The following is a 230,686-nucleotide window of genomic DNA, read 5'->3' as shown; positions in this document are numbered from 1 at the left end:
CCTCGGTCATAAAGAAGGTAAAGTGAGTAAGTAACGACCCGTCTCCTGCCTTTCATCAGGTTTTACGTTTTGCAGCCTTTTATTTGTGACACTCCCCGCCTTGTCGAGGATGTCGTAAAAGCCAAAATTCAAATCCAGTAAAGCCCTTCCCTTAGCAAAGTATGATGCTTTGCTGGGTTTCTTTCCCGACTGATCCATTTTCTAGCTGATAGGCCCGAAATTGCCGAACAGGGTATCGATTAAATTGAATCCAGAAAGGAAGTGTGTTTCGTGAGTGATGGGCGTGGTAGCGAATTAACATTCTACTCGTAGTGGACAGAGCATTATCAAATAGCAGTTGGTCGGTCTGGTAGGGGCTTCTGGCATCTACCTTGTCTGGCACCGGCTGGATTTTCACTATTTCAGCAGTGATTTCTCGCTCCCGGAGGCTTGTACCTTCAGGGTATGAGCCGTAGTGACTGTCAGACCTTAAGCCTCTTTCCCGGGAAGGGCTCTTGATCGATTTTGTCACAGAGTCGGTTTGATGGTCTGCCTGAGCCTTATTTTTATTATCTGATGGATCGTTTTCCCTCAGGGGTGAAGGGTCTGTTCGCAGAGGCCGGAGTTTACCTTTTCCATCCATATCTTCGCTCCCTATTTCCTCAGACAGTGTGGGTCTACAGAACTCATTCAGCCCCATTGGATAACCGGTAGTATTTCCCAGCTTATCGGCTCTAAAACTTTACCTTAAAGAGGCGATGCAATAAGAGATAAACTACTGAAGTCTGGCAACTCAGGCTGTAAGCATTACACCGTACATAGTTGGGATTTAAGTGGCAGGGATGGCCAGATAAATGCAGGATGCACAACAATCAACTGAAAGAAAATTCAGGCATGGTCTATCAGTAACACTCTTTGTCTGGTTCATGATTCTCTCGCTGGGACCTATTACGGTGATTGGTTTCAACGAATACCGCCAGGGTAAGCAAACAATAGTTCAGACTCGTTATGAGCAGTTGAGTACCGTCAACCAGTTATTGAGTCAGCAAATTAATGATTATTTTGACTCAGTAGTGACCAACCTGTTTATCAAGGCCGGGGTGGCCCGGGATTTTCTGTCGCACCTGATCAAAAGTCACAGCGATCTCAGGAAATCAACGGAAACGTTCATTAATTCTGACGGTTACAACCAGATTCTGGATCAGTACTTCAGTGAGTTTGTGGACTTTTTACGTTACTACGATTACTCCGACCTGATTTTGGGGGATACGGAAGGTAATATTCTCTTCACCGTGAATGCCTACGACGATCTGGGCAAGAACATTTTCAATGGAACTCTTGCCAACACCTCATTTGCAAAAGCTGCACGCGAGAGTCTTGAAGATTTGGTACCTAAGTACGCTGATGTGACTGCGTATCCACCCATTGGAGACCAGAAAGTCAGTTTTTTTATTTTGCCGCTGGTGGACGAGAGAGAAAAAGCCATTGGCTTTTTGGCGGTTCAGATTCTGGCTCACAACGTTCAGAACATTTTTGAGAGTGAAAACCAGTTTAGTGATGCTCTGAAATCTTATCTCATTGGCGAGGATGGCTACATTCGCTATGGTACAGATCTGGATTCAAGCCAGTCCATGATTTTGAAAGCAGATAATATCCTGACGCAGGACTGGGTTGCTCATATTGATGCCGAAGGCGTATTCCATGAAATCCATGACCATGACAGGGACGATGAAAGTCACGGTCTTGATAGCGATGCAGAGTTGAATGAACTTTTTGGCGGAGAGCTTGATCTTTACTCAGAAGCTTCCGACAGTCATAAGGTCGATCAAAATTTTCATATCAAGAGTTACACCAATGCTTACGGCGAGAGGGTTCTGGGTACCTTTTATGCCATTGAGGTAGCTGGCACACCTATGGCTCTGATCTCTGAAGTGAGCCAGGAGGATGCTTTCGCCTCAGTTGTTCAGTTCAGAAATCGCCTGATCTATATCACAGCCATTACAGCCCTGATTGTAATTTTGATTGCTCTGGTTATTACCCGAAGGTTGGTCAGACCCATCAGAAGCATCACTGCCTGGGTCAACCGGGTTGCGTCGGGAGATTACGCTCAGGGTGCTGTGCTCAGTGGTCACAATGAAATCAGTGACCTGAGTCGCAGCTTTTCCGAGATGACGGAGAAGTTGAGGAATGTCATCAGTGATAACGATCGCAAGAGCTGGCAACAGGAAGGTCAGGCAGGCTTGAATAACTGTATGAGGGGAGAGCAGGAGTTATCAGAGGTCTGTAAAAACATCGTTTCCTACCTTGCCCGTTATCTTGATATGCAGACGGGTGCCATGTATGTCATGGATGATGAGAAGCGGTTGCAGCTGATGGCATCCTACGCCTGGAAAAAACGCCAGCAAAGCAAAAACAGTTTTGAGATTGGGGAAGGTCTGGTGGGTCAGGCAGCTATGGAGAAACAGGCCATTGAACTGACCAGCATTCCCGAAAATTACATCAAAATTGAATCGGGGTTGGGCAGTACATCTCCAAAAGTGATTATTACCGTACCACTTGTCTATGAAGGAGAAGTTAAGGGTGTTCTGGAGTTTGCCCTTATAAGGGAGCTGACGGATGAGCAGAGAGGCTTTCTGGAAGATGCCCTTGAGAGTGTCGCTATTGGCATCAATTCTGCCCAGTATCGAACTCGTGTCAATCAGCTGCTCGAAAAGACCACACGGCAATCGGAAGCCATGAAAGAGCAACAAGAAGAGTTGCGTTCTGTGAATGATGAGCTGGAAAGCCGTGCCAGAGTGCTGGAAGAATCTCAGGAAGAACTGAAAGCCCAAAGTGAGGAAATGCAGAAGTCTAACGCTGAGCTGGAGGAGAAAACCGAGCTGCTTCAACAACAGAAAGCCGAGATTGAACGCAAAAACCTGGATATTGAGCTTTCAAGAAAAACCCTGGAAGACAAGGCAAAAGAGCTGGAACAGGCCAGTAAATACAAGTCTGAGTTCCTGGCCAATATGTCCCATGAATTACGCACGCCTCTCAACTCACTGCTCCTTCTGGCGCAGATGCTCGCAGATAATGACGAAGGTAACCTGAATGAAGACCAGATAGAATCCGCGCAGGTGATTTACAGCGGTGGTAAGGAACTTCTGGATCTGATCAACGACATTCTCGATTTATCCAAGGTTGAAGCCGGTAAGATGAGTATCAACCTTGAGGATATGGATATCGAAGAGTTGTGCTCCAGTATGCGGACTCTGTTCAAACCTCTGGCTGATAACAAGGGGCTGGATTTTGCTGTGGATATTGATCCGGGCACGACCAGGGTGATTCTCTCCGATAGCCAGAGAGTTATGCAGGTTCTCAAAAACTTCCTGTCAAATGCCTTCAAGTTTACGGAGCAGGGTGGTGTCTATATTCGGGTCTTTAATTCAATCCGCAAGACAGACCATGGCAATGAAACCTATGTCGGTTTTGCGGTCAGGGATACCGGGATAGGGATCCCGAAAGAAAAGCAGGACGCCGTGTTTGAAGCATTCCAGCAAGCGGATGGCTCCACCAGCAGAAAGTACGGCGGAACCGGGTTGGGCTTGGCTATCTCACGTGAGCTGTCTTCTATGTTGGGTGGTTATATCGGCATAGAGAGCGCTGAAGGAGAAGGGACAACGTTTACTGTGTATCTGCCTGATAATGCCGTCTGCTCACTTGATGGCGGAGAAGTGATGGCTGACAGTCATTCATCCGCTACCAGTGACGGTTATCAAAAAATAGCCTCTGCTGCTGAAAAAAAAGCCAAAGCTCAACCCGCTCCTGAAGCTGAAAAAATTGCGACCAAAAAGAAGACGTCAGAGGCTGGCAAGAATATTTTGATCATTGAAGATGACCAGCACTTTTCGGATATCGTCAAACAGCTTTCCGGCAGCCATGGTTATCAATGTCTGGTGGAGGCCAGTGGTAAAGAAGGGATTCAGACAGCGATCGAAGAACAGCCTATGGCTATTATCCTTGATCTGGGCCTGCCAGATATGGATGGTGAAGAGGTGCTCAGGCAGTTGCAGAAGAATGAAGCGACAAAAAATATACCGGTGCATATCGTGTCGGGTCGTGATCCTGATGAGTCAGAGCGACAGGGCGCGGTTGGGTACCTCGTCAAGCCGGTGTCTATAGATGATCTGGAAACGGTTTTCAGCACACTTGAAACGGCTCTGTCAGAAGATATCCAACATGCCCTGCTGTTGGACAGTGATGCAGAGAGTCGATCGCACCTGGCGAAAATGCTGACAGAAAAGGGGATGAACATCGCCGGGGTCTCATCCGCTGAAGAAGCCGAAAAGTCGATGGCAGAGAATCAGTGGCAGTGTCTGGTGATGGATGTTGATTTACCCGATAGCAGTGGTCTGGAGTTTTTACAGAAACTGCAGGAAAAGATGGGCGACAATATGCCATCAATCGTCATTCATACCGATAAGAAGTTGTCGACTGAAGACCAGAAAGAGCTGCAGAAATATACCCGTGCTCTGGTTATGAAAGGAGATTACGCTTCTGAGAGGGTGATGGATGAGGTCAGTCTGTTCATCCATTCGGTTGAAAAGTCGGCTCCCGCTGAATTCAAGCCAGCAGCAGAGCCCCTGAGTAACAAATCGCTGGAAGGTCATAAAATCCTGCTGGTGGATGATGATCTTCGTAATACCTTTGCATTGTCGAAGGGCTTGCAGGGGCAGGGGCTGGAAGTGGTCATTGCTGACAATGGACAAAATGCCCTCGATAAGCTTGATGAAGAAGACGGTATTGAGCTGGTGCTGATGGACATCATGATGCCGGTGATGGATGGCTATGAAGCCATGACCAAAATGCGTGAAATTGAACGGTTTAAGAGCATGCCAGTCATTGCATTGACAGCCAAAGCCATGTCCGATGACAAGGCGAAGTGCATAGAAGCAGGAGCCAATGATTATATGACCAAGCCAGTGAATATCGACAAACTGACTGAAATGATGAAAGTCTGGTTATTTAAATGACAGAACCCGTGGATTCGGATCAGGATTTTGAACTGAAACTACTGCTAAGGGCTGTTCAGGAAAAGTATGGTTATCAGTTTGGCAGCTATGCCAGGGCATCCTTAATGCGCCGTGTCAGAAGGCACATGGAAATGTCGGGTGTTCAACACATCAGTGACTTGATTCCATTGTTTCTTCATGATGAATCTGCTTTCGCCGCTTTTGTTAAAGGTATGTCAGTGGTCGTGACAGAGATGTTCCGGAACCCTGATTTCTTCAAGTCTCTGAGGGAAAACATAGTCCCGATTCTGAAAACCTACCCGTTTATCAAAGTCTGGCATGCAGGTTGTGCCAGTGGGCAGGAAGCATACTCCATGGCTATTCTCCTCGATGAAGAGGGTCTGCTGGATCGCAGTCAGATCTATGCCACAGACTTTAACGATCAGGCATTGCGTCATGCCAAAACCGGGATCTATCCCGAAAAAGAGATGGCCCTCTACGAAGAGAACTACCAAAAAGCAGGAGGTAAGAAAGAGTTATCAGATTACTGTCACAGAGGTTATGACTCTGTGAAGTTCAATGGACGACTGACCGAGCATATTACCTTTGCTAATCATAATCTGGTCACAGATGGTGTATTCGGAGAAATGAACCTGATTCTCTGTCGAAATGTACTCATTTATTTCAATCAGGAGCTTCAGGATCGGGTACTGCAACTGCTGTTTGACAGCCTCTGTTCCAGAGGCGTGCTCTGTGTTGGCAAGCGGGAAAATATTCTCTTCAGTGCCATCGGTAATCAGCTGGAAGTAACGGACCGGGACCAGCGTATCTACAGGAAGAGTATCTGATGAACGACGGGGTTGTGGTGATCGGAGTCTCTGCCGGAGGGCTTGCGGCACTGGAATTCCTGCTCCAGAAGCTGGGAAGTCATTTTGCTTGCCCCGTTGTTATTGCCAAACACCTGGCATCAGGTGATGAAGAGGGTTTATTAAACGTTCTGGACAAAACATCACCACTGGCGGTCAGTATTGCTTATGACAAGCAGAAGATGACCGACAATCATGTTTATCTGGCTCCCGGTGGTTACCACTTGCAGATTGAGGACAGGGAAACCCTGAGTTTGAGCATGGATGAACCCGTCTGTCATTCCAGACCATCGGTGGATGTCCTCTTTCAATCCGCTGCCGATGTTTTTGCTACACAAGTGGTGGGTGTCGTATTAACTGGCGCCAATAGAGATGGTGCAGAGGGTATCAGGGCAGTTAAACAGGTCGGCGGAATAACCATTGCCCAGAGTCCGAAAACAGCCGATATGCCAGTCATGCCCAATTCAGCTATTGCAACCGGTTGTGTAGACCATGTGCTGGACTTGAGTGATATTGCTATCTGTTTAAAAGCCGAGAATTTCAAACCCGGGACTTGACTGAGTCAGGAGGGCTGTCATGGATGACAAGCCAAGAGTTAAAATTCTGGTGGTGGATGATCGTCCTGAGAATCTGCTGGCCATGAACAAGCTTCTCAAGCCGCTGGGGGCCGAGATCCATAAAGTGGACTCTGGTGAGGCGGCTTTGTCAGAAGTTCTTCACCATCATTTTGCGGTGATCCTTCTGGATGTGCAGATGCCGGGCATGGATGGTTTTGAGACGGCAACTTTGCTGCACAGCAATAAGCAAACAGCCAGTATTCCTATCATTTTTGTGACCGCCATTAACAAGGATCAGGCTTATATCAATAAAGGTTATCAGGCCGGTGCAGTTGATTATCTGCCAAAACCGATCAATCCGGATATCCTGTTGGGCAAGGTTAAGGTGTTTCTGCAATTGGAAGAACAGCGGATTGAACTTGAGCAGGTCTCCAGGGAACTTCGCTGGATCAGTCGCAAGAACAAGCTGCTGTTGGATAATGCCGGTGAAGGAATTGCCGGTCTTGATCCCGACGGCAGGATCTCCTTCATTAATCCAACCGCCTGCGCCATGCTTGAGGGAACAGAAGAAAATCTGCTGGGAAAACACATCAGTCAGTTTATCTACGACACTCAAGGAGAAGAGGCTCTGGAAAAGTGGCAAGAGTCAGAGATACGTGAGAATACCATGGTCGGTGGAGGCGTCTTTCAAACATCCGAGAGACAACTCTGGACGCTTTCCGGAAACAGCTTCGCCGCAGAATACAATATGGCGGCTATTGTTAATGACAGACAGAAAGTGCAGGGTTGCGTTCTATTATTTCAGGACATTACCGAGCGTAAAAAGCTGGAAAATCAGTTGTTGCTGATGGCGAAATACGACAGTTTGACAGGGCTGGCCAACAGGACACTGTTCAGAGAATTTTTGGGTACTTCACTGGCCAGGAGTCAGAGGCGCAATAAGAGCACCGCTGTCATGTATCTTGATCTGGATCACTTCAAGGAAATTAACGATACCCTCGGACACGATGCTGGAGATCTTTTGCTGAAAAGTGTTTCACAAAGGTTGCAGGAGTGCGTCCGTGAAGGTGATCTGGTGGCCAGATTAGGTGGGGATGAATTTGCCATTATTCTGGATGATGTGGCGGAGGCTTCGGATGCCAAACTGATTGCAGAGAAAATTCTCACCTCAATCCGGGAGCCCCATGATCTTGATGGCGAAGCCAGACACGTAGGCACCAGCATCGGAATTGCAACGTCTGAAGATACCGGCTCCGACGCCGAAGCTTTGCTTAAGGCTGCCGATCAGGCCATGTACGTGGCCAAGAAAAGCGGGCGGGATGATTATCGGCTGGCGTCTGAGCTGGACAGTGAAGAGAGGGAACAGGCAGAACAGGGCAACTAAACGACACCTGAACAGACCCGGGTGGTTCTATAGATCTAAGGCTTGGGGTCATCGACCTTTTCCAAATCAACAGGCTTGTGTCGTCTTTAATCAAGCGGCACAGCTGATTCTTTATAGTCATCTGTATCGCTAATATCTGACGGGCTGCCTGACAGCAACAGCAGTATCGCAAAGAGAGAGTGTTCAATAATTCCACCCTTGCATTCTAGTGTTAAAACCAAAGGTTGCACCGGACAAAACCTCATCAAGAACGGGTGTCAGTTCAGGGAGAGTCATTGTTATTATCCGCATCGTCATGCGTGCGTTTTCGGTGCTCTCTTTGGTGATCAAACAGCGCTTTGTCACTCTTGCAGATCTTCCCGCATGGTTGAGACTGGCCATCACTAACCACGATCACGTTACAGGTTTTATGTCCGGTGTGGGATCTGCTTTTGTGAGACAACAATGATTCGGCACTCTTGAAGACTTTTCCGCATGGCCGTGGCCGACCACCCTCTTCGACCACGTTTACGTCACAGGTTTGTTCCCCGGTGTGGTATCTGTTTTTGTGAAGCGACAGGGCCTTGGCACTATGACAGACCACACCGCATGACCGCGTCTGACGATCCTCCCCGACCACTATCAGGTTACAAATTGATAGACCTTTGACGCTTATATGTTGTGTTGCGCCTGTCCGGGTAACATTGGGTTGATTGTGATTCGAGTGGAGTGATTCAGTGGTTGTTTGTTGTGTCTCTGAATGGGCAGGGGTTAAGAAAAACTCATCTTGTTCGTGAGGATTCTGATGGCCAATTATCCTGTCAAAGACCGTAAAATCATCGGTGGAAGGCAAATTCCAGGGCGCCGGTACATCAGGATTGGGTATCCCGTTATAGGCTGCCTCTGCAATCACTGAGCCTGAGGCGACCCCGTCTGAGGCGACCCCGTCTAAGGCGACCCCGTCTAAGGCGACCCCGCCAAAAGAGAGGGAATCAATGTAAGGCTCCTGAAACGGCTGCTCAGAAGTATCTTGAAGTTGAACGTCAGACAGGTCACTCAATACAGTGTTGCCTGTCGATCGTTCTGGTGAACCCATTGTCCATTCAGCTGGCATCCTGATATCGGATGATGGTCGCAAGCGGCAAATGCCGTTACAGACCAAACAATTTAATCCCAATGTATGTTGGTTTTGCTGATAACCTCCGTTGCCATCGTCATCACCAGAGCCAGAAGGCGGTGGGCCAAGGGAAGAGCCTATATTGTATTGGCTTGTCCCTGAAGCTCTGTGACCGGATGATCCCGATGAATGGCGTTGTTGTTGGCCTTGTTCAGGAACAGGAACAACCATCATAATAATGCTCGAAAACGGCCCATCCTGACTCGTCTCCTGTTGTTTAGTTGGATTGAACAGCAGCGAATCAGGGTTCCAATAGCTTTTCAAAAGCCAACCAACAACGACCACCATTTCTGCAGGAAGCCATGAATGAGAGGTAGCGCTTATAGGGGCTACTTTGGTGGTCAGGGTCAGTTCGTAAGCAACCAGCAGGTTAGTGACGTAAGGCAACTGCCATGAGATCGACTCAACAAGGGTCGTTGCTAGCCTGTAGCTGAGCGATAAATGTCGTTTATTGCCAGTCAGAAGGAATGGCCCTCTATGGTCATTTGTGTCGACAGTCTCTGGCAGATTGCCGGGCAATGCACTCGGGTCATGCTTTATAGAGAAGCTCTGGTTTGGAGAACCTTTTTCCTGCTCAAGCGCGACAACAAAAGAATTTGTCCATGTCTCGGCCTGACAGATGAAAGACAAAAACGGTAGCAGCAACAGAGCTGCTGAAAGGAGTGAGTATTTAATAAATCTGTCCCTGCGTTGTTGTCTTCAGGTAGAAAGAATAGATCAAAAAATTAAGTGTGTTTGTCTGATAAAAGCCTTTAGTAGTCAAAGCTCGCACTGGGGAGACCTTTGTGCGCCGAAGTGGCTGTCCATCCACTCCGATCAAGGTCTTGCCAGAGTCAGAATAAAAAGGGGCAGTGAAAAAGCCTGTTTTTTTATTCAATTTGCATTTTTTGAGAGCTAAGTTTATCGTTCTTGTTCATATCAACAGGCTTGCGTTTTCGATGTGTTTTTTTGTGATCTGACAGAGATGCAGCACTCTTGCAGATCATCCAGCATGGTTGCAGCTGGCCATCTTCTCCGGTCACGGATATGTTGCAAGTTTGTTGCCCTGAGTGCTCTCTTCTTTTGTGCTCAGTCAGGTGCTGAGTACTCTTGCAAAACGTTCCGCATGGTCGCTTTTGGCCATCCTTGCCGACTGCGATTATGTTACAAATTTGTCGCCCTGAGTGCTCTCTTCTTTTGTGATCTCCCAGAGCTCTGGAGCTCGTGCAGACATTCCCGCATAGCTGCGGCAGGCCATCCTCTCCGACCAGAGTTACGTCACATATTTGTTGCCCGCTGTGGTTTCTTCTTTTGTGATCAGACAATGCTTTGGCACTCTTGCAGACCATTCCACATGGCCTTGGTTGGCCATCATCCTCGACCATGGTGAAGTCGCAAATTTTTTGTCCGCTGTGGGCGCATCTTTTATGATCCGTGAGGGCTTTCTGGTTGTTGCAGATCGTCCTGCATGGTCTTGGCAGGCCATCCTCCCCGACCAGGGGCATCTCACAGATTATTTGCCCGGTATGTTCTCTTCTTTTGTGTTCTTTCAGGGCATGAGAACTTTTCCAGACCGAGCCGCATGGCCGCTTACAGCCACCGTCTCCGACCACAGTTATGTCACAGATTTGCTGCCCGGAGTGGTATATGATTTTGTGTGATGATATGGATTGAGCATTCTTGCAGACTGTTTCGCATGCTCGAAGTTGGCCATTCTCACCGACCATTATTACGTTACAGGTTTTTTGCCCGCTGTGGACTCTGCTTTTATGAGACGACAGAGATTGAGTGTTCTTGCAGACTTTTCCGCAAGGTCGCGTCTGGCCATCCTTGCCAGCCACTGTCAAGTCACAGGTTTTTTGTCCGCTATGGATGCTTCTTTTGTGTTTCGACAAGGCCTGAGCACTCTTGCAGACCATCCCGCATGGTTTCGGCTGGCCATCTTTCCCGAACACGGTTTCGACACAGCTTAATTGCCCGGCAGGTCCAGTTGTACAGGCTGCTACTACATTCAATGGGTTTGTGGCGATCCAGTCTGAGGCGACCCCGTCTAAGGCGACCCCGTCAACAGAACTACGGGTATTGACTGAGTTGCTATCAATTTTATGTTCAGTTTGTCGTTCAAGTAATGGGCCAGCATGGCACTGGACTTGAATGTCAGGCGGATCTGTTTCGAAAGGCAGTTTATGGTCGGAATCTGCAGCGTTTACAGGATCAGAATAGTCTAAACAACTAAAACAGTATCCATCAGTCAAATGGGGGCATGAGCCTGGTTTTAATTTTGCTTCTGTGTGCACTGTCGAATTTTCTACGAAATTGTATTGACATTCTTTGGGTCCTCTGTTGTCGGATGACTGTCGTAATTTACATGCGCCATAACAGGGATAGACGAAACAATTTAAATCCAATGTATGTAAGTGTTGTTGAGGTCTTCTGCTGCCGCTGCCATAGTCGGTATTCAGTGGGCTGGTGTAAGAGCCTGTGAAGTGGTTAGTTGTCTTTGGGGATTTCTGTCCGGATGATTTTGATGGCTGGCATTCCGGTTGGTTATGTCCAGAGCCAAACATCATATTGGTGGCCGTAAAGGACTGATCCTGAAGCAGCTCTTGCTTTTCATTCGGGTTAAACGGCGTTAAACCAGGTGTCCAGCAGCTTTTTAAAAGCCAACCGACAGCGCTAACCACTTCTACAGGTATCCATGAAAAATAGGTAGAGCTTAGAGGAGCGTCTTTGATGGTCAGGATCAGTTCATAACCAACCAGCAGGTTAGTAACATAAAGCCATTGCCACGTAATCGACCCAATAAGGGGTGTTCTTACGGCGAAGCCGCTAAGTCTGTGTGGTTTTTCATAAGTTAGTGAATCGGATTCTGTGTTGGCCATATCAGATGGGTTGCAGGGCAGAGTGCGCCGGTCAGGTTTTACTGAAAAGCTCTGCTTTGGAGAACCTGTATTCTTATCAAGCTCGACAACAAAACGTCTTGTCGACGGTTCGGCCTTGCAGATGAAAGACAAAGACAGAAGTAGCGACAGCGTTACAGCAAAGATAAAGAGTTTAATCACTCTGCCCTTGCATTCAAATTCAATCATCGTCCCGATTCCACATCAACAGGCTTGCGTTTTCGATGTACCCTTTTGTGATCCGTCAGGGCTCTGGCACGGATACAGCCGCTTCCGCACGGCTGTGGCTGGCCATTCTTCCCGGCCATGGTCAAGTCACAGGTTGGTTTCGCGCTGTCGTCTGTGGTCTGTATTGCATCTGCCAGGGAAAGATGAGGCAGGTACTGATCCCATTGGGGTGGCCCTCCTGTTGTTTGTTGTGTTTCTGAAGTCCCCGTTGTTTGTGTGACAAGTGCACAGTTCATAGCGGTTTTTTCGATAACACCAAGACCACGTAGATTGAGTAAAGCATTGACTATAACCAAATCATCAGCACTGATTGGCAAATCCCCGGCTGTTGGCACATTATGATGGAGTTGTCGGCCTGTCTGCTGAATTAAGAGGCCATTCAGCGGACTCGCTGCTCTTGAATGATGATCGGAACCTGCAAATCCCATTACAGGGATAAACGAAACAGTTTAAACCCAAAGTATGCAGTTGTTGCTGAGGGCCACCGTCACTGCCGCCAGAGTCAATATAAAAGGGGTTGCTGAAAGAGCCAGTGGATTGGGGGATGGCCTGTGGGTCTTGCTGGCCGGATGATTCTGGTGGCTGATGTTGTTGTGGGGTACTTCCAGAGTTGAGCATCATAGTGATGATTGCAAGATCCCCTTTTGACAGCACAGATGCTGCCTCATGTTGTTCGAACGGCCTGAACAGAGGTGAACCGAAGATCCAATAGTTTTTTAAAAGCCAGCCAACAGTGTTAATCACTTCTACAGATAGCCATGAATAAGGAGTGGTGCCCGGAGGTGTATATTTAGCAAAATCGTCATAAACCCTCGCCCAATCGAGGGTGTCGCAAAACCCCGCAAAAGCCGGTAATCTTAGATAAAGCAGTTTTACCAGCTACCTCATGACAACAAGACGCCAAATTAAGATTAATAACGACCCTCAGCTGGATATTTTCTCAACAGCAGCTCGCAACTCTGATCAAAGCTCTTTCAAGGAGTCTGGCAATTCAGATGACCAAGCTCAAACAAGACGTTTTGTTGCTCCAGACGCAAACTCCATTACCCTTGGCAATACAAGCTTAAAAGAGCATCTTGAGTTAACCGACCAGAAAGCACCATTCACTGTCGCTAGTCTTCTTGATGAACAGGAAAATGGGTCAGTCGGGAAAGAAACCCAGCAAAGCATCATACTTTGCTAAGGGAAGGCTTTACTGGATTTGAATTTTGGCTTTTACGACATCCTCTAAAAGTACGGGGCTTTCCGCTCATTCAGGTAAATCATAGAGAGGATTTAGTCAGCAAGCGATCACCTCGACACGGTGTCATCGCCTCTGACCTGTTTAATACTCTGGCAGCCATTCAGGTTTTTCTGGGCAAAACAGCTGAAGCAGAAAAAACCATTCAACAAGGCTTTGATTTTGAACCTGACAGTACCATTTACAGCCTTCAGGATGCCCGGCACGATCTCGAAATAACTGATGAACGTGTGCTTCAGGACTTCCCTCCCAAGTCACCCTGAAGCTTCTTGTCCAATCAATAAATTGTCTTGACCAGCCAGACCATGATGCTGGCCATGCTGTAAAAAGAGCAGGTTAACAGAGCAACTTCCTGAAGGGACAGCCGATCATTCGAAACTTCCATAATGCTTACCTCGTACTTCATAATCGCTATTCAACATTACACTTCTCAGTGTAGCGATCAGAATCGGCGCCCAAATGGCCAGCAAAACTTCAGAAGCCTGATGCTAACAGGTGTCCAGTCTGTTTCGATCCTGTTAGTCTCCATAAGCAGGAATAGATGAACGGTCTTTTGATAGTCCAGACAAACTGACTGGCTGTTTTTCGCCAGAAAAGTGTCAGGCTCCCAGATAAGCCTTCTGGACAGCGTCGTCCGCCAACAGTTCATCACTGTTACCCTGCAGCACGATACGACCGTTTTCCAGAACATAACCCCGGTCTGCCAGTCTCAGAGCCTGATTAGCATTCTGCTCCACCAGAAAAACCGTAACGCCCTCTTCCCGGAGGCGTTCAATAATTTCAAAAATTTGCTGGATAACAATCGGAGCCAGCCCCAGACTGGGCTCATCCAGTAACAGCAAATCAGGGCTGCTCATCAAGGCCCTGGCGATCGCCAGCATCTGCTGCTCTCCTCCGGACATGGTGCCACCTCTCTGGTACAGCCTCTCTTTCAGACGGGGGAAAAGCTCCAGTACAAATTCATAGTTTTTTCGGAAAGGCTCGCCATCCACAAAAAAACCGCCCATAGTCAGATTTTCTTCGACGGTCAGTCTGGAAAAAATTCTCCGCCCTTCTGGCACAACAGCAATGCCTGAGCGCATGATTTCGGAGGTAGGACGACCCGCTAACTCTTTCCCCTTGTAGAGTATGGAGCCAGATTCGGCCCTGGGTTCACCACAAATGGTCATCAGCAATGAAGACTTGCCAGCACCATTGGCACCTATCAGAGTGACAATCTCACCTGCCGAGATATCTACGCTGACGGCATCCAGAGCCTGGATCTTTCCATAGAAGGTAGACACATTTCGAATGCTGAGAAGTGGTTCAGGTGCTGACATACTGCTACTGCCCTTTATTTATTCTGATTGTTCTTTATTCTGACTGTCTTGAGGTGTCATCGAAGATACCAGAAACACATTCGCAAGACAGCCCGAAGACTCATACTCTGACCGGGACTATTACTACTGGAAGCTAATAGTAATTTGTGACTATCCTTCCCCCAGATAAGCCTTGATCACTTCAGGGTTGTTGCGAATATCTTCTGGTACGCCTGAAGCCAGAGGACGCCCCTGGTTAATGACATAAATCCGGTCAGAAATATCCATAACCAGCTTCATATCATGTTCAATCAGAAGCACAGTAACACCATGATCCCGTCGCAAATCAGAAATCAGCTCATCCAGCTCTGCTGTCTCATTGGGGTTGAGACCAGCGGCTGGTTCATCCAGCATCAATAACTCGGGCTGAGTCACCATACAACGGGCAATTTCCAGTCTGCGTTGCTGTCCATAAGCCAGGTTACCCGCTTCACGATTGGCAAACCCGGTCAGACCAACTTTATCCAGCCAGAGCTCAGCCCTTGCCATCGCTTGTTCTTCACTACGCCGATAATCCGAGGTCTTAAACAACCCTGCCAACAACCTTGTATTCAGATGTCGGTGCTGGGCAACCAAAAGATTTTCCAGCACGCTCATGCCCTTAAACAGACGCACATTCTGAAAGGTTCTCACAACACCGAGCCGGGCTATTTTATAACCCGGCATCTTTTCGATAGCCTGACCTTTATATTGAACAGAGCCACCAGTCGCCTTATAAAAGCCCGTAAGACAGTTAAAAACGGTCGTTTTTCCGGCACCATTGGGCCCAATCATGGAAACAATTTCACCCGGACAGATTTTCAGCGCCATCTGATCCACAGCCAGCAGTCCGCCAAAGCGCATACTCAGATCAGAAACGTCCAGTAAACATTCACTCATTCTGATTCCTCCGTTTACACGCTTTCAGCCAATGATGCTGTCTTGATCGGGCTAACCGACTCAGACTTATCCGATTTAATCTTGATATGAGGCCGCTTCATGGGCATCAGACCTTCAGGACGCCATACCATCATGCAAACCATCATCAACCCGAACATCAGCATTCGGTATTCCTGGAATTCACGGGCAAACTCAGGCAGAACGGTCATGATCACAGCAGCAAGAATGACACCGACCTGAGATCCCATTCCGCCAAGCACAACAATGGCAAGAATGATGGCAGACTCGATAAAAGTAAACGACTCCGGACTAATAAAACCCTGACGGGCAGCAAAGAAGGTCCCGGCGAAGCCAGCAAATGCGGCCCCTATAGTAAATGCAGACAATTTGATGGCCGTAGGATTCAAACCCAGTGAACGACAGGCAATATCATCTTCACGCAACGCTTCCCAGGCTCTGCCAATAGGCATTCGAAGCAGTCGATTGATCACAAACAGTGTGGCAATCACCAGCAACACTGCCAGTATGTACAGAAAAATCACCTTGTACTCACTGCTGTAATCAATACCAAAATATTCGTGGAAAGGAACATTCCCTTCTTCCTGCGCCCTGCGTCCAAATTCAAGGCCAAACAGAGTCGGTTTAGGAATCTGGCTAATACCATTGGGACCACCGGTAAATGTCGTCCAGTTGTTGAGCAAGATTCGAATGATTTCACCAAAACCCAGAGTTACGATGGCCAGATAATCACCCCGAAGCCTGAGCACCGGAAAACCAAGAATAAAACCAAAGAAAGCCGCCAGGATACCGCCCAGCACCAGACTGCTCCAGAAGTCGAGACCCAGATATTGATTCAATAAGGCATAACTGTAGGCACCCACGGCATAAAAGCCGACATAGCCCAAATCAAGAAGACCGGCCAGGCCCACCACAATGTTCAGACCCAGCCCCAACATCACGTAAATCAGGGCCAGAGTGGCCAGATCCACAGCCCCCCTGGAAACAAAGAATGGCCAGATCATCAATCCTGCTACTGCAAAGCAGATTACAAGGGTTTTAGCTTCTTTGTTCCTGGTTACTTTGGTCAGCTTTTCTGCATTAATAGATGGCAACTGTTGTTTTATTCCGGAAAGCCCCTGATCGATGGGTGCTCTGAACAGCTGGAAGAAGAAGACAGCAGCCACACCGGCAGCTATCCAGGAGAGGGAAGAAGGATCGGCTAATGTCACCTCAAGTCCAACGCCCGAGGGCTCAAGACGAACCCCCATCATCAGGCTGGTTAGTATCAGCAAAACAACTGCCGAGAGTATTGCCGGAGTGAAGCGTAATGATTTCATACTTTTTCAACCTCCGGCTTGCCCAAAAGACCCGTCGGCCTGAACAGAAGAATCAGAACGAGGAGACTGAAGGCGACAACGTCCTTATATTCCGCACTGAAGTAACCTGCAGTGAAGGCTTCCGTGACCCCCAGAATCAAACCACCCAGCACAGCTCCGGGTATACTTCCGATTCCTCCCAGCACTGCGGCAGTGAACGCTTTGAGACCTGCCATAAAGCCAATGTGGGGATTGATTACTCCGTAATACATGCCAAGCAATACACCGGCTACCGCAGCAAGAGCGGCCCCGATCACAAAAGTGATCGAAATAATTTGATGCGTGTTGATGCCAAGCAGCCCGGTCATGCCAAGATCTTCAGCGCAAGCTCTGCAGGCTCGCCCCATTTTTGACTTGGAGATAAACAGAGTCAGGGCCGTCATGGCAATAAACGTCACCACAAAGATAATTAACTGCATGTACGACACAGTGGCATTAAAACCGTCTTCAGGACCAAAGGTCCAGCCACCACTGATCATGCTGGGCATGGCTATATCCCTTGACCCCTGGGCCAGGCGGACATAGTTCTGAAGGAAAATGGACATACCAATGGCAGAAATCAGGGCAATCAGCCGGTTGCTGTTCCTCAAAGGCCGATAAGCAACCCTCTCCACCGCAAAGCCATAGGTGCTGGTGATAATGATGCTGATGACAAAGGCGGAAACCAGCATCAGTGAAACACTGTCTATTCCCATCATCGCTAACGCGGCCAGTACCGCAAAAGCGATGTAACTGCCAATCATGTAGATCTCACCATGAGCAAAATTGATCATGCCAATGATGCCGTAAACCATGGTATAACCGATAGCAATCAGAGCATACGTACTACCTATCGTCAGCCCGTTAAGTAGTTGTTGAATAAGGTAAAAACCTGAATCCCCCATTCCACGACCTCGTTTTTTATTTTTGTAAACGTTGTTTTTTCTACTATTTTTTACTTTTCTTCAGAGGGTTTGCTCTGACTCAGCCACAAGAAAGTCTGCGAAATATCATCCTGGATCTGTCTGGGTCAAAACCCATATGTCAGGGCTGAAGATCTATAAAAACCCCCTCAATGTCGGGCCGATTCTCTCACACGACAAAGGCTCTTGGTAGGGATGGAACAAAAAAATAGCTGGCGGAAAATCCCCCATTAATCAGGGCAGTATTGCAACTGACTAGCAGCCAGGCAGCTCATTAGCAGTTCTTATTATTTTACTCATTATTGCCATTACCCATTAGACGACAATAACAATATGCCCTTACGATTCAGAGACTTCAATTCTTATAGTTTTCGAATGTGCAACCCCGAACTCCAGAGGGTGTCGCAAAACTCTAACAACTCGTTCCCACGCTCTGCGTGGGAATGCATACCTCCCCTGAAAAGCGGACTCTGCAGCGCGAGATGGGTATGGGTTCCCACGCTGGAGCATGGGAACCAGAGTTTTGCGACAGCCTCTCCAGAGCTTGGGTAAACATATTTCGCTATTCGTTAATACTGAACTTTTGATGTACTCTAGCAGCATCAAAGTCAATCAATTGGTCACTTTTGCTGACTCACCTGCCAGCCAAAAGCTCAATCTGGTCAAGATATGCCCAACACCCAAACCTCTAACAACCTTGCCGCCTTCATCTGGTCCGTAGCCGACCTCCTGCGAGGCGATTTCAAGCAGTCCCAGTACGGGCGCATCATCTTACCGTTTACCCTGCTGCGCCGCCTGGAATGCGTTCTGGAGCCCACCAAGGAAGCAGTGGTTGCCCAGCACGAAAAAGTAAAGGCTATGAACCTGCCTGAAGAAGGTATGGAGAAGATGCTGCTGCGTGCTTCTGGATTGTCGTTTTTCAATACCTCACCCATGAACCTGTCGAAGATGGGTCAGGGCGATATCAAGGACAACCTTGAAAACTATGTCCTCTCCTTCTCCAAAGATGCCCGTGAAATCTTTGAGCATTTCAAGTTTGATGAGTTTGCAGGCAGCCTGAACGAAGCCAACCTGCTGTTCAAGGTACTGCGGAAGTTTGCCACCATCGACCTCAGCCCCAAGGCGATCAGCAACCACGATATGGGCTTGGTGTTTGAAGAACTGATCCGTCGCTTTGCCGAATCTTCCAACGAAACCGCCGGTGAACACTTTACCCCAAGGGATATTGTCGAGCTCACCACCTCACTGGTGTTTATGGAAGATGATGATGCCTTAACCAAAGAAGGGATCGTTCGCAGTATTTATGATCCAACGGCAGGCACAGGCGGCTTTCTCTCTGCGGGAATGGAGTACGTATACAAGCACAATACAAAAGCTCGTATGACGGCCTTTGGCCAGGAGTTGAACCCGGAGTCCTACGCCATCTGTAAAGCCGATATGCTGATCAAGGGTCAGGATGTCAGTCGCATCAAACTGGGCAACACTCTGTCGAACGATCACCTCAGTGGCGACCAGTTTGACTACATGCTGTCTAATCCGCCATTCGGGGTGGACTGGAAGAAGATCGAAGGCACCATTAAAGATGAGCATGAACACAAAGGCTACGACGGTCGCTTTGGCCCTGGCCTGCCAAGAGTGTCCGATGGTTCGCTGCTGTTCCTGATGCACCTGATCAGCAAGTTCAGGGACATCACGCCAGAGAACCAGAACCCCAGCCGCATCGGCATTATCCTCAACGGTTCGCCGCTCTTTACCGGCAGTGCAGGCAGTGGTGAAAGCGAGATTCGCCGTTATATTCTCGAAGCCGACCTGCTCGAAGCCATTGTCGCCCTGCCCACAGACATGTTCTACAACACCGGTATCGCTACCTATGTGTGGGTGCTGACCAATAAAAAGTCCAATGAACGCAAAGGTAAAGTGCAGCTGATTAACGGCGTAAACCTTTGCGGCAAGATGCGTAAGTCCCTGGGCTCCAAGCGGAACATAATGAGCGAAGCGGATCGCCGCATCATTACCCAAAACTTTGGAGCCTTTGCAGAAGCATCCGAAGAAAATTTTGCCGCCAAAATTTTCGACAGTCATAAATTCGGCTACCGTCGTATTACCGTGGAACGCCCACTTCGCCTGTCCGCCCAGATTACTGATGACGCAGTAACGGGTCTACGCTATGCACCCAGGCCGTATAATGCCGTTATGCGCTGGATGGTTGAGGAATTCGGCACAGAATGTCATACAACCTTGGCAGACAATGAAGAAGCCATCCGCACCAAAATCAAAAAAGACTTCAAAGAACTGAAAGAGAAGCAGATCAAAGAGGTACTGAACGACAAGCTCTGGCTATTCCAGCGGGGGCTGATGGAGAAAGCCCAAACTCTGCAAAATACAGTCGGAACGGTACTGTCCAACGACTTTAACCAGTTCGATAAAGACCTGAAAGCCGCGCTCAAAGCCGCTAATTTAAAGCTGGATACCAAAGAGAAAAAGCAGTTCCTCGATGCCATCACCCACAAGAACCCCGAAGCTGAACCTGTTATCAAAAAGGTACTGGAAGAAGAAACCCAACCACTGTACGGCGCATTCGAATACAAAGGCAAAATCGTCGAATTCCAGACCGATGGCGACCTGCGGGATAACGAGAATATTCCTCTTGACCCATCAATGCCCACCCATATCCTGATCGAAACCTACTTCAACCGGGAAGTGGCACCCCATGTACCCGATGCCTGGATCAATGCCGATAAATGCGATGCCCAGGATGGTGAGATTGGTATTGTGGGTTACGAGATTCCCTTTAACCGACATTTTTATGTGTATCGGCCGCCCCGTGCGCTGGAAGCCATTGATGCTGATCTGGATGCGGTGAGTGCTAGAATCATGAGTCTGTTACAAGAGGTTCACTCATGAGCAAGCCAAAAAACAACATTAACCTGAGCCTGAATAAGGAATACAAAAGCTGGCTGAAAAACCTTAAACAGAAGGTACTGTCCACCCAGCTCAAAGCCGCCATTCAGGTGAACTCAACCTTGCTGGCTTTTTATTGGGAGCTTGGGGAAGACATTATTCGCCGACAGGCTCAGGCTAATTGGGGCGATGGCTTTCTGAAGCAACTAAGCCATGACTTAATGACGGAATTTCCTGAAATCAAAGGATTTTCCCGTCGAAACCTTGAATTTATCCGACAATGGTATCTGTTCTGGAACCAATCTCCGGAAATTGCGAAACAGGCTGTTTCGCAATTAGTTCAGGTGCCCTGGGGACATAACCTGAAGATAATCAGCAAGTGCCAAACAACGGCTGAAGCTCTGTATTACGTGGGCAAAACCATAGAACATGGCTGGAGCCGAAACGTCCTCACTCACCAGATTGAAAGTGGACTTTGGCAGCGGAAGGGACAAGCGCCCAACAACTTCAATGCAACACTGCCTGCCGTCCAGTCCGACCTTGCACAGCAAACCCTGAAAGACCCCCATATGTTTGACTTTCTTGCCTTCACTGATCATTACACAGAGCGAGAGCTGGAGCAGGGATTGATTAAGCATATCACTCAGTTTCTACTGGAATTGGGATCAGGTTTTGCCTACATGGGCAAACAGTTTCATATACAGGTAGGACAGCAGGATTTTTATATTGACCTCTTATTTTATCATGCACACCTGCATTGCTACGTAGTCATTGAACTGAAAGCGGGTGACTTCAGGCCGGAACACGCAGGCAAACTGAATTTTTATATCAAAGCAGTAGATGAACTGGTACGCAGGGAGGGCGATGCGCCGACTATCGGCATTCTGCTGTGTAAGAACAAGGACAAACTCGTGGCGGAATACGCCCTCAGCGATATTCAAAAGCCTATTGGTGTTTCGGAATACCAACTGTCCCAATCACTGCCAGAAAATCTGCAATCGCAACTGCCCAGTATTGAAGAAATTGAGCAGGGACTGGGGGGTGAGTTGTGATGGATGGAAACAGCCTTGAGCGCAAAAAATATGCGGCTTATCCGGAATATAAGGATTCTGGGGTTGAGTGGTTGAGTTCCATCCCCAAACATTGGAACTTAAAAAAAGTCCGCTATGTGCTTAAAGATGGCTCTGAAGGCATAAAGATCGGCCCTTTCGGCAGTGCCTTAAAGCTCGACGATATGGCTGAGCATGGTCACAATGTCTACGGGCAAGAAAATGTAATTAAGAAGGATTTTTCTTTAGGAAAGAGAAAAATTACTACTGAAAAATTCCAAGAAATGAGTCTTTATCAGGTATTCCCGAATGACATTCTAATAACCATGATGGGTACAAGTGGGAAGTGCGAAATCGTTCCTGAGGGCATTCCGTTAGGGATAATTGATTCGCATCTTTTGAGAACCAGAGTTAAAGAGCATGAAATTGATCCAAGATTCTTCAAGATACTGATTGATGAAACACACGAGATTGGTTTTCAGATAAAAACTCTCGGTAAAGGTTCAATCATGCACGGTTTGAACTCCGGAATTGTGAAAGACTTGGTTCTTCCGTTGCCAGATAGAGTCGAACAGGACAATATTCTTAGCTTCCTCAGCCACGAAACCGCCAAAATCGACACCCTGATCGAAGAGCAGCAATCCCTGATCCGGCTGATGAAAGAAAAACGACAGGCGGTGATTAGTCATGCTGTCACCAAGGGGCTAAACCCTGATGCACCGATGAAGGATTCCGGTATGGAGTGGCTTGGGGAAGTGCCGGAGCATTGGGAAGTAAAGCGAGTTCGTCACGCATGTGAAGTCGACAACAACCTCAGAACGCCTATTGATAGACAGACCCGTATGAAAATGGAGGGTGAATACCCATATTACGGACCGACAGGAATTCTCAATTACATTAACCAATACAATGTTGAAGGCGAGTACTTCCTGCTCGGTGAGGATGGCGACCATTTTCTTAAGTTCAAAGAAAAATCCATGACAATTCATGTCAAAGGCAAGTTCAACGTGAACAACCATGCTCACTTGATCAAAGGCAAGGGAACTTGTTCTACAGCGTGGGCGTGTTTGTATTTTGAACACATGGATATTTTACCTTGGCTGATTAAACAAGGCGTTGGCAGATATAAATTGCAGAAAACTGTTTTAGCAGATATTCCGATTTTTGTTCCGCCTGAAGACGAGCAAGACAGTATTATGCGTGAAGTTGCTGGCAAGAAAGCATCTTTTGACATGATAGCGAAAGATGCAGAGTCAATGATTGCCAAGCTCCAAGAACGCCGCACCGCCCTAATCTCCGCCGCCGTCACCGGCAAAATCGACGTACGTGACTGGGTCGCTCCGTCATAATATCTGAGCCTGCGATTGTCTCGACACTGTCGAGACAATTCAGTTCAGTCCTAAATTGAGACTAAAAGGTCTTTTTTTGGGACCTTGAAAAGTCCCAATATGAGACCTATAGTTCCCATATTGATACCTCTATAGGAACTTCGTCACTGTGTCATCCATTGCCTCCGTACTGTTCACCAAAACTCAGCAACGTCTGCTGGCTGTGCTCTACGGCAAGCCGGACTGTTCTTTTTATCTGAACGAGGTGGCAAGGCTGGCCGGGGTCGGCAAGGGCGCTGTGGTTCGGGAACTCAAGAAAATGACCGAAGCCGGATTGCTCACCACTCACCAGCAGGGTAATCAGCAGCATTATCAAGCCAATCCCGATAACCCCGTTTTTGAAGAGCTGAAAGCCATTACCCGCAAAACCTTTGGCGTACAGAGCGTGATTAAAGGGGCACTGTCGCCCGTTTTAAGTCAATGTGACATGGCATTTATTTATGGCTCGGTAGCAAAAGGACAGGAACACGCGGGCAGTGATATAGACGTTTTGCTGGTGGGGCATGATTTAAGTTATGGCGAGATTATTGAGCATCTGGAACCAGCAGAAAATCAGCTGGGGCGAATCATTAATCCTACACTGCTGACGCCTGAAGAATTCCAGCAAAGAGTAGACAGTCAGCAAAGTTTTGTCACACGACTTATGGAACAGCCCAAACTCTGGCTGACCGATCAACCCTTAACCGGAGACAAGCCATCGTGAAAGAGCTGGATAATCTGGTCAAAATCAACAAGCTCAAACAAGAACCCCCCGATGCACAGGAATTTGCAGGGATGGTTCGGGCGGCTGAAACCAAACTCAAAGATGCTGCCATCAGTGGTTTATCCGTCGACAGCCAGTTTTCTCTGGCCTAGGAGCCTGACCGAGAATAGCGCCCGTAGCGAGGACGGCAGAAAATTGAGGATGAAAATTCGGTTTTGTGAGGAGAATAGCTAGCTATTTGACGAACAAAAGCGGATTTTCAGACCAATTTGCTGCCGCCGCAGTAGGGCAGCTATTCTCGGTCTAATGGGATGGTCCGCCCCTCCTAAACGGCTTCAAATGAGCCAAAATGGAGTTAACCATTTAAACAGGATTAACCGGAGCGAACCACCCATGACTATTTCAGTACTTGGTATCGATATTGGCAAGAACAACTTTCACCTGTTTGGTGTTGATGAGCAGGGTAGCAAAGTCATCAGAAAGAAGTCGTCCAGGAAGAACCTTCTAGAGTACGTGGCAAATCTGGAGCCATGCATTATCGCTATGGAAGCTTGTGGTGGTGCTCACTATTTGGCTCGGTTATTCAAGAACTATGAGCATACTGTCAAGCTGATTTCACCTCAATTTGTCAAGCCTTATGTCAAGACCAACAAAAATGACTACAACGATGCTGAAGCGATTGCAGAAGCAGCTTCACGGCCCAGCATGCGTTTTGTACCTGTTAAAACATCAGAGCAGCAGGCCTGGCAACTTCTGCACCGCTATCGTCAACAAGCGGTTGATCAGAGAACTGCCCTGGTTAACCAGATCCGGGGGTCACTATTGGAAGAAGGTATTGTAGTTGCCCAGGGTATTGGTAAAGTTCGTGCACAGCTTCCACGAATTCTGGAAGATGCTGAAAATGGACTCCATTCGCTGACTCGTGAGCTGCTACATGGTTTATCAGAAGAGTTGGCCAGTCTTGACAAGCGTATTCAACAGTATGACCAGAAAATTCAGGAGCTAGCAAAAAACGACGACGAATGTCGTCGAATGATGACTATGCCGGGTATCGGAGCCATCACTGCCACAGCATTGAAGGCAGCCATTGGTGATGCGACGTATTTTAAATCTGGTCGACACCTTGCCGCATGGATGGGATTAGTTCCAAGACAGCATTCCACAGGCGGTAAGTCAGTCCTGCTGGGCATCAGTAAACGGGGTGATAAATACCTGCGCACATTATTGATACACGGCGCACGTTCGGTACTCCACTGCCTCAAAAATAAGGATGACCGCTGTAAAAAATGGGTTAGCCAACTTAATGAGCGCAGCAATCACAACGTTGCCGCCGTTGGTCTGGCTAATAAAATGGCTCGGATTGTCTGGGTCATCATGACCCGAAATGAAGTTTACAAGGCTGCATAATGAAGTAAAGGCGGCAGCGGCAAAGTAAAGCATAAGCTTAATCAAAGGGGACCCCCCCGCAGATTGCGATGAGCATGTACAGTTGATGGCAAACAGGTAAAAACCGGCAACCTGAAACCTGATAGGAGCCTTGACCCTTGAGGCCGTCGGACTGATAAGGCCAGGTTGCGCGGATACCCATCAGGGCCAGAGGGTTAGACCTCATGAATAGGCCGTATATATGATTGCAGTTATCTTTGTTTGCTAATTAACAAAACAGGCTCTTGCAAAACGGGGCGGACCATATAAGGCTCCTAGGAGCCTGACCGAGAATAGGCTTATCTGTTATGATAAGCCTTAAACCAACTCCGATGATGCCAGATGTCACCACTACCAAAATTCAAGGACAGCCCTGTTGAGTTTGACCAGCATCTGCTGTTCCCAACCAACATTTTCGACCTGCTTCCCAAAGACCATGATTGTTTCGTTTATGAAAGCATTTTTCAGAACATCGATACGTCTGAGGTTGAAAAAAAATATCACCACCTTGGTCAGCACGCTTACCCTCCAAAGCTCATTGTCGCTATTCTGATCTACGCCTATAGCCATGGTGTTTTCAGCTCCCGTCAGATTGAGCGACGGTGTCGACAAGATCTGGCGTTCATGTATATCTCACAAATGAACTGCCCAAATTTCAGGGTTCTGGGAGATTTTCGTAAGGAAAATCTGTCGTTTTTTCATGACTGCTTCAAACAGTCCGTCAAACTGGCCATGGAGCTCAAAATGGCATCACTGGGCCATATCAGCCTGGATGGCTCCAAGTTCAAAGCCAACAGCTCAAAGCACAAGGCCATGACCTACGGAAGGCTCAAGGCTAAAGAGGCAGAACTCAGTGCAGAAGTGGATGAGCTGATCAAAAAAGCCAGTCAGTGCGACCAGGAAGAAGACGACGCCTACAAAGCAAGCAACGGCTACAGCATTCCTGAAGACCTCCAGTTTAAAGAGGAGCGTCTGAAAAAAATCAAAGCGGCCAAAGAAGCCCTTGAAGAACGCGAAAAAGCCCTGAACCCTGATGAGCCTATTGACGACAAAAGGCAGATAAGCTTTGCAGACCATGATGCCCGGATCATGAGCAAGAAAAGTTACTGTGAGTACAGCTACAATGCTCAAATCACCGTAGATGCTGATAATCAGATCATCGTCGGCCAGCACATCAGCCAGCAAGCCAATGATGTTCAGGAGGCAGAGCCTGCTTTGGAAGCACTGTCTGAGACAACCGATGGTGCTGTTGTGGATAAGGTGAGCATGGATAATGGTTATTTCTCAGGGCCAAACCTGCATGTGCTGGATAAGCATGAAATAGATGGCTACATAGCCACCGACAGAAAAGAGAAGCCAGCAGATACCCAGCTTAAGGACTCTGAGCGTAAGTTTGTCAAAGCAGATTTTGACTACGATGCAGAAATGGATGTGTTTATCTGTCCGGCTGGGGAGAAGCTGATAACTAACCCAGACAGCAAGGCCAAGAGGCAGAGTTACCGGGCGAACAAGGACGCATGCAGGAAGTGTGTTTACCGTTCACAATGCAGTGGCTCAAAAAAGGATGCTGGCAGGGTCATCCGCACAGACAAGTTTGAGCCCGCGCGGCAACGTATGAACAAGAAAATGGAGACAGCCAGTGCGAAAGCAATCTATGAGCGTCGTAAGGTCATTGCAGAGCCACCGTTTGGTCATATAAAAAACTCAGGGTTCAGGAGTTTTAGCCTTCGTGGTAAAGAGAAGGTAGAAGCAGAGTTCTCACTGGTATGCACGGCACACAATTTCAAAAAATTTGTGAAGGCCGCTTCAACGGGATCAATCCGTCTTGAGAATTTAAAAGGGGTTAAAAAAGCGGCATAAAGGCTGTGAAAAGGCCTAAATTTGCAAAAATGAGCAAAATTACACCAAAAATTGGATGTTTTTTGCTCATCCTGAAATTTTAGAGAGCCTCTGGGGATCTAGTTACGCCATTCTCGGTCAGGCTCCTAGAGTGCTGCCCATGCGTTGTCACTTGCTGCATTACGCTGGCACGGCTACCGCTCTGAAAGCCGTTATCTGGTGTTCCAGTGTTTGCAGTATACATTAGACGTGAGTCGTGCAAAATGGCGGGTTCTTGATCAATGCCACAACCATCGTAACCTGGCGGAATACGAAGGGCATCTGGATATTAACCCGCAACTGTTAAAAGAACTGATTCTGCTAACCCATGAGCTGTTAAATCTGGTTAAATCACTCCCTGAAATCTCTTAGGACGTCCGTGACTGGCAACCAGCAACAGAACAAAAAGAACACCCCACAGAGGCCACCGTATGAGCAAAACACCCGCTTCATCAAAAGAGCCAGACAACCTGTTCGGCGAAATCAAAGACCTGATACAAAGAGCCAAACAACGGGCAGCGGTGGCACTCAATGCCGAGATAACCGCACTCTATTGGAAGGTCGGTCAGCGTATTCAGCAGGAAATCCTGAAGGGTAAGCGGGCAGACTACGGCAAACAGGTTATTTCCGACTTGTCCCGCCAGCTCTCCGGGCATTTTGGTAAGGGCTGGAGCCCTCAGCAATTGAGACATTGTATTAAGTTTGCCGAAATCTGTGAGGCTGATGAAATTGTCTCTACAGTGTGGAGACAATTGAGCTGGTCACACCTGAAACTGTTGATTTACATTGATGACCCACTAAAACGTGAGTTCTATATGACCATGGCGATTCAGGAGCGATGGTCTGTCCGCACCTTCAGCGAGCGTATGGATTCCATGCTGTTTGAGCGTACTGCCTTATCCCGAAAGCCGGAAGAAACCATCGTTCACGATCTGAAAATGCTGAGGGATCAAGGGAAAGCCGATCAGGATATCGTTCTGAAAGACCCTTACATTCTGGATTTTCTTGAGCTTAATGATACCTACGTGGAAAAAGATCTTGAGGATGCTATTTTGCGGGAAATGGAGCATTTTCTGTTAGAAATGGGTATGGGCTTCACTTTTGTCGCACGCCAGCACCGAGTTCAAATTGATGAAGATGATTTTTATATTGATCTCTTGTTCTATAACCGAAAACTGAAGCGACTGGTTGCTATTGAACTGAAAACAGGCAAGTTTAAAGCTGAGTACAAAGGACAGATGGAGTTATATCTACGCTGGCTGAATAGATATGACCGTCAGCATGGAGAAGACCCCCCTATCGGCATCATTCTTTGTGCAGGTAAGAAGCAAAAGCAAATTGAATTACTTGAACTGGATAAAAGCGGTATCCATATAGCAGACTATCTCACCAACATACCCTCCAAAGAAATATTGGAAGAGCGCTTTCAGGAAGCCGTCAGCAACGCCCGAAAACGTATTGAGAATAAAACTGAATAGTGGAATCCTCGAATTGTCTCCGCAGTGTGGAGACAATTCAGCCAGATTGATACATTGTGCAGACACTGTCTGCACAATGCCTGAAGAGTCCCATATCGAGACCTTTAGGTACCATGTTGAGACCGTGAAATATGGATAGCACCACCGAATCGATATTCCAAAACGATATGATCGCCCGCCTGCAAGCCAAAGGCTGGCTGCTGGGCAGTGGTGATCAGTACGACCGGGAAACGGCGTTGTATACCAGCGATGTGCTGGATTTTGTTCAGAACACCCAGCCGAAGGAATGGCAAAAGTTCTGCAAAAGCTTTCCGGTGGATTCGGAGCAGCATTTTATCAGCCATCTGGTCAACCAGTTAAAGAAAGCCGACTCTAATGCCATTGATAAGGAGCTTCGCAGCTTTGGCACACTGGGCGTATTGCGTCATGGTTTGAAGATTCGCAATGCCCGGTTCTCCCTGTGTCAGTTTATGCCGGAACATACCCTGAACCCGGATACGCTGGCCCGCTTTAAAGAAAACCGTTGTCGTGTGGTGCCGGAGCTGGTTTACAGTCCTTATGTCAATCTTGTCCCCCCATCCCAACCTTCCCCCGAGGGGGAAGGCGTCGACGCTCATCTGGCAGAAACCGGTAAAAAAGCCAAGGCATGGCGCATTGACCTGGTGTTGTTTGTAAACGGTCTGCCCGTGGCAACGCTGGAGCTGAAATCGGAATTCAAACAGGCCATTGAAAACGCCAAACGACAATATCAAAAGACCCGTCTGCCCAAAGACCCGGAAACCGGCAAGCCGGAACCGTTGCTGACCTTTAAACGGGGGGCGCTGGTGCATTTTGCCGTGAGTCAGTACGAAGTGTATATGGCGACTAAACTGGCGGGCAGCGATACCTTCTTTCTGCCGTTTAACAAAGGCACGGCTGAAGGCGGTGCAGGCAATGATATTCCTGAAGACCGGAATGAGTACGCCACCGAATACCTGTGGAACGAGGTATTGCTGCCCGACAACCTGCTGAATATTATCGGTCGGTTTGTGCATTTGCAGATCGAAGAGAAGGAAGACTGGGAAGGCCGCAAGTCGAAAAAGGAAACCCTGATCTTTCCCCGTTATCACCAGTGGGATGTGGTGACCAAGCTGATTGCAACGGCCAAGGCAGAAGGCACGGGCAACAAGTATCTGGTGCAGCACAGTGCCGGTTCCGGTAAATCCAACTCCATTGCCTGGACCGCCCACCAGCTTTCTACCCTGTACGACGGTGAAGGCAACAAGCAGTTCCATTCGGTGATTGTAATTACCGACAGAACCGTGCTGGACGATCAGCTACAAGACACTATTTATCAGTTTGAACACGCCGACGGTGTGGTGGGGCGTATCAACAAAAAAGAAGGTGACGGCTCCAAGTCGGAGAAACTGGCAGCGGCTCTGGAGAGTGCTCAACCGATTATTATTGTCACCATTCAAACCTTCCCTTATGTACTGGCGGCCATTGAGAACAGTACCAGACTGAAGGAACGCCGCTATGCCGTGATTGCCGACGAAGCCCACTCGTCACAAACCGGCTCCACCGCCCGCAAGCTGAAGGAAGTGTTGATGGTGGATGGTGCTGATGACGGAGATGAGGACAAAGAGCTGTCTTCTGAAGATATGCTAGATGCCACCATTGCCTCACGCCGGGGCAGCAGCAACCTGAATTACTATGCGTTCACTGCGACACCCAAGGCGAAAACCCTGGAGCTGTTTGGTCGCCTGCCCAAACCTGATGAGCCTGCTTCCGAGAAGAACCTGCCTGAAGCCTTCCATGTGTATTCCATGCGCCAGGCCATTGAGGAAGGCTTTATTCTCGATGTGCTGAAAAACTACACCAACTACAAGGTGGCCTATCAGCTGGCCCAAAAAATAGAGGCCGAGGACGAAGAGGTAGACAGCAAAAAAGCCAAGGTAAAACTGAACCGCTGGGTGCGGCTTCATGAATACAATATTTCCCAGAAGGTGAAAGTCATCACCGAGCACTACAAAGAGCATGTTATGGGCTTGCTGGGTGGTCAGGCCAAGGCGATGGTGGTCACCAGTTCCCGTAAGGAAGCGGTGCGTTACAAGCTGGCGTTTGATAAATACCTCTCAGAACACAAAAGTTCGATAGCCGTGATGATTGCCTTCTCCGGCGAGGTGGAATTCCATAAGGACGATCCGGACAGCTCTGCCCTGCTGGACCAAAAGTTCACCGAAACCAATATGAACCCAGCTCTAAAGGGCCGGGACATGCGCAAAGCATTCGATAGCGACGACTACCAGATCATGCTGGTTGCCAACAAATTCCAGACTGGCTTTGATCAGCCGAAACTCTGCGCCATGTATGTAGACAAGCCCTTAGGTGGTTTGGAATGTGTGCAAACCTTTTCCCGTCTGAACCGTACCTATCCCGGCAAAGCCGAGTGCGGCACTTTTGTATTGGATTTTGTCAATGAGCCGGAAGAGATTCTGGCCGCATTCCAGCCGTATTACCAAATCGCTGAACTGGCGGATGTGACAGACCCGGATAAAGTATTCGACCTTTACGAAAAACTCCGTGCCAGCGGTATCTTTACCTGGAACGAAGTAGAACAGTTCTGCGAGGCTTTTCTTTCCAAGAGCAAAAGCAATGCAGCGGTGAGCAACATTTGCAAGCCCGCTGTGGATCGCTGGCAGAAGCGATACAGTTCTGCCATTGATGCTTATGTGCGTGCCAAGGAGATGTTCGAACGAACCAGGAAGACCAAAGATGCCGTGTTAATCGCTAATGCTGAAAACAGCTTCAAAGAATGCAAGCTGGAAAAAGACCGGCTGGAAATCTTCAAAAAGGACTTAGGCACCTTTACCCGTTTCTACGAGTTTATGTCCCAGATTGTGGACTACGACAACAAAGACCTGGAAAAGCTCAGCCTTTACGCTCGCTACCTGCGCCCACTGCTCCGTGAAAAGGTTATTGAAGAAGATGATATTGACCTGGATAACGTGGTCATGAGCCATTACCGGTTGTCCAAGATTCGCCAGCAAGACATTGAACTCAAGGAAGACGCCGAGGGCTATGAACTGGAACCCTCCAGCGATGTCGGTTCCGCCAAACCCAAGGACAAGAAAGAAGAGTTCTTATCCCAGATTGTGGCACGGCTGAATGAGATGTTTATTACCGACAACCTGACCGATGCTGACTTGATCAATTACGCCTTTACCGTGCGGGACAAACTGGCCGAAAACGAAACGGTGATGAAGCAGATTGAGAACAATACCGCTGAACAAGCACTGCTTGGTGACTTCCCACAAGCCATTGATGATGCCGTGATGGACAGCAACGAGGCTCAACAGGAAATGATGTTGCAGTATCTTTCCAACCCGGAATTGGCTCGGGGCTTTGCTCGGGTTGTGTTTGATATGTTGAAGGGGTGAGTGAGTGCCCACCAGGAGCCTGACCGAGAATAGCTGCCCTACGCGGCAACTGCTCCTGCGTTGCTCTGGTAGCAGAATGCTGACATTGAATTCGGGCAATATCTCAACTAAGTTTCAGCGGTGCTAAAAGAGGTTCGTGCATGAGCAAACAAAAAAACACCGTCAACCTAAGCCTGAACGGCGAGTACAAAAACTGGCTGAAAACGTTGAAACAGAAAGTACTGTCAACTCAGCTTAAAGCCGCTGTTCAGGTGAATTCGACCTTGCTGGCTTTTTACTGGGAACTGGGGGAAGACATTGTTCGTCGACAGGCTCAGGCTAACTGGGGTGAAGGCTTCCTGAAACAACTCAGTAAGGACTTAATGTCGGATTTCCCTGAAATTAAGGGGTTTTCGGAGCGAAATCTTAAATATATTCGCCAATGGTTTCTTTATTACTCCGGGGAGCAGGCAATTGGGCAACAGCTTGTTGCCCAATTAACACAGGTACCCTGGGGACATAATTTGCAAATTATCAGCAAGTGTAAAAGTGTTCCAGAAGCCCTGTATTACGTGAGAAGTACCATTGAGCACGGTTGGAGCCGAAGCGTACTCACTCACCAGATAGAAAGCGGCCTCTGGCAGCGAGATGGACAAGCCGTCAGTAACTTTAGTGCCACCCTGCCAGCCGTACAATCTGACATGGCGCAAGAAACTCTGAAAGACCCTTATGTATTTGATTTTCTCGCCCTGACCCAAAACTACAACGAACGTGAGCTTGAGAAAGGTTTGACCGAGCATATCACCCAGTTTTTGCTGGAATTAGGGGCTGGATTTGCTTATTTGGGCAAACAATTTCATATACAGGTAGGACAACGGGATTTTTATATTGACCTGCTGTTTTACCATGTCCGGTTAGATTGTTATGTGGTGGTTGAGCTGAAGACGGTAGATTTTGAACCGGAACATGCAGGCAAACTGAATTTTTATATCAGAGCCGTGGACGAACAACTGCGTAAAGAGGGCGATACGCCCACTATTGGCATTCTGCTGTGCAAGAACAAAGACAAACTCGTGGCAGAGTACTCTCTCAGTGATATGCAAAAGCCTATTGGCGTTTCGGAATACCAACTCACTCAATCACTGCCGGAAAACTTGCAATCGCAACTACCCAGCGTGGAAGACATTGAACAGGGATTGGGAACTAAAAGATGAGACAGAAGCAGACCGACAACTGAACATTTCAGCGTCGGCCTATGCAAGCTATTCCCTGTAATGAAAATACCATCACAGTTACAGTCGACGGTATTTCCCGATCGGGCTTTTATTTTGAAGCCTCAGACTTGGTACCGTCAGCGTGCCATTCATAAACGACAAAACTGAAGTCTTTCAGGTCTCCCTTGCCATCGAAGGCCAGGTTACCTGTTGGCGTACTAAAGGTGTTTGAACGCAGAACGTCGGCTACTTCTTCAGGGCTTTCACTCTTGGTCAGTTCCATGCCTTCTGCCATAACCTGAACAGCAGAATAGGAAGGGAATACGAAAGGACCGGATGAATCTTCACCTTTTGCCTCGAAGGCGGCTACCAGTTTGGCGTTGGCAGGGTCCTGATCAAAACTCTTCGGCAGTGTCACGAGCAAACCTTCTGAAGCCTGACCGGCAATGGCTGAAATATCCTTGTTGCCCACACCTTCAGGTCCCATGAATTTAGCCTTCAAACCCTTTTCTGCGCTCTGACGCAGAATCAGGCCCAGCTCAGGGTGATAGCCACCGTAGTAAACAAAATCGACATCTTCCTTCTTCAACTTGGCAATGAGCGCTGAAAAGTCCTTGTCACCTGAAGTAACACCTTCAAAGACAGCCACATCAATACCGGCTTTTTCAACCGTGTTCTTAACAGCTGTGGCAATGCCTTCACCGTACTGTTGCTTGTCATGGATAACTGCCATACGCTCAGGCTTTATGCTCTCTACGATGTAGTTACCCGCAGTAGGTCCTTGCAGGCTATCGAGTCCAATTGTGCGGAATATCAGCTCATATCCACGACTGGTGATCTCCGGACTGGTGGAGGCGGGGGTGATCATCAGGATACCTTCATCTTCATAGATGTCGGTGGTAGGCTGGGTAGAAGCGGAACACAGATGCCCTACGACAAAACGGATATCATCATTAACGATTTTGTTGGCAACCGCTACGGCCTGTTTGGGATCACAGGCATCGTCATAGACTACCGCTTCCAGCTGCTTACCATTGACGCCCCCCTGTTGGTTGATTTGCTCTACGGCCATCCTGGCGCCGGTGAACTGCATATCACCATACTGGGCTACAGGACCTGTTACCGGGCCAGCTAAAGCAATTTTTATCGTGTCGGCAGCCTGAGCCAGACCGGAAGCCCCTGCTACGGCTGCAGATACCGCCAGAGCGGCCAGAGTTTTGTTCATTTTTCTTATCATGCTGTAGTTCTCTTGGAATGGACTTAATTCCATTTTCTCATTATCTAAATCCATCTTTCTCTCGAAAAGTTATATTAAGGATTTTTTTCAGTCATAACAGCTTTTTTTCCAAACTTTTTTCTTCGACTTATGTCTAAATCTATACGAACGTCTTAAGGCGGCAGAGCTATCACAGACCTAGAGTGAAAGCATTCAGTAAGGGAATACTCTAAACAAGGATGTAAGGAGAAGCAGTATGGATACGAAACAACATAATACACAGGATAATGAACTGAAAACCGGCGAACTGATTATATTGTCACTTTCTTTAGGTAGCGTTCTGGCTTCGCTTCACTTCTTTTTGAACACCATTTTCTGAACCATGAGTTCAGGAAATCATTATTGTCCCATATTGGTGACAAATAATATTTCATGGTAGAGGTCAGGGGAAATGGCCGGGTTTACACCCGGCTCTGGTTATTCAGGGCTTGATGGTTTTAACCCCCTCCGCAGTGCCCAGAAGCAACACGTCAGCAGGTCGAGCCGCAAACAATCCATTAGTTACGACCCCCACAATCTGGTTGATTTTTTCTTCCAGACCCATGGCGTCAGTAATCTCCAGATTCCATACATCCAGAATGATATTACCATTATCTGTCATAACCCCTTCACGGTAAGCGGGGTCACCACCCAACTTAACCAGTTCACGGGCAACATGACTGCGAGCCATGGGAATAACCTCAACAGGAAGCGGGAATTCACCCAGCACGTCTACCAGCTTGCTCTCATCAGCAATACAGATAAACTCTTTCGCCACTGCAGCCACAATTTTTTCCCTTGTCAGGGCTGCTCCACCGCCTTTGATCAGGTGCAGACGATTGTTGGACTCATCAGCCCCGTCAATATAAAAGCGCAGTTCACTGATACTGTTCAGGTCATAAACCGGAATCCCGTGCTGTTTCAGACGATCAGCAGAAGCCTCTGAACTGGCTACGCAACCATCAAAACTGTTTCTGTGTTCTGCCAGAGCATCAATAAAGAAATTGGCCGTGGAACCAGTGCCAATACCGATAATCATATCTTCTTCCAGATGAGGGAGGATCCGCTGCAATGCAGCCTCGGCAGTCGCCTTCTTCAGCTCGTCCTGGGTCATGTCTCTACCTTGCGGTCATGTACAATGAAGCCAGGGATTATACCCCCGGAAACGATCCCCCGCTGAACTAAATACTTCAAATTTCGTATAACCTTTTGTTACTTGAAAACGATAAAAGATTGTTTCTTGTACACATGCCTGTTTAGAATCAGTCCAATCAAGATAAGTTATTACAAAAGTGAAGTCCCATGCCTCATCAGTACATAAGAATGATTCTCGAAGCCAAAGTTTATGATGTGGCGATTGAGACTCCTATTCATGAGGCTCCATTTCTCAGCAAACGTTTGAATAATCAGGTTTTTCTGAAGCGAGAAGACCTGCAACCCGTATTCTCATTTAAAATCCGGGGCGCTTATAACAAGATGGCCCAGTTAACCGCTGAAGAAAAAGCCTGCGGAGTGACCTGTGCTTCTGCCGGCAATCATGCCCAGGGCGTGGCCATGGCAGCCAAGACCATGGGAATTGAAGCCGTTATCGTGATGCCCGGTACTACTCCTGAAATAAAGTACAAAGCCTGCGAGGCCAGAGGAGCCAAGGTCATCCTTCATGGTGATACCTTTGATCAGGCTTTGGCTTACTCCATGAAACTCGTTGAAGAACAGGGCTATACCTTTATTCATCCTTATGATGATCCTCACACCATCGCCGGTCAGGGCACGATCGGCATGGAGATTCTCCGTCAGACTTCCGGTCAGCTCGACGCTGTTTTTGTACCCGTCGGCGGAGGTGGTCTGGCAGCAGGCATAGCGACCTATATCAAGTATCTGCGCCCTGATATCAAAGTCATCGGTGTTGAGTATGAAGAATCTGCTTGTCTGAAAGCCGCTCTGGAAGCTGATGAGCGAGTAACCTTGCCCCATGTGGGTCTTTTTGCTGATGGCATTGCTGTGGCTCAGATCGGCGAAGAAACCTTCAAGCTCTGCCGGAAATACATTGATGAAGTGATCACGGTCAGCTCTGATGAAATCTGCGCATCCATCAAGGATATCTTTGATGATACCCGTTCGGTCTGTGAGCCTGCTGGTGCGGCAAGCGTAGCTGGCCTGAAAAAATATGTCAGCGAGACAGGTGCCAGCAATCAGAAACTGATGGCTATAGCCAGTGGCGCCAATATCAACTTTGATCGTCTGCGTTATGTTTCCGAACGTGCGGAATTAGGTGAGAAGCGCGAAGCGATCATCGCTGTCACCATCCCTGAACAACCCGGCAGTTTCAAAAAATTCTGTGAAACCCTTGGTAAGAGGAATATCACCGAATTCAACTACCGATTCCACGACCCCAAAAATGCCCGAATCTTTGTAGGTGTCCAGGTTCATCCCGATCAAATGCCCATTGATAATCTGACCCAAGAGTTGCAAGAGAAAGGTTATCCGGTAGAGAACCTGACCGACAACGAGATGGCTAAGTTGCACGTCCGGCACATGGTAGGCGGTCACAGTAAAGCCGTAAAGGATGAGGTGGTTTATTGTTTTGAATTCCCGGAACGTCCGGGTGCCCTGCTCAACTTCCTGAACAAACTGGGTGACCAATGGAATATCAGCATGTTCCATTACCGGAACCACGGAGCTGCCTATGGTCGTGTGGCTGTCGGTCTGGAAGTACCAGAAATGGAGAGACCACACATCGCAAAATTTCTGGCTGAGCTGGACTATTACTACTGTGAAGAAACGGATAACAAGGCTTATCAGGCGTTTTTGGGGTGATGACCCGCTGAGATGCCGGGTTTATTATCCAGGACTCAATTCCTCTCAGGAACAAAGCATTGGATAACCGGGATAGGGCGAAGCCTCACAGCTACGCTCACCGGGTAGAAGGAGCTACCAATTGTAGCTCCAACCCCCTCAGATCCCGGCGTGCGGATTTCCCGCACCGGGCTCTTCGATATTTGACTCACAGCACAGCCATGGATTTCATTGCCATAAAAGGCAGCATTATCCTCGGTTTCTGTAGCGGCAGAAGCTGCTTGAGGTTATGGTACTTTTCCCATGGAATCTTGCCTTTCCGGCATCGGCTACACAGCATCTTGTACCAGTAGCGGTCAACAAATCGGTAAAGCTTCTCCATACTTCGGAAGTTTCCTCCCAGACCGTAATACGCATAATGCCCTCTCAACCGTCGATTGATCGCTGTCACTTGTTCGTGCAGCGGATCATGGCGTATTCGTCTCAGTAGTTCCTTCAGTTTGGCTATGCTGCGTCTTAGGCGGGATTTTTCCGTTCTCCTTCCCACCATGAAGTTTCCTTTCAGATTCCTTGTGCAGTAGTGCGTAAAGCCAAGGAAATAAACCGTTTCCGGTCGTCTTCCCCCACGACTGGCAAAACGTCCGAACCTGACTAACCGGGTTTTATCCGGCTCCAGTTTCAGCGCAAATTTCTCCAGTCGCTGTGGCAGCACATTCATGAACCGCTCCGCATCACTGCGATACTGAAAACACACCACAAAGTCATCAATGTACCTGATCAGCCATGCCTCGCCTTTTAGCCGAGGCTTGACCATGCACTCGAACCAGAGGTCAAGCACATAATGCAGGTACAGGTTGCTCAGAACTACGCTGACCGGCCCACCCTGAGGCGTACCTTCTTCACACTCTTGCAACTCCCCGGCCTCCATCACCCCGGCTTTCAACCAGCGCCGTATAAGGTTCAGGATTCTGGGATCACCGACCCGGTGTTCCACAAAACGAAGCAGCCATCCATGGTCAAGACTCCCAAAGAAGTTCTTCAAGTCCGCTTCCAGCACCCAGCTGACCTTTCGGCCTGAAACCACCTCGTTAAAAGTGGACAGGGCATGGTGCGCTCCCAGTCGTGGCCTGCCACCCATGGAACAGGGCAAAAAGTCCTGCTCATAAATAGCATTCAGCACATCAGCAACACTTCGCTGCAAAGCCCGGTCATTGATGCAGGGAACACCCAGAGGGCGCTTTTCCTTTTTCCCCGGCTTGGGTATCCATGCCCTTTTGACCGGCGGTGCCTTGTAGCCTTGCCGATGGATAGACGTCAGTGTCTGTTCCAACCACCGCTTAAAGTCTTTCTTTGTCTCTTCGACAGTCAGCCCATCGACTCCGGGCGATGTGTTGTGTGGAATCTTGTTCAGATTCATACACAGGCTCGCCGGGGTAATGTGATGTGCCAGACTTGTGAAGCGAAGTTTCGGATAACTCCGGGCTTTCGCTGCTACCCTCTCCAGTCCCGTTGCCATGGCTGGTTTACCTTCTCACTGCGTAGAAGACCGTAACTCCCTCAGATGTGGAGCCCATGTTTCCCTGGAAAGGCTCAAATACCGCCAGCCGCTTCCCCATGTGACGGGCTCTCCCCGCCTCGGAGTACTATCAGCTGGTCTGACTTCCTGAACGTCATCAAGTCGTTCTTGCTTTAAAGGCTCGTCGGACCCTACAGGCTCCGCCTGAACGTTCAGGATCTCCCTTGTTCACGTAAAATCATTCGATAACATGCCGTGGGTACGAACCCCGGAAGCAGTCGGGATGCCTTGTCATTAGCGGAGCTCCCGACTTCCGCTTTCCCCATTGAGAGAGAAGGTCAGCCACTTCAACCACGTGCAATTTCGGGGCTAATTATCCCTTAGCAGACGTTACGGCCTGTTATCACCCTGTCTACGCTTCGCAGTAGTCGTTACCTTCTACCACGCAAGACTCGGTACACGGCTGCCGACCACAGCTTTACCGCGATGACCATTTCAGGTCACAAGATTTTACGCGCTTGCAAGGCGCAACTCCCACAACACCCAGTTTACGGGTCCGTACTGGGCGTTTCGGTCAGTTAAGCAGCCAATAATCTAATCAAACCTAATTCATCGAACCAACTATTCGGCAATGCTAAGTGCAGCGCAGGACTCCGGCATACTCGCAACTGCCCTTTGCTAGATCCTACCGTCTGTCTCGTCAGTTCATCACTGACTCCCCGCCTTCTCAGCTCCGCATAACGCTTCGGACTTTTCTCCCATTGACACCAGAGCATAGTCTCGTTGGAATACAATTACTCAAGTATTATTACCATGGTCGTGATACCACTTGGCACACCTGGTAGCATCTGGTGCATCGGCAGACTGCCAGACTAAAGGGTAATACTGCCACTCATTGTTATATTGGCTGACCATTTTGTTATGAACTTTATATAGGGTTGTGACTCCGAACAACATCAATCAATAAAAGAAAAGGAGTTGCATCATGACGACACCGGTCAGCAATATTTCAAATAAAAGATTGCTCTCAACAACAGATATGGCTTCAACACAAAACCCGTACAATTCACAAACATCTGGAGCAACGTGTTATAACAGGTCTGTGGAGTGTTTAGAGCCATCAGTATCTATAAAAATTGATAGATCCAAAAAAAGAGAGAGTGCTTTCGCTGGGTTTCATGAGAGAGGCTTGAAGAATAGAGTGGTATTAAAGCATATCCCTTTTGAAATAAACGGCACTGTGTTTAATTATATCGATGGCAATAAAAGAGATGATGAGCTGGCAAAAAAAATGATTGACATTAGTGACGACAGGCCAAAAAGCTCTTTCACTTTTAATATCAAAACACAAAATGGCAATCACGACTATACACCTTCACATCTATGGCAAAAGCAATTCTTAAAATGTGTAAACTCAGGATTGCAGATTTATTTCGATGATTGCCCTCCAGATAGATTAGTCCCTTTCTTAGGAAATAAGACAGTTGCTGAGATTTATAAAGGTAAAAAAATCCCAGCAACTTGCTATCAGTTTGTGAACTTTATGGAGTTTAATTCAACTTCATTTCTAGATAAATTCCGCAACGAGTATACAAACTTAAAAACTTTAGATACAAACAATCAATTCACTCCTATTGCAATTTTAAAAAACAACGATCCCGTTCATACATTTATTCACATTGGAGATAATGTTTGCATAGGTAAACTGGGGGACGGGAATATTTTTTTCCATACTGCTGAAGATATATTGAGTCATTATCAGGAATCTTTTGAAACTCCTTTGCGTTTGGCGATTGCAAATATTCAACCTTTACAGTTGTGTGGCAACCAACGTCACACTCACTTGCAAAGTCAAGCGCAGCACACAGCTTCGGTTGATTAAGATCCGGCCTTATTGCGTTTAACTCGCTGTAAGGCTCTTGCTAAATTATTGGGATTGGTGATACGTTCCATCAGGCTCGTACCACCCGCCGGGCTTTCGTAATCCTGTGATACCGACACGACCTCAGCTCTCATAGCCTCGCAGCCTCCGTTTCCGCCGTGACCACTTGGTATGAGTTCCAGTGTTTGCTGGACTTGTCTGCGTCCGGTGTATCGAATGACAAAAACTACTCACCACTCTTTACCGTTCGGGCCTTTACTGACATACGCCAGCTACTATGCCGTCTGCTGACTTCTGTGTAGCGATCAGGACACCTTACGATGACCTCAGTCTGAAATGTCAGACACTACACAGACCTCCCGAGGTAAGTCACACCGCCTTCACTGAACAACTGCCGGATCTACTGCCTGAATGTCCGGATGAGTATGGGACTTCGTTATCAATTGCTAACTCGTCCCGACGCAGACAGCCTCATATCCGATTTCTGTTCGTCAGCTCGCAGTTTTGCTCCACACTGCCTTCAGCCTGCACCTCGCGATACAAACCTTGTGTTTCGCTAACCCTTCGCCCTCATCTGGCTGAGCAGGGGACTTTCACCCCCAAGCTGTGCAACATGCTCGACACACAGCAAAAACCCCGGTCAATCTCTCAACCGGGGTTCTGCTTTATTCAATGCCTGGCGATGACCTACTCTCACATGGGGAAGCCCCACACTACCATCGGCGATGTGTCGTTTCACTTCCGAGTTCGGGATGGGATCGGGTGGTTCCAACACTCTATGGTCACCAGGCAAAACTGGTCGAGCCGTTGGCTCTCGAGCTGGAAGCTTTAAGCTGGAGGCTTGAAGCTGTTTCTCGAAAACTAAGGCTCTGGAATCCAAATCTCTTTTAAGCTGTGTCGCCTATTCTTGCTCAACACTCTCGTTCACTGTGTACGGCTTCAAGCTTCCAGCTTTTGCTGGCAGCTTCGCTGCGCAAATCGCTTTGGCGTTATATGGTCAAGCCTCTCGAGTCATTAGTACGGGTTAGCTCAACGCCTCACAACGCTTACACATCCCGCCTATCAACGTCGTAGTCTTCAACGTCTCTTATGGGCCTTGCGGCCAGGGAAGTCTCATCTTGAAGGGGGCTTCCCGCTTAGATGCTTTCAGCGGTTATCCCGTCCGAACTTAGCTACCGGGCAATGCGTCTGGCGACACAACCCGAACACCAGTGGTTCGTCCACTCCGGTCCTCTCGTACTAGGAGCAGCTCTCCTCAAACTTCCAACGTCCACGGCAGATAGGGACCGAACTGTCTCACGACGTTCTAAACCCAGCTCGCGTACCACTTTAAATGGCGAACAGCCATACCCTTGGGACCGGCTTCAGCCCCAGGATGTGATGAGCCGACATCGAGGTGCCAAACACCGCCGTCGATGTGAACTCTTGGGCGGTATCAGCCTGTTATCCCCGGAGTACCTTTTATCCGTTGAGCGATGGCCCTTCCATTCAGAACCACCGGATCACTATGACCTACTTTCGTACCTGCTCGAGATGTTCCTCTCGCAGTCAAGCTGGCTTGTACCATTACACTAACCGCACGATGTCCGACCGTGCTTAGCCAACCTTCGTGCTCCTCCGTTACTCTTTGGGAGGAGACCGCCCCAGTCAAACTACCCACCACACAATGTCCCCGATCCTGCTAAAGGACCTGGGTTAGAACCTCAATATTGCCAGGGTGGTATTTCAAGGTTGGCTCCATGCAGACTGGCGTCCACACTTCAAAGCCTCCCACCTATCCTACACAAGCAACATCAAGATCCACTGTGAAGCTGTAGTAAAGGTTCACGGGGTCTTTCCGTCTAGCCGCGGATACACTGCATCTTAACAGCGATTTCAATTTCACTGAGTCCTGGGTGGAGACAGCGTGGCCATCGTTACGCCATTCGTGCAGGTCGGAACTTACCCGACAAGGAATTTCGCTACCTTAGGACCGTTATAGTTACGGCCGCCGTTTACCGGGGCTTCGATCAACCGCTTCTCTTGCGATAACAGCATCAATTAACCTTCCGGCACCGGGCAGGCGTCACACCGTATACGTCCACTTACGTGTTAGCACAGTGCTGTGTTTTTAATAAACAGTCGCAGCCACCTGGTATCTTCGACCCCCTTCAGCTTACGGAGCAAGTCCGGTCACCAAAAGGGGCGCACCTTCTCCCGAAGTTACGGTGCCATTTTGCCTAGTTCCTTCACCCAGGTTCTCTCAAGCGCCTTGGTATTCTCTACCTGACCACCTGTGTCGGTTTCGGGTACGGTCCCTTTTGACCTGATGCTTAGAAGGTTTTCCTGGAAGCCTGGCATCAACCACTTCCCCACCTTGGTGGGTTCGTCATCAGTTCTCGGCTTTGTGGACCCGGATTTTCCTGAGTCCACAGCCTACGACCTTAAACAGGGACAACCATCGCCCTGCTGGCCTAGCCTTCTCCGTCACTCCATCGCAGTCAAAAGGGGTACAGGAATATTAACCTGTTTCCCATCGATTACGTCTTTCGACCTCACCTTAGGGGCCGACTCACCCTGCGCCGATTAGCGTTGCGCAGGAACCCTTGGTCTTCCGGCGAGGGAGCCTCTCACTCCCTTTATCGTTACTCATGTCAGCATTCGCACTTCTGATACCTCCAGCCCACCTCCCGGTTGACCTTCTACGGCTTACAGAACGCTCCTCTACCGGTTGCAGTGGTCAGTTTTCAGTGGTCGGTTGTCAGTCTACTCATACTGACAACTGACCACTGAAAACTGACCACTGAACCCCGTAGCTTCGGTGAATAGTTTGAGCCCCGTTACATCTTCCGCGCGAGCCGACTCGACCAGTGAGCTATTACGCTTTCTTTAAAGGGTGGCTGCTTCTAAGCCAACCTCCTGGCTGTCTGGGCCTTCTCACATCGTTTCCCACTTAACTATTACTTTGGGACCTTAGCTGACGGTCTGGGTTGTTTCCCTTTCCACGACGGACGTTAGCACCCGCCGTGTGTCTCCCGTGATTGCACTCATCGGTATTCGGAGTTTGCATGGGGTTGGTAAGCCGGGATGGCCCCCTAGCCCAAACAGTGCTCTACCCCCGATGGTGAGACACGAGGCGCTACCTAAATAGCTTTCGAGGAGAACCAGCTATCTCCGGGCTTGATTAGCCTTTCACTCCTATCCACAAGTCATCCCCTGGCTTTTCAACGACAGTGGGTTCGGTCCTCCAATCAGTGTTACCTGATCTTCAACCTGCTCATGGATAGATCGCCCGGTTTCGGGTCTATTCACTGCGACTGGACGCCCTGTTAAGACTCGCTTTCGCTACGGCTTCCCTATACGGTTAACCTTGCCACAGAAAATAAGTCGCTGACCCATTATACAAAAGGTACGCAGTCATCAGTGGCCAGTTGTCAGTTGTCGGTGGTCAGTTTTGTTCAGCGTCAATTTCAACACCTCTGCAAATCTGCCCGTATTTTCCAACTTGACGACCTGGTAATCAGTCATCTGCTGTCGCTTGCCTACTGGCAACTGACAACTGACAACTGACCACTGACTCCCACTGCTTGTACGTACACGGTTTCAGGTTCTGTTTCACTCCCCTCAACGGGGTTCTTTTCGCCTTTCCCTCACGGTACTGGTTCACTATCGGTCAGTCAGGAGTATTTAGCCTTGGAGGATGGTCCCCCCATGTTCAGACAACATTTCACGTGTGCCGTCCTACTCGATTTCACAATCACTGGCTTTTCGCGTACGGGGCTATCACCCACTATGGCCACACTTTCCAGAGTGTTCCGCTAAACCAAAAATTGCTTAAGGGCTACTCCCCGTTCGCTCGCCGCTACTGGGGGAATCTCGGTTGATTTCTTTTCCTCCGGGTACTTAGATGTTTCAGTTCCCCGGGTTCGCCTCCTAAACCCTATGTATTCAGGTTAAGGATACTCACTTGTGTGAGTGGGTTTCCCCATTCGGACATTCCTGGATCAACGCCTGTTTATCGGCTCCCCAAGACTTTTCGCAGATTACCACGTCCTTCATCGCCTCTGACTGCCAAGGCATCCACCGTGTACGCTTAGTCACTTGACCATATAACCCAAAACGATCTCTTCGAGATCTCAGTTGTCAGTTGTCGGTGACCAGTGGTCAGTCGATTCTTGGCAACTGATGGTTATAGGCAATAACTACCTTTAACGATCTTCAGTAACCGGCAACTGTCAACTGACAACCGGCCACTGATACGCCCTACACTTGAGAGTGTCTCAGCAAGAATTTCATTAAAAGACCAGCGTCTTTTAAATCAACTCAGCTTAATTTAAGTTTGGATTCCACATTGTTAAAGAACAAAACTAACAACTGACAACTGGTCACTGACCACTGTCAACTGATAATCAAACAATTCGTGTGAACGCTTATGGAAGGTCGGTCGTCGTTTAAGGAGGTGATCCAGCCCCAGGTTCCCCTAGGGCTACCTTGTTACGACTTCACCCCAGTCATGAATCACTCCGTGGTAACCGCTCTCCCGAAGGTTAAGCTAGCTACTTCTGGAGCAACCCACTCCCATGGTGTGACGGGCGGTGTGTACAAGGCCCGGGAACGTATTCACCGTGACATTCTGATTCACGATTACTAGCGATTCCGACTTCATGGAGTCGAGTTGCAGACTCCAATCCGGACTACGATGCACTTTCTCAGATTAGCTCCACCTCGCGGCTTGGCAACCGTCTGTATGCACCATTGTAGCACGTGTGTAGCCCTGGCCGTAAGGGCCATGATGACTTGACGTCGTCCCCACCTTCCTCCGGTTTGTCACCGGCAGTCTCCCCAGAGTGCCCACCCGAAGTGCTGGTAACTGAGGATAAGGGTTGCGCTCGTTGCGGGACTTAACCCAACATCTCACGACACGAGCTGACGACAGCCATGCAGCACCTGTCACTGCGTTCCCGAAGGCACCCCTCTATCTCTAAAAGGTTCGCAGGATGTCAAGGCCAGGTAAGGTTCTTCGCGTTGCTTCGAATTAAACCACATGCTCCACCGCTTGTGCGGGCCCCCGTCAATTCATTTGAGTTTTAACCTTGCGGCCGTACTCCCCAGGCGGTCTACTTATCGCGTTAGCTGCGTCACCAGAAATGCAAGATCCCCGACGACTAGTAGACATCGTTTACGGCGTGGACTACCAGGGTATCTAATCCTGTTTGCTCCCCACGCTTTCGTACCTCAGCGTCAGTGTCAGACCAGAGTGTCGCCTTCGCCACTGGTGTTCCTTCCTATATCTACGCATTTCACCGCTACACAGGAAATTCCACACTCCTCTTCCGCACTCTAGCTTGCCAGTTTTGGGTGCCGTTCCCAGGTTGAGCCCGGGGCTTTCACATCCAACTTAACAAGCCGCCTACGCACGCTTTACGCCCAGTAATTCCGATTAACGCTCGCACCCTCCGTATTACCGCGGCTGCTGGCACGGAGTTAGCCGGTGCTTCTTCTGCGAGTAACGTCACAGATGCAGGGTATTAACCTACACCCTTTCCTCCTCGCTGAAAGTGCTTTACAACCCTAGGGCCTTCTTCACACACGCGGCATGGCTGCATCAGGCTTGCGCCCATTGTGCAATATTCCCCACTGCTGCCTCCCGTAGGAGTCTGGGCCGTGTCTCAGTCCCAGTGTGGCTGATCATCCTCTCAGACCAGCTACGGATCGTCGCCTTGGTAGGCCTTTACCCCACCAACCAGCTAATCCGACGCAGGCTCATCCGATAGCGCAAGGTCCGCTCTTTAAAAAAGAACGGGGCCCCTGCTTTCCCCCTTAGGGCGTATGCGGTATTAATCCGGATTTCTCCGGGCTATCCCCCACTACCGGGCAGATTCCTACGTGTTACGCACCCGTCCGCCGCTCGTCAGCAACTAGCAAGCTAGTTCTGTTACCGCTCGACTTGCATGTGTTAGGCCTGCCGCCAGCGTTCAATCTGAGCCATGATCAAACTCTTCAGTTTAAATCGTTTTGCTTCCTGTCCGAAAACAGTCCGCTGCTCAATCATTTGCAATTAAACGTACATGAATTACAGGTATGTTCGCTTGCTTGATCAGCATTTAAATCATTTCAGAGCAAAGCTCTGTTGACCGATGCCATTCGCACAAGCGCCCACACGAATTGTCTGATAATTTGTTAAAGAACTGGATTAAAACAAGAAGGTTTTAACCGGCTGAACCAGCGGTCAGCGCTGTTCAGCGAGGCCGCTATCTTACCGCGACCGTTTTTGTTGTCAAGTGCTTGTTTTCTAAGTCACTTTTCAACTTACCAAGACCGCATTCGTTCACTCAGTGAGGGTTGCGTTTCCGTCTCAGCGGCGGTGCATTCTACGCTGTTCGATCCGATTGTCAATCACCGTTTTAAACGTTGTTGCAATGGATCGTTGCGTGCCCGTTAAGAGCCATGCCCCGATCAGTGGAGGGGCATTATACGCAGCTTGAGAGGCAGGTCAACGAGTTATTTCAAAGCGACTGAAAGCCCACTTCATTCTTCATTAAACAGATCAAACTTCAAAGGTTGTTTAAAACGCACTTTTAGTGCTTTAACGATTTTGGAGCTGGCTTTAACATCCATTCTTTCGATATGAACCAATGAGCGTCCTCTGGACTCCTTCTCATGGATCAACTCTTTAATACGTCTTTCCAGAAATACCTTTCTTAATGCTTTTTTTCTCAGAGATTTCAATCTCTTCCTGAAGCGGCCACAACTCTCTTTGTGCCACAGTGTATTTATCACTCTCAGACAGGTCAAAGTCCGGAAAAAGCGTTTCCTGAAATATTAATAAAGGGTTAGGCCTTACAAGACAGCCCGATGCACTTTTGGATATGACCGAACTAATCAGTTCCCCTTGATGCGTGCCTGTACCCATAATTTAACAGGGCCATCAGCTCGGCGAGAAAGGACTTTTTCTCACGCCTTGGCCAGTGAACGCATTGAATCAGAGGCCAGAGCTTCGTTTCTTAATTACAGCTCTTTCCTTTTGGCCTGCAGACTTCCGGCTTTTGCCTTTAAGTCGTCAGGTTTCGTTATGATAACAAAAAAGCCGGACAGTCTTTGGCTGAGCTACTTTTTTAGGACTTTTAGAGGGCCCCCGACTGGGAGAAGGCGTTCCTGAATGTTCAATCATCGCTTCATCCTGAATTGTTACGCCCTCTTATTATTCAAGGGGCTTTATCAAGGAACTATGGATAACAAGCCCCTGCTCTATGTTTATTCACCCCAAAACGAAAACACCCGCAATCAAGTGCGGGTGTCTGCGAAATAACAAGTGCCTGTCTAGCCAGACCGAGCCTCCATCGAACCTTTAACCTTCTTCATCGCATTTTTTTCCAGCTGTCTGATTCGCTCAGCTGATACGCCATAGTGTTCTGCCAGCTCATGAAGAGTTGCTTTATCCTCATTAAGCCATCGCCTCTGAAGAATATCCCGACTGCGCTCATCGAGTGTTGCCAGAGCATTTCTCAGCAGGTTCACTGAAGAGTCGGACCAATCCGAGTCTTCCAAAATTCTCGCCGGATCCGCTCTCTGGTCTTCCAGATAGTGGGCAGGCGCTACGGAGGTGCTGTTCTCGTCGCTGTCGTCCGAATAACCATCGAAGGCTGTGTCGTGACCAGCCATTCGACCTTCCATTTCACGAACCACTTTGGCCTCAACACCCAGGTCATTGGCAACAGCCTTAACTTCATCATTACTGAGCCAGGAAAGGTGTTTTTTGGAGCTGCGAAGATTAAAAAACAACTTGCGCTGTGCCTTGGTGGTCGCCACCTTTACAATACGCCAGTTCTTCAGGATAAACTCATGGATTTCGGCCTTCACCCAATGCACTGCAAAAGAGACCAGACGAACACCCACTTCCGGGTTGAACCGTTTTACGGCTTTCATCAAGCCTACATTCCCTTCCTGGATCAGGTCAGCCAGAGGAAGTCCGTACCCACTATAGCTCCTGGCTATATGAACCACAAAACGCAGGTGAGACATAACCAGCTGACGGGCAGCTTCCAGATCGTTCTTGTAGTAGAGCCGCTCTGCCAGACTCTTTTCCTGCTCAGCAGACAACACAGCAATAGCACTGACTCCCGTAACGTAGGCATCAATATTTTGCCCCGGGACTAAGATATCAACTGGCTGTATACTGGTTCCCATAATCCACTCCGGTTGAGTGCCAAATTAGCACTCGACTTAGTTCAAACTCCAAATACACATACCGTAACAAAGACAACAGACTGGCTTTCAATTGAATAATAACAAAAATCGAGCCTACTGACCTGAGCAACTTTACGCTCTTTTACGATAAAAAAACTACAAGGAAAAGGCTAAACTCGCCAATTCTTGCCAAACCCTCTACCAAGGCTGCACTTCTATTGTCCGTACATGACGATAGCAGCTCATTGCTGCACCTGCCACTCCCAGGAAAACACCCGAGACCAATAATGAAAAAAACATCGCAAAGCCGGGCCCTAACGGCGTAAAGCTGCTGCCATACAATGCAGCGAGCTCCAAAACTCCTGACATCAAACCAGCAAGCACAGCAAGTATAATCAGCAGAGCCAACAAAGCACCTCCCAGCCCATACCACACTCCCATGTAAAGGAATGGCAATGTGACAAAGCCATCGGTTCCACCCACCAGCTTGATCACTTTGATTTCAGCCCTGCGACTCTCAACGCTGAGACGTACAGTATTACCTATCGTCAGCAGTACAATAATCCCGAGAAGCACTGATAGTATGACGGTAAAACGCTCCAACAATTGCGTCATAGACTGAAGTCGCTCAATCCATTCCTGATCCAGCCGAGCTTCCATTACTCCTTCTTTGACCTGATATTTTTTCATTAGTTCACTGAGATGCTCAGAATTTAACCCTTCCCGGGGTGTAAGCTCCAGAACCCCCGGCAGAGGATTGAAGCCCAGGGCATCAATAACCCCTTTCATCTGGGCCCTCTCCTGAAATTTATTCAGCCCTTCATCCGGACTGATATAAAGGAACTGCTCAATGTCCGGATCATCTCTGGCTTCAACCCTGAGGCGATTGATCTGGTCACGCCCCAGCTTGTTTTCAAGATAGAGAGAAATTCTGGGCTGACCTTCCCAGTCATGACCCAATAACTGCAGATTGTTGGACAAAAGTACAAGAATCGCAGGTAGCGCAAAAGCCACCGCAATCATCAGACAGTTCAGAAAGGAAGCAAAAGGTGTCTTGAAGATACGAACTAATGAATCACCTGCCACCTGTCGGTGCAGGCTTTTCAGGTAAGCCATTGAGAAGCCTGTTGCCTTTTTTCTGGCCGCCCCTCTTTCAGCATCATTGTCTTTAGGCGTCCCAGTCTCGGGCTGTTTTTTCCGACTACCGTCTTCGTTTCTGACACTTTTTCTTGGAAACACGCCTAATGCACCTCCTGATCGTTAACCAGATGCCCTTGATCCAGAGTCAAAATGCGGTGGCGCATACGGGCTACCAGTGCCAGATCATGACTGGCAACCAGAACCGTAACGCCTACCTGGTTAAAGTTTTCAAACAGCTGCATGATTTCAGCGGACAGATTAGGGTCGAGATTACCGGTTGGCTCGTCGGCCAGTATCAGAGGAGGCCGGTTAACAACCGCACGAGCCAAACCCACACGCTGCTGCTGACCGCCGGAAAGCTGAGCCGGATTCATTTTCTCTTTTTTCAGAAGCCCCACCATATCCAGGGCAGCCCTGACCCGCCCCGCACATTCATGGTAAGTGTACCCGGCAATGATCAGAGGTAAGGCAACGTTATCAAACACAGATCGATCAAAGAGCAGCTGATGATCCTGAAAAACCAGGCCTATATTTCTGCGAAAATAAGGAATCTGGCCACGCCCCAGCTTGCTGGTCTCGTGTCCTCCTACCCATATGCTACCGGTGGTTGGTTGCTCCATCAGCATGATGAGTTTCAGCAGAGTACTCTTACCGGCTCCAGAATGGCCGGTAAGAAAAGCAATTTCACCCCGATGCAGATGAAAGCTGGTCTGTTCCAGCCCCACATGCCCTCCGGGATAACGCTTGGTGACATTGTCAAAGCGTATCATTCAGGACTTCCCTGCTACTCTTTTTTCATGGTTTAAGGCTCAACCGGATCGAACAGAGCTTCTACAAACTCATCGGCAGAGAAAGGCCTCAGGTCGTCTATCTGCTCACCCACCCCCAGGAAACGGAGCGGTAGCTGCATCTGTTTGGACAGGGCAAAAACAACTCCACCCTTGGCAGTTCCATCGAGCTTGGTGAGCGCCATACCCGTCAGGTTCACCGCTTCGTGGAATATTTTGGCCTGATTGAGCGCATTCTGCCCTGTGCCTGCATCCAGAACCAGCAGCACTTCGTGGGGAGCTGAAGCATCCAGCTTACCCAAAACCCGCTTAACTTTGCGCAGCTCGTCCATCAGGTTATCTTTGTTGTGCAGGCGACCGGCTGTGTCGGCAATCAAGACATCTACCCCACGAGCTTTGGCTGCTTCAAAAGCATCATAGAGCACAGAGGCACTATCAGCACCTGTATGTTGGGCAATCACGGGGATATCGTTTCGTTCACCCCAGACCTGCAGCTGTTCCACAGCAGCGGCCCGGAAAGTATCACCAGCAGCCAGCATCACTTTACGACCTTCAGCCTGAAGCTTGCGTGCTACTTTACCGATCGTTGTCGTCTTGCCGACGCCATTAACGCCCACAACGAGAATAACAAAGGGCGTTTTCTGCTCATCAATAACCAAAGGCTGGTCAGCAGGCTTGAGAATTTCCTTAAGTTCAACCTTCATCGCAGAGATCAGCGCGTCGGCGTCACCCAGCTCACGGTATTTCACTTTTTTGGTCAGTTTCTCGATAATTTCCGTCGTGGCTTCAACGCCTACATCCGATATCAGAAGTTGTGTTTCCAGCTCTTCCAGCAGATCTTCGTCGATTTCTTTTTTACCAACAAAGATTTCCGCAACACCATCAACAAAGGCGCTGCGAGTCTTGCCAAGACCGCGCTTCATGCGAGCAAAGAAGCCCTTCTTCTCGTCCTGAGGCTCGTCCCTTTCTGCAACCACAGGTGGAGTAAAAGTACTTTCAGCTTGCGGAGCTTTTATGGCTTCTGCCGTTGGGAATGTCTGCTCCCGGGGGGCTTCCTCAGCCACTTCAAGCGGGTGCTCATGCACAGGCTCAGCCTGAACAGGTTCGATAGAAACGATCTCTTCTGCTGACTCTACAATTGCCTTTTCGACTTCTGCCCGAACAATTGTCTCGTGGAGGGCTGCTGTCGGCTCAGTTTTCGGACTCTCATCTATAACCGGGGCAGGCTCGCTCTGTTTCTCTTCTTTGCGTCCCCAGGGCCAAAAACGTCGCTTCGCCGTTTTCTCATCACTTTTGCGAGAACCGAACATAAACTACTTCATCAGAATGGATTAAAAGGGTCACCGTATTAAAGCAGGTGGGTCTCAGGAAGCTAATCAAGAGCAATTAAAATGCCTGACAGCCTTCCGGAACTGTGTATCCTATCTTACAGCCATGAACGAATGAAGCTTTTTAAAATTAAAATAGTTCCAGCAAGGTAAGGGTATCTCCTCAGAAACCATGGTTATCTCATTCGGCAACTGATGTACAATCGCTGCCTCAATGCCATCAACCGGAGTGATCAATGGCGCGAAGAGCAGCCTTCAGGCATGGCCTTAATAATAAAGGTGGCGGACAATTAAGAATCATTGGCGGGCAGTGGCGCAGCCGCAAGCTGCCTGTCGCTGATCTTCCGGGCTTGCGCCCCACCTCAGATCGTGTGAGAGAAACCCTGTTTAACTGGCTGGCGCCCTGTGTTCCGGGTGCCAGTGTTCTTGATTGTTTCAGTGGAACTGGCGCTCTATCCCTTGAGTCTCTCTCTCGTGGCGCCAGGGAAGCCACCCTGCTTGAGGCAGCTGCCGAGGCGGCCTCACTCCTTAGCAAAAATCTGAAAGCCCTTCAGGCAGAAAATGCCAGAGTCATTCGCACCGACAGTCTGATATGGCTACAGCAAGTGGCAGACAAGACATTCGACCTGATCTTTCTGGACCCTCCATTCAGACAGGGATTACTGAAAGAGACATGTCGTCTGCTTGATAAAAATGGATACATTCACAGCAACACCCTTATTTACATTGAGGTAGAAAGAGAACTATCTCCTCTGCCCGTACCTTCAAACTGGACCATTACGAAAACCAAAAACGCAGGTCAGCTAAGTTACTACCTGTTAAGTGTCGAGTGAGTTTAAGCTACAAAAATGATGAGTAAAGTAGAGTCTCCCTGCATTCGCCAATGCGCACTTAACGAAGATCAGGTTTGTACCGGCTGTTTTCGAAGCCGGGCAGAAATTGCCCAATGGAGCCGGGCCAACCAGGATGAACAGAAAGAGATTGTTTTCAATGCTCAAAAACGCTCCGAAGCTCAAAATCACCACCCCTGATAAAAGCGACTTATGTCGCTTTTAATCAAGATTTTATCCCAATGCTTCTGCCAGAGACTCTGTCGCTGAATTGAGCCACTCACCCTGACCATCACAGCCACCATTCGCTATAAACCAAAAGCAGCTGAACAATCGATACAAACCCTACCATTCGAAAACAACATCACTCACATGGTAGTGGACTTAACCTATCGTTCTAGGTAACCTTCACACCGCCGAGATTCTTCTAACACTCTCTTTTCAGACGAGAACTCTAAGGAGTGGTCAAATGAAACAACCCGTCCGTATCGCAGTCACAGGTGCAGCCGGTAACATCAGTTACTCCCTACTGTTTAAAATTGCTGCTGGTGAAATGCTGGGCGCGGATCAGCCGGTGATTCTGCAGCTGGTTGAGATTCCTCAGGCTATGGACAAGCTGCGTGGCGTGGCCATGGAACTTGAAGACTGCGCTTTCCCACTGGTACACGGCATCAGCCTGCACGATAATCCGTTCGATGGATTCCGTGGTGTTCATTACGCCATGCTGGTGGGTGCACGTCCACGTAGCAAAGGCATGGAGCGTGCCGATCTTCTGGAAGCTAACGCCGTTATCTTCGCCGAGCAGGGTAAAGCACTGAACGAAGTGGCGAATCGCGACGTTAAAGCCCTGGTGGTAGGTAACCCGGCTAACACCAACTGCCTGATTCTGTCCCGCAATGCCCCGAATCTGGACCCTTCCCAGTTCTGCGCTATGACCCGCCTGGACCACAACCGTGCCAAAGGCATCCTGGGTAACAAACTGGGCGTTAACCCGTCTGACATTGACGGTGTTTGCGTTTGGGGTAACCACTCTCCAACCATGTACCCTGACGTTCATCACGCTACTGTTCTGGGCGAAGAGTCTGCCATCAGCAAGATTGACGAGAAATGGTACAAAGAAGATTTTACACCTCGCATCCAGAAGCGTGGTGCCGAGATCATTGAATGGCGTGGTCTCTCTTCCGCTGCCTCTGCCGCGCAGGCCGCCCTTGACCACATGCGTGACTGGGCTCTGGGCAGCAATGGCGAAATTGTCAGCATGGGAATTATCTCCGACGGCAGCTACGGCGTAGCCAAAGGCATTTATTACTCTTTCCCATGTATCTGCGAATTCGGTAGCTACCAGATCGTTCAGGGCCTGGAGATCAACGAATACGGTCAAAGCATGATGAAGAAGACCGAAGAAGAACTGCTGAGCGAGAAAGCGGCTGTCGATCACCTGCTGCCAGCTGAAACCGTTGAGTCCCGTGAAAATCTGAGAAAGTCTGAGCGTACTGGCCAGACCGCTTACGACAATGGTCTCGACAAGGCTGACGTTTACTACAAAGCGGATCGCATCTGCTGATCCGCCTCCTGCAGGAGCTGAGTCTATCAGCTCCTTTTTTCTTTTTTTCTGCTGCCTCTCAACTCATTCATTCAGACCCCTCATAGGCACAAAATACTCTGCTTCCAGTTCGGCAAAGGAGTCTCTGGCCACTTCACTGACATAAGGCCGGTCCATAAGCAAAATCTGATAAAAAGCTCTTCGGTATAGTTTTTTTGGCAACAATTCGTCTTCTTCAAGAAACGCCGCACTGACCAGCTCCTGCCAACTGCTGAGCACCATGAAGTGGTTCAACGCCAATGCTTCCACTTCATGCTTTGGCACTGCCATAAAGCCTGACAACACAAGCCCTGCAATAATTTTTTCCAGTACCTCCAGAGAGAGCCTTGCAAACTGTTGATAGGCAGAACGGAGCTCGCTGCTCCTGCTCATAACCCCATGAACATCACGGTAGATAAAACGGAACTCCCACATACCGGCCAGGGCCAATTCCAAATAGCTTCGCTTATCCTGAAAGTTCAGCGGACGGTCTTCCGGAATAACCATACTGGCGGCAATGTTGTCTATCAGACGTTGAAAAAGTGCGAGGATAATCTCATCTTTATTCCTGAAATGGTAATAGAGATTTCCGGGAGAAATCCTCAGGTCTGCGGCAATATGGTTGGTCGTTACCGCCCTTTCGCCCCGGTCGTTAAAAAGCTCGAGAGCTTTGTCCAAAATACGATCACGAGTTTTAACTGCCATAAATACCCTTGAAATCCTGTCAGCAAATCGCTAAATTTCAGTTTAGAGTAATTACTCTAAACAATCAAAAACCCACTAACCAGCCAGATTCTTAGTGAAAAACATGTAAACCAGATCGGCTGAAGGAGACCTGTATCATGAGCCTTAGTGAAATTGACCAGCCTACAGAGACTGGCTCATCGGAGCAAATCACCGCCAGTGATCCATCTTCCAGCCAGATCGCAAGGATGAAATCATCTCTGGAGGCCCAGCAACAAGCTTTTCGAACTCAGCCAAACCCCTCTCTCCAGCAACGCAGGGAATGGCTTAAAACACTGAAAAAAGGTTTGAAAAAACACCAAAAGGCTCTGGTAGATGCCATTAACAGAGATTTTGAGGGCCGTGCCGAAACCGAGACTCTGTTGGCCGAGTTTATGCCATCCCTCTCTACCATCGATTACTGCAGCAAGAATCTGGCTAAATGGATGAAGCCCAGTAAACGACATGTATCAATCACTATGCAGCCGGCTTCGGCAAAAGTGGTGTATCAGCCTCTGGGCGTTGTCGGTATTGTTGTTCCCTGGAACTACCCTCTCTTTCTGGCCATAGGGCCTCTGGCAACAGCTCTGGCTGCCGGAAACCGGACTATGATCAAGATGTCCGAGTTCGCACCGGCTACCTCCAGACTCTTTGCCGAGATGATTGCAGATATCTTTCCTGCTGACCTGGTCACTGTCGTCAATGGTGAAGCTGAAGTGGCAGCCGCTTTCACCGCTCTGCCGTTCGACCATATTGTCTTTACCGGATCCACTCAGGTCGGCAGGCATGTAATGACGGCTGCTGCCAAAAACCTCACCCCTGTAACCCTTGAACTCGGCGGAAAATCTCCGGTGATCATTGACGACGACTTCCCTATACAGGAAGTAGCCGAGCGTGTCTGCTACGGGAAATCAATGAATGCCGGACAAACCTGCGTTGCCCCTGATTACATACTGGTCAAGAAACAACGCAAGGAAGACTTTGTGGAAGCCTACCTGAAGGCATTTAGCAGTATGCATCCGTCAGTGAATGACAGTCAGCATTACACTGCCATTATCAACGAGAGACAACACCAGAGGTTACTCAGCCATATTGAGGATGCCAAAAATAAAGGAGCTGAAATCCGGGTGGGAAATAATGAGGAAATTACCGATGGTTCCCGTCGTTTACCTCCGCACCTGATTCTGAATGCTACGGAAGATATGAGCGTCATGCAGGAAGAAATTTTTGGTCCACTGCTGCCCATCATTGAGGTCGACAACATTGATGACGCCATTCAGTTCGTCAATAACCGTCCCCGTCCACTGGCGCTTTATTATTTTGGTGAAAACAAACAGACTCAGGACAAAGTTCTCACTCACACCCACTCAGGAGGTGTCTGCCTGAATGAAACCCTTTTCCATGTTGCTATCGATGATATACCTTTTGGTGGAGTGGGTGCTTCCGGTATGGGCCATTATCACGGAAAAGAGGGCTTTCAGGCGTTGTCCAAGGCAAAATCGGTCTTTAGCAAAGGACGTTTCAACAGTGTCCGATTTGTATTCCCCCCCTATAATACCTGGCTGAAGAAGAAGATGATCAAATTCCTGTCAGGCTCCTGATCATTCGGATCCGGACTGTCATTCGATAGTCCGGAATCTTTATTCAAAGAAGTTCTGAAAGCAACTATCTATCATCCAGTTACCCTGTTTTTAGTCAGGTTGTTTGTCACCTTCGATTGATTTCGATACCATTCGGCCTTCGTTATCTTTAGATTGAAGAACTCTGCTTTAACCATTTTCAGTAGAAACGGGCAGATCAGGACGCACAGTCTTTCACTACAGGCATCTGTGAAGTCATGGAGTTTTCGGAATATTGATCCTGGCAGGTCGGGGTCAACCTGACTCAAAGGCTTCCCGGGACATCAGCAGGAAATGCATTTTCAATGAGCAAAGTAATCTACCCTGGCACTTTTGACCCTATCACCAAAGGCCATCTGGACCTGGTAGAACGGGCGGCAAGAATTTTTGATAACGTGGTCATAGCGGTAGCAGAAAGCCCTAAAAAGAAGCCTCTGTTTGATCTGGCCAAACGTGTTGAGCTGGCAGAAGAAGTGACAGCTCACCTTAATAATGTTTCGGTAACAGGTTTCAGCTCTCTGCTGGCTCACTTTCTGGAAGAACAGAAGGCCACTGTGATTCTGCGTGGTCTGAGAGCCGTATCCGACTTCGAATATGAATTTCAGATGGCCAACATGAACCGGATTCTGGCACCCAGTGTTGAAAGCCTGTTTCTGACACCTGCTGAGCAGTATTCTTATATTTCTTCTACGCTGGTACGGGAGATAGCCTCACTGGGTGGAGATATCGACAAGTTTGTCTCCCCCTGCGTTCAGGAAGCCCTGAAAGACAAATTTGGTCCAGACGTCAAAAGCTGATAGAGCGCCACGAACCTGGCGGCTTGAGCTGAAACACTCGTGCGGAACTGGAGATTACATCATGTCCCTGATCATTACTGATGACTGCATTAACTGCGATGTCTGCGAGCCTGAGTGCCCGAACAGTGCGATCTCTCCCGGGGAAGAGATTTACGAGATAGACCCTGACCTCTGCACCGAATGTGTTGGTCACTACGATGAGCCGCAATGCCAGCAGGTTTGCCCGGTCGACTGCATCCCCAAAGACCCGAATAATGTCGAGTCACAGGATGAGCTTATGGAAAAGTATTTGATTATTACGGCGGCCGCCTGATCGCGGTCTTTTTCATTGCTCATGTTCCACTGGAGTCTGCCTGCAAACAGACTCCTAACTCAAAAACTCCCCTCTCTGATACTCCCGAACAGCCTGCATCACTTCTTCACGGCTGTTCATGACAAAAGGTCCATATTGCACAACAGGCTCATTCAAGGGTTTACCGGCCAGTATCAGAAAGTCAGCCTGCCGTTCTGCACTCACTACCAGCTCGTCACCTTCTGCGAAAACCGCCAATTCTGATTGGCTGATGAGTTGATCGGTGTCCGTCTGCAGTTTTACCTCGCCTTCATAGACATAGACCATCAGTTTTTTGTGACTTAGAGGCAGCTTGATAGTGCTGTCTTGTTTCAGCGATACGTCCAACAACAGCGCATCGGTCACCTCTCTCTTCAGTGGAGCTGATAATTGCCGACCATCCAGCTCTACTTCACCCACCAGCAACCTTGCTGACCAGCCTTCACAGGACAGAACAGGGAAATTATTCTCACTGATATCAAGATACTCCGGATCACTCATTTTCCGGGCAGCGGGCATATTCAGCCAGATCTGGAAACCATGCAGCTCATCATTTTCAAGAATGGGCATCTCTGAATGAACAATCCCCTTGCCAGACTTCATCCACTGCACACCGCCTGACTCAATAGACCTCTGATTACCCAGATGATCTTCATGTCTTAAGCCCCCCAATTTCATATACGACACCGTCTCGATGCCTCGATGAGGATGAGCCGGAAATCCGGCACCCAGATCGCCAGAACCGTCAGTTCTGATTTCGTCCAGCATCAAAAAAGGATCCATAAGCTTATGCTGTCCAGAGCCCATCACTCGCTTGAGTTTCACCCCGGCTCCGTCTGAAGCCGGACGGGCCGACACTAGTTCCAGCAGACTTCTTGCTTGCGTCACTTTATGCCACCAGTTGATCAATTCTTTCTGCAGCTTTACCCAGCGCTACTTCTCTTGCGTCACCACCTTTGGCAAGTCCTTCTGCATAGATGAACTCAACATCAGTAATCCCGATAAAGCCAAGGAAGTGCTTAATCAGTGCCGTTTGTGTATCCATAGGTGTTCCCTGATACTCACCCCCTCTGGCCGCCAGGATATAGGCTTTTTTGCCCTTCAAAAGCCCCTGTGGTCCCTGCTCGGTGTAGCGAAAAGTGATGCCTGCGCGAGCAATATGATCAAAGTATGTCTTCAGGGTTGATGGCATTGTGAAATTGTACAGGGGCAGTCCCATTACCAGCACATCGGCTTCATTCAACTCATTGATCAAACGATCTGAAAGGCTGGCTATGCTCTTCTGATGTTCATTACGCTCTTCCTCTGGCAGGCTGAAGCCCTTAAAGCTTTCTGCTGTCAGGTGAGGAATTGGTTCTGAACCCAGATCGCGATAGATCACTTTATCCACAGTCCGGGTCTGGGTGTATTTTTCCACAAACTGTCTGGCCAACTGCCCTGACTGTCCTTCTGAGCCAAACAGACTGGAATCGATTTGCAGGATAGTACTCATATTAATCTCCGGTTCATTAAATTGCCTTGGTTAAGCTTAATTTAATATCGATTTTTACGAATAAAAAGCGCAAAATATCCCTTATAAATATCGAATTATTAGATTATAAGTTCGTAAACCATGGCTAAAGTCACCCTTGAACAATGGCGAATGCTCCATGCGGTCGTTGAACATGGCGGTTTTGCACAAGCCGCAGAAGCCCTCCATAAAAGCCAGTCCACCGTCAGCTATGCCGTAAATAAATTGCAACAGCAGCTGGATGTTGAAGTCCTGGTCATCAAAGGCAGGAAAGCAGAATTAACGGAAGCCGGAAAAGTGCTGATCAGGCGCTCCCAATCCCTGCTGAAAGAGTCTGATGCAATAGAGAAGGTTGCTGACAGCCTGTCACAGGGTTGGGAAGGTCGCATCATTCTGGGTGTTGATGTCATCTTTCCGCCCCAGCTGCTCTCAACCTGTCTGAAAAGACTGGCCTCCGAGTGCCAGCAGACCCATATTGAGCTCGTGGAAACGGTACTTTCAGGTACTACAGACATGATGGCTACTGGTCAGGGAGACCTGGTGATCAGTGGTCTGGTACCACAGGGGTTTATGGGAGAACCTTTGATGAAAGTGACTTTCAAGGCTGTCGCTCACAAGGACCACCCGTTGCATCAGCTAGACAGCCCCCTGAGCCTGAATGACCTCAAGCAGCACCGCCAGATTGTCATCAGAGACTCGGGCGTCAAGAGAGTGGATGCCGGATGGCTGGAAGCGACAGAACGCTGGACCGTTAGCCATATTAGCACATCCGTAAGAATGATTTCCGAAGGGCTTGGGTTTGCCTGGCTACCAATCGCTCACATAGAACAGGAACTGGCCTCTGGGATGCTGAAACCATTAAATCTTCAGCCTCACGGCTCTCGGCGTCACCAGATATACCTGATTTATACCGATCAGGATTATGCGGGCCCTGCCGTAAAGTCTTTGGCCAATATTTTGAAAGAAGTCTGCGCTGACACAGACAAGCCAGCACATTGATGGGACCGATCAAAACAAAAATCAGAAAAGAGGCTCAGCCAATCTTTCGAAGCTCTCCCAGTTTGCCATCGGACCCGTAGGAGATTTCAAAAGTACCATGAACCCCTTCACGAGTGACAAACTTGAGAAGGACATCGTAAGGAATGCTCATGCTAAAACCTTCCCGGGTACTGACCTGGACACGGTTTTTCTTGCCTTGGTAATACTGCAGGACCTGTTCTGAATTCAAACTGACAGAGAAGGTAGCCTTATTCATTCTGGACTCCATTCCGCGTGTTCAAGCAAATTATGATATCGGCCGCAGGGGGCCTGTGGCCAGTAACGAGATTTGTATCATTTTAGCAAAATCAGCACACACACGAATAAGCCCAGTCATTAAAAATAACCAGGCTTATTACCTCAACTCTAACAGTCAGAGTTTACTGATTGGGCGGAGGCGCCATCAAACCTTCAGGCATTTCCATGTTGTTGGGCACCTGCATCTGCTGCATGACTTGGTTGATAGAATCCCTGATGCTGGCAATCATCGCTTTGTAGCCTTCATCAAAGCCACGATAAAAAGCCTGCTCGGTAGGCTTAACATCATCACCTTCCTGCTTGTAGATAGCAGACTGTTTGCCTTCAGGGTTTTCGCCACTGAAGAAGGCTTCCATGGAAGTGGGAACGGTCAGAGCGACACGACCACCAGCCATATAACCGTCAATGAAGCGCTCTCTCAGAAACGGGTTTTCACTGCTGCCGATACTGGCAGAACGATAGGCATCGTCGGCCTCACACCAGCGATCTTTGTATTCACTGGCTTTATCTTCATCACGGCAGTTGTATTCCAGAACACCCAGCTCTGCAACCACTCGCTGATAGCCTTCGCGGTAGCCCGCTTCATCAGGCTTTTCAGTCTTTCCTTCCAGAGCCTCTCGAGAGACCTGACTGGTTTCCGCTCGACGGGCATCGTTGATACCCTGACGGTAACCTTTCAGATAATTACCAAAGTTGGCAACATTACCAGCCATTGGGCTCTGATCAAAAGCTCCACGTGCCTCACACCATGTCTGCTTGAGCGCATCAGTGGTATCAACAGTGGTGCAATCATAGGCTTCTTCTTCGGCAACCGGACGGGCAGGCTCACCGGTTGAAGGAGCCACCTTCGGACAATCCCGCTTCTCCGAACAGCCCTGAAGCAGTGACAGTAATAAAACAATAGGTACGATACCTGCAAACATTAACCTACGCATTCGACTCTCCTTCCCGAGGGGTAATTGTAATTTCCAACATAAAAACCATTGGCCATCAAGATTGCCATGACTTGAATCCGACAGGGACCTGGCAAAATTTTTTTGCTTTCTTACATCATTAGACGGAGCTGGTTAAATATAGTTCAGAAAAATTGTTATTTTTCTTTTTTAGTCCCTATGGATATATCCGTTTTTAAATCAGCCTCAGGCTCTTTTAGCTGGCACAATGCCGACCAGTCAGAGCTTTGCACAGAAGCTACCAACTCACCCCATTGCTGAAGAGAACAGGTTTTCCCACAGGACAGAGCCAGAGGCTCGTCATTTAATGAAGCCTGAACAGTTCTGTTTGAGGCCGAGAAGCGCAGGGTTAACATACTGGTATAGGGAACATTAGACTCTGCTGGGCTCCCCAGAGCCGTCATCAGGGTCAGTATGTTGCTGTCACTGACAGACAACAGATAGAAGTATTCACAGGTGGTTTTGCCACTTTCAAGACAGCTCTGATACTGCTGATAACGCTGGTCAATCGCCTTCACAAGATACTGGCTGGCCAGCTGGACTATACGCCTGTCTTTGCCCATTTGAGGCATAAACCAGTCAATCAGGTCCTCCAGCTGCTGTTCATCCCGGGGTGTCAGAAAGTCTGGCAGAGGAAGATTATGCAGTTTTCTGATATGCAATGCGTCGGCAAGGCTCATCATGGCGTGGAGTGTTGGCTTGTGCCCTGACTCTTTGGCCCAGAGCCTGATCCTGTCGAGCCCCATTTCTTCTGCCTTCTTTTGCCACAGAGGACTCTTTTGCAGATCGCCAATCAGGGCTTTGTAGCCAGTGCAGGCTTGAGTAAATCCGAGAAAATAATCGTCTTGCAGAGGGTAAGCATAAACCGGTGGAACAGCCGCAAACTCATTGCCTGAGCCTGTTTTGAGGCTGTCGGGGTAAATAGCCTGAAGCATGGTGGTGGCGCACTGGATGGTTCTGTCCAGGCCACGGGCCTGATGATAACTGAGATCCGGATTCCAGCGGGAAGGAAAATCAGCCGGAAGTTGTGTCTGCCTGAAATGCTTACCCGCTTCATAACACTGCTTGAAGCCAGTGTCTGTCATCTCACCGGGCCCCATGGGCCAGAGTTCGGGATTTAAAGGGTACCTTGGACTTCGATCTCCATGGCGCACCAGTGTGACAATGAAGTCATGAGAGTCGCGGTGATTGTCATTGTCGTCAGGCTCTGACTGAGCATGAGCCGTCATTAAAAAACACAATATACCCCAGACCAGAAGACACTCTTTCATTCTTTTATTCCTGATTAATTAAAGAATCAGACAACAGAGCATAGAAAGAAAAGTAACAATTGTTCAGAAAATGCGTCTGGATAGACAAACAATTTCGAGCTTTCAGACTCCCAGTGCATGTTTGATCAACATATCTTTGGCAAAAGGCAGACTATTCGCCCACTTCAGTCCGGTATTCCTCAGCCAGCGAAGACCGATATCGTCAGCGGCAAAGAGGTTCTGTAAACCCTCCATGGACTTCATCATCAACAAATTACTGCCCATTCTTCTGCGCTCATACCGATTCAGGATATGACTGCCAGAAAAGTCATCGCCACGTTCAATAGCACGATTGATTTCTTCAGAGAGAACCTCCACATCCTGCAGCCCAAGGTTCACACCCTGACCCGCCAAAGGATGAATGGTATGGGCTGCGTCACCTGCCAGCACAATTCTATTCCGGTGATATTGGCGGGCGTGTCGCTGCCTGAGAGGAAAGCGAAAACGGGGATCGGCTGAAAGCACCTTCCCGAGCCTGGATTCAAAAGCGCATTCTACAGCCTGACAAAAAGCCTCATCATCCAGGGACTGGACTTCGTCGGCGCCATCGGGAACCAGCGACCAAACGATGGAGCAGAAGTGTTTTTCTCCCCGGCTGGGCATGGGCAGAAACGCCAGAGGCCCGGAAGCCAGAAAGATCTGCCAGGCGGTATCCTGATGATATTGCTCTGTTTCTACGGTGGTGACCACAGCATGATGGAGACAGTCTTTCTGACTGGAAGGAATACCCGAAAGTTTCCTCAGGCGCGACTCGGCCCCATCGGTGGCCACCAACAGACGAGCTTCTATCTTTTCATTGTCCAGCTGCACCTGATGGGGCTCTCCCAGCTGATAGGCAATGGTTGACTGGTTGGGGAAGCATTCAACCCCCGTCTTGGCCAACTGCTCCAGCAGCGCATTGCGAACCACATCGTTTTCAACAATATTTCCAAGCGTCTTAAAACCTGCTGACCTGGCATCAAAGGTGATCTCACCCGTTCCTTCACTGTCCCAGACATACATATGCTGATAGGGCATTGCACGCTGTGAGGTCATAGCTTCCCAGGCTCCCAGTCGCTGGAATAACCGGGAAGAAGCTTCGGTCAGGGCACTGACTCTCGGTGCATAGGGACTGTCAGGAGAGAATGCCTGAGCCGAAAGCGACTGTTGATCGACCAGGGCTATTTTCAGGTCTGTTTTTGACAGCGACAGGGCCAGAGATACCCCAACCATGCCACCACCGGCAATCACCAGATCAAATGATTTCAACCGAGATCTCCTGCTGATACTGTTTTTTCAGCTCAAGGCTTTATTTCTGCTCAAGGCTGTATTTCCGCTAAAGGCTGTATTTCCGCTAAAGGCTGTATTTCCGCTAATGGCTCTGGCAATTAAAAGCCCATCGCCTTTCTGGCAAACCGACCTTTTAATCCCCGGCTCATATCCAGACAGCTTAACCCCAGGTTCCTGGCCAGAATCACCGGCAGCTCCTGTCGGGAAAACAATTTCACCAGACCGTCACAGAAGTCCAGAGTCATCCTCTGATCGATTCTCTGCTCATCGACGTACTGAAGCAAGCGGGACAGATTGCCCGGGGCCATACCCTGTCTGAGTGATTCAGCGATATTCCCGGCCAGAGCCATTGTATCCCTGATGGCCAGGTTATAACCCTGGCCTGCGACAGGATGCATAGCGTGAGCCGCATTGCCCAGAACAACCAGACCCGGTCTGACTTGCTCACGGGCAACACTGAGAGCCAGGGGATAGCTTTCACGCACACCAACTTTGATAAACTCACCAGCACGATAACCAAACTTTTCTTGTAAAGTGATCAGGAAAGTCTCGTCATCCATAGACATTTTGTCGTCAATTTCATCAGACGGCACTGTCCAGACCAGTGCTGAACGATCTCCAGAGAGAGGAAGCAGAGCCATGGGTCCCCTTCCGGCAAAGCGTTCATAGGCTATGCCATTGTGAGGCTTATTCAGGGAAACGTTAGCAATCAGTGCATGCTGCCGGTAGTCATACTGCTTGCGTGAAATACCCAGTTTTGCCATCAAACGGGAACGACCACCATCGGCAAGGACCACAAGCGACGCCATTTTCTCAAAAGATTCATCCCCTTGATTGATAACCACTTTCGTTTCTGAGTCAGGCAGTGGCTGTAAAGATTGAACCTGTGCCGGACTCAGGACGTCTACCTGCCCCTGATCGCGATAAGCTTTCAGCTTTTTGAGCAGCACTTCACCCAGCCGATGGTTTTCAACCACATACCCCAGTGCAGGTACATTTTCTTTCTGATGATTAAGGTGGGTGGCACCAAAATGCCCTCTGTCAGAGACCTGAATATCCAGAATAGGCATGGCAAACGGATCAAGATCGGGCCAGATGCCAAGTTCACCATAGATCAGCCGAGTGCCATAAGAGAGTGCCGAGGCCCTGGCATCATAGCCCGGTGGAGACTTGGGTAGAGCGTCAGGGGAAGTATCCCGCGCTTCGTCAATAGAATGCGTTTCAACCAGCGCTACCTTCAGCCCATGTTCATCGATCGCAGACGCCAGAGCACACAGCAGACTGGCACCCACCAGCCCACCACCAATGATCAGGACATCGTACTTCCCGGTCATCTCTCTCTCCTTTCAACCATGAAAACACTCATCACTTAAGAGGACAACGGTAGCCTTTTTGGTTATCAGTGAATGGTTTTTGTATTACGCTTTGTCGATTTTTCCTGAGACGCCACTTCAGAAAAAATGGTTAAAAGACTCATCCGAACATACTCACTGACGTCTATGAACAAACGTTCAGACTCATCACTGCCATCCGCTTCAGGCCGGATCTGGGCAATTTCCGAGAAATCTCCCAGAACCCCTTCCACTTCCTGACTCAGAGACTGACCGCCAATCACTTCGCCGAAACCGAACAGAAACCCCTGACACCAAAAGCCCAGTGCTTCGGTTCTTTGCTCCAGGGCTTCATCGTCATCTGGCAGAAGCAGAGCAATGGAAAAGTCTGATTGATCAAGCTTTTGCAAGGTTCCCTGATACATGCGCATCAGGAGTTCCTGAAAGCGGCTGTCCAGCTCCTGATCATCCAGTAAACCGGACACCTGGCGGAACCAGGCTTCCACGCCGGGCTGACTGCCTGCAGCAAAGGTACCACAGAGAATGCCATGCAGTTCAGAAGGATGACTTTCACCGCCCAACTCAACCAGACGATCAGCCAGCTCATCAAAGGCGACAAGGTCACGAGCCGCATCATTATTTGTCATTACAATTACCCTGAAAGCCTTACTGGAATGAGCCCGTTGATCACATAACAACCGATCAATAACCGGGTGGATTGAAAAACCGGCAGGAAACCGGATCCCAGTGGCTTTATAAAAAACCCGATGGTCTGTGAGTGTACCAGATTTATCGGTTGGGCAAATCGCAAAGGCATTGTTCTGTCTACTGACAGCCGCTATAGTAGACCCAATAGCTCGGTCCCGGAACCTATGAACGACCACGAACTCACAACTCTGAACCAGAAAATCGATGACCTGGTAGCCATCAGCCTGAAACTGAAAAAAGAGAACCGGCTACTGCGCGCCAAGGAACAAACCTGGCAGGCAGAACGCGCGCAGCTGATGGAGAAGAATGATGTCGCGCGCAGCAAGGTCGAGGCCATGATCAACCGCTTGCGCACTCTGGAGCATGAATCCTGATGGACAGTTCATCCACTACCACCGTCAATATCCTGGACAAAGAATACCTGGTCAGTTGCCCCAAACAGGAAGAAACCAATCTTCATCAGGCAGCCCGACACTTAAATGAACAAATGAAGCAGATCCGTGCGGGTGGCGTGATAGGTGCAGAGCGTATTGCAGTCATGGCGGCACTTAACATCAGTTACGAACTGCTACAGAGCAGGCAGCAAAGCCTGACCGACAATTCCGATGCTCAGGAACAGATCAAACAGATGCTTGGTAAGCTGGATCAGGCGCTCATGTTGATCGAAAGCTAAAACCCCTGACCGCTCTGGCCTGATGGTTCAATGTTGGCAAAAAACCAATTGAGCTATCAGTCAAAAGATCAATAGCAAAAAAAACCTACAGACTTACACGGCATAACCGATATAATTCCGGTCAAGTCTCCCTGGCCTGTTTGCCAGTCATTAAAGACCCGGGCTGATAATACCATAACGGGGATTCCTCGATGATGCTGGAGCGCAGGTCCACCATGCAGTGGAAAGCCCGATTCATCACAGCAATCCCCACCGTTGCTTTAACGGCGACGGGCTTATGTGACAGCGGCAGCTTGGGGAGACTTACTATCATTTGGTACTTGCCGTCTAATATGTTGCAATCCCTCGCCCTGTTTTTACACGACCATGATCGCGTTTTTCTCCGGTAATGGCTGCTTCTGAACAGCCCCTTCACGATTCTAACCCCTCTTACTTTGCTGTAATCTACTTTTAATTAACTCAAGCAGTCCGACCGGACCCCTGTTATAGGCAGTCAGCAGCCCCTCCGGACATCAGCATTACCGGTTAACTATATGCCCAACACCAAACCTCCAACAATCCTGACACAGTGGTCAGGCATCTCCGCGCAGATCCCACAACCCCCGAACCCCCGCCAACAACTTGCCCTCCCCTCACCAACTGCTATCCTCAAACCTCAAACAGTACGGTGTCCCCAAATCGAGGCAGAACGATGGAAAGTTTATACCACACTGACTATCACCAGTGGTTAAAACAACAGCGGGAACTCCTCATTCAAGGTCAATTGGATCAATTGGATATTGAAAACCTGATTGATGAGTTAGAGTTGGGTATTAATCAAAACCTGGATACATTAGAGTCACACCTGATGATCCTGATTACTCACTTATTAAAATGGGATTATCAGGAAAAAGTATTACAAGATCCATGGGTGGACGAATGTGTGAAACATACCTGGATGCCCAGCATTAGAAACCCAAGGGCGAAAATTCGACAATTGATTGAAAAGCCTTCTAATCTAAAACCCCAGATAGATCGTGTTTTGGCTAAGGCTTATTCCATCGGTAAGCAAGATGCCATTGATGAAATGAATGAATACGCTCGCCATGATCACCAAAGGCTCAATCAAAGCAGTTTTCCTGAAGTCTGCCCTTGGAGTTTTGAGCAGGTTATGGATAAATCTTGGCCGGTTTCTAAACACAGCCCCTGAAAGCCAGCCAACAATAAATTGCAGTATGAAGAGTCGCAACCCCTGGTGATTGATGCCTCAATTCAGCGATTCGAGTTTTCCATTGAACTGAGTTGGAAAACTCTGAAAGCATGCCTTGCACAAGAAGGCATCACTGCCAATACGCCCAGAGAATGTATGCAGCAGGCGTACGCCGCCCACTGGTTCGATGACGAAAAAGCGTGGCTGAGTATGTTGAAGGACTACAACCTGACTTCCCATACCTACAAAGAAGATCTGGCATTAGAAATATATCGTCGTTTACCCGGTCATTATCAGGCGATGAAGGCCTTGCATGTTTTTCTGACTAACCACTTTCGCCGCTGACCCAATGAATTGTCTCCACACTGCGGAGACAATTGTGCAGACACTGTCTGCCCAATGCTTCAGTCCCATTTTTGACATCCTCCCCGCCGTGAAGAGGGTGTCGCAAAACTCTAACAACTCGTTCCCACGCTCTGCGTGGGAATGCATACCTCCCCTGAAAAGCGGACTCTGCAGCGCGAGATGGGTATGGGTTCCCACGCTGGAGCATGGGAACCAGAGTTTTGCGACACCCTCTGAACGACGGGGATTCCTTCGGCTAGACGGTCATCCCCGTCCTCAAAGTACGGGGTTTTACGCTCATTCGATAATTTAAAATATTCTATGAGAAATAGCATTGTTAACTTCTGATAACAGTGCACCAACTGACCTGATAGTTTCGTTCGTTTTAACCAGCTTACGGTTGTAGTGATTTTGCATCCACAAGTTAGAATGGATCCTGCCTCTGGCATCATCTACGCGCTGTCTTGCACTATTGTCTCCAGTCAAAGCTAAATGAGTCATATTTAAAGCACCATCAACACTATTAAGTACCATTTGACCCTGACAAAAACTGGCCGATGCTGAGAAGCTCGCAGCTTCTCGTTCTAACTTATTCATTCTGATAACAAGTTCATCTTGAAGTTGAAGAAGCATAGAGGCGTCGTGGTGATTTTGATAAAGGGTTTTCGCCAGATTGAGACGAGTTCTATCTTCAAGATCATCAACACCCAATTTATTATTAAGCTGAGTTGCGGCTCTGAATCCATCTTCGATAGTCTTTTTATTGTAATAAGGTTTAGTAGCAGCATTTATAGCCTGTTTCAGAATATCATTTTCAAGTTTACTCTTAATTTGGTGCGCACGAGTTTCATTAAATTTCATACCCGGTGTAACTAACCGTTTAAATGCGTCAGCAACTGCACCAACCATACGGCTAAAAATATTTTTCCTACCTGTTTCGGCTGTGACATTGACATTAACAAATCTGCCTTTATCGTTACTTTCGTGGACATAAACAGTGTAAGCTCTTTCTGCTTCCTCAGAGTAAAAGGTTACTTTTTCACCTCTAAACTTACCAGCTTCGTTAATTAGTGTTTCATCAGCCATGCTATTTTTCCATGACTTGATGTGAAAGGTATTTGCTAGTGGACATCCCTGTATATTCATACGAATTACCTCCGTGGCAGTTAATATTTTTTAAAAGATATAGAAAATTCACCCTGACTATAATGACAACTCAGTTAGCAACACTGACAATTGTTGGAAACAGCCGGGGTCATAAGGAAATTGGTGTCATTCATTTTTCCGCTCATTCGACTCTGGTCTTTTTCAACTCGTTCCCTCGCTCTGCGTGGGAATGCATACCTCCCCTGAAAAGTGGACTCTGCAGCGCGAGATAGGTATGGGTTGCCAAGCTGGGACCCACAGGGCCTGAAAGCATGGAAACCAGAGTTTTGCGACACCCTCTTAAGGCAGGAGTTTTGTGATATTGCAGGTGCGTACCGAAAGCCGGTTTTATGGTCAAGATCGTACTTTGCTGGGAGCTGCGGCGGAGCCCCTCTGGAGGTAATTAAACAATACATAGAGAACCAGAATCAACCCCAAGGAGCTGAATGAAATTCACCTCCCGCCTAGCTCGGCGGGAGCACTCTTTCAAGCGTAGGTAAGGTATTCAGCTGAATGAAAGAAACGCAACTCACAAAAAAAGCCGATCCACTGTGACCGGCTTTCCAAGAAAACGTGTTCCAGAATAAATCAGGACTTTTGTTTTGGCTTTACGTACAGCACCAGGTTGTGGTCAACAATCTCGTAGCCGTGCTTATCAGCAATCTCTTTTTGACGACGCTCAATATCTTCATCGATAAACTCGATGATCTCACCGCTTTCCATACAGACCATATGATCGTGATGCTCACCTCTCGCCAGCTCGAACACCGAGTGCCCGCTGTCAAAGTTGTGCCTGATCACCAGACCGGCCCCTTCAAACTGGGTCAGCACCCGGTAGACGGTAGCCAGACCGACATCTTCTTCTGCTCCGAGGAGTGCCTTGTAGACATCCTCCGCACTCATATGAAGGCCCTGAGAGCTTTCAAGAATCTGAAGGATTTTGACACGAGGCAGCGTGACCTTCAGACCCGCTTTGCGCAACTCTTGATTTTCCAACACGTTTCCCTAACCTTTAGCATTTAGCAGGTAATCCCTGCTATTATCACACTTTTAAACCGAACATTCATTTTCGAAGAAGATAGTGGAAGTCTGAAACCGATGCAAAAACGTCCAGCCCTGACCACCGTTGTTCTCAGTGCCGCTGCTCTTCTGGCTGGGTGTGCCAGTTCAACAGACAGTGGCTCCAAACTCATCAGCTTCCCCGGTGTTTACAAGGTCGACATCCAGCAGGGTAATGTCATTACCCAGGAAATGGTCGATCAACTTCGTCCGGGAATGACCCGTAACCAGGTCCAGTATGTTATGGGCACCCCTCTTATGGAAGACGCCTTCAACCGGGACCGCTGGGATTATATTTCCAGTCTTCAGCCTGGCGGCGAACAGCGCACCCAGCAAACCCTGACTATCTTCTTCAAGGACGACACACTTACCTCTATTGAAGGAGACTTTCGTCCCGGTGCAGGTAAAACACCTTAAGACCGCTTTGTTGACTGGAAGAGCAGCTCACCCTCAGGATGCAGCTGCTTCTTTCTTGAGTTTTGCTGACTCCGCACGCTTCTTGCGCACTTCTTTCGGATCAGCTATCAATGGTCGATAAATTTCTATCCGGTCACCTTCTTTCACTGCCTGATCGGCAGGTCTGATAACCGCTTTGCCAAAGATGCCCAGTTTAACAGAGTCCCAATCAATCTCAGAAAAAATCGACTTCATCCCGGATTGTCTGGCAGCATCAAGTACTGAAGTACCTTCTTTAACATCTACAGTCAGGATTCGGTAATCATCCGGCTTGGCGTAAGCCACTTCAACGCTTACTCTGGAATCTTCCCCCGGCTCCGACCGGTTATTGTTTTCAGCCATAAAGCTGCTCCGCTCTTTGACAGAAGGCGTCAACCATTTTATTCATTGCCTTATTGAACACTGCACCGACTGTAGCTCTGAGCACCGGGTTGGATATTTCGAAATCCAGCTCCAGAGATACCTTGCAGCCTTCATTGCCCAACGGTTTGAATGTCCAGAGCCCATTCAGCTTTGAAAAAGGCCCCTTCAGCAATGACATTTCAATAGACCGATTTTCCACCATTCGGTTCCTTGTGGAAAACTCATAACCCAGACTCCCTTTTGACAGTTCAAGAGCGGCTTCCAGCACTTCCCCTTCCTGCTTCAGTATTCTGGCCCCTGAACACCAGGGTAGAAACTCAGGATAACCTTCAACATCAGCCACCAGCGGATACATTTTTTCTACTGGCTGCATGATCAGGGCTGAACGGGAAACTCTTGGCATGACACACTGCAAATTTACAAAACAAGGGCCCGCGAGCATACCATATTGTCAAAGTTTTTGCTTTCAGGACTCTGCAGGAAGGACAGTGTAACTGAGCATCAGAAGGTGTGGGAGGAGCGTAGCCCCATAGCTACGCTCTGCGTCGATTATGATTTAAACAGGCTTCAAATCATTTCAGCGCTGTGTACAGAATCAGAGCTACCGCTACGGGCACAATAATACGAACGGCAACGCGCCATACATTGAACAGACCAACGCTCATAGCCAGTTCGTTAGACATAACAGAACGCTTAATAATCCAGCCAGCAAAGATCGCTGTCAAAGCACCACCGAGAGGCAACAGGAAAACGTCGGTCATGTAACCCGCCAGGTCAAAGATAGTCTTGTCGAAGAACTTGACGTCGGCCCAGATGTTAAAGGAGAACACAGAGCCCAGACCAACCAGCCAGATAGCACCGCCAATCAACCAGGTCGCCAGTACACGATTGATAGCGAAGCGCTCAGTCACCCAGGACAGAGAAGGCTCAATCAGGGAGATGGCTGAACTCAGGGCAGCGATACCTACCAGCGTGAAGAATATGAAGCCCAGAATCGATCCGCCAGTGATATTAGCGAAGGCAGAGGTCAGGGAAACAAACAGCAGGCCGGGGCCGGCAGAAGGCTCAAGACCATGAGCGTAAACAATCGGGAATACGATCAGACCAGATATGATGGCCATGAGGGTATCCAGGAATGCAACATTCAGAGCTGTACGCGGAATAGAGTTATTAGCAGGCATGTAGGCACCGTACGCCATCAGGGCACACATACCCAGACTCAGGGTAAAGAAGGCCTGACCCATTGCCGCCGCAACCGCTTCGCCGGTAATCTTGCTGAAATCCACATCGAACATGAAGTGGAAACCACGCATAAATTCACCGGTGGCCAGAATACTGTAGCCCAACATGGCAAACAACAGGACGAACAGCGTTGGCATCATAACCTGAAGACCTTTTTCCAGACCTTTATGAACACCACGAGCGGTTATCAGAACAGTGATAACCATAAACAGGGTGTGCCACAGAATCTGTCTTGGCGCCGAGGCCGTCAGAGCTTCAAACTCACCGCCAATCTGATCAGCTGACATACCATTGAAGACACCTGTCAACAGATCCCAGGCGTATGACAGCGCCCAGCCGGCTACTACGCTGTAGAAGGTCAGAATGATGAAGCCGGTGACCATCCCCATCCAGCCAATCACTTCCCAGCCACGAAAGACACCTGCGTCGCTGGTCAGTTTACGCATGGCATTCAGGGGGCTCAGGCGGGTTGAACGACCAATGGCCGTTTCAGCCATCAGCAAAGGAATACCTACCAGAGCGATACACAGCAGATAAACCAGAACAAAGGCGCCACCGCCGTACTGACCGGCAATGTATGGGAATTTCCAGATATTCCCCAGACCAATGGCAGAGCCGGCCGCAGCCAGCATAAATGTCCAACGGTTGTTCCAGGTTTTGCGCGAGGTTGTCGGGTTTTGTCCTGACATGAGACTCCTCAATGATATACAACAAAATTCTTATCGAGTGAAACCTTCATGCAGAGTGCTGCAAGGATAATTCAAACAACACTGCATTTAATTGCAAGCCGCCCGGACTATTCAGTCTCGAATCAGACAGTCAGGAAAAGGAGCTCAAACGACAACCAGCTTGAAGAAGAGAGTAGAGTCATTACTTACAGCCAGAGGCACAAATAACAGCCCACTCAACACCGGATAAAGCAGCTACCATAAAGCTTTCACTGGAGCATGAGGGCGACGCTGAGCATTGTATCGGTTTAATTTCTCACCTCAACCACTTTTTCCTACAATCACCACAAAAAAAGAAATATCCTCCAAAATAATTTACAGCCCAGAATATTTAACCTAAACAATGTAAATCCCGGACAAATACGAAAAATCGTCAGGAACTTGAATAAGTAAGAGTCATAAGCAACGACTGGTTTTATACTCCATCCACGTTATAATCCGCGCATGGCTAAAAGATCGAAAAAAAGCGGTAAAGGCGACTCCTCCATTGTCGTCAACAAAAAGGCCCGTCATGACTACCATATAGATGAGTCATTTGAAGCGGGACTGTCACTGGCAGGCTGGGAAGTCAAAAGCCTTCGCATGGGCAAAGTACAGCTGGTAGACAGCTACGTTCTGCTCAAAGATGGCGAAGCCTGGTTGATTGGTGCCCAGATCACTCCATTGGATACGGCATCCACCCATGTGGTGGCAGATCCTCTGCGCGACCGCAAACTGCTGTTGCACAGAAGAGAGCTAGCCAAGCTGTTCTCGGAAACTCAACAGAAAGGTCATACCTGTATCGCTACCAAGCTCTACTGGAAAGGCCACCTGGTCAAATGTCAGGTAGCCCTCGCCCGAGGCAAGAAAGAGTTCGACAAGCGAGCCGCCACCAAAGAGCGCGAGTGGAATATTGAAAAGCAGCGGGTTATGCATCGGGGGTGAAAGGTTAAACTTTTCAGAATCACACAGCAGGTTCAGCTAAGCAGAGAAGAAAAGGTTGCTCCCGGAGGCTCCGGGAGCAGAAAGCTTCAGTTCGGACTGATCTCCGGCGGCCTGTCACCTGCACCTGTGTTAGGTGGAGGTGGTGGCGGCACCGTGGTGTCAACAGCCACTTCTGTTTGTTCCGCTTCAATTTCCGTCTGTTCCGCTTCTTCTGTCGTGCCCTCAGTTTCCGCCAGTGCCTGCTCACAGTTTGCGGCGGCCTGACCAATCGCGCCCTGCAAAGCAGCATTGCCTGCTGAGGCGGTCATCAACGCAGCGACCATCGATTCTTTGTTCTGTTCAGAAACCTGACAAGCTGGAATATAGACAATCGGCTTCATCTGATCCGGAAATTCAGCAACCGCAGCCACCACCAGTGAAGCCAGCAAGTCTGGCTGATCCTGCAACTTTGCGGTAGCCCCTGAAATCAGCGCTTCAATGGATTGGTCATCATTTTCCATGGCCTTGGCCAGTGCCTGCTTGACGGGCATGGTCGTCAGATCTTGCGCGAGGTCGGCCCGGACACTACCCGAGAGGGCCGCCATCATCAGCGCAGTGGATGCAAATATGAGTTTTGGTTTCATCGTTGTTCCGGTTACGGTTCCCTGGACATGCACCTTTTATACAGCAACTGTCGCATCCATGTATAGGCAGGGACTGCGAGAAATTATATTGGTTGACTCTGGCCTATAAAAACTGGCAAAAGTCTTGCCGTGTCTATTAAACAGTATCTGTTAATTAGCAGTAATAGACATTAATATACTGGCTTATCCAGATGGACGTCGTTTATATTACACCAGCCATTACAGTTTAAGGTAGAGACAGTTAGCATGAAGGGAATAAAGCAGCTCAGCACAGCAAGTCTGCTGGCTATGTATGGCACGAACGCGATGGCTGCCGTTGAGGATGCAGGCCATATCAATCTGGGTCCTGTAGAAATGGTACCGGTAGTCAGTGCCGGTATCGGCTACGACGACAATGTTTACCGTAAAGGTGAAGGCGAACTGGCGGATAAAGGCTCTGCAGTTTACAAGTTGAATGCCGAAGCGCAGTTCCGAGCCCAAACCGGTCTCAACACCTACGCGGCAACCCTGGCAGCCCGTAACACCAATTTTTCCAGCCAGTCCGACGCCAGTTATACCGACGTTGGTGTTAAGGGAGATATCCACCAGGAATTTACCAGCCGCCACAGGCTGGATGCCGGATTTGACCTTGGCCGCTACCACGATGCTGGCTCTACTGTTAATGATGTCACTGATAAGTCCGCACCGGAATACAATCGCACCCAGGGCAGCCTGAAATACGGCTTTGGCGCCCAGGAGGCGATAATGCGTGCTGACCTGTTTGGCAGCTACAACAAACAGAATTACAGAGCGGGTGGCGAAGACAAAAAGACTACTGAATATGGTGCCACCGGCTATTACCAGTTCATGCCCAAGACCAGTGCCCTGATAGAAATCAAGGAGCGCAAGCTGGACTACACCGAGGAACAGAATGCTGCTTACGATATCACCAGCTATCTCGTAGGTCTCAGCTGGGATGCCACCGCCAAAAGCAGTGGTTATGCCAAACTGGGTCGCCGCTACCGGAGTGCCACTGGCATAGAACGTCAGGATTATACTGGCTGGGAATTGGGTGTAAGCTATCTACCGGTAGACCGCTCTCTGATTCAGCTGAGCACCACCCGGGACTACGGTCTGGAATCGGATGACCCGGCCAGTGCGGACTTTACCAAAGGCACCACAACCCGACTCACCTGGGAGCACCAGTGGACCGGAAAAATCAACACCCGAGCCAGCTACAGTTATTCCGACGAATCGATTCAAGACGGCACCGGCATCACCGAGAAAGAGCGCAAGGTAAACCAGCTGGGTCTGGCGGTAGACTGGAACATCAAACATAACATTCTACTCTCTGCCTCCTGGCAGCATGTCAGCCGCGATGAAACCGACAAAAACGGCTTTACCGGTGCTGAAGATTATAAGCGAGACTACTATATGCTCACGGCCACATTAGCTCTCTAAAAGGCTGTCGTCGTTTGCTTCCAGTTGCCGGTAAAAGTGTCAGACTGTTCCTTTTTCTGTTCTTTTGCGGGCTGTACGGTTTTCAGGCCCGATTCACGCCTAACACGTGCAAATTGGAGAAGGATACTCAACCTGCTTCCGGGTAACACCGGCAAACAGGTTGATCTGATGCAATACTTTGCCAAGAGGAAGGAAACCTTGTTATTTGCCGAATATTTCTGCTGTTTTACCTGATTTTTAGTCAGCCAACCTGCGAAAGGCCCTATTTTTCAGAAGGCGGGAAACGTATAGCATGATATGCTATTATGCCTGCTTTTTTTATTCAGGACTTTTTTTCAATCTATCGCCTCAGATAAAACCTCAGCCTTTTCAGGAGATTTCAATAGGGTACAAGCAATGTTTTCCAGACAATACCTAACCAACCCACTGCGGCAGCTGACGACTTTAGTCGTTTTACTGTCAATCATGGTCTTCAGTAGTGGCCTGCTGGCCGCCAACCCCATGAGCCTCTCTCGCTACAAACTGGGTGCAGGGGATGAAATCATGATCTCCGTTTACGGTGAAGAAGGGATGGAGAAAGAAATAATCCTGACGGATGCGGGCAGTATTTCCTATCCGTTCCTTGGGGAGTTTCGCGCCAAAGGTCTCACCCTGGGTCAGCTACAAAGGCTGATAACGGAAAAACTGAAAGACGGCTACTTCATTGACCCTCGGGTTAGCGTCTCCATGGTGAAATACCGCAAGTTTTTTGTCACCGGTGAAGTCAAGGAACCGGGAGGGTTTCCCTTTGAACCGGGGCTGACCCTGGAAAAAGCTATCGCTCTGGCGGGTGGTTTTACTCAGCGGGCTTCCAAAAAAGGCATTATCGTCACACGCGATGAAAATGGCAGTGAGAAAGAAAAGGAACTGTCGCTTAATGGTTCGGTTCTGCCCGGTGATATTATCGTTGTCAGCGAAAGCTTCTTCTAGGAGGTTGAACGAGAATAGAGTCCGAAAAATAGAAGACTATTCTCGTGCAACATCTAAGAAAACCGGCAGCTAACCAGACTCTTTTTCAGTAACCACGAAGGCACGAGGTTTTTCTTTTAAAAAAAATCTCCTCAGTGACTCCATGGCAAAAAATATGTACCCGATATGAACACAGAAACCCGAAAGGCATCATCGCCACCCGAAGCCCCTGCAAAAACAAGACTGCCCCGGGACGAAGAGATTATCGACCTTCGCCAGATTTTCCATGTGCTCAACAGTCACCGCTGGGCGATTGTCGGTTTTACCGCTGCGGTCACCCTGGTGGCGATATTTGTGGTGTTCTCCATGACACCCATCTACCAAGCCACCGCTACCCTTCAAATCGAGCAGGAGCAGGCCAAAGTCCTGTCCATTGAAGAGGTCTACGGCATTGATGGTGGAACCGACAGCTACCTCAACACCCAGTTTGAGGTACTGAAATCCCGTGGCGTACTGGAAAAGGTTGTCAACAAGCTTGATTTGCTGAATAACTCGGAGTTTAACGGTCGACTGAAAGAAGCTCCCTGGTATGCAGACATGTTGGACTGGCGCAACTGGTTCGGCCTGAAAGAGCCGAAAACACCGGAAGATCCGGGCATGATCATGCGCGATACCATCAATGCACTGTCAGCCAGTGTCTCCATTGAGCCCGTGAGAAAAACCCAGATTGTAAAAATCCATGCCCAATCCGAAACCCCGCAACTGGCGGCAAAAATCGCCAACGCCATTGCCAACGCCTATATCGAAGCCTATATGGAATCAAAGTTGGCCCTAACCCTGAACGCCACTGACTGGATGCAGGGCAGAATGGGCGAACTCTCCGAAAAGCTAAGAGTGGCAGAACAGGAGTTACAGGACTACCGTGAACAGGAGAACCTGATTGAGCTGGAAGGAGTCCTGAACGCTTCCAGTGACGAACTCAAGGCGCTAACCAATGCCCTGGTGGAAGTGCGCCGCAAGCTGGCGGTATCTGAGAACATCTATAGACAGATCTCTACCAGTGATACGCGCAAAGGCGACAATGCATCCCTGCAGGCGGTGCTTAGACACCCGCTGATTCAAAATCTGAAGCAGGAGAAATCAAAAGTTCAACGACAGGTAACGGATCTGTCCCGCCGTTACGGCCCGAAACATCCTGATATGATTTCGGCAAGGTCTGAACTGAAAAGTATTCAGGACAACCTTAATCTCCAGATTCGCACCATCGTCGAAGGGGTAGAGCGAGAATACGAAATCGACAAGGCCAATGAACGCAGCCTGACTGCGGCGGTAGAAGCGCTGAAAAAACGCATTCAGGCGACCAACCGCAAAGAATTCCGCCTACGAGCTCTGGAGCGTGAAGTACAGACCAATAAAGACCTGTACGACGCCTTCTTCACACGGATTCAGGAAACCTCCGCTACCAGCGACCTGCAAACCGCCAATGCCCGAATAGTGGATCAAGCCTTTGTACCGAACTCGCCGATCAAACCGAAGAAAAAGCTGATTATTGCCGTGGCCGCATTGATGGGTTTGCTGATCTCCTGCGGTATCGCCTTCCTGCTGGAAATGCTGAACAACACTGTTCGTACGACGAAAGACGTAGAAGAGAAGCTAAACCTGCCGGTAATGGGGGTATTGCCAAAACTCATCGATAAAGCCCTGCTGGACCACGTATTCAACCTGTTTACCGACAAAAAACAAGCTTCATTCGGGGAGGCGGTGCGAACCATCCGGACCAGTGTCAACCTGACGGCAATGGACGAGAAACACCGACTGTTTGGTGTCACCTCAACGGTACCCGGTGAGGGCAAATCATCGGTGGCCTCCAACCTGGCGCTGGCTCTTGGGCAGCTGGGCAAAACCCTCCTGATTGACTGTGACTTACGTCGCCCGGTGGTGGGTAAAAACTTCCATATCAAAGGGGGTTCTGCCGGGCTGGCCAATTTAATGGCCGGTACCGCCAAAGTCTCCGATGCGGTGCATAAACTGGAAGGGATTGATGTGATTCCCTGCGGCATGGTACCTCCAAACCCACAAGAACTGCTGGCTTCTGATCGACTGGCAAGCCTGCTGAGCAAACTGAGGGAGCATTACGACTACATCGTACTGGATTGCCCACCGGTGCAGAACGTCAGCGATGTATTGATGGTTTCCCGCCATTGTGACGGGCTAGTCTATGTGGTCGAAGCCGGGCGTATGCAGGCCAATGCCGTCAACGCGGCGGTTGGCCGACTGCTGCAGGCCGGGGCTCCGGTTACTGGAGCGGTGCTGAACAAGATTAACCCGAAAGCCAAAGATCCTTACGGTTATAACCAGCGGTATTACGACACAACTGGTTACTACTCCGGAGCCTCCTGATCTCTGTTAAATCGTGAAGAGCGCTAAGGCTTAAAAAATGGCCTTAGGCTCTTGGCAAATCGAAAAATACCGTTTTATGTCGCGGGAGCAATTCAAGCTGAGACCAAAAACGAGAGCCTGATACCTGCCATTGATAGACCAATTGCTGTGGCAGGTATTGACCAAAGTCGTATATTAGTTACTCGAAATATTGATTATGTACGACAGATTAAATATGTTATTTTTAATGCTCGGCGTGACCTCTGATACTTTAAATATAAAAATATTGTCTAAAACTAAAAACCAGAGCTTTTCGCTACTGAGCCAGTGAAATTACCAAAAAACTATTCAGAGCTATAGTACAAACTCTCTGAAAACAACGACTTGTGGGGTTTAATGCGGTCATACACCCATGAGAGTAGAGTACAAAACATGCGTCGTACTTGAAATGTAATATTGTGGCCGTAAAATGTATCTCCATTGTTATCGGGGTGCTAGATCTCTCTAATTTTTCCCTGTCTGCTCATACCTGCATCATTGGTTGTCAGTGGTGCTCTTTTTTATTTGACAGGCAGCGTGATTGGCGGTGTAAGCAATGCCTGTTACCGAAGCCGTACGGCTGGACATCGTAATTGAACGCTGGTTGTTTCAGTAAAAACCGAAAATCTGAGGGGCGGTAGCGTGATTTTTATAATTGCAACAATCGTCTAGCGCTGCCAGATTCTACGAATTCCGGTGAGTTTAACTAACCAGTTCCTGCTCCTGCTTCTAAAAGCTTTGAACAAAATTAACCTTTCACGCATTACCCAGCACTTTTTAACTGGTTTGGCCGGGCTGCTGCGAAAATACACGATCACAAATCTGCCTCGGCAATTTTGACGCTCTGAATATACAAGTGACTCCAATGCCTAAAATTGCAATAGCCGGAACCGGATATGTCGGTTTGTCCAATGCCATGCTTTTGGCCCAACACAATGAAGTGATTGCGCTGGACATTATCCCTGAGAAAGTGGACATGCTGAACGAACGCCTCTCACCGATCGAGGATGACGATATTGAACGTTTTCTGCGCAATGAGACGCTTCACTTCCGGGCCACACTGGACAAACAGCAGGCATTTGCTGAGGCTGATTATGTTATTATCGCAACCCCTACGGATTATGATCCGAAGACCAATTATTTTAATACCGAAAGTGTTGAAACAGTGGTTCGTGATGTGATGGACATCAACCCGGATGCCGTCATGATCATTAAATCAACGGTACCGGTAGGCTTCACCCGGCAATTAAAAGAAGACACCGGCAGCAGCAACATCATCTTTTCTCCGGAATTCCTGAGAGAAGGTAAGGCACTGCACGACAACCTCTTCCCTTCCCGAATCATCATTGGTGAACAGTCAGAGAGGGCAAAAAAAATAGCGGAGCTGTTTGCTCAGGGTGCGGAGCAAAAAGATACTCCCATTCTTTTCACCAACAGCACCGAAGCCGAGGCCGTGAAACTGTTCTCGAATACTTTTCTGGCACTGAGGGTTTCCTACTTTAACGAACTGGACACCTACTGTGAAACCCACGGTATCGACTCACGGCAAATCATCGAAGGTGTTGGGCTGGACCCAAGGATTGGTAGCCACTACAACAATCCAAGCTTTGGCTATGGCGGCTATTGCCTGCCAAAAGATACCAAACAGTTACTGGCCAATTATCAGGATGTGCCCAATAACCTGATCAGAGCTATTGTCGATTCCAACACCACCCGAAAAGATTTTATTGCCGACTCCATTCTACGGCGCAACCCTGAAGTGGTCGGTGTTTACCGACTGGTGATGAAAGCCGGCTCCGATAACTTTCGTGCATCAGCCATTCAAGGTGTGATGAAACGGATAAAAGCCAAAGGGGTTAAAGTTGTCGTCTATGAGCCGGTGCTGACTGAAGATGAGTTCTTTCATTCAGAGGTGATCAACGATTTGGAAGCCTTTAAAGCAGTCAGTGATGTGATTATTGCCAACCGCAAAGAATCTGATTTGGAAGATGTTGCGGAGAAAGTTTATACCCGTGATTTATTTGGGGTGGATTCGTGAAGTCGCAGATCAAACGCACTCAGTTTTTCACACAACCGAGTGAATTGCTCATCGTATTTAATGCCGGTTAACACTTCTTGCAATATCGGGCCAATCATCACAGCCCGGTGTTGGCGGATTAATCTCTGCAACAGTATTGTTTCTTCAGATATGGATTCAGTCCTGCGTCGACGCAGCGCAGCCGAACATGCACAGGTATCAACAAGCACCATTATTTTCTTCGGGCCTCTTTTTTAAGGGGCTGAGCGTCGTGATCAATGGTGCCGAGATCATCCAGTAGTTCCAACTGCTTGCGGTGGCGAATAAATTCGGCGAGAGCTTCGTTAACGGCTGCTTTTTTGGTTTTATAGCCACCCAGTTGTTGGACCTGAGCAATCAAGTCGTCGTCTATAGCTAGGTTTGATGGCATGTTATCAACTGCTAAGTACTCAACCATACGGAATCGAATATTTCTGGCTTATTGGTCAGGTGCTCTGCAAGGCGCAACGACGGGAACATAGCAAGCTATGTGACCAGAGTTGCAACGCAGTCAGAGTGCCTGAACAATGAGTCAGAAAATATGATTTCGTATGGTTGAGTACTTACACAATGGTTTACACAAAAAGTCAGTCTAGCCCGAGTGCTAATCCATTGCCCATGTCTGAACAATCGCAAATCCGGAGTGAACTACTGGTGACCAGGTAGAAACGACTATCGGCTGAGGCATCCCATGAGACCATCGGCAGCATTAAAAAAATATCGGGTAAAGATCAAGACCATCATAAAAGAACATAAAGCGGCCAATGCCAGAGTATTTGGCTCTGTACTGAATGGAACAGACACCGAAACCAGTGACCTGGACATACTGATTGACCCAGATCAGGGCATGACGCTATTTGATATTGGAGCGATTCGCCACAAGCTAAAGCAGCTAACCGGTGTAAAAGTTGACATCCTGACCCCCGGCTCACTTTCAGACTCTATCAGAGAAGAAGTTCTTAGCCAGGCAGAGCCGATATAAAACTGAAAAATCCCCTGACCTCAGTTTTTTGACCTGAACCTGGTTTCCTACTCTACACACCTTAAAGTAAAACTATTTTAGTATTACCTTAAGCTGGAGGTAGAAAACCATGAAAGCATCTACAAAAGGACAAGTCACTACCCTTCTGAAAGTGAGGGAAACACTCAGGATTGTGCCGGGAAATGCTGGGGCTTTACTGGCAGATAGGTCATGAGATTCTGGTTCGTCAGCAGGTTGAAGGCTGGGGAGCCCAAGTGGTCAAGCAGCTAGCCCATGACCAGCAGCGCAGTTTTCCGGACCTGAAAGGTTTCTCCCGGGCCAACCTGATGAATATGCCTGCCTTTGCTGATGCCTGGCCAGACTTCACCACAGAATCAAATGTCCAACAGACTGTTGGACAAATTCCCTGGGGGCATAATCTGCTGCTGTTAAGTAAGCTTAAAGACCGACAGCAGCGCCTGCAATACGCCACTAAAACCATTGAAAACGGCTGGACTCGCAATGTACTTGCGCACCAGATAGAGAGCCGACTGCTTGCAACAAGGTAGTGGCCAAATATGCCCGCAGGGATAATACCAAGCCCATTGGTGTTGCAGAGTATCTGCTGGCCCAGGCATTGCCAGATCAATTGGAAGATAAACTGCCCAGTATTGAAATGATTGAGAAAGAAGTATCCCTCCTTTCTGAAGATAGAAATTTTGATTAAACAGGACAAACCTGTGATTCACCCGTTATATTTGCAATGCCTCCAGGAAAGACGAGTTGGAGCGAGATCTAACTTTTATCCAAACCAACACTTAAAATTATGTTTGATTTTGCCGGTAGCTGCGCTATGATTCTGTCTAACAATACCCCTTCCGCTTCCCGTCAGATCAGCGCACTGAAAGGGGTTACTTGTTTCTGGACACCTATAAAATAGTTACCTTGTAGGGATTGATCTGTGAGTTCATCAAGACGGTTCAATCGAAAGCCACCCCGGGTCCCCTACGACAAGCCACCCCTTTCATTAAGTCAACAAGTCGAGCGTCTCAAGTCCCGTAACCTTATAGTGGATGATTCGGACAAAGCAGAATTCTACCTTGGACAGCTGAACTACTATCGCTTTAGGGCCTACTGCCTGCCCTTTGAGGAAGAACATGCTTCCCATCGACTCAGGGCTGGTACCCACTTTGATGATGTACTCAATCTTTATATTTTCGACCGAGAACTCCGGCTTCTGGTACTTGATGCCATTGAACGGCTTGAAGTCTCCCTGAGAACCCAGTTTGCCTATCATCTGAGTCACAATTATGAGACCGCACACCCACACCTCAAAGCGGAAATTTTTGCCAACCCAATGGTATACGCCAGAAGCCTGAGCAAGCTCGATAGTGATGTGAAATCCAGTAAAGAAGATTTCATCAGGCATCTGACTGGTAAATACGAAGAAGAGCTTCCACCGATTTGGGCTGCTGTTGAATTAATGACTATGGGTCAGCTATCCAAATGGTTTAGCAATATACGCTTACGTAGCGATCGACAGTCGATAAGCCTTGTCTACCAACTGAATGAAAAAGTCATGACGTCATTCTGTGAGCACCTGTCACTGGTTAGAAACTATGCTGCTCACCACGCCCGCTTATGGAATCGCCAGTTAACCAAGACATTTATCTTACCGACCAACGCGGACGAAGCACTAATAAAGAGTCTTTACTCGAGACCGGATAACCCGCGTCAATTACGAAAGCTATACAACACCTTTGTCGTCTTAATTCATATAATGAATATCATTTGTGGCAAAAACCAATGGCAGAAGCGCCTAAAACAGCTGATAGAGCAACACGGCATCAGTACCCGAGGCATGGGTTTTCCAGATGACTGGCAAGACAGACTTCTCTGGCAATAGCACCAAAAGTCTGCTCATCTATCTCATCCCGATTTCTATTTAATGGCTTTCGAGCTTTTACGCTGTTACTTCCTCATGGTAAAAATCACCAACCAACACCCTGAAAGCTCAAGCCTGGATATCGTTCAGGCCAATATCAGGGAAAAATCATGAAAACCCCAGAAATTAACAGTTCGTTCCCACTCTGGGGCCCACAGGTCCTAAAAGCATAGGAACCAGAATTTTGCGACACCCTCTAAATGGTTGACTTTGGGAAATTCAAGCAGTCCCTTGCACTACTGGAGTCACAATTCGGAAATTGGCAAACTCTAGATAACTCCTTACCTACATGGATTCAGGAAGCAGTTTCTGAATCCGTTATCCGGCGGTTTGTAATCTGCTACGACTGCTTATGGAAAGCCCTGAAACACTACCTGAAAGAAGGCCTTGGTCTCCCTGATGTGCCTGACAGTCCAAAGCCGCTGTTTCGGATAGCCAATGAAAACCGCTTACTAACATCTGATGTTGCTCAGTGGTTGATATACGCAGAAACTCGCATCGGAACTTCTCACGACTACGATGAGGAAAAAGCAAAAGCTGCACTGAATATTATGGATGCCTTTATCAAAGATTCCGTAAAGCTTTATGTAACCATGAGCGGTGAAACCTGGTCATGAAAACAGCGTTGGAAACACCTGACCTGAATGCACTGTTGGGCATTCCATTTGCAGACCAAATGCTGGAACAGGGAGTGGCAATTAACCTGGCCATTCATTTGTTTCGAAATGACGTGGTTACCCTTGCTAAAGGGGCCAGGATAGCCCGGGTTCCACTGGATGATTTTATCCAGATGCTGGGTACACAAGGCATTCCTGTAGTTGACCATGACCCTGCGGATCTGGACAGTGACCTTGAAAACCTTGGATAAGCCGAGGATACTTCACAAATCGTAGATAGCAGCCCAATAATTGCCTTTGATAATCACCAGAATTTCAACACCAACAGTGAAAATCAGCTTTTTACACTGACTTCCCTGCTGTTTCTTAAGAAAGACATCAATGGGTTTACGCACTATTCGGCTGACAGTTGTATAGCAGATATGTAAGACCTGAAACCAGCAGCTATTTTTTATGATCCTTACGGTTCAGGTACTTAACCCAGCTCACCAGTGCACAGACAATGGAAAAGAAAATAGCCAGAGTCCAGGCGAAAGTGTTCATCTCAATCATGGTCAGACTCCATAAGCAAAGCCAGATAGATAAGGGCGAATGAGGTGGCCATACCAAAGAAGACAATAGCAGCAATCATGTTTTCCTGAAAGATCGGGTATAAAACAGCCGAACCCAATAGAAGCTTGACAAGATCGCAGCTAAGCGCAGCCATTCTTTCACGTCGTTTCTTATTCATTGGTACTACTTTTATATTTATTCAGAAATTGAAAAAGTAGACCATTGGGCCGAAAATGCATGATGAAAGACCTGCCCCCGGTTTTCGGTTTTCACTTCCGGGCTATCTTGATGCTAAAATCTAGTCAGACTAGCCTCTTTAAGTCATCATTAATTACAAGGTGGCTTATCATGGCAAACCAGTGGCAACTCCAGGAAGCAAAAAGCAAATTCAGTCACATAGTAGAAAAGGCCTGTAATGAGGGTCCCCAATTTGTCACCAAACACGGCGATAACGCAGTAGTGGTCATCTCTTACGATGATTACCAGAGAATGGCCCTGCCTGAAAACAACCTGGTTGACTTTTTACGCAGCTCACCTTTTGCAAGCACCACAGAAACGAAAGCGTTTACCAGAGACAAAGAGATGCCGAGGGATATTGAGCTGTGAAATATCTACTCGATACCTGTGTATTATCCGAAGTGTTCAAAAAGAAACCGAATCCGCAAGTGATCGATTGGTTAGGAAGTGTGGATGAACAAAGTCTTTACCTTTGTATATTAACACTCGGAGAGATTGAAAAAGGAGTCGAAAAAAATAAAGACCCTGCCCGGCAAGGAAAATTACGCAACTGGCTGGAGTTTGACCTTAAAGACAGATTCAGGCAGCGAATCCTGTCAGTGGACTTAAATGTGGCCCTAAATGGGGTGCTATTCAAGCCGAAGCCGAACTGGCGGGCACCCCAATACCAGCTATTGATGGGTTAATTGCAGTGACAGGTTTAGTCCATAGTTGCACAGTGGTTACGCGGAATATCGATGATATGCGACAGAGCCAGGCTGAACTGTTTAGCCCGTGGGTTGAATCCTGTTTTTGATGATTTGTGAATGCTCCTGATGGCCTACATTCTGGCACACTTTCGAAGAGCGGGGTCTAAAAGCGTGGTCAAAAAAAGGACTCAGGTCTTTCTTTGTGTACAAATTCTATCGTTTATAAGCAAAGTAAGAAATTGAGAGAGTAGAGTTGTTAAGATTAGAAAGGGGAATGTGAGGCAGACCTTACATTGTGAAAATATCTTCTTTTATCTTTGTAAACGACGAAAGTTGTGCACAAAGAAAGCCCTGATCCCGATATCTCTTGGAAAAACCCGGCAAAAAAGTTACGCTGCCTAAACCATTATCGATAGAGCTAATATCAAACCAATGGAACCACTGCGCAAGGCAGTCATCATCTCATTTCTCAGGCAAGCTTATGGTGACTTGTCACAAGGTATACTGCTCTTTGGGAGCCATGCCAACGGCACAGCCAATAAAGAAAGTGACATAGACTTGGGTATTTTGATAGATGGTATGGCTGACCCGGTTGAACTATGGGAAAACGCCCAGACACTAGCCAGCCAGGTGAATACCAATATTGACCTGATAGATTTACGCGCAGCAACCACTGTACTACAGCATGAAGTGATCAATACAGGAATCTGGCTGTGGCAGCAAGATACCCTAACCTGTGACTTATTCGAACTCCAGGTTATGTCGTTGTACCAGCAACTACAATACGATAGACGGGAAATTCTGGACGACTTACAAAGAAGGCTGCGTAATGAATGACATTATTCTTAACAAATACTCAATCATTCAGCGTTGTATTGCCCGTATTAATGAAGAATACAAAGGTCATGAGTCTGAACTGGCCACAAATTACACTCAGCAGGATTCTATAATTCTGAATATTCAGAGAGCCTGCCAGGCTGCTCAGGATATGGCGAACTACGTTATCAAACTGAAAAAATTGGGAATCCCCCAGAATGCCAGAGAATCTTTCCAGCTACTAAACGATCATGGACTGGTATCAGCCCCACTCACAGTCAGTATGATAAAAATGGTGGGGTTCAGGAATATAGCGATCCATGAGTACCAAAAATTGAACATAGCTATTCTCAAATCTGTTATAGAAAACCATGTTGATGAAATTAACGGGTTCGCAGAAGAAGTTATGCGCAGTTTTAATAATGATGGACAATGAAAGACCTGAACACGGTTTTTTTGTCGTCAAAAATCAAGACTGATCCCGGTTTTTCTTACCATCAGTCTGAGTAACCTGCTAGGATCAAAGCTCATTCGTCTGAATCTGAAAACCATGCCAGACCAACAAAAAGACATCCGCTGGATACAACGTTTTGAAAATTACCAGGCCGCATTGGAAGCGCTGAAAGAGGCCGTAACACTCTCGGAACAACGATCGTTATCCAGGCTGGAGCAACAGGGCTTGATACAGGGGTTTGAGTTTACTCACGAACTGGCGTGGAAAACACTGAAAGATTTTCTGGGTTATCGGGGCATTCAGGATGTTATTGGCTCTAGAGATGCGGTGAGGGTTGCTTTTCGAGAAGGCATTATCATCAATGGCGAACTCTGGATGGAAATGCTTAAAAGCAGGAACCTCACCTCCCATACCTACCGGGAAGAAGTCGCCAATGAAATAGCAGTAAAAATACTGAAACAGTACTTTGATGCCTTTTGTGAACTGAGAAAAGCACTCTTGAGCTGGCAGGAAAATGATAAACCATGACAGATCGTTTTGGCTTGAAAGAAGAGACTATCTCGGAAATTCAACAGGTGCTTGCCAATTTTCCACAAGTCGGGAAAGCGATTATCTATGGCTCAAGGGCAAAAGGCACTTTTAAAACCGGGTCAGACATCGACTTAACATTAGTAGCCGACAAAAAAAAGCAGCTGGATTTAACGGTTCAATATCAGATTGAAGAAGCACTTGAAGAATTGATGCTCCCCTATCAGTTTGACCTATCCATACTTGAAACCATTGAAAATCCAAACCTGCTGAACCACATCAAGCAGGTTGGGCAGGTGTTTTATGCAAGATGAAAGGTCTGTCCCCGGTTTTCCTTTCCCGTTTTTGTAACTTGAACACGTATCCAAATGGTGACAAGTCCAGCCAGTCCAGAGACATTGAAAAAGCAAAAGCCCTTTTAAAAAATCTGGAGGCATGACATGAGCAGGAAGCTAAAGACCTTTGATGCATCAGAGTATCTTGACGACAGTGAAACGATTGCAGAGTACCTGAATGCTGTCATTGAAACGGGTGACCAGGCTTTGCTCTTATCGGCTATTGGTGATATCGCCAAGGCAACAGGGATGCAGAAGATAGCCAATGACTCAGGCCTTGGTCGGGAAATTCTATAGAAAGCCCTGGCACCAGGTGCGAAACCAAGGTTTGAAACAGTGTTCAAAATTCTTCAGGCTCTGGAAGTGAGTTTGAAAATCAGCCCTCAGCATTAGTGATATTCTGGCATCGAACAATACAAAGTATAAAAGTATGGTAAGGGTGTTGGGTTACATTGTGCACGATGAAAGACCTGCCCCCGGTTTTTATCAGTAACCTCGCCAAGCTTGGTAAGTTGACAACAGCTTAAAGACATCCTTTTGCATCACGGGAGAAGACCCGTGGATGCTGTTGTCAGGTGCCGTGGTTATTTTTGGAGGTGGTTTACAATGATAGCTAGAGTGTCTTCAATCTTGTCAAAACGTTCACGATTTTCTTGCTGGTTAGCGTCAATCTTTTCATCAAGTGACTCAATAGCTATTTCCTGCCGTGCGCTGTGCAGGTACAGCTTCCTAATATCGTCCTGTGAGTTTTTTACACTGACCTCTATGCGACTGATGGCATTAAAGAAATCGTCTGTGTCTCTATCGTGGTTCATTCGTACACCCTGTGATTATTTTTTGTGCGTTGAGCATAGCAGTCAATAAAAGATGGCACAAAGACACCTAACCTTTTTCTGACCATCTGTGCTGTCACTGCCAGGGCAGAAAGCCAGTTGTATTTTGTCAGTGTTATCTTCTATTCACGCTACCTGGCTGAAGTCCTTGTTGGGCAGGCACTTTCAGTATTTTGCCGTGGCTCTGGTGCTCAGCTTGTGAGGTGGTAACATTGGCAGCATACTGACTGCAAAGCCTTCTGATCTTTGAGACTAACAATGCCGCTCAATCAAAAATATTTGTCCCTTTTTGAGCAAAACTGGTCTGAATCCCAAAGCGCTGTTAAACGCATGAAAGCCTCCATCAGCAGACTTGAACAGCACTTTCCATTAACAGCTCAAGCAATCAAGTCGTTAGATGAAGCGCTATTTGAAAAGATCGACGCTTTCAGAATTCGATTTGCAGACCTGCAAGACTGTATTGGCAATAAGCTCTTCAGAAACTTGCTACAAATGGAAGATGAAGAAGGCTTGAACATGGCAGATACATTATCAAGGATGGAAAAGCGACATATCCTCAGTTCTGCCGACAGCTGGAGGAAAATGCGTGAAATTCGCAATCAATTTTCTCACGACTACCCGGAAGCTGAATCAAAGCGGGCTGAAGCGCTTAACATAGCATGGGCTGTGGCTCCCGAACTAATTGAAATCAACGAACAGATCGAAGCATACGTACTCAGGCTCCACAATATAAAGTTAGGTGGTGACCATTGAGAATCAGTCCGGAACAGAAAGACGACATCATCGAGTTGGTCAGGCAAGAGATCAGCCAGCAGGCCCGGGTCTGGCTCTTTGGCTCCAGGGTCAGAGATGACGCACGGGGTGGCGATATTGACTTGTTGATTGAAGTTGATGGTTTAAGCAACCCGGTCGAAAAGAAAATCCCCTTTCGCCTGGCCCTGGAAGACCGATGGGGTGAACAAAAAGTGGATATTCTGATTCACGACACCCAGCAGCCTGAACAGCCTATTCATCGAATTGCCAAGCTGGAAGGTGTTCGGTTGGTTTGATGTGGGTGGTTTTAGGCATTTTACGGTTAAACTGCTGATCAAAGCGAAAACCTTCAAACCGGGCCTGAAGAAAAAACAAAAGAAAGCTGCTATGAGTATAAGCTAACTGGCTGATGCCTTGCTGGGGAGGCATTTTCATAATTTTTTCGAGTTTTCACCAGGAGCTATTTTTTATGATCCTAATAGTTTAGGTACTTAACCCAGATCACCAGTGCACAGGGTAAGCTACATAAAACATTTGAGAAACATTTTTCTGTTTAAAAAGTGAATCAATGGAATGGTGATACTTTCAGAATCGAAGAGAAAAGCCATGGTAGAATGGAAACACGCCTTCACATAGTAAGTGATACCTTTGATGAGTTCGTTAATATTTCTTTTGATTGGAAAGGAATGAAAACACTCGGGATTATTTTCTCTGCCAGAATCGAAGATAAAGTATTCAATGCTGATGATATCAGTGTGCGTTATTATATCTCCTCTGCGGAGTCAACAGCAGAAGAATTTTCACATGCTGCAAGAGAGAATTGGGCGATCGAAAATAAGCTCCATTGGAAAATGGATGTTGCAATGCGAGAAGATGATTGTCGAATCAGAAGGGGCAATGCTGCTGAAATGCTCACAGGTTTTCGACACATGGCAGTGAATATGTTGAATAATACCAAAACCTTTAAAGTAGGCTTGAAGCATAAACAGAAAAAGGCAGCCATGAGTACACAATACCTGTCTGAAGACCATGCTGGGTGTGAGGTTTCATGATTTTTCCCTAACCTCCCAGTTTCATAAGAACTACCACTCGGTTTGATATCACAAGAAACTAGAAAAGACCACGGTGTTTCTTTTAAAGTTTTTTTAACGCATGGCGAAGGAAAGACCAAACCCCGAGCTTTATCTCAACTTTATTGCCATATCAAGAGAAAAAAACGTTTTTTGAGTTTCGTCTATTTAGGAGAATTAGGTGCTTATATCTATTTGTTTATGTACATACAAAAGGCAGCATTTGATTAATACATTGAGAAGTATTAATGAGCTTGAATTACCAAGAGATTTAAAAGTCGAAATTATAATTGTTGATAATGATGAAAACAAAATGGCTAAGCCAATTGTTGAAAAATTTGAAAAAGAAACAGAAAAAAAAGTAATTTATTTAAATGAACCTGAAAAAAATATTTCAATAGCAAGGAATGCATATTTAGAACAAGCTTCTGGGGTTTATATTGCTAGCATTGATGATGATGAGTTGGCAGATAAAAAGTGGCTAATTTCACTAATTAATACAGCTGAGAATTACCATGCTGATATCGTTTTTGGAAAAGTAGTGTCTTTATATCCTGAAAACACTTCACCATGGCTTATTGAAGGGGGGTTTTTTAAAAGAAAGGAATATGCAACAGGTCATAAAATAACAAGTGGCGGTGCAGGTTGCACGCTAATTAAGAGAGTTGTATTGAAAAACGGGAAGTATAAATTTGATAAATCATATGGTTTAACAGGTGGAGAGGATGCCGAACTATTTAATCGCTTGTACATAAATGGAGCCAACTTAGTATACTGCCGAGAAGCTATTGTTTATGAAAAAATAGAAAGCGAACGTTTAAATTTAAATTATCTTATAAAAAGAGCTTTTAGGATTGGACAAACATTTAGTAGTTACAGATTTATCAAATTTAGTACTTTGCAAAAAACAAATTACATTGCGAAAGAACTTATAAAATTATTTGTATTCAGCACAATGTGTTTATTAACCATGCCATTGGGTAAAGTGAGTTGGTCTAAATATCTAGTAAAGGCTTCAGATTGTTATGGGAAGCTTAGCTTTCTTTTCACAAAGAAAGCATTACAATTATATAAGTAAAATTAGTATGTTAAGCAGATTGGTTAACAAATTATTAGATTTTAATGAAGCTTATGGATTTGTCATAATCACATTATGGTGTTTTTCGTTGCTTACACCAGATCTAACACAAAAAAAACTCTTAATGGCCATAGATTTTGCTGATTTTAATGAGACGATCTCTGGTGGGAGTAAGCTAAAACAGGTATTCTGGCTCTTGTTCTTTGGTTTATACATTTTTTCTTTTTTTAGAGAATTGGTCAGAAAAACACTTTCCAAGAGCTATGCACAAACACTTCTATTTTTCTTTTCAGTAATCTTGATGTTATCTTTTTCTTATTTATGGTCTAAGGAGCCAGCATTTACTCTAAAAAGACTGCTATTTCAAGTAATTTTCACATTTACAGTCGCTAGTTCTGCATATTATTCAATAAAAAATAATAATTTTTTTACATCAATATATATATTAATGTTTGCCTCTCTATTTGTTGGCATTTTGTCAATAATTATGGGTGTTGGTATGAATGGTATAGCATTTAGTGGTTGGGCTGTAACAAAAAATACATTGGGCGCATATTTGTTGGTAATTTTTTTATTATACAAACTTGCAAAAAATATTGATAGTTTGAACAAACCGAAAAGATATGAAAAAAATATACTGTTATTCTTATTTATATTTTTATTATGGTCAATGAGTAAAACATCTATAGCGCTCTTGCTCTCGTTTTATTTTCTTCAAAGTTTTAAAAATAACCTACAAAAAATTTTTACGATTTCAATTATCATCATAATATCTTTGATATTTTTCGTTATACCGATGGTGTATTACATACATGGTGATGTTTGGTATATTGCACAATATATCGACGCTAGTGCATTTACTGGCAGAGGCATATTATGGGATAATCTTTATTATGATCTTTTTTCTTATCAAAAACTAATTAATGGTTATGGTTACGGAGCTTATTTTGCAACAGGCAATCCACCATTCATCCTAGATGATCAATATAGTTTTACTCGATTCATAAGCTCAGCGCACAATAGCTACATAGAACTTGCTCTCCAGATAGGTGCTGCACTTTCATTGATGATTTTAGGTTTTATAATTTTAACCTTAAAATATATCAACTCATCTTTAATAAGCACTATTATATTTGTCGTTTTTGTTCACGGTTTATTCGAGTCATCTTTATTGAAAGATCAGCATGTAATGTGGTTTTGTTTTGTTACTACAATTACTTCTGGCTTTATGATTAAAAATGGAATTCTTAAAAATGAAAGTAGCTATCATTCATGACTGGTTGGTTGTTAACGGTGGAGCTGAGAAAGTTCTTCAAGAATTAATTGAAATCTATCCAGCTGCAGACATTTACACGTTAGTTGACTATCTACCTGTTGCTAGTAGGCAGTGGCTTAACAATAAAATAGTTACCACTTCATTTATTCAGAAACTGCCATTTTCAAAAAAAAAATACCGTAGTTACCTTCCGTTATTCCCTATTGCAATTGAGCAGTTTGACCTATCTGGCTATGACTTGGTAATTTCATCCAGCTATGCCGTGGCAAAAGGTGTTATAACCGGACCAAATCAAGTTCATATCAGCTACTGCCATTCACCTGCCAGGTATGCATGGGATCTCCAAAGCCAGTACCTTAAAGAAAGTGGTATGGAGTCAGGCTTAAAGTCAATGGTTGCTCGGTACTTTCTTCACAAGTTTCGTATTTGGGATGTGAGATCATCCTTTGGTGTGGATCATTTTGTAGCCAACTCAGAATTTGTTAAGGAACGCATAACTAAATGCTACCGCAGGCAAGCTGATGTAATATACCCCCCTGTGGATATTGATAGATTTAAGCTGAAAGAGAGTAAACAAAACTATTATCTGACTGCTTCAAGGCTCGTACCGTATAAACGGGTAGATTTAGTTGTTGAAGCATTTACCAAGCTTCCAGAACTGCGACTAAAGGTGATTGGTGCTGGGCCTGAGTTTGATAAAATCAAGAAAATTAAGGGTAGTGCTAGCAATATTGAATTACTGGGTTATCAATCGGATGAAAGCCTCGTGGAGCATATGCGTTCGGCAAAAGCATTTGTATTTGCTGCAGAGGAAGATTTTGGAATTATTCCTGTAGAGGCTCAGGCTTGTGGTACTCCAGTAATTGCATTGGGTAAAGGGGGTTGTTTGGAAACAGTCATTGATGGTGAAACTGGAGTGCATTTTAATGATCAAAGTTTAGGCAGCCTCATTGCTGCTATTAATAAGAGTGAAGAAATTCTACCAACACTTTCTTCAATAAAAATCAGGGATAATGCTCAGAGATTTTCCAGAGAAAATTTTAGAGGAACCTTTACCAATACTGTTGAAAAACTATTGGAGTAATAATTTGAAAATATTACATATACATCAGGACTACCCTGACGGGCGGCCATATCCTTCTACGAAAGCAGTTTATAACCTTCTTCATGAGTTAAAGAAAGTTGATACTTCAACTTTACAGTATGTTTTATCAATAAACCGCACATCAAATCCTTTCAAGATATCTTTCAAAAAGTTCGAGGATGGTTATTCACTTGTTTACTGGGCTTTGCCTGTTAAATTCATTTATAAACCATTGATTTATTTTTGGACAGTTGTTGTTTATTTTATCTTAAGAAATCTACAGTTTGATTTAATACATGGTCATAAGCTAACCACTGAAGGTTTGTTTACCTATTTCCTTGCAAAGAAAACAAAATCACCTTATTTTATATCCGTTAGAGGAAGTTCTGATATAAGAAATATTAAAAGACTAAGTGATTGTAGATCAACATTTTCTAATATCCTCAATGGTGCTCAGTGTATATTTTGGGTTAGCCCTTGGGCGAAAAAAAAAATCACTATGTATCTAAATACTAAAAATTTTGATAACGTAAATTTCCCAAATATATGCAGAATTGAAAATATTAACTCACATTTAAATAGCCAACGATGCAATTACCTGTTTATATTGAGCTATCACCAATACATTCGCAAAGGTTTATTATCAACGTTATGTGCCATTTCTAAATTAAAAAAGAATGGCTGCGAAATCATACTTGAAGTTATTGGAGATGGTGATTCAAAAATCAAGAGTATTATTTCAGATAAAATTGTAGAACTTGGAATACAGGATAATGTCCGACTATTAGGTCAATTACCACATAATATAGTTCTTGAAAAATTACACAAGAGCAAAGGTATGTTGCTACCTGCATTAAATGAGACATTTGGAATGTCATATATAGAATCATTAGCTAATGGTGCACCAATTCTTTATATGGCAAATACTGGGATTGATGGTTTTTTTTCAATCGAAAAAATTGGCGTGAAGGTGAATAGCCAAAATATTGATGAACTAAGTGATGCAATAATTTTTCTTGAAAAGAATAATGAAGAACTCTGTTCAGAGATAAATAAAAATATTAAAAGAGGTTTTCTCGATAAATTTACTGGAAACTCTATTGTAAAGTTATATTTATCGAAGATTGAAAAATTCAGATTATGATAAAAGTTGGCATTTACTACCTTTTTCTTTTTAAGCTCCCAAGGTCACAGTTTATAAAAACCTTCTCAAATATAAGGGTGTGGTACTTTAAAAATATTCTAAAAATTATGAAAAAAGGGGGTAATCCATCTTTAGTGAGTACAAACGTTTACATTGCAGATGGAAAACACATAAAGTTCGGCACAGGGTGCCGGATTAATGAGAATGTCTACATTGAAAAAGCAACGATAGGAAATGATGTTCTTATAGCTCCTAATGTGGCTATCTTAAGCCGAATGCATGAGTATTCATTAACAAACATACCTATCTCATTACAAGGTTATAAAGAAGAGAAATTAGTAAACATTGGTGATGATGTATGGCTTGGTCGTAATGTGATTGTCTTACCTGGTGTAACTATTGGAGATGGTGCAATTATCGGAGCAGGAGCAGTTGTAACGAAAGATATACCGCCCTACGCAATAGTTGCTGGCACGCCTGCCAAATTAATCAAATTTAGGAAGTGAGCAAAAATGCAAGATATTAGGAAAAAAATACTTGTAGTAGCATCTGCTGGTGGGCACTTAACACAAGCAATGTGTTCTACAACAAAATGTGAAAATATTGTACTGGTTTCCAATAAAGTGAATATAAAAAACACAAGAATAAGAAAAATTTATAGGATATGGGATACTCAATACAATCCATTTATTCATTTTGTCAATATTTTTTTTGCTGCCTTTGTCATATTCAGAGAAAGACCATATGCAGTATTTAGCACAGGTGGGCCAATCGTATTACCGTTTGCTTTAATCTGTAAATTTATCAAATTAAAATTTATTTATCTCGATACTCTATCACGTGTTGTTGAACTTTCTAACACTGGAAAGCTTATCAAGAAATATCACCTATATTCTAGATTTTTTACCCAATGGGAAAATACTGCAAGTGTAAATAATGTTGAATATATGGGAAAGTGCTTTGATATTCTTGGTTTAAATCGATTGACGAATAAACAGGTTAAAGGTAGTTCAAGCTTACCATTAATACTCGTAACTTTAGGAACAAATGATTATCCGTTTGATCGTTTGATAAAATTGGTTCAAGATTCAAGTTACTACAAGGACTCCAGAGTACGCTGGTTGATACAATACGGCTGTACAAAGGTAATTACTGAACCAGAAAATGGACTTGTTGTTTCTACATTGACTCGAGAAGAGCTAGAGCAATATGTCAAAGAAGCTAGCTTGATTATTAGCCATTGTGGTATTGGCAGTATTCATATGTTTTTAACATACCAGAAACATGTCATATTTGTACCAAGGGTGAGAAAATTTTCTGAGTTTTCAGACGATCACCAGCTGCAGATAGCCAAAGAAATCAACAAAGGTAAATTTAAAGTTGTTTTTCCAGAAGATCATCTACCTGAACTCAATTTCAGCAATCTAATTTCAGAAAATACATCAACAAAACCCATAGATATTACAAATATTGAATTTTCAGAAAAAATTAAAAACTTATTAATGGCGTAGATAATGAAACTGACAACAGAGATAAATCGCGCTGTTCGTAACAGCTTGATGGGGAAGTATTTACTATATGTATTCCAAATATTATCTCTTGCTATTTTATCCCGTTTATTTACACCAGAAATGTTTGGAGTAATTGCCACTTTCCAGGTATTTATTCTATTTTTTCAAATGTTAGCTAATTCAAGTTTAACTTCTTCGATTGTTTATCATGATGTACTTACGAAAGAACAAAGAGATGGAATATTTACTTTTACACTTTCAGTAGGAATTTTATTCTCACTGTTTTTTTTCTTGTTAACACCCTTTATATCTAGCTGGCTAAACCTGAATGAATACAACTTTCTTTCATTCGTTCTAGCTTTTAATGTGTTCTTTTCTGCACTATCCATGTTACCTATAGCATCACTTCAAAAAGACATTAAATTTGGTAGTATTGCTTGGTGTGAGATTGGGGCAGAAATAACTTCTTTAGCTGTTTGTGCTCTATTTTATTTTTGGAACTACGGAGTTGAAGCACTAGCGTTAAAATTAGTGATAGTACCAATTGCTCGGTTCATTGGTTATTACTATTTATGTGCAGAAACATCTATTGGCAGGCCGACTTTTGGAAAAAAAATAACTGCAATAACCTTACTTTATTCTATGGCCAAATACCAAATGGCATTTAACATACTTAATTTCTTTTCAAGAAATTTAGACACCCTCTTAATATCAAAATACTTTGGTGTAACTGTAACGGGTGTTTATGAGAAATCATATCAAATTATGCGCTATCCTCTTCAGCTTTTTACATTTGCTATTACACCTGCTCTTCATCCCGTCTTCACTAAGCACAAAGATAAGCCAAAGTTGGTTGAAATAGAATATTATAAAATAATAACTAAGTTGGTATTTTTTGGTTTTTTTGCATCGACAGTACTGTTTTGGTGTTCAGATGAGGCAGTGTTTATTCTATTCGGGCCACAATGGAACGAAACTGCAAATATTCTTAAGGTTCTTTCAGTAACGGTAACACTTCAAGTAGTATTAAGCAGTACAGGTGGAGTTTTCCAAGCCTTTGGTGCAACAAGGGAAATGTTCAAGTGTGGTCTTTTTTCATCTGTTGTTAATGTGGCTGCTATCGTTACTGGGATTTTATACGGTGATGTAATTATCCTCTGTATTCTTTTGTCTGGCTCATTTTTAATAAGTTATTTTCAGTGTTTTTATATCCTTCACAAGAATGTATTTAAGTCAACTAAATATATGCATTTTTTTATGCTGAGCTTTGTTGTTTTGCTGCCATATATTAACTTATTTTTCTACGATTCTAGTAAAAAAAAAATTTCAGATTACAAAGTAGCAATTTTTGATATTTCATTATTTTCCTTATTTGTTGCGACTTTTTTGATTCTTTTTTTCATTCTAACGAAAAAACATATCACTACTTATTTTAAAACATCTTAATTACTAACCCATACAAATTCATTTTCTATGTACCTCATACCCATAATAATGTCCGGCGGCTCCGGCAGCCGCCTCTGGCCCCAGTCCCGCTCTCTATACCCAAAGCAGTTCCTGCCACTGGTAAACGAACAAACCATGTTGCAGAACACACTTGCCCGGCTTGATGGGTTAGATTCGGTATCTGATCCGTTAGTCATTGCCAATGAAGAACACCGCTTCCTGGTAGCAGAACAAATCCGTCAGATGGGGCGGCAGTCTTCGGCCATTATTCTTGAACCTGTCGGTAAAAACACGGCACCCGCCGTAGCTCTGGCAGCCCTGAAAGCTCAATCATTATCTGAAGAGAAAGACCCATTACTGCTGGTATTGGCTGCGGACCATGTGATTCAGAATGTTCAGGCTTTTCATCAGGCGATTGAAGCTGCATTACCTGCGGCAAGCGATGGCAAGCTGGTGACCTTTGGTATCGTTCCTACCCATCCGGAAACCGGGTATGGCTATATTAAGGCCAGTAAAACGTTAACCGGGAATAGTGAACAGGTTTCGCCGGTAGACAATTTTGTGGAAAAGCCAGATTTGGAAACTGCTCAGGGCTATCTGGCTTCCGGTGACTATTACTGGAACTCGGGAATGTTTCTGTTTAAAGCTTCTCGTTACCTGGAAGAGCTGAACAAGTTCCGCCCCGATATTCTGCAAGCCTGCGAAAAGGCCATGGCGGCTGAAAGCGCTGACCTGGATTTTGTACGGCTGGATGAAGCTGCATTTCATGCGTGCCCGGATGAATCTATCGATTATGCCGTGATGGAAAAAACCACTGACTCCGTTGTGGTGCCACTGGATGCGGGTTGGTCCGATGTAGGCTCCTGGTCATCGTTGGCTAATATCTGTGAAAAAAATGAATCCGGTAACGCTTGTCAGGGTGACGTTCTGTTACAGGATACCCGCAACACCTATGTGCGCAGTGAAAAAAAACTGATTGCCACCGTGGGCGTTGATGATCTGGTGATCACCGAAAGCGATGATGCCATTCTGGTTGCCCATAAGAACCGGGTGCAGGATGTTAAAAAGATTGTTGAACGGCTAAAGGCAGCTAACCGGTCTGAAGCTAAATTGCACCGTAAGGTTTATCGCCCCTGGGGTGCCTATGACTCCATCGATATGGGCGACCGCTTCCAGGTTAAGCGCATTACTGTTAAGCCGGGTGCGCAGCTTTCTTTACAGATGCACCATCACCGGGCGGAACACTGGATTGTTGTGAAAGGCACAGCGCTGGTCACCAATGGCGATCAGGAAATTCTGCTGACTGAAAACCAATCGACTTATATTCCCATTGGTGTCGTGCATCGACTGGAAAACCCCGGCAAGTTTGACCTTGAGTTGATTGAGGTGCAGAGCGGCGGGTATCTGGGTGAGGATGATATTGTGCGGTTTGAGGATACCTACGGTAGGGCTTGATGAGTTACGGGTTGTGGGTGAATATTACCACTTGCTGCCCGCTTGCTAATTCCTTATGCACATGTGTTTTGGTTTTTCCGGGAAGATGGAAGAGGAATAATGGGAAGCCACTGCTTGACCGTCTTTTTAACTGGCATTAGGAACAACTGCAACGACTGGATCTACTGAAAAATCAATCCATTCATCAAAGCACTTAGCTACGTGAACACACGGGAAAAGTAGTTTCTAGTTTATCAAAATACCCCGGTTGTTGCTATTGACACCAATTACCTGGAACGTAGCGGGGTAGCCTCAGGAATATTCCAATGGGGAGAAAGAACTGGTTTCTTTGCTGGACGGAGGAATGAAACTACAACGTTGCCTTGTTCTAGGTTCTAATCATCAGTTGACTTCTTGCGGTCATTCATCCACAAGTACTACGTTGACGTGCCTCAACGCATCGTTTAACAGCATCCGGCGCAAGATCCAAGAGATGACCCCGAAAACCTAGAAAGAGAAATTCGAGGCAAGTCCGTCAAAATTCGATCTCAAGAAGTAGAGGGAGTCAGCACCCTGATTGGATTCTTACTTTGTTATATGGTAATAAAAAGTGAAGTTTAGTAAAGATATAAATGGACTTAGAGCTATAGCAGTTCTAGCAGTAGTTCTCTTTCATTTTAATGAAAGTTGGTTGCCTGGTGGCTTTGTGGGAGTTGATGTTTTTTTTGTAATATCTGGTTATTTAATGACAGGTATTATTGTTGAAGGCATTAAAAGTAACTCTTTTTCCTTGATATCATTTTATATTTCTCGTGCACGCAGAATTATTCCACCTTTATTTGTCTTATGCTCCGTACTGTTGATACTTGGTTGGTTCTATTTAACGCCGTTAGATTATGAACCCCTCGGTAAACATGTTGCCAGCAGTATGGGGTTTATTTCTAATCTTATATACTCAATGGAGTCCGGTGGCTATTTTGATTCGGCTTCTCGCTATAAATGGCTACTTCATACTTGGTCTTTATCTGTTGAGTGGCAATTCTACTTTTTATACCCGATTCTCATTGTTCTTTATGTCAGTTTATTTGGTTTAAGTAAGTTAAGATTTTTTATACTGTCAGTTACCTTAATAAGTTTTCTCTTGTCTTTATATATGAGCTATTACGGTTATAATAACTCGTATTATTTATTACAGGCTCGAGCTTGGGAGATGCTACTTGGTGGTATAGTTTATTTGTTTCCTTTTAGGAGTGGGCACGCGTCAAAAGTTTTTTTTACGAAAAGGTGGCTAGAGGTAACCGGTCTAATACTTATTCTGGCATCTTTTTTCCTTCTACCTGAAGGTACTAAGTGGCCGGGCATTTTGACGATAATTCCAACAATAGGTACAGTTTTAATTATTTATTCAGGAAGGGACAAGTCTTTTATTTTAAATAACTCTATTTCACAGAGTATAGGAAAGTCATCTTATTCATTATATCTGTGGCATTGGCCAGTTGTCGTATTAATGAATTATCTTTCAATCGATAGCTTTGTTTCTATTCTTGTAGGTCTATCAGCAACATTCATTCTTGGCTATTTATCTTATTACTTGATTGAAAAAAGATATGTTTTTCAATCCAAGGCACGAAAATGGAGACACATATTAACTTACCCTCCATTTTTAATGGTTGTTTTAATTGGCTGTATTTCTACAATGATTTATCTCAATAGTGGATTTGTCAATCGATTCAATACTACTGAAATTTATAAAATAGCTCGTTCTCCAAAAGCATTTGAATGTAATGGAAGAGTCTCTAATCCATGTACGTATTTTGAAGATAAAGCAGAATGGGCTGTAATCGGAAATAGCCATGCTATTGAGCTGTCTTATGTTTTAGCTAGCAAATTAAAGGAAGAAGATACAGGTTTAAAACAGTTCACTCTTTCAAATTGTGATATGTCTTATAAACGTGAAATTAATAATCAATGTGTTAATTGGACAAATAAGGTTGTAGCCGAAGTTATCAAGGACGCAACAATAAAAAATGTCGTGATAGGTTACAGATACACATCCAGCCTCTTCGGTGACAATATAGCAAGCTACCCCTACTTGCCAGATGAGAGACCTGCATTATCAGAAGGTCTTAATAAAAATGAAGGTCGAAAGTATATCTTAGACTCCACTTATCATATGATTACTGATCTTTCTAAAAATAAAGAAAAGGTTTTTGTTATTCTTCCAATTCCTGAACTTAGTGAAGACATTAACAAAGTGGCTTTTCGAAAACTCTTGCTAGGCGATGAGATAAACAACGTTTCTGATACGTCTAGAGCATACTATCTGAAAAGAAATCAATTGATTCGTGACTACCTCATTAATACAGAATTTCCGAAAAATGTTTTTCTAGTCGATCCAGTTGACTATTTTTGTGATCAGGAGCTGTGCTACTCATTTATAAATGGATCACCTATGTATTTTGATGATGATCATCCATCACTAGGTGCTGCTGAGCTACTGGTAAACAAGATTCTATCTATATATTTAAGTTTTCAATTATTGAGTTCTAAATGAAAGTAGCTATTGTTCACGATTGGTTGGTGACTTATGCTGGTGCTGAGAAGGTTCTCGAACAGCTATATTAAGGCCAGTAAAACGTTAACCGAGAACAGTGAATAGGTTTCTCCGGTAGACAATTTTGTGGAAAAGCCAGATTTGGAAACGGCTCAGGGCTATCTGGCTTCCGGTGACTATTACTGGAACTCTGGAATGTTCTTGTTTAAAGCTTCTCGTTACCTGGAAGAGCTGAACAAGTTCCGCCCCGATATTCTGCAAGCCTGCGAAAAGGCCATGGCGGCTGAAAGCGCTGACCTGGATTTTGTTCGGCTGGATGAAGCTGCATTTCATGCTTGTCCGGATGAATCTATCGATTATGCCGTGATGGAAAAAACCACCGACTCCGTTGTGGTGCCATTGGATGCGGGTTGGTCCGATGTAGGCTCTTGGTCATCGTTGGCTAATATCTGTGAAAAAGATGAATCCGGTAACGCTTGTCAGGGTGACGTTCTGTTGCAGGATACCCGCAACACCTATGTGCGCAGTGAAAAAAAGCTGATTGCCACCGTGGGCGTTGATGATCTAGTGATCACCGAAAGCGATGACGCCATTCTGGTGGCCCATAAAAACCGGGTGCAGGATGTTAAAAAGATTGTTGAACGGCTAAAGGCAGCTAACCGGTCTGAAGCTAAATTGCACCGTAAGGTTTATCGCCCCTGGGGTGCCTATGACTCCATTGATATGGGCGACCGCTTCCAGGTTAAGCGCATTACTGTTAAGCCGGGTGCGCAGCTTTCTTTACAGATGCACCATCACCGGGCGGAACACTGGATTGTTGTGAAAGGCACAGCGCTGGTCACCAATGGCGATCAGGAAATTCTGCTGACTGAAAACCAATCGACTTATATTCCCATTGGTGTCGTGCATCGACTGGAAAACCCCGGCAAGTTTGACCTTGAGTTGATTGAGGTGCAGAGCGGCGGGTATCTGGGTGAGGATGATATTGTGCGGTTTGATGATACGTACGGTAGGGTGTGATGAGTCGTGGGTGAATGCCGCCACCCGCTGCCCGCCTCACGTTAATCACAAGCGTTTTGTTCTTTTGGTAAGCGGGCACAGGGCAGCGTTTCTTGGCATTAACTATTCCCTCATAACCCAAAGCTAATGGTATAGACTGTATCTGCGGTGTTGAATGCAAAATAATTCACTCAACGGGAATACCGCGATGCCAGTGATATCAAGTTTTTTTGGGATTTATATCAGGATGTACCACGCCGATCATGCGCCACCGCATATTCATGCCGAGTATCAGGGGCATGAGGCGCTGGTAGAAATATCCACAGGCTATATTCTGGAAGGTCGCCTACCCAAAAAAGCTGCAAAGCTTGTTGGTGACTGGTGTTTGTTGCATCAGGCTGAGTTGACAGAGAATTGGCAAAGGGCAATGGATCTCCAACCACTTGGGCGTATAGCAGGAGCTGATAATGATTAAAATTGTTCAGGCTGTTTATCAGACAAGGCTGGAAATAAAGCTTCGCTTTTCTGATGGCAGCTTTGGTGTTATGGATTTTAGTGAAATGTTGTCACATAAAACCAGCCTTACCCTGGCTTTAGAGGATGGCGTTTTTTTTCAGCGCTTCTTTATCGAACTGGGTGCTCTTTGCTGGCCTAATGGCCTGGAGTTCAGTGCGGGCAGCCTTTATAAAAGGCTGGAAGAATCCGGTAAACTGGTTAAGCCAGCTGCATAGGAATTGTCCTCTAAATAAGTTGCCTATGGGGCAAATAAGCTTTTAAATTTGCGTAGCTCCAAGACAACGTTGGTATCAAGCAGGTACATCAGGAAAAATCTGCCGGTTTCAGAAAGTTGTCTTTTAAAGGCTCTGCTACCAGATCGACATCCTTCGCTTCGGGCATAGCCAGCAGTTCAAGAATATTGGCAGCCTTGCGGGTGATCTCTTTATAGTGATCAACATTGAGCAGGACGTGAGTAACGGTCCCTAACTCCCTATTGCGCTGAAGATTTGAGTCTTAATCCAGTGTTGGCGATCGTCGCCTTGTCTTAAGGCTGAAATCTCCATGCTTATCACAAGTGTATTAAGACACCAAAGATTATTTTTTAAAAAGACTGCACCTTAAAAATTATGAATTTAATACCTATAATCATGTCCGGCGGCTCCGGCAGCCGCCTCTGGCCCCAGTCCCGTTCTTTATACCCAAAGCAGTTTCTGCCGCTGGTTAATGAACAGACCATGCTGCAAAACACATTGAGCCGGTTGGATGGGCTAAACTCTGTTTCCGCTCCAATGGTGATTGCCAATGAAGAGCACCGCTTCCTGGTAGCAGAGCAGTTTCGCCAGATGAATCGCAAAGCCTCTGCAATTATTCTGGAGCCAGTGGGGCGGAATACTGCACCTGCTGTTGCCTTGGCTGCTTTAAAAGCCAAGACCCTCTCCGAAGATGAAGAGCCGCTGTTATTGGTATTGGCTGCGGATCATGTGATTAATGATGTCAATGCTTTTCATCAGGCTGTTGAGGCTGCGTTGCCTGCGGCTCTTGATGGCAAGCTGGTCACTTTCGGGATTGTGCCTGGTCATCCGGAAACAGGGTACGGTTATATAAAAGCCTTGAACGACAGTGGGACAAAGGCACAAGGTTTTTCTTCTGATGAGCAAAAAGAAACCTTTGAGCCTTCGAGCCTTTCTGCTGTAAAAATAATGCCTGTGGAGCAGTTTGTAGAGAAACCAGATCTGGAAACGGCACAGGGTTATCTGGCTACAGGTGACTATTACTGGAACTCCGGCATGTTCCTGTTCAAAGCCTCGCGCTATCTGGAGGAATTGAACAAGTTCCGTCCGGATATTCTGGAAGCCTGCCAGAAAGCCATGGAAGTACAAACTGCTGATCTGGACTTCGTCCGTTTGGATGAATTGGCCTTTAAAGCCTGCCCGGAGGAGTCCATAGATTACGCCGTGATGGAAAAAACCACCGATGCAGTGGTGGTTCCCTTGGATGCAGGCTGGTCTGATGTTGGCTCCTGGTCATCGCTGGCAGATATTTCTGAAAAAGATGAGTTTGGAAACTCCACCCTGGGTGATGTTCTGCTCCATGATACCCGTAACACTTACGTGCGCAGTGAGAAAAAACTGATTGCCACCTTGGGCGTCGATGATCTGGTGATCACCGAAAGCGACGACGCCATTCTGGTGGCCCATAAGAACCGGGTGCAGGATGTTAAAAAGATTGTTGAACGGCTAAAGGCAGCTAACCGGTCTGAAGCTAAATTGCACCGTAAGGTTTATCGCCCCTGGGGTGCCTACGACTCGATTGATATGGGCGACCGCTTCCAGGTTAAGCGCATTACTGTTAAGCCGGGTGCGCAGCTTTCTTTACAGATGCACCATCACCGGGCCGAACACTGGATTGTTGTCAAAGGCACAGCGCTGGTCACCAATGGCGATCAGGAAATACTGCTGACTGAAAACCAATCGACTTATATTCCTATTGGTGTCGTGCATCGACTGGAAAACCCCGGCAAGTTTGACCTTGAGTTGATTGAGGTGCAAAGCGGCGGGTATCTGGGTGAGGATGATATTGTCCGGTTTGAGGATACGTACGGTAGGGCTTGATTGACGCCGCCCGCTGCCCGAAAAAACACAGCTCTTATCTTTTATGGGGAGCGGGAGGCGAGCGGCGTTCCTTAATTGTCTGGTGTAATCAGCGGCAGAGTAGAAAAGTAAGTTTTAAACCGGGTAACGTCTCTGGTGGCCAGAACACCTTTTTCAACAACAGCCTGGGAGCCTATGAAAAAATCCGACAGTGTTCCTGTTTTTCGGCCACCATTACGACGGTATATAATGTGCTTCCGGGCAGCAAGGTGGAGACTTTCTACGCAGGGGTGTTGAATGGTGAGCTCAAGAGCCTCAATTTGTGCCACTACCTCGGCAGTGGTCTGAAAGGCTGCGCTGAACTCTGAAAAAACAATGGGTGAAATGAAGCCTGGCATGGCCCCATTGTTACGAATCTCACTGAGTAATGATCTTGACCAGCTGCAAAATTCGCTGTTTCTGTTGGACGCGTCAATCAGGATGCAGGTATCAAGGAATACTCGTTTCACTGGTTGATCTCCGAACGGTTATCTTCCAGTAATGCTTCAAATTCCTCAGGCTCCAGAGAAGGCTGGAAGCGATCAAATATCTCATCAATACTTGGCCTTACTTTTTTGTCAGGTACCTGCAGAATGATTTCTCCAGAAGGAGTCATGGATATCATTACCTCCGAACCTTTTTTTAATTCAAGCTGTGCCCGCATCTGAGCTGGAATGGTGATCTGACCATTCTGGTTGACTATGGCGATTTGCATGATATGACTCCGGTCTAGTAATTATTAATAGATAATAGTATTAGATTTTAATAAGTAAAGAGTAACGCTTCGAGAAAATGTTTTAGGAAAGAGACGGTTACGGTTTAGCTTGGAAATTTACCTTCTTTTGTATTAGCAGGAGCTATGAATCGTTTCTTGCCCCTCATTAAAGGTGTTTCGCTATGGATGGGTTAGTCATCTTTTCCAGTGGCGCTATAAAGTGATTCTTGTCGATAAGCCATTGTACCTTCTGGAGTTGAGCTGCTATGAAGTGTTGAATCCAGTCAGGGTCCGTATTTTTGCTACCATTTGCCTGAGCTATTCTCACTGGGTACAAGTGCCGAGAAAAAGTTACTGTCAGAACTAGCGAGGAAGTTTTGCAATGAGTGACCATGAATTTAACTTTGATGAATTGGTGGAGAGCGTCAGGGAAGCGATCGACATTAACAAAGGTATTAAGAAACATTCACTGTCGTTCAAATATGAAGAGATTGACGTCTTTGCTATCAGGAAGGCAACGCACCTTTCACAGGAGAAGTTTGCCGCCCTCATTGGGGTGAGCATCAAGACAGTACAAAGTTGGGAACAAAAGGTGAGAAAACCGCTCGGGCCGACCAGATCTCTACTTATTATGTTTCGCAACAACCCTGCCCAGGCAATGGCTCTGCTTCATCAATGAGAACGTGAGATAGACCCTATTAACGAGGGATTCTCGAAAAAGAAAAATGATTTTATGCAGGCTGTTCAATGTGTTGCGGTCTATAACGCAACAACACATTGGTATCCACAGCAATCATTGTTCGCCCCGGAATTTTCTGGCGGCTTTGTCTTTGATGGCTTTTTTGGAGTTCTCTGGCGATAGGGGCAGATGAGCATTACCGGATAATTTGATGGTGCCAGAGAGGTTATCAGAGGTCATCTTTACCAAATGTGCCACACCGTCGCGCTCGAAAACCTGTATAAAGTCGCCTGGTTTTAGCCCGAGCTTTTGGCAGATGCTTTGAGGAATAGTCACTTGTCTTTTGGTCGTTAATTTATGCACATCGCACCTCTTTATGTATTACTGTATTGCAATGGTAATACTAACGTAGGCACAGATTTTACACAGAAGAAGCCGGGGTCTGGTCTTTCTTTGTGCATAACCAGCAATTCTGGTCATACATTTTTGACTTTGAGCACAGAGCGGGGAGTGTCTTGCGGAGGTTGATATTGTGCAGTTTGTGGTTACTTACGGTAGAGTGTGATGGTTTGTGCCGGTATGGTCAACTGGATCTATGCATTGAAAAAAACTGATAATCAGGAGGTCATCGTTTTTGGTTATGAGTTAAACTTTCCTTACTATTTCCGAAAGGATTGCTAAACTTTTTCCGTTCCTTTCTATTAAGCTGTGAAAAACTACCGCCTTATTGGAGTTATCGGCAATGTGCAACTACAAAAGTCTGAATTTAAAAAGAGAGTCAATTGATAGTTATATTGAGGAATTTGCAGAATCCAACTCCTTAAGCTTAAGAGCAAATCAAATTGCCAGCAACAAGAAAAAAAGAATTACGATAGGTTATGTCGGAGTAGATGATGCTATCATCGATCTACATTTGAATAATGATGGAACCACAAGTATTAATCACAAACTTGGTAAAAACCAAGAACTCGGTGCAAAGCTTGCTAATTTTCTCTTGGAAACAATAGATCCTCATGAGTTTCTTACAGTTAACTACACTCTAAAAGGCATTTATGCTGATGATATTGAGCCCGTCATAGAAGAGGTTGACAACTGTTTTTTGGATGATGGTGCTAATGAGTTTGAAATATCTATTGATCAAGAGAACGATGTACGTAAAGTGTTCAAGATCACTAGTCTTCAGCATCAGGACACGATTACAGTTACTCACTTTAAAACCAGTAACTTGTTAGCAATACAAGGGAAACCGCTGTTTTCATACAGGCGATTAATTTATTTGCTTACTGAGTTGCTTGATCTGGCTGGCTTGCAGGCAGTTTTAAGTCGGACAGAAGAAAATACAGCCCAGATAGTAAGAGCTGAATTGGCCCAAGACTATCTTAAAAATCAACTGACTGACTCGTTTGAATATTTATCCAAAACCATCAAGGAGTTGTTAGTTGCGGGCTGCTGTGTAAAACTTGCATCTCCTAAGCTGCCTGAGTACTCCATGCTGTTGTTCCCTGACCTGAGAGCATTAGAGGGGGTATTAAGATCTATGCTATGCGATTGTGGGATGTATCCTGGTGATGAAAAGTCTGGTTTTGGAGCTTTCTTCTCAGTTGTAGGTGAGAATGTAGCGCTAAAAAAAGAGTTCAAGGATCGCATTGGATCAGTCGATAGGGTAAAGGCATTTGAAAGAACCTATGCGTTTTTCAGGAAGCACCGGCACACCTTATTTCATATGGAAGACTTCACGGACGCAAGCAGGAAAATTGATACGCTCGAGAAAGCTATAGAGCTAAGCAAGGATTGTTACAAGTTAATCAATAACTTATACAGGTTGCAATAATAAAATGATTAAATTTCGCAAGGTCGATAACTCGATAATAGCAGTGATTACTGCTATTGCTGGATATCATCCTATGCAACATTTAAAAGCATTGAGCGCTGAGCTTAAGTCTATTGATTATTGTGGCGTTGTCGTATTTGACCTTTTGGTTTTTAATGGCCAGAGTGATAACCGTTTTGCAACATTATTTTTTAATGGAAAAAACTTCGACAGAGAATCATTTAAGACTCCAACTGATATTGATCAAAATTTGATAAATAAACAGGATAATTACTTTCGTACTCATCCAGATTTACTGAAAAAGAGTGTATTGTCTTTTTCAGAGCTGAAAAACTTCTAAAAGAAAACCTAAAGAAAAATTCTGGGACAAGGTTTTCTTTTTGAAAGTCGTTAGCCGTATAAAATTTTAGCCGGGAAGTCGGGATAGTATGATTTTTAACGTTCCTTTGATTTCCCCAACATCTTCCTTAAGGACTTTGACATCTTCCTTCAAGACTGTGACATCTTTCTTTAGGACCGTGACATCCGATTTTAATGCAGCAATTTCTTTATCCTGTTGATCAAACCTCCGGAGCATTTCGCCACGGGTATTGCTGGCATATGTGACCATACCCGTCAGGGTGTCTCGGATATGGTCAAGTTCTGTGTCAGACGTTCGGTGATTTCTCAAGCTCATGCTTTACTACTGAAAGGTGGCTGAGGGATCGGCATAGCACACAAAAATAAATTGGCATTTCGATGAGTTTGTGGATTTTTTCCCTTGACTGGCCGGGTTTAAAAGCCTTGGGAATAGTGCTCTCATCGCAAGAAATTAGAGGTGAGCTGGTAAATCTGGATGGTGTCCGCAAATGCTGTTACAGCGGTTCTGCAGAACTAACGTCTGAGCAATTAGCTAACTCCGCCTTCCCTGATCCAGTCTTTCGGCCAGCCAGGTTTTGACCACAGCTTGCCGGGCAATACCAAGCCTTGCTGCCTCGCGATCGAGCGCGGCGATCATCCACGCAGGAAAGTCGATATTGATTCGACGGGTTTCCAGGCCGGGACGCTGAGCGCTGGGCCAGTCAATATGTTCATCAATGCTGTCGTGGCCTTCATCAAAGGCCTGGTCAAATTCTTTGGCTTTCATATGCGGCTATCTCTTTGGATCTTGAGCGACGTACTGAAATAATTCGGGTTTTATCTTTACGTGGCGTAAATACGGCAGTCCAGTGCTTCCCATCCAGCCTGACCAGAACTTTCAGAGCTTATGGCTGAGGCACGATCTGAACCTGCAATGAAACCTGCATTTTTTCTCGCAGTGCAGAAAATATATCTGCCAGATTATCCATACTGGGGTTTCCTTTGCCCGATAACATTCGATGAAGGCTTTTGCCGGATTTTTGGGTAGTATTCGCCAACTGCTCGAAACCGATCGTGGCATTTACCAGATCCCTTAGAACCATTCGGGAGGCATCGGACTCACCGTTAAGGAACAGGTTTGTGGCTTCGTCCAGGAGGGCACAGGCAAAATCAGGATCTCGTTCTGCCCGGGCCTGTATTGTATTTTTGCAATCTCGTGTTAATGGCATAGCGAAGTTCTCACTGGTTTTTGGCTTATATCAACATTAGAGCCGGATTGTTTTTCTTTTATTGAGGCAACTTAGTCAATAAATCAGCTGGTTGCCGAACTTTTATTTTCGGGGTTTACAATGACCAAACTCTCTTGTTTCAAGGCTTACGATATCCGTGGCCGTATGCCTGATGAATTGAATGAAGCTGTCGCCTGGCGGATTGGCCGGGCAACAGCGGAATATCTAAAACCCAAAACCATGGTGGTGGGGGGCGATATTCGCCTGTCTACGCCTGAGTTAAAAGCTGCTCTGAGCGACGGTCTTCGGGCTGGCGGGGCGGATGTGATTGATATCGGCCTGTGTGGCACCGAAGAGATTTACTTTGCCACATCGCACCTGAAGGCAGATGGCGGCATTATGGTCACGGCCAGCCATAACCCGAAAGACTACAACGGGATGAAGCTGGTGCGGGAAGAAAGCAAGCCGATTTCCGGTGATACCGGGTTGCGTGAAATTCAGCGGTTGGCTGAAGATGTGTTTGTGGAGCCGAATAGAACAGGCTCCCCGGATACCCCATTAGGTTCTTATCGGCAGATCAGCAACCTTGCTCCCTATGTGGATCACATTCTGGGGTATATCAAACCGGAGGAGCTAAAGCCTCTGAAACTGGTGGTCAATGCCGGCAATGGCGCTGCCGGGCATGTGATTGATGCCATTGAGGAGCGGTTTAAGGCATCTGCTGTGCCGGTGGAGTTTGTGAAGATTCACCATGAGCCGGATGGTCACTTTCCCCATGGCATTCCTAACCCGTTGTTACACGACTGTCGGCAGGCAACGGTGGATGCGGTTCTTGAGCACAAGGCCGATATGGGCATTGCCTGGGATGGGGATTTTGACCGTTGCTTCCTGTTTGATGAAAAAGGCCAGTTTATTGAGGGGTATTATATTGTCGGGCTGTTGGGCGAGGCGTTTTTGGCTCACTATCCCGGTGCGAAAATTATCCATGACCCCCGATTGACCTGGAATACTATTGATCAGGTTTCCAGTGCCGGTGGTGTGCCAGTGTTGTGTAAAACCGGCCATGCTTTTATCAAGGAACGGATGCGGGAAGAGGATGCGGTCTACGGTGGCGAGATGAGTGCGCACCATTATTTCCGTGACTTTGCCTACTGTGATTCCGGGATGATTCCGTGGCTACTGGTGGCGGAGTTGATGTCCCATAAGGGCAAGAAGCTTTCTGAACTGGTGGCCGAGCGGATTGCCCTGTTTCCGTCCTCTGGTGAGATCAACAGTACATTGGATAATCCACAAGCGGCTATTGATCGCACTCTGGCAATTTATGAAAAGGATGCGGTGGCGGTGGACCATACCGATGGTATCTCTCTGGACATGGGTGACTGGCGATTTAACTTGCGCCTTTCTAACACTGAGCCAGTGATTCGGCTGAATGTGGAAAGCCGGGGGGATGTGGCGCTGATGGAAGAAAAAACATCTGAACTGTTGAGTTTGATTCGGCAGTGATTGTTTTGGACACGGAGGCACGGAGTTTTTCTTTTTAAAAAACTCATTCTCTGTGCCTTTGTCGCCAATAAACAGGGTTGTGAATGGTACGGATTATAGCGGCTGGCTGGCTGGCCTTTGTGGTGATTCTTTCCGCCAGTAAGAGTCTGGGCTATGGCAAATGGGCCTGGGGCAGTATTGAACATTTTCTGGGCGGCAATCTGCAGATGCATTTTGTCATGGCGTTTATCCTCTCTGTGTTAGCGCATCTGGCCAGCTCAGGATTCTGGCAACGGGGCTGGTTGTTAATACTGTTGATTATTGGCTGTGCCCTGGATGAAAGTTTGCAGTTTTTTTTGCCCCTGCGGAATTTTAACCCACTGGATTTTCTCATAACCTGTTCCGGCTTGTTGCTGGCTGCTTTGCCGTTTATGGTAGCGCAGTGGAGAAATTTGAAGAACGGTTGTACTCCAAAAAGATAGAGTCTTATTGTAAATGCCTACCTCATTGTTATCGGGCCGCTCCCGCCTGCCCCTTTTTTTGCTGGTGATTATGGACGTAGCCATCGCCCTTGGCTGTGCGGAGCTGTCCGAATATATCCGTTTTGGGAATCATGCCACCCATTATGTGAATGTGATGGCCATACAGGCCCTTTTGGTCGTGGTTTTTTCGTTTTTGTGTGATGTTTACTCGCCGTGGCGGGGGCGTAAACTCATTGAGCGGCTCAGCAGAGTTTTTGCTGCATGGCTTCTGTCGTTTATGACGTTGTTTGCCATTTTGGTATTGACCAAAACCTCTGCGCAGTATTCCCGAATCTGGTTATTGATCTGGGGGGTGGGAGGCATTTTCATGGCGCTGCTGACCCGCTTTGTTCTCTATCGTATATTGATGTCGATTCGACGGCGCGGTCGCAATACCCGGCATGTGCTGGTGATTGGCGAAGGCCGTAACTTTGAGGCAATGCGCGCCTATTTTTCCAAAGACAACAGCTTGGGTTTCCGTTTGCAACATGTGATTGAGCATCACAGTAATGAGCAGGCACTGGCAGAGCTACAAGAATACCTTGCTGAAAATAAAGGCTTTGATGAGTGCTGGCTTTGTATTCCCTTTAACAAAAACGCTCTGCTTCAGCCGGTGCTGTTCACCCTGCGCCACAGTACCGCCAACATTCGTTACATGCCAGGACTGCAGGATCTGCCGCTGTTAAACCATAACATTACCAAAGTCGGTGATTTTGTTACCCTGGATATCAGTTGCTCCCCCATGGACAACAGTAACGCTTTTATTAAACGGATGTCTGATATTCTGTTTGCTAGCCTGATTCTGTTGCTGATATCACCCGTGATGATCGGTGTCGCGATTGCCGTGAAGCTTTCGTCACCGGGGCCCGTGTTTTTCAGGCAATACCGTCACGGTGCTTCTGGCAAGCAGGTGAAAGTGTATAAGTTCCGCAGTATGAAGGTACATAAGGAAGGCGAAGGTAAAGTAACCCAGGCCACCAAAGGTGATCCGCGAGTGACTAAAGTCGGTGCCTTTATTCGCCGCACCAGTCTGGATGAGCTGCCCCAGTTTATTAATGTGCTGCAGGGGCGGATGTCCATTGTCGGGCCAAGGCCTCATGCCCTGGCTCATAATGAGTATTACAAAGACCTGGTGGAATCCTATATGAAACGCCATAAAGTGAAACCGGGTATTACCGGTCTGGCCCAGGTGCGTGGCTTCAGGGGTGAGACCGATACACTGGATAAGATGCAGCGAAGGGTGGAGTGTGACCTGGAATACATCAACAACTGGTCGCTGTGGTTGGATATCAGGATTATCATCGGTACCGTGTTTAAAGGGTTTATGAACCCTAACGCCTATTGATTTGACGCTGCCTGCCTTGCCCGAAAAAGATAAGACTGAGACTTTTATGAGCAGCGGGCAGCGGATTTAAATAAACATGAAACAAGTTCTTTTTTTAGCATTGCTGGCGGTGATGCTCTGGCTGCCGTTACCCGAAGGCAGCAAGCCCGAGTGGGCGATGGGGATTTTGATGATGCTGGTCTTCGGGCTGGCGTTGTTCTGGTTACTGGGTTATGCCCTGAATCGGCTGCCGGTGACCCTTGTTTTTCAGAAAGCCCGCTGGTTTCATGTTGGGTTTATTCTGATCACCAGCTGGCTGTTTATACAACAAACGCCGCTACCGGCTGACTGGGTAAAAACGATTTCCCCCCATGCGTGGGATGTTCATTCTCAAGCCGGTTTGGCATTGGAATTGCCTCTTCCCGAATGGCTTCCACTCTCTATTGATCCATTTGCCACGCTGGTTACGGCCTTGCTGACAATGGCTTATTACCTGCTGTTTTGCCTGTGTCTTCTACTGATTGACCGGCCTGAGAAACTGAAAATCTTTGCCTGGGTGCTGGTCATTTCAGGTATTTTACAAGCAGTGTTTGGTTCATTAACTACGCTTTCAGGTCTGGAGGTTTTGCTGTTCCGGGATAAGCCCTCTTACTTCGGTGTCGCCACCGGTACCTTTGTGAACCGTAACAGTTTTGCCGGTTTTCTGGAGATGACTTTAGCCGCTGGTATGGGGTTGCTGATTGCCCAGCTTAATGAGCGACCTTCCCAAAGTTGGCAGGAATGGCTGCACCGCACCCTGAAAACCCTGATGAGCAATAAGGTAATTCTCCGCACCGGGCTGGCCATTATGGTGATTGGTCTGGTGCTCTCGCGCTCACGTATGGGGAATACTGCGTTTTTCACAAGCCTGATGGTGACCGGCTTTTTGTACGTCATCTGTCGAAAACAGCTGAGCCGGAGTATGGTGGTGCTGTTTGTCAGTTTACTGGTGATCGACATTGCTATTGTCAGTCAATGGTTTGGCCTGGAGAAGGTGGTGGAGCGTCTTGAGCAGACTTCACTGGAACGGGAGACCCGTCCTAATGTCTCCGAAGTGACATTAAATGCCATTGGTGATTTTGGCCTGACCGGCTCCGGTGGCGGCTCCTTCTATACGACACTGCCTTATTATCACGATGGTAGCTGGAAGGGGTATTATGACTTGGCCCATAATGATTTTCTACAGTTTCCCCTGGAGTTTGGTTTGCTCGCTTATGCCATTCTGGCGCTGATGGTACTCGCTGCGGTCTGGCATGCCATTGTGGCCATGCGCCAGCGTCGTAATCGGCTGATGATTGGTATGGGCTTTACTGCCTTTATGGGCATTCTGGCCATTATGATTCACTCATCGGTGGATTTTAATCTGCAAATCCCTTCTAACTCAGCGTATTTTGTCTGCATGATGGCGCTGGCATTGCTGGCGCGATATTTGCCGACGGTTGGCAAAACACGCAGGTAAAAGATCTCTGGTGAGAGGCTTTTGAATAGGGATAAATCATGAAAGCCCCCGAAGTCACTGAGTTCAATGGCTATAAGGATGTCCACCTTAATAGACTATAATTTTCTGTCACATATGTATTGGAGCAACATATAAACATGAAATTTACTATTGAAGGTAATGATTGCATGCCTCCACTTTCAGGAGGTTATTTAATCATTTTTCTTGACAACCAGGAAATACATGTTGTCAGTGTTCCATCTCCAAATATATTTGCAGATAGACATAAGGACAGCATTTCAGAAAATCATGATGAATTTGAAGACTCGAATGGAAATGAATTTTCAATATCGGTATGGTCTTCAAATGTGGGTGTGGATTGGCAGCTAGACATAACGTCAACTAATAATAGAGAAAACTTAAAAGAACGTATTGGTGTGGAGTATCGCCCAAATGACTTCTGACCGATGCAAAAGTAGTTTCTATGAAGAATTCTGTTCTGGTATAGAAATAATAGAAAACCAAAGTAATGATAAGTTTCACAATAAATTATATTTTTCTAATGTAATAAGCTTGATGGAAAAATATCTATATGACCTTTTCATAAATGAAATCTCTTCAAATAGGGAGGCGATTGTAAGATTAGGAATGCAGAATAAATTTAGAACTGAATCACTAAAAATTCCTTACTTGCTTCATCATACAGTTGAAGAATATTTAATTAATGCAATGAAAAACATGGTCTGGCATAGACTTAACGATATTGATGTTTTGTTCAAAAATGTAATTGGTATAAAAATTAATATCAGTACAACATTGCTTGAAATTCTCAACATAAGGCACCACATCATTCACAGAAACGGTTACGATCTTGAAGGAAATAAAGTAGTAATTGAAGATCAAGATTTACAATACTGTATAGCCCTAGTCAACTCTTTTGTATTCGAAATAGATAAAAAGTATCAGGCTCAAAGGTAAATGAACAAATTGTAGTTTTGTGCATTAGCAACATAACGAATCTGTCATTTATGACGCACGTCAACAATGGAAAGTAGATCGTAAACTTGCTGATATTCTGCTCTTAACCATCTCTGCGGTCATTGCAGGTTGTGAAGATCGTTAAGAAGTTGAAGACTTCGGCAATGAAAGGCAGCCATGAGCACACAATACCTGTCTGAAATCCTTGCTGGGTGTGAGGTTTCGTGATTTTCCCCAGGCTCTTAAGCCTTTCAGCCACTTTTCAGTGGCTGAAAGCAATGCCTCCGGCTGGCTGGCAGCTATCCAGAAGATACTGCTGTGAGGTATCAATCACTGCCAGGTCATCCAGCGTATTCCGCCCAAGCAGAATACTCTGGGGAAATTTGGAACGTGAGGTAAGGCTGAACTCGGTGGTGGTTTTTATATTGCCCAGTTCAATAGTGGCTTCTATGACGGGCCGTCGTTGTGGTTTCCCGGAATGGGTTAGTACACGAATAAACCGTTTAACGGGTTTGAGCAGGGTCACTTCCCGACCGTAGCCGCCCCGCTCTGTCAGGATCTTGAACCTTACCCAGTCTGATCCATTGACTGAGGTTTCGAAATTAATATCCCTGGCATCCATAGAGGATGTGGTGGAACCGGAGTCAATCAGTGCGGGAAGTTGGGTATCAAACTGATGGTCAATGCGAGTCACGGTTTCCAGATGGCCCACCAGGTAACGGTTGCCAATATTGCACTGTTGAGAAGTGCTGGCCGAAAGGGGCTGAGACAGTGGCGGGAATAACAGCATCAGAGTCAGTAAAAGAAAACCAGCTGCATAGCGCAGCCTTAGAGAATACAACATATCTTCCTCCATGAAGGTACTACTTCTTTTAACCTTTCCCTAAGTGTATTCATGGAGGATGGTGTTGCCGGAGGGTGCTGACCAGAGGCATTAAATGGCGATGTACCTAATTATCCCGATGATTGCTCAGGGTCAGGGCGTCAGGAGTTCATCATTCCTGCAAAAATTATAAAGGAGTTTTCTATGAGCTGTATTTTTTGTGACATTGTTGAAAGCAAAGTTCCATGCCACAAGATTTGGGAAGATGAAAATCATTTAGCATTTCTTTCCATTTTTCCAAATACTAAAGGATTTTCTGTAGTAATTCCAAAACAACATCATTCAAGTTATGCTTTCGATCAATCTGATGAGGTTTTGAGCAATCTTGTTTTAGCAACAAAGAAAGTCGCAAAACTTCTGGATAAAGCACTTGATGGTGTGGCAAGAACAGGTATGTTCTTTGAGGGTTATGGTATTGATCATTTGCACAGCAAGCTGTTTCCAATGCACGGAACAGGATATAATTCAACTTTCAAACCAATTTCTTCAAATAATAAGAAATACTTCGAGCAATACGAAGGCTATATTTCATCACATGACCATGAAAGAGCTGATGATGAAAAATTAACCATTCTTGCTGCAAAAATCAGAGAGCACGCATAACAGGGTGCACAAGCAGACGACGCTAGACGTGCCGCCGCTTTGCTCATCGTTAGGTGCTATTCATGACAATTGAACAAATGAATATTTGGATGAATTTCAAAGTTAGGCCTAATATCATGTCTTTCCATGTCCGCCATTTGCTGAATAGCTTCTGGAGTTAGTACTTTGGAAATACCACCTTGAATGATTCCGATAAAGTGAATAAGAGATTCATTAGATAGATAGTGGTATAAACGCCATATCCTGATGCCTTGAATTCTATTTTCTATCATGAAATTGAAGTATTCTGACAGGCAATCATCGCATCGATTTAAATTTTCTATCATTAGGTTTAAGACTCTGCGAGCACCAAAACACCATGCTACCCTGTGCTCATCATACATAAGCCGATCTAATATCTCTTCGTAATCAGAGTGAACAGATGAGCTACTAAGGCAAATGACAAACAATACATGCTGAAAGTATTTACTTTTCACGCTGGCAACCTGCTATAGATCAGTAAGTTAGCGGTATTATAGTTTTCGTACTCCCCTGTAGCACGCACCTAAACGGATAAGAGCTGGCCTTTCTCCAGCTCTCCCCAGTCGAGTCAACCAAGCATTCGGGCATGTAGATCTATACCGCAGTAATATGGGTGAGAATTAATGTAGAATCCCATTGGGTCTTCTCCATGTGGAATTGGTTGCCTTTAGCTTATTGTTTCGGCAATAAGCTGGGGAGAAGGCTCAATAAGTACCGAATGGTTCCAGTTCGTTCCGGGCCTGCGCCCCCTCCAACCGACGTCCGCAGCGCGGTTGAACCAGGCGTTATGCTCCTATCAATTCTTCTAGTTCACAATTTGTAAAATTCCCTTATGCGTGCTAGAGTTCACAATACGTGAACATAGAGACTATTATGCACGTTATCTCAAGAAAGCCGTTTAACGAGGCTGCAAAAAAGTATCCAAACGATGCTACTGCAATTGACGCAACCTATAAGTCATTGAGAAATAGTGATTTTCATAGCCCGAATGAGTTGAGTTCACTATTCCCCAGCTTGGATAATTTCAAGTACAAAGATAAATGGTGGGTAATAGATATTGGTGGCAACAACCTTCGACTCGTAGCTTTCATTGAGTTCAGAGACAGCAGAATGTATGTCAAACACATCGTCTCACACTCTGAATACGACAAACTACGCAAGAAGTACGCAAAGGAGGCTGGTACATGAGATACACAAATCTTAAGCAAAAGGCTGTAGACTTTTTTTCTGAAGCAAGCTTTGTAAGTCGTATTCATAGCGAGGAAGAGTATGAACGAGCTCTGGAATTGATGGAAGAACTAATCGAAGACTACGATAAATATATTCCTCTAATCGAAGTTCTCTCTCTATCCATTGAAAAATGGGAAGATGAGTCTGAGGATTTTTCAGATTTCAATGCAAGAATTGAAGCTCTAGATGATGGTGTAGCTGTTCTAAGAACACTAATGGATCAATATCATCTCAAAGCTGATGATTTAAAAAGTGAGCTGGGAAGTAAGAGTTTGGTTTCAATGATCTTGAATGGTTCAAGAAATCTAACCCGGGATCATATTCAGGCTCTTTCACAACGGTTCAAAATATCGCCGTCCGTGTTCTTCAGCGGAGCATAAATCAGCTAGCCGGAGGATTCTAACCTCCAGCCCCCACCCCGCGTAGCGTGCGGGTCCGCACTACTAGAGTCAGCGATGATGGTGAAACCTGATCCATAAGTCTTTGAGAGAAACAAACCCAAGATTTGCAAGAAAGCTGTCGTGCAATGCCTGCTGCACTGAGAACGTTTTGCTCAACCGGTAATTTCATGTGCCCTTGCGGTGAATAGCATTTAAACATGATCGATATTCATAACCATATTATCCCCGCCATTGATGATGGTCCGGACACCCCGGAGCAATCTCTGGAACTGCTGCGCATTGCCGAAGCCAATGATATCCAGCGGTTAGTCTGTACGCCCCATATGCATCCTGGTCGTTACGATAACGATATCACCACCATTGCTCCCGCCTTTGATGCACTGTTAGGCTTAGCCCTTGAAGCAGGCGTGGGTATTCAACTGGCCATGGGCGCTGAGGTGCGCTTCAGTGATGAGTTGATGTTTCAGCTGCGCAATGAGCGTATTCCGATGATCGGCAAGTGGGAGGGCAACGACTGTCTGTTGCTGGAGATGCCTCACCAGAATATTCCCATGGGCATTGAAGAGATGCTTGAGTGGCTGACTCGGCAGCATGTGAGGGTAGTGATTGCTCACCCGGAACGTAATAAAGAATTGATGGCCTACCCTGAGCGAATCTTCCCGCTGGTGGAGAGGGGCGCTTTGTTGCAGGTGACTGCGGGTTGCATTCCCGGTTTTTTTGGTGAAAAAGCGCAGACCACAGCCCGCTGGCTACTGGATCATGAACTGGTGCAATTTGTGGCTTCTGATGCTCATCACAGCAAACATCGACCACCCGCGATGAAGGCTGCTGCAGAGGTGCTGGATGACTGGTACGGTAAGGAGTTTCGGGATCAGTTGACGATGATCAATCCGGACTTGTTGACCTTTTCGCTCTTTGGTAACCAATCACTCTTAAAGGCTGGACGTGATGTTTAAGCGATGGTTGATGGTTTTTCCAGCGATAGTTCTGCTGGTAACCGCCTTGAATACTGCATGGAATCTGGTCCAGTCGCAGATATGGCGCTCCCAGACAGAGAACTTTCTCGATCATTGGGCTGCTAAAACGAAAGAAGATGACGGCTTCTCGCTGGATAAAGAAGAGTGGCAACTCACGCTGAATGGTGCAGATAAGGCGTTAGACAATATGCCAGGCTCTCCGGACTTGCTGGTGATGCGTGCCAAAGTACTTGATCGGGGAGTACAAGCGGGCTGGTCAAAGCATGATTACGGAGAGCTGTCAGAACTTGACGCCTGGCAACAATCCATTCTATCAAGACCCGCCTGGCCCTATAGCTGGAGCAACTATGCCCAGGCTCGTTCACAGCGATCATTAATTGACTCGTCGTTTGAGCAGGCATTGGTTCGCGCTGACCAACTCGGTCCGTGGGAACAGTACGTGATGGAAAACGCCAGCATTCTTGGCAGATATTATCACGGATGGTTGACTGAGCCGACTCAGCAGATGCTCAATAGCAGTCATCAGCGGCTGGTAACGCTTTATCCTCATCGGGCTAAACAGATAGAACAGAAATACCCACTGCCTTAAAGTATTAGCCATTTTCCCCAAAGGGCATAAAAAGCTCTTAAACCACAAAAGTACAATTGATTATGCTGAAAAAATGTCTTTTCCCTGCTGCCGGGTACGGTACGCGTTTTCTGCCTGCTACTAAAAGTATGCCCAAAGAGATGATGCCGGTGGTGTCCAAACCACTGATTGAATACGGTGTAGAAGAATCCCTGCAGGCTGGCTTATCGGACATCTGTATGGTGACTGGTCGCGGTAAGCGAGCACTGGAGGATCACTTCGATACCAATTACGAGCTGGAGCACCAGATCGCAGGTACGGACAAAGAAACATTGTTGACCAATATTCGACAGTTGATCGACAGCTGTACTTTTTCGTATACACGACAGCGAGAGATGAAAGGTCTGGGCCATGCCATTCTCTGTGGTGAAACATTAATTGGCAAGCAGCCCTTTGGTGTGGTCCTGGCCGATGACCTGTGTATCAATGCCGATGGGCCTGGTGTACTGGCACAGATGGCACAGCTCTACAAACAGTTCCGTTGCTCAATTGTGGCAGTCATGGAAGTGCCGGAAGATGAAGTCCATAAATACGGTGTCATTGCCGGACAGGCTATTTCTGATGACCTGATTCGCGTAGAAAATATGGTGGAAAAACCTGCCAGAGAAGAGGCTCCCAGTAATCTGGCCATTATCGGGCGCTATATTCTCACTCCGGACATTTTCGACCTGATCAGAGATACCCAGCCGGGCAAGGGAGGTGAGATCCAGATTACCGATGCGCTGATGACCCAGGCTCAGCTTGGCTGTGTGCTGGCTTATAAATTCAAGGGCAGACGGTTCGATTGCGGCAGTATTGAAGGTTTCATCGAAGCCACTAACTATTGCTACGATAAGCTTTACGCTCATTAATAATAAGTGGTTGACTTTGAACCCACTTTTTGAATAATTAGCCTCAGGTTTCACCGGGGGCGATCTGGATTCGACGACGGTTACGAAACCTTAGGTGCATGTCGAGAATGTAGTGATTCTCGTAAATCAAAACACTACAACCTTTTAGTTGCTAACGAAGACAACTTCCAAGGAGCTCTGGCAGCCTAAACCCTGCCTCCTCCCGGTCACTCCGACTTGCCTGTTGGCTGGAAATGACCGCTACTGAAAACAGGATCGCCTTGATGTCTGCCTGGGGCTGACAGGTTAAACTTTTCAGGATCGCGCAGTGTCACCCTGACCGTTGGGTCGTTCTGCGTTAACCTAATAACGGAATCTAAGCATGTAGAGCCGAAGGCGGAGAATCGGCGGACGCGGGTTCAATTCCCGCCGCCTCCACCAACTTGTCAATAGCCCTAATGAGTTCTTAGCAACCATTAGGGCTTTTTATTTTAAATTAACTATCAACCCTCGTTACTGACTCTCGAATCCATCAGGCTTCTTCTTGCCATCATAACTGACCCAGACTTTAATCCTGTTGGCATCGCCATTATCAATCCATAATAATCCATATGGATCCGCGCCTTCACTCACACTGACACTGGGGGCCTCACCAGTCTTTTTCTCCCACCAAAATTTCGCCACTCTCTCAGAGTGTGCTTTGCTTTTCACCAGGAACAGCTGGGTAGCAGCCGACTTTTCGCTACAAACACCGGATTCAAGATAATGGATATTCATGGATTGACCGTTTTCATACGCCTGAATCGTCCCCACATAACGAGGCACGACAAAGTCAACACATACGCCCGATGAGTCCCACACTGCCTTAACGGAGTAGGCGTCCTCATCGGGTCCGACTTTCTGAAAGATTTCTACCTGCCTCACACCGTCGGAGAGAACATTCAGGGAGCATAAAGAGAACACAACCGTTAAAAACGCGAGCTTAAAGGCCTGCCTTGTATTTTGCATCAACATAATGGAATCTCTCGCTACATCACAACGACTTACATTCTAGCTGCCTTTCACCACACCGATTGATATTTGCCTAAAATCTGTTGTCAAAGAAATAAACAGACATTCAGGTGCACCAACATGCCTCAAGCTCAATACCAGTCTAAGAACCTCAACCACCTTGGCTTGGTTGCCGCTATGTGTCGGGAGTTAAACAATAACAGATTGCATTCCTATCTGGACTATATGAGTCCAGTAGACTTCGAGAAGCAAAAATTGAAAAAAGCAGCTTAATCAGGTGTCCGTTTTTACTTGACCACTGCAAAAAATGCTGGCAAAAATAAAGGCACAACACAGATACTTCATTGTAGATAACCAAGCTCAAATAGAAACAAAACATCACTCTGGAATATTCAGGGATTAGTGCTGACCACCAACAGTAAACACTGAACGCACTGATCTATTTTTTCTGCCCTGAGCAGCTCTTATCCATTAAATCAATATTCAGTTGCATCCACATCAGAGTAGCAGCCAGGTTCACGTTGTTATGGCAGGTTCCATCATCGAGAGATAACAGGCCCCGAGTCTTATCGATCACCTGATTCACCTCCTGTTGGCGTTCTTCAGGAAAATTTTCCAGCAATCGTTTCAGACACTGCTGCCCTTGGGTCAGATATGCAAACCTCGGAGGAAACTGGCACAGCTGATAAAGTTTAACCAAATCTGGTTCCAGCCCCCAGTCCTTCCAATTTCGCAATGCCATCATAACAAGGGATTCCAGATCAAGGGTATCAAAGGCAGGCTTGTCTAGCGTTTCAATAAAGTCCTTATCCTCCCCATTGATTACCAATCGTCCCAGTTGTTCACTTCCCTCCAGATACATTATTTGCAAAAAAAACCTCAACATCTTCTCTTTAGCAAGAGGTTCTTTTTCTGAATAATAACCGTTATCAGCCAACATGGGGAATGCCAACAATGTTTCCAGATCGTGAAACACGAATGACTCACAACCAAAGCGACTGACTTGACGTTGAGGAAAAAAGTAAAACCGGGAATCAGTAAAGCCGTGATATTTTATCGCCAGTGTTAAAGCTAAAGCGACAAAATGCGGCAGGGGTGAATAAGTTTGTTCATTATTGTAGTGCTTAAAAACATTCAGACTATCAGCGACAAAAACCCGATAATGCCCTTTGCTATTTTTCCTGATAGAAAAAACACTAATGTGGCCTGTTTTAACCTGAAAAATATAGTTTTTTGGCTCTTCGGTTGCCATTAATGGCAGCTCGGTTATAAATAACGCAACCAGCTGGTAAAGACACTGCGGGAAGCCAATATAAATATGCATGAGTTTTATAATATCTGCGCTGGCAGCATCCAAAACCCTCTCAACTAACTCGTCGTCGAGCAGCCCTTTGGGTAACTCAAGCTCAGGAAGCACCGCTTTGGCAAAAAATTCGATTAAATTTACTGGTAATTTCTTAAGCTTGGGATAGTCAATTAGAACATGTGTCATTTCACCAGTTTCCAGCTTTCCAGGAAAATAAAGCTGAAGTAAACTCAGAATCGCTTTCCAACGGTATTGATTGTTCTCCAGAGAGCCTTTTTCTTCCAGAATACCGGGGTTTGCGGCGTAGAATGCTTTCACTTCTTCAATAAAGTCATCAATATTTTTTTTCTGATCCATTGTTTTCAACGACTTTTCAGTGGCCTTAAGTATTTCTTTCAGTTTTTCAAGAGACCTGGTATGCCCCTCATCGTTTCCGGAAGCCGACGCTGACGCTGCAGCAGAGGAACCTGAACTGCCCAGCCCTTCACTGCGTTGCTTTTTGCTTTGTCGCTTCTGCTGTGGTGGTGGCGATTGATTGCCCGTTTTGGTCTGTTTCTTGTTTTCATTACCAAAACGGTTCAATTCGAATGGATAGGCAGAAAACACCGTTGCTTTATCTGGCTGTAATCCTCCCCATTCAGAGACAGGTGAACTGACTATCGAACCTTTTTTTTTCTTCTGTAACAGCAAAAACGGAACAACCTTAGACTCAGGTAAACGAATGGGGTCAGATAAGAAAGAGGAAAGAATCGCATCGACACCACCACTGGAGAGCAATGACGAAGTGTGAGGAATTACAGCCTGGCCGCCAGCTGACCAAAAGATGCTGGCAAAAATAAAGACATGGCTCATATTCTTCATTGTTGATAACCAAGCTCAAATAAAGACAAAAATATCATACTAGACAAAAAACTCAGATTTGCCTGAATCCGGGATGACTTCTTTTTGTCTCAAGCAGATCACAATTTCAATATATACGACATTAACCACCTAAAAACCGGCAATTCCATCTATAAGTACCTGGCCAGTTGGTTTCGCATATTCTGGCGAGTGGATTTTTTCATCCTTCAAGGCGCAACGACGGGCGCGTAGCCTTAGCTACGCAACCAGAGTTGGAACGCAGAAGGATGGAAAAAGCCACCGTCCAGAATATGCGAAACCAACTGGTTAGGTACTTATTACCTTTAGACGTATTTTCAGAACTCACTCAAGTTCAGGCAGATAAACATAAATACCCGCTTCTGCATTTTGTGTTGATCCTGATAATTTCTAACGGTGGTTTATCAAATGGGTTAAATATATAAATTGTCGTTTAAATAGGCCCAACGGAATCAATCTTTGACTACCTGACCAGTTGATTTTGCATACTCCTCAAATTCAGTTTTTGCAGATTGGTAACCGGGAGCACCAGGAGCAAAATAGAGTTCATCAAATAAATTATTTGTTTCAATATATGCAGATTCCCCAGATGTATATTGTTTAGCAAATCTTGTCTCACTAACAGTTTGAGTTACAGTCAATAACACTTCACCCCTATAATAGACACGATAATAAGTACTGCTATAACCTTCACAACATGAACAAATATTATTCCCGTCATGAACATCTTCGCCCTTTGAAATATCGCAAGGTTGAAGATATTCAAGTAATTGGATGGCGTTCTCGAATACCTGAATCTTCGGGTTAGGTTTTTTTGCGCGATAGTGCTCATCGTTTTCAGTCAGGATTTTTTTTAACCTGTTCATATGCTTTATGATGCCTGGCACAGTTTTATGAGCTTTTGAAGCGGTCGAAGAAGTACGCCTACGCTTCGATTGTTCAGTGTCAGAAGAGGCGTCAACATGCTCATCTACTTCCTCAAACCTGCGTTTTTTTGACACTTTCTCCTTTCTCCTTTTCTCCTTTTTCTTTTTCTCCTTTTTCCGTTTCTCTTTTTTTCTTTTCTTAGCTTGTCTCTCTACTTTTGCAATAGCCTTATCGGCGCGTGGCTGAGAGCGTTGTTTTTCTTTCATCGCGTGATGACTTTGGCTTGTCGAACTTTCAACGGAATTCAGCGCCCCTTCATCAGACTCACTACTGTTGGATGATAGAGAGAATTTACAAATGCCATAACAGGCAGCGACATAGCAATTTAAACCAAAAGTATGCTGTTCTTCTTCAGGGTCTTCCTTTCCATCGTCAGAGTCAGACGCCAGTAGATAAGTGAAATAGCCTGCAACACGGGTAGTTGTCCCTGAGCCTGAGGCTTGCTGACCGGATGATTCTGATTGTGGGTTTTGTTGGTCATTTTGTTGTTGGCTTTGTCCGGGTAGCACCAAAGTGGTGATCGCAAACGAGTCATCCTGACTTACCCCCAGCTGACCCATTGACTTAAACAGCATCGAATCGGGCTTCCAATAGCTTTTTAAAAGCCAGCCGACAGTGACAAGCGCTTCTGCAGGTATCCATGAATAATGTTTGCCACTCAGAGCGGCATGATTGGTGGCCAGGATCAGTTCGTAAGCAACCAGCAGATTGGTGACGAAAAGCAATCGCCATGAAATGGACTCACTAAAGTTCATTTTTAGCCCGTAAACACCGTGTCTGCCTGGCTTGTCATCATGTGGCAAAGTTGATCCTGCACAGTCGTTTGTGTCAGCAAGGTCTGTCGGATTGCCCAACAACGGATTGAAGTTGTGCTTTACAGAAAAGCTCTGAGTGATTGGTGTATGCTCGATAACAAAATGTCTTGTCAACGATTCTGCCTGACAGACAATAGACAGCGCTAAAAACAGGAACAGCAGCGTCGCAAAAAGCGATTGTTTCATTATTCGACCTGTGCACTTTGACACTCCCCGCCTTGTCGAGGGTGTCACAAAAGAGTAAGCAAGGCTGATTTATTTTCCCTGCCCCTCGCAGTTCCCATCCAACAAATCAACATTCAATTTCATCCACAGTAGGGTAGCAGCCAGGTTCACGTTGTTACGGAGTAACCGCTCATTTGAGGACGTCTTCAAATGAGCGGTTACTTTGCGACTGCCGAAAAAGTGCTGTGCTCCGCTGGAAAGGCCTTAACAAGTGGCTCACTACTATCAGATGATTGTCGGAGTTCACAAACACCACAACAGGAACCGACGTAACAATTTAAATCCAAAGTATGCTGGTTTTGTTCAGGGTCTTCCTTTCCGCCGCCAGATCCAGACGACAGTCGGCTAGTGATAGAGCCTGAAACACGGGTACTTGTCCCTGAGGCTTGCTGACCGAATGATTCTGATGGCGGCTTTTGTTGGTCACTTTGTTGTTGCTTTTGTCCCGGTAGCATCAAAGTGGTTGTTGCAAACGAGTCATCCTGACTTGCCTCCAGTTGATCCATTGGCTTAAACAGCAGTGTATCGGAGTTCCAGTAGCTTTTTAAAAGCCAGCTAACAGCGACAAACGCTTCTGCTGGTATCCATGAATAAGGTTTGCCGCTGGGAGCGTTGTCACCTTTGGTCAGGATCAGTTCGTGAGCAACCAGCAGATTGATGGAGAAAAGCAATCGTCATGAAATGGACTCGGCAAAGCTCTTTTTTCGCCCGAAAACAACAAGCCTTCGTAGTTGGTCATCAGGCGGAAAAGTTGCCCATGCATAGTCGTTTTTATCGGCATTGTCTGACGGGGTGTACTGCAATGAATTCAAGGCGCACTTAATAGAAAGCTCTGGTATAACTGTGCATGCTCGACAAGAAAACGTGTTGTCAACGATTCTGCCTGACAGATGACAGACAGCAACAGAAGCGGTAAGAGCAATGTCGTAAAAAACAGCTGTTTCATTATTCGGTCTATACAATTTAATTTTGTGGAGATTAATTGATAGACCAGAAAAATGGCAAATCAAAAAAATAACTGTAATTTGCCTTCAGAAACAAACCAAAGGTTGCCGCAAAAAAAGTTTGTAGACACCATTGCCACTAGGAGCCTGACCGAGAATAGGCTTATCTGTTATGATAAGCCTTAAACCAACTCCGATGATGCCAGATGTCACCACTACCAAAATTCAAGGACAGCCCTGTTGAGTTTGACCAGCATCTGCTGTTCCCAACCAACATTTTCGACCTGCTTCCCAAAGACCATGATTGTTTCGTTTATGAAAGCATTTTTCAGAACATCGATACGTCTGAGGTTGAAAAAAAATATCACCACCTTGGTCAGCACGCTTACCCTCCAAAGCTCATTGTCGCTATTCTGATCTACGCCTATAGCCATGGTGTTTTCAGCTCCCGTCAGATTGAGCGACGGTGTCGACAAGATCTGGCGTTCATGTATATCTCACAAATGAACTGCCCAAATTTCAGGGTTCTGGGAGATTTTCGTAAGGAAAATCTGTCGTTTTTTCATGACTGCTTCAAACAGTCCGTCAAACTGGCCATGGAGCTCAAAATGGCATCACTGGGCCATATCAGCCTGGATGGCTCCAAGTTCAAAGCCAACAGCTCAAAGCACAAGGCCATGACCTACGGAAGGCTCAAGGCTAAAGAGGCAGAACTCAGTGCAGAAGTGGATGAGCTGATCAAAAAAGCCAGTCAGTGCGACCAGGAAGAAGACGACGCCTACAAAGCAAGCAACGGCTACAGCATTCCTGAAGACCTCCAGTTTAAAGAGGAGCGTCTGAAAAAAATCAAAGCGGCCAAAGAAGCCCTTGAAGAACGCGAAAAAGCCCTGAACCCTGATGAGCCTATTGACGACAAAAGGCAGATAAGCTTTGCAGACCATGATGCCCGGATCATGAGCAAGAAAAGTTACTGTGAGTACAGCTACAATGCTCAAATCACCGTAGATGCTGATAATCAGATCATCGTCGGCCAGCACATCAGCCAGCAAGCCAATGATGTTCAGGAGGCAGAGCCTGCTTTGGAAGCACTGTCTGAGACAACCGATGGTGCTGTTGTGGATAAGGTGAGCATGGATAATGGTTATTTCTCAGGGCCAAACCTGCATGTGCTGGATAAGCATGAAATAGATGGCTACATAGCCACCGACAGAAAAGAGAAGCCAGCAGATACCCAGCTTAAGGACTCTGAGCGTAAGTTTGTCAAAGCAGATTTTGACTACGATGCAGAAATGGATGTGTTTATCTGTCCGGCTGGGGAGAAGCTGATAACTAACCCAGACAGCAAGGCCAAGAGGCAGAGTTACCGGGCGAACAAGGACGCATGCAGGAAGTGTGTTTACCGTTCACAATGCAGTGGCTCAAAAAAGGATGCTGGCAGGGTCATCCGCACAGACAAGTTTGAGCCCGCGCGGCAACGTATGAACAAGAAAATGGAGACAGCCAGTGCGAAAGCAATCTATGAGCGTCGTAAGGTCATTGCAGAGCCACCGTTTGGTCATATAAAAAACTCAGGGTTCAGGAGTTTTAGCCTTCGTGGTAAAGAGAAGGTAGAAGCAGAGTTCTCACTGGTATGCACGGCACACAATTTCAAAAAATTTGTGAAGGCCGCTTCAACGGGATCAATCCGTCTTGAGAATTTAAAAGGGGTTAAAAAAGCGGCATAAAGGCTGTGAAAAGGCCTAAATTTGCAAAAATGAGCAAAATTACACCAAAAATTGGATGTTTTTTGCTCATCCTGAAATTTTAGAGAGCCTCTGGGGATCTAGTTACGCCATTCTCGGTCAGGCTCCTAGCAGCCTGTCGGACTTAAGCGTCCGTAGCGAGGATTGCAAGAAATTGAGGATAAAAATCTCTGTTTCTGAGGAGAATAGCGAGCTATTTGACGAAGAAACAGAGATTTTTAGACCAATTTATTGCAACCGCAGTAGGACAGTCTTAAGTCCGACAGGCTGCTAGCACCATCGCAGTGTCTTGAGAGCTGGGAAGATGGCAGACCATCCGCTGAGCAATACGTGAGGCCTTGCCCCTTCTGTCACTTTTCTTCATCAAGATAGGTTTACAGCCTGAAATCCTGATGCAAGTTTTTCCAATGCTCTGTTAACTTTTCTTTGTGTTTCACATGCATCGGAAGTTCTTTAATAGCGGAATGCCACAATGTTCGGGCCCTATACATTACATCTTCTAGATGAGGCCTTACTGCCCGCCATGGTATGCCCGATTTTTCTGACCACACCTTGAAGTTTGAGAATGATACAGCATACCAATCTTTTGTTTTTCCCAAATTCAAAGCAAAGTTTCGCTCCCCATCGATATACACATTTGTCGTTACTATGTCATAAGCAGGAGATAGCCGTGGTGTCACCTTGTCTTCGTATAAAAGACTCCAGTTTTTTAAATGCGCGTCACCATTTGCCAACAAAATATTCACTAACAGTCGTCTTGCGAACTGCTGTACATCTGTTAATGCATCACCAGAAAACTCGTACAAGACCCTGGCAATCTGTTCATAGTTTGCGGTGCGATATTTTTCATGGGGATACTTCACCAATACTTGTGCGAAGTCTTCCATATGAACTCGCCTGCTCTTTTTTCGATCAAAACGCTTTATCGCAAAAGCAAGGGATTCTTCAGGTAAATTGATTTGTGGCAGGTTATCCAACTGTCCCATATCAACCAGCTTGATTTCCGGTATATCAATACCCGCTATGGATGCCAGAGTCATCGCCGAATATTCATTAACAGGAACATCTCTATATTTTGTTGATGGCGTTTTTATAATCCAATCGCCTAAAACCCCGGATTTACAAAGGTTATAACGCCCATCCTTTTCTTCCATTGAAAACTTCATCTGGACGCCTGCCAGGGAAAATTTATTTTCTCGTTCTAATTTTTCGAACTTAACCACTTTCGCATTTCGATATTGACCTCTGGAAATAAGGGATACAACATCATCAGGTACGTGTTCTGGCTCTAATGGTGTGGCAATGATTGCTCCGGGCAAATCTTCCCCCAGATAAGAGAAGATTTGAAATTCATTATCAATATGCACCTTTAATCCCTGTGCAATGAGTTCTCGCAGCGATCCTTCTGGTAATAAATTTGATAGCGTTGGATGCAAGCGTTGATTTCGTGCCCAAGGCTCTGACATCAATTTATCAGAATGAGGAAATGCAGGATGGGTGATCAGGCTAAACGTTGACCGATGAATATTACTGCTAAATTCATCGGCAAAAAAAAGTACATTCCTACCACTCTGGTAGCCAGCCAAATAACCCACGCACTCTCCATGAAGTGTCAGCTTAATGACGTTAACATCGTTGCTCACGAATCATCTCCAAGCAAATCTTGCCACGGATCATCAAACAAGCTTTTCTTGTTCACTGAATTAGACTGATCTCTTTGGCCTGAGCCAACGCCTTCAGATCCTGCCTCCTGTTCTTCGTCAACACTTCTCTCTAAAACAGCCAGAACCGCGCCAAGCTTCTCTTTGGGTATAAGCACTACCTCACTATTCAGGCCCTTTGCGATCAATTGGAGCGTGTCTAGCCGTGGATTCCCTTTAGACTCCAGGCGCTGATATTGCTGGCGGGAAACACCAACACGCAGCATCATGTCGTTTTGTTTCAGACCTAAATCTAAGCGCCTTTTTTTAAGTTGTTGAAGCAGAGTATCCATATCATCTTGTCAATTTACCAGTTGCTTTGTTAGCTATAAAGAAACATATTAGTTTCATTTTTGAGAAAAGCAACTGATATATTGCTTTAAAGAAAAGGATCCTTAAAAAAGTCCAAGGGTTCAAATCCCCATGTGCCAAGAAAGATGTCGCGCTGTTGGTGCATATGACTCGTTCCCACGCTGGAGAGGCTGTTGCAAAACCCTGGTTCCCATGCTTTTAGGCCCTGTGGGTCCCCGCGTGGGAACGAGTTGTTGAGCTTTTGCGACACCCTCTGGAGCGTGGGAACGAGCCAATTTTCCAATCCTTTGAATCAGACCCAAAGCAGCCAGATTTGCAAGTTTTCAGTCAAATGCTATTTTTTCATGTCCAATCATGAATTAATTACCATTGAGGTCGCTTTATGAAGAATTACCTGTTTGTAATAATGCTTGGGTATACGAGTGTTTTCTCAAGCACTGCCCGCTCTAATGACGTCTGCGTCGTCCCTCGCAGCTATGATCAGAAACCCATGTTGTCAGGTTTATACGATGAGGAAAACTCCAATGATGACTACGTCGTCCCTCACAGCCACAATCGAGAACCCATGTTGTGGGGTTTATACGATGAGATAAGCTTGAGGAGGACCTTGCTGGCATTGCACGCAATGGGGCTTGTTGTTTATTGGGTGATTCCACGTGCATGTCTAGGCGCTGTTGGAGGATATTATTTTTTCTCTGGATCACCCCACATCAGGGCGTTGAAGGGTGCTGCAATTCTGGGAGGGCTGTCAGCATGTGCATTTTCAACTGCAGCTGGCGTTATGCTTTATAATTGCCGCATAGATAATGTAAAAGAGGGGTCGCACTGAAAGAAAAACAGATCACCCGTATATTTGTTAATCTCCCTGGCTTAAAGCGTCGATACTCTCTATTGTTCCTTGCACAATATATAACCTGCTGCATGACTCTCAAGGTAGCTTTCGTTTCTTTCTTCCCTTTTCACCAAAGATGCTAATTCCAATCAGAACCTTCTTAGCTTGGACGATGGTTCAATAATTTTTTCAATCACGCTCAAAGCAGCCCGGCTTGCAAGCTTTCAGTCAAATGCTATTCTCCGTGTTCAATCAGGAACTAATGGCCATTGAAATCATCTAATGAAAAACTTCCTGTTTGTCATAATGCTTGGATATGTGAGTGTTTTCTCAGGCGCTGTCTTCTCCAGTGGCGGCAGTGATCATGGCAATTACAATTATGGCTGCTGGGATGATGATGACAACTTTGATCCTGAATGCTACAGCAAAAAACCCATTTTGTGGGGTTTATACACACCGAAAAGCTTGGTGAATACTTTGGTGGCATTGTTCGGAACGGGAGTTGTTGTTTATACTGTGACTCCACACGCATTTATAGGCGCAGTTACAGGGTATTGTATTTACCATGGATCACCCCACATCAGGGCGTTGAGAGGTGCTTTAATCTATGGAGGCCTGGCAGCATGCGTATATTCACCTCGAGTAGGCATTATGCTTTATGACTGGAGCAGGGGTAATGTAGAAGGCGGATCTGACTAAACCAGTAATCTTCGTCAAAACAGTCCTTCACCGGCCAGTGGAAACTCCTGGCGTTTATAAACATAACCCTTTTCCATGAACAAACTTTAATCTACCGGACACGATCTGTTTATCCACAACCCTCTACACTTGAGCCATGACTAACTTCCTCCCTGATCGAGGTAAATCATGGAAAAATGGCTCAATCAATTAAAAAATAGCTTCAATCAAGTTAAGACTGCTTTTTTTGAGCAGCGTAATGGCGCTGCCATCAGCCCGTTTAAAGCAATTCTCGGCACCGTTATTCTCACGGGCCTGTTTGTACTGATGCTGCCGCTGATCATGCTGATCTTTATGGTTCAGATGGGGCTGATTCTGGTGGGCATGGTTGCTGTTCTTTTTATGGGGACCCGAAAACAGAGTGGACAATGGCCCAGAGAGGAAAAGCTGGTTAATCCCAAACCTGAGCCCGCAGAAACCGACAGGGAAGCGGAGATAGGAGGCTGATATTTTTGAGTTAGCTGTCCGGATAAGGTATTTTTCATCGACTTATCCACAGATCGGGTGATCCTTGTGTCTACTGCTATCCTCATTGTTTTTATTGCTGTCATCTTGTTCTGGGGCAAACGCCGCTTTGACCAGAAAAAACAACTGGCTCAGGAGGCCCTGGTTCAGGGTCAGGCTTTTCTGGAAAAAAACCAGAATGAAGAAGGCGTGATGACTACAGAGTCCGGATTGCAGTACAAGATTCTTGAGAAGGGTGAAGATTCCGATCACCCCACAGCCACCAGCAAAGTGAAAGTGCACTATCACGGTACGTTAATTAATGGTCAGGTGTTTGACAGTTCTGTAGACCGTGGACAGCCGATTTCTTTTGGACTGAATCAGGTGATTCCGGGCTGGACCGAAGGTCTGCAACGGATGTCGGTAGGCGACAAGTTCCGACTGTTTATTCCTGCCAATCTGGCATACGGCAGCGGGGGTGCCGTTAAAATCCCCGGCAACTCTGCGCTGATCTTTGATGTGGAGCTGCTGGGTATCGAATAAACCATTCATTCAATATAAGGGCAGAGGCCCTCTGCCCCATTAATCACTTATTCTTCAACAACCCCCTGCTTGCGCAGGTAATCGTCATAAGTTCCGTGGAAATCGACGATGCCATTTTCTGTGATTTCAATGATGCGGGTCGCCAGAGACGATACAAACTGACGATCATGACTGACAAAAATCAGTGTGCCCGGATAGTTTTCCAACGCCAGGTTCAGAGATTCAATGGATTCCATATCCATGTGGTTAGTCGGCTCATCCATCAGTAATACGTTCGGTTTTTGTTGAATCAGTTTGCCGAACAACATACGGCCCTGCTCACCACCGGAAATAACGCGGACTGACTTTTTGATGTCGCTCTGGGAGAACAGCATACGGCCCAGAACACCACGGATCACCTGCTCATCGTCGCCTTCGTTCATCCATTGACTCATCCAGTCGTACAGGTTCATATCCTTATCGAACTCGTCGCTGTGGTTCTGGGCGTAGTAACCGATATCAGCGTTTTCTGACCACTGGATAGTGCCTCCCTTCGGTGCCATCTTACCGGCCAGAGTATGCAGCAATGTGGACTTGCCAATACCGTTCTGACCAATGATGGCAATGCGCTCACCTACTTCAACCATCAGGTTAACGTCGTTGAACAGCATGTTGTCCTGGTAACCCTGGGACATTTTCTCCATCACCAGCGCATTGCGGAACAGTTTCTTTTCCTGTTCAAAACGGATAAACGGATTCTGTCGGCTGGAAGGTTTAACCTCTTCGAGCTTGATTTTGTCGATCAGCCTGGCCCTGGAGGTCGCCTGTTTGGCTTTGGAAGCATTGGCAGAAAAGCGACTGACAAAACTCTGGAGCTCGGCAATCTGGGCTTTCTTCTTGGCATTATCAGCCTGCATACGCTCACGAGCCTGGGTAGCCGCAATCATGTACTCGTCGTAATTACCCGGGAACATTCGCAGCTCACCGTAGTCCAGATCGGCCATGTGGGTGCAGACACTGTTCAGGAAGTGACGGTCGTGGGAAATAATGATCATGGTGCAGTCGCGCTGCTTGAGTACCCCTTCCAGCCAGCGGATCGCATTGATGTCCAGGTTGTTGGTGGGTTCGTCCAGCAGCATGATGTCCGGATCGGCAAACAATACCTGAGCCAACAGAACACGGAGCTTCCAGCCCGGGGCAACAGCACTCATTGGACCATAGTGTTGCTCCAGAGGAATATCCAGGCCCAGCAGCAGTTCACCGGCACGGGCTTCGGCGGAATAACCGTCCATTTCACCAAACAGAACTTCCAGATCTGCGACACGCATACCTTCTTCTTCTGTCATGTCAGCCTTGGCATAAATGCGGTCACGCTCTTCCTTGACCTTCCAGAGTTCGGCATGGCCCATGATCACGGTATCAATCACCGTGTTTTCTTCATAGGCAAACTGATCCTGGTTCAGCTTTGCAATACGCTCGTTGGGATCGTAGCTGACATTGCCGGCAGAGGGTTCCAGTTCGCCACTGATAATTTTCATCAAGGTGGACTTACCACAACCGTTAGCACCGATCAGACCGTAACGGTTGCCGTCGCCAAACTTGACGGAGATATCTTCAAAGAGGGGTTTGTCCCCGAATTGCATGGTCACATTAGACGTTATCAGCATAACCTAGCTCCCCCTTGGCGATCTGCCTGACCAGACAGCCTATACATCATTTAAAAGATAAACCGCCAATTATTACACAAATGTGCCTGTTTGGTTATCAGAGGTGCTCCATACTTCCCTGTTGATAGTGACAGTGTCCGTCAGCAAACGGCTATGGCCTCCCGGTTTGCCGCTGGCAATAGAAGAAGGATCTCACTATTATCAGCTAACTGCCCGAGCTCTGTGCGGACATACAGGCTTATCCAAAGGAATTAATTATTTATACTCTATGACCATCTTCGCATTTCTTTCAGGCATCCTGTTAACTTGGCTGGTAATGTCAGGACTTTTGTCCCAGCTGATCAGTCTGATCGTCAATATCTGGTGGCCCCCTTCTAATGGAGAGCGTGGCATGCTGGCTGATCAGTGGCTTTTGAACAGTGGTGTATCAACTTCCTCCGGCTGGAGGCTGATCGGTTATTGGCGCGAGACTTCCGATTATGGTCATGCCTGTTCCGAGCTGGCAGGTCTGCTTGCCGATAAAGCCTGCCTCTCCAATCAGGATAAGGTGCTGGATGTGGGTTTCTCCAGCAACGATCAGCTTTTGGTCTGGCTCGATTATTATCAGGTTGATTCACTCACTGCATTGGCAGAAACAGAGCAACTGCTGGCAGGCGCCCAGGACCAGTGTGATCACTATGACCAGCTAAAGCTGGTAAGAGGCCACGAGCTGGAGCTGGCGAAGCTGGAGGCTGATTCTTTTGACAAATTGCTGGCCCTTGATTGCGCTTACCAGTTTGATAACAAATCGCGTTTTTTCAACAACGCCAGAAAAGTCCTTAAGGATGGCGGCAGCCTTACCCTGACCGATATGATACTCAGCCGCCCTTTCAGGAATCCCATGGAACGAAGAATGGTAAACCTGCTGGCAAGACCCTGTGGTATTTCTGTGAAAGGCTTAATGGTTCGGCAAAAGTATGAATTCCATCTTAAAGAAGCGGGCTTTGAAAAAGTTGAGTGTCTGGACATCAGCCAGGATGTTCTTTCGGGCTTCTGCTTCTGGTTCTCGCAGCACTATCGTCAACTGTCGCCTGTTACCCGTCCAAAAGTCTGGATTCGTTTGCGGCTGCTGGTCTGGTTTATCCGCTGGATGCAACACCGGGGATTGCTGGAATACCACGTCATATCTGCACGATGATGACAGTTATGTTTCATTATCCACAAATATTGTGGATAACCTTGTGACTTCTTTCTGGATACATCTGGAAGCCTCATTAAACGGTTTTTTTTTGTCAATTGATCAAAAAATAACCAACTATTTATGTAGATACTTTAAGGCTGTCGTTTAGATTCAGTCGTCGGAACGCAAAGAGTGTGGATAACCCATGCATCCCGGAAGACTGACTGTAAAATGACTCAACTCAAAGCTGGAAGAAGGGTTGCAGAAGCCTGGGAACGAGACCATTGAATCGTAAAGGTGCATCAGTGGCAATCAGACAAATGCAGTCTTCGCCGGTGTCTGCCACCGGTTGATGTTGAACGTCCGGGTCCAGATCGGCTACATCTCCAGCGCAGAATCGACCCAGCTCATCCGAATAGGAACCTCTCAATACCATGGTAAGTTCTGAGCCGGTATGCCCGTGGGAAGGCATGCAGGTGCCAGGTGCGATCTTTAACAACCGCAGGTTGCTGCCACCAGACGCTGGCAGTAAGAATTGCTTCAGGCCCGGAGCCATGTACCGCCAATGCAGATCGTCCAGGTAATAGCCGAGCAAGGGTCTGAATGGAGCCGGTATATCGGCATCAACCGGAACATCCCGCTCCTCTCTGCTACTGACGGGAGCCTGCTCAATCTCATCAAGCAGGGCAAGAATGTCGTCTTTAGCATGGTCAGACATGGGTGCTGGTTCTAACTCTTCCAGTAAACTGATACCGACTTGTTCAGCTTCCTGAACCTGTTGTCTGCAATGACTGCAAACACTCAGATGAGCAGCAACCACAGTAGCAATGGCATCAGGCAGACTGCCCGCAGAGTAGCTCATCAGGGTGCTGAGGTCAGGATGATGTGTAGTCATTTTAACCCTCCCGCCTGACTACGAAGTTTGTTGAAAGCCAGTCTCAAGCCTGACTTGACACTGCCCAGAGGCATGTCCATGTCTTCAGAAATTTCCCGGTGGCTTTTTCCTTCGTAGTAGACCTTGTACACCAACTGAGCCTGTTGTTGAGGCAGGCTCTTGAGAGCGGACTTGATCTTTTCTGAATCAAGCTCCGCCATGGCTGGCTCAAAATGGCTTTCCGGATAATTATCTAACTGCGTCATCAAGTCCGCTTTTTCCTTTCTCAACCGATCAATCCAGAGGTTGCGTGCAATCCTGAAGATCCAGGTGGACGCCGTAGATTTCTCGGGGTCGTAGCTTTTGCAATGTCTCCAGACAGAGAGCATGGTTTCCTGAACCAGCTCCTCAGCCATTTCTCCGTGTGCGCCTTTAGTCATTAAGTGTCTTTTGAGTCTGGGTGCAAAAAAACTATACAGGAGCGCAAACGTTTGTTTGTCTCGGTAGCGGCCCAGATCAACCAGTGACTGCTTGAGCTTGTCTGGCATTTCAGAGTGACTGTTTTCTGAATCCATTGTGATTTTGTTCGTAGATGGACTTATCATCAGAATATCGTGTGTCCAGCTCATTTGTCTCTCTTTACGCAATGAAACGTCGTTTGGATCATCTGAATTCCGATTTTTTAGTCAGTGATCCAAATAAATTGTTATAGCGTAAAAATCTTGAAGATTATGTTTACAGGTCGCCCTATGACAGCTAAAGGACTCAGCATTGCTGTAATCGGATCAGGCATCAGTGGGCTTTCCAGCGCCTGGTTACTGTCCAAGCAACATCAAGTCACTCTATTTGAAAAAGATGATCGTTTTGGAGGTCACAGTAACACGGTGATGGTTCAGGATGATGATCAGTCTATACCCGTGGATACCGGTTTTATTGTCTTCAATGATAAAACTTACCCCAATCTAACGGCTCTTTTTGACCATTTGGATGTACCTGTCACCAATACGGATATGTCTTTTGCGGTATCCATGAATAAAGGACAGACTGAATATTCCGGAACAGACCTGAATGGACTGTTTGCCCAAAGATTGAATGCCGTTAAGCCCGGATTTCTGAAGATGCTGCTGGATATTTTCCGGTTCTATCGGTCCAGTGCAGAATTAATGAAACAGCTGGACCCATCAATCACGCTCCGGGAACTGCTCTCAGGTCGGGGCTACAGCCAACGTTTTATGGATGATCACTTGGTTCCGATGGGGGCGGCTATCTGGTCAACGCCATCCGATCGAATGCTGGATTATCCCGCCCTGGCTTTTATGCGTTTTTGCCAGAATCATGGCTTACTGCAGCTGACAAATCGTCCTCAGTGGCAAACTGTCAATGGCGGTAGCAAAGAGTATGTTCGCCGCATTCTGGACGACATGGACGGTCTGGCCATCAAAAACCGCTGTGTTCGAAAGGTCAAACGCCACGCTGACCGGGTTATCATTTCTGACTTGCAGGGCGATACTCATGAATTTGATCATGTTGTCATGGCCTGTCACGCAGATACTTCTCTGGCGATGTTGAGTGAACCCAGTGAGTTGGAACAATTACTCTTAGGATCGTTTAGTTTCCAGCGTAACCGGGCTATTTTGCACAGCGATGAACGACTGATGCCTACCCGAAAAAGAGCCTGGGCGAGCTGGAACTATTTTGGCACCCAGAGCAATGAGGGTCCTTCCGTCACATACTGGATGAATCGTCTTCAGCATATGGAAGGCCTACCTCTGTTTGTCACTCTCAATCCTTCCATAGAGCCTGAATCTATTCATGGTTGCTACCTCTACGACCACCCTGTGTTTGATCGAAATGCTCTGGAGGCACAGTCAAGATTATGGGAATTACAGGGCCGTAATCGTACATGGTTCTGTGGCGCCTGGTTTGGTTTCGGTTTTCACGAAGACGGCCTTCAATCCGGACTGGCCGTTGCGGAAGCACTGGGTGGAAAAAGAAGACCATGGTCTGTTGAAAACCAGAATGACAGGTTGATCTGGCCCGAACACGGTATCGGGAAAAGGCCGGTTACTCATTTCACAAGCAACATTAGCAACAACCTTACGGACAGCAGTGTCAGTAACGGGAGGCGGACATGAAGTCAGCGGTCTATTGGGGACAGTTAATGCATAACCGTATTCGGCCCCGGAAGCACCGTTTCAGTTACCGGGTGGCTTCCTGGCTTATCGATCTGGATGAGCTGAATCAGCTTGATGACGAGCTCAAGCTGTTTTCAGTGAGCCGATTCAATGTGCTCTCTTTTCATCCAAAAGACTTTGCTGACGGTTCCGGAAACTGTCTCAAAACCCAGGCAACCAAGCTTTTGTTGGCATATGACATCCCGGCGCCTGAGCAAATCTTTATGTTGTGTTACCCCAGGGTGCTTGGCTATATCTTTAATCCTCTGACGGTCTATTACTGTCTGGACTCAGAGGAGAAACTGTCTACCCTTATCTATGAAGTGTCCAACACCTTTGGTGAACGACACAGTTACGTTATTCCGATAGAAAACCGTGGGGGTAAAAAAACAACCTTTCACCAGTCCGTGAAGAAGCAACTTCACGTTTCACCCTTTTTTGAAACCGAATGTGAATACCGTTTCAAGGCCCGCCTGCCCGACCAGATTCTGAAACTGGGCATTCATCTGCATAATGCTGATGGTCGGCTGTTTGCAGCAGTTCTCAAAGGCGAGCGACAGGCGCTCAGTGATCTGAACATTCTCAGGCAGTTGTTTGTTTTGCCATTGCAGGCTTTCAAGGTGACTCTGGCCATTCATTGGGAAGCTCTGCGGCTTTTCATTAAAGGTATTCAGGTAGTTCGACATGTTCCAAAAGATCGCTTCTTCAGTTGGAGTCGCGGCATCACACACCGCTGGAATAGCACCCTGAAACGCACAGGAAAAACAACAACCATGAACGAACAAAAAAAGTACCAGAAACAGGGGGCGTAAATGTTGGACATCTCAGGAAAAACCCTGTCGCAGAATGGATTGCCTCCCGGGCAGAGTGCAGCCAGCCTGCGTAGTGAAAGCAGCGCCCAAAGCGAAGGAAATGCCCTTGGCGAAAGTGAATTGTTTCTCAATAAAACACCGTCCAAAGCCCTTAATTGGCTGGTTAAACGCCTGGAGAAGGCTTCGCTGAGTCGTATTGAGTTAGAGCAAAAAAACAGTTTGATAAAAGTAGGTTCGTCTTTACGGGACGTACCGATTGCCAGAGTCATGATTAATCGTCCTTTCAGCATGCTCCTGGCAGCTAACCGGGGGATCATCGGGCTGGCAGAATCCTACATGAAAGGCGACTGGGATACGCCAGACCTGCAGGCTTTGCTGGACTGGGGAATGTTTAATGAAAAGCAGATTGACAAGCAATTTTCCTCAAACTGGCTGTTTCGAAAACTGAATCGATTAAGTCATCTTTTAAACAACAATAGTCGTTCAGGGAGTCGTCGCAATATTGCCGCCCATTATGATCTGGGCAATGACTTCTACCGGTTGTGGCTGGATGACTCCATGACCTATTCCAGTGCCTTATTCAGCGACAACAATGAAACACTTGAACAGGCTCAAGCCAATAAATACAAATGGGTACTGAACTGGCTGGATGTGATGCCAGAACATTCCGTGCTCGAAATCGGTTGTGGCTGGGGAGGTTTTGCCCGCTCATTACAGCAGCAGGGAGGACAGAATTATTCCGGAGTGACGCTGTCCAGAGAGCAGTTACAGTTTGCCCGTGATTCGCTTCAGCAGGATGCCGGTTTTAACTTTCAGCTAAAGGATTACCGGGATATCCAGGGACAGTACGACCGCATTGTCTCCATAGAGATGTTAGAGGCCGTGGGAGAGAACCACTGGCCCATTTATTTCCGGAAAGTGTTTGATGCCCTCAAGCCTGACGGAGTGGCGGTGATTCAGGTGATTACCATTGATGAAGAGCGCTTCAGCGATTATCGGGCGGAAGCCGACTTTATTCAGCGTTATATCTTCCCGGGCGGCATGCTCCCGACAGACCAGGTGATCCACGACCAATGTCATCAGGCAGGCCTGAATATCGAGAACACTCATTCCTTTGGCCGTGATTACGCCAGAACACTGTCAATCTGGGCCCAATCATTCAGGCAACACTGGCCAGAGATTGTGACTCTGGGCTTTGACGAACATTTTAAACGTATGTGGTTGTTCTACCTGGCTTATTGTGAAGCCGGCTTTAAGCAGGACAGCATTGACGTGAGACTTTATCGAATCAGTAAGCCGGGTTTATGAAGCAGGCAGGGAGGTCTTAGTTATGCGGGAAGCAATACAGAAACGATACAGGCAGGACCAACCTGTTCTAACCATTGAACAATATTTCCAGGGCACCACCTATGCCTGGGGTGAGTTTGTTGATCGCTTCGGTAAAGTGCAGAACTACTTTGAAGTCATCATGAAAGGTCGAATAGAAGACAATATACTAATACTGAATGAGGACTTTATTTATGACGATGGCACTGCATCCAACCGGCTGTGGAAAATCAAAATACTGGATGACAGCCACTATGAAGGTCAGGCAGATGATTTGATCGGTCTGGCCACAGGCAGCAGTCAGGGCAACACCTTTAACTGGACCTATGAAATGAATTTACCCATCAAGGGAATCAACTGGCGGGTGAAATTTGATGACTGGCTGTTCCTGCAGGAAAATGGCCAGATTCTCAATATTGCTGATGTCAGCAAATGGGGGTTCAGGCTGGGCACCCTGACCTTCTATTTCAGTAAAGATGCTTCGCTGATCAGTGCATCATCGCTGGAAAAACTGCAGCTTTCGAACACAGAATCAGAGAAGGAAAAATGAAGAAACTCCCATCTCTGAAAAACAAGGTAATCTGGATTACCGGTGCCAGCCAGGGAATCGGTCGCCAGCTGGCTTTAATGATGGCCCGTCAAGGTGGCACGGTCATAGCTACGGCGCGAAGTTTCGGCAATCTGGACCGGCTACAGAACGAAGCGCTTGATCTGGAGGGAGTTATTATCCCTTTGCCTGCCGACGTGACCCGTCAGGATGAGGTGACGCGAGTAGCCGAGGAGATTATGAGCCGCTTTGGTCAGGTGGATATTGCCGTATTGAATGCAGGCACATTTATCAAAACAGCAGGCGTGGATTTCAGATCCACCCATATGCGTCAACACTTCGAATTGAATGTGATGGGCGTCTGTCATTGTCTGGATGCGTTAATCCCCATGATGGTGAACCAGCAGTCGGGAACCCTGGCGATTAATGCCTCGCTGGCCGGCTATCGTGGTTTACCTGCTGCTGCCGCTTATGGGGCCAGCAAGGCAGCTCTGATCAATATGGCTGAGTCCCTGTATACGGATATGAAACCGAAAGGTGTGGATATCAAACTGATCAATCCGGGATTTGTAAAAACCCCTCTGACGGATAAAAACACCTTTGAGATGCCCTTTCTGATGGATGCTGAGCCAGCAGCAGAAGCTATTCTGCGCGGTTTAAATGGCAAACATTTTGAAATTCGATTTCCGAAGGTGTTTGGCATGATGATGGGAATGCTCAGAATTTTGCCCTATAGAGCCTATTTTGGTGTGACCGGTCGGCTGAATCAATAATGGTCTCTTCAGGTTGTGCCAGAATGGACTCAACGGCACCCTGTTTCGGAGACTTGGTAGGCTGATCAACCAATAACAAATCTGGCTCCTTATGAAATTTGCCAAGTACCTGCTCATCCTGATCATTGCAATAGCTGCCATTGTCTGGTTTGGGGTAATGGACTCCATCACCCCATTGGTGAGAGAGGATATTACCCACCCCATATTTACCATTGGTGATGCCAGCTATCAGAGCGCCCTGTCGGAAGGCAAAAATATCATCAAGTTTGGGCCTATGTTCTGGGGGTTATATCCCGGTGGATTGGCGTTTAAAAGTGCCAGAGAAGCCACAGCTTTTATGCAAAATAACCAAAGTGAACTGGATAAATTTGCTTCCGGCTGGGCGGTTTACGAATTGACCGGGGATTTTGAAATGGATACTCATTCATCAGGCCAGCATCGCTATTTAAATCAATCGTTACTGGTCAGGCAGCGAGTGGGCCAACCTTAGCCAATAAAAAGCTCTAACATGTTCGGCTGGGCAAGGATTTAAGGCGTTTTTGCTAAAGCTCGTCTATTTCCCTCAAATACACCTCTGCCTGATGGGTAATAACTGCCCGTTCATCACCGGACTGTTTGTCCCAGTTCTTGTAAATCATGCCGATTCTGGGGTTCTTGCTCAGTTGCTCCCTGTGTTTGACCATAAAATGCCAGTAAAGACTGTTGAATGGGCAGGCTCGCTCACCGGTTTTTCGCTTTACGTCGTAGTGACAGCTTTTGCAGTAGTCACTCATCTTGTTGATGTAGTTACCACTTGCCGCATAGGGTTTTGAAGCTAACAAACCACCGTCTGCAAACTGGCTCATGCCACGGGTGTTTGGGAGTTCGACCCACTCAATAGCGTCCACATAAATGCCCAGGTACCACTCATCAACCTGACCGGGGTCGATTCCTGCCAACAAACAGAATGTGCCGGTAATCATCAGTCTCTGGATATGGTGGGCATAGGCATAATCCAGAGACTGACCAATGGCCTCCTGCAGACAGGTCATTCGGGTTTCGCCAGTCCAGAAAAAGTCTGGCAATGCACGCTGAGCCTTGAAGTAGTTGAGTGAGGAATACTCAGGCATGTTGACCCAGTAAATGCCCCGGACGTACTCCCGCCAGCCAAGAATCTGTCGGACAAATCCTTCTACCTGAGCAATGGAGATGGACTCAGGGTCTGCCCGCCAGGCTCTGACTGCGGCCTGAATGACCTGCATTGGGGTCAGCATTTTACTGTTCAGGGCAAAGGAAAGACGGGAGTGATAGAGGCTCCATTTTTTATCACTCTGGTGAGTCATAGCGTCCTGAAACTGCCCGAACTGCGGCAATCCGTGTTGACAGAAGTAGCGCAGTTGTTTGAGTGACTGCTGCCTCGTAATCGGCCAGATCAGCTCTGGAGTGGCTTTACCAAAATATTGAATAGGGTGTCTGTCCAGCCTTTCCAGAATGCCTGTCACCGGATTACTGAACACCAGTGGCTCCGGGATCTCTTCAAGATCACTGGCTTTGAAGTAGTTACGGTTCTCCTGGTCATAATTCCACTGTCTGCCCTCTGGCTGATCGCCGTCCATCAGAATGTCGAATCGCTTTCGCATCTTGCGATAAAAGTGCTCCATCCTTGTGGCTTTGCCCTGAGCGAAATAGCTCGAAAGCTCATCAAACGGCAGTAGAAAGTGTTCGCTATCGACTTCCTGGACAGGGACACCGATATTCATGTCCTGCAACTGCCTCAGAAGCCGGTATTCATCGGCTCTCTGGTATTGAAACCGCTTGATCCCGTGGGTTTTGACCAGTGCTTGCAGAAGGGATGGCAAATCCTCGTATTGAGCCGTCTCATCGAGGGTTAAATGCAAAACCTCATGGCCGGACTTTGCCAGTGCCGCAGCAAAGGCTTCCATCGCTGCAAAGAAGGCACAGATCTTTTGTACATGGTGCTTTACATAGGAGGCTTCCTGATAGAGCTCTGCTATCAGATAGAGGGTATCCGGCTCTTTGTTACTGAACCAGCTATGGCCAGCGTATAGCTGGTCTCCGAGGATGAGCCTCAGTGTTGAATAGGTTTTCATAGAACCTTCGCAAGTATCTGCCTACATCCTTACCTTTAATGCCTTCTGGGGCAAGAGGAACTTTCTCACCCTTAGTCGTGTCTAAATTATTAAACGGATTTACTATCAGGAGGTACCATTATGAAGTATTTATGGACAATTCTATTGATTCTGGCCCTGCCACTTAAGGCTCCAGCGGAAGAAATCAATCAGGGAATGATTGATATGGTTTCCACAGCCTACGGTTTGAGCGTATCGGGCGCCTATCCCGAGACTGCTTTAGTGGTCGGCAATTCTGCTTATTATGAACAAATGCTCGCTGCCGGAGCCATCGGTAACGACCACTCTGTGGACCCTGCTTTCTCTGAAGCCTATACAGCTCTTGGAGCCAAGGCTGAGGAGAATTTTTCCAAACTCTGTGAAGCCTATAAATTGTCAGCTTCTGAGAGTAAACCCACGGCACAGGATGTTCTGGATGCCATGAAGGCGCTGGACTTCGGCAGGCAATTTAATGCCGGCATTGAGGCATCCCGCAACAGAGATGACGGGCTCTTACTTTACAAAACGCCTTCCTTGATTAAAAAAGCTTTTAAGTCACTCCTGCCCTCTCGTGCAAGAAGTTTCAGAAAGCTCATAGAAAGCAGCCATGCCAGAACCATGATTTTCAATATCAATAAAGATCTTGTTAATTTAATGGGCATCGGTTCAAAGGCACGTACTGACCAGGTTAATGACATCGTCAGCTTTACCTCGAACAGCAAAGATTCAAGACTCATAAGGAGCAACACCGGCAATGCCGAGGGCATGAGCAAGGGGTTTAATGCCGTAGCCGGTGGATCTGGCCTGCAACTAAGTAAAGTAGACCCCGGAAAAGTCGTCAGCCATTACAGTGGCAAAAGTCAGGCTGATGTCATCATTGCTGCCGTTACAGAGCACGCTGCAAAACATGAAGACGTCGTCTACCTGCTGGCATTTTATGGTCAGTCCAAATACCAGTATTTCACCGTCAGCATTGCCAGGGGTTTCATCAACATTACCTTTGCGGCTGATGATAACAAACCGATTCCGGTCGTCATTGCCTCAATGCCCGCAAGCAGAGTCGATTATTCAACCCTGGCGGCAGCTATTAATGACTTTATGAGAGGCAAGGATGAAGTGCCGGATCTGCTGGGAATCTGGAGAATGGCTGACCTGTAAACCCTCTTGATTCCGGGCTAAGTATTCATGAGAGCCTGCCGGGGCGTCAAAGTTAATCACCTTTTCTGGGAAAAAGCTTGTGACGAACCCAGCCTCTCAGGCTATTCCCCCCCAAAACATAGCGATCCAGTTCCTCCTGCATGTGCAGGAAACGATCGCTGTCCCGAAACATAAACTCTCTTTTCAGCATCCGGCGTTGGGGGTTCAGCTTTTTAATAACTTTAGCCGGATTGCCTCCCACTACCGTATTGGGAGGCACATCTTTCACAACCACCGCACCTGCTGCCACAACACTGTTCTCGCCTATAGTGATACCCTTGCCAACTTTCGCACCGTGCCCCACCCAGACATTATCTTCCAGCACAATAGGTTTGCTGCAACGGAAGGGGCGCAGACGGTTATAGAGACCGTGCCAGTCGCTGTCGGATATGTAGCAATCGGCGGCTAACATACAGTTGTCACCAATGGTAATGCTGGCTGCTGAAGATATTGTAGTTCCCGGAGATATCAGGCAATGATCACCTATTTTGATATCACCCTGGATTCCCCGGCCGCTCCAGGTGGAAAGACTGACCGGGTTATGGCGGATACTGATCAGGTGGACAAAACGACCAATGGAAATACCGGCACCATGCACATTGACTGTAGAAGGGTGAACCACCATGGGGTGTTCGCCCAGATGTTCAAAATGTTTGCTGAAAAAGTGCCGGATATAAAACCGCTGCCAGCGGTCTGAGAGCACCTTGATCCAGAAAGGTTTATGATTTTTACGCACTGTCCAAGCCTGATTTGTTATTATGCCTTTGCAGCCAGTCATCTGACTGAACTACTTCCGACGTATAAGTTGAAAAAACGAACGACCTCTTTACAGACGGGTCTTTTACAAACGGGTCTTTTACAAGCTATGCCTCTAAAACTGCCACTCAATATCGATTCGGTTAAAGGCTTTTTGGCACCGGATGAAGGTGAAGCACTTTATCAGTTCGCCCTGGAAGCCAGCCAGCTGGGCCCCTGTCTGGAAATTGGCAGTTACTGTGGCAAGTCTACGGTCTACCTGGGTGTTGCCTGTCAGCAAAATAACAGTGTGCTCTACGCCGTCGATCACCACCGGGGTTCAGAAGAGCACCAGCTGGGAGAAGAGTATCATGACAGTGACCTCTACGATGCCAGCATTCAACAGATGGATAGCTTTAAAGCGTTCCGAACCACAATGCGCGAAGCCAAACTGGAAGATACGGTTGTCCCTGTTGTTGCACCTTCAGCGGTAGCATCTCGTCACTGGGCCACGCCTCTGGGCATGGTGTTTATTGACGGCGGTCACAGTGAAGCAGCTGCCCGGACAGATTTTCGCAGCTGGGTCAGCTTTATCAAGCCCGGCGGCATTCTGGCGATACACGATATCTTCCCCGATCCCAAAGACGGTGGGCAGGCACCCTACAATATCTGGAAGCTGGCGAAAGCCTCCGGATTGTTTGAAGAGCTGCCCATGGTCAACACTCTGGGGCTTTTCCGCCGCCTTTAATTGTTAACTGCTGCCAGAGCTTCTTCGGTTTCTGGCAGTTCCACTTCCGGTTTTATCTCCAGACTTGATTCCAGGAACAGACGGGAAGCGGCTGTGTGCTCGGTCAGAGCATCGGCTGCCAGCAAAATAGCACCGGCAGTCCAGGTCGTTTTTTCCTGCGGCCAGATCACCTCTTCAACGTATTGATAGCCTGTCCAATAGCCGCCATCACTGTCACGCCAGTTGTGCAACCAGCTATAGAGCTGAGTGGCTTTCTGCTTTTCACCGGCAGCCAGCAGCGCCATGGTCAGCTCGCAGGATTCAGCGATGGTGACCCAGGGTTGATCGCTGACACAGAGACAGCCCATGTCTTTACGTACAAACTTGTCCCAGAATGTCTGGATTCGGTCACGGGCTTCCTGACCACGGAAGACACCGGCCAGAATGGGATAAAACCAGTCCATGGAAAAACGCTCTTTGCTTTCCCAGGTGCGGTCGAAGTACTCGGGATGGAATTTCAGAGCCTGCCCCAACTGTTGCCAGGCATTGAGCCATGGCTCAACCTTCCTGTTCAGCGCTTGAGCGATCAGAATGGCGCATTCGAGACTTTTCAGAACCGAAGAGCAGCCTGTAATCAGCGCGTCTTTGTCGGGTTGACCATCTTCCATGACCGCCCAGTAAATCTCACCAGTAAACGACTGTTGTCGTAGTACAAACTGGATGGCACTTTCGACCATGGGCCAGTTCAGTTCCAGAAACCCGATATTTTCAGTAATCAGATAGTGATGCCAGACACCGGTCGCCACATAGGCGACAAAGTTCGTTTCTCGCTTATCACTGTATAGAGGCTTGCCGTCCTGATAGTTGGCGAACCAGCTGCCATCTTCCAGCTGCTCTTTTCGCAGCCAGCCATAGGCGCTTTCAGCTTCAGAATAATGACCAATAATACTCAGTCCCATGGCCGCTTCGGTATGATCCCAGGGGTCCAGCTTGCCACCGGTAAACCAGGGAATGCTGCCATCTTCCTGCTGTACAGAGAGGATGTGCTCTGCTGTTTTGTTGAGAAAATCTCTTGGGAACAGGCCTTTGGTCAGCAGCAGGCTATCCATAACAGACCTCCTTGTTGGTATCGTTGGATTTACCTCTGCCTGACTCCCACTCGAAGTACATCACGACACTTTTTCCCATGACCGGATCAAGCAGCTTTTCGGTAATGCGGGTCACCTTCGGCTTTTTCATAAGATCCCATACCAGCAGTTTGTGATAGTGATCGACCAGTTTAGAGGGCTGTTCCCATTTCCAGCACTTCAGCCACCAGTAGGGAACGTGCAGGGCGTGAGCCCAGTGTCGTGAATAACGACGCCAGCCAAGCGATTCGATATCATGGCGCAGATGCGTGGCGTTGAAGATGCGAATATGGCCACCTTCCACCTCATGGTATGCCTTGCTCAGTCGCCAGCAGATCTCTTCCGGCCAGGCTCTGGGCACACTGACTGCCAGCAAACCATCGGGCTTCAATACCCGTTTGATCTCGGCCAGCACCCCCAGGTAATCGGGAATATGCTCCAACACTTCGGAACAGATTATTTTGTCGAACGTGTCGTCTTCAAAAGGCAATTCCAGAGCGTTGCCCTGAATAAAACGAAGACTGCGACCGTCTTCTGCCCCCTGCAGAAATTGTTCAGACTCCTGCTGCCTGTCACGGGCTGTTTGCAAGTCTTTTTCGCAAAGGTCCAAACCTGTCACATCCACTCTGACCTTCAGCCAGGCTGCAATGGAGTGACGGCCCTCACCGCAACCCACGTCCAGCACTTTATCGCCACTGCGTAACTTCAGACGATTAAAATCTATGGTTTGCATGTTGTTTCAGTTATCCTCTGGCATCACCCGCTGACAGCGGTTCGCTGGTCAGGCTCAGCATCGGCAGCGATTGTGGCTTTTAATTCTTCGGGTTCTTGTTCAGTATCCAACAGGTTCAGGTAATACTGGCTGAACTGTCTGGCGGCTAGTTTCCAGCAGAAGGTATCCAGAATTCGTTGTCGGCCAAGCTGGCCGTATTTCATCCGCTGTTCAGGGTTTTCCAACAGTGTCCGCAAGGCTTGTGCCAGGGCTTTGCTGTTGCCAGCCCGGACAATCAGGCCAGCATCTCCCACAACTTCAGGGAGAGCTCCTCCGTCTGAAGAAATTACCGCACATCCACAGGACATGGCTTCTCCGGCCGGCAGCCCAAAACCCTCATAGAGTGAAGGGGTCACAGCAATGGCGGCTTCGGAATAGTATTCCACCATTTGTTCAGTGGAAATGCCGGACACAAAAGTTACCGCTGAACCAAGATTCAGTTGTTTCAACTGTCGCTCTGTCTGACCACCTGCTCTCAGTTTGCCTACCACCAGCAGTTCCAGCTCAGGATAGTCCGGTTTTAACAAAGCCATGGCTTCCAGAAGGTGTTTTAAACCTTTCAAAGGCTGGTCCGCAGAGGCTGTTGTCATAATTCTGAATGGCTTGCGTTCGATATGGGGCTGAGGGCTGAAGGCTTCGGTATCAATCCCGTTATAAATAAGACTGATATCGTCAGCTGGACGTTCAAAGGCTTCAGCGATATCCCCCCGGGACTGTTCCGAAACAGTGACAATGTGCTTCAGTTCACGAACCACTCTGCCCTGCATGGTCAGGAAAGAATACCAGCGACGGGTCAACAGACGATGCTTCCAGTCAGGCGCGGCATCCAGAGCCAGCTGTTTGTCGCGGGTTATGGGGTGATGGACGGTGGCGACAACAGGAATACCCTGTTTTTGCAGGTCCAGAAGGCCATAGCCCAGACTCTGGTTGTCATGAATAATGTCGTAGTCATGACCGTTTTTGTGCAGATATTTCACGACACGACGGGTAAATGTGTAGGGCTCGGCAAAGCCTCCGGTCAGCATGGCCCACCATTCAAAAAAATCAGACCAGGATTTCAGGTGTCTGGGTCTCAGGGCTGTGACATGACTTTCCTGGCTGAACAGATCCAGACTGGGGATTTCAATCAGTCCCACCCGGGGATCAAGATCCGGATAGGGAGGGCCGGAAATAACATCCACCTGATGACCAGCTTCGACCAGAGCCTTGCTCAGGTATTTGAGGTAGATGCCCTGACCGCCCACGAAAGGATGACTTCGATAACACAGCAGACAGATTTTAAGCGACCTGGCAGGCTGTTTAGATACCTCAGACGACAGAGGGCTTGCTGACGTCAGTGTGTTGGGTAGTTTTTCTTGTATGGTCATTGAATAACCTGTCACCAGACTGGTTTATGGGCTTGAAACAGCGCAGTTTGCTGAATGTGACGGGACAAAGGCCACCGTTTTCTACCCGTATCATTTGCGGGTGAGTCCTTTCTGTCAGACTCGGACAGGCTCCTGATCGTCAGGGTCGTGGGAAAATAGCATAAAGTGAAGCGGGCGTGAAATGGCGGGTGCATATCGAATGAATCTCTGAGGGTCATGCTCTCTTTGTCTGCAGCGAACTAATGACAGATCTACCTTCATGCCTGATCTTTTGGACAGAATGTTGGCCACGCAAAAAAACTGTTATAACACTTTTATGCGCAATAAAATGTTATAAAAATACACTTTATTGCGCATAAAAGTGTATACACCTACACTTTATTGAAGAACGATCAAAAATCCGACATACCCCATGAAAAGATTGTTGCTGAAAAAACTGCTTGATTGGAAGCAAAGCCCCTCAAGAAAGCCTGTTCTGCTTGATGGCGCAAGGCAAACGGGCAAATCTTTTCTCCTTGAAACACTGTTCGGTGGACACTTTGAACAAGTCATACGCCTGGATTTTCTTGAGCAGCCCGGTTTGGCGAACCTGTTTGCCGACTCTCTCAAACCAGACGATATTATCACCAATATCGAGATTGAACTGAACATCAGCATTGACAGGCAAAAGGATCTCATCATTTTTGATGAGGTTGGAGAGTGTCTGGCGGCCCTTCACTCCCTGAAGTTTTTTGCTGAACAGTGTCCTCAAATGTATCTCTGTGCATCGGGGTCAAATATTGGTCTTCTGGATTCATTTCCCGTTGGCAAGGTGGAATGGCTTGAACTCTACCCACTGACATTTGAGGAATTCCTCCTGGCCTCCAATCAACCGCCTCTGGTTAAAGCTTTTGAACAAATGAATCTGGGTAAGGTAGCTCATGAAAAGCTCTTCAGTTTGCTTATTGACTATTACTTTGTTGGAGGGATGCCAGAAGCAGTAAAGGCCTGGTTTGGGGTTGATAAAGACATCACTGAAAGAACCCGGACAGTCCAACAAATACATACTTCACTTCTCTCGGGTTATGAGCGTGATTTCGGAAAGTACTCCGATAAACTTTCTGCACAACATATACAGGCAATTTTTAAAAATGTGCCAGTTCAGTTATCCAATACCATGGACGACTCAGTTAAACGGTTTAAGTTCAAAGACGTTTTAGAGAAAAAAAGTCGCTACAAAGAGCTGGCGGGCCCCATTAACTGGCTGGAAAATTGCCGACTGATATCCAAGTGTCACCCCATAGACTGCAAGCCTGACTCCCCCCTTAAACCACTGGCCAAAGAAAATATCTTCAAACTGTTTTTATTCGATATTGGCTTACTGGGACACATGCTGCAGATCAACTACAAGGAGCATCGGGATCAGAAGTATCACTACAAGGGTTTTATCGCAGAAAACTTCATACAAAACGAACTCATCACCCTGATCGGCAAGCCAACCTATTCATGGGAATACGCCAGAAGTGAAATCGAATTTCTGTATAAAACCGAAGCAGGTGACATCGTACCTGTAGAAGTAAAAAGTGGCAAAAGGACTCGAGCCAAATCGCTGCAAACTTATGTCCAGCGATATAGCCCAAATACAACACTCAAGCTGATTGGTTCAACAGGCTCACTGGATGACCCTGCTGCCAGAGTCCTGCCTTTGTATTACATTTCTAAAATCAAAGAGATTCTGGGGTAATTTGGATAGCCGGACTTCTGTTCGCCAGGTGCTGCTGGAACAATAAGAGATGGGAGCGAGATATATAAAAAATTGTCTTACTTCTATAGATGGCCTATAACTAAATGATCCAATGAAGTTTTGATCCGGGGGCGATCTGGATTCGACGACGGTATCGAAACCTTAGGTGCATGCCGAGGACGTAGTGGTTCTCGTTAATCAAAACACTACAAACCTTATAGTTGCCAACCTGGTAGCTCTTGGAGACGCTCAAAACGAACTCTTCGATCAAGAAGAGATCGCACTTGCAGCTTAATCGTAGCTAAACCCTACGAGTCTTCCAGTCTGTCCGGCTCGTCTACTGGCCGGTTTTTGGACTGTCACCGTAAGTAGACTCGCGAGGCCCGGTATGCCTGTGGCTGGCCAGCTAAAACTGAACAGGATCGCTCAGTAGAACCCCGACCGCTGGGTCGTTACTGAGTTAAATCCAAAGGCGGATCTAAGCATGTAGAGCCGAAGGCTGAGAATCGGCGGACGCGGGTTCAATTCCCGCCGCCTCCACCAATATAAAGCCCTGTGGATAATTGATCTGCAGGGCTTTTTTTATGTCTGACAAGACACTTTTTCTTCAGGGTTCCGAAAAAGTATCAAAGGTTTGTCGAGCGAAACTTCCAGCCGTTTTCGCAGGTTTATCTCCGGGTCGTGCAATTCTCGAGCGCATGAACATTTGCCACCTGCCTGAAACACATCATCCCTGACGGACTATTTTTGAGGAAATAAAGATTTCTTATCAAGTTTGTTTGTTCCCACAAACTTCTATCTTGAAGTAATTTGGAGTCAATATGAAAATTGCAGTACTGTCTCGCAACCCCAAACTGTACTCTACTCGTCGTTTAAAAGAAGCCGGCGAAGAAAGAGGACATGAAGTTGATATTATTGACACACTCCGATGTTATATGGATGTAACACGCAGTCGCCCCACTGTTCGTTGTGATGGTGAGTCTCTTCCATACTACGATGCAGTGATACCAAGAATTGGCGCTTCAATTACATTTTATGGCACTGCCATCGTCAGGCAATTTGAAATGATGGGCACATTCTGTGTGAATGAATCTGTCGCCATTACTCGCTCTCGCGACAAATTACGTTCTTTACAATTGTTGTCACGAAAAGATATTGGATTACCAAGAACAGGCTTTGCCTGTAAACCCGAGAATGTAAAGGACCTTATCAAAAACGTAGGTGGAGCCCCCCTGGTAATAAAATTACTGGAAGGTACTCAGGGTATCGGAGTAGTTCTCGCAGAGAATCAGAAAGCAGCAGAAGCAATAATTGAGGCTTTTTTTGGGTTGAAAGCTAATATTTTAGTTCAGGAGTTTATAAAAGAAGCAGGAGGTGCAGATCTCCGTTGCTTTGTGATTGGTAGCAAAGTCGTAGCCGCTATAAAACGACAGGGAGCAGATGGAGAATTTCGCTCAAACCTCCATCGCGGTGGAACAGCAACGCTTGTCCGTTTGTCAAAAGAGGAGAGAGCGACTGCCGTTAATGCCGCAAAAGTAATGGGACTGAATGTCTGTGGTGTCGACCTTTTACAATCTGACAATGGGCCAGTCGTTATGGAAGTTAACTCCTCTCCGGGACTGCAGGGCATTGAAACAGCAACAGGAAAAAATGTTGCTGGCATGATCTACGAATTTATTGAAAGCAAAGCAACTAAATCAACCCGAACCCGTGGAAAAGGCTGAAGGTGACAAAGATGTTATTACCAGATATCAGTATCGGTGGCTCCGTGATCAAGGCCGGGCAAACCAGACAAGTTAGTCTGGAGGTTGCAAAGCTGTACACCGATACGGACTTTTCAGTACCTGTACATGTTATACACAGTAAAAAACCAGGTCCAAAAGTCTTTGTGTCTGCAGCTGTTCATGGTGATGAACTGAACGGTATTGAGATTATTCGTCGGCTAATAAATTTAAAGACATTTAAAGTTACTGTGGGCACATTAATTCTTGTTCCAATGGTTAATGTCTATGGCGTGCTTTATCAAAGCCGATATCTCCCAGATCGTCGAGATTTAAACAGAAGCTTTCCCGGTTCACCGAAAGGCTCATTGGCCAGCCGGTTAGCTCATATATTCCTGAAAGAAATAGTCAGCCTCTGTGAATACGGCATAGACCTCCACACAGGTGCTGTTCATCGCTCAAACCTGCCTCAGATTCGTGCCAATCTGATGGATAAAGAAACACTCTCTCTGGCCCGTGCATTCGGTGTACCCGTTTTATTGAACGCCAATATTCGTGATAATTCTCTTCGACAGGCAGCTGAAGAGCACAATGCGCGAATACTGCTTTATGAAGCCGGAGAAGCCTTAAGATTTGATGAAGTCAGTATACGTGCGGGAGTTCATGGCGTTATCAATGTGTTAGCTGAACTGGGGATGCTTAGACTAAGGCGCAAAATAAAAGCTTTTACTCCCTACATAGCGAACAAAAGTTCGTGGGTCAGGGCTAATGCCAGCGGCATTATCAACTCACTTAAAAATCTTGGTGATCAGGTTGATAAGGGAACTCCATTAGCCACTATTGGTAGCCCACTTGGTGAAGTCATTGATGTAGTAAAAGCGACACAGGCAGGCATCATTATTGGTAAACAGAATATCCCTCTCGTTCAGGAGGGTGAGGCTATGTTTCATATCGCTTTCTTTTCTGCATCCGATGATGATGTTGCTGAAGATATAGAAATGATGCAGGAAGAGCTGCAAACTGAATCGTCCGCCTTGGAGTAACTTGAATGTTTAAAAAAATACAAAAAGCAAACAACAAACCTGTTATTGGCTGTGTAGAGCTATGCGACCTGCCAGACCTGGGTATTTGTGGCGTTGAAGTACGCATTGATACCGGAGCAAAAACCTCCTCCCTGCATGTGGACAATTTAATATCCTTTGAAGACGAGGGGAGCCCATGGGTTATGTTTGACCTGCATCCGAACCTCCATAACGTGGAAGAAGTTCTAAACTGTAAAGCGCCTGTTAAAGATATCAAAACCATAAGGTCATCAAACGGGATGATAGAAAAACGGTATGTGATTAGTACCACATTAAAATTGCATGACCACATCTGGACTATCGATGTAACACTTTCTAACCGTGCAAAGATGACATATCTGATGTTACTTGGAAGAGAAGGGATGGCTAATATTTTTTTAGTAGATCCTTCTCGGAAATTTATGAAGAACAAATAGGATAGATACATTCTTTGGGTGTGAATGCCAAACCATGCTGGCAGCAACACTCGATTCTGCCTGCCGATTGCGACCTGTATATTCTCGTCGATGAAGTTGCCACCCGGGATGCCATTCCAGATGGAAAGATATAAGGAGACCACCGGTAAAGTGATTTTCGGATTTTTAACCATGCAGCAGTCATCAGCTAGTGTTTTTCGGGAACTTATACGGGGTCCAGCGTGTCTTATGTGTATGGGTTAAGCAATTTTAAATCAGCTCATTCTAATTAATTCACTAAACTTCTTGACTGAAGCGAAGTGTTCTGAAGATTGGAGGATCGTGCAATGAAGAGATTTCTCAAATTTGGCCTTCCTTTCACCCTGTTATTTTCTCTGGGTACGAGTGCCGAACCATGTTGGCGGCAGCAGTCGGTTCTGCCTGCCGACGGCAACCTGTGTATTCTCATCGATGATAAAGTTGAGCCAGATCAACCAAAATGGTTTTTCGGCAGGGCGGCACTGGATCTGAGTGAAACCGACCAGGCGGATGGCAAAATAAAGCACTTTTGTGTTTATGAAGTAAAGAGTGAAGGTGGCTATGACATCAGGCGCAGCAATGACTATTTCTGGCTGGATGCGACGGAAAGTGAGGTCCAGTCAAGATTTCAAATACTGCCTAAGCACAAAAATGATCCACTCAGCCCTGACCAGTCTGATAAATGGGTTCTGAGCTCAGGCGCTCTGGCAGATCTTTTCAAGTTCTGCTCTGCTGAAAAACCAGAAGTGGTTGATTCAAGCGATATCAGCATGTGCGCAAAACCTTTGCAGAACGAAAGCATTGCTTTCGGAAAACTTTCCACACAGGCTAAATGCAAGGTGTTTGATGCAGCGGTAGGCGAAGGTGTATTGCCCCTCCCTCTGGTGCAGGCTATGCGTAAAGACATGTCTTATGCCACGTGGATAGGCGTTGGTTGGGCTGTGCGCAATGGTCAGCCATTTGCCACGCATACGGTTTATGGCCCTCCCTACTCCACAGAATATTGCCTGCTTCAGGCCATGATACGAGGCCACCAGTTCTGTAGCGTTGATAAAACCGGTCACTATCAAACTGGCAATGTGATTGACTACGATGACACAGCCGACGGCATAAACGACGCTTATCTTTTAAATTATCCTGATCAACCCTCAGGCAAACCGGAACTGTAATATCAGGGATTACTGCTATCAATCGACAGTCTGGCGGCCTCAAGCAGAAAGACGGCTAACATAACATGTCAATAACTGTTAGATTTTAAAAGCTATTCTTCGCAAAAAAGCAGTAGATCCCTGACAACAATGGAAATAAGAAAAGCACAAGGCAGCGATGCCCATAGAGCTTTTGAGCTTCGAACTCTGGCGATACGTTCTGAATGCAAAGGCCATTACAGTGATGAAGCCATCGCTCTTTGGACTGATGGTTCTGCCACTGAGAAATTTGTCGATGACGTTGAGCAGAATTTTCATGTTGTGATGATGAAAGGGGAAGTAGCCGGTACAGGAATGATTGATATCGGGAACGGTATGATCGATGCCATCTTTGTGGACCCCCGATTTATGGGAATGGGCGTAGCCCGCAGGATGATGACTCACCTGGAACAGATTGCGAGAGAAGCCGGTCTACCTGAGATGAAGCTGAATTCAACTTTGAATGCGGCTCCCTTTTATAGACTTTGTGGTTTTGAAGGAAATGAAGTGTCGACTTATCATTCTTCCAGAGGACTTCGGCTGGACTGCATTCCCATGACGAAAAACCTCTCTGATGATGCCTGCTGACTCATTGTTGTGGTTTCACCCACACTTCTAAGAGGCTGTCGCAAAAGTGCTGCGCTTCTCCGAGGGCAGCCCTGTAGGCGGCTGGGATGCTCATTTACTCGCTGTAAACTGGCCTTTTTCGCCAATTGGTGCTGTGTCTCAGCTTGACTCGGTAGTTTTTCAGCAGCCTCTTAACCCGTTGCTATTCGTGACTTTCAGCTGAACCGTAAAGACAGGGTTTGTACCTATCTATCATCGTTTATTCATCTATATTATATGGAAATAATAAAAAACAAACTTTATGTCATATTGATATTCCGGAATTACTATGAACGATTTCATTTCTGCATCGAATAATCTTCTTTGGGGAAGTATCCTGATTTACCTGCTGCTAGGAGCCGGTATTTTATTCACTATTCGTACCCGCTTCGTGCAGTTTCGCCGCTTCGGTCTGGCCGCCAAAACCATGATGGGAAGTCGCAGAACCCACTCCCACCGCCAGATTTCTGCGTTCCAGGCATTCTGCACCAGTCTTGCGGCCCGAATAGGTACCGGTAATATCGCCGGTGTTGCCGTTGCCATCTACCTGGGTGGACCCGGTGCCATCTTCTGGATGTGGCTGATCGCCCTGCTGGGTATGGCAACCAGCTTTTCAGAAAACACTCTCGCCCAGATTTACAAAACCAACAATGGCGACGGCACCTATCGCGGAGGTCCCGCTTACTATATGCAGAAAGCGTTGGGTCAGCGCTGGATGGGCATTGCTTTTTCCATCGCCCTGATTATCGCATTCGGATTTGCTTTCAACAGTGTTCAGTCCAACTCTATTGCGGCTGCTTTTTCGGGTTATAACATTGCTCCTGAGTACATTGGTGCAGGTCTGGTACTGGTCAGCGGCATTGTTATCTTTGGCGGCATTCGTTCCATTGCCAAAGTCGCTGAAATGATTGTTCCTGTGATGGCTCTGGGCTACCTGGCTGTGGCTCTCGTGATCGTTGCCATGAATGTCTCTGAACTGCCAGCTGTATTCACTCTGATTTTCAAGAGTGCTTTCGGTCTTGAAACAGCTATGGGTGGCGGTGTTGGCTACATGGTTTCCCAGGCGATGATGCAAGGTATCAAGCGCGGTCTTTTCTCCAACGAAGCGGGTATGGGTAGCGCACCCAACGCTGCAGCGACTGCACACTCCACTCACCCGGTCAGTCAGGGCATGATGGGAATGCTGGGGGTATTTATGGACACTATCGTCGTATGTACAGCCACGGCTGCTATCATTCTGATGTCTGGCATGCTGGAACCGGGCAGTGGCCTGACCGGCGTTGCATTGACTCAGGCTGCCCTGTCCAGTGAGATAGGCTCCTGGGGTGAACATCTGGTTGCAGTAGCCATTTTGTTGTTTGCTTTCACTTCCATCATTGCCAACTACTACTACGGTGAGTCCAACCTGCTGTTTATCAAAAACAGCAAGCCTCTGTTGGTGCTTTATCGTCTGGCAGTGCTGGTTATGGTGTTCTGGGGCTCTATTGGCAATCTTCCTGCCGTCTGGGCTTTTGCCGATCTGTCTATGGGTATCATGGCCCTGATCAACATTACCGCTATTCTGCTACTGTCAGGCATCGTTGTGCAGGTTCTGAAAGACTTTGACGAACAGGTGGCTGACGGCGTTGTCCCGGTATTTAACCGTAAGAAGTTTCCATTGCTTGATGAGACCATGGATAAAGACGTATGGCAGGAGCACAATGCTGGCGGGGTTCAACCATACCCTATCCCGAAAGTGAAGGCCCAGACGGCTACTGAATAACATCTGTTGAGGTCGAGCCACCTGCCCGACCTCTTTTTCCTGGAAATGCTCTCCTGCCTGACATAAAACCGCTTCAGCAGAACCTGTCCTAACCCGGATTTGTGATATGCTTGGGCCCGTTTAAAGTTATCCAGGTGAGTACCGTCCTTTTTGCCATGCACTGAAGCACTCTGGCTGTGAAAGGTCATCCCAAAGGCAGGTACTCCCTCACCAAGTCAATGGAAAAGGTTTCTGAGCATGCCGGAAAAAAAGCAGGGCTTCGCCTTTGAGCAGTCGCTCACAGAACTGGATACACTGGTCCAGCAAATGGAATCCGGTGATATGTCGCTGGAAGAGTCACTGAAGGCCTTTGAAAAAGGGGTAAAGCTGACACGTGAATGTCAGAAAGCCCTGACTGAAGCAGAACAGAGAGTCCAGCAGCTTCTGGAAAATCAGGGCCAGCCGGAAACCCGCCCGTTTGATCCGACAGAAGGCCAATAATCCATGACTCTGCTGGAATACATCAAGGGTTGTCAAAGCCGCGTTGATGAGCAGCTCAAAAATCATCTTCCCGGAATCAGTCAGGTCAGTGAAAGATTGGTTGAGGCTATGTCCTACTCCGTTTTTAACGGCGGCAAACGTGTCCGACCGATCCTGGTTTATGCCGCCTCTGAAGCTCTCGGCGGCGAGCAGACTCAGGCAGACCCTGCTGCCTGCGCTGTAGAGCTGATCCATGCTTACTCCCTGGTACATGATGACCTTCCAGCAATGGATGACGATGACCTTAGAAGAGGCAAACCCACCTGTCACAAAGCTTTTGATGAAGCCACAGCCATTCTGGCCGGTGACGCTCTGCAAACCCTGGCTTTTGAAGTACTGGCTACCAACAGTCATGAATTACCCGCGCCTGTCCGTCTGCAACTGGTCGGGGAGCTGGCCCGTGCTTCTGGCCATGGGGGCATGTGCGGTGGCCAATCCATGGACCTCAACTCGGTAGGCAGTCCTCTGAATCAGGAACAGCTGCAGTTAATGCACAGCCACAAAACCGGGGCGCTGATTCGCGCCAGTGTTGTCATGGGCGCCATCTCAAGCGGTAAAGTCGAAAGGGAACAACTGACCCACCTTATTCGTTATGCGAACGCTATTGGTCTGGCCTTTCAGGTTCAGGATGACATTCTTGACGTCACTGTCGACACCGAAGTACTGGGCAAACAACAGGGGGCAGACCTGGCTCTCGACAAGCCCACCTACGTATCGCTCATGGGACTGGAAGGAGCCAGAGAGCTCGCCAGCTCCCTTTCTCAGCAGGCGATTCACTCCCTTGAAAGCTTCGGGGGTCGAGCCATAATACTCAGGCAAATGGCAGAGTATGTCATCCAGAGATCTCATTGAACCGATCTGAGCAGTATTCCAATAGAAAAAACCTCCTGTTCAGGTACAATCCTATAATTCACCGATGACATTTACTGTTATCATTCTTTGCCCTTTGAGAAGAGTGTGGAATGATATCAGTCTCTCATGACTGTGTTATGACGCTGTCAGGCTTCGATACCCTCAAACCTGGCAAACTGCCGGAAACATCAAGGTTTCCCCTTCCCGTCCCATACAAGTTGTGGTGAATGAGGAACTACGTCGAATTTTTGAAAAGCGACCCGGAACACCGCTTCCCCTGAAAAAGTCGCTTTTTATGGCTGAGAGGCCTGGATCGCAAGCAAACATGTTTCACGAAATACCCAAGACAAAACCTGATACTCCGCTGTTGGATCAGGTCGATACGCCTGATCAGCTGCGCCAACTTGACAGGACAGATCTGCCCCAGCTGGCCCGGGAACTCAGAGAATTTCTGCTCTACTCGGTCGGTCAGGTAGGTGGGCATTTTGGTGCCGCGCTGGGTGTTGTTGAACTGACTGTCGCCCTGCACTATCTCTTAGATACCCCCCATGATCGCCTGGTATGGGATGTGGGCCACCAGACCTATCCCCATAAAATAATCACTGGCCGTAAAGAAAAAATGAGCACTCTTCGTCAGAAAGACGGTCTGGCTGCGTTTCCAAAAAGAGAAGAAAGTGAGTTTGATACTTTTGGCGTAGGTCACTCCAGTACGTCTATCAGTGCCGCAATGGGCATGGCGACCAGCGCTCGACTGAAAGGAGAAAAACGTCGTACCGTTGCCGTGATTGGCGATGGTTCCATGACGGCCGGGATGGCTTATGAAGCCATGAACCATGCCGCCGACCTGAAAGCCAACATGCTGGTTATTTTAAACGACAATGACATGTCCATTTCAAAAAGCGTGGGCGGCTTGTCGAATTATCTGACCAAAATCTTATCCAGCAGGACCTATCACCATATTCGGGAAGGCAGCAAGAAAGTACTTAATGGCATCCCCCATGCCTGGGAGCTGGCGCGCAGGACCGAAGAACACATGAAGGGAATGATCATTCCCGGTACTCTGTTCGAAGAAATGGGTTTTAACTATTTTGGTCCTATTGACGGCCACGACCTGCCCATGTTGCTGCACACTCTTGAGAACCTCAAAGATCTGGACGGTCCTCAATTCCTGCACGTAGTAACCCGCAAGGGTAAAGGCTTTACACCGGCAGAAAAAGACCCTATAGGTTATCACGCCATCACAAAACTGGAACCCAGCTCCAAAGCCAGTGAAGAAAAACCCAGTCTTCCCAAAAAACCCAAGTACTGTAATGTCTTTGGTCAATGGCTCTGCGACATGGCTGCAAAAGACGACAAACTGGTCGGTATTACCCCGGCCATGTGTGAAGGCTCGGACCTGATTCGCTTTGCTGATCGCTACCCGGATCGCTATTTTGATGTCGCCATTGCCGAACAGCACGCAGTGACTCTGGCTGCCGGTATGGCTTGTGAGGGAATGAAACCCGTCGTAGCGATATACTCTACTTTCCTGCAACGAGCCTACGATCAGCTGATTCACGACGTTGCCGTTCAAAAGCTGGATGTCCTTTTCGCCATCGACCGGGCAGGCATGGTTGGCGAAGACGGCCCGACTCATGGCGGCTGTTTTGATATTGCCTACCTGCGCTGTGTACCTGAAATGCTGGTCATGACACCTTCTGATGAAGATGAAACCCGTCGTATGCTCTCTACAGGTTACCAGTATCAGGGACCGGCTTCTGTCCGTTATCCGAGAGGAACCGGACCCGGTGTCGCGATCAGTGAAAGTCTGGAACCCATAGCAATCGGTAAAGGAGAAATTCGTCGTCAGGGACAGCAAGTGGCAATTCTTTCTTTCGGCACTTTGCTGCAGAACGCTCTGCAAGTCGCTGACGAACTGAATGCCACTGTCGCAAACATGCGCTTTGTGAAACCGCTGGATAAAGAGCTTATTCAACAGCTGGCCAAAGATCATGAACTGCTGGTCACGCTGGAAGAAGGCTGCATTGCCGGTGGAGTCGGCTCAGCCGTTTCCGAGCTCCTGAACGAGCATGGCATCAATGTGCCCATCATGCAGCTGGGCATTCCGGATGACTACATCGAAGCCGCCAGTCACAAACAACAACTGGCCGAGTGTGGACTGGATGCCGGGGGCATCAAACGATCCATTTTGAAACGCATGAGCCGGAGCCTGAAAAGCGCGATTAAGATCGCCCACGTCACACCAGCCTGATCATCTCATTATCAGCCTCCTGTTCTTGGGAGGCTGATTCATTTCACTTCTGTTACTGTGATCTATTGCTGAACAGATGTCGCTAAATGCATAGCTTCTTCACCTTCCATCTGAATGGTTACATCTTCATACAGTGATATTTTATTGTCGCGCATCTCTATATAGCCAAATATTTTAAACAGGGCGGTAGAGCCCTCATTAGAGGTCACTCTGGAGGTGTGGTGGTCGAACCCCCGGTCACCGTCGAAAAAAATCCGATGCACAGAAATATCTACGCTCCTGGTATGCTCCTTTATCCACTGTAATCGTTCGCAAATTTGCCGACTGCCCTCCAGACGTCTTTCATTGATGATTATGACGGCGTCCTCCGTAAAATAATCAGTCACTTTTGAGGTGTCATGCTTTGCCAGGACAATTTGTAGAGCATCACAGAAAAGTTGCACTTTTTGCTGATAAGTCATTACTTTTGCATTCATGAGTACTATTCCTACCTATAAGAAAGGTTCAATTTCTTCAGATATCCCACCCATTCTGACCCAACTGGAAATTGATTCAAATGAATGGCTCAAAACCATGAGATGGAATAACCGCCTTTATCGGACAGTGGACAGGCTGGAAGCCATGAAAACTATTGCTCGGGAAATGGGACAGTAATGAGCAAAGGGATTGTTTACCTATAGTCGCTCATTGTATGGCGTAAGTTGACTGCTCTACTTTTCCATTGTTATTTGTCTGTCCTGTCATATGGGGACCTTTGCTATTTCTGACTTTTTCCCCTTTTCAGTGATTCGTTTGTCGTTTGTTATGACAAACGATTGTTCTGAGTGGCTGTCAGGGTTTGATGGGCTGCTGGGCTCGCGGTTAATAGGCTGTATTTTATATTTTTATATGGATGTCCTATTTTTTCTATTTTTTGTGGATGTCCTATTTTTTGCTTTTTTTTGGAACTTTAATGACCATTACCTGTCCAAAACCTCAATGACCATTGCTTGTCTAAAACTACTAGTTATTAGGAGGGATATATAATGACTTACGAAGTAACAACCAGCGCCGCAGTCAATGCGGCAACTCAACCGCCGCATTACAGTGCAGCGGAGTCCAGGACCGATTCGGAGGAGGCTACAACGCTTATTCCACGTATTGATCAGCCTTCTGCAAATGAGGCTTCAGGCATTGCAGCCCGTAAAGCAACTAAAAGAAAGTTTGAAGAAGTGCTGTTGGTTCCGACAGACAGTCAGCCTTCTGGCAGTCATCTCTCTACCTCCATTTTGGAAAATAGAGAAAATAACCATGAAAAATATTCACAAATGAATAACGAAGAATATGCTAGAACGTTTAGTTATGACGATCCGTTAGGTTCAAATATAGAAGTTACCCTGGGAACAGGGGATAAAATTTGGGCTGAGTTGCCTTCCATTTATAGTATTAGTCATCGTTATTGTTATCTTCTGGTTTCTGCGAGTGAGAACAGAATTAATGCTGCCATGCATACTGCCATAAATGAAATAAACAATGTCTCTCATAAGGGAGAGGTCGATGATTTTTTAGAGGAATTCGGTGATAAAAAGTATACAAAACTGCTTTTTATAAGAGACCATCAAGTCTATTCCCATCTTGTTGAAAATGGCACCAGGTTGGGTAACAACAGCGACGTTTATGTGTGTGTTTTTAATGAAAATCCTGTTACAGCATCCCTCTACGATATTCAGTGTGATGCAAGACATAACAAATACGTGATATTAGACTCATCCGATAAATCAATCATAAAAGAGGGCAGAATATTTCAAGATTAAATCCTCAATAACCGACAGCTTGCACTAAGTTCAGTGCAAGCCGTCCAGTACAGAAAACAATGGAAAATACAAGACACTCGTAACCTGTTCTTTTTTTGGGATCTACTGTTGATTTGTTTCGAGTAGCATTTTTGGGTGCCCAGTTTATTTCACTTAAAGAAAAACACACAAAGAGCCAGAAACAGGTCGCATCTGGCTCCAGCTCAGACATCATGCAGTATCGTACAAGTGTCCCAGCTTCCAGACCTTAGTGGTCAGGTACTTCTCGTTATGAGGATTCTGCCCGGTCTGATGGGGCTGACGATGAATAATATCAATCCCCTGACGGGTCAAAGCATCAACCTTTTTAGGGTTATTGGTCATCAGTACTAACTGTGTGACCCCCAGATGATCCAGCATGGTCTTGCACATATCGTATTTGCGCAGATCAGCAGCGAAACCCAGTTCTTCGTTGGCTTCTACCGTATCCAGCCCTGTATCCTGAAGCTGGTAAGCCCGTACTTTGTTCAGCAGACCAATGCCACGGCCTTCCTGACGCAGATACAGGATAACCCCGCGACCAGCTTCGGCAATCTTGCGCATGGCCTCCTCAAGCTGGGGGCCGCAATCACAGCGCATGCTGAAAAGAGCATCTCCGGTCAGACACTCTGAATGAACCCGCGCCAGAACGGGACCACCCTGACTCACATCCCCCATGGAGAGAGCCAGATGCTCCTTGCCGGTGCCACTCTCTTCAAATCCATGCATCATGAACTCACCGAAAGGGGTGGGCAAGCGAGACTCTGCAACGTAACGAACAGACACTCACTACTCCTCAAGACAGTCGTGCGTTGGGATTGTAACAGTACAAGATGTTACAGGCGAGTTAATATGGAGCCTCCAGTGTCATGACCCCGCCTTCCTCACTGAATCGGATATTCTTCAGATAACTCATACCCAGTAACACCTTTTCAGGGCTGCTGCCTTCGATGACCGTCGCTTCAACATTGGCAACCCGTATGCCGCCGACGGACACGAAATCCAGCATCACCCGAAAACCTCTGACGACGCCACTGGCCGTTTCGACACGAACCGCGCTGCCATCCCTGTAGCGAATGCCAAGACGGTCAGCCGTGGCACCGTTGATGGCGACAACATTCGCTCCGGTATCTATCAGCACCTGAACCGGATTATTGTTAATGACACTCTGGGCAAGGTACTGCCCATCATTGCTTCTGTTGATTCGAAACGTCAAAAGCTCGGGCGATTGAATGCCGTTACCCATATCGCGACTGAGAAAATAATCTTTCGCTACGCCATTGATTTCGAGCCGGGCTTTTCGACTGCTGGCGTCGATCAGTTTGAAACCTTTCACCGGTTCTTGACCGACCTTAAGAAATTGACGTTCACCATCAATGAAGACAAGAGCTTTGTCTGGAAACAGGGCCACTACCCTGACATTGACGGCGTGGGAAGAGTATGAAAAAGACAACAATAGGCTGGTAAAAAACCCAGCAATCACCTTGAAAGAGAATACTGATTTCATTCTATTTTTTATTTTGATCACCCACGAAGGGTTATAACCAATTCCGTTTAGGCTCTATCTTGCTCACCACAGGCGACAGGGTCAAGTTGTTAGACACAGTCGAATATTTTGTTCTCGAAAACACCCAGCAACTCTCAAAGCCGACACTCAACTCTATGGCTCTGAGATCCAACAGGACAGAAGCCATCAGAGCACAAAATAAGCAATAACCTGAAGACAGACAAGCGCAAAAATACCAGCCACGATGTCGTCTATCATTATACCCAGACCACCATGCACTCTCTTGTCTAACCAACCGATGGGCCAGGGTTTCCAAATATCGAAGATTCGGAACAGGATAAAACCGACTAACACCCACTCCCAGCCTCTGGGAGCAGCCAGCATAGTGATCCAGTAACCGACAAATTCATCCCAGACAATACCCGGATGGTCATGGACGCCCAGATCTTTAGAAGTCTTTCCACACAGCCAGATGCCCAAAATAATACTGACAACCAGTACTAAAAAATAATTCCAGAGCGGCAGGTACTGGAACATCAAATAGAAAGGAATGGCCGCTACCGTACCAAAGGTTCCCGGCGCAACAGGCGACAGGCCACTACCCAGACCAAAGGCTAAAAAGTGCACCGGATTTTTCCAGACTGAGGGTGTATTGCTCATAAGTTTCTGTAGTCCATGAAAGAATGCTCTTTCATAAAAAAGATGTCACTAAAAGTGCTGGTAGGCTCGTGGAGAAAGTGGCTCTGCCGTCTCTGCATCCACCAGCCCGGTAGCGGAAGTTATTCGACCGATACAGGTTACAGGATTTTCAGCCAGCAGGCTGTCAGGAAGCTGCAACTTTTTTCGATCGGGCCATGTAAAGCACAGCTCATAATCATCGCCTCCGGCCAGGGCGAGCTCCCTGGCTTTCTCCAGACCCTGCAAACTTTTCAGCTCTTTGGAGACGGGAACCGATGAAGTACTGATTTGAGCACCTACCTGGCTGGCTTTGAGAATATGCCCCAAATCGCCCAATAGACCATCGGAAATATCCAGGGCAGCTGTGGCTCCATTTTCCAGTAACCACTGACCCAACGCTATTCTGGGTGTCGGTCGATAGTAACGTTCCAGCAGATGGCGCTGTTCGAGGGTGCAAACACTGTCCGGGCTCTCACCTCTCAAAACATCAGGTAATGCACCGGCAGCGTCACCAAGACAACCACTGACGTAAATCAGGTCTCCGACTTTAGCGCCATTTCGCCGCAGCGCCTGAGCTACAGGTAATGTTCCCTGTACCTGTATCGAGAGGGTCAATGGCCCGAGAGTGGTGTCACCCCCGATCAATCCTATCTGATAGGTTGACGCAAGCTCTGCCAAACCGTCAGAAAACGACTGCAGCCAGACATCATTCGATTCAGGCATGGTGAGACCCAGCGTAAAACTGTGGGGTTTTGCCCCCATAGCGGCGAGGTCACTGAGATTAACGGCCAGCGCCCGACAACCCAGCAGATAAGGGTCGCAGTTTTTCGGGAAGTGAATGCCTTCAACCAGCGTATCCAGGGATTGAGCCAGTTGTTGACCAGGTTGAAGAGACAGAAGCGCACAATCGTCGCCTATACCAACGACATCACTTAAGTGCGATCGAAGACCCGGACGATCAAAGAAACTGCGAATCAGATCAAATTCGCCAAGCGCCATATGAAAGGTTCCAGCCAAGCTAAAATATGAGTTTAACCTGCTGTCAGGCGGGTTAACAGATCAGGAGACAACAGCGCTACCTCCTGATCAAAAACCGATTACTTCCGACGGAAGTTACGCACCTCGTCAGGACGAACACGGGGTGCCAGCTTGTCCAGAATGCCGTTTATGTAACGGTGAGAATCCTGAGCACCAAAGCGCTTAACCAGCTCAATCGCTTCGTTGATGACCACGCGGTATGGGACATCAGAGCGGTTCATCAGCTCGTAGCAACCAATGCGTAGAGCCGACATTTCAACCGGGTCCAGCTGTGAAATGGGACGGTCCAGCAGCGGCGACATGGCGTCATCGAGTTGACTGGCTTCACGGGCAATCCCGGTCAGCAGCATGTGGAAATAGCCGTCGTCAACTTTGCTGAAATCGTTGTCCACACGGAACTGCATTTCAATCTGGGTGACGGATGACTGGGACATCTGCCACTGGTACAGGGCTTGCAGCGCCAGTTGACGTGCACGACGACGGGCAGATGGTTTAGGACGCGGGGCAGGTTTCTGCCCGGTTTCCTGCTTCTCAGTGGACAACTCAGGCCTCCAGTTTCTCGAGCAGGGACACCATTTCGAAAGCTGCCATGGCAGCCTCTTCACCCTTGTTACCCGCTTTGGTGCCGGCACGCTCGATAGCCTGTTCAATGGTGTCTACGGTCAGAACACCAAAGCTCACAGGAATTTCTTCCTCCAGATTCACGCTGGACAGGCCTTTCACGCACTCGTTAGCAACGAATTCAAAGTGTGGCGTGCCACCACGAATGACGGCACCCAGAGCAATAATAGCGTCGAAGCGTTGGGTTTTGGCGACTTTTTTAACAGTCAGTGGAATTTCGAACGCGCCCGGACAACGAATAATAGTAATATCTTCTTCCGCAACACCGTGACGGGTCAGGCTGTCCACAGCCGCATTGAGCAGACTTTCTACAACAAAGGCATTCCAGCGGCCAACAACAATCGCATACTTGCCGTCATTAGCCTGCAGAGTACCTTCGATGGTTTGCAATGACATTGCGCTTTCCTCAATAAATCTTTGTAATGCACTTACTTCAAAGTACATGTGCTCTGACGTTCAGTCTTCACACGGGATATATTCTACAATTTCCAGATCAAATCCGGACAGGGCAGCGAAGCGAACCGGTGAGCTGAGCAGGCGCATTTTGCCTACTCCCAGGTCACGCAGAATCTGTGAACCGGTACCAATGGTCAGATAAGCACCGGACATACCGTTGCTGCCACTCTTGCCTTCCGAGAACTTTTCCAGTGCTCCGCCCAGGTCCAGTCTGGACTCAGAGTCCAGCAGCACAATCACGCCGCGACCTTCACTGGCCACTTTGGCCATCGCCTTGTGCAGCGGCCAGCTGGACTTACCGCTTTCCGGATGTGCCGACAACAGATCACGGAATGGTTCCATAGCGTGAACTCGCACCAGCGCCGGAGAGTTCGGTGTAATATAGCCCTTGGTCAGGGCAATGTGCGTAGCGCCGCTGATAGAATCCTTGTAGGCCGTCATATCGAACTGGCCAAAATCGGTATCCAGTGTGCGCCGCTCTGACTTTTCGACGGTTTTCTCATTCAGGATTCGGTAGTTGATCAGATCGGCGATGGTGCCGATTTTCAGATCATGCTCTTTGGCAAACACTTCCAGATCGGGACGACGAGCCATCGTGCCGTCTTCGTTCATGATCTCGATGATAGCGGCTGCCGGTGTCAGTCCGGCCAGACGCGCCAGGTCACAACCGGCTTCGGTATGACCCGCACGGCTGAGTACACCGCCAGGCTGCGCTCTCAATGGGAATACATGACCTGGCTGAACAATATCGCCGGGGCGGGACAGTGGGTCCGCTGCCACCCGAATGGTTCTGGCCCGATCATGGGCAGAAATACCTGTGGTTACCCCTTCTGCGGCTTCAATGGAAACGGTAAAAGGTGTACCAAAGCCCGATGCATTGTCTTCCGAAGTCACCATCGGTGGCAGCCCCAGAAAATCACAGCGCTCTCCGGTCAGTGTCAGGCAGAGCAGACCTCTGGCCTCCCGGGCCATGAAATTCACGATCTCAGGAGTGATTTTTTCAGCAGCGATTATCAGGTCACCTTCGTTTTCACGGTCCTCATCATCAATCAGGATGACAGGTTTCCCGAGGCGAATATCCTCAATAATCTCTTCAATGGAGTTAAGCTGCATAACACCCCCATGTGTGTTTTTTATACATCCGGTATGCGAAACCGGCGTATTCTAACGGTTTCGTTCCCAAGCTGGAAGCAGTCACTTCATAAAGCCATGTTCAGCAAGAAAACCGGCTGTCAGGCTGGCAGGAGCCGATTCACTCTGTTCCCTGAGGCTCGGGTCCATTAGCCTTTCCAGATACCTGGCCAGCAGATCCACTTCCAGATTGATTTCTGTTCCTGCCCGGTACCCGGCAATAATGGTTTCCTGCCGGGTATGAGGCACGATGTTCAGGGCAAAGCGACAGCCATCCACCCTGTTTACCGTTAAACTGACACCATCTATCGTGACTGACCCCTTATGGGCAATGTACCGGGCCAGATGAGCGGGAGCCTCCACCCAATAGACCGTCGAACGACCCGAGGGTTCGATGGAGACAATTTTACCGACACCGTCGACATGACCACTGACCAGGTGGCCACCCAGCCGGGTTGAAGGCGTCATAGCTTTTTCCAGATTCAGGGCAGAACCGACAGCCTGTCCCGAAAGCGTTGAATTTTCAAGCGTTTCCAGGGAAACATCGGCTACATATCCCTGTCCGGTCAATTCCACCACAGTCAGGCAGACGCCATTGGTGGCAATACTGTCACCCAGTTTTACATCAGAAAGATCCAACGAACCAGAGTTGACCGTTAACCTCAGATCACCAGAGCGGGGTTCTACTTTCTGCAGGCTACCAACAGCCTCGATAATGCCTGTAAACATGAATAGTGAATCTCAGTAATCAGTGTTCTGTTTAAACGTTGCCTTAATAAGCCAGTCATCGCCAATAGCACGGATATCAGAGATATTAAGACCCAGCTTTTCTGACATAAACTGGAATGGAAGGTTCAACAATGGCCGGGCTTCTGACCCCATCAAGATCGGGGCCATAAAGATATTCAGCTCATCCACCAGTCCTTCACTGACAGCGGCTCCGGCAAGGATAGCTCCTGTTTCCAGCAAAACTTCCTGGCAATCTCTTTGAGCCAGTTCGCTCATTAATGCGTTCAGGTCCACCTGTCTGCCGACGTTCAGCCTGATCACTTCAGCACCGGCAGCCTCCAGCTGTGCCTGTCGGCTCTGTTCTGCCTGATCCGTGCAGACAATCAGAGCCCTGCCGGGCCCGGTGACCACTTTCGCGTCGACAGGGGTTTGCAGGGATGAATCCAGAACCACCCTTAATGGTTGTCTGCGGGCCAGTTTTTCAGCGTCTGGCAGCCCCAGCTCTTCAGCTCTGACTGTTAATGAAGAATTATCATGAAGAATCGAGCCAACACCTGAAACAATGGCACAGCTCTGCGCCCGGAGCTTTTGAACTTCACTGCGGGCATCGGGTCCGGTAATCCACTGGGATTCACCACTCTCCATAGCCGTTCTGCCATCGAGGCTCATGGCCAGCTTGAGTCGGACGAAAGGTTGCCCGCTCATCATCTTTTTGATGAAGCCAGGATTCAATGCTCTGGCTTCGGCTTCAAGAACACCGGATTCAACCTCAATGCCGACGTCACTCAGCCTTTTCAAACCACGACCGGATACCGAGGGGTTAGGGTCTTCCATAGCAGCGACCACCCGGCTCACCCTGGCCTTGATCAGCGCTTCTGCACAGGGCGGCGTTTTTCCAAAATGACTGCAGGGCTCAAGGGTGACATAGACCGTTGCGCCCTTAGCCCGGTCACCTGCCATTTCCAGGGCACGCACTTCAGCATGGGGCTCGCCCGATCGCTCATGAAAGCCTTCACCAACAATGACGCCATCCTTCGTGATCACACACCCTACCCTGGGATTTGGCATCGCGGTGTATAACCCTTTGCGTGCCAGTTGCAGCGCACGAGACATCATTTCGTGATCAATGGCAGACGCCATGGGACCTTCTCCGGGCTCAGTAAGAAATGGGGCCAGTTTATATGAATTTGTCTCCGGCATCACTCACTGGTGAAAGCGCCCAATAAAATTTAATGAGGATAATACTCACTTCTCAGTGCCCCTTCCCGCAAGTAGAATCAGCCTACTGCAAATGAGAAGAGTTGAGAGCAAGCAAATGCAACAACTTCGATTTCACCATGTCGGCATACCCACCCGCGAAAAGCTGTCGGAAGACTGCTATAACAAGGAATTGAAGCATCATGCCACCGGGTATTTCGAAACCCCTTATGGTGTTGAGTGGATGAATTTTGATGACGACAATACATTACCGGAAATTATAAAAACCACACCCCACATTGCCTTTGAAGTGGACGACATTCAGGAAGCCATAAAAGGAAAAGAAGTCATTCTTGAGCCCACCTCTCCGGCAGAACATGTCACAGTGGCTTTTATCAAAGATGGCAGGACGCTTGTTGAGCTGATTCAGTTTGACCGGCCAGAAAGTGAGATCTGGCCACATCCGGAAAAATTCCTGCTAAAGTAAGCCGCCAGGGTCTTTAGCAGGATACTTTCGGTTAAGAGATTCAGTCAAAGGCCCATATCGTCTTAAGTCCGGGCTGACAAAGGAGGCCATGGACGCAACTCTTCAGCCTCAATCCAGGCTTTTACCCAACCTTCCGGCTCTGGAGACCAGTCTTCCCTGCCCATGACTTTTCTGACTCGCTCAGTGGCCACTATCCGGCCCTTCTCGGTGACGGCCGTTCTTAACAGGATTGATGAAGCCGGTTCCCCTTTGACCCACATGGACTGGATAATATAAACCCATCGCTCTTCCATCGCAGCCACCTGAGTGTACATAGTTACTTTGTCGAACATCCGGACCCGCTTTCGATAACGAGTGGTACTGCCAGCAACCACCAATCCCCAGCTCTCTCTTTTGAGGACATCAGAGAGCCCACACTGAATCGAAAGAGTAAACCGGCCCAGATCATAAAGCGTCAAAACCCGACCATTGTTCATTTCCATGAACAGATCTAAATCCCATGGCATACAGCGAAAGCAGTTTTCACTGACAGCATCGACGGAAATTTTGGGCGCTTTTTTGGCTTTACGGATTGCGGTCAGCAGTCGAATGAATGGATACATACTCAAATCTTCTAGTAATTATGCCGAGCATCATAGCCATTCAAACAGTAGAAAGAAACAAACGTTTAAAACTGAGTCATTCACGCTTGTTAATCAATAGCTCAAAGTCTGTTCGAAGCTGATTTGTTGTCTAGACTATCCTAGATAGCTTTCAGCCCTGTATGAGATGTTTCATGGCTGAGAACTAAGCGCATGCAAGTGATGACAGGACATAATGACAGCCCCCCCTCACAAACGACGTACCCATTGATGAAGTCTGTCGGGAAAATGACAAGCCCGGAGATAAGAGAGGGAGAGGCCAGGAAAACAAGACCTTCTTCCGGAGTAAACTATGAAAAAATTATTATTTATTATTCTATGTTGGCTAATGACCAGCCCAGTATTGGCGTTACCTGCTATTAAACCAGCTCCTCTCAATAAGGGTGATACCGTTGCCTTAATTTCTAGCGGCTTTCGTGTTAATAACGCCCAGGATGTGCAATTTGCAACAGAACGACTCGAGGCACTGGGCTTGAGCGTTATCTACGGTAAAACTATTTTTCAACAAACCGGATATTTTGCAGGTACTGATCAGGCACGAGCTGCTGATATCAATGACATGTTTGCCAATCCAAAAGTAAAAGCCATTATCGAGTTGCGGGGCGGCTGGGGGTCAGCGCGAATACTGGAATATTTAGATTTCCCTTTAATCAAAAAGCATCCCAAGATTTTTATGGGTTTTAGCGACATTACCACCTTGCTGCTAGCCATCCACCAGAAAACCGGCTTAATAACGTTTCACGGCCCGATGGCTGCAGCTTACCCCTGGACACAATACACCGTTAATTATTTAAAGAAAATTCTCTTTGAAGGTAATGCCATTACCATGAGCAACCCCATCATCAAAAGTGATGATTTAACCCGTACTGTTGCCAGGATTCAAACTATTCGCCCTGGCATTGCCACAGGGGAAATTCTGGGTGGCAACTTATCCGTTTTAGTTTCTATGCTGGGAAGCCCCTACTTACCCAGTTTTAAAAATAAAATTCTGTTTTTGGAGGATACCGGTGAAGATGTTTATCAAATTGATCGCATGTTAACCCAGTTACAAACTGTCGGTATATTAAAAGAAATCTCTGGTTTTATTTTTGGTCAATGTATAAATTGTAATGCCAAGGTTCCTTATGGCTCTTACCGCTTGCAGGAGGTGTTAAAACAACATATTTCACCCTTGAATATTCCAGCCTGGAATGGAGCAATGATTGGCCATCAGGCCAGTATATTTACCATTGGTGAAGGTGTGAAGGTTCGTATCGACGCAAATAAAGGTACTATTACGATGCTGGAACCTGCCGTCAATCCCTGAGACGAAAGTTTTGTACCGAAACTGCCTGTTCTAAAAGCCGGAAACTGAGAACAGACCACCAAAACAGATACTAAGCCATATTTGTATGGCAGCACTTCGGTAATTCCTCTGGATATCATTCTCATAGCTCAATATACTGCCCCCTCACTCGGGGGAGTAGCCTGCCTGACAGACAACAGGTGTATGCGTCAACATCATTGGTCATTCGACTGTGGCGTATACGGCAGTGTAACAACACATTGCCTGGCGAGACTCGGTTGACAGCACTGGTTTATGAGGGCCTGGTGATTGTTGACTGTGTCAAAAGCCCTCTCGCCTGTTGATATGATTGAAATTCTTTCCTTAGTTGTCGCCATAGCCGTGGGCTTTGTTGTTCTGTCCGCAAGTGCTGATCGTTTGATCGAAGTCGCTTCTACCCTGGCCTCTCGACTGGGTATGTCCATTCTGACCATCGGTATGACCATTGTTGCTTTTGGTACTTCTGCACCAGAGCTTTTGGTATCGTCTGTTGCCGCGTTGGACGGTTCTGCCGGTATCGCCATTGGCAATGCCCTGGGCTCCAACATCATCAATATCGGCCTGGTGCTGGCATTGTGCGGAATTATTTATCCATTGGTAGTCAGCCGTCGTATTATTACCCGTGAGTTGCCCCTGTTAGGGCTGGTCCTGGCATTCACAATGGCTCTGATAGTGGATGGCGACCTCAGCCAGATGGATGGATTTATCCTGGCCGGAGCCCTGGTGGCCTATTGCTTCTATCTGGCAAAACATTCCGGTGGTGACAGTGAAGATGAAGAAGAAGTGGTTATTCTCTCAATCTCTACCGCCAGGGCCGTTGTGGAAAGTCTGGTGCTGCTGGCTCTGCTGATGGGCAGCTCAAAGCTGCTGGTTTGGGGTGCCAGTGAACTGGCCCGTTCATTCGGTATCAGTGAAATGATTATCGGCCTTACCGTCATCGCTTTCGGAACCAGTCTGCCGGAAATGGCTGCTGCTTTGGCCAGTGCTCGAAAGGGTCTGTTTGATCTGGTGATGGCCACCGTTATTGGCTCCAACATATTTAACCTGTTAGGCGTTCTGGCATTTCCCGGGATTCTCACTGGCGGACTGGAAATTGATTCAACTGTCCTGCAGAGGGATGGTCTGGCAATGACCGGTCTTACTGCGCTTCTGGCGATTTGCATACTAACCAGCCTGTCAATGGATCGCGACGAAACCAGCACTTCTTCATCCATGACCTTGGGAAGATTGGCATGCAGCAGGTTACCACGCTTCAAGAGCGCCATTATTCTTGCAGTATTTGCCATCTATATGGGTGTGCTGGCCCTGTCAATCATTGGCTGATGAACGAAAAACCCTACAATGAGGTCAGCAATGGCCTCATTGTTTATCAATGGTTTCCAGTCGTTCAATTTCTTCCCGGAATTCATTCAGGTCCTTGAAGTGACGATAAACAGAGGCAAACCGGATATAGGCTATTTCGTCCAGCTCCCGAAGTACACGCATCACTTCTTCCCCCAAAACCAGGGATTTTATTTCCCGCTCACCGGTGGCCCGAAGCCGATGCTTGATCCGGTTCACAGACTCTTCAATCTGTTCCATGCTGACAGGACGCTTTTCCAGAGCTTTGGATATGCCTGCCCTTAGTTTTTCTTCATTGAAGGGTTCACGGGAACCGTCTCTTTTGACCAGCCTGGGAATCAACAACTCTGCCATTTCATAAGTCGTAAATCGTTCACTACAGGTCAAACATTCACGACGACGGCGAACCTGGTTACCGTCTGCCACCAGGCGGGAATCAATGACTTTGGTATCGACAGCGTTGCAAAAAGGGCAGTGCATGGGTAAGAGAAACGTTTTTCAGAGTGAGTCTTCCATCATAATTCACCCCTGAAAAATTACCAAGACTTTGCAGAATGAAGTGATTCTGTGTGGGTAAGCCGCTGACCCGGTTCTCAGGTCAGCGGTCTTACTTTGAAAAACAGCCCTGGATCATCTGTAGACAGGCAGACGCTTGCAGATTGCCAAAACCTTCGCCTTCACATCCCCGACAACCTGTTCATTACCAATGTTTTCAAGTACGTCACAGATCCAGCCTGCCAGAGCAGCAGAATCCTCTTCATTGAAACCACGGCGGGTAATGGCCGGAGTACCAATACGCAGACCACTGGTGACAAATGGAGAGCGAGGATCATTTGGAACAGCATTCTTGTTGACCGTAATGTTAGCTTCACCCAGAGCCGCTTCGGCGTCTTTACCTGTGTACTCTTTACCGATCAGATCCATGAGGAACAGATGGTCGTCAGTGCCGCCGGATACAACCTTGATGCCGCGCTCGAGCATAACCCGGGTCATCGCCTGAGCATTTTTAACGACCTGCTGCTGGTAAGTCCTGAAGTCATCGGACATGGCCTCTTTGAAGCAAACCGCTTTAGCTGCAATCACGTGACACAGAGGACCACCCTGGGACTCGGGAAATACCGCAAAGTTGAACTTTTTGTTCAACTCTTCATCATCGTTAGCCAGGATCAGACCGCCACGGGGACCACCCAGGGTTTTGTGAGTCGTTGTCGTAACAACATCGGCAATGCCTACCGGAGACGGATAAACACCGGCAGCAACCAGACCAGCCACGTGAGCCATATCAACCAGCAGGAAAGCACCTACCTTGTCGGCTATATCGCGAAAACGCTGCCAGTTCACAACACGGGAGTAGGCCGAGAAGCCTGCAACGATCATTTTTGGCCTGTGTTCATCCGCCAGACGCTCAACTTCTTCGTAGTCGATCTCGCCGGTTTCAGGATTCAGGCCATACTGAACCGCTTCGTAAATACGGCCAGAAAAGCTGACCTTGGCACCGTGAGTCAGGTGGCCACCATGGGCCAGGCTCATACCCAGAACCTTGTCACCGGGCTTGATCAGAGCCATGTAGACCGCCGCATTGGCCTGGGAGCCGGAATGAGGCTGAACGTTAGCGTAGCTGGCACCAAACAGCTCTTTGGCACGATCAATAGCCAGCTGTTCAGTGACATCAACATGCTCGCAGCCACCGTAGTAGCGCTTGCCCGGATAACCTTCTGCGTATTTGTTGGTCAGGACAGACCCTTGTGCTTCCATCACTCTGGGGCTGGTGTAATTTTCGGAAGCGATCAGTTCGATGTGCTCTTCCTGGCGAACCGCTTCAGCATCGATGGCAGCCTTGAGTTCAGGGTCGAACTCAGCGATGGACATGTCCTTTCTGAACATTAATGATTCCTCGGAATGTTGCCTGTTAATGAGGTTTTTCGGCGACCATTCTAATACAGCTGTTCAGGATTTCGTATCGAAAAAGTTTCATGTCAATTTGAGCGAGACTCATGGGCTCTGGCTCAGCTTTCTGGCAGCCAGTCCTCAGTCATGATCTGATCAAAGCTCCAGGGGGAGTCAGTCGGGAAATCATCGGGCTTACATTTCATGTCAGCCGCTGCATCTCTTTTTGCAGACCGATAGGCTTTTGGCAAGACCTCATCAATCTTACTGTTTAGGCCAGGGTTATCTTCGAGTAGATCTAAGATGGCACCTCGTTGTTTAGCGATACTGACCAGCCAGCTCCTGTACCAGTCCGTCATTGTGTGCTGATCGTCTTTTCCGGACTGCATTTGCCATTTCAGCAGGTGCAAGAGCAATTCTTTAACACAACTGCGTAAAGCCTGATACTGAGCCTTACCCATGTCTTCAATTTCCTCTACCAGATTGGCAATATCAAGCTCATTGAAACGACCTTGCCTAATCAACTCGGCCTGACGATACGACCAGCTATAGAAATCAGTGTCATACAGGTTTTCCATAAAAATACCTCCATTGCACTAACACTGTAGGCAAAGAACGGAAGGGAATCAAAATGAAGCATGCAGAGGCTGACGCCTTTGCGGAGTAAGTACGAGCATACAGAAATGCCTCAAAAGTGCTATTATACGGAGGCTTCAGTCAAACCTATTATGGATGCCTAAATTGTCACAATACGTCTATACCATGAACCGGGTGAGCAAGACTGTTCCCCCGAAGCGCCAGATTCTTAAAGACATTTCCCTCTCTTTTTTCCCCGGTGCCAAAATTGGCGTCCTGGGTCTGAACGGTGCCGGTAAGTCCACTCTGCTGCGCATCATGGCTGGTGTCGATCAGGAATTTGATGGCGAAGCCCGTCCACAACCCGGTCTGAACGTTGGTTACCTGCCTCAGGAGCCGCAACTGACACCCGGTAAAACAGTCCGTGAAGTGGTGGAAGAGGCACTAGGTGAAATCAAGGAAGCCCAGGACAAGCTGGAAGCAGTTTACGCAGCTTACGCTGAGCCCGATGCGGACTTTGACGCCCTGGCGACAGAACAGGCCAGACTGGAAAACATTATTCAGGCGGCCGATGCCCATAACCTGGAGCGCAAACTGGACGTCGCTGCCGACGCTCTGCGTCTTCCCGAGTGGGACGCTGTCGTAGACAATCTGTCAGGTGGTGAACGCCGTCGTGTAGCTCTTTGCCGCCTGTTGCTCTCCAGTCCCGAAATGCTGCTGCTGGACGAGCCCACTAACCACCTGGATGCCGAGTCAGTGGCCTGGCTGGAGCGCTTTCTCGTTGAATATCCGGGAACCGTTGTGGCTATCACCCACGATCGTTACTTCCTGGATAACGCAGCGGGCTGGATTTTGGAGCTGGACCGTGGCCACGGTATACCCTGGGAAGGTAACTACAGCGACTGGCTGGAGCAAAAAGAAGCCCGACTCGAGCAGGAAAGCAAGCAACAGGACGCTCATCGAAAAGCGATGCAACAGGAACTGGAATGGTCCCGCTCAAATGCCAAAGGTCGCCAGTCCAAATCCAAAGCACGTCTGGCACGCTTTGAAGAGATGCAGTCCCAGGAATTTCAGGCCCGTAACGAAACCAACGAAATCTACATTCCACCCGGCCCACGTCTGGGTGATAAGGTTCTGGAATTCAATCATGTTTCCAAAGGCTTTGGTGATCGGCTGCTGATCGACGACCTGAGTTTCAGCATTCCCAAGGGTGCTATTGTCGGTATCATCGGGGGTAACGGTGCTGGTAAAACCACCCTGTTCAAGATGATTACCGGAGACGAACAGCCTGATTCCGGAAGCATCGAACACGGCGAGACGATCAAAATCTCTAATGTTCAGCAGATGCGTGACGAGCTGAAAGACGACAAAACTGTTTTTGAAGCGATCTCCGATGGCCAGGACATTCTTCGCATCAATGGCTACGAAATGCAGTCCCGCAAATACATTGGTCGTTTCAACTTCAAAGGCGGTGACCAGCAGAAGCGTGTGGGTGAGCTCTCCGGTGGTGAGCGCGGTCGACTGCAATTGGCCGCGACACTGAAAGAAGGCGGCAATGTACTGCTACTTGACGAACCCTCCAACGACCTTGATGTTGAGACCCTGCGTGCACTGGAAGATGCACTTCTGGCCTTCCCGGGCTGCGCCATGGTGATCTCTCACGATCGCTGGTTCCTGGATCGCGTGGCCACACATATCCTGGCTTACGAAGGCGATTCCAAGGTCACCTTCTTCGAGGGCAACTACACCGAGTACGAAGCCGATCGTAAAGAGCGTCTTGGTGAAGAGGCAGCAGGCCCTCATCGAATGAAATACAAGCGTATTGATGCCTGATTGCCAGCCGACTAGGAGCCTGACCGAGAATAGCGCCCGTAGCGAGGACGGCAGAAAATTGAGGATGAAAATTCGGTTTTGTAAGGAGAATAGCGAGCTATTTGACGAACAAAAGCGGATTTTCAGACCAATTTGCTGCCGCCGCACGACTGCATGGATGCAGGAGCTAGAGCAACGCAGGAGCAGTTGCCGCGAAGGGCAGTCTATTCTCGGTCAGGCTCCTAGGAGCCTGACCGAGAATAGCGCCCGTAGCGAGGACGGCAGAAAATTGAGGATGAAAATTCGGTTTTGTGAGGAGAATAGCGAGCTATTTGACGAACAAAAGCGGATTTTCAGACCAATTTGCTGCCGCCGCAGTAGGGCAGTCTATTCTCGGTCAGGCTCCTAGAGCGTAGCTTTCTGGCTGCGCTCTTCAGACACCACGCTTTAAAAGTCAGCACTGCGTCATTCGTCCGGTTACTCAGCCATTGACTGAGACCTGAGAGTAGGTCCCCTGTAATATGAAAAAACGACGAATGTCTGCTTCAACCGATCGACAAAGCCCCGAAAAGAAATGGAAACATTTGTTTTCGGGGCTCTCAATTTGTCTGGCTGCGCTCTAAAAGTTGCTGCGGCCATGCAAGGGAACAACTTTGACTTTGAATCTACTAAGTTCAGCCATTGGATCTCCAGCGTTGAATAATGGCAGCTTCTCATCAAGTTTATTTGAGTAGTCGATAACACAATCAGTGTTATATCCACTTAGTTGCGGAACTTGTGAAATTATTTCATTTGGATTTGTCGTTCCATCCAACTGTTGTATTATCAGCCCCTCTGCGGAATTTTCACCTGCGTATATCCTCATCCCCCTACCCATAATGAAGAATGGTTCATCGGCTCCCAACTCTGTTGCAACCTTCAGTGCTGATCTTAATTTTATATAGTGGATTCTTTTTCCATCAATTGAAATTGGTGGATTCAACCTGAATTCCTGTTCGTAAAACAGCAATCCTTCTTTAGTTCGAACGCACTCCATTGTCTTCTCTGCAAAGGCTTCGAAAGACATGCACATAATAACTATTGGCAATATCAGATAGGATTTAAACATCTCATAACCTTTTGAACAACGTGTTTAAAATAATACACATTTGTTTTTTTTCAACATCAACCGAGACCCGGTACAGTAATGCTCTTCAGCACTTCCGGCTACTTGCTTTTTAAGCGGTCACGAACGAAAAAGTACTTAAGAGCCGTTTCTTTTCAGACCCTGACCGCTTAATCCCGAATAAGAATAGAACTTTCCTAAGATTCATCTAGTCTTCTCACTTCTGCAAAATAATTCAGGATTTATGGCTATGCTGTTTAAGGCACTCGGTAGTTTGCGTCTTGGTTTGATGTGCACTATTACAGGCTCAATACTGTCAAATAGTGCACAAGCTTCCGGAGCGGTTTTTATTGGGAGAATGGGAGGCTTGGAAGTACAGGTTCAGGGAGATAAGGCCCTGTTTAAAAACAACGAAATGCTTCACAAAAGCAACCCGTTGTCTCTGGCAATGGATAACAAAGGCATTCAAAAAATAGAAATAGAAGCGGACAAGATAGAAATTTACAAAGATAAAAACAACTTGCCAGACACCATTTATTTTCCACTACTGATTGAGCCAACCCCATCGGCCACAGGCATTCAAACCATTGACCAAACCAGAGGGCTACAACTACTGAACGACAGCGTTATATCACTGGCAACCACCGTAATCGATAAAACCATCGTTCTTTCTACACCCACTCTGTACGCCCCGCCAACGGAATACAACTCTAAAACGATCGCTTATTCTGAGCTGGAACTCTATCAGGAGACTCAAAATACATTTTATGCGACAGCTTCTATTCCTATGCTGACCCCTGTGTCCTCAGCGGCATCCGAGGGGGATTATATTGACCTTGATTTTGAAACTCGGGATACCATCAGGGTTTACCCAAAAGGAAAGGACTCTGACTCCACATCCGGTTTTTTTGAGCAGATTATCAGAAAAGTGCCTGATAGCCCTGAGAAAAAAAGCGAAAACGGAGGGCAACAGGAAAAGCAAACGACCAATTCGTCCGGTGATGACCCCAACTCGGAAGACACTACTTCAGAAGACACTACTACAGAAGCGACAACAGATTCCTCGACCACAGTCGAAACTGCTTCAACCCCCACACAGCGATCGGAAGCCTCAGCGCTGGATGAAAAAGCTGATCTAACGCCGAAGCCTCTATCTGAAAATTTCAACACGTATCACTCAATAGAAAACAGTTCGAATCAAATCGTGCTTGATGCCATTAGAGCATTCATTGAAGAAAATGATGAACAGGATCTTTCATGGGTCGTACTTGAAAAAATTCACGGCTGCAACTACAGCTTCTGGACGGACGGCAGCATTGTTAAGGTGGGTAGAAGGAATGATTGGATTGGTGAAGATGAAAACTTTTTTAACCACCGCCCGGTAAATGAACAATACAGAGAAATGATTCTTGATATGCACCGGAAGTTCTGTAAAGAAGGAGACATTTTAAATGTTACGGGCGAACTCTACGGCAAATCTATTCAGAAAGAAATTTTTTATCAGGATAATATAAAATTTGCGGCTTTTGACATCTTCGTCAACAAACAAAAAATAGATTATAACACTTTCAAACAGTGGACTTCAGCCATTGGTATCCCTACGGTTACAGAGATAAAAATATGTGACTCCCTTGAAAGTGCTCTTTCTTTCAATCCGGTTTTTACAAGTTTTCATAGTCAAACCGGTGATGTTGCAGAAGGTGTTGTTATTAAGCCTGTGCAGCCTAAATTTTTAAAATACCACAAACCTGTCATTTTAAAAATAAAAAACCCGAGATTTGCTGAAACCAATTTTAAAAAAGCACTTCCTAACGAAAATAAAAAAATAAAGCAAGAGAATCAGATTATACTTTCCTCACTTCTTGCAAAAGTAACGGAAAACCGTCTTTGTTCTGTTACTTCAAAATCAGATAAATTAACAACAAAAAACACTAATAAAATTAAAGGCGAACTTGTTAAGGACATTTTAGATGAATATGAAAGAGAGAATGAGCTAGCTGCCAAGAGTAAAGTAAACGATAACAAACAGTGGAAACTTATAATTTCTGAATTATTTAAAGCCGCATATCAACTGATAAATGATCGGCCTGAGACGTTTCAATAACCGGGAAAGCCTGTTGACTAGTTTGACTCGTTCCTATGCCGGTTCATGGTAATGAGTCATTCTTTGTGAAACTCTATAGCCAAACCTCACCCCTCGATAAGAGTTAACTACGAATTGAAAAAATCACACCAAATGAAAGAATGTCTTTGAAAACCTTTTTCTAGATGTTACTCATCCCAATTTTCAGTACAATTGATTGAAGAGTTTTCATAACGCATATAATTACGTTCATATAAAAATGGTCTCAATACCCCCTCAAAGACTTTTCTAAAGGCATATGGGAAGCGTGATAATTGTAACTGTGGCGTTATAGATAATATGGTAATTAAAGCAGTAATTGTTAGCACCGGAAAAAGATCAAATAATGCTTTATTTAATTCCTGGATGTTCGTTATATTTCTCTTTAGCTCAGCCCGTGTATCTTCTGGCAAGAGAAACCAGTAGAAAAAAATAAAATAATGGTTAAATAAACAACTATCTCTCGCATACGTATATATAGTATTGCAATCAATATGGTAAGAACTACCTAAACCAGCATTCGGGTCAGCTCCATATACTAATAATAAAAAAATAATCTGCATGCTTTCTGTCTCAAAAATGGCTGGATGGAAAGAAGAATAGCCAATAAATCTAATACAAAAAGCAGACACATTGGGATCAGCCCCATTTTGAAGTAAATGAAGTATCATCTCAACATTTCCATGCTGAAGAGCTGCCACTATTGGATAGACAGCCTCTTCATAGATTTCTTCATCTTCAACTACTCCATCGAACTCCCTTACATTAATATCTTTTCCTTGCGTAACGAGCAGAGTAACTTTCTCCTTATCTGCACTTTTTATGGCATCTAAAAACTCTCCGGAATAAACATAAATTGGATATAAAAAAAACGCATCTTAATAAACCTGAAAAATTGTAACCCAGTGCAATATAGCACCGAAATCATGAAACAACTAAATGAGCAAAAATCCCCACTGACTAAAGACTTTTAATTGCGTACAATACGCAGTCCGAGAAACGTCACCTTCGCTTCGCAAGACGATAAAACAGCAAAGCCCGGGAGTAGGAAAGTGATCAGCAAACTGAACCAACAGGCCGTCAATGCCACCAGCGCAGAAGGGACGCTGTATCAGAATTTTGCCGATCGGCTGGCCAGCTCCGGATTCCAGGGCGATATAGAGCTGGGCTATGCAGAACGGACTGTACTGGCCACTGACAACTCGATCTATCAGGTGTATCCGGCAGGTGTCCTATACCCCAAAGGCACCGAAGATCTGAGCACAATGTTGTCATTGGCTAATGAACCTTCTTTTCAAACGGTTGTACTCTCTCCAAGGGGAGGAGGTACCGGCACCAACGGCCAGTCACTAACCTCGGGATTTATGGTAGACACCAGTCGCTATATGAATCAGGTTCTGGAGATCAACCCTGAAGAGCGCTGGGCAAGGGTTCAAAGCGGTACCGTCAAAGACTATCTGAATGATCTGGCTGCAAAGCACGGACTGTTTTTTGCCCCGGAACTGTCCACCAGCAACCGGGCGACAGTGGGTGGCATGGTAAACACCGATGCCAGTGGTCAGGGGTCAGTTGTCTATGGCAAAACCCGCCATCATGTCCTTGAACTGACCTCGGTCTTTGCTGATGGCACCGTATGGAACTCATCACCACTGACAGAACAGGAGCTTGATGAAATCTGTCAGCGCGAAGACCGTGCAGGGCAGGTTCACAAAACGGTGATTGAAGCCTATAACCAGAATAAAGATCGTGTCGAAACCATCTTTCCAAAGCTCAACCGTAATCTCACCGGCTACGATCTGGCCAATATCCGCAGAAAAGATCCTGTGAACCCTGAAGACGTTGGCAAGTTTGATCTCAATGCCATTCTTTGCGGTTCTGAAGGGACCCTGGCCATGATCAGTGAAATCAAGGTCAACCTTCTGCCTATACCCGACACCTCTGCACTGGTTCTGATGTTCTACTCCAGCTTTCAGGAATCGCTGAGGGATGCCCAGTCCCTTATGCAAGCGACTCCAAGCTCGGTTGAAACCATTGATTCCAAAGTTCTGTCGCTCGCCAAAGCAGACAGTGTCTGGGAGAGCGTCAAAGAGTACTTTCCGGATGATGTTGATCAAATAGACGGCATTAACTTTGTTGAATACACCGGCCAGTCGCAAGCCGATATTGAAAAAGGTATTGAACGCTTAAAAGCAGAGTTGGACAAGCCATCGGAAATCCAGCGGGTGGGTCACAGCGTTGTGACAGGAACTCCAAACGTTAAAAAGATCTGGAATATGCGCAAGCAGTCCGTGGGATTGCTGGGCAACATGGAAGGCGACGCACGACCTATACCCTTTGTAGAAGACGTTGCCGTGCCACCAGAGAATCTGGCTGCTTTTATCGCTCGCTTCCGGGCGTTACTGGATAGCCATAACCTGTCTTATGGCATGTTTGGTCATGTCGACGCCGGGGTTCTCCATGTAAGACCCGCCATTGATATGAAAGATCTTGAGCAGGAGGTTCTGGTCAGAACCATCAGTGATGAAGTCTCTGCGCTGGCGAAAGCCCATGGTGGCGTCCTTTGGGGAGAGCATGGCAAAGGCGTTCGCTCTGAATACGCACCCGACTTTTTTCAGGATCTTTACCCGGTACTACAAAACATCAAAAGTGCTTTCGACCCCCATAATCAGTTGAATCCGGGAAAAATAGCGACACCCTCCACCCGGGCATCAGAAACCCTGCTGAAAATTGACGGTGTGCAAACCCGTGGCCAGCTGGACAGAACCATCGAAAGAAAAGCCTTCGATGCTTTTACCCATGGCATGTATTGCAATGGCAATGGCGCCTGCTTTAATTACAACCCCAACAGCGCCATGTGTCCAACCTGGAAGGCCACTCTGGATAGAACTCAATCACCCAAAGGCCGATCAGGACTGGTACGTGAATGGTTGCGACTGCAAAGCGCGGCGGGCAGCAACATCTCTGAAGCAATGGACGAAGCTCGCCAGTCCGGAATTTTCTATAACGCCATGGACAAGACCCGCAACAGCATTGCCAAGCTGCGAGGCAAGGAAGATTTCAGTCATGATGTTTATGAAGCACTGGACAGCTGTATGAGCTGTAAGTCCTGTGCAGGTCAGTGCCCCATTCAGGTGAATGTGCCTGACCTGAGGTCCCGGTACTTTGAGCTTTACCACACTCGCTACCTGCGCCCTGCTAAACATCATGCTGCTGCCATGTTGGAACCCGTTCTGCCAACACTGGCAAAAGCCAAATCTGTTTACAACCGTGTGGCCAACTCGGGTTTGATGAACAAGCTTTCGGCCAAAACGTCCGGTCTTCAGGATCTGCCGACTATCACCAGTGCATCCCCTCTGGAAGACAGCTGTCGTTCTGGTGCCTCCGTGGCCTCAGACAGTCTGCTTGCTTCCATGACAGAAAAAGAGCTGGCTCGAACGGTGGTGATTGTTCAGGACGCCTTTACCAGTTTTTTCGAAACTCCGGTATTGACTGACCTGGTCGAGCTGTTGGTCAGACTCGGTTATCGTCCTCTCGTTGCGCCCTATAAACCCAACGGCAAAGTGTTGCATGTCTATGGTTTTCTGGGGCGTTTTGAGAAAGTCGCGAAAACCAATGCCAGAGCACTCAAAAAACTGGCCGATAAAGGTGTAGCCCTGATAGGGATTGATGCTGCCGTTACCCTGACTTATCGCGATGAATACCATGAGATCATGAGTGAAGAAGCTCCCAAAGTGCAATTACTCTCGGAATGGTTTGCCAGTCAGGCAGATACCATTCGTGAGCTTCAGTTAAATCTGAATGGTGAGTTCAAGCTGCTGGGGCACTGCACGGAAACCACGAATGCGCCAGCAGCACCGGCACAGTGGCAAAAGCTGTTTGCCGCCTGTGGACTAAAACTGACTTACCAGGCTACTGGCTGTTGCGGTATGGCGGGTATCTACGGACATGAAACCCGTAACCAGGAAACGTCCCGCAAGCTATACGACATGAGCTGGAAACCTGTGATCGAGAATCCTGACAACCAGGATCAACTGTTGGCTACCGGCTACTCCTGTAGAAGTCAGGTTAAGCGTTTTGGGAATACCGAGATTCCTCACCCGGTCTCAAGGCTGTTGGCCTTGATGAACGAGTAAAATAACAGTGCTCAACCCACTGCCAACAGCTCTGACAGCTCATTAGGATTCTCAATCAGATCAGCCAGCGTGCAACCTTCCAAAACCACCATGAATGCTGACACAGGGGGTCATCGTACTGATTCGTGAGCAGATTGAAATCCCGGGCGCTCACCAGGATTCGGCCCCCACAAGGAAATCTGATCTGTGCTGAAGAGTGCTCAGGGCGCTCTCCTGCTGACGCCTTTTTGTCATCTCCACTCACTGTTAAAGCTTATCTAAATGCTGAATCAGGTTTCTGACTCTGATCCTGACTCTGTTTCTGTTGCTAGATTCTTGATAAAGAGGTTTTAAAACAGGGAAGTAAACAATGACTCAGGGTCTTTATAAACAGGTTCGGGATCTGACGCTAGATCGTAATAAGTTTGCACCGGGTACCAGGGTTGGACTCAATGACCAATACGAACTGGTGGAAGTAATAGCCAGCTATAAAGACTGGATTGTCACTCATCCGGACCCGGTTCGCCTGAGAAACCTGCTCGGCTCGCTGATTCAATCAGCCCAGGATGTGAATCAATACCTCAACCTCAGTGATCGTTCCGCCTCAATGCTTGAAGCAAAGGTAGCGGGAGAGCTGGACTTCTCAGTACTGACCAAACAGGTCGCAGCATTCCTGAAAACCCCCGCCTGTCAGATCATTCGTACCAGAGAGCAGCTCAATAATCTGCTGCAAGCTTCCGTCAAAGCCAAAAAAACCGGGAAAAATATTCAGGTCGAACTGAAACAAACCCTGCATGAAGGCTTTTCAAGATTCTGCGACCTTATGGACGTCAGCGATCTCAACCAGCTTGTCGGATTCTACAGAACAGCACTGTTTGAATGGCTGGATGAATTCAGTCATCTGTGCGCAACTCAGGGCGATCTGAATGACCTGTATCAGACCACCCGAAACTGTTTTGATGCCTTCACCAAAGACCTTATTACTGAGACTCAGGGCAATGTTGTCACGCCTTCTTCTGCCAAGGCAGCGAATCAGGTTGCAAAAGATGAGAAGCGACAGTGGGATGATAATGCCGAATCACTGATTGAAATGGATGGCTGGTTGCAATCATCCAACACTGAAAATCTGGAACGACTGCTGAAGAAGATCCGTCAGGATAAAGATCTTGGTGACAGGTTTCTGAAAGTTAAAGGGTTTGAACTCAGATCCCGTCTGGAAAAATGTCCTGACGCCGTAGCTATGGACCTGAAGAACATGAAGCTTTCACTGGATGATCACCTCCTGCGCATTGCAAAGCCTCAGCGCAAGAAACAAGATCCTCTTTATCAAATTGTTCTCTCTATTGCCCGGCAGCAGAGCACCGACATTATTGCCCGTCTGCCACAGGATGATCCTGACATGATGGGTCTTGGTCTTTATCTGAAATACCCGAATGTGTTGGCTCGATGTAAGTCAGCCCTCGTGCATCAGCTCATTCTTCTGATTCAACTCAGCCCGGAAATGGAAGAGCACTATATTACCGTAGCCTCAAAACATTATCTGAGGCACCAGAACGGCTTGATGGTTGCCCGGTCACCGCTTTTGTGCAAAGCCACCCGAAGTACACTGCTACTGTCTGACTTTACCCAGGAAAAAACTATCACTCTGGAATTCATCAAACATTACCCAAAAGCGGCTCTGGACATTGAGCCGACTGTTTTTAAAAAACTACTTGCTCACCCTGATCTGGTCGACTTCTGGCCCGGGTTTATCGCAGAAAATGCGACCCGGCTCAGTATTGAAAACTGGCAACAGCTCTTTTCTGGAAACCCTTCCGGTTTTCATAAATTGATCACCCGACAAATGTCAGCAACACCTCCCGTGGTTTGCCGGTTTCCCAACGCTTTCGCAGCTCAGGTAAAGAGCTTCCTGAAAAACAACCCGGATATGTTAAGCAAAGTACTGAAGTTACCCAGACAGGTAGAAAGTGCTGGTTACAGAACGTTGATAGCCATCGCCCAATCACTCTCTTTTGAAATTGCCACCCTCTCGGAAATCAAACCTGATTCAGGTTTGAAATCAGAGGAAATTGGCAGCTCAAGTCAATACTGAATCATAAACGACGATGGACAAATGAACTCGGCATCGCAGGCAAGACCATGCCTGCGGCCGAAACACGGCCTGAAGCCAAGGTTGTATGAGTAGAGGTGTTTGGTATCGACAGTTGAAATAAAAATTGTCAACTAACGCCAAAAAACTGCTGATAAGGCCAGTGTTGTCATGAATACTCCGGGCGTTAATTACTTAGAAGACATTTTCTAGCACGGTGAAACCTTTGTTTTTGAAAAAATACTTATTTTCTTGATCTATCAATTTTCTGGTCTAGCCTCTCAATTCTTAAAAACACAAAACAGATGTAAGGATAAAGCTTTGAAAAAGCCATTTTCCAAGGCACTGCTGTTATTGCTAATATTGCTGCCTGTTACCTGTAATGCCAAATCTTTTAAAAGACATTTTATTGTCGAGTTTGAACAAGATGGAGGCGTTCCAGAAAGGAGTTTTTTCATAGAATACAATAAAAACACATTGTCGTACGATAAGTCATACTCTGCCGAAACAAATGATGACTCAGGATCAATTTTTCCGCCTGATCACAAATCATACAGACTTGGCGATTATGGAGAAACAACGCCTCTTATTGAATCAATCCCGTGGGAATTGATTTATGTCGCTCATCTGCTGGTTGCTTACAAGCTGGTTCTGACCACCAGCGCCCCGCTTCTGAGCGCCAAACCCTATTCATGGATACCCGCAGAAGCGTTTGTCGCTGTCGGCATACTTTTGAAAAGCTATTGGAACTCCAATTCATCGCTGTTTAACCCGGTGGATCAACTGGAGACAAGTCAGGATCATCCGTTTGCGATCACCACTATGGTGCTTCCGGGACAGGATCAAACAGAAAATGGCCAACAAAACCAGGCATCAGCATCATCCGGTCAGCAGGCCTCAGGAACAATCACCCGTAAAGGCTTTTTCGCCAGGCTTCTGTCTCGCGGCTCTGGCGAAGGCAAAGAAAACCCCGAACAACATCAGCATACTTTCGGCTTAAATTGTTACGTCGATTCCTGTAATGGCGTTTGTCAATTCCGATCACAAGCTGATAGCAGCGGGCAACCTGATACAGGTGAGGAGTGCCCCATATGCTTTGAAATGTTTGGAAAAGTAACTGTGACTCCCTGTTGTTCGAATAAAATTGACACACACTGTTTAAAAGAGATATTTCTGAGCACTTCACCAGGGTCAACGAAAACCTGTCCATTTTGCAGAAGAGATCTGTCTTTCCTGGCAGAATCACCGGATTTTGCAGCAAGTGTAGAATCACAGCAGGACTTAACAGTTGCTGATAACAAGCCTTCGGGTATCAGTTCCTCACAAACGGCCTCTTTCACTAACACTATGAGAGCACTTGATCTAGCAGTCTGCGAGGTGATCCTAATGGACGGGATTGGCAGGGTGTTGCCATGTGGGAAGGTCTGCAAAAATCACGCAGCCCTGGCCAATCATGTATCACACTGCCACTTTCGCCGATGAAACTGTGACGTGGCCAGAGAGCCCCCTCTATGATTGGAGCGGGGAATTTCATACCAATCGATCATTTTTTCTTGATTTAACAACGTTCTGATCTAGCCTCTCTATTTCAAAAAATACGAAATAGATATTAAGGATGACCCCTTGAGAAAACCATTTTCTGCGGCATTGCTGTTCTTGCTGATGTCGTTGTCTGTTATCTGCTACGCCGAACCTTACAACAACGCCCTGAGTGCCAACCTTATTCATGGATACCGGTAGAAACGTTTGTCGCCGTCGGCATGCTTTTGAAAAGTGATTGGAACTCCAATTCATTACGGTTCAACACGGCGGATCAACTGGAGGCCAGTCAGGATCATCCGTTTGCCATCACCACTATGGTACTTCCCGGACAGCGTCAACAAATATGACCAGCAAAGCCAGGCATCAGCATCATCCAATCTGCGGGCCTCAGGAACAACCAAACGTCTTAAAGCTTTTTCGCCAGGCTCCTGCCTTGCCGCCGCGACGGTGAGGGGAACCCTGAACAACCCCAACATACTTACGGTTTGGATTGTTATGTCGATTCCTGTAATGGCGTTTGTCGATTTCGATCACCCACTGATAGCAGAATGCTACCTGAAGCAAGTGACGAATGCCCTATATGCTGTGAAATGTTTACCAATACGATTCTTACTCTTTGTTGTTCGCAGAAAATTGACAAACACTGTTTGCAAGAGGCATTTAAGAAAACCGGGAACACCTGCCCATATTGCAGAGAAGATTTGTCTTTTCTAGCTCAATCACCGGATTTTTCTCCAAGTGAAGCAGATGGGGAGTGCCCTATATGCCATCAAATGTTTAGAGATGATGTGCTTGTGACTCCCTGTTGTTCGAAAAGAGTCGAGACATGTTATCTACTGGATGCTTTGTTATGGTCGGAGTCGAGACAGTGCCCATTTTGCACAGCAGGCAGTTTATCAGTATTACGATCATTAGGTTTTGTAGCAAGCGCAGAGGCACCGCAGGACTTAACAGGTTCTGTTAACGGAGACTTGCCAATAGTTGGCGAGGACGGGCCATGTCAAAGAGTCTACAAGTACGTCAGAGACCTGATCGGGTATCTCGAATAAATATACCCCTGATGAGTTTCTGGTCTAGCCTCCACATTCTCAAAGACACAAAATAGCTGTCAGGTTAAACCTTTGAAAAAACCGTTTTCGGCGGCACTGCTGTTATTGCTAATGTCGGTGTCTGTTATATGTTCTGCGGAACCGTTAAAAAGATATTTTATTGCCGAGTTTGAACAGGATGGAGGCGTCCCAAAAGGGAGCTTTTCTATAGAACGCAACGGTAACGTTGAAACAACATCTTTTATTGAATCGATATCGTGGGAGCTGATTTATGCCACTCATCTGCTGGTAGTCAAAAAACTGCTCCTGACCACCAGTGACAACCCTTTGAGCGCCAAACTTTATTCATGGATACCATTAGAAGCGCTTGTCGCTGTCGGCGTGCTTTTGAAAAGCTATGGGAACCCAGATTCATCTCTCTTTAATCTGGTGGATCAACCGGAGGCAAGTCAGGATCAACCGTTTGCGATCACCACTATGGTCCTTCCGGGACAGGGTCAAACAGAAAATAGCCAACAAAGCCAGGCATCAGCATCATCCGGTCAGCAGGCCTCAGGAACAATCAACCGTCTTATAGGCTCTTTTGCCAGGCTTCTCTCTTGCCACCGCGACGGTAATGGAGACCCCGAACAACATCAACATACTTACGGTATAGATTGTTACGTCGACTCCTGTAACGGCGTTTGTCAATTCCGACCACCAGCTGATAGCAGAGAGCTACCTGAAGCAAGTAACGATTGCCCTATATGCTTTGAAATGTTTACCAACGTGATTGTTACGCCCTGTTGTTCACAGAAAATTGATAAACATTGTTTACAAAATATATTTCAGACAGCTGCGGAAATCTGCCCATATTGCAGAGTAGATCTGTCTTCATTAGCAAACTCACCAGATTTTGCATTACGCGAAGAGGCACCGCAGGACTTGTCATGTTCTTGCAACGAGTCCCGGGGGATCAGCTCCTCACAAACGGCCTCTTTCGATAGCCATTCGAGAGCGCGTGGTCCAATAGCTTGCAACGCGATCACAATCGACGAAAATGACTGTCTGCGGCAATGTGGGTTGGTTTTCAATACTCAAGCAGCCCTGAGGGTTCATATAGCGAGAATCCACCCCCCGTTCATGAACCTGTTTCGTGACCATGACAGGGGGCAACCCTGAAGCTTCTGGTAGACAGGTATTCTAAAAAAACTGACTGATTGCACAAACGACTCTTGCTGTCATGACTGTGAGCCATGTGCGAGAAAGGCTTCAGACTCGCAACAAAGAGATGGCGCTTTAAGTTGGAGCTGACACAAGGACAGGCTACCATAGAGTTTTATCTGAAACCTTCTAATGGCCAAAGCAAAATCCAGAAAAGCCTATGTCTGCACTGAGTGCGGCAGCGAGTCCTCCAAGTGGCAAGGGCAATGTCCAGACTGTAAAGCCTGGAATACGTTCAAAGAGGTCAACCTGGGACCTGCGGCTTCCCCCTCTATTGGTGCCGTCAATAAATCAGGCTTTGCAGGCACCCTCAGTGGTCTTCAGACCCTGAGTGAGGTGGATGTTGCTGAAGCGCCCAGGTTCAGCAGTGGCACGTCAGAGTTTGATCGGGTTCTCGGCGGTGGTTTTGTCAAAGGCAGTGCTGTCCTGATTGGCGGCCATCCGGGGGCTGGCAAGAGTACCATCCTGCTTCAGGTCCTGTGTCATGTTGCCCAGAGCATGAATGCCCTTTATGTCTCCGGTGAGGAATCACTGCAACAGATTGCAGCCCGGGCCAAACGCCTCGACCTGCCTGCCGATCGCCTGAAGATGCTGGCAGAAACCTCAGCCGAAAATATTGTCGCTGTGGCCGAACAGGAGAAGCCAGGGGTTATTGTTATCGACTCTATCCAGGTCATGTATATGAACGGTGTGGATGCGGCTCCCGGAGGCGTTGCCCAGGTCAGGGAGTCCGCTGCCTTCCTCACCCGTTTTGCCAAACAGACAGGCACTGTCTTATTGTTGGTGGGCCATGTGACCAAAGATAATTCTCTGGCAGGCCCCATGACCCTGTCCCATATTATTGATACCCAGATCATGCTTGGAAATACTGATGATTCACGCTTCAGGGTTATGCGGGCAACCAAGAACCGATTTGGTCAGGTGAATGAGCTGGGCATCTTTGCCATGACGGAAAGGGGCATGAAAGAAGTCAAAAATCCTTCAGCCATTTTCCTGTCCCGGGCATCTGAGCCCACCTCAGGCAGCATTATCAATGTTTTGTGGGAAGGCACCCGCCCTCTTCTGGTGGAAATTCAGGCACTGGTCGTAGACTCGCAGCTAGGCAACCCAAGACGTGTAACAGTGGGACTGGATCAAAACAGGCTGGCCATGCTGCTGGCGATACTGACTCGACACGGGGGTATTTTTACCAGCGATCAGGATGTCTTTCTCAACGTGGTAGGGGGCGTGAAAGTCACAGAAACCAGCGCCGATCTGGCCGGTTTGCTGGCAGTCGTTTCCAGCCTGCGTGACAGTGCTCTGCCCCAAGACCTTTTTGCCTTTGGGGAAGTGGGCCTTGCGGGTGAAATCAGGCCCGTTGCCAATGGTCAGGAACGCCTGATTGAAGCGGCCAAACATGGTTTCAGAAGAGCCATTGTTCCGGCAGCAAACAAGCCCAGAAAACCCATTGAAGGATTAACTGTTGTCGGTGTTCACAAACTGTCCGAGGCACTGGAGGCTATCTGAATTATCCGGGTCGACACTCATCCTGTTATAATCCGGCGAAATGTTTGAAATCAGGTTAGAACATGCTCAAAGGTCTCTACGGTGTAACCGACAGCCAGCTTCTCCCCGACGATCGTATTCTACTGGAAGCGGTTGAACAGGCTTTGATGGGCGGCATGAAAGTACTTCAGTACCGAGACAAAAGTCTGGATCATGAAAAGAGGTTCCGTCAGGCCAGTACTCTGAGGGTGCTCTGCCACACTTACGGGGCCCTTTTGATCATCAATGATGACATTGAACTGGCTGCAGAATCGGAAGCAGACGGCGTGCACCTGGGACAACAGGATGAATCCATAAAATCCGCCCGAAAAAGGCTCGGGGAATACGCTATTATTGGTATCAGCTGTGAAGGATCTCTCGATCTGGCCCACAAGGCTGTTGAGGAGGGTGCCGATTACATTGCCTTTGGACGTTTTTTCCCCTCACATACCAAGCCTGACGCCAAGCCTGCCGAGCCGTCACTTCTGCCTTCTGCCCGGGAGACCTTTGAAGTCCCTGTTGTAGCTATTGGAGGAATTACTGTGGATAATGCCCCGCAGCTCATAGAAGTGGGTGCTGATATGGTGGCAGTGGTTCATAATTTATTTGCTTCCACAGATATTCAGAGTCGTGCCCGCAGTTTTACTGAATTGTTTTAATCAGGAATAGATCATGTCCCTTCCCCATGAACGCTCTAGCACTCTGTTTACTGAAGCCCAGGCTGTCATCCCGGGGGGAGTCAACTCACCGGTCAGAGCGTTCAAGGGTGTCGGTGGCAAGCCAGTCTTCTTCAAAAGTGCCAAAGGTGCCTATATTCAAGATGTCGATGGCAACAGCCTGATTGATTATGTGGGTTCCTGGGGTCCGATGATTCTCGGACATAACCATCCGGATGTTGTCAGCGCCGTTCGCGACCAGGCTCTGGATGGAATGAGCTTTGGTGCGCCCACAACCCTGGAAACCGAGCTGGCTCTGAAAGTCCGTGAAATTTTTCCCTCCATGGAACTGCTCAGAATGGTGAGCTCGGGCACCGAAGCCACCATGAGTGCTATTCGTCTGGCCAGGGGCTTTACCGGCCGTGACAAAATTGTCAAGTTTGAAGGCAACTACCATGGCCATTCTGACTCACTGCTGGTAAAGGCTGGCTCTGGCGCACTGACTCTGGGAGTGCCAAGTTCTCCGGGAGTTCCTCAAGCTCTGGCAGAAAGCACTATTACACTGACGTACAACGACATTGACTCTGTTAAACAGGCTTTTGCAGAAACAGGCAGCGAAGTGGCCTGTATCATCGTCGAACCAGTGGCCGGTAACATGAACTGCATTCCCCCGGTCAAAGGTTTCCTTGAAGGTCTGAGAGAAGTATGTAGTGAGTACGGCGCCCTGCTAATCTTTGATGAAGTCATGACCGGATTCCGTGTTGCCCTGGGTGGAGCACAGGCTCACTATGGCGTAAAACCAGATCTGACGACACTGGGTAAAATCATAGGTGGCGGTCTGCCAGTGGGTGCTTTTGGTGGCCGAAAAGAGGTCATGGAGCACCTGGCTCCACTGGGACCGGTTTATCAGGCCGGCACCCTGTCTGGTAACCCGTTGGCTATGGCCGCAGGGCTGGCGACACTGAGAAACCTGAGCCGTCCAGGCTTCCACGCAGAACTTACCGAAAAAGCAGCGAAGTTGCTGGCAGGCTTCAAGGAGAAAGCCTCACAACATGGTATTCCCCTGCAAACCTCTCAAGTGGGTGGTATGTTTGGTTTATTTTTCACTGACCAGCCTCGCGTCGACCGCTTTAATCAGGTAATGGCCTGCGATGGAACCTTCTATGGTCGCTTCTTCCACGCCATGCTGGATGAGGGAGTCTATCTGGCTCCCTCCGCATTCGAAGCCGGATTTATATCCGAAGCTCATGGTGATCTGGAGATTCAGAAAACCATAGAGGCTGCGGATCGTGCTTTCCTTCACTGTCGATAAGGTAATCAATTGACCGTGAAAAATATTTTACTGCGTCGTTTTCCATGCTCACCGGATTCATACATGAGAATGACGCAAAATAGTTTTCTTACCTCACGGCTGTATTCACTATGAGTTCACTGGCTCTTTCGGATGCGGTGCTGGCAGCTGCCAGCACCTTTGCTGTTTTCCTGCTCTGCCAGCAACAGGCATTTGCCGAGATTCACAGAACGGCTACCAAGGGGGCCCTCCTGGGCTTCCTGCTGGTTGCTCTGGCGTCGGCAGCGGGCACCCTGAAGTATGGCTTTTCAGAGATCTGGACCGGTGTCTATCTCTTTCTGAATAACGCCGCTACTTACCTTTCGCCACCATTAGTTGGTACAGCCATTGCCCTGCTTCTGTCTAACAGGGTGTGGAGCAAGCCGGCCTGGGGAAGGATGATCATCGGACTCTGTCTGGCTTACGAAATAAGCCGCTGGTACGGGGTTGAAACACTCTACAGGGACGCCCTGTTGGCTTTCAGCCTGCTCATAGCCCTCTACAGTGTCGTCAGAGCACAGGTAGAGCCCGGACCCAAAGGCTTACTGCTCATTGCGTTCATCAGCTTTTTTATTGGCGGCCTGGTCATTGGCAATCAGGGCACCCTGGGCGGATACCTGAGGCTTAACCTATTCCGCTACATGCTTGCCCTGGGAAGCCTGCTGATGGCAACCGGTTTGTTCATGCTATTGAAAAACCAGAACCGGCCTTTCGAACAAGCAGACATCAATCAGGAATAAACGAACCCTCCCCTTTCCTGCTGCACTGCCAGCAGCAGGCGACCGGCAAACAAATGCGCGATCAGGGCTCAGACCCGAAGGCTCATGCCGGAGGCATTGGAAACAGTTTGACGTTATTGCCTTTTGCTTCAGAAACCTTGGCTGCCCCTTCTTTTTCAACTTCGTCAATACGAATAATAGACGACAAAGGAATATAACTCCGCTTAACACCTTCGAAAGTGCTCTTTAGTTTCTCTTCACTGGGATCGACCAGCAACTGGCTACGCTCACCAAAAGCAAATTCCTCTACTTCAATAAATCCCCAGAGCTCGCTCTGGAAAATCTGTCGAGCATACACTTCAAAGACTTCAGACTCATTCTGAAAAATAACGCGAAAAATCTGAGATTTCGACATTGACTCCAAACACCTGTGACGCCGGAAACTTTAATGAAAAACATTCATTTCCAAAGGAGATTAGGGACTGGTTCTAACGCCTATGGTCATTTCGGGCATGTAATACTAAAGGCGGCTAGCATAGCACAGACTGGGCGACCATGAGCTAATGAAAACGGGGGTTTATTGGACTTTAGTAATTTTTCGATATCTAAACTATATTTCACTGTGGGCTGGTTATGGAACATGGTTTGTATTCGATATGTTTACAGTGTCGCAAATTTCGGGCCCGGTTTTCTATCTAGCAAACTCTGGTGAGCTTGAGTCCCTTGAATCAGGCATGCTGATTTCTGAGAGCACGATAATTTCAAGTCCCGATGAGCATCATGTGGTTCTTCAGGAAGAATCAGGATACCCGATCTCTGTTTTAGTGAAAGACCTTCAACCTGTGGCTGACATCTTGCAGAATAATGCTGCTAGTTCTGCAATAAACAGTGTCCACTCTGCCAATAGTTTGCCTGACAGTGGTTCAGATGAAACACTGCAAGCGACTGAAACAGCCAGAGAGCATAATGACCGTCGGGTTATGCATGTTATAGAGTTTGAAGACGGGCATCATAAGGCAGCAGCTATTGTGGAGCGCGTTAACCTTGAAGTGGAGGTTTCGAAAGGACAAGCTTCCGCTAATGATCAATCTGCACGAGACTACACCGGCGATTTAAATACAGACTCTGGCTCAGTTTCGCTATTTAATGAAAAATCTTTTTTAAATTCACGAAACGGGACCGTTGCTCCACAGATAGCAGGAAGGTCACCAGCATTATCCGAAAATGCTGCTTCGAGTAATTTACCTCTGACAATTGTCGGCAGTTTTGCTGGTCAAGTGATCGAAGATTCGCAGATCAGTGCTTATGGACAATTGGATTTAAAAAATGGGGAGGGCACTTTCCCCGCGCAAGTTTATCAGTGTAAATATGGTGTTCTGACCATTGAGGAAAGTGGTGCGTGGGGCTACACGCTGGATAACAGTGCATCTGATGTTCAGGGGCTGCAAGATGGACAGCGTGTATCTGAGCATTTTGTCGTACATGTTCTAAATACAAACGGTGTTGATTTCTCCCGCGCGTTTACTGTTGAAGTTCAAGGCTCTAATGACTTGCCAGTCGTAAATGGTGGACATGCAGGCCATTCAGTTGAAGGTGTCAGTCAGCCGACCACTGGCAGCATTACCTCTACCGATGTCGATACTGGCGACACTGCAACCTTCTCTACCACGATGACAGTAGCAGGGTTCGCACTGAATGCCGATGGCTCCTATTCTTTCGACCCAACCGATCCGGCTTACAACAGCTTGGCTCAAGGCGATTCGCAGAAAATCGTCATCCCGGTCACGGTGACTGACTCTAGTGGCGCTTCTGATACAAAAGCTCTGTTGATGACAATTAGCGGCACCAACGACGCCCCCGTGCTTGATCAGATACAGGCGCAAAGTGTAAAGAAAGATGGCAACCAACTTAGCGGACAGATCACTTCACAAGACCCGGATAACCATGCATCCGTCGCTTATTCAATCGCCACTCCGGTTGATGGCTTCACGCTCAGCAGAGATGGTCAGTATGCCTTTGACCCAGGCCATAGCGCCTATCAGCCCCTTGTTGCCGGTCAGAATAAAACGCTGACTATCCCCATCACGGTTACGGATCAACACGGAGCCACCGATACCCGGAATCTGGTCATTACCGTACACGGTCAATCCAATGCTGCGGTGATTGCTGGAGCAGACTCCGGTAGTGTCACCGAGGACTCTTCATTACAAGTCACTGGTAGCCTGAGTATCACCGATAAGGATGCAGGGCAGGATCACTTCCAGGCAGGTATCTACACAGCAACCTGTGGCAACTTAAACCTCTACGCTAATGGTCACTGGGCTTATAATCTGGATAATGCCCATGCCAACGTTCAGGCGCTGGGGGCTGGCACAACGACCACCAACAGCCTGACCGATACAATCCAGATTCAGAGTGCAGATGGCACAACGCATGACATTGTTATCACCGTTAACGGTTCTAACGATGGCCCGGTGCTGAACGCCATTTCCGCAGCCTCTGCAACAGAAGGTGCCAGTCAGGCAACCACGGGAAGCATTACTTCCGTCGATGTTGATACGGACGACACTGCCACTTACTCCACCACAGCGACGGCGGCAGGGTTTACGCTGAAGGCCGATGGTACCTATTCTTTCGACCCAGCCGATCCGGCCTACGATGGTTTAGCTCAAGGCAATACGCAAAGAATCGTGATCCCGGTCACGGTGACTGACGGTAATGGCGCTACAGATACTAAAGCCTTGTTGATGACGGTTAGCGGTACCAACGACGCCCCCGTGCTTGATCAGATACAGGCACAAAGCGCAACGGAAGATGGCAGTCAACTTAGCGGGCAGATCACTTCGCAAGACCCGGATAACCACGCATCCATCGCTTATTCAGTCGCTACTCCGGTTGATGGCTTCACGCTTAACAGGGATGGTCAATATACTTTTGATCCGGGCCATGCTGCTTACCAGTCCCTTGCGGCCAGTCAGGATAAAACGCTGAGTATCCCTATTACCGTTACGGATCAACATGGAGCCACCGACACACAGAATCTGGTCATTACTGTACATGGTCAATCGGATGCTGCGGTGATTGCTGGAGCAGACTTCGGTAGCGTCACCGAGGATTCTTCATTACAAGTCACTGGTAATCTGAGTATCACCGATAAGGATGCAGGGCAGGATCACTTCCAGACGGGTAACTACAAAGCAACCCATGGCAACTTGAACCTTAATGCTAATGGTCAGTGGGCTTACAATCTGGATAACGCCCATGCCGACGTTCAGGCGCTGGGGGTCGGCACCACGACCACCAACAGCCTGACCGACAGGATTCAGATTCAGAGTGCTGATGGCACAACCCATAATATTGTTATCACCATTAACGGTTCTAACGATGGCCCGGTACTGAATGCCATTTCCGCCGCCTCTGCAACAGAGGGTGGCAGCCAGCCGACCACGGGAAGCATTACTTCCGCCGATGTTGATACGGGTGACACTGCAACTTACTCCACCACAGCGACAGTGGCAGGGTTCATGCTGAAGGCCGATGGCACCTATTCTTTCGACCCAGCCGATCCGACCTACAATGGTCTGGCTCAAGGCGATACGCAAACAATCGTGATCCCGGTCACGGTGACTGACGGAAGTGCCGCTACAGATACTAAAGCCCTGGTAATAACCGTTAGCGGCACCAACGACGCCCCCGTGCTTGATCAAATACAGGCGCAAAGCGCTTCGGAAGATGGTAGCCAGCTTAGCGCGCAAGTCACTTCACAAGACCCGGATAACCATGCATCCGTCGCTTATTCAATCGCTACTCCGGTTGATGGTTTCATGCTCGGCAGCGATGGTCAATATACTTTTGATCCGGGCCATGCTGCCTACCAGTCCCTTGCGGCCGGTCAGGATAAAACGTTGACTATCCCCGTTACGGCTACGGATCAACATGGGGCCAAAGATACCCGGAATCTGGTCATTACCGTACATGGTCAATCGGATGCTGCGGTGATTGCTGGAACAGACTCCGGTAGCGTCACCGAGGATTCTTCATTACAAGTCACTGGTAATCTGAGTATCACCGATAAGGATGCAGGGCAGGATCACTTCCAGACGGGTAACTATAAAGCAACCCATGGCACCTTGAACCTTAATGCTAATGGTCACTGGGCTTACAACCTGGATAACACCCACGCCGACGTTCAGGCGCTGGGCGCTGGTGCAACGACCACCAACAGCCTGACCGATACCATTCAGATTCAGAGTGCGGATGGCACAACCCATAATGTTGTTATCACCATTAACGGCTCTAACGATGGCCCGGTCCTGAATGCCATTTCTGCCGCCTTTGCAGCAGAAGGTGACAGCCAGCCGACCACGGGAAGCATTACTTCCGCTGATGTCGATACGGGCGACACTGCAACATACTTCACCACTGCGGCGCTGGCAGGGTTTACATTGAATGCCGATGGCACCTATTCTTTCGACCCAACCGATCCGGCCTACGATGGTTTAGCTCAGGTCGATGCGCAAAGAATCGTGATCCCCGTCACGGTGACCGACGGTAGTGGCGCTACTGATACTAAAGCCTTGGTGATGACGGTTAGCGGAACCAACGACGCCCCCGTACTTGATCAGATACAGGCGCAAAGCGCGACAGAAGATGGCAGCCAGCTTGGCGGGCAGATCACTTCTCAAGACCCGGATAACCATGCATCCGTCGCTTATTCAATCACTACTCCGGTTGATGGCTTCACGCTTAACAGGGATGGTCAATATACTTTTGATCCGGGCCATGCTGCCTACCAGTCCCTTGCGGCCGGTCAGGATAAAACGGTGACTATCCCCATTACGGCTTCGGATCAACATGGAGCCACTGATACCCGGAATCTGGTCATTACTGTGCACGGTCAATCGGACGCTGCGGTGATTGCCGGAGCAGACTCCGGTAGCGTCACCGAGGATTCTTCCCTACAAGTCACTGGTAGCCTGAGTATCACCGATAAGGATGCAGGGCAAGATCACTTCCAGGCAGGTAACTACACAGCAACCCATGGCAACTTACATCTTGATGCCAGTGGTCACTGGGCTTACAGCCTGGATAACACCCACGCCGACGTTCAGGCGCTGGGGGCTGGCACAAAAACCACCAACAGCCTGTCCGATACCATTCAGATTCAGAGCTCGGATGGCACAACCCATAATATTGTTATCACCATTAACGGCTCTAACGATGGCCCGGTACTGAATGCCATTTCCGCCGCCTCTGCAACAGAAGGTGACAGCCAGCTGACTACGGGAAGCATTACTTCCGCCGATGTCGATGCGGGCGACACTGCAACTTACTCAACCACTACGACGGTGGCAGGGTTTACACTGAATGCCAATGGCACCTACTCTTTCGACCCAGCCGATCCGGCCTACGATGTTTTAGCTCAAGGCGATACGCAAAGAATCGTGATCCCCGTCACGGTGACCGACGGCGGTGGCGCCACTGATACTAAAGCCTTGGTGATGACGCTTAGCGGTACCAACGACGCCCCTGTACTTGATCAGATACAGGCACAAAGCGCGACGGAAAACGGCAGTCAACTTAACGGACAGATCACTTCACAAGACCCGGATAACCATGCATCCGTCGTTTATTCAATCGCTACTCCGATTGATGGCTTCATGCTCAGCAGGAATGGTCGATATACTTTTGATCCGGGCCATGCTGCCTACCAGTCCCTTGCGGCCGGTCAGGATCAAACGCTGACTATCCCCATTACGGTTACGGATCAACACGGGGCCAGCGATACCCGGAACCTGGTCATTATCGTACACGGTCAATCCAATGCTGCGGTGATTGCCGGAGCAGACTCCGGTAGTGTCACCGAGGATTCTTCATTACAAGTCACTGGCATCCTGAGTATTACCGATAACGATGCAGGGCAGGATTACTTCCAGGCGGGTAACTACACAGCAACCCATGGCACCTTACATCTTGATGCCAATGGTCACTGGGCTTACAACCTGGATAACACCCATGCCGACGTTCAGGCGTTGGGGGCTGGCACAACGACCACCAACAGCCTGACCGATAGTATCCCGATTCAGAGTGCTGACGGCACAACACATGATATTGTTATCACCATTAACGGTTCTAACGATGGCCCGGTACTGAATGCCATTTCCGCCGCCTCTGCAACAGAAGGTGACAGCCAGCTGACTACGGGAAGCATTAGTTCCACTGATGTCGATACAGGCGACACTGCAACTTGCTCCACCACTATGACGGTGCCAGGTTTTACACTGAATGCCGATGGCACCTACTCTTTCGACCCAGCCGATCCGGCCTACGACGGTTTAGCTCAGGGCGATACACAAAAAATCGTGATCCCGGTCACGGTGACCGACGGTCTTGGCGTTACTGATACTAAAGCCTTGGTGATGACGGTTAGCGGTACCAACGACGCCCCTGTGCTTGATCAGATACAGGCACAAAGCGCGACGGAAGATGGCAGTCAAGTTAGCGGGCAAATCACTTCACAGGACCCGGATAACCATGCATCCGTCGCTTATTCAGTCGCTACTCCGGTTGATGGCTTCACGCTCAGCAGGGATGGTCAATATACTTTTGATCCGGGCCATGTCGCGTACCAGTCCATTGCGGCCGGTCAGGATAAAACGCTGACTATCCCCATTACGGCTACGGATCAACATGGAGCCACTGACACCCGGAATCTGGTCATTACTGTACATGGTCAACCGGATGCTGCGGTGATTGCTGGAGCAGACTCTGGTAGCGTCACCGAGGATTCTTCATTACAAGTCACTGGTATCCTGAGTATTACCGATAAAGATGCCGGGGAGGATCAGTTTCAGACGGCTAACTACACTGCGACTCATGGCAACCTTGACCTTAATGCTAATGGTCATTGGGCTTACAACCTGGATAATTCCCATGCCGATATACAGGCGCTGGGGGCTGGCACAACGACCACCAACAGCCTGACAGATACAATCCAGATTCAGAGTGCTGACGGCACAACACATAATATTGTTATCACTATTAACGGTTCTAACGATGGCCCGGTACTGAATGCCGTTTCTGCCGCCTCTGCAATAGAAGGTGACAGCAAGCCGACCACGGGAAGCATTACTTCCGCTGATGTCGATACGGGTGACACTGCAACTTACTCCACCACAGCGACAGTGGCAGGGTTCACGCTGAAGACCGATGGCAGCTATTCTTTCGACCCAGCCGATCCGACCTACAATGATTTAGCTCAAGGCGATACGCAAAGAATCGTGATCCCGGTCACTGTGACCGACGGTAGTGGCGCTACTGATACTAAAGCCTTGATGATGACGGTTAGCGGCACCAACGACGCCCCCGTGCTTGATCAGATACAGGCACAAAGCGCGACGGAAGACGACAGCCCACTTAGCGGACAGATGACGTCAAAAGATCCGGATAACTATGCATCCGTCGCTTATTCAATCGCTACTCCGGTTGATGGCTTCATGCTCAGCAGGGATGGTCAATATACTTTTGATCCGGGCCATGCTGCCTACCAGTCTCTTGCGGCCGGTCAGGATAAAACAGTGACTATCCCCATTACGGCTACGGATCAACATGGAGCTACTGATACCCGGAATCTGGTCATTACTGTGCATGGTCAATCGGATGCTGCGGTGATTGCTGGAGCAGAGTCCGGTAGCGTCACCGAGGATTCTTTATTACAAGTCACTGGTAATCTGAGTATCAGCGATAAGGATGCAGGGCAGGATCACTTCCAGGCAGGTAACTACGCTGCAACCCATGGCAACTTAAATCTTGATGCTAATGGTCATTGGGCTTATAACCTGGACGAGACCCATGCCGACGTTCAGACGCTGGGGGCTGGCGCAACGACCACTAACAGCCTGACCGACACAATCGAGATTCAGAGTGCGGATGGCACAACCCATAATATTGTTATCACCGTTAACGGTTCTAACGATGGCCCTGTACTGAACGCCATTTCCCCCGCCTCTGCAATAGAAGGTGACAGCCAGCCGACTACGGGAAGCATTACTTCCACCGATATCGATACGGGCGACACTGCAATTTACTCCAGCACTATGAAAGTGCCAGGGTTTACGTTGAGTGCCGATGGCAACTATTCTTTCGACCCAGCCGATCCGGCCTACGATGGTCTAGCTCAAGGCGATACGCAAAGAATCGTGATCCCGGTCATGGTGACTGACGGTAGTGGCGCTACTGACACTAAAGCCTTGATGATGACGGTTAGCGGCACCAATGACGCACCAGAACTCTCTTCAACAGTAGTGTTGCCTCCGGGTACAGAGGATCAGGTGGTTATCATAAAGGCTTCTGACCTTCTGGCTCACGCCACTGATGTGGATCACCGTGCTCAGCTTAGTATTCATAAGCTGTCAGCAGACCATGGTCGTATTACTGATAATTATAACGGCACATACACCTTCATCCCGACTGTAAATTACAGCGGCCCGGTGCAATTTAGCTATGAGGTCAAGGACGAGCATCAATCCTCTGTCACCCAGACGGCTTCAATGAATCTGGCTGCTATTGATCATCCTTCGATAATATCCGGAAACCTTGTTGCCACTGTTGCCGAAGGTGACATTGGTGATATCACCAAGGCTAGAGGCATGCTCACTATTAGTGATGTTGATGCGGGTGATAACCCGGTTTTCCCGAATGTGTCGCCCACTGCATCGACCTATGGTCATTTCGCCATGGTTAGTGGTTTGTGGACCTATCTGCTTGACCAGAGCAGGGTGCAGGATCTAAACCCGTCTGTTCCGGATGCCAGCAAGCGCCAGGTCGCAGACTCTCACACATTTACGGCCAGTGATGGCAATGCTCAAACCGTTAAAGTCACTATCACGGGCACCAATGATGCGCCCACGATTGCGACGGTTGCTCTCAGTGGTACTGAAGACACAGCCTATACCTTCAGTGCCAGTGACTTTGGCTTTCAGGATGTGGATGCGGGTGCAGTTTTGGATCATGTCACCATCACCCGGTTGCCTGCAGCCAATGAGGGCAAATTCCAGTTAAATGGTGCAGATGTGACTGTCGGCCAAAATATAGTGACCGGTGTTATCCCCAATTTGGTATTCACCCCTGCCGCCAATTTTAACGGCGATGTACATTTTACTTATACCGTTAACGATGGTACGGCAGATTCAGCCATAGCAACTGGCAACATCAGTGTTTCGAGTGTTGTTGATGCCGCTGCCATTTCAACCAGTGCCCCACCTGCAGGAGATGAAGATAAGGCCATCGCACTAAACCTGGTTATTGCATCACACGGTGATACCCTGGAAAGCATTACCCTCACAGGTTTTTTAGCCGGTACTCAGTTTTCATCAGGTCATAGCGATGGTTCCGGTGGGTGGGTAGTAAATGCGAGCGATGTCTCATCGTTGACTTTAACACCTCCAACGAATTATCAGGGCTCCATGCCGTTATACGTCACTGCAACGACGACTGATGGCACCCACTCTGTTACCTCTCCTCCCCAAGCTGTTTCGGTCATGGCCAACTCTGTAACTGATGCAGCATCAGTTGCTTTAAGTTTTTCCGCTGAGCAAAAAGTTATGACCTTTAGCAGTGCGGGAACCGGGGGGGTTCTGAACCAGGGCCAGCTTGATACACCAGACCCTATTACAAAGTTGGCCGTTGAGTTTAACATTATCGGTAGTCAGCAAGTTGCCACAAGTGCTCATCACGGCGCTACGTTTCTGAGTTATGGCGTCCCGGCAGATCCAAATGAGTTTTATGTCTGGAGACCAGATAACCTGACCATTGGAATAGGTCACCATGAATACGCTACCGGCATCGATACAACTGACGGAAATAGCCATCGCTACTCATTATTATGGGACTCAGTGACCGGTCACCTGGATGTTCTTGTCGATGGCCAGAGCGCTTACAGTCATGACCACATTGCAACAGGCTATCAGATCCCGGGGCACGGCGTTTTTGCTCTTGCCCAGGACCAGGATCATTATGCAGAAGAGTCGGGACCTGCTGCCACAGGAAACCATGGATTTAACCCTAACGATGCCTATCATGGTCAGATATTCAGTGTATCGATGGCTGCCAATGTTGATGTTGACAAAACTCTGCTGACTCATTCTCCCCTGGGCAAAGTAATATCAAAAAATGCAGGCCTGGTTTTTGATATACAGGCAGACTATTCTGGCATGCTTGTCGATGTGACAGGTCATCATCAGTTATCACAGGTCGGAGCATTGACCGAACAGAAGGTATCAGTCGATACGGATATCGCTACTCCCAATAGCTCTGCACTATTGCATTTACACCCAAAGATAACACCACCTGCTGATCCGCAGGACCGTATCAGCAAGATTGAACTCACAGGTTTTAATGTCGGAACGGTATTAAGTGATGGCCATGGTCACGCTCACACAATTACCCAAATGACAGAACATGTCGATGTTCAAAACTGGACAACCACCGACTTGACTGCACTGTTACCAGGTGGGAATGCGCAAAATATGAATATCCGGCTAGTCGTAACAACCTCCGGTGCAGGAGGTGATACGGTCAGTGAACATTCTGCGCCGTTGATAATGGATCCGACCCAGCCTTTACCAGCACCGCCGATTTCAAGCCATGAGCAGGCTCCGGGGAGTGAAAGCGCCGACATTAACGTTCAACATGATAGACAGGCAACTGAAGGACCTATACAGGAAAGCCTTTCTGATAATGAACCTCAAGTCAATCTGGAGGCGCTGCGTGATCAAAATCAACCCCGTACTCAGGGTGATATCGACAATGCCCGGATCATACGTGCCGAGGTCGTTCTTGAAGCAGCTACCGAAAATGAAGCCGAGGGCTCTTTACGGCGTCAGGTTGAGCAACATCTCAATGAACAACAAAGCGAGAACGCTGGAGAACAAACCATTTCCAATGAGCTAAAAAGCGAACCATCACAGCCGACTGATGAAAAACCCTTGGCAAGCAGTAACACAGAGACTACCCACGATGATGCAACCTCAGGGAGTTCAAGCTTTCACATAGAGAATCTGGTACCAAAGCCGGATGATAATGACTTTCCACCGATTTAACGACACAACTGACAATCGGTGCAAACGCAGACAAGAACCGTTCCAAAACTCAATGTTTGGGAGAATAGATGACAGATCAGAGCAACACTGAAGCCACTGATCGATGGGATACAGGATCTCCCGAGCGGACACACTTTGATGCCTTGCTCGATAGCCTGGTTATCGTGACTAAGTTGTATGATAAACCAAGTACGGCGACTGCCTTAAGTGCAGGCTTGCCTTTGATTGAGAATAAACTCACCCTTGCTCTGTTACCACTGGCGGCTGAACGAGCCAGTTTGTCTGCGCGCTTATTGAATCGTGAACTCGACACAATACTTCCCGAAGTCTTGCCAGCTATTTTGTTGCTTCACAATGGCAATGCCTGCGTGCTGACCAAGCTCGACATTACAGCTGACGAAGCCACAATTATTCGCCCGGAAGCAGGTCTGGGCAAGGCTGAAATGCACCTTGATGAGCTGCGTCTGCTGTACACAGGGTTCTGTTTTTTTATTAAGCGTGAGTATAAATTTGATAAAGGCCGCCGCCTGATAACCGGTGAGGCAGGCAAACATTGGTTTTGGGACACCTTGCGACTGTCTTTCCCAATTTATCGTGATGTGATCATTGCCTCTGTTGTTATTAGTTTATTTGTACTCGCCACCCCCTTTTATGTCCGAAATATCTATGACCGGGTCGTCCCTGACTCAGCTTTTGATACCTTGTGGGCATTTTCAATTGGCGTCGCCATTATTTTTTTCTTCGATCTTTTGCTTAAATTGATTCGGACCTTTTTCCTGGATGTTGCAGGGAGAAAGTCGGATGTCATTCTTTCATCCAGAATTTTTGCTCATGTTCAGGCTTTGAAATTAGAACACCGACCCAGGTCAGTGGGTTCATTTGCCAGAATGGTGAGTGAATTTGAGAGTATTCGGGATTTTATTACCTCTGCAACACTTAGCACATTGGTTGATATACCTTTTGTCATTATTTTCCTGATCGCAATTTATATATTTAGTGGCTACCTCGTTATTGTCCCGATGGTTTCAATTTTTATTATTTTGGTCATTACACTGTTGATCCGTCGACCAGTTGATGAGGCTATCTCTCATAGCTATGGTGCATCCTCGGTAAAGAATGGGTTGCTGATTGAAACCCTTAATGGCCTGGAAGCCGTTAAGAGTAATCGAATGGAGGGGTTAAATCAGCGAAAGTGGGAACAGAATATTGGCGAAGCTTCGTACTGGAGCAATCGCTCCCGGCTTTATTCAACCTTTGGTACGAGCACATCTGGCTTTATCCAGCAAATGTCGACGGTTGCCGTACTCATTGTTGGTGTGTATAAAATTGCAAACCATGATCTGACCATGGGTGGGTTGATTGCGGCCAGTATGTTAACAGGGCGTGTGATTTCTCCAATGACCCATGTTGCAGGCTTAATCGCACGATGGGGGCAAACCAAAGTAGCTTACAAGGGTATTGCCGGTATTATGGCAATGCCTGTCGAACGGGAAGATGAAAAACAGTACCTTCAGTGCGACCTTACTGACGGTCATTATCAGCTTGAAAATGTTTCGTTAACCTTTCCTGAGCAAACTGTTCCTGTTATCAAAAGAGTGTCCATTAATATTCCTGCGGGAAGTCGATTGGCGGTAATTGGTCGCATTGGTTGCGGAAAAACCACTTTGCTTCGGCTCTTAATGGGACTTTATACGCCTACCGAAGGTGTCATTAAGCTCGACGGTATTGATATTCGTCAACTTGATCCAAGTGACCTGCGCAAGATGATAGGCTCAGTTGAGCAACTGCCGACCCTGTTTTCTGGAACGATACGCGATAATATCGCCACGGGTACACCTTATGCTACCGATGCGCAGATTCTTAAAGCCGCAGAGATGGCAGGCGTCATCGAATTTACCGGGACGCACCCGGACGGCTTGAACCGAGAGTGCGGCGAGCAGGGGAGAATGCTCTCCGGAGGTCAACGACAGTGTGTGGCACTTGCTCGCGCTTTGCTCCGGGATCCTAAGATTCTGATCTTTGACGAGCCCACCAGTGCCCTTGATCAAGACTCGGAAAGAAAACTGATACAGCGCCTGAATCGACTGGCACCTGATAAAACCATCATTGTTTTTACACAACGGCTTGCCATATTGAGTTTACTTGATTCCATCGCGGTTATGGATGATGGCGAGATACTGATGAAAGGAGAAAAGCGAAAAATTCTTGATCAGCTTGCGAGTCAATCTCCCGGCCGGATGAGGGCTGTATGAGTTTATCACGGTTAAAAGGCAAAGCATTCACTCAGGCCGATCTCGATTTTATCACTGACGCCTCTCAAGGTGAGTTAATGCGAACACCGTCTGCAGCCAGAGTGACGCTCTGGATAGTATTTGTGATGGTGTTGTTTTTGCTCGTTTGGGCCTATTTTGCCAACATCAATGAAATCGTTCGCGGCCAGGGCAAAGCGACCCCCATTAGCCGTACACAGGTCATTCAAAACCTCGAAGGCGGTACTATTAAGGCAATCCACGTCATTGAAGGGCAGTCGGTCATGCAGGGTGAGTTGCTCATGGAACTTGATCCAACGGTAGCGAGCGGGTCACTAACACAGTCGGTCGTGGAGACTTCATCGTTACTTGCAAAAGAAACGCGCCTTGCAGCAGAAGTTGCTGGTACTCACCCAGAATTTACCCCTGAACAAATTGCTACCCACAACACTTTTATAGATACACAGCTAAAGCTCTATAAGGTGAGACAGGATGAGCTTCATATGCAGCTTGATGACATCCATCTGAAAACAAGCAAGGCTCGCCAGGAACTTGTCTCAGCTCAACAGCAGGTGGAAGATCAGCAGCGACAGGTTGATTTGATCCAGCAGCAGCTCAAAATGAACGAGCCTCTACTTAAAATGGGTGCAGTATCTGAGTCTGTTGTGATTGACGTTAAACAAAGGCTCAGTCAGGCACAATCAGAGGTTAATAAAACAAACAACCAGATCCCAAAGCTGCAAGCAGAGATTCAGCGTCTTGAGAAAGAAGAAGGCACTACTCTGTCGGGCTTTCGGGCGGAAGCTCAGGAACAGCTATCCGAAGTGCGAACTCGTCTCGGTATTGCACGTGGTAAAAAAACCGTCAACGAGGCAAGTGTTCAAAACACCGAGCTGCATTCGCCGGTTGATGGGGTAATTCAAAAATTGTATGTCACAACCATTGGTGGTGTCGCAAAACCAGGGGCTGAGCTTATCGATATTGTGCCAGTAGATGATGAGCTATTGGTTGAGGCTAAGGTAAAGCCTAAAGATATTGGTTTTGTGCAGCACGGCCAGCATGCAAAAGTGAAGATTTCGGCGTTTGATTTTGCTGTTTACGGTGGGCTGGATGGCAGAGTACAGACCATTTCCGCAGATTCCATTACTGACCCCCATGGCGATAGTTTTTACATCGTAAAAGTAAGAGTCGAAAAAGCTTACTTTGGCGAGGGTTACAGCCACCTGAATGTCATTCCTGGCATGCAGGCAACTGTCGACATCAGCGTGGCAGAACGCAGTGTATTGCAGTACATCATGAAGCCACTATTGAGAGCTTTAAAGTGATAATTGCAGTGGCGATTATGTGTTTATATTGGAGCTGATGACAATGAAGCCTGTATTACGCACCACACTAACAGTGCTTGGTATGCTTTGGTGCAACACGAATTGGGCACAAAGCCTTGAGCAAACGATTAATGATGCCATACAGACCAACCCGGATATGGCTGTAACCTTACAGTCTTACTTTGCATCGCAGGCTGAACTCGACATTGCCCAGGGAAGGTTTCTACCCAGTCTTGATTTAAGAGCTGATAGTGGGCGGGAAGATCAGGATCGAGCTAATGTTGGAGAAACCAATCAAACTCGCAAGCAGGCCAGGCTGAAATTATCAATCCCGCTATTTCGTGGTTTTGCCAATACCAGTGAATACTCGCGCGCTGACTTCAACATGCAGGCTCATTATCATCAGACACTGGCACAAGCTGAATCACTCGCTTTACAGGTGGCGCAGGTTTATACCCATGTAATGAATGCTCAAGAGGTACTGCGTTTGTCGCAAGAAAACCTGGAGCAACATCTCGAAACTTACGATATGGTCGCTGCACGCAAGCGACAAGGCATATCGGATAAATCTGATCTTACGCAAATCAAAGGACGTATTGCCAGAGTCAGAGCCAATATACTAGCTGCCCGTAACAACCTGGCTGATGCTGAAACTTTATACAAGCAACTCACTGGTGACTATCCCGGTGACTTTATCCGTCCGGAGGTCGATCAGTCTTATTTACCTGAAAGCCAGGATCGAGCCATTAAATTAGCACTTCAGAATAATCAGCTACTCATCGCCAGCAGACTCGATGTGAATGCTTCAACAGCTGATGTGAAAGGTGTTCAATCTGAAAACTATCCCAGCTTTGACTTAGTTGCAGATCGTAGTTGGAAAGATAATGTGTCTGGTTTTGATGGTCGGGAAGATGAATCGCGACTGCTTGTAGAAATGAACTGGAACCTCTACTCCGGGGGACAAAGCAGCTCCCGTTATCGTCGGGCTCTCTATCGGGAGGAAGCCTCCCGGATGCGTTCGAATAAGGTGTATCGCGAGGTTCAGGCCAATGCAGAATCATCTTGGGACGCTTTCGTGACACTAAAGCAATCACGCGTCCATTTACACGATTATGTAGAGCAATCCAGAGAGAGTACGGAGTTATATCTGGCGCAATTTAAGGCTGGCCATCGTACGTTATTGGATTTGCTTGATACTCAGAACGAGCTGTTTGAAGCGCGCAAGCAATACCTCGCTGCTGATTATCAGTACGTTTATGCCCAATACCGTGTTCTTGCGAGCATCAGCAATATCCTGGGTGCAATGCGAATCAATACTATACGGCCACTGTTGCAAAAAGGGCCAAAGAAGACGACTCCATAAGCAAGGAGCGTGTACCACCCGGGGCTCACTTGGGATGAAATACAACAGGTGTTAGCGACTGATTCCGATATTCCACAGCGGAATTTGACAGATTCGACAATCGTATCTAATTAAAATATGTGCTCCGCTTTCCTTCCAATATCTTGCCTGTTCATTCCTTAACATCTCCTAAGGCTCCTCATGAATACACGACTCCCACTGCTTATACCCATACTCCTGTCTCTTTTTATCCCTCCTGCTTTTGCCGACAAAGAGTGTTCCGACATTGACGCTCTTGGCCTGAAAGAGAAGCAGCAAAGATTGATTGATATGAAACAGCGCTTCATCGAAACCCTTAAACCCTGGAAACACCTGGATCATATTCGTAAAGAGGCCACCAACCCCTCGCAATTAGATGAAGCAGGGGATCTTGCCCTGCAAAGCATCCCTGAAATAATTCAAAAAAATTATCCGGAAGTGCCCAAAACTATTCAGGAAGATATTAGTCAGCAGATAGAAGAACTCGATAGGGTGGCAGACTGTTTCCACTTTGGTAAGCGAAAAAAAGAGTCGCTGATGAAACTGCGTTACCGCAAGGTACAAGACGCCGATAGCCCCTATATTGGCTTCCTGTTACCAAAGGAGCGGGATCAGCCCCGCAAAGCGGAAGTCACCAGCTCTTCATCCTGCCGGGATAAACACTGCGACTTCACCACAAAGAATGTCGATGACCTGGATAAAGATGTCATCCTGCTGGTTCATCGCCCTGCCCGACTCAGTACTCCGGTCATGCATACGAAACCCATTGTCGACCCCAACACCATTGCCACAGAGCGCCTGCCTGAACGTGATTATCTTCTGGAGCTCAACCTGGAACGGGTCGGCGAGTATTTCACCAAGCCTGAAATCTACATGCATCTGACCTACTACAATGGCGACCAGCCCATTCGTGAGGATACGATTGAAATCCCCTGGGCAAAAGAAAAAGGCGTCAATAAAGGCAAAACAGAACTGATTATCTGGTTGAATGCAGACTCCGTACAGCTGACTCTGATGGAAAATGACTGGGAAATCCCCTTCAGACTGATCGGCAAAATCCTCAGCAAGGCTGTAGCCATTGGAATACAGCTGGCCAGCGCCAGTTATCCTGAAATAGGCCATATCAAGAGTGCTCTCGATACGCTCAATAATCGCTTCTCATCGGAAGAGACCGAATTCTACGATGCCCTGGACAGAATGAAGGCCGATGACCTCCTGGATACCGTTCGTCTGCAAAGAACCGACGTGCAAAGTTATGTCGTCATGAAAACCGGGGTTGTAAAAATGACACTGATGCCTGTCTACACCCCCAAAACAGGCTTGAAAGACGAACTATAGCCGAATGGTTATCACGTAGTCTCTGTATGGAGGGTCAGAAATATTGCTCACTACCTTACGGGGTCGACTGCCGTTATAATGGCGACTTTTTCACCAGCCAGATCAGTGATCGCTGATTTTGCTATTCTGAGTCACCTGAGGCCTGAACATGACAGCTTCAGGGTCTCAGACCATTATACAGCAGACAGGAATCCGGCTTTGGCGTCTGAAATAACCAAAACAGCCCTGAGCGAACAAACAGCCCTGAGCGAACAAACAGCCCTGAGCGAAAAAAATGTGAACCCAGAAAGCAAAAGTATGAGCGCAACAAAAAAGCTTTATATCAAAACCCACGGTTGCCAGATGAACGAGTACGACTCAGCTCGAATGGCTGACCTGCTCGGAGAAACCCATACTCTGGAGTTAACGGACAATCCGGAAGAAGCCGATGTTGTGTTGGTTAACACCTGCTCTGTGAGGGAAAAAGCCCAGGAAAAGCTGTTCCATCAACTGGGTCGGTGGAAAAAACTGAAAGAAGCCAATCCCGACCTGGTGATCGGTGTCGGAGGCTGCGTGGCCAGTCAGGAAGGGGAAGCTATCCGTAAGCGTGCGCCCCAGGTAGACGTAGTATTCGGACCACAAACCTTGCACCGCCTGCCAGAGATGATCGATGCCACCCAGAGCAACCATATCCCTGTGGTCGATGTCACCTTCCCGGAAATTGAAAAGTTTGACCGGCTGCCAGAGCCTTCTGTAGAAGGACCAACAGCCTTCGTTTCCATCATGGAAGGGTGTAGCAAATACTGTACATTCTGCATTGTTCCTTACACCCGTGGTGAAGAAGTCAGCCGCCCCATGGATGACGTAATTGCCGAGTGCGCCGGTCTGGCTGAGAAAGGGGTTCGGGAAATCAATCTGCTGGGGCAGAATGTAAATGCTTATCGTGGCGAAAAAGACGATGGTACTGTTTGTGATCTGGCTGAGCTGATCACCATAGTCGCTGCGATAGACGGCATTGACCGAATTCGTTTCACTACGTCTCACCCGAAAGAGTTCTCCCAGAGCCTGATCGATGTTTACGCTCAGGTACCGGAACTTGTCAGCCACCTTCACCTTCCTGTGCAGGCCGGATCTGACCGAATTCTCTCCCTGATGAAACGTAACCACGAAGTTGGGATGTACCGGGACAAGATTCGCCAGTTGCGTGAACACCGCCCTGACCTGAGTCTCTCTTCAGACTTTATCGTGGGCTTCCCGGGTGAAACCGATGAAGATTTTGAAGACACCATGAACCTGATCAACGAGATCGGTTTCGATGCCTCGTTCAGCTTCATCTACAGCAAACGCCCCGGAACCCCGGCATCCGACATGCCCGACGACGTTCCTGAGTCCACCAAAAAGCAGCGACTGAAAATTCTGCAGGAGCGAATCAATCAACAGACCATGCAAATCAGTCGTCGTCTGGTAGGCAGCACCCAGAAAATTCTGGTAACGGGTTACTCCAAAAAAGACCCGGGCGAACTGAGTGGCCGGACAGAGTGCAATCGTGTGGTTAACTTCAAGTGTGCCGAACCTCGCCTGATTGGTCGATTTGCCGAGGTTGAGATTGTTGAGGCGTTCCCTCACAGTTTGCGTGGCAGCCTGATTGATTCTGAACTGGGTGTTGTTGCCTGACCCTTCGAACAGAGTGGCTGGTCTCAAGCTCACCGAGGCCAGCTATCAATCTTCTTTTACCCTCGGGCAAATCCGCTGCCAAAATCGTGCAGACTGGATACATTTACCTGTAGGCCTTTGCTCCTGAAAAGCGTGATTATCAAAAAATTGAGAGATTTCGCATACATATCTATCATTTATTGAGTTTCGTTAATCGCACGTAACATGCTTTCATTATGAGTTGGCTTTAGCGCATAAATACTAATCATTAGTACCGGATATAAGGAGTTTAATTTATCAAGAGCTTTATATGCGCCCTTTTTATTACAGGCATCTCGAATTTAGGGCACGCTTCATGTCTAGTATATAAGAGTTCCAACAGCTGGACGGCCATTGGTTACATTGGTTTAGATAACCAAACCATCTACAAGATTTCTGATAAATCACATAAAAATGTTTACGTTGACATGCTACAAAAGTTTGCTTTTGAGCTAACAAATAGCTTGGGTTATAGTATTTTTTCAAAAATCTTCTACGAAACCCCACATCAAGAAAAAGTGACAGGTTATATTAGCGTTTTCAAAAATGTTATTTATGAAAATGCTAATAGTTGGAATGAGGTTGGTTTTATAGGTTGGGATCGTCGTACTATCTATAAAAATAGGGATAGTTGGGACATCACAGGGTATATCGGATTTGGTTGCGACGATGACGATGATTAGTAATTCTAAATTTTAAGTTAAAGTTCGGATGATTCATAACGAATAAGGATAGATTGTGCACAGCCGCAATCTTATCCGGTTGTTGAACAAGCCCGGATTTGACAGCCACTCAGTATGGTTTGTAGGAAATAGCTTTTTCTCTGGCTGCCTTCATAGCTGATGTGGGTTGGTTTTGACTTTTGTTAAGCCAAGAGTGCCCCCGCCCCAGCTATTAATTGGGCATTGTCGTGAAATTATCCCCTGTGTCAGAATAGATGTCGCCCTATTTTCTTTTCTCGCAGGTTCGCTGGTCGACCATTGACAGCTCCACCTGATCCGTTACAGTGTCGTCACTCACCTGCATGCCAAAACCCGTTAGGTGGCATTTCCCATAACATCAGACAATTATCACGGAGCACACCATGTCAGTTTTGAGAATCGCTGTGAACGGAGCCAAAGGCAAAATGGGACAGACAGTGGTTGAGTTTGTCCAAAAACACAGCCGTCTGGAACTGGCCGCATCCATCGACCTGGGCGATGACCTGGCAGCGGAAGTGAAAAACAACGACGCCGATATTGTCGTTGACTTTACCCGTCCGGAAATTCGTATGGAAACTGTGAAGAACACTCTGTTCTCTGGTGCTTCAGCGGTAGTCGGTACCACCGGCTTTACGCCTGAAGACCTGGAGAGCATTCGGAGCTGGGTCAGGGAAACCGGCAAAGGCTGCTTTATTGCACCTAATTTCATCGTGGGTAACGTGCTGATGCAGCAGTTTGCCAGGCAGGCCGCCCGTTATTATGAATACGCCGAAATCATTGAGTACCATCACCAGCAAAAAGTGGACTTCCCATCGGGTACCGCAGTAAAAACAGCCGAACTGATGAGCGAAGAGCGCGAGAAGTTCAATATTGGTACCCATGATCAGGTTGCCAACATTGAAGGCTCGCGGGGTGGTGATTACAGGGGAATAAAGCTGCACGCAGTCCGTATGCCAGGCTTTGTAGCCTCTCAGGAAGTGATTCTGGGCGACACTGGTCAGTACCTGACCATCCGTCATGATTCCATTGAACGAACAAGCTACATGCCAGGCATTCTTATGGCCAGTGAGTACATCCACGACAAGGCTGAACTGGTATACGGGCTGGAACATATTCTCTGATCGCAGAGAATGAATGGATTAAACAGATGACATTGTTAAAACCTACGGTAAAATCCTATTTTTCAGCAGTCTGATTCACTCATTTTTGCCCGCTGCGAGTGCACAGCAAAATACACTCATAGCGAATAAAATACGGCAAGAATCGGACTGCAGTATATGCTTAACCAATATAAATCGCAGTAAGAGCTGAATTCTCGACTTGAATACCCAGATCCAGGCAACACCGACAAAAAGTACAGGTATAACCTGTCAGTTTCTTCTCGAACCGGACGATCCCCATCGATTCGCAGAGCTCTGCGGACAATTCAATCAGCACCTGAAACAGATAGAACAGCGCCTTGGCGTTGATATCCGTTATCGTGGCAACCAGTTCACGATCAGGGGTGAGGATCGGAGTGCCCAGGCTGCTTCGGAGATACTCAAGCGTCTATACCGGGAGACCGGAAAAACAGAACACCTGACGGCTGAGACAGTGCACCTCTATCTTCAGGAGTCAGCTGTTGAATGGGTCCACGAAGCCAGATCCGACAATCTGATCACTCTGCGCACCCGCAAGGGCACAGTCACTCCAAGAGGTGAAAACCAGCAGAAATATGTTCGTTCCATTCTTACTCACGATATCAACTTTGGTATTGGCCCGGCTGGCACCGGTAAAACCTATCTGGCTGTTGCTGCTGCCGTTCAGGCTCTGGAAGAAGAGGAAATCCGTCGAATCCTGCTGGTAAGGCCCGCTGTGGAAGCCGGTGAAAAGCTGGGCTTTCTTCCGGGTGACCTGTCTCAAAAAATCGATCCTTATTTGCGTCCTCTCTACGATGCACTCTATGAAATGCTGGGCTTTGAGCGAGTCGACAAACTGATCGAGAAAAATGTGATCGAGGTTGCCCCTCTCGCTTACATGCGTGGCCGTACTCTTAATAACTCTTACATCATCCTTGATGAAGCCCAGAACACGACGCCGGAACAGATGAAAATGTTCCTGACCCGCATCGGTTTTGGCTCAACCGCCGTCATTACCGGTGACATTACCCAGGTCGACCTGCCCAGGGGCACCCGCTCTGGTCTGGCTCATGCCATTGATGTTCTCAAAGGTGTCGACGGTATTGGCTTCAACTGGTTTAACGCCAAGGACGTTGTCCGTCACCCGATTGTCCAGAGAATTGTGCGGGCTTACGATCGCTTTGATCAGTTAAGTCAGAACAAATCTGTTGCAGGGGTTCAGTAATGTCTGCAGACGTCCATGTCGACGTACAGATAGCCAGCGGGAGTTCCGAAATACCCTCGGAATCGGATCTGCACAAATGGGCAGCTGCAGCAGTTGACAATCATCGCGAAGAAGCCGAAATCAGTCTGCGTATTGTTGACAGTGAGGAAGGTGCAGAACTCAACCGGCAATGGCGCCAAAAAGACGGTCCCACCAACGTTCTGTCTTTTCCCTCTGACCTGCCGGAAGAACTCAACCTGCCGCTTTTGGGCGATCTGGTTATCTGTTCACCTGTGGTTGAACGTGAGGCCAGGGAACAGGAAAAAACCCTTCAGGCACACTGGGCTCATATGATGGTTCATGGCACACTGCACTTGCTGGGTTATGACCATATCGAAGAAGACGAAGCCGAGGCGATGGAATCTCTGGAAACAGCGATTCTCCAAAGCCTTGGTTTTCCTGATCCGTACCAGTCTGAAAAGGGCGGATCATCATCATAGGAGAGGCTGGCCGAATCATGCAGATGATGCCATGAGAAGGCCTTCACGGTAATACAAGGTAATGAACGACGACACTGCGCCGGGCGACTCGCCCGCCCCGACATGGAAAGACAAACTGACGGCTCTGTTCGCTCAGGACCCTCAGAACCGGAGTGAGCTACTGACTCTGCTCAATGATGCCGGACTCAGGGGCATTATTGACGATGAAGCTCTCAGTATTATTGAGGGCGCTGTTCAGGTGGCTGACATGCAGGTCAGGGAAATCATGATCCCACGCTCCCAGATGGTCTGTGTTGATGAAGACCAGGAGCCTCGGGACTTCCTGTCCAGGGTGATCGAATCAGCCCACTCCCGCTTTCCCGTCATCGGCGATACCAAAGACGAGATTATCGGCATTCTTCTGGCCAAGGATCTTCTGCCGCTGATTCTCCAGAATGGTAAATTCAATATCAAGGACCACCTTCGTCCTGCCACTTTCATTCCTGAAAGCAAACGTCTGAATGTGCTCCTGAAAGAGTTCCGAACCAACCGTAATCACATGGCCATAGTCATTGATGAATTTGGTGGTGTAGCCGGTCTGGTCACGATCGAAGACGTTCTCGAACAAATTGTCGGGGATATAGAAGACGAGCACGATGTTGAAGAGGACAGCTTCATCAAACCGGTTGAGGAACAGGCCCGTACTTTTATCGTCAAAGCCCTGACCCCTATAGAAGACTTCAACGAGCACTTTGAATCCAGCTTCAGCGACGAAGAGTTTGATACCATTGGGGGGATTGTCCTGCAGGAGTTCGGACATATGCCCAAAAGGAATGAGTTCGTGGAAATTAACGGTTTCCGATTTGATGTTCTGAATTCTGACGGTCGCCGAATTCGACTGTTGCGAGTTAGCCCCGTCTAGCAAAATCAGGCAAACTGGCGGGGAGGACTCACAGTGACTGGTTTCAGTCCGACGGTTCTCCAGCCAGTCACCGCTGAGGAAACTGACTTTTCCGAATTCCATTTATGAACAAAAAAACACTCTACTTTGGTCACCTTGCCACACTGTTGGCTGGAAGTTTGTTTCCACTGGGTTTCAGTCCCTTTAACATCTGGCCTGTCCTGATCGTTGCTACAGCAGCAGGCTTTGCTTATACCCGCACAGAAACAGTAAAGACGACCACTGTCCGAGGCTTTCTGTTTGGGCTGGGCCTTTTCGGTACAGGGACTTCATGGATTTATGTCAGCATCCATAACTTTGGTGCTGCCTCAGTCCCTCTGGCAGCTCTGCTAACCGCTCTGTTCGTTATTATGATGGCTGCCCTGATGGTCATGCCGCTTTTCTATCTTTATGCAAAACTCAGGCATCGATTCAATATTCAGGCTCCCTGGCAACAAGCTCTGATTTTCGCCGGATTATGGACACTGTTTGAATGGGTTCGTAGCTGGCTACTCACTGGCTTCCCCTGGCTTCTTGAGGGTTACTCACTGCTCGACACCCCTGTTCAATCCTGGGCACCTGTCGTAGGTGTTTTTGGATTGACTCTGCTCATGGCTTCGACTGCAGCCCTGATTACTGCGACACTGGTCACTGATCGAGCCCATCGGAACCCATCTTTAATCGCCCTGTCAATCACCCTGGTGTTCTGGGTTGCATCGGTTCCACTGGGTAAATTACAGTGGACTCACCCTGTGGGGGAGATAAGCTTCAGCGCTGTTCAGGGGAATATCCCCCAGCTCCTGAAATGGGACCCCGGCTATGTTGAGAAAACACTGAAGACTTTCTATGGACTTTCTGAAGACGAGTGGGATCAGGAGCTGATCATCTGGCCTGAAAATGCCATGCCTCTTTACTACAGTCAGGCCAGATCAGTGCTCAGTCAGCTCAATCGTAAAGCAGCTGAACACAACAGCGCCCTGATTCTCGGCTTACCTATTGATGAGCGATCTGAGGACACAAAATCTCTGTTCGACGAAAAGTATTACAACGGCATAATCGCCATGGGTCTGGGAGAAGGTCGCTATTACAAGCAGAAGCTGGTTCCCTTTGGGGAGTATGTTCCTCTTGATTCACTCCTGCGCGGGCTGATCAGCTTTTTTGACCTGCCTATGTCGGCATTCAGCCCGGGGCCTGGTGGTCAGGAAAAACTGCGAGTCCCCAACACTGTGATAACCACTTATATTTGTTATGAGGTGGTTTACCCCGACTTTGCTGCCCGGCAGGCAAAAGACAGTGGGTTGTTAATAACCATCAGTAATGACACCTGGTTTGGCAAGTCTATTGGCCCCGAGCAACATTTCCAGATGGCCCGTATGCGCTCACTGGAGACCGGTCGATACATGATTCGCGCGACCAACGACGGTATCACTGCCCTGATAAACGATAAAGGTCAGGTGGTTGAAAGCATCGAACGTTTCAAACCCGGAGTACTGAGAGGCACCGCTGAAGTCATGACAGGCAATACTCCTTTCATGTTACTGGGGTCCTGGCCTGTTTTATTCTTGAGTTTGATAATGATTATTGTGGCGGTTCTCAGCGCAAGAAGATCTGTCTCTGATTCACAGAAGTAAGGATCGGCTGTCTGTTATCTGAATTAAAAAGGGTGGCTTTGAGTCACCCTTTTTAATTCGGCCATCCTTTGATAAAGAATCAAGCCACGCCCAGTTCTTTCAGTCGTTCCACCAGGTAACTACGCTGAGTATGACGATCAGACAAGACCACCTCACTGCGTGGATGCAAGAACATATGCACTGGATGATTTCATTTATTTTATAAGAAACGAAGACTCCGACCATAGCGTGTCCTACTCTTTCAAGGCTGGGTCGGGAAGCTATTGCATGTACGGGGTTTATACTCCAACAACTGACTCGATGCCACCCTATTACTTAAACATCAGCAAACTTGGCCTCCATTACAAGGCTACAATACTTACAAAGTGTTCCTATGGCGATAAACCGCGATCTCAGGATATCGTCATATCCCGGGATACCCCGCCAAAGGCGACTGCTGTCGTTACGTGGTTTTTGTTCTGTCCCCGCTGTGATCCCTGGGTTAAGACTAAATATGATCCTACCAACATGTTGCAGTGTCCCTATGATCGTTACGGATATACTTCTAGTATAATGGTCGTTGTGGGTGAGAATCTCGTGAGTTCAAGTGCTAGCTGTACACACGATAATTTCCGGGAATTATAGTGGAACAGTTGCAGAGTCTGAGAGGATAAACATTATGAACGTAAAGGCAACCCTGATCATTTGCGCTGTATTCGTTGGATTGTCATACGCGCACGCTGACCACGAATGTAATAATGCAGGCGTAGTTGCGATTTTCAAGATAGAAAACCACACCAATGAAGACATGCTCCTGGATATGGGGGATCCCTCACATGGCTTTATCGAAGACAAAAGAAAATTTGATGTCTTCTCTCAAGAAACTGTCACAGCAGTAGGATGTAACGACTCGTTGTTTCACGGATTTGAGACCTATGTGCGTCTGTACGGAAATAATTACCGCTACATGTTCGACTGGTATGTAGAGATGCCTCTAATTGGAGATAACAGCGTTGAATTCCATCGCTACGCCCCTGATCATAGCTGTGATGTGACCTACTCAAATAAACACCATGGTGCCGGAAAAAAAATGCAGTCGCATCAAAGCTTCGGTGGGGCTCTTCTCTATATAGAAGTGAGCTGTCGTAATTAATGGCACATCAACCAAGTACCAGGCATAACCACGCAATAACCCGTATTGTCTTCTGCCTGAAAAAATAACGTCACGGTTTATATCACCTACTTTCGACAACTCCTCCTATATCAAGTTTGTCTTGTGGTTTTTTTCTGTCAGACTGTCTGCTGGATCGATATTACTTTTCAGACGAAGGAGTGACTAAGTGGGTTTTGAGATTACAGCTATTGCATTGGTAGTCCTGATTGCTGTGCTGATTAGCACCGGTGTCAGGATGATTCCACAGGGCTTTCATTACACCGTAGAACGTTTTGGTAAATATACCCGAACACTGCCCCCGGGTCTGCACGTTATCGTGCCAGTTGTTGACAGGATTGGTAAAAAAATCAATATGATGGAGCAGGTTCTTGATATACCTTCACAGGAGATTATCTCTTCTGATAATGCCCAGGTAACGACAGACGCCGTTTGTTTTTACCAGGTGCAGGATGCCGTTCGTGCATCCTATGAGGTTAATGAGCTTTATCGGGCCATGCAGAATCTGGTGATGACCAACATCCGTGCGGTTCTGGGATCCATGGAGCTGGATGAGATGTTGTCCAACCGTGACCGCATCAACAATATGTTGTTGGTTAAGGTAGACGAGGCAGGGACATTCTGGATTTCTCACCCTTACCACCAGTCGGGTTGATCACCCTGTGACTGGTGGAAGGGAAATAACCGCCGGAAGCTTCCTGCAACATATCCCCGGTGTTGATGATCAGGTAGCCGAACTTTGAAGGAACATCGACCCAGCTGCCATCTTTCAATCTGACCTGCAGGCCGGGCTCACTGGCTGCTGGCAGAATGGTCAGCAGATTGATATCTTCATGGGCTGCTGCGCGAATGGCTCCCGGCTCTTCTTCGCCAGTGAACGGAGGATAGTGAAGTACCCTGAGCAAAGTATTTGGCGTGTCTTCAATCATATGTGGAAGCGGCTCGGAAAAGCCTTCTGCTACCTCACAAGGTGCATTACTTTCAACCCATCCCAGCAACTCACCCGCCAGATCAGAAGCTTTTTCATAATAATCTGTAATTTCTGATTTCAGTTCAGCAGGAATCCGGCCCCAGGGATAAATATGGTAATACTCTTTAATATCTTTCTTCTCATGCCCTTTGGCCACTTCAGAAACCTCTGGTGGAAAATAGCCGTCCTGCTTTTCAGGATCAAACAGAAAATCCTGTCTGGCGGGAGAATTAAAGAAGTTCAACCAGTTATCGTAAATTGACTGAACCAGGTTCTGACTCAAAGGGTGCTTGGTTAAAACCGCAAAGCCGGTTTCGCGGAGTGATTCAACAAATTTTTGAGCTGCATCTGTGGCCGTATAATCGACTACCTTAACGTCCATTATCCTGATATCCGGTCAGTAAAAGTGGCGAGATTTTATCGTTCAGTTCAAGAAAAGAACAAGCTTTATGCGGTATTAAAAGCATTAAACCGGCTTCATACAAAAAATTGATTTTTTATTCTCAATAGCCGCCAATAGGCTATAAGGGTCTATGATATTGGCGTTCACATTCGAATTCCGGACTGGATAGGGTTTCGATTCAATGACAAACACCAACCTCAAGCAAAAACCCTGGCGACATTTGACTCTGGCACTACTAATGGGACAGTCGACAGCCATGTACAGCTCTGCAGAACGCCCAACCGGGGTGCGAATTGAACGCGATAGCCTGGGAGAAGTGACTGTTCCCAGGGACGCCCTCTATGGTGCCCAGACCCAGCGGGCAGTTGAGAACTTTCCTGTCAGTGGGCAGCCATTGCCTCATCCTTTCATAGAAGCCATTATCCGCATCAAAAAAGCCGCAGCCCGAACCAATCAGTCACTTGAGTTACTGGCTGAAGAGAGTGCCCTGGCCATTATCGAAGCTGCAGATACTCTTATTGAGGGAAAATATGCGGATCAGTTTCCTATCGATGTCTACCAGACCGGGTCCGGAACAAGCAGTAATATGAATGTGAACGAAGTGATCAGTAATCTGGTCAATCGTACTTCAGGATTAAAAATCTCGCCCAATGATCACGTCAATATGGGACAAAGCAGCAACGACGTCATTCCTTCTGCTATTCACGTATCGTCTGCCTTGTTGATTCATAATCACCTGCTGCCCGCTTTGAATCATCTTCTGGAAGTGATGAAAAAGCGTCGGTTAGAGCTTGAGAATACCGTAAAAACAGGCAGAACCCATATGATGGATGCCATGCCCGTAACCTTTGGTCAGGAAATCAGTGGCTGGATAGCACTGATCAATAATGACCAACAACGAATCAGGCAGACCCTTGAGCGTCTCTATCAACTCACTCTGGGTGGCACCGCTGTTGGCACCGGAACCAACACTCATCACGACTTTGCAACAAAAGTCAGCAAACAACTGAGTCAGGATACCGGTTTGCTTTTCAAGCCTGCCAATAACTTCTTTGCAGCCCAGAGCTTGCCGGCCACAGCGCTTGAACTGTCCTCAGACCTTCGCAGTGTGGCGGTGTCACTGATGAAGATCGCCAATGATCTGCGCCTGATGAACAGTGGACCTTTGGCAGGGCTTGGTGAAATTGAACTGCCTACCCTGCAGCCTGGCTCCAGTATCATGCCGGGTAAGGTGAATCCGGTTATCTCCGAATCGGTTACCATGGCAGCCGCCCAGATCATGGGGCTGGACTCAGCCATCGCGATTGCCGCCCAGTCTGGCAATTTTCAGCTCAATGTCATGCTGCCGCTGATCGCCAACAATCTGATCAATAGCATTACTCTGGCCACCAATAGCAGCCTGATTCTCGCCGACAAGGCTATAGCCGACTTTACTGTCAGGGAAGCTCATATCAAGGAAACGCTGAGGCGCAATCCGGTACTGGTGACAGCTCTGAACCCATTGATTGGCTATATGAAGGCGGCTGAAATTGCCAAGCAGGCTTATCGTGAGAAACGTCCGGTCATCGAAGTTGCTAAAGAAAAAACCGGTATGTCGGAAGAGGCATTGAAGAAGATTCTGGACCCTGGACGGGCCACCAAAGGCGGCATTGTCAAATAGCCCGGCTTGCTAAAGAGGGCGTCACAAAAACCCGTTTTCGACACCCTTAACGAATGGTCAGCCGATACCAGATTAAGCCCAGATATTCATTCAGGGCCAGTTCACTGAGCCTGAGATTACGAACCCTCGGGATCCAATTGGCCCCTTTCTGCCAGGTGATCTCTTTCGAGTTGAATGCTGTGGGTGCCGGAATCACTTTGAAACCAGCCCTTTCAAAACTCAACACTGCCCGGGGCATATGCCAGGCGTGAGTAATCAGGACAACCGTTATCTGCTCTTTGCCTGCCAGCTTATTACCCAGCAGCTTTTTACTGTTCCGGGCATTTTGCCGGGTTGTCGTGCTCTGAGTTTCTTTCCATGAGACATCAACGTTATAGTCATTCTTCAGAACCCTGGCCATCATTTCCGACTCAGGTCGCTTCCCACCGCCAGTGGCCAGAATGGGGACTTCACACTCCCGGTGCAACAAGGCGGTATAACGAATACGCTCAAGTGACAGAGGGGTCGGCTGATAACCCTCCAGTTCAGCAGAGCTTCTCGGCCTTCCCCCTCCCAGCAGCACCATGGCATCGGCTTTTTTACAAAGACTCCTATCAACAGGAGGATATATCTCCAGCCCCCTGGCGAGAAGATTGGCAATAGGGGCAACCGAAAACAGATAGAGAAAAATCAGGGCCAACCACGCCAGCAAGCCCATTGTTGTTTTAAAGATCATGTTTTAAAGATCATTCCCAAAATCAGCATCCATAGAATATTAAAGGGGGGAAGCTGTCAGCCTCTCACCCCAATCAGCTACTGTAATTCACCAACAATATAACATCGTTACTGAGAAAAAAGCTTAACCGTTCAGGAGCCTGTCAGAATGATCTGATTCAGGCATTCAACCTGATAGCAATGAGTCAAAAAAATGACAAGGCCCAGCTTGATGGGATCAATAAGAATTTACTTATTCAGCCGCCACTAATGCTGATATTTTAAGCTTTTTCGTAACATCCAGTATTCAGTATTCCGGCTCAGGACTATTTATCTGACAAGAGATCCTGATAATAGATCGGAAAGCACGTACTAAACCCCTGATCCAGACATGAGTTAATAAAGCCACTGACAAACTTTTATTGAAGTAGCCTTATGACCGAAAAAGAGAAAATGCTTGCAGGACTGGATTACCTTGCATTTGATTCAGAATTGACCCAGGATCGCCTCGAGGCCAAGAAGCTGTGTCACCGCTTTAATCAAGTTTCACCGGACGACAAAACACAACAGGCAGAGGTTCTCAATGAACTTCTGGGTACCCTTTCAGAAGCATGGATAGAGCCCTTTTTCTATTGTGATTATGGCTACAATATCCACTTGGGAGAGAACTTTTATGCCAACCATCACTGCACGATTCTCGACGGTGCTAAAGTCACCATTGGTAATGATGTGTTGTTTGGCCCCAGTGTCACCATAAGTACTGCGGGACACCCTCTGGATTCAGTAACCCGAAACACAGGGCTGGAGTTCTGCAAACCCATCACCATCGGTAATAACGTCTGGCTGGGCGCCAATGTGAACGTCAATCCCGGAGTAACTATTGGCGATAATTCTGTGATTGGAGCGGGCAGTGTGGTGACTCGTGACATTCCTGCGAATAGCGTGGCAGTGGGAGCACCCTGCAGAGTCATTAAATCAGTCATGAACAAAGAAGCCATCTTATCACCCTTAAGCTGATGAGATAGCTT

General features: G+C 47.4%; 210 protein-coding genes, 3 rRNA genes, 3 other RNA genes, 4 pseudogenes and 1 riboswitch (1 of these 221 running past the window's edge). Of the genes and pseudogenes, 140 read left to right on the top strand and 80 right to left on the bottom strand.

Annotated features, from left to right (window positions below; all coding sequences use genetic code 11):
* Nucleotides 1–34, top strand: the 3' end of a protein-coding gene (locus tag ACOMG9_RS03710; protein ID WP_494529780.1) for a C2H2-type zinc finger protein. 596 nt of this gene lie to the left of the window's left edge; only the last 34 of its 630 coding nucleotides appear in the window; the start codon falls outside the window, past its left edge; the stop codon is at nucleotides 32–34.
* Nucleotides 35–151: 117 nt separating this feature from the next.
* Here the strand turns inward: ACOMG9_RS03710 and ACOMG9_RS03705 are convergent, their stop codons facing one another.
* Nucleotides 152–622: a hypothetical protein gene (locus ACOMG9_RS03705; RefSeq protein ID WP_448215817.1), complete on the bottom strand. Its 471-nt coding sequence runs from the start codon at nucleotides 620–622 to the stop codon at nucleotides 152–154.
* 211 nt (nucleotides 623–833) lie between these two features.
* On the opposite strand from ACOMG9_RS03705, the gene ACOMG9_RS03700 reads away from it, so the two are divergent.
* From ACOMG9_RS03700 to ACOMG9_RS03685, 4 genes are read left to right on the top strand one after another with little or no spacing between them, the layout of a single operon-like run.
* Nucleotides 834–4,991, top strand: a complete 4,158-nt coding sequence (locus ACOMG9_RS03700) for a response regulator (protein ID WP_494529779.1) — start codon at nucleotides 834–836, stop codon at nucleotides 4,989–4,991.
* Entirely contained in the window at nucleotides 4,988–5,818 is an 831-nt protein-coding gene (locus tag ACOMG9_RS03695) for a CheR family methyltransferase (RefSeq protein WP_494529778.1), read from the top strand. Before ACOMG9_RS03700 ends, ACOMG9_RS03695 begins: the two co-directional genes overlap by 4 nt.
* Nucleotides 5,818–6,393 carry a chemotaxis protein CheB gene (locus tag ACOMG9_RS03690; RefSeq protein WP_448215814.1) on the top strand — a complete coding sequence of 192 codons (576 nt, stop codon included), beginning with the start codon at nucleotides 5,818–5,820 and terminating at the stop codon, nucleotides 6,391–6,393. Before ACOMG9_RS03695 ends, ACOMG9_RS03690 begins: the two co-directional genes overlap by 1 nt.
* Nucleotides 6,394–6,412: 19 nt before the next feature.
* Nucleotides 6,413–7,777 carry a two-component system response regulator gene (locus ACOMG9_RS03685; protein ID WP_448215813.1) on the top strand — a complete coding sequence of 455 codons (1,365 nt, stop codon included), beginning with the start codon at nucleotides 6,413–6,415 and terminating at the stop codon, nucleotides 7,775–7,777.
* Between the two features lie 262 nt (nucleotides 7,778–8,039).
* Here the strand turns inward: ACOMG9_RS03685 and ACOMG9_RS03680 are convergent, their stop codons facing one another.
* From ACOMG9_RS03680 to ACOMG9_RS03665, 4 genes are all read right to left on the bottom strand, one after another.
* Nucleotides 8,040–9,578: a hypothetical protein gene (locus ACOMG9_RS03680; RefSeq protein ID WP_494529777.1), complete on the bottom strand. Its 1,539-nt coding sequence runs from the start codon at nucleotides 9,576–9,578 to the stop codon at nucleotides 8,040–8,042.
* Nucleotides 9,579–9,802: 224 nt separating this feature from the next.
* Complete coding sequence (locus ACOMG9_RS03675; RefSeq protein ID WP_494529776.1) at nucleotides 9,803–12,001, bottom strand: hypothetical protein; 2,199 nt, start codon at nucleotides 11,999–12,001, stop codon at nucleotides 9,803–9,805.
* On the bottom strand, nucleotides 11,998–12,357 hold the full coding sequence (locus tag ACOMG9_RS03670) for a hypothetical protein (RefSeq protein WP_494529775.1): 360 nt from the start codon (nucleotides 12,355–12,357) through the stop codon (nucleotides 11,998–12,000). Before ACOMG9_RS03670 ends, ACOMG9_RS03675 begins: the two co-directional genes overlap by 4 nt.
* A 19-nt stretch (nucleotides 12,358–12,376) precedes the next feature.
* On the bottom strand, nucleotides 12,377–12,784 hold the full coding sequence (locus ACOMG9_RS03665; protein WP_494529774.1) for a hypothetical protein: 408 nt from the start codon (nucleotides 12,782–12,784) through the stop codon (nucleotides 12,377–12,379).
* Between the two features lie 142 nt (nucleotides 12,785–12,926).
* On the opposite strand from ACOMG9_RS03665, the gene ACOMG9_RS03660 reads away from it, so the two are divergent.
* Nucleotides 12,927–13,223 carry a hypothetical protein gene (locus ACOMG9_RS03660; RefSeq protein WP_448215808.1) on the top strand — a complete coding sequence of 99 codons (297 nt, stop codon included), beginning with the start codon at nucleotides 12,927–12,929 and terminating at the stop codon, nucleotides 13,221–13,223.
* On the top strand, nucleotides 13,217–13,543 hold the full coding sequence (locus ACOMG9_RS03655; protein ID WP_448215807.1) for a hypothetical protein: 327 nt from the start codon (nucleotides 13,217–13,219) through the stop codon (nucleotides 13,541–13,543). Before ACOMG9_RS03660 ends, ACOMG9_RS03655 begins: the two co-directional genes overlap by 7 nt.
* Before the next feature lie 14 nt (nucleotides 13,544–13,557).
* On the opposite strand, the gene ACOMG9_RS03650 is transcribed toward ACOMG9_RS03655, so the two are convergent.
* The 5 genes from ACOMG9_RS03650 to livH all read right to left on the bottom strand — a co-directional run bounded on the left by ACOMG9_RS03650 (nucleotide 13,558) and on the right by livH (nucleotide 17,777).
* A complete protein-coding gene (locus tag ACOMG9_RS03650) occupies nucleotides 13,558–13,686 on the bottom strand; it encodes a hypothetical protein (RefSeq protein ID WP_448215806.1) in 129 nt (42 codons plus the stop codon).
* A 193-nt stretch (nucleotides 13,687–13,879) separates the two neighbouring features.
* Nucleotides 13,880–14,599 carry an ABC transporter ATP-binding protein gene (locus ACOMG9_RS03645; protein WP_448215805.1) on the bottom strand — a complete coding sequence of 240 codons (720 nt, stop codon included), beginning with the start codon at nucleotides 14,597–14,599 and terminating at the stop codon, nucleotides 13,880–13,882.
* A 150-nt stretch (nucleotides 14,600–14,749) separates the two neighbouring features.
* Complete coding sequence (livG, locus tag ACOMG9_RS03640) at nucleotides 14,750–15,517, bottom strand: high-affinity branched-chain amino acid ABC transporter ATP-binding protein LivG (protein ID WP_494529773.1); 768 nt, start codon at nucleotides 15,515–15,517, stop codon at nucleotides 14,750–14,752.
* A gap of 14 nt (nucleotides 15,518–15,531) precedes the next feature.
* Nucleotides 15,532–16,854, bottom strand: a complete 1,323-nt coding sequence (locus tag ACOMG9_RS03635) for a high-affinity branched-chain amino acid ABC transporter permease LivM (RefSeq protein ID WP_494529772.1) — start codon at nucleotides 16,852–16,854, stop codon at nucleotides 15,532–15,534.
* On the bottom strand, nucleotides 16,851–17,777 hold the full coding sequence (livH, locus tag ACOMG9_RS03630) for a high-affinity branched-chain amino acid ABC transporter permease LivH (protein ID WP_317143349.1): 927 nt from the start codon (nucleotides 17,775–17,777) through the stop codon (nucleotides 16,851–16,853). Before livH ends, ACOMG9_RS03635 begins: the two co-directional genes overlap by 4 nt.
* A 687-nt stretch (nucleotides 17,778–18,464) precedes the next feature.
* On the opposite strand from livH, the gene ACOMG9_RS03625 reads away from it, so the two are divergent.
* The 11 genes from ACOMG9_RS03625 to ACOMG9_RS03575 all read left to right on the top strand — a co-directional run bounded on the left by ACOMG9_RS03625 (nucleotide 18,465) and on the right by ACOMG9_RS03575 (nucleotide 33,229).
* Nucleotides 18,465–20,699, top strand: a complete 2,235-nt coding sequence (locus ACOMG9_RS03625; RefSeq protein ID WP_494529771.1) for a type I restriction-modification system subunit M — start codon at nucleotides 18,465–18,467, stop codon at nucleotides 20,697–20,699.
* The gene (locus ACOMG9_RS03620) at nucleotides 20,696–21,748 is read left to right on the top strand and encodes a PDDEXK nuclease domain-containing protein (RefSeq protein WP_494529770.1); all 1,053 of its coding nucleotides are present in this window, start codon (nucleotides 20,696–20,698) and stop codon (nucleotides 21,746–21,748) included. The genes ACOMG9_RS03625 and ACOMG9_RS03620 overlap by 4 nt, the downstream gene beginning before the upstream one ends.
* Nucleotides 21,748–23,094 carry a restriction endonuclease subunit S gene (locus ACOMG9_RS03615; RefSeq protein ID WP_494529769.1) on the top strand — a complete coding sequence of 449 codons (1,347 nt, stop codon included), beginning with the start codon at nucleotides 21,748–21,750 and terminating at the stop codon, nucleotides 23,092–23,094. Before ACOMG9_RS03620 ends, ACOMG9_RS03615 begins: the two co-directional genes overlap by 1 nt.
* A gap of 148 nt (nucleotides 23,095–23,242) precedes the next feature.
* Entirely contained in the window at nucleotides 23,243–23,836 is a 594-nt protein-coding gene (locus tag ACOMG9_RS03610) for a nucleotidyltransferase domain-containing protein (protein WP_494529768.1), read from the top strand.
* The gene (locus tag ACOMG9_RS03605) at nucleotides 23,833–23,988 is read left to right on the top strand and encodes a hypothetical protein (protein ID WP_494529767.1); all 156 of its coding nucleotides are present in this window, start codon (nucleotides 23,833–23,835) and stop codon (nucleotides 23,986–23,988) included. The genes ACOMG9_RS03610 and ACOMG9_RS03605 overlap by 4 nt, the downstream gene beginning before the upstream one ends.
* Nucleotides 23,989–24,229: 241 nt before the next feature.
* Nucleotides 24,230–25,243: an IS110 family RNA-guided transposase gene (locus tag ACOMG9_RS03600; protein ID WP_448215063.1), complete on the top strand. Its 1,014-nt coding sequence runs from the start codon at nucleotides 24,230–24,232 to the stop codon at nucleotides 25,241–25,243.
* A 360-nt stretch (nucleotides 25,244–25,603) separates the two neighbouring features.
* The gene (locus ACOMG9_RS03595) at nucleotides 25,604–27,121 is read left to right on the top strand and encodes an IS1182 family transposase (protein WP_494529730.1); all 1,518 of its coding nucleotides are present in this window, start codon (nucleotides 25,604–25,606) and stop codon (nucleotides 27,119–27,121) included.
* Nucleotides 27,122–27,265: 144 nt separating this feature from the next.
* Nucleotides 27,266–27,511 (top strand): hypothetical protein, encoded by a 246-nt coding sequence (locus tag ACOMG9_RS03590; RefSeq protein ID WP_494529766.1) that lies wholly within the window; start codon nucleotides 27,266–27,268, stop codon nucleotides 27,509–27,511.
* Nucleotides 27,512–27,570: 59 nt separating this feature from the next.
* Nucleotides 27,571–28,617 carry a PDDEXK nuclease domain-containing protein gene (locus tag ACOMG9_RS03585; protein WP_494529765.1) on the top strand — a complete coding sequence of 349 codons (1,047 nt, stop codon included), beginning with the start codon at nucleotides 27,571–27,573 and terminating at the stop codon, nucleotides 28,615–28,617.
* 131 nt (nucleotides 28,618–28,748) lie between these two features.
* Nucleotides 28,749–32,036: a type I restriction endonuclease subunit R gene (locus ACOMG9_RS03580; protein ID WP_494529764.1), complete on the top strand. Its 3,288-nt coding sequence runs from the start codon at nucleotides 28,749–28,751 to the stop codon at nucleotides 32,034–32,036.
* Between the two features lie 140 nt (nucleotides 32,037–32,176).
* Nucleotides 32,177–33,229 (top strand): PDDEXK nuclease domain-containing protein, encoded by a 1,053-nt coding sequence (locus ACOMG9_RS03575; RefSeq protein ID WP_448215795.1) that lies wholly within the window; start codon nucleotides 32,177–32,179, stop codon nucleotides 33,227–33,229.
* A 109-nt stretch (nucleotides 33,230–33,338) separates the two neighbouring features.
* On the opposite strand, the gene ACOMG9_RS03570 is transcribed toward ACOMG9_RS03575, so the two are convergent.
* Complete coding sequence (locus ACOMG9_RS03570; RefSeq protein WP_448215794.1) at nucleotides 33,339–34,466, bottom strand: branched-chain amino acid ABC transporter substrate-binding protein; 1,128 nt, start codon at nucleotides 34,464–34,466, stop codon at nucleotides 33,339–33,341.
* A gap of 235 nt (nucleotides 34,467–34,701) precedes the next feature.
* On the opposite strand from ACOMG9_RS03570, the gene ACOMG9_RS03565 reads away from it, so the two are divergent.
* The gene (locus tag ACOMG9_RS03565; RefSeq protein WP_448215793.1) at nucleotides 34,702–34,824 is read left to right on the top strand and encodes a hypothetical protein; all 123 of its coding nucleotides are present in this window, start codon (nucleotides 34,702–34,704) and stop codon (nucleotides 34,822–34,824) included.
* A 102-nt stretch (nucleotides 34,825–34,926) separates the two neighbouring features.
* Here ACOMG9_RS03565 and rpiA read toward each other — a convergent pair whose 3' ends face one another.
* Nucleotides 34,927–35,598 carry a ribose-5-phosphate isomerase RpiA gene (rpiA, locus tag ACOMG9_RS03560; protein ID WP_448215792.1) on the bottom strand — a complete coding sequence of 224 codons (672 nt, stop codon included), beginning with the start codon at nucleotides 35,596–35,598 and terminating at the stop codon, nucleotides 34,927–34,929.
* A 188-nt stretch (nucleotides 35,599–35,786) separates the two neighbouring features.
* Here rpiA and ilvA point away from each other — a divergent pair, with 188 nt between their 5' ends.
* Nucleotides 35,787–37,301: a threonine ammonia-lyase, biosynthetic gene (gene ilvA / locus ACOMG9_RS03555; RefSeq protein ID WP_448215791.1), complete on the top strand. Its 1,515-nt coding sequence runs from the start codon at nucleotides 35,787–35,789 to the stop codon at nucleotides 37,299–37,301.
* Between the two features lie 187 nt (nucleotides 37,302–37,488).
* Here ilvA and ltrA read toward each other — a convergent pair whose 3' ends face one another.
* Nucleotides 37,489–38,796: a group II intron reverse transcriptase/maturase gene (ltrA, locus tag ACOMG9_RS03550; protein WP_448215790.1), complete on the bottom strand. Its 1,308-nt coding sequence runs from the start codon at nucleotides 38,794–38,796 to the stop codon at nucleotides 37,489–37,491.
* 985 nt (nucleotides 38,797–39,781) lie between these two features.
* Between ltrA and ACOMG9_RS03545 the strand changes: the two genes are divergently transcribed.
* A complete protein-coding gene (locus ACOMG9_RS03545) occupies nucleotides 39,782–40,678 on the top strand; it encodes a hypothetical protein (protein WP_448215789.1) in 897 nt (298 codons plus the stop codon).
* 674 nt (nucleotides 40,679–41,352) lie between these two features.
* Here the strand turns inward: ACOMG9_RS03545 and rrf are convergent.
* The 8 genes from rrf to ftsY all read right to left on the bottom strand — a co-directional run bounded on the left by rrf (nucleotide 41,353) and on the right by ftsY (nucleotide 52,082).
* Nucleotides 41,353–41,468 (bottom strand): 5S ribosomal RNA (gene rrf, locus ACOMG9_RS03540).
* A gap of 203 nt (nucleotides 41,469–41,671) precedes the next feature.
* A 23S ribosomal RNA gene (locus ACOMG9_RS03535) occupies nucleotides 41,672–44,764 on the bottom strand.
* A 345-nt stretch (nucleotides 44,765–45,109) separates the two neighbouring features.
* A 16S ribosomal RNA gene (locus tag ACOMG9_RS03530) occupies nucleotides 45,110–46,664 on the bottom strand.
* Together the 16S, 23S and 5S rRNA genes form the textbook arrangement of a ribosomal RNA operon.
* Nucleotides 46,665–47,185: 521 nt before the next feature.
* The gene (locus ACOMG9_RS03525; protein WP_448215787.1) at nucleotides 47,186–47,386 is read right to left on the bottom strand and encodes a hypothetical protein; all 201 of its coding nucleotides are present in this window, start codon (nucleotides 47,384–47,386) and stop codon (nucleotides 47,186–47,188) included.
* A 591-nt stretch (nucleotides 47,387–47,977) separates the two neighbouring features.
* Entirely contained in the window at nucleotides 47,978–48,844 is an 867-nt protein-coding gene (gene rpoH, locus ACOMG9_RS03520) for an RNA polymerase sigma factor RpoH (RefSeq protein WP_448215786.1), read from the bottom strand.
* Between the two features lie 198 nt (nucleotides 48,845–49,042).
* Nucleotides 49,043–50,083, bottom strand: a complete 1,041-nt coding sequence (ftsX, locus tag ACOMG9_RS03515) for a permease-like cell division protein FtsX (RefSeq protein WP_448215785.1) — start codon at nucleotides 50,081–50,083, stop codon at nucleotides 49,043–49,045.
* Between the two features lie 2 nt (nucleotides 50,084–50,085).
* Nucleotides 50,086–50,754 (bottom strand): cell division ATP-binding protein FtsE, encoded by a 669-nt coding sequence (gene ftsE, locus ACOMG9_RS03510; RefSeq protein ID WP_422136967.1) that lies wholly within the window; start codon nucleotides 50,752–50,754, stop codon nucleotides 50,086–50,088.
* A gap of 32 nt (nucleotides 50,755–50,786) precedes the next feature.
* Nucleotides 50,787–52,082, bottom strand: a complete 1,296-nt coding sequence (ftsY, locus tag ACOMG9_RS03505) for a signal recognition particle-docking protein FtsY (protein WP_448215784.1) — start codon at nucleotides 52,080–52,082, stop codon at nucleotides 50,787–50,789.
* Nucleotides 52,083–52,336: 254 nt separating this feature from the next.
* Between ftsY and rsmD the strand changes: the two genes are divergently transcribed.
* The 3 genes from rsmD to ACOMG9_RS03490 all read left to right on the top strand — a co-directional run bounded on the left by rsmD (nucleotide 52,337) and on the right by ACOMG9_RS03490 (nucleotide 54,494).
* Complete coding sequence (rsmD, locus tag ACOMG9_RS03500; protein ID WP_448215783.1) at nucleotides 52,337–52,933, top strand: 16S rRNA (guanine(966)-N(2))-methyltransferase RsmD; 597 nt, start codon at nucleotides 52,337–52,339, stop codon at nucleotides 52,931–52,933.
* 15 nt (nucleotides 52,934–52,948) lie between these two features.
* Nucleotides 52,949–53,131 (top strand): DUF1289 domain-containing protein, encoded by a 183-nt coding sequence (locus ACOMG9_RS03495; protein ID WP_448215782.1) that lies wholly within the window; start codon nucleotides 52,949–52,951, stop codon nucleotides 53,129–53,131.
* Between the two features lie 268 nt (nucleotides 53,132–53,399).
* On the top strand, nucleotides 53,400–54,494 hold the full coding sequence (locus ACOMG9_RS03490; RefSeq protein WP_422136963.1) for a malate dehydrogenase: 1,095 nt from the start codon (nucleotides 53,400–53,402) through the stop codon (nucleotides 54,492–54,494).
* 63 nt (nucleotides 54,495–54,557) lie between these two features.
* Here the strand turns inward: ACOMG9_RS03490 and ACOMG9_RS03485 are convergent, their stop codons facing one another.
* Nucleotides 54,558–55,217 carry a TetR/AcrR family transcriptional regulator gene (locus ACOMG9_RS03485; RefSeq protein ID WP_422136962.1) on the bottom strand — a complete coding sequence of 220 codons (660 nt, stop codon included), beginning with the start codon at nucleotides 55,215–55,217 and terminating at the stop codon, nucleotides 54,558–54,560.
* Nucleotides 55,218–55,354: 137 nt separating this feature from the next.
* Between ACOMG9_RS03485 and ACOMG9_RS03480 the strand changes: the two genes are divergently transcribed.
* The 3 genes from ACOMG9_RS03480 to ACOMG9_RS03470 all read left to right on the top strand — a co-directional run bounded on the left by ACOMG9_RS03480 (nucleotide 55,355) and on the right by ACOMG9_RS03470 (nucleotide 57,964).
* Complete coding sequence (locus ACOMG9_RS03480; protein ID WP_494529763.1) at nucleotides 55,355–56,836, top strand: coniferyl aldehyde dehydrogenase; 1,482 nt, start codon at nucleotides 55,355–55,357, stop codon at nucleotides 56,834–56,836.
* Between the two features lie 323 nt (nucleotides 56,837–57,159).
* A complete protein-coding gene (gene coaD, locus ACOMG9_RS03475; protein ID WP_448215779.1) occupies nucleotides 57,160–57,651 on the top strand; it encodes a pantetheine-phosphate adenylyltransferase in 492 nt (163 codons plus the stop codon).
* 61 nt (nucleotides 57,652–57,712) lie between these two features.
* Nucleotides 57,713–57,964 (top strand): YfhL family 4Fe-4S dicluster ferredoxin, encoded by a 252-nt coding sequence (locus tag ACOMG9_RS03470; protein WP_317143373.1) that lies wholly within the window; start codon nucleotides 57,713–57,715, stop codon nucleotides 57,962–57,964.
* Nucleotides 57,965–58,018: 54 nt separating this feature from the next.
* Here the strand turns inward: ACOMG9_RS03470 and ACOMG9_RS03465 are convergent, their stop codons facing one another.
* On the bottom strand, nucleotides 58,019–58,870 hold the full coding sequence (locus ACOMG9_RS03465) for a pirin family protein (RefSeq protein ID WP_448215778.1): 852 nt from the start codon (nucleotides 58,868–58,870) through the stop codon (nucleotides 58,019–58,021).
* A 1-nt stretch (nucleotide 58,871) separates the two neighbouring features.
* Nucleotides 58,872–59,474, bottom strand: a complete 603-nt coding sequence (locus ACOMG9_RS03460; protein WP_448215777.1) for an FMN-dependent NADH-azoreductase — start codon at nucleotides 59,472–59,474, stop codon at nucleotides 58,872–58,874.
* A gap of 120 nt (nucleotides 59,475–59,594) precedes the next feature.
* On the opposite strand from ACOMG9_RS03460, the gene ACOMG9_RS03455 reads away from it, so the two are divergent.
* On the top strand, nucleotides 59,595–60,491 hold the full coding sequence (locus ACOMG9_RS03455; RefSeq protein WP_448215776.1) for a LysR family transcriptional regulator: 897 nt from the start codon (nucleotides 59,595–59,597) through the stop codon (nucleotides 60,489–60,491).
* A 34-nt stretch (nucleotides 60,492–60,525) separates the two neighbouring features.
* On the opposite strand, the gene ACOMG9_RS03450 is transcribed toward ACOMG9_RS03455, so the two are convergent.
* The 6 genes from ACOMG9_RS03450 to ACOMG9_RS03425 form a co-directional block, all read right to left on the bottom strand.
* Nucleotides 60,526–60,747, bottom strand: coding sequence for a DUF2835 family protein (locus ACOMG9_RS03450; protein ID WP_448215775.1), 222 nt, complete (start codon nucleotides 60,745–60,747; stop codon nucleotides 60,526–60,528).
* A 163-nt stretch (nucleotides 60,748–60,910) separates the two neighbouring features.
* The gene (locus ACOMG9_RS03445; RefSeq protein WP_494529762.1) at nucleotides 60,911–61,723 is read right to left on the bottom strand and encodes a hypothetical protein; all 813 of its coding nucleotides are present in this window, start codon (nucleotides 61,721–61,723) and stop codon (nucleotides 60,911–60,913) included.
* 155 nt (nucleotides 61,724–61,878) lie between these two features.
* Complete coding sequence (locus ACOMG9_RS03440; RefSeq protein ID WP_494529761.1) at nucleotides 61,879–63,012, bottom strand: histidine phosphatase family protein; 1,134 nt, start codon at nucleotides 63,010–63,012, stop codon at nucleotides 61,879–61,881.
* A 102-nt stretch (nucleotides 63,013–63,114) separates the two neighbouring features.
* On the bottom strand, nucleotides 63,115–64,299 hold the full coding sequence (locus ACOMG9_RS03435; RefSeq protein ID WP_448215773.1) for an FAD-dependent monooxygenase: 1,185 nt from the start codon (nucleotides 64,297–64,299) through the stop codon (nucleotides 63,115–63,117).
* A gap of 119 nt (nucleotides 64,300–64,418) precedes the next feature.
* Entirely contained in the window at nucleotides 64,419–65,654 is a 1,236-nt protein-coding gene (ubiH, locus tag ACOMG9_RS03430; RefSeq protein WP_448215772.1) for a 2-octaprenyl-6-methoxyphenyl hydroxylase, read from the bottom strand.
* Nucleotides 65,655–65,719: 65 nt separating this feature from the next.
* Nucleotides 65,720–66,298 (bottom strand): UPF0149 family protein, encoded by a 579-nt coding sequence (locus tag ACOMG9_RS03425; protein ID WP_422412877.1) that lies wholly within the window; start codon nucleotides 66,296–66,298, stop codon nucleotides 65,720–65,722.
* A 225-nt stretch (nucleotides 66,299–66,523) separates the two neighbouring features.
* Here ACOMG9_RS03425 and ACOMG9_RS03420 point away from each other — a divergent pair, with 225 nt between their 5' ends.
* The 5 genes from ACOMG9_RS03420 to ACOMG9_RS03400 all read left to right on the top strand — a co-directional run bounded on the left by ACOMG9_RS03420 (nucleotide 66,524) and on the right by ACOMG9_RS03400 (nucleotide 68,566).
* Nucleotides 66,524–66,733 carry a TIGR02449 family protein gene (locus ACOMG9_RS03420; RefSeq protein ID WP_422139915.1) on the top strand — a complete coding sequence of 70 codons (210 nt, stop codon included), beginning with the start codon at nucleotides 66,524–66,526 and terminating at the stop codon, nucleotides 66,731–66,733.
* Nucleotides 66,733–67,032: a cell division protein ZapA gene (locus tag ACOMG9_RS03415; RefSeq protein WP_422136950.1), complete on the top strand. Its 300-nt coding sequence runs from the start codon at nucleotides 66,733–66,735 to the stop codon at nucleotides 67,030–67,032. Before ACOMG9_RS03420 ends, ACOMG9_RS03415 begins: the two co-directional genes overlap by 1 nt.
* A 125-nt stretch (nucleotides 67,033–67,157) precedes the next feature.
* Nucleotides 67,158–67,336, top strand: a non-coding RNA gene (gene ssrS, locus ACOMG9_RS03410) — 6S RNA.
* A gap of 387 nt (nucleotides 67,337–67,723) precedes the next feature.
* Nucleotides 67,724–68,221 carry a DUF29 domain-containing protein gene (locus tag ACOMG9_RS03405; protein ID WP_448215771.1) on the top strand — a complete coding sequence of 166 codons (498 nt, stop codon included), beginning with the start codon at nucleotides 67,724–67,726 and terminating at the stop codon, nucleotides 68,219–68,221.
* Nucleotides 68,222–68,239: 18 nt separating this feature from the next.
* Nucleotides 68,240–68,566 (top strand): HI0074 family nucleotidyltransferase substrate-binding subunit, encoded by a 327-nt coding sequence (locus ACOMG9_RS03400; RefSeq protein ID WP_448215770.1) that lies wholly within the window; start codon nucleotides 68,240–68,242, stop codon nucleotides 68,564–68,566.
* Between the two features lie 309 nt (nucleotides 68,567–68,875).
* On the opposite strand, the gene ACOMG9_RS03395 is transcribed toward ACOMG9_RS03400, so the two are convergent.
* A complete protein-coding gene (locus ACOMG9_RS03395; RefSeq protein WP_448215769.1) occupies nucleotides 68,876–69,652 on the bottom strand; it encodes a hypothetical protein in 777 nt (258 codons plus the stop codon).
* A 360-nt stretch (nucleotides 69,653–70,012) separates the two neighbouring features.
* Here ACOMG9_RS03395 and ACOMG9_RS03390 point away from each other — a divergent pair.
* Nucleotides 70,013–70,162: pseudogene (locus ACOMG9_RS03390) on the top strand (transposase); the annotation flags it as partial.
* A gap of 138 nt (nucleotides 70,163–70,300) precedes the next feature.
* Here the strand turns inward: ACOMG9_RS03390 and fur are convergent.
* Nucleotides 70,301–70,708, bottom strand: a complete 408-nt coding sequence (fur, locus tag ACOMG9_RS03385) for a ferric iron uptake transcriptional regulator (RefSeq protein WP_422137071.1) — start codon at nucleotides 70,706–70,708, stop codon at nucleotides 70,301–70,303.
* A 102-nt stretch (nucleotides 70,709–70,810) separates the two neighbouring features.
* Here fur and ACOMG9_RS03380 point away from each other — a divergent pair, with 102 nt between their 5' ends.
* The gene (locus ACOMG9_RS03380) at nucleotides 70,811–71,188 is read left to right on the top strand and encodes an outer membrane protein assembly factor BamE (protein WP_494529760.1); all 378 of its coding nucleotides are present in this window, start codon (nucleotides 70,811–70,813) and stop codon (nucleotides 71,186–71,188) included.
* 33 nt (nucleotides 71,189–71,221) lie between these two features.
* Here the strand turns inward: ACOMG9_RS03380 and ACOMG9_RS03375 are convergent, their stop codons facing one another.
* From ACOMG9_RS03375 to ACOMG9_RS03365, 3 genes are all read right to left on the bottom strand, one after another.
* Nucleotides 71,222–71,569 (bottom strand): RnfH family protein, encoded by a 348-nt coding sequence (locus ACOMG9_RS03375; protein ID WP_448215768.1) that lies wholly within the window; start codon nucleotides 71,567–71,569, stop codon nucleotides 71,222–71,224.
* Nucleotides 71,562–71,993, bottom strand: coding sequence for a type II toxin-antitoxin system RatA family toxin (locus tag ACOMG9_RS03370; RefSeq protein ID WP_422136945.1), 432 nt, complete (start codon nucleotides 71,991–71,993; stop codon nucleotides 71,562–71,564). Before ACOMG9_RS03370 ends, ACOMG9_RS03375 begins: the two co-directional genes overlap by 8 nt.
* A gap of 169 nt (nucleotides 71,994–72,162) precedes the next feature.
* A complete protein-coding gene (locus ACOMG9_RS03365) occupies nucleotides 72,163–73,521 on the bottom strand; it encodes a sodium-dependent transporter (protein WP_422139910.1) in 1,359 nt (452 codons plus the stop codon).
* 483 nt (nucleotides 73,522–74,004) lie between these two features.
* On the opposite strand from ACOMG9_RS03365, the gene smpB reads away from it, so the two are divergent.
* The gene (gene smpB, locus ACOMG9_RS03360; RefSeq protein WP_252177135.1) at nucleotides 74,005–74,484 is read left to right on the top strand and encodes an SsrA-binding protein SmpB; all 480 of its coding nucleotides are present in this window, start codon (nucleotides 74,005–74,007) and stop codon (nucleotides 74,482–74,484) included.
* 86 nt (nucleotides 74,485–74,570) lie between these two features.
* Here the strand turns inward: smpB and ACOMG9_RS03355 are convergent, their stop codons facing one another.
* Nucleotides 74,571–75,107 (bottom strand): hypothetical protein, encoded by a 537-nt coding sequence (locus ACOMG9_RS03355; protein ID WP_448215767.1) that lies wholly within the window; start codon nucleotides 75,105–75,107, stop codon nucleotides 74,571–74,573.
* Nucleotides 75,108–75,353: 246 nt separating this feature from the next.
* On the opposite strand from ACOMG9_RS03355, the gene ACOMG9_RS03350 reads away from it, so the two are divergent.
* From ACOMG9_RS03350 to ACOMG9_RS03335, 4 genes are all read left to right on the top strand, one after another.
* Nucleotides 75,354–76,547 carry a hypothetical protein gene (locus ACOMG9_RS03350; protein WP_494529759.1) on the top strand — a complete coding sequence of 398 codons (1,194 nt, stop codon included), beginning with the start codon at nucleotides 75,354–75,356 and terminating at the stop codon, nucleotides 76,545–76,547.
* Between the two features lie 396 nt (nucleotides 76,548–76,943).
* On the top strand, nucleotides 76,944–77,516 hold the full coding sequence (locus ACOMG9_RS03345; RefSeq protein ID WP_494529758.1) for a polysaccharide biosynthesis/export family protein: 573 nt from the start codon (nucleotides 76,944–76,946) through the stop codon (nucleotides 77,514–77,516).
* 165 nt (nucleotides 77,517–77,681) lie between these two features.
* A complete protein-coding gene (locus ACOMG9_RS03340) occupies nucleotides 77,682–79,895 on the top strand; it encodes a GumC family protein (RefSeq protein WP_494529757.1) in 2,214 nt (737 codons plus the stop codon).
* An 883-nt stretch (nucleotides 79,896–80,778) separates the two neighbouring features.
* A complete protein-coding gene (locus ACOMG9_RS03335) occupies nucleotides 80,779–81,951 on the top strand; it encodes a nucleotide sugar dehydrogenase (protein WP_494529756.1) in 1,173 nt (390 codons plus the stop codon).
* A gap of 211 nt (nucleotides 81,952–82,162) precedes the next feature.
* Here ACOMG9_RS03335 and ACOMG9_RS03330 read toward each other — a convergent pair whose 3' ends face one another.
* Nucleotides 82,163–82,360: a type II toxin-antitoxin system VapB family antitoxin gene (locus tag ACOMG9_RS03330; RefSeq protein ID WP_448215763.1), complete on the bottom strand. Its 198-nt coding sequence runs from the start codon at nucleotides 82,358–82,360 to the stop codon at nucleotides 82,163–82,165.
* A 300-nt stretch (nucleotides 82,361–82,660) separates the two neighbouring features.
* On the opposite strand from ACOMG9_RS03330, the gene ACOMG9_RS03325 reads away from it, so the two are divergent.
* The 6 genes from ACOMG9_RS03325 to ACOMG9_RS03300 all read left to right on the top strand — a co-directional run bounded on the left by ACOMG9_RS03325 (nucleotide 82,661) and on the right by ACOMG9_RS03300 (nucleotide 85,743).
* On the top strand, nucleotides 82,661–82,951 hold the full coding sequence (locus ACOMG9_RS03325) for a nucleotidyltransferase family protein (RefSeq protein WP_448215762.1): 291 nt from the start codon (nucleotides 82,661–82,663) through the stop codon (nucleotides 82,949–82,951).
* Nucleotides 82,952–83,133: 182 nt separating this feature from the next.
* On the top strand, nucleotides 83,134–83,499 hold the full coding sequence (locus ACOMG9_RS03320) for a DUF1016 N-terminal domain-containing protein (protein WP_448215761.1): 366 nt from the start codon (nucleotides 83,134–83,136) through the stop codon (nucleotides 83,497–83,499).
* Nucleotides 83,499–83,657, top strand: coding sequence for a hypothetical protein (locus tag ACOMG9_RS03315; protein ID WP_448215760.1), 159 nt, complete (start codon nucleotides 83,499–83,501; stop codon nucleotides 83,655–83,657). The genes ACOMG9_RS03320 and ACOMG9_RS03315 overlap by 1 nt, the downstream gene beginning before the upstream one ends.
* 234 nt (nucleotides 83,658–83,891) lie before the next feature.
* Nucleotides 83,892–84,836 carry an Abi family protein gene (locus tag ACOMG9_RS03310; RefSeq protein ID WP_448215759.1) on the top strand — a complete coding sequence of 315 codons (945 nt, stop codon included), beginning with the start codon at nucleotides 83,892–83,894 and terminating at the stop codon, nucleotides 84,834–84,836.
* Between the two features lie 239 nt (nucleotides 84,837–85,075).
* On the top strand, nucleotides 85,076–85,492 hold the full coding sequence (locus tag ACOMG9_RS03305) for a nucleotidyltransferase substrate binding protein (protein WP_448215758.1): 417 nt from the start codon (nucleotides 85,076–85,078) through the stop codon (nucleotides 85,490–85,492).
* Nucleotides 85,489–85,743: a UPF0175 family protein gene (locus ACOMG9_RS03300; RefSeq protein WP_448215757.1), complete on the top strand. Its 255-nt coding sequence runs from the start codon at nucleotides 85,489–85,491 to the stop codon at nucleotides 85,741–85,743. Before ACOMG9_RS03305 ends, ACOMG9_RS03300 begins: the two co-directional genes overlap by 4 nt.
* A 293-nt stretch (nucleotides 85,744–86,036) precedes the next feature.
* Here the strand turns inward: ACOMG9_RS03300 and ACOMG9_RS03295 are convergent, their stop codons facing one another.
* On the bottom strand, nucleotides 86,037–86,222 hold the full coding sequence (locus ACOMG9_RS03295) for a hypothetical protein (protein ID WP_448215756.1): 186 nt from the start codon (nucleotides 86,220–86,222) through the stop codon (nucleotides 86,037–86,039).
* A 170-nt stretch (nucleotides 86,223–86,392) separates the two neighbouring features.
* On the opposite strand from ACOMG9_RS03295, the gene ACOMG9_RS03290 reads away from it, so the two are divergent.
* The 7 genes and pseudogenes from ACOMG9_RS03290 (at nucleotide 86,393) to ACOMG9_RS03260 (ending at nucleotide 89,496) form a co-directional block, all read left to right on the top strand.
* Complete coding sequence (locus ACOMG9_RS03290) at nucleotides 86,393–86,650, top strand: type II toxin-antitoxin system Phd/YefM family antitoxin (RefSeq protein WP_448215755.1); 258 nt, start codon at nucleotides 86,393–86,395, stop codon at nucleotides 86,648–86,650.
* A complete protein-coding gene (locus ACOMG9_RS03285; RefSeq protein WP_448215754.1) occupies nucleotides 86,647–86,967 on the top strand; it encodes a PIN domain-containing protein in 321 nt (106 codons plus the stop codon). Before ACOMG9_RS03290 ends, ACOMG9_RS03285 begins: the two co-directional genes overlap by 4 nt.
* 435 nt (nucleotides 86,968–87,402) lie before the next feature.
* A complete protein-coding gene (gene mntA, locus ACOMG9_RS03280; RefSeq protein ID WP_448215753.1) occupies nucleotides 87,403–87,807 on the top strand; it encodes a type VII toxin-antitoxin system MntA family adenylyltransferase antitoxin in 405 nt (134 codons plus the stop codon).
* Nucleotides 87,800–88,222 (top strand): type VII toxin-antitoxin system HepT family RNase toxin, encoded by a 423-nt coding sequence (gene hepT / locus ACOMG9_RS03275; RefSeq protein ID WP_494529755.1) that lies wholly within the window; start codon nucleotides 87,800–87,802, stop codon nucleotides 88,220–88,222. Before mntA ends, hepT begins: the two co-directional genes overlap by 8 nt.
* Nucleotides 88,223–88,336: 114 nt before the next feature.
* Nucleotides 88,337–88,768, top strand: coding sequence for a nucleotidyltransferase substrate binding protein (locus ACOMG9_RS03270; protein ID WP_494529754.1), 432 nt, complete (start codon nucleotides 88,337–88,339; stop codon nucleotides 88,766–88,768).
* Nucleotides 88,765–89,082 (top strand): nucleotidyltransferase domain-containing protein, encoded by a 318-nt coding sequence (locus tag ACOMG9_RS03265; protein ID WP_494529753.1) that lies wholly within the window; start codon nucleotides 88,765–88,767, stop codon nucleotides 89,080–89,082. Before ACOMG9_RS03270 ends, ACOMG9_RS03265 begins: the two co-directional genes overlap by 4 nt.
* A 126-nt stretch (nucleotides 89,083–89,208) precedes the next feature.
* Nucleotides 89,209–89,496: pseudogene (locus ACOMG9_RS03260) on the top strand (addiction module antidote protein).
* 191 nt (nucleotides 89,497–89,687) lie between these two features.
* Here ACOMG9_RS03260 and ACOMG9_RS03255 read toward each other — a convergent pair.
* On the bottom strand, nucleotides 89,688–89,918 hold the full coding sequence (locus tag ACOMG9_RS03255) for a hypothetical protein (RefSeq protein WP_494529752.1): 231 nt from the start codon (nucleotides 89,916–89,918) through the stop codon (nucleotides 89,688–89,690).
* Between the two features lie 348 nt (nucleotides 89,919–90,266).
* Here ACOMG9_RS03255 and ACOMG9_RS03250 point away from each other — a divergent pair, with 348 nt between their 5' ends.
* From ACOMG9_RS03250 to ACOMG9_RS03175, 16 genes and pseudogenes are all read left to right on the top strand, one after another.
* Nucleotides 90,267–90,689, top strand: coding sequence for a hypothetical protein (locus tag ACOMG9_RS03250; protein WP_494529751.1), 423 nt, complete (start codon nucleotides 90,267–90,269; stop codon nucleotides 90,687–90,689).
* Nucleotides 90,686–90,985 carry a nucleotidyltransferase domain-containing protein gene (locus tag ACOMG9_RS03245; RefSeq protein ID WP_494529750.1) on the top strand — a complete coding sequence of 100 codons (300 nt, stop codon included), beginning with the start codon at nucleotides 90,686–90,688 and terminating at the stop codon, nucleotides 90,983–90,985. The genes ACOMG9_RS03250 and ACOMG9_RS03245 overlap by 4 nt, the downstream gene beginning before the upstream one ends.
* Nucleotides 90,986–91,249: 264 nt before the next feature.
* Complete coding sequence (locus tag ACOMG9_RS03240) at nucleotides 91,250–91,741, top strand: ISAs1 family transposase (RefSeq protein ID WP_494529749.1); 492 nt, start codon at nucleotides 91,250–91,252, stop codon at nucleotides 91,739–91,741.
* 199 nt (nucleotides 91,742–91,940) lie between these two features.
* A complete protein-coding gene (locus ACOMG9_RS03235; protein WP_448215740.1) occupies nucleotides 91,941–92,837 on the top strand; it encodes a glycosyltransferase family 2 protein in 897 nt (298 codons plus the stop codon).
* 88 nt (nucleotides 92,838–92,925) lie between these two features.
* The gene (locus tag ACOMG9_RS03230) at nucleotides 92,926–94,113 is read left to right on the top strand and encodes an O-antigen ligase family protein (RefSeq protein ID WP_448215739.1); all 1,188 of its coding nucleotides are present in this window, start codon (nucleotides 92,926–92,928) and stop codon (nucleotides 94,111–94,113) included.
* A complete protein-coding gene (locus ACOMG9_RS03225; protein WP_448215738.1) occupies nucleotides 94,091–95,197 on the top strand; it encodes a glycosyltransferase family 4 protein in 1,107 nt (368 codons plus the stop codon). The genes ACOMG9_RS03230 and ACOMG9_RS03225 overlap by 23 nt, the downstream gene beginning before the upstream one ends.
* A 4-nt stretch (nucleotides 95,198–95,201) precedes the next feature.
* A complete protein-coding gene (locus ACOMG9_RS03220) occupies nucleotides 95,202–96,341 on the top strand; it encodes a glycosyltransferase family 4 protein (RefSeq protein WP_448215737.1) in 1,140 nt (379 codons plus the stop codon).
* A 344-nt stretch (nucleotides 96,342–96,685) separates the two neighbouring features.
* Nucleotides 96,686–96,841: pseudogene (locus ACOMG9_RS03215) on the top strand (DapH/DapD/GlmU-related protein); the annotation flags it as partial.
* A 12-nt stretch (nucleotides 96,842–96,853) separates the two neighbouring features.
* Nucleotides 96,854–97,852: a glycosyltransferase gene (locus ACOMG9_RS03210; RefSeq protein WP_448215736.1), complete on the top strand. Its 999-nt coding sequence runs from the start codon at nucleotides 96,854–96,856 to the stop codon at nucleotides 97,850–97,852.
* A gap of 3 nt (nucleotides 97,853–97,855) precedes the next feature.
* On the top strand, nucleotides 97,856–99,298 hold the full coding sequence (locus ACOMG9_RS03205; RefSeq protein WP_494529748.1) for a lipopolysaccharide biosynthesis protein: 1,443 nt from the start codon (nucleotides 97,856–97,858) through the stop codon (nucleotides 99,296–99,298).
* A gap of 27 nt (nucleotides 99,299–99,325) precedes the next feature.
* A complete protein-coding gene (locus tag ACOMG9_RS03200) occupies nucleotides 99,326–100,753 on the top strand; it encodes a mannose-1-phosphate guanylyltransferase/mannose-6-phosphate isomerase (RefSeq protein ID WP_494529747.1) in 1,428 nt (475 codons plus the stop codon).
* Nucleotides 100,754–101,342: 589 nt separating this feature from the next.
* Entirely contained in the window at nucleotides 101,343–103,286 is a 1,944-nt protein-coding gene (locus ACOMG9_RS03195; protein WP_494529746.1) for an acyltransferase family protein, read from the top strand.
* Between the two features lie 114 nt (nucleotides 103,287–103,400).
* A pseudogene (locus tag ACOMG9_RS03190) lies at nucleotides 103,401–104,306 on the top strand (mannose-1-phosphate guanylyltransferase/mannose-6-phosphate isomerase); the annotation flags it as partial.
* 154 nt (nucleotides 104,307–104,460) lie between these two features.
* Nucleotides 104,461–104,760, top strand: a complete 300-nt coding sequence (locus ACOMG9_RS03185) for a DUF4160 domain-containing protein (protein ID WP_494529745.1) — start codon at nucleotides 104,461–104,463, stop codon at nucleotides 104,758–104,760.
* Complete coding sequence (locus ACOMG9_RS03180) at nucleotides 104,753–105,016, top strand: DUF2442 domain-containing protein (RefSeq protein WP_317143429.1); 264 nt, start codon at nucleotides 104,753–104,755, stop codon at nucleotides 105,014–105,016. Before ACOMG9_RS03185 ends, ACOMG9_RS03180 begins: the two co-directional genes overlap by 8 nt.
* A 393-nt stretch (nucleotides 105,017–105,409) precedes the next feature.
* Nucleotides 105,410–106,894: a mannose-1-phosphate guanylyltransferase/mannose-6-phosphate isomerase gene (locus ACOMG9_RS03175; RefSeq protein ID WP_448215730.1), complete on the top strand. Its 1,485-nt coding sequence runs from the start codon at nucleotides 105,410–105,412 to the stop codon at nucleotides 106,892–106,894.
* A gap of 71 nt (nucleotides 106,895–106,965) precedes the next feature.
* Here ACOMG9_RS03175 and ACOMG9_RS03170 read toward each other — a convergent pair whose 3' ends face one another.
* Nucleotides 106,966–107,382, bottom strand: a complete 417-nt coding sequence (locus tag ACOMG9_RS03170; protein WP_494529744.1) for a type II toxin-antitoxin system VapC family toxin — start codon at nucleotides 107,380–107,382, stop codon at nucleotides 106,966–106,968.
* Nucleotides 107,379–107,627 carry an AbrB/MazE/SpoVT family DNA-binding domain-containing protein gene (locus ACOMG9_RS03165; protein ID WP_494529743.1) on the bottom strand — a complete coding sequence of 83 codons (249 nt, stop codon included), beginning with the start codon at nucleotides 107,625–107,627 and terminating at the stop codon, nucleotides 107,379–107,381. The genes ACOMG9_RS03170 and ACOMG9_RS03165 overlap by 4 nt, the downstream gene beginning before the upstream one ends.
* Before the next feature lie 382 nt (nucleotides 107,628–108,009).
* On the opposite strand from ACOMG9_RS03165, the gene nadS reads away from it, so the two are divergent.
* Nucleotides 108,010–108,306, top strand: a complete 297-nt coding sequence (nadS, locus tag ACOMG9_RS03160; protein ID WP_494529742.1) for a NadS family protein — start codon at nucleotides 108,010–108,012, stop codon at nucleotides 108,304–108,306.
* 114 nt (nucleotides 108,307–108,420) lie between these two features.
* Here nadS and ACOMG9_RS03155 read toward each other — a convergent pair whose 3' ends face one another.
* Nucleotides 108,421–108,669 (bottom strand): AbrB/MazE/SpoVT family DNA-binding domain-containing protein, encoded by a 249-nt coding sequence (locus ACOMG9_RS03155; protein ID WP_494529741.1) that lies wholly within the window; start codon nucleotides 108,667–108,669, stop codon nucleotides 108,421–108,423.
* A gap of 379 nt (nucleotides 108,670–109,048) precedes the next feature.
* Here ACOMG9_RS03155 and ACOMG9_RS03150 point away from each other — a divergent pair, with 379 nt between their 5' ends.
* Complete coding sequence (locus ACOMG9_RS03150) at nucleotides 109,049–110,137, top strand: type II toxin-antitoxin system RnlA family toxin (protein ID WP_494529740.1); 1,089 nt, start codon at nucleotides 109,049–109,051, stop codon at nucleotides 110,135–110,137.
* Between the two features lie 4 nt (nucleotides 110,138–110,141).
* On the top strand, nucleotides 110,142–110,477 hold the full coding sequence (locus tag ACOMG9_RS03145) for a type II toxin-antitoxin system RnlB family antitoxin (RefSeq protein WP_494529739.1): 336 nt from the start codon (nucleotides 110,142–110,144) through the stop codon (nucleotides 110,475–110,477).
* A 66-nt stretch (nucleotides 110,478–110,543) separates the two neighbouring features.
* Here the strand turns inward: ACOMG9_RS03145 and ACOMG9_RS03140 are convergent, their stop codons facing one another.
* From ACOMG9_RS03140 to ACOMG9_RS03130, 3 genes are all read right to left on the bottom strand, one after another.
* The gene (locus ACOMG9_RS03140; protein WP_494529738.1) at nucleotides 110,544–110,813 is read right to left on the bottom strand and encodes a hypothetical protein; all 270 of its coding nucleotides are present in this window, start codon (nucleotides 110,811–110,813) and stop codon (nucleotides 110,544–110,546) included.
* A 216-nt stretch (nucleotides 110,814–111,029) separates the two neighbouring features.
* Entirely contained in the window at nucleotides 111,030–111,263 is a 234-nt protein-coding gene (gene brnA / locus ACOMG9_RS03135; RefSeq protein WP_494529737.1) for a type II toxin-antitoxin system BrnA family antitoxin, read from the bottom strand.
* Between the two features lie 118 nt (nucleotides 111,264–111,381).
* Complete coding sequence (locus ACOMG9_RS03130; RefSeq protein ID WP_494529736.1) at nucleotides 111,382–111,705, bottom strand: helix-turn-helix domain-containing transcriptional regulator; 324 nt, start codon at nucleotides 111,703–111,705, stop codon at nucleotides 111,382–111,384.
* A 120-nt stretch (nucleotides 111,706–111,825) separates the two neighbouring features.
* On the opposite strand from ACOMG9_RS03130, the gene ACOMG9_RS03125 reads away from it, so the two are divergent.
* The 6 genes from ACOMG9_RS03125 (at nucleotide 111,826) to ACOMG9_RS03100 (ending at nucleotide 117,487) form a co-directional block, all read left to right on the top strand.
* The gene (locus ACOMG9_RS03125; RefSeq protein WP_494529735.1) at nucleotides 111,826–113,208 is read left to right on the top strand and encodes a phosphohexomutase domain-containing protein; all 1,383 of its coding nucleotides are present in this window, start codon (nucleotides 111,826–111,828) and stop codon (nucleotides 113,206–113,208) included.
* Between the two features lie 83 nt (nucleotides 113,209–113,291).
* On the top strand, nucleotides 113,292–113,669 hold the full coding sequence (locus ACOMG9_RS03120; protein ID WP_494529734.1) for a VanZ family protein: 378 nt from the start codon (nucleotides 113,292–113,294) through the stop codon (nucleotides 113,667–113,669).
* A 13-nt stretch (nucleotides 113,670–113,682) separates the two neighbouring features.
* Nucleotides 113,683–115,053, top strand: a complete 1,371-nt coding sequence (locus ACOMG9_RS03115; protein ID WP_494529733.1) for an undecaprenyl-phosphate glucose phosphotransferase — start codon at nucleotides 113,683–113,685, stop codon at nucleotides 115,051–115,053.
* 76 nt (nucleotides 115,054–115,129) lie between these two features.
* The gene (locus ACOMG9_RS03110; RefSeq protein ID WP_494529732.1) at nucleotides 115,130–116,530 is read left to right on the top strand and encodes an O-antigen ligase family protein; all 1,401 of its coding nucleotides are present in this window, start codon (nucleotides 115,130–115,132) and stop codon (nucleotides 116,528–116,530) included.
* A gap of 137 nt (nucleotides 116,531–116,667) precedes the next feature.
* Nucleotides 116,668–116,973 (top strand): hypothetical protein, encoded by a 306-nt coding sequence (locus tag ACOMG9_RS03105; protein WP_422136895.1) that lies wholly within the window; start codon nucleotides 116,668–116,670, stop codon nucleotides 116,971–116,973.
* Nucleotides 116,963–117,487, top strand: a complete 525-nt coding sequence (locus tag ACOMG9_RS03100; protein WP_422136894.1) for a hypothetical protein — start codon at nucleotides 116,963–116,965, stop codon at nucleotides 117,485–117,487. The genes ACOMG9_RS03105 and ACOMG9_RS03100 overlap by 11 nt, the downstream gene beginning before the upstream one ends.
* A gap of 262 nt (nucleotides 117,488–117,749) precedes the next feature.
* Here ACOMG9_RS03100 and ACOMG9_RS03095 read toward each other — a convergent pair whose 3' ends face one another.
* Nucleotides 117,750–118,331 (bottom strand): ATP-dependent zinc protease family protein, encoded by a 582-nt coding sequence (locus ACOMG9_RS03095; RefSeq protein WP_448215720.1) that lies wholly within the window; start codon nucleotides 118,329–118,331, stop codon nucleotides 117,750–117,752.
* A gap of 183 nt (nucleotides 118,332–118,514) precedes the next feature.
* Between ACOMG9_RS03095 and ACOMG9_RS03090 the strand changes: the two genes are divergently transcribed.
* Entirely contained in the window at nucleotides 118,515–118,973 is a 459-nt protein-coding gene (locus ACOMG9_RS03090; RefSeq protein WP_448215719.1) for an HIT family protein, read from the top strand.
* Between the two features lie 56 nt (nucleotides 118,974–119,029).
* Here the strand turns inward: ACOMG9_RS03090 and ACOMG9_RS03085 are convergent, their stop codons facing one another.
* Nucleotides 119,030–119,449: a hypothetical protein gene (locus ACOMG9_RS03085; protein ID WP_448215718.1), complete on the bottom strand. Its 420-nt coding sequence runs from the start codon at nucleotides 119,447–119,449 to the stop codon at nucleotides 119,030–119,032.
* A gap of 418 nt (nucleotides 119,450–119,867) precedes the next feature.
* Between ACOMG9_RS03085 and ACOMG9_RS03080 the strand changes: the two genes are divergently transcribed.
* From ACOMG9_RS03080 to ssrA (ACOMG9_RS03055), 6 genes are all read left to right on the top strand, one after another.
* Nucleotides 119,868–120,182, top strand: coding sequence for a type II toxin-antitoxin system HigB family toxin (locus ACOMG9_RS03080; protein WP_448215717.1), 315 nt, complete (start codon nucleotides 119,868–119,870; stop codon nucleotides 120,180–120,182).
* The gene (locus ACOMG9_RS03075) at nucleotides 120,179–120,604 is read left to right on the top strand and encodes a helix-turn-helix domain-containing protein (protein WP_448215716.1); all 426 of its coding nucleotides are present in this window, start codon (nucleotides 120,179–120,181) and stop codon (nucleotides 120,602–120,604) included. The genes ACOMG9_RS03080 and ACOMG9_RS03075 overlap by 4 nt, the downstream gene beginning before the upstream one ends.
* 218 nt (nucleotides 120,605–120,822) lie before the next feature.
* Nucleotides 120,823–121,581, top strand: a complete 759-nt coding sequence (locus tag ACOMG9_RS03070; RefSeq protein WP_422139873.1) for a tyrosine-protein phosphatase — start codon at nucleotides 120,823–120,825, stop codon at nucleotides 121,579–121,581.
* Nucleotides 121,574–122,191, top strand: a complete 618-nt coding sequence (locus tag ACOMG9_RS03065; protein ID WP_448215715.1) for a hypothetical protein — start codon at nucleotides 121,574–121,576, stop codon at nucleotides 122,189–122,191. Before ACOMG9_RS03070 ends, ACOMG9_RS03065 begins: the two co-directional genes overlap by 8 nt.
* Before the next feature lie 62 nt (nucleotides 122,192–122,253).
* Nucleotides 122,254–123,081, top strand: coding sequence for a UTP--glucose-1-phosphate uridylyltransferase GalU (galU, locus tag ACOMG9_RS03060; RefSeq protein ID WP_422136884.1), 828 nt, complete (start codon nucleotides 122,254–122,256; stop codon nucleotides 123,079–123,081).
* 55 nt (nucleotides 123,082–123,136) lie between these two features.
* Nucleotides 123,137–123,501, top strand: a transfer-messenger RNA (tmRNA) gene (gene ssrA, locus ACOMG9_RS03055).
* A gap of 72 nt (nucleotides 123,502–123,573) precedes the next feature.
* Here ssrA (ACOMG9_RS03055) and ACOMG9_RS03050 read toward each other — a convergent pair.
* From ACOMG9_RS03050 to ACOMG9_RS03035, 4 genes are all read right to left on the bottom strand, one after another.
* Nucleotides 123,574–124,074 carry a hypothetical protein gene (locus ACOMG9_RS03050; protein WP_448215714.1) on the bottom strand — a complete coding sequence of 167 codons (501 nt, stop codon included), beginning with the start codon at nucleotides 124,072–124,074 and terminating at the stop codon, nucleotides 123,574–123,576.
* Nucleotides 124,075–124,510: 436 nt separating this feature from the next.
* Entirely contained in the window at nucleotides 124,511–126,238 is a 1,728-nt protein-coding gene (locus tag ACOMG9_RS03045) for a hypothetical protein (protein WP_448215713.1), read from the bottom strand.
* A gap of 470 nt (nucleotides 126,239–126,708) precedes the next feature.
* Nucleotides 126,709–128,184, bottom strand: coding sequence for a hypothetical protein (locus ACOMG9_RS03040; protein ID WP_494529731.1), 1,476 nt, complete (start codon nucleotides 128,182–128,184; stop codon nucleotides 126,709–126,711).
* Nucleotides 128,185–128,381: 197 nt separating this feature from the next.
* On the bottom strand, nucleotides 128,382–128,894 hold the full coding sequence (locus ACOMG9_RS03035; protein ID WP_448215711.1) for a hypothetical protein: 513 nt from the start codon (nucleotides 128,892–128,894) through the stop codon (nucleotides 128,382–128,384).
* A 479-nt stretch (nucleotides 128,895–129,373) separates the two neighbouring features.
* Between ACOMG9_RS03035 and ACOMG9_RS03030 the strand changes: the two genes are divergently transcribed.
* Nucleotides 129,374–130,891, top strand: coding sequence for an IS1182 family transposase (locus tag ACOMG9_RS03030; RefSeq protein WP_494529730.1), 1,518 nt, complete (start codon nucleotides 129,374–129,376; stop codon nucleotides 130,889–130,891).
* A gap of 392 nt (nucleotides 130,892–131,283) precedes the next feature.
* On the opposite strand, the gene ACOMG9_RS03025 is transcribed toward ACOMG9_RS03030, so the two are convergent.
* Entirely contained in the window at nucleotides 131,284–132,552 is a 1,269-nt protein-coding gene (locus ACOMG9_RS03025; protein ID WP_494529729.1) for a type II toxin-antitoxin system HipA family toxin, read from the bottom strand.
* A complete protein-coding gene (locus ACOMG9_RS03020; RefSeq protein WP_494529728.1) occupies nucleotides 132,549–132,902 on the bottom strand; it encodes a helix-turn-helix transcriptional regulator in 354 nt (117 codons plus the stop codon). Before ACOMG9_RS03020 ends, ACOMG9_RS03025 begins: the two co-directional genes overlap by 4 nt.
* A 401-nt stretch (nucleotides 132,903–133,303) precedes the next feature.
* On the opposite strand from ACOMG9_RS03020, the gene ACOMG9_RS03015 reads away from it, so the two are divergent.
* The 4 genes from ACOMG9_RS03015 to bamJ all read left to right on the top strand — a co-directional run bounded on the left by ACOMG9_RS03015 (nucleotide 133,304) and on the right by bamJ (nucleotide 135,478).
* On the top strand, nucleotides 133,304–133,750 hold the full coding sequence (locus ACOMG9_RS03015) for a hypothetical protein (RefSeq protein WP_494529727.1): 447 nt from the start codon (nucleotides 133,304–133,306) through the stop codon (nucleotides 133,748–133,750).
* Nucleotides 133,751–134,035: 285 nt separating this feature from the next.
* Nucleotides 134,036–134,452, top strand: coding sequence for a hypothetical protein (locus ACOMG9_RS03010; protein ID WP_494529726.1), 417 nt, complete (start codon nucleotides 134,036–134,038; stop codon nucleotides 134,450–134,452).
* Between the two features lie 168 nt (nucleotides 134,453–134,620).
* The gene (locus ACOMG9_RS03005) at nucleotides 134,621–134,938 is read left to right on the top strand and encodes a hypothetical protein (protein ID WP_494529725.1); all 318 of its coding nucleotides are present in this window, start codon (nucleotides 134,621–134,623) and stop codon (nucleotides 134,936–134,938) included.
* A 66-nt stretch (nucleotides 134,939–135,004) separates the two neighbouring features.
* Nucleotides 135,005–135,478: a BamJ family beta-barrel-assembly machinery protein gene (gene bamJ, locus ACOMG9_RS03000; protein WP_494529724.1), complete on the top strand. Its 474-nt coding sequence runs from the start codon at nucleotides 135,005–135,007 to the stop codon at nucleotides 135,476–135,478.
* 47 nt (nucleotides 135,479–135,525) lie between these two features.
* Here the strand turns inward: bamJ and ACOMG9_RS02995 are convergent, their stop codons facing one another.
* Entirely contained in the window at nucleotides 135,526–137,124 is a 1,599-nt protein-coding gene (locus ACOMG9_RS02995) for an ABC-F family ATPase (RefSeq protein WP_448215705.1), read from the bottom strand.
* A 328-nt stretch (nucleotides 137,125–137,452) separates the two neighbouring features.
* Between ACOMG9_RS02995 and ACOMG9_RS02990 the strand changes: the two genes are divergently transcribed.
* The gene (locus tag ACOMG9_RS02990) at nucleotides 137,453–138,301 is read left to right on the top strand and encodes a methyltransferase domain-containing protein (RefSeq protein WP_422136873.1); all 849 of its coding nucleotides are present in this window, start codon (nucleotides 137,453–137,455) and stop codon (nucleotides 138,299–138,301) included.
* Nucleotides 138,302–138,524: 223 nt separating this feature from the next.
* Here the strand turns inward: ACOMG9_RS02990 and ACOMG9_RS02985 are convergent, their stop codons facing one another.
* Nucleotides 138,525–139,178 (bottom strand): ChrR family anti-sigma-E factor, encoded by a 654-nt coding sequence (locus ACOMG9_RS02985; RefSeq protein ID WP_422136872.1) that lies wholly within the window; start codon nucleotides 139,176–139,178, stop codon nucleotides 138,525–138,527.
* Nucleotides 139,175–139,786 carry a sigma-70 family RNA polymerase sigma factor gene (locus ACOMG9_RS02980; protein ID WP_494529723.1) on the bottom strand — a complete coding sequence of 204 codons (612 nt, stop codon included), beginning with the start codon at nucleotides 139,784–139,786 and terminating at the stop codon, nucleotides 139,175–139,177. The genes ACOMG9_RS02985 and ACOMG9_RS02980 overlap by 4 nt, the downstream gene beginning before the upstream one ends.
* Before the next feature lie 120 nt (nucleotides 139,787–139,906).
* Here ACOMG9_RS02980 and ACOMG9_RS02975 point away from each other — a divergent pair, with 120 nt between their 5' ends.
* From ACOMG9_RS02975 to ACOMG9_RS02950, 6 genes are all read left to right on the top strand, one after another.
* On the top strand, nucleotides 139,907–141,292 hold the full coding sequence (locus tag ACOMG9_RS02975; RefSeq protein WP_448215702.1) for an NAD(P)/FAD-dependent oxidoreductase: 1,386 nt from the start codon (nucleotides 139,907–139,909) through the stop codon (nucleotides 141,290–141,292).
* Nucleotides 141,289–142,143 (top strand): DUF1365 domain-containing protein, encoded by an 855-nt coding sequence (locus tag ACOMG9_RS02970; RefSeq protein WP_448215701.1) that lies wholly within the window; start codon nucleotides 141,289–141,291, stop codon nucleotides 142,141–142,143. The genes ACOMG9_RS02975 and ACOMG9_RS02970 overlap by 4 nt, the downstream gene beginning before the upstream one ends.
* Nucleotides 142,144–143,451 (top strand): class I SAM-dependent methyltransferase, encoded by a 1,308-nt coding sequence (locus ACOMG9_RS02965; protein WP_448215700.1) that lies wholly within the window; start codon nucleotides 142,144–142,146, stop codon nucleotides 143,449–143,451.
* A 22-nt stretch (nucleotides 143,452–143,473) separates the two neighbouring features.
* The gene (locus ACOMG9_RS02960; protein WP_448215699.1) at nucleotides 143,474–144,019 is read left to right on the top strand and encodes a DUF3833 family protein; all 546 of its coding nucleotides are present in this window, start codon (nucleotides 143,474–143,476) and stop codon (nucleotides 144,017–144,019) included.
* Complete coding sequence (locus ACOMG9_RS02955; RefSeq protein WP_448215698.1) at nucleotides 144,016–144,789, top strand: SDR family NAD(P)-dependent oxidoreductase; 774 nt, start codon at nucleotides 144,016–144,018, stop codon at nucleotides 144,787–144,789. The genes ACOMG9_RS02960 and ACOMG9_RS02955 overlap by 4 nt, the downstream gene beginning before the upstream one ends.
* A 91-nt stretch (nucleotides 144,790–144,880) precedes the next feature.
* Nucleotides 144,881–145,279 carry a hypothetical protein gene (locus ACOMG9_RS02950; RefSeq protein ID WP_448215697.1) on the top strand — a complete coding sequence of 133 codons (399 nt, stop codon included), beginning with the start codon at nucleotides 144,881–144,883 and terminating at the stop codon, nucleotides 145,277–145,279.
* 52 nt (nucleotides 145,280–145,331) lie between these two features.
* Here ACOMG9_RS02950 and ACOMG9_RS02945 read toward each other — a convergent pair whose 3' ends face one another.
* On the bottom strand, nucleotides 145,332–146,879 hold the full coding sequence (locus tag ACOMG9_RS02945; RefSeq protein WP_448215696.1) for a cryptochrome/photolyase family protein: 1,548 nt from the start codon (nucleotides 146,877–146,879) through the stop codon (nucleotides 145,332–145,334).
* 120 nt (nucleotides 146,880–146,999) lie between these two features.
* Here ACOMG9_RS02945 and ACOMG9_RS02940 point away from each other — a divergent pair, with 120 nt between their 5' ends.
* Complete coding sequence (locus ACOMG9_RS02940; RefSeq protein WP_448215695.1) at nucleotides 147,000–148,055, top strand: hypothetical protein; 1,056 nt, start codon at nucleotides 147,000–147,002, stop codon at nucleotides 148,053–148,055.
* A gap of 52 nt (nucleotides 148,056–148,107) precedes the next feature.
* On the opposite strand, the gene ACOMG9_RS02935 is transcribed toward ACOMG9_RS02940, so the two are convergent.
* A complete protein-coding gene (locus tag ACOMG9_RS02935) occupies nucleotides 148,108–148,830 on the bottom strand; it encodes an acyltransferase (RefSeq protein ID WP_422136862.1) in 723 nt (240 codons plus the stop codon).
* Here ACOMG9_RS02935 and ACOMG9_RS02930 point away from each other — a divergent pair.
* Nucleotides 148,816–149,577: a class I SAM-dependent methyltransferase gene (locus ACOMG9_RS02930; RefSeq protein WP_448215694.1), complete on the top strand. Its 762-nt coding sequence runs from the start codon at nucleotides 148,816–148,818 to the stop codon at nucleotides 149,575–149,577. The genes ACOMG9_RS02935 and ACOMG9_RS02930 overlap by 15 nt on opposite strands.
* On the opposite strand, the gene ACOMG9_RS02925 is transcribed toward ACOMG9_RS02930, so the two are convergent.
* Genes ACOMG9_RS02925 through ACOMG9_RS02915 form a run of 3 tightly spaced genes read right to left on the bottom strand, consistent with a single transcriptional unit; the run spans nucleotide 149,574 to nucleotide 152,822 of the window.
* Nucleotides 149,574–150,665, bottom strand: a complete 1,092-nt coding sequence (locus tag ACOMG9_RS02925) for a prenyltransferase/squalene oxidase repeat-containing protein (protein WP_448215693.1) — start codon at nucleotides 150,663–150,665, stop codon at nucleotides 149,574–149,576. The two genes, ACOMG9_RS02930 and ACOMG9_RS02925, sit on opposite strands and share 4 nt — an antisense overlap.
* Nucleotides 150,658–151,416 (bottom strand): class I SAM-dependent methyltransferase, encoded by a 759-nt coding sequence (locus tag ACOMG9_RS02920; protein ID WP_422136859.1) that lies wholly within the window; start codon nucleotides 151,414–151,416, stop codon nucleotides 150,658–150,660. The genes ACOMG9_RS02925 and ACOMG9_RS02920 overlap by 8 nt, the downstream gene beginning before the upstream one ends.
* Nucleotides 151,417–151,439: 23 nt before the next feature.
* Nucleotides 151,440–152,822, bottom strand: a complete 1,383-nt coding sequence (locus ACOMG9_RS02915; RefSeq protein WP_448215692.1) for a glycosyltransferase family 4 protein — start codon at nucleotides 152,820–152,822, stop codon at nucleotides 151,440–151,442.
* 412 nt (nucleotides 152,823–153,234) lie between these two features.
* Between ACOMG9_RS02915 and ACOMG9_RS02910 the strand changes: the two genes are divergently transcribed.
* The 11 genes from ACOMG9_RS02910 to dxs all read left to right on the top strand — a co-directional run bounded on the left by ACOMG9_RS02910 (nucleotide 153,235) and on the right by dxs (nucleotide 164,959).
* Entirely contained in the window at nucleotides 153,235–154,545 is a 1,311-nt protein-coding gene (locus ACOMG9_RS02910) for an ATP-binding protein (protein ID WP_448215691.1), read from the top strand.
* A gap of 127 nt (nucleotides 154,546–154,672) precedes the next feature.
* Nucleotides 154,673–155,088, top strand: a transfer-messenger RNA (tmRNA) gene (gene ssrA / locus ACOMG9_RS02905).
* A 278-nt stretch (nucleotides 155,089–155,366) separates the two neighbouring features.
* Nucleotides 155,367–156,269, top strand: coding sequence for a 30S ribosomal protein S6--L-glutamate ligase (gene rimK / locus ACOMG9_RS02900; protein ID WP_422136856.1), 903 nt, complete (start codon nucleotides 155,367–155,369; stop codon nucleotides 156,267–156,269).
* Between the two features lie 11 nt (nucleotides 156,270–156,280).
* Entirely contained in the window at nucleotides 156,281–157,309 is a 1,029-nt protein-coding gene (locus ACOMG9_RS02895) for a succinylglutamate desuccinylase/aspartoacylase family protein (protein WP_448215690.1), read from the top strand.
* Nucleotides 157,310–157,314: 5 nt separating this feature from the next.
* Entirely contained in the window at nucleotides 157,315–157,764 is a 450-nt protein-coding gene (locus tag ACOMG9_RS02890) for an ATP-dependent zinc protease family protein (protein WP_448215689.1), read from the top strand.
* Between the two features lie 326 nt (nucleotides 157,765–158,090).
* Nucleotides 158,091–158,951, top strand: a complete 861-nt coding sequence (locus ACOMG9_RS02885) for a hypothetical protein (RefSeq protein WP_494529722.1) — start codon at nucleotides 158,091–158,093, stop codon at nucleotides 158,949–158,951.
* 129 nt (nucleotides 158,952–159,080) lie between these two features.
* Nucleotides 159,081–159,557: a GNAT family N-acetyltransferase gene (locus tag ACOMG9_RS02880; protein WP_448215687.1), complete on the top strand. Its 477-nt coding sequence runs from the start codon at nucleotides 159,081–159,083 to the stop codon at nucleotides 159,555–159,557.
* Nucleotides 159,558–159,864: 307 nt separating this feature from the next.
* Nucleotides 159,865–161,337, top strand: a complete 1,473-nt coding sequence (locus ACOMG9_RS02875) for an alanine/glycine:cation symporter family protein (protein ID WP_448215686.1) — start codon at nucleotides 159,865–159,867, stop codon at nucleotides 161,335–161,337.
* 237 nt (nucleotides 161,338–161,574) lie between these two features.
* Nucleotides 161,575–161,817: an exodeoxyribonuclease VII small subunit gene (locus ACOMG9_RS02870; protein ID WP_317143495.1), complete on the top strand. Its 243-nt coding sequence runs from the start codon at nucleotides 161,575–161,577 to the stop codon at nucleotides 161,815–161,817.
* Between the two features lie 3 nt (nucleotides 161,818–161,820).
* Complete coding sequence (gene ispA / locus ACOMG9_RS02865; protein WP_448215685.1) at nucleotides 161,821–162,708, top strand: (2E,6E)-farnesyl diphosphate synthase; 888 nt, start codon at nucleotides 161,821–161,823, stop codon at nucleotides 162,706–162,708.
* A gap of 325 nt (nucleotides 162,709–163,033) precedes the next feature.
* Complete coding sequence (gene dxs / locus ACOMG9_RS02860) at nucleotides 163,034–164,959, top strand: 1-deoxy-D-xylulose-5-phosphate synthase (RefSeq protein WP_494529721.1); 1,926 nt, start codon at nucleotides 163,034–163,036, stop codon at nucleotides 164,957–164,959.
* 62 nt (nucleotides 164,960–165,021) lie between these two features.
* Here the strand turns inward: dxs and ACOMG9_RS02855 are convergent, their stop codons facing one another.
* Nucleotides 165,022–165,435 carry a nuclear transport factor 2 family protein gene (locus tag ACOMG9_RS02855; protein WP_317143498.1) on the bottom strand — a complete coding sequence of 138 codons (414 nt, stop codon included), beginning with the start codon at nucleotides 165,433–165,435 and terminating at the stop codon, nucleotides 165,022–165,024.
* A gap of 549 nt (nucleotides 165,436–165,984) precedes the next feature.
* Here ACOMG9_RS02855 and ACOMG9_RS02850 point away from each other — a divergent pair.
* Nucleotides 165,985–166,752 (top strand): hypothetical protein, encoded by a 768-nt coding sequence (locus ACOMG9_RS02850; protein ID WP_448215683.1) that lies wholly within the window; start codon nucleotides 165,985–165,987, stop codon nucleotides 166,750–166,752.
* A 210-nt stretch (nucleotides 166,753–166,962) separates the two neighbouring features.
* On the opposite strand, the gene ribA is transcribed toward ACOMG9_RS02850, so the two are convergent.
* The 9 genes from ribA to ribD form a co-directional block, all read right to left on the bottom strand.
* Nucleotides 166,963–167,556: a GTP cyclohydrolase II gene (gene ribA, locus ACOMG9_RS02845; RefSeq protein ID WP_422473761.1), complete on the bottom strand. Its 594-nt coding sequence runs from the start codon at nucleotides 167,554–167,556 to the stop codon at nucleotides 166,963–166,965.
* Nucleotides 167,557–167,617: 61 nt separating this feature from the next.
* Entirely contained in the window at nucleotides 167,618–168,277 is a 660-nt protein-coding gene (locus ACOMG9_RS02840; protein WP_448215682.1) for a retropepsin-like aspartic protease family protein, read from the bottom strand.
* Nucleotides 168,278–168,463: 186 nt separating this feature from the next.
* Nucleotides 168,464–168,937 (bottom strand): phosphatidylglycerophosphatase A family protein, encoded by a 474-nt coding sequence (locus ACOMG9_RS02835; protein WP_422409626.1) that lies wholly within the window; start codon nucleotides 168,935–168,937, stop codon nucleotides 168,464–168,466.
* Between the two features lie 48 nt (nucleotides 168,938–168,985).
* Nucleotides 168,986–169,954, bottom strand: a complete 969-nt coding sequence (thiL, locus tag ACOMG9_RS02830; RefSeq protein WP_494529720.1) for a thiamine-phosphate kinase — start codon at nucleotides 169,952–169,954, stop codon at nucleotides 168,986–168,988.
* A gap of 98 nt (nucleotides 169,955–170,052) precedes the next feature.
* Nucleotides 170,053–170,598 carry a transcription antitermination factor NusB gene (nusB, locus tag ACOMG9_RS02825; RefSeq protein ID WP_494529719.1) on the bottom strand — a complete coding sequence of 182 codons (546 nt, stop codon included), beginning with the start codon at nucleotides 170,596–170,598 and terminating at the stop codon, nucleotides 170,053–170,055.
* Nucleotides 170,537–171,010, bottom strand: a complete 474-nt coding sequence (gene ribH / locus ACOMG9_RS02820; protein WP_448215679.1) for a 6,7-dimethyl-8-ribityllumazine synthase — start codon at nucleotides 171,008–171,010, stop codon at nucleotides 170,537–170,539. The genes nusB and ribH overlap by 62 nt, the downstream gene beginning before the upstream one ends.
* A gap of 60 nt (nucleotides 171,011–171,070) precedes the next feature.
* Nucleotides 171,071–172,183 (bottom strand): bifunctional 3,4-dihydroxy-2-butanone-4-phosphate synthase/GTP cyclohydrolase II, encoded by a 1,113-nt coding sequence (gene ribBA / locus ACOMG9_RS02815; protein ID WP_422136838.1) that lies wholly within the window; start codon nucleotides 172,181–172,183, stop codon nucleotides 171,071–171,073.
* 81 nt (nucleotides 172,184–172,264) lie between these two features.
* Nucleotides 172,265–172,930 (bottom strand): riboflavin synthase, encoded by a 666-nt coding sequence (locus ACOMG9_RS02810; RefSeq protein WP_448215678.1) that lies wholly within the window; start codon nucleotides 172,928–172,930, stop codon nucleotides 172,265–172,267.
* Between the two features lie 12 nt (nucleotides 172,931–172,942).
* A complete protein-coding gene (gene ribD, locus ACOMG9_RS02805; protein ID WP_448215677.1) occupies nucleotides 172,943–174,070 on the bottom strand; it encodes a bifunctional diaminohydroxyphosphoribosylaminopyrimidine deaminase/5-amino-6-(5-phosphoribosylamino)uracil reductase RibD in 1,128 nt (375 codons plus the stop codon).
* 175 nt (nucleotides 174,071–174,245) lie between these two features.
* Between ribD and ACOMG9_RS02800 the strand changes: the two genes are divergently transcribed.
* Nucleotides 174,246–174,614, top strand: a complete 369-nt coding sequence (locus ACOMG9_RS02800; RefSeq protein WP_448215676.1) for a VOC family protein — start codon at nucleotides 174,246–174,248, stop codon at nucleotides 174,612–174,614.
* A 62-nt stretch (nucleotides 174,615–174,676) separates the two neighbouring features.
* Here ACOMG9_RS02800 and ACOMG9_RS02795 read toward each other — a convergent pair whose 3' ends face one another.
* Nucleotides 174,677–175,216, bottom strand: a complete 540-nt coding sequence (locus ACOMG9_RS02795) for an acyl-CoA thioesterase (RefSeq protein ID WP_448215675.1) — start codon at nucleotides 175,214–175,216, stop codon at nucleotides 174,677–174,679.
* A 331-nt stretch (nucleotides 175,217–175,547) separates the two neighbouring features.
* Between ACOMG9_RS02795 and ACOMG9_RS02790 the strand changes: the two genes are divergently transcribed.
* Nucleotides 175,548–176,561 carry a S66 peptidase family protein gene (locus ACOMG9_RS02790; protein ID WP_448215674.1) on the top strand — a complete coding sequence of 338 codons (1,014 nt, stop codon included), beginning with the start codon at nucleotides 175,548–175,550 and terminating at the stop codon, nucleotides 176,559–176,561.
* Between the two features lie 139 nt (nucleotides 176,562–176,700).
* Nucleotides 176,701–176,806: riboswitch (yybP-ykoY riboswitch) on the top strand.
* A gap of 52 nt (nucleotides 176,807–176,858) precedes the next feature.
* Nucleotides 176,859–177,902 carry a calcium/sodium antiporter gene (locus ACOMG9_RS02785; RefSeq protein WP_494529718.1) on the top strand — a complete coding sequence of 348 codons (1,044 nt, stop codon included), beginning with the start codon at nucleotides 176,859–176,861 and terminating at the stop codon, nucleotides 177,900–177,902.
* 36 nt (nucleotides 177,903–177,938) lie between these two features.
* Here ACOMG9_RS02785 and nrdR read toward each other — a convergent pair whose 3' ends face one another.
* The 3 genes from nrdR to ACOMG9_RS02770 form a co-directional block, all read right to left on the bottom strand.
* On the bottom strand, nucleotides 177,939–178,400 hold the full coding sequence (gene nrdR, locus ACOMG9_RS02780; RefSeq protein ID WP_448215672.1) for a transcriptional regulator NrdR: 462 nt from the start codon (nucleotides 178,398–178,400) through the stop codon (nucleotides 177,939–177,941).
* Between the two features lie 150 nt (nucleotides 178,401–178,550).
* On the bottom strand, nucleotides 178,551–179,804 hold the full coding sequence (glyA, locus tag ACOMG9_RS02775) for a serine hydroxymethyltransferase (RefSeq protein ID WP_494529717.1): 1,254 nt from the start codon (nucleotides 179,802–179,804) through the stop codon (nucleotides 178,551–178,553).
* A gap of 122 nt (nucleotides 179,805–179,926) precedes the next feature.
* Nucleotides 179,927–180,385: a DUF29 domain-containing protein gene (locus ACOMG9_RS02770; protein WP_448215670.1), complete on the bottom strand. Its 459-nt coding sequence runs from the start codon at nucleotides 180,383–180,385 to the stop codon at nucleotides 179,927–179,929.
* A gap of 163 nt (nucleotides 180,386–180,548) precedes the next feature.
* On the opposite strand from ACOMG9_RS02770, the gene ettA reads away from it, so the two are divergent.
* Nucleotides 180,549–182,216: an energy-dependent translational throttle protein EttA gene (gene ettA / locus ACOMG9_RS02765; protein WP_494529716.1), complete on the top strand. Its 1,668-nt coding sequence runs from the start codon at nucleotides 180,549–180,551 to the stop codon at nucleotides 182,214–182,216.
* Nucleotides 182,217–182,814: 598 nt separating this feature from the next.
* Here the strand turns inward: ettA and ACOMG9_RS02760 are convergent.
* Nucleotides 182,815–183,303, bottom strand: coding sequence for a hypothetical protein (locus tag ACOMG9_RS02760; protein ID WP_448215668.1), 489 nt, complete (start codon nucleotides 183,301–183,303; stop codon nucleotides 182,815–182,817).
* Nucleotides 183,304–183,544: 241 nt separating this feature from the next.
* On the opposite strand from ACOMG9_RS02760, the gene ACOMG9_RS02755 reads away from it, so the two are divergent.
* Complete coding sequence (locus tag ACOMG9_RS02755; RefSeq protein ID WP_494529715.1) at nucleotides 183,545–185,404, top strand: RNA ligase family protein; 1,860 nt, start codon at nucleotides 183,545–183,547, stop codon at nucleotides 185,402–185,404.
* Nucleotides 185,405–185,571: 167 nt separating this feature from the next.
* On the opposite strand, the gene ACOMG9_RS02750 is transcribed toward ACOMG9_RS02755, so the two are convergent.
* A complete protein-coding gene (locus tag ACOMG9_RS02750; protein WP_448215666.1) occupies nucleotides 185,572–186,123 on the bottom strand; it encodes a hypothetical protein in 552 nt (183 codons plus the stop codon).
* Nucleotides 186,124–186,474: 351 nt separating this feature from the next.
* On the opposite strand from ACOMG9_RS02750, the gene ydiJ reads away from it, so the two are divergent.
* The 8 genes from ydiJ to ACOMG9_RS02710 all read left to right on the top strand — a co-directional run bounded on the left by ydiJ (nucleotide 186,475) and on the right by ACOMG9_RS02710 (nucleotide 199,667).
* Nucleotides 186,475–189,555, top strand: a complete 3,081-nt coding sequence (gene ydiJ / locus ACOMG9_RS02745) for a D-2-hydroxyglutarate dehydrogenase YdiJ (RefSeq protein WP_448215665.1) — start codon at nucleotides 186,475–186,477, stop codon at nucleotides 189,553–189,555.
* A gap of 349 nt (nucleotides 189,556–189,904) precedes the next feature.
* Complete coding sequence (locus ACOMG9_RS02740) at nucleotides 189,905–191,626, top strand: hypothetical protein (protein WP_448215664.1); 1,722 nt, start codon at nucleotides 189,905–189,907, stop codon at nucleotides 191,624–191,626.
* A 318-nt stretch (nucleotides 191,627–191,944) separates the two neighbouring features.
* Nucleotides 191,945–193,105 (top strand): RING finger protein, encoded by a 1,161-nt coding sequence (locus ACOMG9_RS02735; protein WP_448215663.1) that lies wholly within the window; start codon nucleotides 191,945–191,947, stop codon nucleotides 193,103–193,105.
* 1,181 nt (nucleotides 193,106–194,286) lie between these two features.
* Nucleotides 194,287–195,375 carry an RING finger protein gene (locus ACOMG9_RS02730; RefSeq protein WP_494529714.1) on the top strand — a complete coding sequence of 363 codons (1,089 nt, stop codon included), beginning with the start codon at nucleotides 194,287–194,289 and terminating at the stop codon, nucleotides 195,373–195,375.
* A gap of 174 nt (nucleotides 195,376–195,549) precedes the next feature.
* Nucleotides 195,550–196,923 (top strand): DNA repair protein RadA, encoded by a 1,374-nt coding sequence (gene radA, locus ACOMG9_RS02725; RefSeq protein ID WP_422136821.1) that lies wholly within the window; start codon nucleotides 195,550–195,552, stop codon nucleotides 196,921–196,923.
* A 62-nt stretch (nucleotides 196,924–196,985) separates the two neighbouring features.
* A complete protein-coding gene (gene thiE / locus ACOMG9_RS02720) occupies nucleotides 196,986–197,600 on the top strand; it encodes a thiamine phosphate synthase (RefSeq protein ID WP_422136820.1) in 615 nt (204 codons plus the stop codon).
* Nucleotides 197,601–197,613: 13 nt separating this feature from the next.
* A complete protein-coding gene (gene hemL, locus ACOMG9_RS02715) occupies nucleotides 197,614–198,909 on the top strand; it encodes a glutamate-1-semialdehyde 2,1-aminomutase (RefSeq protein WP_422136819.1) in 1,296 nt (431 codons plus the stop codon).
* Nucleotides 198,910–199,019: 110 nt separating this feature from the next.
* Nucleotides 199,020–199,667: a hypothetical protein gene (locus ACOMG9_RS02710; RefSeq protein WP_448215661.1), complete on the top strand. Its 648-nt coding sequence runs from the start codon at nucleotides 199,020–199,022 to the stop codon at nucleotides 199,665–199,667.
* Nucleotides 199,668–199,749: 82 nt separating this feature from the next.
* Here ACOMG9_RS02710 and ACOMG9_RS02705 read toward each other — a convergent pair whose 3' ends face one another.
* Nucleotides 199,750–200,061 (bottom strand): DUF1820 family protein, encoded by a 312-nt coding sequence (locus ACOMG9_RS02705; RefSeq protein WP_317143534.1) that lies wholly within the window; start codon nucleotides 200,059–200,061, stop codon nucleotides 199,750–199,752.
* Between the two features lie 319 nt (nucleotides 200,062–200,380).
* Here ACOMG9_RS02705 and ACOMG9_RS02700 point away from each other — a divergent pair, with 319 nt between their 5' ends.
* The 14 genes from ACOMG9_RS02700 to ACOMG9_RS02635 all read left to right on the top strand — a co-directional run bounded on the left by ACOMG9_RS02700 (nucleotide 200,381) and on the right by ACOMG9_RS02635 (nucleotide 226,587).
* Entirely contained in the window at nucleotides 200,381–210,745 is a 10,365-nt protein-coding gene (locus tag ACOMG9_RS02700; RefSeq protein ID WP_494529713.1) for a VCBS domain-containing protein, read from the top strand.
* Between the two features lie 68 nt (nucleotides 210,746–210,813).
* Nucleotides 210,814–212,997, top strand: a complete 2,184-nt coding sequence (locus tag ACOMG9_RS02695; protein WP_448215659.1) for a type I secretion system permease/ATPase — start codon at nucleotides 210,814–210,816, stop codon at nucleotides 212,995–212,997.
* Nucleotides 212,994–214,319 carry an HlyD family type I secretion periplasmic adaptor subunit gene (locus ACOMG9_RS02690; protein WP_448215658.1) on the top strand — a complete coding sequence of 442 codons (1,326 nt, stop codon included), beginning with the start codon at nucleotides 212,994–212,996 and terminating at the stop codon, nucleotides 214,317–214,319. The genes ACOMG9_RS02695 and ACOMG9_RS02690 overlap by 4 nt, the downstream gene beginning before the upstream one ends.
* Nucleotides 214,320–214,362: 43 nt before the next feature.
* Complete coding sequence (locus tag ACOMG9_RS02685; protein ID WP_422136814.1) at nucleotides 214,363–215,682, top strand: TolC family outer membrane protein; 1,320 nt, start codon at nucleotides 214,363–214,365, stop codon at nucleotides 215,680–215,682.
* A 180-nt stretch (nucleotides 215,683–215,862) separates the two neighbouring features.
* The gene (locus tag ACOMG9_RS02680; RefSeq protein WP_448215657.1) at nucleotides 215,863–217,038 is read left to right on the top strand and encodes a hypothetical protein; all 1,176 of its coding nucleotides are present in this window, start codon (nucleotides 215,863–215,865) and stop codon (nucleotides 217,036–217,038) included.
* Nucleotides 217,039–217,335: 297 nt separating this feature from the next.
* Nucleotides 217,336–218,691, top strand: coding sequence for a tRNA (N6-isopentenyl adenosine(37)-C2)-methylthiotransferase MiaB (miaB, locus tag ACOMG9_RS02675; protein WP_448218605.1), 1,356 nt, complete (start codon nucleotides 217,336–217,338; stop codon nucleotides 218,689–218,691).
* A gap of 446 nt (nucleotides 218,692–219,137) precedes the next feature.
* Nucleotides 219,138–219,392, top strand: coding sequence for a hypothetical protein (locus ACOMG9_RS02670; RefSeq protein WP_448215656.1), 255 nt, complete (start codon nucleotides 219,138–219,140; stop codon nucleotides 219,390–219,392).
* A gap of 401 nt (nucleotides 219,393–219,793) precedes the next feature.
* On the top strand, nucleotides 219,794–220,531 hold the full coding sequence (gene dapB / locus ACOMG9_RS02665) for a 4-hydroxy-tetrahydrodipicolinate reductase (RefSeq protein ID WP_422136807.1): 738 nt from the start codon (nucleotides 219,794–219,796) through the stop codon (nucleotides 220,529–220,531).
* Between the two features lie 199 nt (nucleotides 220,532–220,730).
* Nucleotides 220,731–221,753, top strand: coding sequence for a PhoH family protein (locus tag ACOMG9_RS02660; protein ID WP_494529712.1), 1,023 nt, complete (start codon nucleotides 220,731–220,733; stop codon nucleotides 221,751–221,753).
* A complete protein-coding gene (ybeY, locus tag ACOMG9_RS02655) occupies nucleotides 221,753–222,232 on the top strand; it encodes an rRNA maturation RNase YbeY (RefSeq protein ID WP_448215651.1) in 480 nt (159 codons plus the stop codon). The genes ACOMG9_RS02660 and ybeY overlap by 1 nt, the downstream gene beginning before the upstream one ends.
* A gap of 61 nt (nucleotides 222,233–222,293) precedes the next feature.
* The gene (locus tag ACOMG9_RS02650) at nucleotides 222,294–223,133 is read left to right on the top strand and encodes a CorC family transporter (RefSeq protein ID WP_422136804.1); all 840 of its coding nucleotides are present in this window, start codon (nucleotides 222,294–222,296) and stop codon (nucleotides 223,131–223,133) included.
* Nucleotides 223,134–223,237: 104 nt separating this feature from the next.
* Nucleotides 223,238–224,782 carry an apolipoprotein N-acyltransferase gene (gene lnt, locus ACOMG9_RS02645; RefSeq protein WP_494529711.1) on the top strand — a complete coding sequence of 515 codons (1,545 nt, stop codon included), beginning with the start codon at nucleotides 223,238–223,240 and terminating at the stop codon, nucleotides 224,780–224,782.
* 658 nt (nucleotides 224,783–225,440) lie between these two features.
* Nucleotides 225,441–225,914, top strand: coding sequence for a hypothetical protein (locus tag ACOMG9_RS02640; RefSeq protein ID WP_494529710.1), 474 nt, complete (start codon nucleotides 225,441–225,443; stop codon nucleotides 225,912–225,914).
* A gap of 187 nt (nucleotides 225,915–226,101) precedes the next feature.
* Nucleotides 226,102–226,587 carry an SPFH domain-containing protein gene (locus ACOMG9_RS02635; RefSeq protein WP_448215648.1) on the top strand — a complete coding sequence of 162 codons (486 nt, stop codon included), beginning with the start codon at nucleotides 226,102–226,104 and terminating at the stop codon, nucleotides 226,585–226,587.
* Here ACOMG9_RS02635 and ACOMG9_RS02630 read toward each other — a convergent pair.
* A complete protein-coding gene (locus tag ACOMG9_RS02630; protein ID WP_448215647.1) occupies nucleotides 226,529–227,284 on the bottom strand; it encodes a 2OG-Fe(II) oxygenase family protein in 756 nt (251 codons plus the stop codon). The genes ACOMG9_RS02635 and ACOMG9_RS02630 overlap by 59 nt on opposite strands.
* A 277-nt stretch (nucleotides 227,285–227,561) precedes the next feature.
* Here ACOMG9_RS02630 and ACOMG9_RS02625 point away from each other — a divergent pair, with 277 nt between their 5' ends.
* Nucleotides 227,562–228,965 carry a class II fumarate hydratase gene (locus tag ACOMG9_RS02625; protein WP_448218604.1) on the top strand — a complete coding sequence of 468 codons (1,404 nt, stop codon included), beginning with the start codon at nucleotides 227,562–227,564 and terminating at the stop codon, nucleotides 228,963–228,965.
* A 46-nt stretch (nucleotides 228,966–229,011) separates the two neighbouring features.
* On the opposite strand, the gene ACOMG9_RS02620 is transcribed toward ACOMG9_RS02625, so the two are convergent.
* Nucleotides 229,012–229,680 (bottom strand): YdcF family protein, encoded by a 669-nt coding sequence (locus ACOMG9_RS02620; RefSeq protein ID WP_448215646.1) that lies wholly within the window; start codon nucleotides 229,678–229,680, stop codon nucleotides 229,012–229,014.
* 413 nt (nucleotides 229,681–230,093) lie between these two features.
* On the opposite strand from ACOMG9_RS02620, the gene ACOMG9_RS02615 reads away from it, so the two are divergent.
* Complete coding sequence (locus tag ACOMG9_RS02615; protein ID WP_494529709.1) at nucleotides 230,094–230,675, top strand: sugar O-acetyltransferase; 582 nt, start codon at nucleotides 230,094–230,096, stop codon at nucleotides 230,673–230,675.
* The last annotated feature ends 11 nt before the right edge of the window (nucleotides 230,676–230,686 follow it).

It is taken from the genome of Endozoicomonas sp. PH6C (assembly GCF_059322965.1).
This window is presented reverse-complemented; position numbering and strand designations above follow the sequence as displayed.

What these genes read in the sequence shown, in the direction of transcription:
- ftsE (WP_422136967.1), bottom strand. Translation starts at nt 50,754, where the DNA reads ATGATACGCTTTGACAATGTCACCAAGCGTTATCCCGGAGGGCATGTG.
- ACOMG9_RS02950 (WP_448215697.1), top strand. Translation starts at nt 144,881, where the DNA reads ATGAAATTTGCCAAGTACCTGCTCATCCTGATCATTGCAATAGCTGCC.
- ACOMG9_RS03370 (WP_422136945.1), bottom strand. Translation starts at nt 71,993, where the DNA reads ATGCCAAGAGTTTCCCGTTCAGCCCTGATCATGCAGCCAGTAGAAAAA.
- ACOMG9_RS02740 (WP_448215664.1), top strand. Translation starts at nt 189,905, where the DNA reads ATGACTCAGGGTCTTTATAAACAGGTTCGGGATCTGACGCTAGATCGT.
- ACOMG9_RS02955 (WP_448215698.1), top strand. Translation starts at nt 144,016, where the DNA reads ATGAAGAAACTCCCATCTCTGAAAAACAAGGTAATCTGGATTACCGGT.
- ACOMG9_RS03255 (WP_494529752.1), bottom strand. Translation starts at nt 89,918, where the DNA reads ATGAACCACGATAGAGACACAGACGATTTCTTTAATGCCATCAGTCGC.
- ACOMG9_RS03185 (WP_494529745.1), top strand. Translation starts at nt 104,461, where the DNA reads ATGCAAAATAATTCACTCAACGGGAATACCGCGATGCCAGTGATATCA.
- ACOMG9_RS03675 (WP_494529776.1), bottom strand. Translation starts at nt 12,001, where the DNA reads ATGATTGAATTTGAATGCAAGGGCAGAGTGATTAAACTCTTTATCTTT.
- ACOMG9_RS02895 (WP_448215690.1), top strand. Translation starts at nt 156,281, where the DNA reads ATGTTATTACCAGATATCAGTATCGGTGGCTCCGTGATCAAGGCCGGG.
- rsmD (WP_448215783.1), top strand. Translation starts at nt 52,337, where the DNA reads ATGGCGCGAAGAGCAGCCTTCAGGCATGGCCTTAATAATAAAGGTGGC.
- ACOMG9_RS03320 (WP_448215761.1), top strand. Translation starts at nt 83,134, where the DNA reads ATGCTGGGGCTTTACTGGCAGATAGGTCATGAGATTCTGGTTCGTCAG.
- ACOMG9_RS02875 (WP_448215686.1), top strand. Translation starts at nt 159,865, where the DNA reads ATGAACGATTTCATTTCTGCATCGAATAATCTTCTTTGGGGAAGTATC.
- ACOMG9_RS02870 (WP_317143495.1), top strand. Translation starts at nt 161,575, where the DNA reads ATGCCGGAAAAAAAGCAGGGCTTCGCCTTTGAGCAGTCGCTCACAGAA.
- ACOMG9_RS03495 (WP_448215782.1), top strand. Translation starts at nt 52,949, where the DNA reads ATGATGAGTAAAGTAGAGTCTCCCTGCATTCGCCAATGCGCACTTAAC.
- ACOMG9_RS03105 (WP_422136895.1), top strand. Translation starts at nt 116,668, where the DNA reads ATGAAATTTACTATTGAAGGTAATGATTGCATGCCTCCACTTTCAGGA.
- ACOMG9_RS03470 (WP_317143373.1), top strand. Translation starts at nt 57,713, where the DNA reads ATGTCCCTGATCATTACTGATGACTGCATTAACTGCGATGTCTGCGAG.
- ACOMG9_RS03150 (WP_494529740.1), top strand. Translation starts at nt 109,049, where the DNA reads ATGTGCAACTACAAAAGTCTGAATTTAAAAAGAGAGTCAATTGATAGT.
- ACOMG9_RS03705 (WP_448215817.1), bottom strand. Translation starts at nt 622, where the DNA reads ATGGATGGAAAAGGTAAACTCCGGCCTCTGCGAACAGACCCTTCACCC.
- ACOMG9_RS03145 (WP_494529739.1), top strand. Translation starts at nt 110,142, where the DNA reads ATGATTAAATTTCGCAAGGTCGATAACTCGATAATAGCAGTGATTACT.
- ACOMG9_RS03625 (WP_494529771.1), top strand. Translation starts at nt 18,465, where the DNA reads ATGCCCAACACCCAAACCTCTAACAACCTTGCCGCCTTCATCTGGTCC.
- ACOMG9_RS03110 (WP_494529732.1), top strand. Translation starts at nt 115,130, where the DNA reads ATGAAACAAGTTCTTTTTTTAGCATTGCTGGCGGTGATGCTCTGGCTG.
- ACOMG9_RS03305 (WP_448215758.1), top strand. Translation starts at nt 85,076, where the DNA reads ATGGTTGACTTTGGGAAATTCAAGCAGTCCCTTGCACTACTGGAGTCA.
- ACOMG9_RS02795 (WP_448215675.1), bottom strand. Translation starts at nt 175,216, where the DNA reads ATGTATCCATTCATTCGACTGCTGACCGCAATCCGTAAAGCCAAAAAA.
- ACOMG9_RS03460 (WP_448215777.1), bottom strand. Translation starts at nt 59,474, where the DNA reads ATGAGTACTATCCTGCAAATCGATTCCAGTCTGTTTGGCTCAGAAGGA.
- ACOMG9_RS02850 (WP_448215683.1), top strand. Translation starts at nt 165,985, where the DNA reads ATGACTTACGAAGTAACAACCAGCGCCGCAGTCAATGCGGCAACTCAA.
- ACOMG9_RS02770 (WP_448215670.1), bottom strand. Translation starts at nt 180,385, where the DNA reads ATGGAAAACCTGTATGACACTGATTTCTATAGCTGGTCGTATCGTCAG.
- ltrA (WP_448215790.1), bottom strand. Translation starts at nt 38,796, where the DNA reads ATGGCAACGGGACTGGAGAGGGTAGCAGCGAAAGCCCGGAGTTATCCG.
- ACOMG9_RS02630 (WP_448215647.1), bottom strand. Translation starts at nt 227,284, where the DNA reads ATGGACGTTAAGGTAGTCGATTATACGGCCACAGATGCAGCTCAAAAA.
- ACOMG9_RS02890 (WP_448215689.1), top strand. Translation starts at nt 157,315, where the DNA reads ATGTTTAAAAAAATACAAAAAGCAAACAACAAACCTGTTATTGGCTGT.
- ACOMG9_RS03480 (WP_494529763.1), top strand. Translation starts at nt 55,355, where the DNA reads ATGAGCCTTAGTGAAATTGACCAGCCTACAGAGACTGGCTCATCGGAG.
- ACOMG9_RS03595 (WP_494529730.1), top strand. Translation starts at nt 25,604, where the DNA reads ATGTCACCACTACCAAAATTCAAGGACAGCCCTGTTGAGTTTGACCAG.
- ACOMG9_RS03130 (WP_494529736.1), bottom strand. Translation starts at nt 111,705, where the DNA reads ATGCCATTAACACGAGATTGCAAAAATACAATACAGGCCCGGGCAGAA.
- hemL (WP_422136819.1), top strand. Translation starts at nt 197,614, where the DNA reads ATGTCCCTTCCCCATGAACGCTCTAGCACTCTGTTTACTGAAGCCCAG.
- ACOMG9_RS02840 (WP_448215682.1), bottom strand. Translation starts at nt 168,277, where the DNA reads ATGAAATCAGTATTCTCTTTCAAGGTGATTGCTGGGTTTTTTACCAGC.
- ACOMG9_RS03580 (WP_494529764.1), top strand. Translation starts at nt 28,749, where the DNA reads ATGGATAGCACCACCGAATCGATATTCCAAAACGATATGATCGCCCGC.
- ACOMG9_RS03340 (WP_494529757.1), top strand. Translation starts at nt 77,682, where the DNA reads ATGAACACAGAAACCCGAAAGGCATCATCGCCACCCGAAGCCCCTGCA.
- ACOMG9_RS03050 (WP_448215714.1), bottom strand. Translation starts at nt 124,074, where the DNA reads ATGTTGATGCAAAATACAAGGCAGGCCTTTAAGCTCGCGTTTTTAACG.
- ACOMG9_RS03380 (WP_494529760.1), top strand. Translation starts at nt 70,811, where the DNA reads ATGCAAAAACGTCCAGCCCTGACCACCGTTGTTCTCAGTGCCGCTGCT.
- ACOMG9_RS03335 (WP_494529756.1), top strand. Translation starts at nt 80,779, where the DNA reads ATGCCTAAAATTGCAATAGCCGGAACCGGATATGTCGGTTTGTCCAAT.
- ACOMG9_RS03425 (WP_422412877.1), bottom strand. Translation starts at nt 66,298, where the DNA reads ATGACAAATAATGATGCGGCTCGTGACCTTGTCGCCTTTGATGAGCTG.
- ispA (WP_448215685.1), top strand. Translation starts at nt 161,821, where the DNA reads ATGACTCTGCTGGAATACATCAAGGGTTGTCAAAGCCGCGTTGATGAG.
- ACOMG9_RS03290 (WP_448215755.1), top strand. Translation starts at nt 86,393, where the DNA reads ATGGCAAACCAGTGGCAACTCCAGGAAGCAAAAAGCAAATTCAGTCAC.
- ACOMG9_RS03045 (WP_448215713.1), bottom strand. Translation starts at nt 126,238, where the DNA reads ATGAAGAATATGAGCCATGTCTTTATTTTTGCCAGCATCTTTTGGTCA.
- ACOMG9_RS03350 (WP_494529759.1), top strand. Translation starts at nt 75,354, where the DNA reads ATGAAGGGAATAAAGCAGCTCAGCACAGCAAGTCTGCTGGCTATGTAT.
- ACOMG9_RS02835 (WP_422409626.1), bottom strand. Translation starts at nt 168,937, where the DNA reads ATGAGCAATACACCCTCAGTCTGGAAAAATCCGGTGCACTTTTTAGCC.
- ACOMG9_RS03615 (WP_494529769.1), top strand. Translation starts at nt 21,748, where the DNA reads ATGGATGGAAACAGCCTTGAGCGCAAAAAATATGCGGCTTATCCGGAA.
- ACOMG9_RS03015 (WP_494529727.1), top strand. Translation starts at nt 133,304, where the DNA reads ATGAAGAATTACCTGTTTGTAATAATGCTTGGGTATACGAGTGTTTTC.
- ACOMG9_RS03585 (WP_494529765.1), top strand. Translation starts at nt 27,571, where the DNA reads ATGAGCAAAACACCCGCTTCATCAAAAGAGCCAGACAACCTGTTCGGC.
- galU (WP_422136884.1), top strand. Translation starts at nt 122,254, where the DNA reads ATGCTGAAAAAATGTCTTTTCCCTGCTGCCGGGTACGGTACGCGTTTT.
- ACOMG9_RS03175 (WP_448215730.1), top strand. Translation starts at nt 105,410, where the DNA reads ATGAATTTAATACCTATAATCATGTCCGGCGGCTCCGGCAGCCGCCTC.
- ACOMG9_RS03445 (WP_494529762.1), bottom strand. Translation starts at nt 61,723, where the DNA reads ATGCGTAGGTTAATGTTTGCAGGTATCGTACCTATTGTTTTATTACTG.
- ACOMG9_RS02925 (WP_448215693.1), bottom strand. Translation starts at nt 150,665, where the DNA reads ATGGATAGCCTGCTGCTGACCAAAGGCCTGTTCCCAAGAGATTTTCTC.
- ACOMG9_RS03295 (WP_448215756.1), bottom strand. Translation starts at nt 86,222, where the DNA reads ATGAATAAGAAACGACGTGAAAGAATGGCTGCGCTTAGCTGCGATCTT.
- ACOMG9_RS02800 (WP_448215676.1), top strand. Translation starts at nt 174,246, where the DNA reads ATGCAACAACTTCGATTTCACCATGTCGGCATACCCACCCGCGAAAAG.
- ACOMG9_RS02885 (WP_494529722.1), top strand. Translation starts at nt 158,091, where the DNA reads ATGAAGAGATTTCTCAAATTTGGCCTTCCTTTCACCCTGTTATTTTCT.
- ACOMG9_RS03685 (WP_448215813.1), top strand. Translation starts at nt 6,413, where the DNA reads ATGGATGACAAGCCAAGAGTTAAAATTCTGGTGGTGGATGATCGTCCT.
- thiL (WP_494529720.1), bottom strand. Translation starts at nt 169,954, where the DNA reads ATGGCGCTTGGCGAATTTGATCTGATTCGCAGTTTCTTTGATCGTCCG.
- rpiA (WP_448215792.1), bottom strand. Translation starts at nt 35,598, where the DNA reads ATGACCCAGGACGAGCTGAAGAAGGCGACTGCCGAGGCTGCATTGCAG.
- ACOMG9_RS02930 (WP_448215694.1), top strand. Translation starts at nt 148,816, where the DNA reads ATGATTTTTACGCACTGTCCAAGCCTGATTTGTTATTATGCCTTTGCA.
- ACOMG9_RS02705 (WP_317143534.1), bottom strand. Translation starts at nt 200,061, where the DNA reads ATGTCGAAATCTCAGATTTTTCGCGTTATTTTTCAGAATGAGTCTGAA.
- ACOMG9_RS02995 (WP_448215705.1), bottom strand. Translation starts at nt 137,124, where the DNA reads ATGCTGATAACGTCTAATGTGACCATGCAATTCGGGGACAAACCCCTC.
- ACOMG9_RS03420 (WP_422139915.1), top strand. Translation starts at nt 66,524, where the DNA reads ATGAACGACCACGAACTCACAACTCTGAACCAGAAAATCGATGACCTG.
- ACOMG9_RS03070 (WP_422139873.1), top strand. Translation starts at nt 120,823, where the DNA reads ATGATCGATATTCATAACCATATTATCCCCGCCATTGATGATGGTCCG.
- ACOMG9_RS02700 (WP_494529713.1), top strand. Translation starts at nt 200,381, where the DNA reads ATGCTGATTTCTGAGAGCACGATAATTTCAAGTCCCGATGAGCATCAT.
- nadS (WP_494529742.1), top strand. Translation starts at nt 108,010, where the DNA reads ATGAGTGACCATGAATTTAACTTTGATGAATTGGTGGAGAGCGTCAGG.
- rimK (WP_422136856.1), top strand. Translation starts at nt 155,367, where the DNA reads ATGAAAATTGCAGTACTGTCTCGCAACCCCAAACTGTACTCTACTCGT.
- ACOMG9_RS02880 (WP_448215687.1), top strand. Translation starts at nt 159,081, where the DNA reads ATGGAAATAAGAAAAGCACAAGGCAGCGATGCCCATAGAGCTTTTGAG.
- ACOMG9_RS03325 (WP_448215762.1), top strand. Translation starts at nt 82,661, where the DNA reads ATGAGACCATCGGCAGCATTAAAAAAATATCGGGTAAAGATCAAGACC.
- radA (WP_422136821.1), top strand. Translation starts at nt 195,550, where the DNA reads ATGGCCAAAGCAAAATCCAGAAAAGCCTATGTCTGCACTGAGTGCGGC.
- ACOMG9_RS02940 (WP_448215695.1), top strand. Translation starts at nt 147,000, where the DNA reads ATGAAGTATTTATGGACAATTCTATTGATTCTGGCCCTGCCACTTAAG.
- ACOMG9_RS03330 (WP_448215763.1), bottom strand. Translation starts at nt 82,360, where the DNA reads ATGCCATCAAACCTAGCTATAGACGACGACTTGATTGCTCAGGTCCAA.
- miaB (WP_448218605.1), top strand. Translation starts at nt 217,336, where the DNA reads ATGAGCGCAACAAAAAAGCTTTATATCAAAACCCACGGTTGCCAGATG.
- ACOMG9_RS03570 (WP_448215794.1), bottom strand. Translation starts at nt 34,466, where the DNA reads ATGATAAGAAAAATGAACAAAACTCTGGCCGCTCTGGCGGTATCTGCA.
- ACOMG9_RS02965 (WP_448215700.1), top strand. Translation starts at nt 142,144, where the DNA reads ATGTTGGACATCTCAGGAAAAACCCTGTCGCAGAATGGATTGCCTCCC.
- livG (WP_494529773.1), bottom strand. Translation starts at nt 15,517, where the DNA reads ATGAGTGAATGTTTACTGGACGTTTCTGATCTGAGTATGCGCTTTGGC.
- dapB (WP_422136807.1), top strand. Translation starts at nt 219,794, where the DNA reads ATGTCAGTTTTGAGAATCGCTGTGAACGGAGCCAAAGGCAAAATGGGA.
- ACOMG9_RS03095 (WP_448215720.1), bottom strand. Translation starts at nt 118,331, where the DNA reads ATGTTGTATTCTCTAAGGCTGCGCTATGCAGCTGGTTTTCTTTTACTG.
- ubiH (WP_448215772.1), bottom strand. Translation starts at nt 65,654, where the DNA reads ATGACCGGGAAGTACGATGTCCTGATCATTGGTGGTGGGCTGGTGGGT.
- ACOMG9_RS03620 (WP_494529770.1), top strand. Translation starts at nt 20,696, where the DNA reads ATGAGCAAGCCAAAAAACAACATTAACCTGAGCCTGAATAAGGAATAC.
- ACOMG9_RS03205 (WP_494529748.1), top strand. Translation starts at nt 97,856, where the DNA reads ATGAAACTGACAACAGAGATAAATCGCGCTGTTCGTAACAGCTTGATG.
- ACOMG9_RS02625 (WP_448218604.1), top strand. Translation starts at nt 227,562, where the DNA reads ATGTACAGCTCTGCAGAACGCCCAACCGGGGTGCGAATTGAACGCGAT.
- mntA (WP_448215753.1), top strand. Translation starts at nt 87,403, where the DNA reads ATGGAACCACTGCGCAAGGCAGTCATCATCTCATTTCTCAGGCAAGCT.
- ACOMG9_RS03415 (WP_422136950.1), top strand. Translation starts at nt 66,733, where the DNA reads ATGGACAGTTCATCCACTACCACCGTCAATATCCTGGACAAAGAATAC.
- ACOMG9_RS03345 (WP_494529758.1), top strand. Translation starts at nt 76,944, where the DNA reads ATGTTTTCCAGACAATACCTAACCAACCCACTGCGGCAGCTGACGACT.
- ACOMG9_RS03690 (WP_448215814.1), top strand. Translation starts at nt 5,818, where the DNA reads ATGAACGACGGGGTTGTGGTGATCGGAGTCTCTGCCGGAGGGCTTGCG.
- ribD (WP_448215677.1), bottom strand. Translation starts at nt 174,070, where the DNA reads ATGGCGTCTGCCATTGATCACGAAATGATGTCTCGTGCGCTGCAACTG.
- ACOMG9_RS02690 (WP_448215658.1), top strand. Translation starts at nt 212,994, where the DNA reads ATGAGTTTATCACGGTTAAAAGGCAAAGCATTCACTCAGGCCGATCTC.
- ACOMG9_RS02855 (WP_317143498.1), bottom strand. Translation starts at nt 165,435, where the DNA reads ATGAATGCAAAAGTAATGACTTATCAGCAAAAAGTGCAACTTTTCTGT.
- ACOMG9_RS03600 (WP_448215063.1), top strand. Translation starts at nt 24,230, where the DNA reads ATGACTATTTCAGTACTTGGTATCGATATTGGCAAGAACAACTTTCAC.
- ACOMG9_RS03545 (WP_448215789.1), top strand. Translation starts at nt 39,782, where the DNA reads ATGACGACACCGGTCAGCAATATTTCAAATAAAAGATTGCTCTCAACA.
- ACOMG9_RS03575 (WP_448215795.1), top strand. Translation starts at nt 32,177, where the DNA reads ATGAGCAAACAAAAAAACACCGTCAACCTAAGCCTGAACGGCGAGTAC.
- ACOMG9_RS03090 (WP_448215719.1), top strand. Translation starts at nt 118,515, where the DNA reads ATGAGCTGTATTTTTTGTGACATTGTTGAAAGCAAAGTTCCATGCCAC.
- ACOMG9_RS03490 (WP_422136963.1), top strand. Translation starts at nt 53,400, where the DNA reads ATGAAACAACCCGTCCGTATCGCAGTCACAGGTGCAGCCGGTAACATC.
- ACOMG9_RS03440 (WP_494529761.1), bottom strand. Translation starts at nt 63,012, where the DNA reads ATGAAAGAGTGTCTTCTGGTCTGGGGTATATTGTGTTTTTTAATGACG.
- ACOMG9_RS02695 (WP_448215659.1), top strand. Translation starts at nt 210,814, where the DNA reads ATGACAGATCAGAGCAACACTGAAGCCACTGATCGATGGGATACAGGA.
- ACOMG9_RS02640 (WP_494529710.1), top strand. Translation starts at nt 225,441, where the DNA reads ATGAACGTAAAGGCAACCCTGATCATTTGCGCTGTATTCGTTGGATTG.
- ACOMG9_RS02970 (WP_448215701.1), top strand. Translation starts at nt 141,289, where the DNA reads ATGAAGTCAGCGGTCTATTGGGGACAGTTAATGCATAACCGTATTCGG.
- ACOMG9_RS02975 (WP_448215702.1), top strand. Translation starts at nt 139,907, where the DNA reads ATGACAGCTAAAGGACTCAGCATTGCTGTAATCGGATCAGGCATCAGT.
- ACOMG9_RS03695 (WP_494529778.1), top strand. Translation starts at nt 4,988, where the DNA reads ATGACAGAACCCGTGGATTCGGATCAGGATTTTGAACTGAAACTACTG.
- coaD (WP_448215779.1), top strand. Translation starts at nt 57,160, where the DNA reads ATGAGCAAAGTAATCTACCCTGGCACTTTTGACCCTATCACCAAAGGC.
- ACOMG9_RS03165 (WP_494529743.1), bottom strand. Translation starts at nt 107,627, where the DNA reads ATGCAAATCGCCATAGTCAACCAGAATGGTCAGATCACCATTCCAGCT.
- ACOMG9_RS03265 (WP_494529753.1), top strand. Translation starts at nt 88,765, where the DNA reads ATGACAGATCGTTTTGGCTTGAAAGAAGAGACTATCTCGGAAATTCAA.
- ACOMG9_RS03180 (WP_317143429.1), top strand. Translation starts at nt 104,753, where the DNA reads ATGATTAAAATTGTTCAGGCTGTTTATCAGACAAGGCTGGAAATAAAG.
- ACOMG9_RS03225 (WP_448215738.1), top strand. Translation starts at nt 94,091, where the DNA reads ATGAAAGTAGCTATCATTCATGACTGGTTGGTTGTTAACGGTGGAGCT.
- ACOMG9_RS03080 (WP_448215717.1), top strand. Translation starts at nt 119,868, where the DNA reads ATGCACGTTATCTCAAGAAAGCCGTTTAACGAGGCTGCAAAAAAGTAT.
- ACOMG9_RS03395 (WP_448215769.1), bottom strand. Translation starts at nt 69,652, where the DNA reads ATGGCTGATGAAACACTAATTAACGAAGCTGGTAAGTTTAGAGGTGAA.
- ACOMG9_RS03565 (WP_448215793.1), top strand. Translation starts at nt 34,702, where the DNA reads ATGGATACGAAACAACATAATACACAGGATAATGAACTGAAAACCGGC.
- ACOMG9_RS03270 (WP_494529754.1), top strand. Translation starts at nt 88,337, where the DNA reads ATGCCAGACCAACAAAAAGACATCCGCTGGATACAACGTTTTGAAAAT.
- ACOMG9_RS03660 (WP_448215808.1), top strand. Translation starts at nt 12,927, where the DNA reads ATGACAACAAGACGCCAAATTAAGATTAATAACGACCCTCAGCTGGAT.
- ACOMG9_RS03210 (WP_448215736.1), top strand. Translation starts at nt 96,854, where the DNA reads ATGCAAGATATTAGGAAAAAAATACTTGTAGTAGCATCTGCTGGTGGG.
- ACOMG9_RS03455 (WP_448215776.1), top strand. Translation starts at nt 59,595, where the DNA reads ATGGCTAAAGTCACCCTTGAACAATGGCGAATGCTCCATGCGGTCGTT.
- ACOMG9_RS03020 (WP_494529728.1), bottom strand. Translation starts at nt 132,902, where the DNA reads ATGGATACTCTGCTTCAACAACTTAAAAAAAGGCGCTTAGATTTAGGT.
- ACOMG9_RS03250 (WP_494529751.1), top strand. Translation starts at nt 90,267, where the DNA reads ATGAAAGCCTCCATCAGCAGACTTGAACAGCACTTTCCATTAACAGCT.
- ACOMG9_RS03405 (WP_448215771.1), top strand. Translation starts at nt 67,724, where the DNA reads ATGGAAAGTTTATACCACACTGACTATCACCAGTGGTTAAAACAACAG.
- ACOMG9_RS03200 (WP_494529747.1), top strand. Translation starts at nt 99,326, where the DNA reads ATGTACCTCATACCCATAATAATGTCCGGCGGCTCCGGCAGCCGCCTC.
- ACOMG9_RS03040 (WP_494529731.1), bottom strand. Translation starts at nt 128,184, where the DNA reads ATGAAACAATCGCTTTTTGCGACGCTGCTGTTCCTGTTTTTAGCGCTG.
- ACOMG9_RS02760 (WP_448215668.1), bottom strand. Translation starts at nt 183,303, where the DNA reads ATGTTTAAATCCTATCTGATATTGCCAATAGTTATTATGTGCATGTCT.
- ACOMG9_RS02710 (WP_448215661.1), top strand. Translation starts at nt 199,020, where the DNA reads ATGAGTTCACTGGCTCTTTCGGATGCGGTGCTGGCAGCTGCCAGCACC.
- ACOMG9_RS02810 (WP_448215678.1), bottom strand. Translation starts at nt 172,930, where the DNA reads ATGTTTACAGGCATTATCGAGGCTGTTGGTAGCCTGCAGAAAGTAGAA.
- rpoH (WP_448215786.1), bottom strand. Translation starts at nt 48,844, where the DNA reads ATGGGAACCAGTATACAGCCAGTTGATATCTTAGTCCCGGGGCAAAAT.
- ACOMG9_RS03120 (WP_494529734.1), top strand. Translation starts at nt 113,292, where the DNA reads ATGGTACGGATTATAGCGGCTGGCTGGCTGGCCTTTGTGGTGATTCTT.
- ACOMG9_RS03365 (WP_422139910.1), bottom strand. Translation starts at nt 73,521, where the DNA reads ATGTCAGGACAAAACCCGACAACCTCGCGCAAAACCTGGAACAACCGT.
- ACOMG9_RS02755 (WP_494529715.1), top strand. Translation starts at nt 183,545, where the DNA reads ATGGCTATGCTGTTTAAGGCACTCGGTAGTTTGCGTCTTGGTTTGATG.
- ACOMG9_RS02685 (WP_422136814.1), top strand. Translation starts at nt 214,363, where the DNA reads ATGAAGCCTGTATTACGCACCACACTAACAGTGCTTGGTATGCTTTGG.
- ACOMG9_RS02680 (WP_448215657.1), top strand. Translation starts at nt 215,863, where the DNA reads ATGAATACACGACTCCCACTGCTTATACCCATACTCCTGTCTCTTTTT.
- ACOMG9_RS03005 (WP_494529725.1), top strand. Translation starts at nt 134,621, where the DNA reads ATGGAAAAATGGCTCAATCAATTAAAAAATAGCTTCAATCAAGTTAAG.
- ACOMG9_RS03125 (WP_494529735.1), top strand. Translation starts at nt 111,826, where the DNA reads ATGACCAAACTCTCTTGTTTCAAGGCTTACGATATCCGTGGCCGTATG.
- ACOMG9_RS03700 (WP_494529779.1), top strand. Translation starts at nt 834, where the DNA reads ATGCAGGATGCACAACAATCAACTGAAAGAAAATTCAGGCATGGTCTA.
- ybeY (WP_448215651.1), top strand. Translation starts at nt 221,753, where the DNA reads ATGTCTGCAGACGTCCATGTCGACGTACAGATAGCCAGCGGGAGTTCC.
- ACOMG9_RS02650 (WP_422136804.1), top strand. Translation starts at nt 222,294, where the DNA reads ATGAACGACGACACTGCGCCGGGCGACTCGCCCGCCCCGACATGGAAA.
- glyA (WP_494529717.1), bottom strand. Translation starts at nt 179,804, where the DNA reads ATGTTCAGAAAGGACATGTCCATCGCTGAGTTCGACCCTGAACTCAAG.
- ACOMG9_RS03635 (WP_494529772.1), bottom strand. Translation starts at nt 16,854, where the DNA reads ATGAAATCATTACGCTTCACTCCGGCAATACTCTCGGCAGTTGTTTTG.
- ACOMG9_RS03075 (WP_448215716.1), top strand. Translation starts at nt 120,179, where the DNA reads ATGAGATACACAAATCTTAAGCAAAAGGCTGTAGACTTTTTTTCTGAA.
- ACOMG9_RS03650 (WP_448215806.1), bottom strand. Translation starts at nt 13,686, where the DNA reads ATGAAGTACGAGGTAAGCATTATGGAAGTTTCGAATGATCGGCTGTCC.
- ACOMG9_RS03115 (WP_494529733.1), top strand. Translation starts at nt 113,683, where the DNA reads ATGCCTACCTCATTGTTATCGGGCCGCTCCCGCCTGCCCCTTTTTTTG.
- ilvA (WP_448215791.1), top strand. Translation starts at nt 35,787, where the DNA reads ATGCCTCATCAGTACATAAGAATGATTCTCGAAGCCAAAGTTTATGAT.
- ribBA (WP_422136838.1), bottom strand. Translation starts at nt 172,183, where the DNA reads ATGCAGCTTAACTCCATTGAAGAGATTATTGAGGATATTCGCCTCGGG.
- ACOMG9_RS03450 (WP_448215775.1), bottom strand. Translation starts at nt 60,747, where the DNA reads ATGAATAAGGCTACCTTCTCTGTCAGTTTGAATTCAGAACAGGTCCTG.
- ACOMG9_RS03140 (WP_494529738.1), bottom strand. Translation starts at nt 110,813, where the DNA reads ATGAGCTTGAGAAATCACCGAACGTCTGACACAGAACTTGACCATATC.
- hepT (WP_494529755.1), top strand. Translation starts at nt 87,800, where the DNA reads ATGAATGACATTATTCTTAACAAATACTCAATCATTCAGCGTTGTATT.
- ACOMG9_RS02670 (WP_448215656.1), top strand. Translation starts at nt 219,138, where the DNA reads ATGCTACAAAAGTTTGCTTTTGAGCTAACAAATAGCTTGGGTTATAGT.
- ACOMG9_RS03355 (WP_448215767.1), bottom strand. Translation starts at nt 75,107, where the DNA reads ATGAAACCAAAACTCATATTTGCATCCACTGCGCTGATGATGGCGGCC.
- ACOMG9_RS02985 (WP_422136872.1), bottom strand. Translation starts at nt 139,178, where the DNA reads ATGACTACACATCATCCTGACCTCAGCACCCTGATGAGCTACTCTGCG.
- ACOMG9_RS03300 (WP_448215757.1), top strand. Translation starts at nt 85,489, where the DNA reads ATGAAAACAGCGTTGGAAACACCTGACCTGAATGCACTGTTGGGCATT.
- ACOMG9_RS03065 (WP_448215715.1), top strand. Translation starts at nt 121,574, where the DNA reads ATGTTTAAGCGATGGTTGATGGTTTTTCCAGCGATAGTTCTGCTGGTA.
- ribH (WP_448215679.1), bottom strand. Translation starts at nt 171,010, where the DNA reads ATGTCATTGCAAACCATCGAAGGTACTCTGCAGGCTAATGACGGCAAG.
- thiE (WP_422136820.1), top strand. Translation starts at nt 196,986, where the DNA reads ATGCTCAAAGGTCTCTACGGTGTAACCGACAGCCAGCTTCTCCCCGAC.
- smpB (WP_252177135.1), top strand. Translation starts at nt 74,005, where the DNA reads ATGGCTAAAAGATCGAAAAAAAGCGGTAAAGGCGACTCCTCCATTGTC.
- ACOMG9_RS03375 (WP_448215768.1), bottom strand. Translation starts at nt 71,569, where the DNA reads ATGGCTGAAAACAATAACCGGTCGGAGCCGGGGGAAGATTCCAGAGTA.
- ACOMG9_RS02910 (WP_448215691.1), top strand. Translation starts at nt 153,235, where the DNA reads ATGAAAAGATTGTTGCTGAAAAAACTGCTTGATTGGAAGCAAAGCCCC.
- ACOMG9_RS03645 (WP_448215805.1), bottom strand. Translation starts at nt 14,599, where the DNA reads ATGTCAGCACCTGAACCACTTCTCAGCATTCGAAATGTGTCTACCTTC.
- ACOMG9_RS02790 (WP_448215674.1), top strand. Translation starts at nt 175,548, where the DNA reads ATGAAAAAATTATTATTTATTATTCTATGTTGGCTAATGACCAGCCCA.
- ACOMG9_RS02915 (WP_448215692.1), bottom strand. Translation starts at nt 152,822, where the DNA reads ATGACCATACAAGAAAAACTACCCAACACACTGACGTCAGCAAGCCCT.
- ACOMG9_RS03100 (WP_422136894.1), top strand. Translation starts at nt 116,963, where the DNA reads ATGACTTCTGACCGATGCAAAAGTAGTTTCTATGAAGAATTCTGTTCT.
- brnA (WP_494529737.1), bottom strand. Translation starts at nt 111,263, where the DNA reads ATGAAAGCCAAAGAATTTGACCAGGCCTTTGATGAAGGCCACGACAGC.
- ACOMG9_RS02980 (WP_494529723.1), bottom strand. Translation starts at nt 139,786, where the DNA reads ATGAGCTGGACACACGATATTCTGATGATAAGTCCATCTACGAACAAA.
- ACOMG9_RS02920 (WP_422136859.1), bottom strand. Translation starts at nt 151,416, where the DNA reads ATGCAAACCATAGATTTTAATCGTCTGAAGTTACGCAGTGGCGATAAA.
- ACOMG9_RS03030 (WP_494529730.1), top strand. Translation starts at nt 129,374, where the DNA reads ATGTCACCACTACCAAAATTCAAGGACAGCCCTGTTGAGTTTGACCAG.
- ACOMG9_RS02945 (WP_448215696.1), bottom strand. Translation starts at nt 146,879, where the DNA reads ATGAAAACCTATTCAACACTGAGGCTCATCCTCGGAGACCAGCTATAC.
- dxs (WP_494529721.1), top strand. Translation starts at nt 163,034, where the DNA reads ATGTTTCACGAAATACCCAAGACAAAACCTGATACTCCGCTGTTGGAT.
- lnt (WP_494529711.1), top strand. Translation starts at nt 223,238, where the DNA reads ATGAACAAAAAAACACTCTACTTTGGTCACCTTGCCACACTGTTGGCT.
- livH (WP_317143349.1), bottom strand. Translation starts at nt 17,777, where the DNA reads ATGGGGGATTCAGGTTTTTACCTTATTCAACAACTACTTAACGGGCTG.
- ACOMG9_RS03010 (WP_494529726.1), top strand. Translation starts at nt 134,036, where the DNA reads ATGAAAAACTTCCTGTTTGTCATAATGCTTGGATATGTGAGTGTTTTC.
- ACOMG9_RS02620 (WP_448215646.1), bottom strand. Translation starts at nt 229,680, where the DNA reads ATGATCTTTAAAACAACAATGGGCTTGCTGGCGTGGTTGGCCCTGATT.
- ACOMG9_RS02960 (WP_448215699.1), top strand. Translation starts at nt 143,474, where the DNA reads ATGCGGGAAGCAATACAGAAACGATACAGGCAGGACCAACCTGTTCTA.
- ACOMG9_RS02615 (WP_494529709.1), top strand. Translation starts at nt 230,094, where the DNA reads ATGACCGAAAAAGAGAAAATGCTTGCAGGACTGGATTACCTTGCATTT.
- ACOMG9_RS03485 (WP_422136962.1), bottom strand. Translation starts at nt 55,217, where the DNA reads ATGGCAGTTAAAACTCGTGATCGTATTTTGGACAAAGCTCTCGAGCTT.
- nrdR (WP_448215672.1), bottom strand. Translation starts at nt 178,400, where the DNA reads ATGCACTGCCCTTTTTGCAACGCTGTCGATACCAAAGTCATTGATTCC.
- ftsY (WP_448215784.1), bottom strand. Translation starts at nt 52,082, where the DNA reads ATGTTCGGTTCTCGCAAAAGTGATGAGAAAACGGCGAAGCGACGTTTT.